Below are 230,686 nucleotides of genomic sequence, written 5' to 3' on the forward strand. Positions count from 1 at the left end.
CGCATCCATATGTATTTTATATAAATCAAATACATGATAGGTAGGGGTAAGCAGCATTTTATCTTTTTCAGTTAAAATGAGTGCCTGCAAAACATTAATGGTTTGTGCCAGGTTTGCCATTTTAACCCGGTCTGAATGGTTATTGAAAATATTTAGTGTCGTACCTGCAATGAGGGCATCACGCAAGCTATTTTGCTGATAAAGAAATCCAGGGTTTGTACCAGGTTCTACATCTGTCCAGATTCCCCATTCGTCTACCACAAGGGCAACCTTCTTTTTCGGATCATATTTGTCCATAATTGCAGCATGTTTGCTCACAATTTCTTCCATGCGTAAACAATTTTTCATGGTGTTAAAATATTGTTCCTCATCAAATTTTGTTGCCGAACCTTTCGCATTCCAGTTTCCTGTGGGCAAAGTATAATAGTGTAGGGTAAGGCCCCACATTCTGCTGGGACCAATATTTTTCATACAGGTTTCTGTCCAGTTATAATCTTCAGCATTGGCACCACTGGCAATCCGCTTTAATGGAGCGCCTGCATAATCTCTTGCATAAGTGGCATACCTTCTATACTGGTCACTATAATAATCGGCTGTCATGTTACCTCCACAGCCCCAGCTTTCGTTTCCAACACCCCAAAACGCTACTTTCCAGGGTTTATCCATTCCATTTTGCTTGCGAATAGCCGTCATAGGGCTTACCCCATCAAAATTTAAATATTCTACCCATTTGGCCATTTCTTCAACCGTACCACTACCTACATTACCAGCAATGTAAGGTTCGCAATCCAGCATTTTACAAAGATCCAGAAACTCATGTGTACCAAAACTATTGTCTTCAATTACGCCACCCCAGTTTGTATTAACCATTTTCGGGCGCTGATTTCTAGGACCAATGCCATCTCTCCAGTGGTATTCATCTGCAAAGCAACCTCCCGGCCAACGCAAATTGGGTACCTTAATTTTTTTTAAAGCCTCAACCACATCTAGTCTGATTCTCCCTTTATTTGGGATGGTAGAATTTTCATCTACCCAGAAACCATCATAAATACAGCGGCCTAAATGTTCGGAAAAGTGACCATAAATATGTCTGCTTACGGTTTGATCTCCCGCCGGTTTAATGCTGAGGAGGGTTTCTGTTTGCGCATAGGCAAACATAGCACTGCAAAACAGTGCTAAGGAGAGAAGGGTCTTTTTCATTATATTTGGTTAGGATGATTAATTAAAAGGAATCTTGAATACGTTGAATGAATAGGGTTTTAAGTTGGTAATTAGTTTCTTATCTTTAATTTTTACAGCTGATATTTTAGGACTTAAAGCTTCAGGATTCGTGAAAGAATTTAGCTGATCTAAATTCGCACTTGCCAATTCTTCTAAAGTGCCCTTGCTTTGTAATTTTCTTTTTCCTTCCAGATCAAAATCTATTGTTTTTGGCTGATCAGAGCTATTTGAGATTTTAATAATCAATTCCTTTTTCTTCGAATCTATTACAGATGAAGCGTAAAGTCCGTCCTGGCCAATGATATTCTTTCCCTCAAGTGTAATGGAAACAACATCTGTACCTTTATTGGTTGAAAATAGTTTCTGTACATAATAATCTGGAGTTCCGTAAGATTGGAGATTATCTACCCAAATCATATCAGGTGCCCATTGCCAGGCATCAATATGTGCGAAGAGTGGTGCATAAGAAGCCATTTGAACCACATCTGCATTTCGCTCCAAACCAGTCATTAACGAAGCAGAAGCCAATGCACTTTGCCAGTTATTGCGTTTGCTGCCTACATGGCTTTGATCGGCGTGAACGGCATATTCTCCTACAAAAACTTTAGTATCGTTTCTTGGATAAGTATCATAGCGACCTGCATTTTTTAGAAACCAATCAGCGGGGCGATAGTAGTGTTCATCTATAAAATCAGCCTTATTTTCTCTTAATGAAGTATTAAGTAAATCAAAGCGATCACCTTGTGGATCTGTTCCAGAGCTATTGATCAATTTAAAATCAGGATATTTTGCTTTAATGGCTTTGGTAAAAATGGCTAGTCGCTCTAAATACTGTGGTCCCCAGTTCTCGTTTCCAACCCCCATCATCTTTAAATTAAAGGGCTTAGGGTGCCCAAGATCGGCTCTCTTTTTACCCCATTTCGTGTTTACATCCCCATTAGCAAATTCGATCAGATCAAGTGCATCCTGAACATAAGGGCCTAATTCCTCCAGGGAAGCGACTTCACCAGAATTAAACTGACAAGCCATTCCACAATTTAAAATAGGTAATGCATCTGAGCCAATATCTTCTGCCAGTTGGAAATATTCAAAGAAACCCAGTCCAAAACTCTGAAAATAATCAGGAGCGGAACGGTCTGCAAATTCTGTATTCCAACGGTTGATGATTAACTTTCTGTCTTCTATCGGGCCAATGGTATTTTTCCATTGATAGCGATTGGCCAGGTCTGTTCCTTCTACAATACAACCGCCTGGGAAACGGATAAAACCAGGTTTCATATCGGCCAGAAGCTGTACCATATCTGATCTTAAACCTTGTGGACGATTCTTCCAGGTATCACCCGGAAATAAAGAAATCATATCTAAATCGATCTTACCCTTTCCTTCAAAAGTGATGGCAAATTTTGCTTTTGGATCTGTTTGGGTAGCCGTAAAACTGGTCGATTGTTTTTTCCAGTCATTGCCAGTTTCAGCAGGGATAAGTTCGCCCTCACCAATCACCTGATTAGTGGTGTCAAGAAGTTGCAGGTGTAATTTTACTCCTGGTGCCAGCTGACGATACATCACTGAGAAATTATATTTTAAGCCTTTTTTTACACCTATTCCTTTAAAACCCTCATTGGTAATACCGAAAATACCATTTTCATTGTTGATTTGAATATACCTCGGATTGGTAGCCTTAACATCTGCTCGATTGACAACCAAAAGCGATCCCTCATTCGCTTTTTTACGTTGAACTGTCCAGCCCATTAGTGGCTTTGTAAATTCAAAAGACCTGTTTTTGATCAATTCAGCATAGATTCCTCCATCAGCACCAAAATTGATGTCTTCGAAAAAGACACCCCACATATTCGGCTGAACTTTGGCAATAGATTGATCTACCTTAACTTTAATTATTTTAGTCTGTGCTTTTAAAGCAGTTGGGCAAGCAATCATACTGAACGAAGCAGAAATGCATCCGAAAAGTATACTTTTTAATGTCGTACTTGATTTCATTAAATTTAATATTTGGTTGATGATCCAGAAATTGTATAAATTTTGAGTTTTCATCTTGCCTCAATTTATCGAATCTCTCCAAATATGGTTTAAAGATTTTCGACAATTCTAAAGCTAGCCAAGGCCAAAGGATTACTTAAAATTTGATGCAATTTTAAATCGTTTCTAAATGTAAAAGTAAAATATTTCAGATAATAAACGTTACATATACGATTATTTTTTAATTTATGTTTGTGGATTGATCAGGTACTCTGGTAACATTTACCGCTGCCGATTTTATTTTAAGATGGGCTTTAACATGGTTGATAAAACAGGCTATAGCTTTTTAAAACCACTTAAATGGCTAATTTTTATTAAACTGATTGGAACATAGAAATTTGTGAAGGCAGGATGATACAGGATGGAGCTTGTTAATTTACACGTTACATTGAGCATTTGAGATGATATTCATATCAAATATCAGTATCTTTCAATCCCTAAATCAATAAAATTTATGAGACTTATCTCCCTCAATTTACTGGTGTTGATGATTTCCTTTAGCAACACTTTAAGCGCACAACAAGCTGACCGAAGCAAGACGTTATGGTACAATCAGCCAGCCAAAAACTGGAATGAGGCATTGCCCATTGGGAATGGCAGACTAGGGGCTATGGTTTTTGGCCGGATAGAGGATGAATTAATTCAACTTAACGAAGAAACCTTATGGACAGGCGGGCCTGCAGATACTAATCCAAATCCAGATGCGATTAAATATTTGCCGGAAGTTAGAAAACAGCTTTTTAGTGGTAATAATGATCAGGTGGTAAAACTGATGCAGAAAATGCAGGGCCCCAATACCAATATGTATCAACCCATGGCCAATCTTTTATTGAAGCAAAAGATTAATGGAAAAGTCAGTAACTATCTCAGAACCCTAAATATTGCTGATGCAATTGCAACAACATCATTCACCGTAAATGGAATCAATTTTAAGAGAGAAATATTTTCTTCTTTTCCTGATCAGGTGATCATCATGCGTTTATCCGCAAGCCAAAAAAATGCGCTAAATATCGGTTTTAGCCTTGGGCATGAACTTAAACATCAATTGAAGCGCGAAGGAAATAATCAAATTATACTTATGGGGAAAGCCAGAATCACCTCTGATGAACCTGGTAAAACCAAACCTTTAATTTATGCAGATAGCCTTCATCACAATGGAATGCGTTACCAAGCGAGGTTAAAAATTATAAAAACAGATGGGAAATTAAGCCAGGACAGTCTTTTAAATGTTAGCGGTGCTTCAGAAATTCTGGTGATGATTTCGGGTGCGACCAGCTACAACGGATTTGACCAGTATCCGGATCAGAACGGGCTTGATGAAAACAAAAAGGCCATTGGTTTTATTAAAGAAGCAGAAATAAAGCCATTTGAATCCCTAAGAAAGGCACATATCAGTGATTATCAAAACTACTTTAACCGCTTATCAATCAACCTCAATGATGCTGGAAATCTATTAGCAGATGTACCAACAGATGAACGCTTAAAGGCCTATAAAAATGGTCAGACAGATTTTGGATTAGAAGAACTCTATTTTCAATTTGGGCGATACTTACTGATTTCTTGTTCAAGATCCGGCGGAATTGCAGCTAATTTACAAGGCATTTGGAATGCTTCCATCAGGCCACCATGGCGAAGTAATTTCACCACCAACATTAACCTCCAAATGAATTACTGGCCAGCTGAAATGACCAACCTTTCTGAATTAACGGAGCCTTTAATTACCCAGATTAAACACATGGCCATAAATGGCGAAAAAACGGCCAAGAATTATTATGGTGCAAAGGGTTGGGCATTGCATCACAATTCTGATATCTGGGCGCAGACCAATCCGGTTGGAGAAGGAACGGGCGATCCCAAATGGGCTAACTGGGCCTTAGGAAGCCCGTGGATTTCACAGCATCTTTACGAACATTATCTTTTTACAGGAGATAAAAAATACCTGAAAGATACGGCATATCCCTTAATGAAAGGAGCGGCACTCTTTTGCCTGGATTGGCTGGTAGAAAAGGATGGTTACCTGGTTACTGCCCCGTCTACTTCACCTGAAAATAGCTATTTATTGCCAAACGGGAGTAAAGAGGTGGTAACCATTGGTTCTACAATGGATCTGTCTATTATTCGTGATCTTTTCAATAATATCATTGATGCATCTAAAGTTTTAAATACCGATCAAGCTTTTGCAAAGCTTATAAAACAAAAAAGAGATCAGCTTCGTCCGCTGCAAATTGGGAAAAAAGGTAATTTGCAGGAATGGTATGGTGATTTTGAAGATGTAGAACCTCAACACCGCCATGTTTCACATTTATTTGGCTTGCATCCTGGTAGAGAGATTTCGCCACTAATAGATACTGTCTATTCAAATGCCGCCATTAAAACACTTTTATTAAGAGGTGATGAAGGAACAGGCTGGAGTAAGGCCTGGAAAATTAATTTTTGGGCCAGGTTGCTGGATGGAAACCATGCCTACAAAATGTATCAGGAATTGCTTAAAAATTCAACATTAAATAACCTGTTTGATACGCATCCGCCATTTCAGATTGATGGAAATTTTGGTGCAACAGCGGGAATAGCAGAGATGCTTTTGCAGAGTCATTTGGGGAAAGTACAATTGTTACCTGCACTTCCAAATGCCTGGAAAAAGGGGAATGTTAAAGGTTTAGTGGCCCGTGGTGGTTTCATTATAGACCTGTATTGGGATAATGGCCAGCTAACCAAAGCATCCGTCTTATCTAAAAATGGTGGTGCTTTAAACCTTCTTACAAATGTGGATATCAAAGCAAAAGGCAATCAGATTAAAAAGAATGGATATTACAGCAATACGATGGAAACAAGTCCAGGCCAGATTTATGAAATTTCATTTGAGTCCGGTCAATAGCATCAGTTCAATATCCGCATTTATGCAGATTAGATCAAAGTTTATTTTATTAATCATCATACTTTGCTGCACCATAAATGCACTTGCGCAACGCCAGATGGAAAAATTAGGCCGTGGAATTGTCGCCGTTCGGAAAAGTGCAGATTCCGTTTTTGTAAGCTGGCGTATTTTAGGAACCGAGCCAGAAGATATTGCCTTTAACCTTTACCGGAAAACGGGAAACGAAGCTGAAAAAAGGTTGAATGCATTGCCTTTAACTAAAGGCACTTGTTTCTATGATGTTGGTGCGGATCTAAAGAAAGTTAATCGCTATTTCATCAAGCCTATCCTAAATACTCATGAACTGGCAGCCGATAAACCTTTTGTTTTAGCTGTAAATACGCCTATTCGGCAATACCTTACTATACCATTAAGAACGCCAGTGGGCTATACACCAAATGATGCATCGGTTGGCGACCTTGATGGCGATGGAGAATACGAAATTATTTTGCATCAAACAGGTCGAAGTCGCGATAATGCTTCAAATGGAATAACAGATCCACCAATTTTCCAGGCTTATAAGTTAGATGGTACTTTTTTATGGGAAATTAACCTGGGTAAAAACATTCGTGAAGGGGCACATTATACCCAGTTTATGGTATATGATTTAGATGGCGATGGCATTGCAGAATTTGCCTGTAAAACTGCCGATGGTACAGTTGACGGAGCTGGAAAAGTAATAGGCGATGCCACTAAAGATTACCGGGATGAAAATGGAAAAATATTAGAAGGGCCAGAGTTTTTTACCATTTTCAGTGGTAAAACGGGTCGGGCTTTAGCCACTACAAACTATATTCCTTCCCGGGGAAATATCGGTGCCTGGGGCGGCAGGGGTGGGAACGGAAAAAATGATAGCTCGGGTAACCGGGTAGATCGGTTTACGGCCTGTATTGCCTATTTGGATGGCATTCATCCAAGTGTGGTGATGTGCCGTGGTTATTACGGTCGTACGGTAGTGGCAGCGTGGGATTGGCGAAATGGAAAACTAACCTCCCGATGGGTATTTGATACCAAAGACGGGCGCAATCCTTATTCAGGTATGGGAAACCATAATTTAACGGTTGCTGATGTAGATGGCGATGGTAAAGATGAAATTATTTATGGTTCCATGTGCGTGGATGACAATGGCAAGGGTTTATATACCACTGGTTTGAGACATGGGGATGCATTGCATGTTTCTGATCTCGACCCTGAACGGCCTGGTCTGGAAGTTTTTGGCGTGCACGAAATTGAGGAAGGCACGAAAGGACCGGGGGCGGCACTTTATGATGCCAGAACGGGTAAAATTTTATGGCAAGGATCAGAGGATGAAGATGTAGGTAGAGGAGTGGCAGATAATATTGACAATACACGCATAGGTGCACAGATGTGGTGGTCAGGTTCAAATGGTTTGTTCGATATAAAGGGGCATAGAATTGGTGAAGAACCAAGTTCAACAAATTTTTTAATTTATTGGGATGATGATTTTTCACGTGAACTTTTGGATGGCAACCATATTGACAAATACAATGGAAAAAGACTTTTAACCGCTGACGGCGCTATCGCCAATAATGGGACCAAGGCTACACCAACATTGAGTGCAGATATTCTTGGTGATTGGGGTGAAGAGCTTATTCTGAGGTGTTATGATAATCAAAGCCTCCGGATTTATACCACTACCATTCCAACCGATCACAGAAATTATACCTTAATGCATGATCCTCAATATCGTTTGAGTATTGCCTGGCAAAATGTAGGTTATAACCAGCCACCACATACAGGTTTTTATTTTGGAAAAGGAATGAAAAAAGCGCCAAAACCTAATATTGTATTGGTAGAACCTAAAAAATAAGTGTCTCATCAATGAGTGCATAATTTGAAATAATATTAAAATTAAATGAAGTCGCCACAAATAAAAACCCTTCTGGCTGTTGCCTTCCTGCTGGTTACAGCCGCTTTCATTAAGCCAGTTAAACCTACTTTGCATATCATCGGCGATTCTACTGTTCGAAATTTGAATAAGGAAACCTGGGGATGGGGAACGCCAATTGCTTTGCTTTTTGATACAACTAAAATTGAAGTAGAAAACAATGCCATGGCTGGAAGAAGTACCAGAACATATTTATCTGAAGGTAGATGGGATAAAGTTTTAGAAAGCCTAAAGCCCGGTGATTTTGTAACCATGCAATTTGGACATAACGATGGCAGCATACCAGATACCACCAAAGCAGGAAAAAGGGGCGTTTTAAAGGGAATAGACGAAGAAATAAAAGTACTGACCTGGCCAGATGGAAAGGTTGAAACTGTACACACCTACGGTTGGTACATCAGAAAGTTTGTTCGGGATGCGAAAGCCAAGGGTGCTACGCCAATTGTAATCTCGATGATTCCTAGAAATGAATTTAAAAACGGTAGAGTCATTCGGGCTGATCAGGATTTTGGAAAATGGGCGGCAGAAGTGGCACAACAGGAAAATGCTTTCTTTATCGATCTGAATAAGATTGTGGCCGATGAATATGATGCCATGGGACCAGAGAAGGTAAAGTCTTTTTTCCCTGGAGACCATACGCACACCAATCTGGAAGGTGCCAGATTAAATGCAGCATCAGTAGTAAAAGGTATTAAACAATTAAAAGGCTGTAAACTAAAAAACTATCTGCGCTAAAAAACACTAAAATTATATCTTTTAAAAAAGAATTATTTCATGAAATCAATCTCAAACCGTTTAAGCCTCACATTACTGAGCATCTTTATCTTTTGCGCTTCCTGCATCCTGTTGAAACCAAAGCAAAAACCGACTTTATTTTTGATTGGTGATTCTACTGTAAAAAATGGAAAGGGAAATGGTGATGGAGGATTATGGGGTTGGGGAAGTTTCATCAGTGATTTTTTGAATACAGATAAAATCAATGTAGAAAATGAAGCCCTTGGCGGAACAAGCAGCCGAACTTTTCAAACCAATGGTTTGTGGACACCTGTGCTGGCAAAAATTAAAAAGGGTGATTTTGTGATGATGCAGTTCGGACATAATGATAGCAGTCCGCTGGACGATACCGCCCGTGCCCGAGGAACCATTAAAGGCATCGGGATGGAAAGTAAAGCAATTTACAATCCCATCAAGAAAAAGCAGGAAGTGGTTTACACTTATGGCTGGTACATGCGTAAATTTATTGATGATATTAAGGCAAAAGGTGCCACCGCAATAATTTGTTCTTCCATTCCACGCAACCCGGTAAAAGATGGAAAAGTGGTTTTAGTGGATGACTTATACGCCACCTGGGCAAAGGAAGTCGCCAAAGCCGAAAATGTAGGTTTTATTCCTCTGAATCAGCTGATTAAGGATAAATATGCAACCTTATCTGCCGAGCAAGTGCAGGCTTATTTTACAGAGAAAGATCACACACATACCAATGAGGCCGGTGCCAAATTAAATGCATCTCTAGTTGCTGAGGGCGTAAGAGCGCTAAAATCAAACCCGCTTAAAAGGTATTTGAAATGATTTCGTGGGTTAACCGACTTACGAAGTTTCTTTGGGAAAGCGTGCTGGAAAACTTACCTACTGGTTGGTGTCTCACCAACCCAGCTTGATTATTCTGTTAATATTCTTAAATCTATATGTATGATCTTTTCGGTTAGTGAGACACCAACCGATAGATTGGTCTAATATAGAAATCATATGTAAAACTGACGAAGTTCTGCTTCGCTCAGGCCTTTGAAACTTCGCAAGTTGACGCTTCGACTTACGAAGTTTCGTTATCTACTTACCTACTGGTTGGTGTCTCACCAACCAGCTTAAGTATTCTGTTAATATTCTTGAATTTATATTCATGATCTTTTCGGTTGGTGAGACACTAACCGATAGATTGGTCTAAAATAGAAATCATATGTAAAACTGACGAAGTTCTGCTGCGCTCAGCCTTTGAAACTTCGCAAGTTGACGCTTCGACTTACGAAGTTTCGTTATCTACTTACCTACTGGTTGGTGTCTCACCAACCAGCTTAAGTATTCTGTTAATATTCTTGAATTTATACGCATGATCTTTTCGGTTGGTGTCTCACCAACCGATAGATTAGTCTAAAATAGAAATCATATATAAAACTGGCGAAGTTCTGCTTTGCTCAGGCCTTTAAAACTTCGCAAGTTGGCTGTTCGACTTACGAAGTTTCTTTACCTACTGGTTGGTATCTCACCAACCAGCTTAAGTATCTGTTAATATTCTTGAAGAATTTATATGCACGATCTTTTCGGTTGGTGTCTCACCAACCGATAAATTGGTCTAAAATAGAAATCATATATAAAACTGGCGAAGTTCTGCTGCGCTCAGCCTTTAAAATTTCGCAAGTTGGCTGTTCGACTTACGAAGTTTCGTAGGAGGAAGTGTGCTGGGAAACTTACCTACTGGTTGGTGTCTCACCAACCAGCTTAAGTATTCTGTCAATATTCTTGAATTTATATGCATGATCTTTTCGGTTGGTGAGACACCAACCGATAGATGGGCGTGCTGGGAAACTTCGTCAGTCTAAATATAAACCACACACATTCACACCGTCGCAAATATTTTACAGAAGCTATAAACCTTATTGTAACGTTTTTAGGCAACTGATTTCAATAAAGCAGGACACTACAGGTTGCCCCAGCATATTTTTAATCTTATAATAGATGCTTTAACCAAGTATATAGAATGCTTTTGCATTTATTTCGCTTAAAATTATGCAAATAAGAAAATTTTTATTTCCCAGATGGATTTTTGTAGCAATTTGCTTTCTCTCCATATTTTCAATAGAAGTTTCTGCGCAAACAATTTCATTAAAAGGTGAATGGAGATTTAAAATAGATGCCAGCGATGAAGGTATCCCAGCCAAATGGTATTCATCAACCTTGCCTGAAAAGATTACTTTACCCGGTTCAATGGCCGAAAATCTTAAAGGAGATGAAATTAGCCTAAAAACAAAATGGACGGGAAGTATTTATGATAGTTCCTACTTTTTCCATCCCCGATTGGCGAAATACCGCAAACCCGGAAATATCAAAATTCCATTTTGGCTTACGCCAGCCAGGCATTATACTGGTGCCGCCTGGTATCAGAAAGATATCGAAATCCCAGTAAACTGGAAAGATAAAAGAGTGGTTTTATCACTGGAATATCCACACTCAGAAACACGTGTGTGGATCGATGATGTAGAAATAGGCACACAATATACATTTGTAGTCGCACAAAATTTTGAACTCCCATCTAATTTAAAACCTGGAAAACATACCATAACGCTGTTGATTGATAACCGGATTAAGGCGATTAATGTTGGACAGGATTCGCACAGCTTGACCGATCATACACAGGGAAACTGGAATGGTGTAGTGGGTAAAATGTTTTTACAGGCAGGCTCACCGGTTTATTTTGAAGATGTTCAGGTTTATCCAGATTTGAAGGAAAAATCGGTAAAAGTTAAGATCGAGCTAAGAGACAGAAATAAGCTTGCTTCAAATGGTAAGATTATCTTATCTGCCAAAAGCTTCAACACTAAAGATATCTTAAAGGTAAAGTCGGTTACAATTCCTTATCAGCTCATAAATGGAACGGGCATGCTGGAAATTGATTTACCAATGGGCAATAAGATTGCAACATGGGATGAATTTGATCCGGCATTGTATCGTTTAACTGCTACTCTACTTGCTGATGATGGCAAAAAGGATGAAAAACAGATCCAGTTTGGCATGCGTGAATTTAAAGCTGTGGGCAGAAGTTTTGAAATCAATGGTCGACCAGTATTTTTACGTGGAACCGTAAACAACTGTGAATTTCCGCTCACAGGTTATCCATCCATGGATGTCGCAGCCTGGGAAAGAATTTTTAAAATTTCGAAAGCACATGGCCTAAACCACATGCGTTTTCATTCCTGGTGCCCGCCAGAAGCGGCTTTTATTGCTGCTGATTTAACAGGATTTTACTTGCAACCCGAAGGCCCAAGCTGGGCCAATCATGGAACATCTATTGGTGAAGGAAAACCCATCGATCAGTTCATATATGATGAAACCAACCGAATGAGCAAAAATTATGGCAATTATGCTTCGTTTTGTATGATGGCTTACGGCAATGAACCTCGTGGCAGGCAGGTAGAATATTTAACTAAATTTAATAACTATTGGAAAGCGAAAGATTCCCGTCGCTTATACACGGGTGCTTCCGTTGGTGGCAGCTGGCCCGTAATTCCAAACAATGAGTTCATGGTTCGGGCGGGTGCGAGAGGTTTAGACTGGGGCAATAAACCAGAAAGTATTTCTACCTATGTCAAACAGATTGAGCAATTTACTGTACCATTTGTTGCACATGAAATGGGGCAGTATTGTGTTTTTCCAAATTTTGAGGAGATTAAAAAATATACTGGCGTGTACCGGGCAAAGAACTTTGAAATGTTTCAGGAAGATTTAGCCGATCATGATATGGCCGATCAGGCAAAAGATTTCTTAATGGCTTCAGGGAAATTGCAGGCTTTGTGCTATAAAAACGAAATAGAGAAAGCATTAAGAACACCAAACTATAATGGCTTTCAGCTACTCTCATTAAATGATTATCCCGGACAAGGAACTGCTCTGGTTGGTGTTTTGGATGCTTTTTGGGATGAGAAAGGTTACATCACGGCCAAAGAATTTAAACGGTTTTCTAACAGTACAGTTCCGTTGCTTAAGCTTCCAAAATTTGTTTATACTAATAATGAAACCCTCAATGCTACAATTGAAGTGGCTCATTTTGGTAAGGCACCGTTAACGAATGCAAAAATCTCATGGCAAATTAAAGAGGCATCAGGAGTGATTTTAGAAAAAGGAACATTTAATCAAAAATCTCTACCCATAGGCAATTGTATTCAGATTGGAGACATTCGTTTTTCTCTAAATTCGATTCAAAAAGCTACACAGCTAAATTTAGAAGTATCTATCAATGGAACTGAGTTCGCCAATGACTGGAATTTCTGGGTTTATCCCGCAGAACTTCTAAAGTTAAAAACCAGTTTCTACTATACTGATCAGTTGGATGAACAGGCAAAGAAAATACTGGATGAGGGTGGAAATGTATTTTTAAATGCAGCCGGGAAGGTGGTGAAAGGAAAGGAAGTAGTACAAACATTTTTACCTGTTTTCTGGAACACTTCCTGGTTTAAGATGCGTCCGCCACATACTTTGGGCATTCTTTGTGATCCAAAGAATCCAGCGTTTGAAAATTTCCCGACCGAAAATCACAGCGATATGCAATGGTGGGAAATTGTAAATAAAGCACAGGTGATGAACCTCGAAGATTTTCCATCAGGTTTCAGGCCAATTATCCAGCCGATTGATACCTGGTTTTTAAACCGCAGGTTAGCGCTGGTGATGGAAGCGAAAGTGGGCAAGGGAAAGCTTTTGGTTTCCAGTGCCAACCTATCTCCCAATTTAAAAGATGAGCCTGCTGCTCAACAACTGTATTTCAGTTTGCAACAATATATGATGTCTGATAAATTTAACCCAAGATATGAAGTTGCCTTTGAAACGGTGAAAGATATCTTTCAAAGCCCATCCAAAATTCAGTTCAATACCTTTACGAAAGATAGTCCCGACGAGTTAAAACCAAAACCAAACACAAATTGAAAATCAAAAAAATGTCACTGTGAGGAATGAAGCAATCTCAAGGCAGGAGCCAAATTGAGTATGAAGACTTTTTTTATTGCATTGATAACATTAACCAATACATGACCATGAAGAAACTTATATTTTGTGCTGCCTTATTAATAGGGCTATCCACCCAATTGCTTTTTGCTCAGAAACTCCCGAATAAAAGTAAGGTATTAAAGGCATTAAAATCTACCAATGCCTATTTCATGAACAAGTGGCCTGATGCTGGAAAATCCATCATTACCAACAAAGAAAGGCCAAGTAATCTTTGGACGAGAGCAGTTTATTACGAAGGCTTAATGGCTTTGTATCAAATTCATCCAGATCAGACATATTACGATTATGCTGTGCAATGGGGAGAGAAACATCAATGGGGATTGAGAGATGGTGTTAAAACCCGTGACGCCGATAATCAGGCCTGCGGACAAACCTATATTGATTTGTATAACATTGATAAAAAGCCTGAACGCATCAGAGATATTAAAGCCTCAATGGACTTAATGATTTTATCCAATAAAGTAAAAGACTGGACCTGGATCGATGCTTTACAAATGGCCATGCCGGTGTTTGCCAAATTAGGTAAAGTTTATCAAGACACTGTTTATTACGAATACATGTACAAAATGTATCTCCATAGCAAAAATGTTGAAGGTGGTGGTTTGTATAATGCAAACGATGGACTCTGGTGGCGGGATAAGGATTTTGTACCTCCCTATAAAGAACCTAATGGTGCAGATTGTTATTGGTCACGTGGGAATGGTTGGGTAGTTGCGGCCTTGGTACGGGTGATGGAAACGATGCCTAAAAATGCAATTGGCTATGAGGAGTATTTAAAAACCTACCATGAAATGATTAAAGCTTTGGTGCCTTTGCAACGTGCCGATGGTTTCTGGAACGTAAGTTTACATGATCCAAACCATTTTGGCGGCAAGGAAACATCTGGCACAGCTTTATTTGTTTATGGCATGGCTTGGGGTGTAAATCAGGGTATTTTAGATCAAGCAACTTATCTGCCTGTGATTATAAAAGCGTGGAATGCCATGGCGAAAGACGCCGTACATTCAAACGGGGTTTTAGGATATGTGCAAGGAACAGGAAAGGAACCAAAAGATGGACAACCAGTGAACTTCACTCATACACCTGATTTTGAAGATTATGGCTTAGGCTGCTTTTTGTTAGCAGGAACAGAAGTCTACAAATTAAAGAAATAACGCTTCTATTGCTTCTGGTCATTCATAGTGCTGTTGTTATTCAGAACGCAGTGAAGAATCTGCAAGCGATGAAATACAGGCTGTTGAGATTGCAGAAAGCAATTAGTAGTGAATTTTGGTGAACCATACCTCACCATGACGAAGTTAAAATTTAAAAGAAAAAAATGAAAACCGCCTTTAAAATGAAACTCAAACCAGGTTTCGAAGTAGAATATAAAAAGCGACATGATGAAATCTGGCCTGAGCTGTCTGCATTATTAAAAGAAAACGGAGTAAGTGATTATTCCATCTTTTTAGATGAAGAAACCAGTACTTTATTCGCAGTACAGCAACAGAACGGAAATTCATCTCAGGATCTTGGAAGCACGGCTATCGTTCAGAAATGGTGGGCCTATATGGCCGATATCATGGAAACAAATCCAGATCAATCTCCTATATCACAACCCTTAACACTGGTATTTCATCTTGACTAAGTCTGATAAAATGAAAAGATTTATTGCTTCTATTTTAGTTTGCATAGCTTTCTTAAGCAGTGTAGAAGCACAATTGCCTGCAAAAAAAATGGTGGGCTGGCCTAAGGTAGAAAACCAAATGAAACCATGGACCAGGTGGTGGTGGATGGGCAATGCCGTTGATGACCAGAACCTCGATGACATTTTACAAAAATATGCCACTGCTGGTTTAGGTGGGGTAGAAGTAACGCCCATCTACGGCGCTGTTGGCTTCGAAAAACAATATCTGCAATTCCTTTCACCCGCCTGGATGAATGCCCTGCATTACACGGTAAAAAAAGCAAATGCTTTAGGGATGGGTGTGGATATGAATACAGGAACCGGATGGCCATTTGGAGGGCCGCAAATTAAACCAGAATATGCAGCGACCAAACTGATCATTCAGGATTATAAACTGAAGGCTGGTGAGCAATTGTCTGAACCCATAAAGGTGAAAGAAGCAAAGCAGGATTTTGCTACTTTGCAGGGCTTAACGGCTTATGGTCCAAATGGGGTAGTTGAAAACCTTCTTCCTTTACTTCAAAAAGATGGTACTCTGTCTTGGTCGCCTAAATCAGGAGTGTGGAATATTTATGCTGCTTTTTCTGGAAAAACAAGGCAATTAGTCAAGCGTGCGGCTCCGGGAGGAGAAGGTTTTACACTCGATCATCTGGATCAAAAATCTGTTGATGTATATTTGAAGCGGTTTACTGATGCTTTTAATGACCAACCACAAGGCATCAGGTCTTTTTTTAATGATAGCTATGAAGTTTATGGCGCTACCTGGACACCGACTTTTTTCAATGAATTTAAAAAGAACAGGGGTTACGAGCTTGAAATGCACCTCAGAGACCTTGCAAGCCAGGACAGTACGGATGAAAACATTGCCCGTTTAAAATCAGACTACCGGGAAACAATGGATGAGCTGCTGCTGAATAACTTTACTAAAAACTGGACCAACTGGGCGCATGGCTTAAAATCAAAGACAAAAAATCAATCGCATGGTTCACCGGGTAATCTGCTCGATCTTTATGGAGCGGTAGATATCCCGGAAACGGAGACCTTTGGTTCCAGTGCCTTTGATATTCCCGGTTTGCGCCGAGACACTGCCGATATCAGAAATGTAGATCCAGACCCGATTATGAGTAAGTTTGCTTCTTCTGCAGCCCATACCAATGGAAAAACACTGGTGTCTTCAGAAACTTTTACCTGGCTAACCGAGCATTTTAAAACCGCTTATTCACAGTGTAAACCGGAGGCTGAGCAGCTGTTTTTATCGGGTATTAATCATATTTTTTATCATGGCACTACTAACTCTCTAAAGGATATCGCCTGGCCGGGATGGTTATTTTATGCCTCCGTTGAAATGAATCCCAATAACAGCTTATGGCCGCATGCCAATGGACTTAATCAATACATTGCCCGTTGTCAATCCATACTGCAATCAGGAAAACCCGATAACGAACTGCTAATTTACTGGCCAATTTATGATGTATGGAATAAAGCAAAAGGCTTGGATATGCCACTGAAAGTACATGATGTAGATGAGTGGTTACATCCTACGGCATTTTATAAACTGGCAAAAGATTTATCAAAGTCAGGTTATGCATACGATTTTACTTCTGATCGGGTATTAAGCCGTGCGAAGGTTAATGATCATTTACTACAGACATCAGAAAATGCATCATCATACAAAGTACTTATTATTCCGGAAAGTAAACTGATGAGTTTAGAAACCTTGAATCATATTGTAGCGTTGGCAAGCAAAGGCGCAACGGTTATTTTTCAGCAACTGCCAAAAGATGTTCCCGGTTTAAATGATCTGGAGAAGAGGAGGGCGAAACTGAAATCGGTACTAGCCGGTTTAGCCTTTCAGCCAGATGCCAATGGCCTTTCAAGTTTTAAAACTGGAAATGGAGAAATCATTTTAGCCAGTGATATACAGCAGGCACTTACTCAGCGCCATATTAACCGCGAAAAACTTACAGGTGTGGGGCTGGAATTTATCAGGCGAAAAAATAACGGCGACACTTATTACTACCTGGTAAACCATACAGCGAAAGATATCGATACTTATTTAACCATTAATGCTAAGGGAAAAGTGGTGATCATGGATCCGCAAAACGGAGCAATAGGTTTGGGGGCGATGAAAGAAAATCAGGTTAGGGTACAAATTAAATCAGGACAAGCACTTTTCCTGAATGTGCTAAATAAACCTATCCAAAATGGAGTATGGAAGTATCTTAACCAAGCGGCTAAACCTATTTCCATTACCCAGCCATGGACATTGCATTTTACAGCGGGTGGACCAGTGCTTCCAGCTGATCAGCAACTGGATAAATTAATCTCGTGGACAGATTTAAAAGATCCAAAACTTAAGGCTTTCTCCGGAACAGGTTTGTATACCAGCCATTTCACTTTACCTACAAAAACCGCAAAAGAATATTTGCTTAGCCTTGGTCAGGTAGATGAAAGTGCAAAAGTATGGATCAATGGAAAAGAAGTGGGGATTTTGTGGAGCATCCCATTTGAAGCCCGTATTAGCAAGTATTTAAAGCCAGGAACTAATACCATCAAAATAGAGGTGGTTAACCTGATGGCCAACCGCATCCGGGATATGGATATCAGGAAAATTCCATGGCGAAATTATCATGAAATCAATTTTGTAAATATTGATTATAAACCCTTTGATGCTTCGAACTGGTCTGTAATGCCATCCGGATTGATCGGCCCGGTGTTAATTACGCCGTATAACTAAATTAACAAATTATCTTTAAAAATATGATGAAATTATTTTACTTGCTTACTTTACTAATCGTCTTTTTACATCCCGTAAAGGCACAGGATTATGATATTGCCCGTTATGGTGTAAAGACAGATAGCACTATCGTTCAGACGAAAGCGATTCAAAAAGTAATTGATAAAGCCTTTGCAAAAGGTGGTGGAGTGATTGTCATCCCGAAAGGAACTTATTTAACAGGGGCATTGTTTTTTAAACAAAAAACCAGTCTAGTGTTGCAAGAAGGGGCGGTGTTGAAAGGTTCGGATGAAATTAAGAATTATCCTTTTATTCCTTCCCGAATGGAAGGACAGAGTCTGGATTATTATGCAGCCCTGATCAATGCCTATGGTGTAGATGGATTTAGCATTAAAGGGCCCGGTACCATCAACGGCAATGGATTGAAGTTCTGGAAAATCTTTTGGGCACATCGGGAGGAAATGAAGAAATTGGGTAAAGCGTCTACCAATCTCGAAGTCAGCCGACCACGTTTAATCTTTATCTGGAAGAGCGATCATGTTAAAATTCAACAGGTACAGTTGCGCAATTCGGGTTTCTGGACAACTCATTTTTACCAGTGTAATGACGTATTGGTGGAAGATACCAACATTCAATCTCCTTTTAAACCTGTTCCTGCACCCAGTTCTGATGGTATAGATCTGGATGTTTGTAAAGGTGTTACCATCAGAAACTGCTACATCTCCGTAAATGATGATGCCATTGTGATTAAGGGTGGAAAAGGACCTACAGCACATCAATTGCCACAAAATGGAATAGTAGAAGATGTGCTGATTGAGAACTGTACTTTTGGCCCTTCTCATGCCACGCTGACTATGGGAAGTGAATGCATACATGCTAAAAACATTACGATGAGAAATTGTGTGGTAGAGAATGATTGTCCCATTCTGAAATTTAAAATGCGTGGAGATACCTTCCAGTTATTTGAAAATATTACCGTCGATAACATTTCAGGAAATTGTGGGGCTGTGATTGATTTAAACCCTTGGAGCCAGTTTTTTGATTTAGGTGGAAGTGAGGCAAAACCCTTCGGCGTCATTAAAAATATTAAACTCTCCAATATCAAAGTCAAAAGCACAAAATTTGGAGAAATGCAAGGAAATCCACTGGATCAGGTATCGGATTTTAGTTTCAAAAATGTAGAAGTCACGACTCCAAATCCGATACTTAAGAATAAGTATGAAGGCGTGAAATTTGAAAATGTGGTGGTGAATGGAAAGGCGATGGTTCATTAAATACGAAGTATCTAAAGGGCAGGGCGGAGTAAGAATTTTCTATCGGTTGGTATCTCACCAACCGAAAAAAATAGATTTAAACTGATTGGTGAAGCACCAACAATTCATCTATCGGTTGGTGTTTCACCGACCGAAAAAGGGTGCATATAAATTCAATAGGATTAACATATTTTATCTATCGGTTGGTGTCTCACCAACCGAAAAAAATAGGATTAACACATTTAAACTGGTCGTTAAGATACCAATCATTAAATTGATTTTTTATTTAGACTGACGAAGTTCCCCATCGCAAATCCCAGCGAAACTTCGTAAGTGAAATTATCTTACACTCAACAAAGAAACACCTTGTCTGGGTAATTCAAAAACAAACGGACCAGCGCTAGTATCATATTTAATTGCTTTTCCTATAGTTTTCAACTTGCTTGATTTTTCTAGTGTAGCAATTTGTGCAACCGTCGGCTGTTGAGGTGAGCCCATCTTTTTCCAAGCTTCGTACGCATTACTATGTTCATCATCAATGCGAAAATGCTGAATAGTTACTATTTTCTTACCCAGGCCATTTAAGGAGATTGCAACGGTATCTGTTATTCCCTTTTTATCTACATCATGATAATTCCAGATTAAAACAGTAGCCGATTTTTGATCACTTGCTGCCAGCACACCAACATCGGGCGCAGATCTTCTGATACTTGAATCCAGTACAGTTTTAAGTGGATACATGTGGTTACTCTGTACCTCAACACGGTTTCCCTTCATCATGCCGAACATTTTGAAAACATTTAAAACAGGCTTATTGATGCCATTGGTAGCCAGATCCCTGAAACCGGCAAACCAAGGTTGGTTTTCAAATTCAAAAGACCAGCTTACCGCACCTAAAAGATTGATGTTATACTGATCTGTTAATTCATATAACCTGGCAAAAGAAGCTGCGGTATAGCTAGAATACATGGTGCCATTTCGGTATGCATTCTCCGGATTGGTAGACATGCCACAAGCCGCGCAGCCTTCAGGATCAAACTCCCCGATAATGACCGGGATATTTTTTAATTGTGGATATTTGCTGATCACTTTATAGTTGGCCGCTACATTTTGAAGTTCAGCACGAATATTCATCACCACAACGCCATCCACGAATTTAGGTGAGCCTTTGGCATGAAACAAAACGGCATCCAGTGGTGAACCTGTTTTGCCTGTTACATAATTGGTTCCGGTTAGGCAATGGCTGATAAAAGCATCAAGATATTTACTGCCACCACCCGTAACATTTGCCCCACCAATTTTTGCGGTTGGTAATGCCCTTTTTAAACCATCAGCAGCATAATCATATAATTTAAAAAAATCGGCCTGGGTACTTTTCCAGTAAACACCATCAGGCTCATTCCATACTTCCCAGTACCAGCTTTCTACTTCTTTTTGTCCATATCTTTCCACACAATGCTTTACCCATTCATATACCAGATTACCCCATTTCTGATAATCTTTAGGTGGGTAAGACCATCCGGTCATGATTTCCTCATAACGCATTCCTGGTTTCCATTGATGCTGGTAGGGAATGGGTTTTACTGATAAAGCTTCTGGCATAAAGCCAATTTGAGCCAGGGGCTTCATTCCCCGTTTAACATAGGTATCAAAAATGCGGTCTACAATCGTCCAGTTGTAAACTGGATTTCCATTTTTATCTTCAGTATAAGCATTTGAAGAACCCCATTTCAGGGCGGGTGAGCCATCACCAGAGGTTAATAAATTATGGGCACGAACGTAAACAGGAACCGGACTTAAGTTGGAAATATCCGTCAGCAGTTTCTGGCCATCCTTCATATAAGTAAAATTGGGCTCATCGTATCCAAACCAAGCCCATACAGGTTTCATTTCTGCAATTTTTTTATCGAAGTTAACTTTGATATCGGCACGGGTTTGTGCCCAGCCAATGTTAACTATTCCAAAGAGGCCTAAAATTAAAAAAAGTGACTTGAACTGATTTTTCATCATGGGATAGGATCGGTGAAAGGATTTACGTTCATATATTGGTCAGATAAAGTAATCAATCTATGCTAACTAACACACAAAATCTGATTGTAATCAATAATATTTGGTTAAAAATGAATACGATTTTACTCTTTTTATATTTCAGAACGGTCCTGCGCTGTCCTGCAAATTTGCTATAGAGCTGTTACAAGTGAATGGGGTTTTAAATAAAAAGCGCAATCAGCAGATGGCCGATTGCGCTTAAATAAATAAAATGTATCGAATTACCAGCCTGGATTTTGCATGGCTTGCTTTTCAGCAGGACTTAATGCATTACCATTGTTCTTAATCACATCCAGAAAAGATTGCGGAACCGGTCTTAAATAATGTTTACTTTCAATCGGTTTTGCCTCACTGTTAAATGCAGCAGTTCTCGCCACCAATGTTTTGGTACGGGCCAGATCTTCCCATCGTTGTAGTTCACCCATTAATTCTCTTGATCGTTCATTTAATACAAAGGCAATAAATTTATCGCTTTGAGCAGTTGCCCCAATTTTATCAAAAAATTCTCTGTTCGAATTAAAGATATCTCCCTCACTGTTTAAATGCATAGAAGTTAAGGTATTGGCAGTTGTAACCGGAATATTATTGGATTCGAAATAGGTATTTTTATCTGAGTATGATGAAAGGGCTGTAGCATTAGTAGCCGGATTTGTTTTATATGAAATGCCGCCATCAACATAACTCTCCCTGTTTTCACCATCTTTATAAGCAGCCCGGTCCCTTACCTTATTTAAATATGGAATGGCTTGTGCATATTGGCCTAATCGTCCGTAAGCCTCAGCTGCTATGAGATAGGTTTCAGCTAAACGGGCCAAAATACCATCCCGCTGTCCAAATTGTGAAGCCACCAGATTTCTTGATCCATCCATAAATTTAGATAAGGCTACGAACTGGCTCACGCCGTAGTTGCCATGCGCATTTAAATAGCTTTGTGGCTGGCCTGCAAAATACCGCACAAACATACTTGGTTTGCGTCGACCGAGATCTGTTGGAAGTGGGTTAGTGGCATTGGCAACGATTGGGGTATATCGGGTATCACCAGCATCATTCACAATGTACAAAACAGCTTCTTCTCCACCTGCAAATTTAGCCAGGCCAACCTGGGCAGGCGTAGGTGCTGTTGCAGCCGTCCATTTTGGTGCACTCGCCGGATTGTTGGACACATATCTTGTTTTAAAGCTTTTCCAGAATCTGGAATCATTTACCCGGTCAAAAACGTCCAAAGCATAATCTGTAGATTTCAATCGCTGAAATTCACGTCCACCAGCAAGATCACGTACCATTCCTGGAAGCGTTTGATAAACGGATGGATAATATAAGTGAATTTGATTGCCATAACGGCCTTGCGTGGTGATATTATTTGAAAATTGTGCTGCTAAAATCACTTCCTTATTGGTTTCATTGGCACCATCAACTGTGGTGAAGTTCCATAAATCACTGAAATTAGTGGCGAGTGCATAACTGCCACTATTGATTACCAGGTCGGCATATTTAATGGCATTCTGTAAATCAGCTGTTTTGGTGTCGCTATTCCATGAATTGTTGATTTCGCTGGCACGGAAAAGGTATGCCTTTGCTAAAAAGTGTGCAGCTGCCCCTTTAGATATTCTGCCGGTTTCAGTAACAGTTGTCGGCAATAATTCATAAGCTTGGGTAAAATCCTGAATAATTTGTGCATAAACATCTTTTGCAGCACTTCTGGTAAATTCTTCCTGTATGGTTTCAGAGGGTTCTAACTTTAACGGAACTGCTCCAAATTGCTTAACCAGTTTAAAATAATCAAAGGCCCGCATAAAGTAGCCTTCACCCAAACGGGTATTTTTATTGGCACCTTCGTAGTAAACAGGCACATTTTTGATAACGATATTGGCCGAATTAATGCTACCATACATATTGTCCCAAACGGCTGCCACATCCCCCGAAAGTGAATTGAAATTGCCATCGTATGAATTAAACATCTGTTCTGTCCGGTCTCCACCAACCTTAAATTCATCTACGCCATAATTCGTAGTGGTATAAGCCCAGGTATAGTTGAAATGAAACTTTAAACTCTGGTACATACCAATCACTAAGCCATCAAGACCCAGCGCGGTTTGAAAATCGGAGGTATTGTGTGAATTAATGACCTCTTCATCTAAAAAGCTTTTTTTGCAGGATGTCGGTAAAATCATTAATCCGCTTAACAGGGCCATCCCTGATAGTATATTGATAATCTTTTTCATGTTAATTTTGGTTAAAAGCTAGCGTTAATGCCAAAAACAAATCCTCTGTTAAATGTGGAACCACCTAAATCCGGATCAATCCATTTCACTTTTGAATAAATTAAACCAGGGTTAATGGCTTGTGCATAAATTCTTAATCGGGATAAGGTTAATTTCTTCGCAATTTCTGATGCAAAATTGTAGCCTAAAGAGATATTCCTGATTTTAATAAACGAAGCATCCTGATAATTTAAGGCACTTACATATTGGTCACCGCTGGCACTGGCATAATTTGGTGCCGGATAATCATTTGTTGGGTTAGTTGGTGTCCAGTAATCAACCACTCGTTGTGCAAAACGACCTTGGAGTGCTTCTGCTCCGGTTTGAATAAGGAAATTGTAACGTGCAACAATAAAAATAGATAAATCAAATTGTTTGTAGCCAAATGTATTGATTAAACCACCTGTCCAGCTTGGATTATAATGACCCAAAATCTGGCGGTCATTGTTGGCATCTATTTTATAGTCGCCGTTTAAATCTTTAACCTTAATACTGCCGGGACTAAACGTTACGCCATTTAGTTTATACTTTGCAATTTCAGCTAAATCTTCAGGCGTATTCTGCCAGATGCCTTCTTTCACAAAATCATAGGCTACGCCATTTCTTTGTCCAATAAAGAAACGATCAATAACCATATCACCATTGTCTAATTTAACAATCTCATCTTTACTGGTAGAGAAATTCAGAGTAGATTCCCAGGTAAAATCTTTGGTTTTAATATTCACGGTATTTAAGGTCAAATCAAGGCCTTTGTTTTTGGTTGAGCCAATATTATCGTAAGAGGTAGTATAACCATTAACAGAAGCAATTTTTTTAAGCAGAATTAAGTCTGTTGTTTTTGATTTATAAATATCCAGTGATCCACTGATTCTTCCTTTTAAAATATCGAAATCTAAACCCAGGTTATATTGTAAGGTTTTTTCCCAGCTTAACAATTTATTCGGTAACGGAATGGGGTTGGCTAATGAAGCATCTGAAGAAACATAGCCGGTTTGGGCTGAACTGCCATAAGTATAAGTTAAGGGTTGCAACAGGCCAAGGGTGCTGCCAATATCTACTGATGAGTTACCGGTGCTACCTACGCCCAGTCTCAATTTTAACTGATCTACCCATTTAATGTTTTTCATGAAATCTTCCTGCTCCAGTCTCCAGGCTAATGCTGCAGAAGGGAAGAAATCCCATTTGTTTCCTGCCGCAAGCTGTGATGCACCATCCCAGCGTGCTGATGCCGTTAACAGGTATTTGCTGTTAAAACTGTAGTTGGCTCTGGCCATGTAAGAAACCAGGGTTGATTTTCTTAAGTTGGTGTCAAAGGCATCTAAGCCCGTAATGTTTCCGGTATTTAAACCATACCAAAGTGAATTGGGTAAGGAGATCTTGCTTCCGGTTAATGAAGAAGATTCTTCACGGAAGGAAGATGAACTTTGTAATAAGGTTACCCCAAAATTGTGCTTATTGATGGTTTTATCATAATACAATAAATGATCTAGTGTATATGCAAATCTATTGCTCTGATTCAACTGCGCATAGTTGTTGATCGATCCAGGTACTCCGGCATCACGGTTAACAGACTTAGCGTCCTGATACCTGCCATTATAAAAATTTGAAAAATCAGGACCAAAGTTAATACGGTATTTTAAGCCCTTTAATAAGTTTACCTCAGCAAAAATAGAGCCTAAGGTTCTCAAGGTTTTACGAAGGTTAATGTTGTAATCAGCTTCTAAAACCGGATTCTGGATGTTGATATCTCCGCCTGGTAAATTTATTCTGTTGCCATTAGCGTCAAATGGAATGGCTAAAGGCAGCATGCCACGTGCGGCGGCATAAATGTTCCCGGCACCAGACGCACTGGCGGCCTGGAAGCCATAGTTTTGAAGACCATAGGTTGCCGTAAGGTTTGCACCCATTTTAAACCATTTTACCGGGTTTATTTCAACACTCAGTTTGCCACTGTATCTTTCAAAATCCTGGCCCAATTGTGTTCCTGTTTGATTTAAGTAACCAAAAGATCCATAAGCTTTAATTTTATCTGTACCACCACTTACACTCAATACATGATCTTGCGTAACACCAGTTCGGGTTACCAGATCGCCCCAATCAGTTGTGGGTACTAAACTGCCATCAAATACACCATTTACCCATCCTTTATCCAGATTGGTGAGCATGTTTGGATCCTGTTTAAAAATCTCTCTATCGGCTGCTTGAGTGGCAATAACCGGATAATTATAAATAGGTTGGGTATTGGTACCGTTAATGGAGTTCAAATATGCCGTACGGCGGTAAGCATCACGGCGAAACTCAATGTATTCACCAGAATTCATCATATCCATTCGGTCATTCAAAGTTTCGATGGTTGCCGTACCCACATAATCTAAGGTTAATCTTCCGGCCTTACCTTTTTTGGTGGTAACTAAAACCACACCATTAGCACCACGTGATCCGTAAATTGCAGTAGCTGAAGCATCCTTTAAAATATCGATGGATTCAATATCATTGGGGTTAATCGCCTCAATACCGCCAGCTTGCAAGGGGATTCCATCCACCACATATAAAGGCGAATTACTGGCCGTTAGTGATCTTACACCACGAATCAGGATACTTCCGAGTTGCCCCGGGCGCTCATTCGAAGTGATATCCACACCTGCAGCCTTACCTTGAATGGCTTGCAAAGCATTGGTAACTGGTCTTGATCTAATTTCCTCCGCACCAACACTCACCACAGCTCCGGTTAAATCGCTTTTCTTTACCGTGTTGTAGCCCACCACCACAATTTCTTCTAAGTCATTAACGGCATTTTTAATCTGTATGGTAATATTTGTCCGGCCATTTACAGGAACTTCCTGCGTGGTATAACCTACATATGAAATCACCAAAATAGGGTTGGTGGTTCCTGAAGGTATAGTGATGGAAAATGCACCATTTGCATCGGTGGTAGTCACTAAGGTTGTATTCTTAACCTTAACAATTACGCCTACGAGCGTTTCGCCTTTGTCATCTGTAATTTTTCCTTTTACCGTCTCATCAAAATTCTTAATTCCTTTTTTAATGACGAGCGACTCATTTTTAAAAGTAACGGCTGCCTGAGCCGAAGCGCCAACCATCAGCAGTGAAAGAGCAGAGATTCCCATAATCAGGAATTTTTTACCTCCAGATGCATTTTGCCGATGATGTGGCTTTGAATGTAAAGTGAAATACATAGTTTTTGATTATTGATTTGATATATTTAGTTAGTTGGTATTGTATTCTTGCTCTTAGCCAGGCAAAGGTTTTGAACCGGATTAATGTGCTAAGCCTGAACTTCCACGCAATGCATCTTTTTTTGAGGAGTATCTAGTCCTGAATCAATTGAAAATCATGGCAATACCTGATCAATTGTCCTTTATAAATTAATCTTGATAAAAGATTTCCGGAACTTATTTTTTTAACAGAAAATAGTTTTGGTTTGGTTGTTTTGTTTTTTTAGATCTGGTAAGCCATTTTGAATTGAATATCAATGCAAAATTGTTCCATAACCACTCATATTTGGTTTTTTAAGTGTTTAGAATATATCTGGTTAATTGTAGTTACGAGGTTATGACTTTTATTTTGTTAACCCATCCTGATCTATCCTGCTAAAAGGTAAAAATTAACAAATAAGGCATTTCTCTTCCAAAGAAAAGGTGCCGATAGGCGGATAGGGGTCACCACCCCGCCTTTCAGGCGCCCTTCTTAAAAAAAGAGTTGCATATAATTTTACGATTTGGTTTCGAGAAATGTTTTTTTCCAAAGCCTTTTCCTTCAAGGGGAAAGGTGCCGATAGGCGGATAGGGGTTCGCCAACAAAAAGAAAAAAGTCGTAACGGAAGGCTACGACTTGTGTTTTCTGAGCAGAAAATAAATATTTTAATACTGCTGACTTGATCTTTTACATTTGCTTATGCAAAATCAAGCCATAAACTATCCATATGGTAATCACTCACTTCTACCACCTTATTGTTGAATCGAAGGGAAGTAATTAAACTGGCCACTTCTTGTTGCAACATTACGATGCAGTTATCTACCAGTTCTTTTCTAAATCCCTTTTCCGAAAGATCAATTACATAGCCAACACAAATGATTCTGGCTACGATTCTGCCGAGGTCAACCAGTTTTCTTTGGGCCAGCTGTTCATCTGGTGCAAAAGAAAGTTCTGCCTTGAAGTAATCAGCAGATTTTACCGTTAGTGGAAATTCTTTTAAGTACTGGTAAAGCTGAGGCTGCTTTTGCTTTTTCATGCCCTTAATGATCATTTCGCCAATTTGTGCGTAAAGCATTTCATTAGAACCTTCAAAGATTTGGAAAGGGCGACTATCCATAATTCCTCGTCCACCGATGTGGCTGGTGCGGTAACCTTTTGCACCTGATAACTGCACCAATAATTGTGCACTTTCCTGCATCAAATCGGTTACTACAGTTTTCATAGTATTGGCTTCTAATCCTTCGGTAGCTAAGTTGTTTTCTATACCACTAATGGCTGAACTCTTAGCACACATGGCAGAACAAATGGTATAAGCTGCCTGTAACCTTGAAATCTGAAACTTCACATTATCCATCCCAAGCAAATTGCCAACGCCAACCTTTCTGTTGTCACATTGGTGATAGGCTTCATCCAGCATTCTTTTAATGAAACCCATTCCCATTCCTGGAAACTGCATTCTGCTTCGGTGCAGAATATCCAGCATCATTTTAATCCCCGTGGTTTCAGGGATAAGTTTCTGGTTTTTAGGTACGGTAAGATCCAGTTGATTTAATCCGTAAGGAATAAGGTATAAACCGGCATTGTCATAATATTCTTCTACATGGATTTGTTGTGCTGCAATAGCATCTTCACACACAAAAAAATCGATATCTCTGGCTAATGAACCGTCGGCACCTTCATTTCTAGCTGCTACAATCCAATAATTAGCCATTCCGGTAAGTCCCTGCCAATGTTTTGTTCCTTTAATTGTGTAGCCATTTTCAGTTTCTTTGCTGGTGGTTCGCATGTTCAATGCATCACTTCCAAAATTGGGTTCAGTAATCATTAAACCACCCATATTTTGATCTTTCAAAAACTTATCAAAAATTCCTTGTTTAATATCATCATGGCCATATTTGGCTACTGGCTCTAAAAATAAAGCGATATTAATCCCAAAAGTTAATGAAAGTGATAGCGATTCATAAGAAGCTGCCGAAAGAATGCCGAGACATTCTTTAACCTTACATCCTCTGCCTCCAAATGCTGATGGAACAGCTACCGATAACGGAACATGATCCATGATTGCTGTTAGCAGTTCTGGCGGAAGGCCTCTTTGCAAACTTAGCTGATCAATATTATGTTTTTCCTGAAAAAGATGTTTTAGATTTTGTTCAAAGGTTTTTAAAAATTCTGGAAACTCCTGGTTAAAATTATTCATTATTTATGCTTCGTTAAGCTTATTTATATATGTAATGTCAGATCTGTACTCATGATATATCTGACATCTTGATCAGGTTTATTCTTTCAGCTGCTTTATATTCAGCACTTGCAAGCCTAGCTTATTTCATTGAAGGGCAATGTAGTGAAATTAGTTTTACATATACCAACATCGTTTCAAGTAAATACGCTTCAAAAATGGTAATAATTATTTAGAATCTTTCTAATTAGTTAAAAGTTTATCCAACTTATCTTCATTTATGATTTCCAATTTTCTACTTTGAGTTCATCGCCAACATGAATTACGGCAGTGCCCTTATGAAGAAGATTTTGACCAAACATAATTTTTTGATTAAACGTTCGATAGCCAGCTAATGTTTTCAATGGTTCTTTTCCTTTAATACCAGTTTCCTGATTTACGGTAATTAATACACATCTGGCACATGGCTTTACGGCAGAAAAATGTAGGCTACCCAACCAAAAGGTTTTAAAATGATCTTCTGCATGTGCTTCTCCACCAGAAAAAACAAAGTTGGGTCTGAAGCGGTTCATATTCACCGGTTCAGCTAATTTCTCATTCAGCGCATCAAGTGATGACTGGCCAATGAGCAGGGTAGGGTAACCATCCGAAAAGCTTTTAACCTCTCCATTTGCTGCATATTGTGGATCTACCATAATTTTTTCATCAGACATGCGTACCAATCTAACCTCAAATTGCAGGTAAGCTGTAAACCAGTCACTAACTACTTTACTCACTTCCAAACCAACTGAAGCGTCATCCCATACGGTTACTTTAATGCGCTTGCCAGTCGTTTCATCCAGTTTAAAAGAAATTTCAAGTTCCTGGTCTACTTTATGTTTAATATACAGCTGGTCATCTTTAATATCTACCTGCAGCAGAGATAGTTGTGCATATTTGCGCTGGGTGATAAAGGTTCCCTCATGATCCACTAGCATCCAGCGCCTGTCGTACTGAAGTCCTTCATCTTCCATCAAAGCCTCCTCCAATCTGAGTCCGCCAAGTGATTTAATGGGATAAATATAAATGTCGGTGAGAAAAAACTTGTTCATTCAACAAATATAATAAAACAAAAACAGGAAATAACAGGCTAAAGATGCCCATATATTTCCTGTATCATTAATTTACAAGTCTTAAAGGATAGGATCAATTCAACCGAATATCCTGTCGGGTTCCAGCTTTATAATAAAGTTCAGCCAGTGTTTTCTGGTATCCGGAAATCATGCTTTCCTGCTTAATTTTCATGTCGATTAATTTTGTTTCCCTGCTGTTAATCAGAAAGAGAGTACTTTCGCCAAGGTTAAATTTTTGATTCTCGCCTGTTACTAGGATTTGCTGATTTTGAACACTTTGAATTTGAACAGCCAGTTGTGAAGAATAGGCAGTTAGCTCATTATAAGCAGCTGTAATCTCATTGCTGATCGTTCTGCTGGACTGTTGGAGATCATAATTTAATTCTTGTTGCTTAATTTTAACTTCCCTCAATTTTCCACGCTCGGATCTTAAAAAAAGCGGAAAGGCAAATTCAATCCCGATTTTATAATTGCTCCAGTTGAAATCGTAATCACCAGGAATAACGCTGTTTATACCCGTTCTATTTGAAAGTAAATTCCCGGTAACGTTTAGTTTGGGTTTGAGCAATTCTTGCCTATAACTTCTTTCTACCGCCAGTTGAGCGCCTTTAGTTCTCAATTTAATCAATTCAGGATGCTGAGTGGCGGCCTGTCCTAGTAGTGTATCCAAAGTTAGGGGATTGGGTTTGGCCGTTGCTGGATTAGTATTTTGCGGTACGGCGTCAGCTGGCAGTTCAAGCGGATTTCCATCTTCACTCCAGAGGTGATTGGACAAAACCAGCTGAGCATTTTGCAGCTCTATTTTCATTTTTTCTTTTTGAATGATCCTCTCCTGTACTGTAATATAGGCTTCAACTGAATCAATTGCTGGCTTATCACCTATAATGGTTTGCCTGCTCATGGCCGTAAATCTTCGCTGTGCCAGTTCTACGCCCTCATTAATTAAAGCGAACTGCCTGTAAGCATAATACCAGTTCCAGTAATCTTTTGCTACCCCATACCATACCGCATTAATCTGTTTCAGCTGTTCGGCTTCAGCATATTGCACCATAATTTTTGATTGGCGAAGCGTATTTCTTCGGGCATCAATCAAGAGTCCCTGGCCTAAAGGGATACTCAGGCCTACAGCAGATAAACCTTGCGTGTTGGTTTTAGTCTCCGGGTTTACATAGGTGCCCACATTTCGGTCATAACCAATTTTTAAATCAGCACCAGCCAGCCAAAGTGGAATTTTTAATTCACTATTCCATTTGTTATAATATTCGGTATTGCCAAAGAGTTTTCGGGCGAAGCCAGCCTTAAGTTCCGGATCAAAATAACCTAGAGATTGTAGCACACTGGCACGAGCTGATTCACTAAGCAAAGCGGCTTGTTTAACAATAGGATGATACCGGAATACGAGCATCTGAAGATCGTTGATTGAAAAAACTTTTACACTATCGGCTTCAGTTTTAGCCACAGCGGTTTGTTGTGCTTTTACCAACTGTGTGATCACCGTGGAGAAGAAAAGCATTAAAGTGATCAGGAATGCTTTAAAATTATTTTTCATATTGGTTTGTACCTTTATTTTTTATCCTTACTACCACCTGCTGGCTCTTTTTCTAAACTTGGCGGAAAACCATTAAGCTGTCGCCAGATCTCGTACCAAAGCGGTACTGATCTTAAAATAATCCGTCCGTAAACCCCTGAACCCTGACGAAGTTGTACCGGCCAGGGTTCATCTTTTGAAGGAACAGGATGGGTTTGGCTGATCAATAAACGGTATTTTCCACCGGTGCTGCTTACCCGGTCAATAGAAGAAACTTTTCCGGCAAAAGTACCCACTGCTACAGATGGCCAGCCTGAAAACTGAACAGATGGCCAGCCTTCAAATTGTAAACGAACATCACTGGTGTCTAAAATCAAAGGCACATCCATAGCGCTCACATAAAGTTCGGCTGCCACCAATGGCGATTTTGGTTGTAATGTAGCTACAGATTCGCCTTCTTTAATGTTCTCTCCAATCCCTGCTTTAAGCGTTTTCACAACGAATCCGCTCTGAGGAGCCCTCACCACATATAAGCCACGGCGAATACTGATGTTAGAAATGTCGTTTCTTAATTTAGCAATATCTCCCTGTGCACTGGCCCTGCTGGAGATGGCAGAACTCATGTCTGATTGTGCCTTTGCGATTGATTCCTGATATTTTGCCCGGATATTATCCAGTTCGATGCTGGCATTGAGCAGGTTTTGCGTAGAGTTGCTAAGTTTGTTTCGCTGCCCAATTACTTTTGCATTATCTTCCTGAAGCTTTAGCCTGCGGGTTTCAATATCAGTAAGGGAGAAAAGTCCGTTTTTATATCCGGTTTCATAGCGTTCTAACCGGGTTTTGGTGGTTTCGTAAAATTTCTGAACGGCCAATAATTCTGCGCTATCAATGCTAACGTAGTTTCTGGCCTGGCGTACTTTATTTTCTGCAGCTTTCATCTGAAATTTTAAACCATCATTCATAGCCCGCATCTGGCTATTGGTGGCATCTATCTTTTGCAATGCTGCGGTTTCACTTCCACGTTTCGCATCCAATTGCTCATTTAAGCGGGTAGGTAGCTCAGGGTCAAAATATGATTGACTGGTCTCTGAAATGACCAGGATGGTATCACCTTTCTTTACTTCCTGGCCTTCACGTACTGCCCAATGTTCTATCCTTCCGCCAATTTGGTTTTGTACGGTTTGTGGCCGGTCTTCAGGACGCAGCGCAGTGACCGTACCCCGTCCCGGAATGGTTTGGCGGAAAGGAAGGAAGAGCAGGATGGCAAAAAAAACAAAAATAAAAAGAAGTACTCTGCCCAATAGTTTAGGCCCTTTCGCATCCATAATTTTACTGTTGGTATGCACAGATAATTCTTCCCAGTTTTTAAGCTGTGCAAGGTGGTTACTTACTTTACCCATGATTTAAATCTCCTTCCTCCAGTTCAAGATCCGTAACCACAGCAAGCTTTTCACTACCGGTTACCATATCAAATACGGTATTTAAATTGGTCATTAATTTTTCTATAGCATAGCTGATTTGAACAATAATCACTTCAGCGGCAACAAATTGCCCAAAGGTCATTTGTCTTTCTACTACAAAATAAGATCCCAACAACAGCAACGAACCCATTAAAATGGTCCTCATAGCTACAGCACTGATGAAAAATTTCTTTAAAACACTAAAGTGATCATTTCTGGCCTGAATATAGTTTGCGGTAATTTCATCTGTTCGGTTGATGATTTCTTTCCTTTTATCGGCACTGTTTCTGTAAGTATCTAGATCGGCAGCAATTTCTTCCAGGTAGCCAGCCACTTCATATTTATATTCAGACTCTTCAATGCTGGTTTGAACACCACGGCGATAATACAAAATCAGTACAAAGATAATCACCATAAGAACAAACATGCCAAATGCCATAAAAACAGGGTGATAGAAGGAGAGTAGAATAACACTAAAAAAGATCTGAACTGCGGCTGCAACCACATCAACCAATAACTTGGTTAAACCTTTCTGAATGGTTAAAATATCAAAAAAACGGTTGATCAGTTCAGAAGGATTCTCACCTTCCAGCGCTTTCTTTTTAATCCGGGGTAAGCGAAAGGCAAATTCTATAGCCGTTCTGGCAAAAATTTTCTGCTCAATCACTTCAACCAGAGATAGCTGACCAATGAGCAATAATCCGCCAACAACAATGCCGACTAAAATCACTGCAATCAGAATATAGGTTGAGCTATACATGGCTCCATTTGATAGCAGATTGAAAACCGCACTGGTACCCAACGGCAGTGACAGGCCAATAAGACCAATTAACATGGCGTAGATATAAATATAATTGATGGTGCCACGCTCATAATAGAGCAAGCGTACCAGTCTTTGCCATGGCGTGGGCATACCGGCAACATGATGATTTTTCATGGTTATGTAACTTAAAAGAATAAACGAAGAGAAATTGCAGGTAGTTAGATACCAGCATTTAATTACATCATTCATGCCTGCCAATCCACATGGCAAACAATGCCTGGCCATTAGTCAGGCTGATATCAGATCAAATTATGATGCTGTTTGATGAGAAATGGTTAGGGGGTGGTGTAGGGACACTTTTTGGTGGATGTGTACCCATACGCAGGTAATAAGGTTGTGTAGGAAGAGAGAAATGGTTACTTAATAAAAGTTGACCCGTATCCATCACCGATGATTCATAAATCAAAAGTTTCTTTTTGTTTTTATCAAGGGCTTCACCTTCTTTATCTTTATTTTCTTCAGCGTTTTTTTCTATGGAAAATGCATCTCCAGATGGCGAAAAATAAGAAATAGAGAATGAAAAAACTTTAAGTACCAAAACACATAATAGCGCTAAGGCCAAAATGCGTTTGAGTAAATTATTTCTTAATCCTTCCATGATTTGAAATGCAAATATAGGTGCTTTCCAATTTTATGAACCCTGTAGAGGATTGTTTTTTGTTCATGATAACGTCAAATTAATGATGTTAAAAAGTTAAATCAGTCGTTTAGGCTGCCCTTCATTTCCATCCAGATTACTCCGATGCTGATATGCGCTTAAAATCAATTTAACATATTTAAGATACGATCTGCATCAGGTAATTTAATATCGTATATATTTAGCTTTATATTCGTAACCTATTTGATGGCTCTTTATTTTATGTTAAATTTTTAGGTTTTAGATTATCACAATGAAATTGATAAGAACAGTCATCTTATGCTGCTTTCTTTTTTCCAACTATAATATTGCTTTTGCTCAATACATGAATGCTTCTGCCATCACGAAGCAGAATAAGGGCGAGATGAAAACGTATGGTACAAATGATGGGTTGCCCTCAAAAAATACCACGGCAACCCTTCGTGATCGACGTGGGTTTATATGGGTAGGTACCGAAAACGGCTTATGCCGTTTTGATGGTTACACCTTTAAGGTATTTGCCAACCATGCAAGCGATAGTACTTCCATTTCAAACAATTTTATTAATGCTATTGTAGAGGATCATCAGGGAAAAATCTGGGTAGCCACTATGGATGGGCTGAACTTATTAGATCCCCTTACTGAAACCTTTACCCGATTTCTACATCATGATAACAATACTCGCTCTTTAAGCAACAACAAAGTATGGTCTATATTATGTGATAAAAAGGGACTGATGTGGTTTGGTACAGATGATGGTTTTAATCAGTATGTGGCTTCCAGAAAAGATTTTATCGTTTATAAGCCTAATCCGGCATCTAAAAAAAGCATGATGGGGAAATCCGTAAACTCCATTATAGAAGACATAAACGGCAATTTATGGTTGGGCAACTGGAGCGCTGGTTTAAATCGATTTGATAAAAAAAACAGAACGTTCACCAATTATGCTCAAACTCAGCAAGCGGGTGCCAAAAATCCAAATGATGTATGGGCTATAGCTTACGCAGCCGATGGTCATATTTGGGTAGGTACTTACTGGGACGGACTTTTTAATTTTAATCCAAAAACAGGTCAGTTTACTAAAATACAGATTCCAGATCATAATAATTATTCTGTTTTTAGTGTAATGCCTATTGGTCATGATCTTTTGCTGGTAGGTGGTAATAATGGGTTTTACTGGTATCATACCCTTTCCAAAAACTGGGAGAAAATTAACGATACGCCCAATTATTCTTATGGCGATTCCTATCAGGATCGTGATGGAATCATCTGGCTTAACGGCCGTAACGGACTTAGAAAAATAGATCATCAGCAATATAAATTTAAAATTAATTTACTGCCGCTTGGTAACCGTGATGTTAAAAGTATCGCTATCCGTGATGATGTGATGTGGCTGGGTACCAATAATGGATTATTTGCCATTAATCAGCAATCAGGAGGGATTAAAACGTTCATGAAAAGCAATGATCATAATAGCCTTACCAGTAATGAAATTCTAAAACTTTATTTTGATGGCAGAGGTATTTTGTGGGTACTTACCGAAAACGGCTTTGACAGTTATGATCCAAAAAGCAATATTTTTACACATCATTTTCATCATTCAGCCATCGGAAATTTATTTAATGAAGATGTTTTCAGGGATATTCTGGAAGTAGAAGATGGCATTTATATTCTGGCTACCGATGCGGGAATCAAGATTTACGATCGTCGTAAAAATACATTTGAACATTATTATAATCAGCCTAAAAATCCCTTTTCCATCAATAATAACCATACTTATGCGCTTTCAAAAGCGCCTGATGGTCAGATCTGGATTGGAACCTATGGCGGGGGTGTTAATATCTTTAACAGACAGACGAAGCATTTTCGGGCACTTGAAACCTCAAACGGGAATCGTAAAGGTTTAAGCAACAACATTATCAAAGCCATTCATACCGATTCCAGAAAAAACATTTGGGTGTGCACTCAAGACGGCTTAAATAAGTTTTCACCAAAGGGTAATGGTTTTGAAGTGTACAATAAAGCCAATGGATTTTCAAGCAATGTTTTTAATGACATTACGGAAGATGTGGACGGTAAAATCTGGGTGCTGACTGAAAATGGGATTTCCTGTCTGGATCCTTTAAACAAAAAAGTAAGAAACTTTGATGAGGCGGATGGTGTTTTGGTGAATTCTACCATTAAAAAGGATGGGACTTCCATATTGATTGCAGGTAATAAAGGTTATTTTTCTTTTAATCCGAGGCAAATCAGATTCAACCATGTGGCACCGCCTGTTTACCTGACTGATTTTCAAATCTTTAATAAATCGGTGCTTCCTGGGGCGGAAAGTCCTTTAAAAGAGAACCTAAACGTGGCGAAGGAAATTACGTTAAATGATGATCAAAGCGTTTTTTCCCTGGAATTTGTTGCCCTTAATTATGCTTATTCCTGGAAAAATGAATATGCTTATCGATTGGTAGGCTTTGATCAAAAATGGAATTATGTTGGTCACCAGCGAAAGGCAACGTATACCAACTTAAATCCCGGAACATACCGTTTTGAAGTGAAGGCATCTAACAATGATGGGGTTTGGAATCAAACTGGCTATTCTATTGTGATTAAAATTAATCCACCTTGGTACCTTACCTGGTGGGCCTTTTTACTTTACGCCGGATTAATCGGGCTTAGTGCTTATGGCTTTGTTTCTTACCGGAAAAAGCAAGAAAAACTGCGGTATGAAATCAAAATTGCACATATCGAAAGCGAAAAGGAGAAGGAACTGAATGAGCGTAAATTGTCTTTTTTTACCAATATATCGCATGAATTCAGAACACCACTTACCTTAATTATTAATCCGGTGAAGGAGTTGCTTTATCAGGACGATCAAAACATTGATACCAGTAGCATGAATATTGTTTACCGGAATGCCAAGCGTTTATTGAGCCTGGTTGATCAGTTATTGCTTTTTAGAAAGGCTGATGCACAAGGTGATACCCTAAAAGTTTCTCAATTAAACGTCAATGGTTTGGCGAAAGAAGTGTTTCTGTGTTTCTCTCATCAGGCACGGACAAAAAATATACAATATGAATTTCTGGCTGTTTCTGAAATAACGAATATTTATGCAGACCGTGAAAAGCTTGAAATCGCCATTTTTAACCTGCTATCTAACGCCTTTAAATTTACACCAGATGGTGGACGTATTGCGGTATCATTAACTGAGGCCGATCACCATGTTGATATTGTGATTACTGATTCTGGTTGTGGCATCGCAGAAGATTCGACAGAGAAAATTTTTAATCGATTTTATCAGGAACCAGATAAAAACCGATCTTTAGGAAGTGGATTTGGAATTGGCTTATACCTGGTTAAGAATTTTATTGAAATGCACAACGGAACCATTTCCTGTCGCAATAATGAGGGGGAGGGAACTTCATTCCACCTGAAATTATTAAAGGGAAACGAACACATCAACCCAGCTTCCATTGTGTCCGATCGGCAGGAAACCTCTCTGATCCTCAAAGAACTTAGTCAGGATGATCTGATCCAGGAGCCAGCCAGAAATAATGATGTCGCTTTAAGCGATATGATTGCACAGGAGAAGAAGTCAATTCTGATAGTTGATGATAATGAAGAAATTGCCCATTACCTCAGTCAGGTTTTCTCTGAACAATATCAAATTTATCAAGCCCATGATGGTGAAAGTGGATTAGCCATTATTCGGGGTTTTCTGCCCGATATTGTAATCAGTGATGTCATGATGCAAGGCATGGGTGGAATAGAGCTTTGTAGTATTGTAAAAGAAGATGAATCCATTTGCCATATCCCCATTATTTTACTTACTGCCAGTACATCAGCAGAAATTAAATTAAAGGGGGTAGAGAGTGGCGCTGATGATTATATCAGTAAACCCTTTGATAAAGAATTGCTGGTGGCCAGGGTTGCCGGGATTTTAAAAAGTAAAAATAGTCTTCAGAAATACTTTTACAGTGAAATTACTTTAAATCCCAGTACATCTAAAATCTCTGCAGAATATAAAGATTTTCTTAAAAATTGCATCAGTATAGTTGAAAGGCATATGGAAGATCCAAACTTCAACATCAAGGTGCTGGCAGATGAAATTGGCATGTCTAGAGCAAACCTATTCAACAAGATCAAATCTGTTTCAGGACATTCTTCCAACAGTTTCATTCGTTTCATTCGTTTAAGAAAAGCTGCTGAAATTTTCATTAGTACAGATAAAACGATCCTGGAAACCATGTACACGGTTGGCATGAGTGATATCAAATATTTCAGGGAGCAGTTTAAAAAGGTATTTGAAATGAATCCATCAGATTACATTAAAAAATACCGGAAGAATTTTTCCAATAACAAGTCCATCAGTCCAGGTTTAAAAAAGACGAAAACCTAATAACCTATTTCAATTAATGGTATGCCTTATATGCTAATTGATAGCTTATTTATATTTTAACTACCCCGCCCTTTTAGCACCCGTCCAAAGGAGGGGAATGGCGATATAATTCTCATCTTCCAAGAAATAGTCGCAGATTGTAGGTGTCAAAATCAATTAACAATTGCGAATTTCGGTTAGTAAAAAATTATTTTTTCTAAACCTTACTGCACACTGTATTTCAAAAGTACTTGATATTAAAATCTGATATTTTGTATTCCTTAAACTACTTTTTATGCTGAAACGGCCAATTTGAAGGTTTTGGGCGGTTTTTACCCCTCTAATATTAGCTGTTTACCCCCTTTTATTTTAATTGATTTGGTAGAATTTAGCATCGTTTTCAAATGAATTTCCAGCTCACTACAGCTATGATGCAAAGTGAATGAAAGAAATCGAAAGAAAATGGTAATGATTAAATAACCAAATTAAACCAACATGAGAAAAGTTTTACGGCGCAAGGCTGTTCTGTTTTGTCGTAGTGCGAAACAAACGCTATTCATTGTATCCCTCAGTAGTGTTTCCTTGCTGTCTGCCCAAATGGCAATGGCAACCTCACTTTCAGGCACTACAAATCCAGTATCAGTTAAAGATGAAATTACCATAAGTGGTACCGTTTATGATGAAAAGGGAGGCGTACTACCCGGAGTAAGTGTATCAGTTAAAGGAACCTCTATTGTTACGGTCAGTAATGCAGATGGTAAATATTCCATAAAAGTTCCAAATGATAATGCTGTACTGGTATTTACCTATGTAGGGTATAACAAACAAGAAGTACTTACTAAAGGCAAAACCACTGTAAACACACAATTAACCGCTAATGCACAGTCGCTTAATGAGTTGGTGGTAGTAGGGTATGGTACACAAAAGAAATCTACACTTGCGGGTTCAGTTGCTGTAGTTAAAGGTAGCGATTTGGTAAAGAGTCCACAGCCCAATCTTTCCAACTCACTGGCGGGCAGGGTTTCAGGCGTAGTGATCAATAACCGTGGTGGTGAGCCAGGTTATGATGGTTCGAAGATTTTAATCCGTGGTTTAGGAACAACGACCAACTCAGACGTATTGGTGGTGGTAGATGGGATTCCAGGCCAATTGGGCGGTTTAGAAAGGATTGACCCAAATGATGTAGAGAGTATTTCGGTACTAAAAGATGCATCAGCAGCAGTTTATGGTAACCGTGCGGCAAATGGTGTAATCTTAATTACCACTAAGAAAGGTAAAATTGGTAAGCCAACCGTAAACTATAGCTTCAATCAGGGTTTCAGTATGCCAACACGCCTTCCAAAAATGGCAGATGCGGCAACTTATGCACAAATCATGAATGAAATCAATTATGATTCCAACCCTGGTGGCGGCCTTAATCAGTCTTATACAGCTGATCAGATTCAGAAATTCAGAGATGGCTCTGATCCATTATTGTATCCAAATACAGATTGGACCAAAGAAACGTTAAAAGATGTAGCCCTTCAAAATCAACATAGCCTTTCAGTTAGTGGTGGTACTGAAGATGTTAAATATTTTGTTTCCCTTGGGAAAATTTATCAGGATGCGATCTATAAAAATGGGGCTACTAAATATCAGCAGTATAACTTCAGAACAAATATTGATGCTAATATTTCTAAAAGGTTAAAAATCGGATTAGGCGTTTCAGGTAGAGAAGAAGACCGTACTTTCCCAATTTCAGGTGCTGGTGATATCTTCCGTTCTATTTATCGTGCCAAACCTATTGTAAGCGCTTACTATCCAAACGGATTGCCAACAACGGGAATTGAAAATAACAATCCGGCCGTTCAGGTAACTGATTTAGGGGGAACGGCTAAAAACCCAACCCAGGTAATCAATGCCATTTTAAGAGGTAGCTATCAGATTCCGGGCGTAGAGGGACTTTCCGTAGATGGTTTTTTCTCGGTTGACAAAACTTTTAGCTTTAAGAAAAATTTCAATAAACCTTATAACCTGTATTCCTACGATCAATCTACCGGAATCTACAATGCGGTTGTAGTAGGTGGAAGTGGTGGCAAGGCAACTTTATATGAATCGCAGGCCAATACCAGCTTAATTACCTCTAACGTTAAATTAAATTACGATAAGAAATTTGGTAAACATTCCATCAACGCATTTGTAGCTTACGAGCAGAGCAGACAGCGTTATGAAACCTTTGATGCGCAACGCTTAAATTACATTTCAACCAGTCTACCTGAACTCTCACAAGGTGGTTCAGCTGCAACAGATTTAAGAAATTCGGGCAGTAGTACAGACTATCCAAGACAGAGTTATATTGGAAAGGTGACTTACAATTATGATGAAAAGTACATTATTGAGGGCCAAATGCGTGCAGATGGTTCTTCACTCTTCCCCGCGAATAACCGTTTCGGATATTTCCCTTCAGTTTTAGGTGCTTGGAGAGTGAGCAAAGAAAAATGGTTCAGTGATAATGTTTCTTTTATCAATGATTTAAAAATTAGAGGATCTTACGGTTCTTTAGGTAGCGATTTAATTAATCCATATCAATATTTTGATAACTACACATTGGTTTCAAATGGTTTTGTAGCTTCAAATCCTGGAAGCGGTGTAAATGTAATTCAGCCAAACATAAACCTGGTTAAATTAGCTAACGCAAATGTAGGTTGGGAACGGGCAAATAAACTAGATATTGGTATTAATGCAACTTTCCTTAAAAACTTTACTTTAGAAGCCATTTACTTCAATCAAAAAAGAAGCGATATTTTATTAACTAGAAATGCCTCATTACCCGCAACTTCTGGTATTGTAAACCCATATAATTCTGACCCTTTGGTTCCTGCAGAAAATATTGGTAAAATCAACAGTTCAGGTGTAGAGGCCTCATTAGGTTATAACCATTCAAGCGAAAACTTTAGCTGGGGTGCAACCGGAAACATTACTTATGCCAAAAGTAAAATCATCTTCATTGATGAAGCTGCCGGAACATTAGATTATCAACGTCAAACAGGCCGTCCAATTGGTAGTTACCTGTTGTTTAACTCACTTGGTATTTTCCGCACCCAACAAGAATTAGATGCCTATCCTCATGTTACAGGTGCTAAAGTGGGCGATTTAAAATACGAAGATTATAATGGTGATGGCGTAATTGATTTTAAAGACAGAACCAGAAGTAAGTATGGTAACGTTCCGGAGATTACTTACGGATTAAACTTAACCGCCTCATATAAAAATTTCGATGTAGCCGTACTTTTTGCAGGTCAGTCTCGCGTAAGCCAGTATGTGTTGCCAGAATCAGGTAGTGTTGGAAACTTTTATAGCAGCTGGGCAGATAACAGGTATAGTGCGTCAAATCCGAATGGAACTTATCCAAGGGTAACTGAACGTGCTTCAAATGCCATCAGTGGTGGCGCTTATCAGAATAATTTCTGGCTAAACAATGCATCATTTTTCAGGTTAAAGAACATTGAACTGGGTTATAACTTCAATACCAGCCTTTTATCTAAAATTAAAATCTCTGGTGTAAGGTTATATGCCAGTGCATTCAACTTATTCACCATCTCAAAAGTGAAAGATTACGATCCGGAAGGTGATAGTCAAAGTGGACAATTTTACCCTCAGCAAAAAATTATCAACATAGGTGCAAACGTTAAATTTTAACATCATGAAATTATATAAACCATTATATTTTACCCTTGGTGCAGCATTACTGTTTGCATCATGCAAGAAAGATTTTTTAGAAATCACACCCACATCGGTAATTAGTACCTCTTCAGTAGAAACAGATAGTGCCGTATATGAGGCTTTTGTACTGAACCGTTATGTAAGTCCACAGCTTCAGGAAAAAGAAGGTGAAGGTTCTGGTCCGGGTTTTGGCCGCGGTTTTGAATACAGCTTAATGAGTTCCAATACCGACGAATCAATTTATACCAATGATGATGGAACCTGGGCCATGCAACGTGGACAAATCTCGCCAGATAACCTGGGCAGTACAGCCTCTTTCTGGGCTAGAAGTTACCGCAGTATCCGTGAGTGTAATTATGCACTTCAGGTATTAGCCACTATTCCAATGAGTGCAGGCCACAAAAAATTGATTGAAGGTGAACTTAAATTTATCAGGGCCTTTAGGTACCAGGACGTAATCCGTAATTACGGCAGGGCTGTTTTAATAGGCGATAAAGTAACGCAGTTAACTGATAATTTACAGGATGATGCACTATTTAAAAGAGCAACTTTAAAAGAGAGCCTGGATTATGCCATTGCACAACTGGATCAGGCAGCAGCCTTACTTCCGGTAGATAATTCTTCTAACTGGCAATTAGGTCGTGCAACGAAAGGTGCGGCACTGGCCTTAAAATCGAGGTTAACGCTTTACGCTGCCAGTCCATTATATAACGCTGGTACGTGGGCTTCTGCGGTTACAGCTGCTCAAGCCGTAATTAGCCTGAATAAATATGGCATTTACACAGGTGGTTATAATAAAATGTTCCTCATCAATGAATCGAATGAGGTGATTTTTGAAAGGCTATACACCACAAACGCCAGACATGTTTGTTTAGAAATTGCAAACGGACCAAACGGCTATAATGCCTGGGGTGGCAATACACCCATGCAAAACCTGGTTGATGATTATCAAACCACAAGTGGTAAGGCCATTACTGAAGCAGGTTCTGGATACGATCCGGCTAAACCATATGCCAACAGAGACCCTAGATTTGGCTATACCGTTATTTATGATGGCGCAAGTTACCGAGGAAGAAACATGGAAGCTTTTATCCCAGGTGGAAAAGATAGCAAGGACGGAAACTCTAACTGGAATACCACTAAGACAGGCTATTATCTTAAAAAATTCATGAATGATGCCTTCCCGATTGATAACCCTTGGGATGTAGCAGGTTTACAACCATGGATTTACATGCGCTATTCAGAAATACTATTAAACTTTGCTGAAGCGGCGAATGAAGCTTATGGCCCTGATGCAGTTCCGGCCGGATCATCAATGTCTGCCAGAGATGCAGTAAATATGATCAGATCCAGACCAGATGTAAACATGCCGGCATTGGCCAATGGCTTAAGTCAATCGCAAATGAGGGATGCCATCCGTTATGAACGTAGGGTAGAACTGGCTTTTGAAGAACACCGTTATTATGATGTACGCCGTTGGAAAATAGCAAACGTTGTAGAGAACAAAGCGGCTAGCGGAGTCATCATCACTAAAAATGGAAGCAATTTAAGTTATGCAACAAAGGTAGCTTTAGACGGCAAAGTTTTTCAGGATAAACAATATTGGTTACCGATTCCAAGAGCAGAAATTTTATCTTCAAACGGAAAACTGGAACAAAACTCTGGTTACTAAAATTTTATACAGCGATCAGGGATCGCTGTGTTTTTTTTATCCTATTATTATAAACTGATTGTACCATTCCATTAAGGATTTAAAAAATGCTTTTGCTACAATCTACCTACTTATTTTAATCTCCTTATCATGAATTTGCTCCCTCCAAAAGCGCTTGCTTTTCCTTTCCTTCTGCTGCTGGGCATGATTGCTCCGGGAATAACTTCCGCACAAAACCAACGGATCATTAAAGCAAAAGTTAACTATAATGCACTTGCACAAACCATGGAAGGTTTCGGCGCTTCAGATGCGTGGACCTGTCAGTTTGCTGGTTTATGGCCGGATGCAGAAAAAAACAAAATGGCTGACCTGCTTTTCAGTACGCAAATCGATCAGGAAGGCAATCCGCAGGGAATTGGATTAAATTTCTGGCGTTTCGCCATTGGTGGGGGAAGTGCTGAACAAAGCCAGGCCAGTGGAATAAAAGATGAATGGAGAAGACAGGCCGCTTTTTTAAGCTTAAATAAAACTTATAATGAAGATGCCATGCCTGGGCAGGTTTGGTTTATGAATGCTGCAAAAACAAGAGGTGTAAAGCACTTCATTGGTTTTGTAAATAGTCCACACGTTAATTTTACGCGCAATCAAAAGGCATTTTCAAGTAATGGAAAGTGTAACCTTGATTTCAGCAAAGCAGATGCTTTTACACAAGATCTGGCTAAAACGATTCAAATCCTCAAAAAGAAAACAGGTGTTGAGCTGGATTATCTGAGTCCGATAAATGAACCACAGTGGAAATGGAATGAAGGCAATCAGGAAGGATGTCCATATACCAACCGTGAAATTTCGGTGTTAATTAAGAAATTAAGCACCGCATTAAATCAGGCACAGCTGAAAACGAAGATTCAAATCGCTGAAGCGGGTCAGCTGAATTACCTTACCAACCATCCAGATACTGCAAAAAGCAAACAAATAGACTATTTTTTTAATCCCAACTCTCCAGGCTACCTCGGAAACCTGAAAAACTTGGATCAGAGTATTTCTGGGCACAGCTATTTCACCACAAGCCCTGAACAAAAATCTATAGCCATCAGAAGTTTGGTTAAAGATGAAGTGGCTAAATATAAGCTGCTTAGATTTTGGATGTCAGAATATTGTGTACTTGGCGATAGTTTATTAAAAGGAGAGGGGCGAGACTTGGGTATGACGACGGCATTATTTATCGCCAAACTCATCCATCATGATTTAACTTATGCCAATGCTACTTCATGGCAGTGGTGGCTTGCCGTTTCAACAGGCGATTATAAAGATGGCCTCGTATATATAGACAAAAGCAAAACCAGTGGAAAAGTTTACGACAGTAAAACCCTTTGGGCACTGGGTAACTACAGCCGCTTTATAACACCAGGTAGTGTAAGGGTTAATATGACTGTTTCAAATGATCAGGATTTTTATATTTCAGCTTACCTTAAAAATAATAAACTGATTACTGTAGCTGTAAACAATAGCGAAGAAGCCATTCACCTGGAGCTATCTGGGATCGATCAAAAACAAAAAAATCTATCTGTTTATACTACAGCTGAAGGGAGCAATCTTAAGCGATCGGTGGTGACTGCACAACAATTAAATCTTCCACCTAAATCTGTTACCACCATTATTGCCAACAAATAAAAACAGGAATATACGATTGAGCCGTTCCTAAATTTAAATACTATGAAAAAACAAAAGATACTTATTTTTAATGCCATGGTACTGGCCATGATGCTTTTCGGATGTGGAAAAGCAAGCAATGAGCATTCCTTTACCTTAGGAGACAGTACATTTATGCTTGATAACAAGCCTTATCAAATCATTTCCGGAGAAATTCATTATCCCCGTGTGCCCCGTGAAGCCTGGAGAGCAAGAATGAAAATGGCCAAAGCGATGGGTTTGAATACCATCGGAACATACGTTTTCTGGAATTTACATGAACCGGAAAAAGGCAAATTTGATTTTACCGGCAATAATGATATTGCGGAATTTGTAAAAATTGCAAAGGAAGAAGGATTATGGGTAATCCTCAGACCAAGCCCTTATGTTTGTGCCGAATGGGAATTTGGTGGATATCCGTATTGGTTGCAAAATGAAAAAGGCCTTGAAGTAAGAAGCCGTGAAAAACAATACTTGGCCGAATACAAAAAATACATTGATGAGGTAGGCAAGCAATTGGCTCCGCTTCAAATTAACCATGGTGGAAACATCATCATGGTTCAGGTAGAAAACGAATACGGTTCGTATGGATCGGATAAGGTTTACCTGGAAATGAACCGTAAAATGTTTCTTGATGCGGGCTTTGACGGCCTTCTATATACTTGCGATCCGGAAAAGGATATTGTGAAAGGACATTTAAAAGGTTTAATGCCAGCCATTAATGGCCAGGATAACCCGGTAACGGTAAAAAAAGCCATTCGCAGTCTGAATGAAGGAAAAGGTCCGTTTTTTTTAGCTGAATGGTACCCGGCATGGTTCGATTGGTGGGGTACGCCGCACCATAAAGTTCCGGCTGAACAGTATACAGGAAAGTTAGATACCGTATTATCCAGTGGAATTTCCATTAACATGTACATGTTTCATGGCGGAAGTACGCGTGGCTTTATGAATGGCGCAAACTTTAGGGATACCATTCCATTTGAGCCACAAATCAGTAGCTATGATTATGATGCACCGCTTGATGAAGCTGGAAATGCCACGGATAAATTTATGAAATTCAGAGCAGTGATTGAAAAGCATTTGCAAAAGGGACAGAAATTGCCAGAAGTGCCCAAAGCAAAACCTGCAGCAGCAATGGAGCCGATTAAATTCACTAAAGAAATTGGTGTTTTTGATAACCTGGGAACTGGTAAAGAAAGTCAGGATCCCTTAACCTTTGAAGACATGAACCAGGCCTATGGTTACATGCTTTACAAAACTAAAATTAATGGCGGTAAAAAAGCTGAATTGAAAATAGATGGCCTGCGAGATTATGGCATTGTGTTTATTGATGGCCAACGCAAAGGTACGCTGGATAGAAGATTAGGACAGGAAAGCCTGACCCTTGATTTAGCTGCCGGAAGCCATACCCTGGAGATTTTTGTAGAGAATATGGGCAGAATTAATTTTGGACCAAACCTGTTGAAAAACAAAAAAGGCATTGTAGGTCAGGTTTCTTTTGCAGGTACTCCGCTTAAATCATGGACCATGTATTCTTTGCCTTTTGATCAAGTAGAAGCCTCCAAAATTAACACGGTAAAGGCTGCCAGAAATTCTCCGGTATTGAAATCAGGAACATTTAAAGTCACCACACCTGTAGATACCTACCTGGATTTACGGACATGGGGAAAGGGAGTGATTTGGGTAAACGGACATAATCTGGGTAAATACTGGAGCATTGGCCCTCAGCAAACCATTTATCTTCCGGCAGAATGGTTAAAAAAGGGAGATAATGAAATCATTATACTTGAATTAAATAAACCTGAAAATAATGTGCTGACCAGTTTAACTAAGCCGATCCTCGATCAGGTAAATGAGGTGAAATAATATCAAAACCTGAATTTGCTAAATCATCAAAATTAAAATACTATGTTTAGTTATTTTTGTTTCTAATCACTATCGTTTAGCTCCTCCGATGCAAAGGACGAATTACGATCGCCATACTGCTTTTTTAAAGAGGTGATTTCAGATTGGGAGTGTGAAAATTATTAAACGTTGATCCAGTTCAGATTCATCATCTTTAGCCTGATACTGCCCCCAAATTTAGACACTATTTGGGGGCATTTTTATGTATAAAAACATACAGCATAATTCAGGTAGATGCTCATCAAGGAGCAAGTCATCCGTATTCAATTAAAATTGTTGTAGCATAAAGCAACACATTGTCCATAAATTCTACAATTCAGGCAATGTCATCATATTGATACAAAAATAATTCTTATTGAAATACAATTTCTTTATGGTTAAAATCTGCGTTTTAATAGCTTTAAATCAATTTTAAGCTAATTGCATTAGCGCTTACTGGTTAAAAATGAGTGATATATGAAATAATTGGCTTAATTTTTGGTCTAATGCGGTTGTAGCGGAGGCTACAATAAACCTATTATTTAACCTTTAAATTTAAAACTTATGGCTTTCAAAGCTAGATTGAATTTTTCGGGCAAGGAGTACGATGTGCTTCATTGCGCCTATGCGTTAAACCGCGATGTAGATGCTAAAGGAAGACCTTCTTCCGGAGTTTACGGTGGCACCATCGACATTGAGATCGAGTCAACCGAAGACACCTCAATTATCGAAGCGATGGTTAATAACCAGTACAAACCCATTACCGGAACCCTTCTGATTAAGAAATCTGAAGAAGATGCCAAAATGAAAGAAGTTGATTTTGAAGATGGCTACATTGTAAAGTATTCCGAAGGAATCAACATTGTAGGTGATCACCCGATGACACTGAAATTCCAGATCTCAGCAAGGAAGCTGAAACTCGGAAATGCAGAGCATTTAAACGATTGGCCTAAAGCGTAGACGGGGGTGATTGTTTAGGGTTTAGTGCCTTTAATTGGTTTAGTATTGTTTAGGGTTTAGTATAGTTTAGCGTTTTGTGGTTAGTTATAATATTTAATATATAGTCTAACCTCTTAACCTTATAACTATCTAAACAGATTTTAGACTTTGTGTTGTTTTAATATTAGTCTAAACTATCTAACCTCATAACCCATCTAAACAATTTCCAGTTTCTGACTAACTAATCGCCTAAACACCTAACCCATCTAACCACAATTCATTCATTTCAAAAAATTAAAACTTACAACAATGGCATTTAAAACCAGATTAACATTAGGTTCAAAAGAATTTGATGTTTTACAGTGCAGCTTTTCATTAAACAGAGATGTAGACGCTAAGGGTCGTCCATCATCAGGGGTATACGGTGGAACCATCAACATTGAAATCGAATCTACTGAAGATACTTCAGTAATCGAATCAATGGTAAACAACCAGTACAAACCTCAATCAGGAACCATCATCTTCAAAAAAGGCGAAGAAGATGCAAAAATGAAGGAATTAACTTTCGAGGATGGCTACATTATCCAATACAGCGAAGGCATCGCCGTAAATGATAATACGCCAATGACGCTTACGTTCGTCGTATCAGCCAGAAAACTCAAATTGGGTAATGCTGAACACGAAAACGATTGGCCAAAGGCATAGTTCTCCAATTGATATCACCAAAAGTGACGGGTTTACCTGTTGCTTTTGGTGTATCAAACATTCCACAAAACGTGCAAATCTAAATTAGTACGCTGCTAATGCTCCATGATCCAAATCGCTTAAGTATTTATATTTTCAACTTATAAATGGAGTTAGCATATATAAATTAACACCTGCCACTGAAATAAATCTTCACATTTCACCTGGGTAGAAGTTGCAACAACACCTAGATCTTAGGTTCCTCCCGGTTGTTGCCACTAAGCTTGAAATTCATATGGAAAAGAAACTCATCACCGAAATCAATATAGAAGATAAAGCAATTAGCCATTTTGCCTCCTTCAGCCTTCAGCAGGAATTTAACAGTCACCATTATTTTGAACTGCGGTTTAACCATGATCAAATGGGGGCACCAGGTCTGATTAACCTAAATGATAGTCGGGATTTTGTAGGTAAAACCTTAAGCGCATCTTTCGGATATTCGCAAGAACAGCTTCAACATTTTTCTGGTTTGGTTACCCGGGTAGAGCTGGCGCAAAGCCATGGTTATCATGGTGTATTAATTGTAAGTGGTTACAGCCCAACTATATTGATTGATCGTGGCCAGGATCTGGGTTCTTATCTGGATAAAGATTTAAATGATATTGTAAAATTGGCTACAAGTGATACACCGGCCAATGACCTCAAAATAGTAGCGAATGCCAGCAGGCAATCCACTATAGATTACCTCATTCAGTATAAAGAGAGCGACTGGGAGTTTTTAAACCGCCTATCGGGAGAGTATTATGAATGGCTGTACTATGATGGTCTGCAACTGAATTTTGGTAAACCCAATGTGCAAAAAGACGTTGCCTTATTTTATGGTCGCGATGTTCATAACCTGCAATATGCCATGGAAGTTGCGCCGATTAAAAATAAACGTTTTGCTTATAACCCCAAACAGGATGAAATGCTACAAAGCGAAAGCAGTGGCCAGGCCGATGGAAATCCCGATCTGGCGCATGCCATCAAGGCTTCCAACCTGATGTACAGCAAAACCTTTAATCAGCCTTCGCTCATTAGGGTAGATAACAGTAGTGACATTAAAAGTCATGTTGATAATGAAGAAAAGGCACATATCAGTGACCTTTTAAAGGTTAATGCCAGTGGCGATAACGCCGCATTGGGCATTGGTACCATCGCTGAAATTACCATGAGCATTAGGCAGGAGGTTGCTTTTTTAACAGAGAGCCTCGGCCAGTTTTTAATCACCAGTATCACCCACAACCTGGATGGAACGGGCAAATACCACAATACTTTCGAAGGTGTGGTATTCAATACCGAACGCATCCTGGTGAAAAATTATGATAAACCTAATCCAGATATGCAACTGGCTGATGTGATCGACAATGCAGATCCGCAGGGACAGGGCCGGATTAAAGTGAAGTTTAAATGGGCTTGTAAAACCAATGATGTGACCGAATGGCTGAGGGTAATCACCCCAGATGCCGGAAGCAGCGATAAAGTAAGTAAAAACCGCGGCTTTGTTTTTATTCCTGAAATTGGCGATCAGGTTGCGATAGGTTTTGAAGAAGGAAATATTGCCCGACCAATTGTACTCGGCTCAGTTTTTCATGGCAAAAGTGGAAGTGGTGGCAGTGCAAGCAATAACAGCAAAAGTTTGACTTCTAAGAGTGGGCATACTGTTCAGCTAAATGATGGAGGAGGAATTACCATTAAAGATAAAACGGGTGGCAATCACATTGTGGTCGATGGAGAAAATAAAGTCACAGTAACTTCAAGTCAAACGGTTGTGTTAACGAATGGTGCGGCGGCAATTACACTCGAAGGGGATAAAATTACGATCCACGCATCAGAAATAGAGATTGCAAAAAAAGGAGGCAACTCCGCAAAAATTGATATTAAAGGCGATGCCACAAATATTAATGCGAAAGATACTGTCATTACATCGACCAATAATACCATTTCCGGATCAAATAATAAGATAATAGGAACGAATCATGTAACGGGCGGCAATACTAAAATTGATGGTGGCGATGTATTTATAAACTAGACCAATAGTATGATAGCAGATAAAAAAATTTTAATCAGAATGCCGTTTAGTGAGCAATATACTATCACAATAGATTCTGATATTAAAGGTGTGGATGTTTATGTTACGTCAAAAGTTCAGTTGAGGTATGATTTTCATGTCTTGAGAATTGATGATGTGGAGGTTGAAGTGCGGCTAGTTCAACTGGATAATGTTCTTTTAGATGCAAATAACCCGATGATAGCGGAAGTTGCACAAGTAAGCCAGATTTTTGGACGAATGTACAACGAGCTGCACTTGATATTGGATAAATCCGGCAATGTGAAAGAGGTGCTCAATACAGATTTTATTCTTTCTAAATGGAAGCAGACAAAGGCTGAGATGGAGAAACACATCATGGCTAATGAATACTTGCAGAACGCGATTATACTTAACGATGCGATTTTTAACGATCCTGAGAAAATAAAAATTGGGGTGCAGGCGAATGAGTTTATTAAAATTTATTTTGGACAGGTCTTCAATCTAGAGTTGCCTAGTAAGAGTTATGTTAAGGGTACCAATATTTTCAATACCGTTGAGATAGATTGGAAAATGGAAACGGAAAGTTCGCCTGTTTTGCCACCAAGTAGCCAAATAAAAACAGTAGCGATAACCTCGAGGTGCGAACCAAAGAATACACTTAATAAAGAGTTTTATCAAGCTGCCTATAGTCAGTTTGAAAATAAGATAGATATTAAACTATTAAATAGCCAGTTGTTTCAACAAGAAACAAGGATGATAGATTACCTCACCGGGAGGGTACTGGAAGCAGAAGTGAATAAACAGGAAATTGCCGATGAACAAAGGTTGTATAATAAATTAAGTTATACCTTAAAAAGTGATTCAGGAAGCAAGCCTAGAGCAATTGGAGAAAATCAGCATACAGAAATTTCTAAAGAGGAAGCAGAGCAAAACTCAAGTAGATTTAAATTTTTTTAAAAATGATTTACACAGAGAAATACCAATCAGATCATTCAGCTGTTTTAGAAAAAAACCATTGGGAAAAATCAGTGAAGTTGGGTTTTTGCACCATAATTTTCGGTTCGATTAGTGAAATGCAAGCTGAGAGTAAAAGCCGGATGCTGATGGTTAAAATGTTTGGAAAATTACCCGAGCAAAAGGGTGAGCGGAGTACGGTTCTGATGTTAGGTTTCAAAACAATAAGATACGGGCGAAGGATGAAGATAGGGTGGATCAGCCGTAAACAGATTATCGAAAAGGCTTAAGTATGGGAAACAAGATCATCACTGAAAAAGATTTTTGGATATGTAGTTGCGGGGCAGTCCCGGCTCAGTTACAATCACAACAAGAAAGCGTTAAGAAAAAAAGCGGAGAAAAATACATCACTGTAATGGATAAGTCTACCAGTAGTTGGATAGATTTTGGATGTACCCGTTTGATGTTAATCTACGCAATCATTGCCGCTGCTGTAGTGGTAATTGCTGCAATGACTGTAGCCACAGGGGGTGCTGCGCTCATTGCTCTGGGTGCTCTTGCAGGCTTAGCAGGTGCTGCATGGGGCGCAATTGTTGGTAGTCTGTTATGTGGTCAGTTGGCAGCAAAGGCAAGAAAATGGGAGGGAAGCAAAAACGACTACATCATTCAACAAGTTCATGCCATTTCAGGCGCCCATAAAATGACCTGCCCTGTGGGAGGTACCATAACCTTTGCACCAGAAATTAAAAACTGGAGCCAGGCGATAGCGTTAGGTGCTTCTAATTACATAGGTCATTTGATGGAGGGCATGATGGCAGGCGCAGCGATAGGCATGGGTGGTGCTGCTTTAAGCGGTGGCGCAGGTGCCTTTGCAAGTGGAGGAATACGGGGGCTTGGACAGGCTGCTCTTCAATTTGCTAAGAGTGCACCACTTAACGTAATTAAAAATATTGGCGCTACCTTTGGCATTAGCGCGGCTGGTTCAAGTACTACTACTGTGGTAACGACTGCAGCAACTGCCGTTGGTTTACGTAGTCTTACCGCAACTCAGGCTGGCTTACAACATTATGGTTCTACAGGAGAATCTGGATGGGGGGCAGCAGGAAGAGGTGTATTTGGCATGGAAGAGGGCATGTACCATTCTGGTGCAAACATTTTAAGTGGTAATGCCGGCTGGCAGGATGTGGCCGGATTAGCATTGTTGCTTTCGCCCGTTCATAAAGCACCTGAAGAACTTAATGCCAAAAAGAGCGAGCCTGTACAAAATGGTGAGCCAGCTAGAGATGGTGAACAAGGTCAGGATGCTGAACAAAATGTTGCAGACGATGAAAATATAAAACAGGCCAATAATAATCCTGAAGAAACAACTAAAAACGATGGTGAAGGTGATGCTTATGAATATGGTGCAAATGATCCTATTAAACAAGGATTTGATGATTTAGCTGCAAAGAGAGAGGAGTTAGGATTACCTAAAGCAGGTAGTTTAGCAGATGCCGCTACATTATCTAAACTTAAAATTGGAGATACAGAATTTAGTGGCATAAATAGTAAACTTCAAAATCCAAAAACGAAAATAACATTAAAGGCAAATGCACAAACAAAAACACATGCGGAAGCAGAAGCTGTACAAAAGGCAATTGATGCAGGAAAAAAAGGCACAGCCAAAGAAGCGGAGATGTGGACTGATAGGGATGCATGTGACGCATGTGGCAAATATAACGGAATCGGCTCCTTGGCTAGAGAACTTGGTTTAGAAAGAATAATAGTACATTCGCCTAGCGGGACAAAAACATATTATCCACCAAAATAATAAATAACATATGCAACTAGATTTTGATAAATGGAACCACAACGTAAATATTGGAAAATCAATTGATTTAACTAATGCTGATTTCTCAATAGTTTTAGAAAAATTTAATCAATTAGATCAGAAACAATTTACCCAAATCATATTAGGAGGGGATAACGATCACTTGATTGTTGGCGGTGGTAAAGGGAATTATGTCTGCACATTTTCAACAAATAATAACGATGAATTTTATAACTTGATTAATAAAGCTGCTTCTGAAAATGAAGATATAGATATAGTAACAGGTGGGCAGGAGGGAACGTTTCCTGCAACAATAGTTGTAGGGGAAGATGCTGCTTTAAACGCTCTTAAGTATTATTTTGAAAATCAAAAAATGAATCCAGATTTAACTTGGGAAGAATAATAACATTATCTTGGTTTTAAATAGATGCCAGTAGCATCCCAAAATGTAGCATATGAAGAATTTGAAATTTTAATAGGTTTCTTAATTTAGAAATGACCATAAGAAAATATATTTCTTTAAAAATTCATTAATACAATAAAATATTTTAGTGATGATTTTAAATATTATATGCGTGGAATAATTTATTAACTTAACAATATTATTAATAATTTATGTTTACAAAATTTATAGATACATACGGTAATATAGAAAATAACAAGAGAATTCCAGCTGATGATTTATTACGAATAAAAGGTGATTTATCTCCTGAAATATTTGAGTTACTTGAACAAGGGGAAGGAAGTTATATGGACGGATTCCTTTGGGTAGTTAACCCTTTGGAATATACTGATTTAATAAGTGAGGTGTATTTGCCTATAACTTCTCCCTCAATCTGTTTTGCAAGAGATGCTTTCGGTTGTTTATATCTATGGGAGGATGAAAGCATAATTTTTGTTGATATCATACATACCAAACAAGAGTTGGTTGGTCGTAAGGCAAATGTCTTTTTTAATCTTAAAATGACCGATATCGGCTTTCTTAACAAAAAAACTTCATTTAAAAATTATCTGAACGCTAAAGAAAGATTAGGTATGCCAAAAATAGATGAATGCTATGGTTATATTCCTCTTATAGGAATGGGTGGTAGTGAAAATGTAGAGAATTTGGAGAAAGTTAAAATCAAAGAGTATATTTCTATTGTATCTCAGGCACTTGGACAAATCCAATAATTTAGTTTTGATAGCATATTGGTATGATTAAGTAAGTAAACATTAAAATAGATTAGTGAATTTCTTTATGTGTACCTATTGAAAATTCAAAATAATTGCATCAGAATTAAAGGCAAAGTAGCTCATAAATCAGTTAATAAATTTTGTTGAGACAAATATGGAATACGAATTACACAAGCTGGCTATTAAAGGTAGTAAACAAAAACTGGAAGAGTTACTGCTATCAGGCGATAAAGATGTAAATGAGAAAAATAATATTGGTTATAGCCCCTTAGCTTTTGCCATTATAAATGGGCATATTGATGTTGTAAACCTTTTAATCAAATTTGCTGCAGATGTTAACATACAAGATATGGATGGGAGAAGTCCATTACATTATCTAGGTGATAACAATCCAAATAGTGAAGGTAACCAATTAGAGATAGCCAAGTCATTAATTGAAAATGGAGCAAGCGTATCGCTATTAGATAAATATAAAAATAATCCATTAATAGCAATCGTATCATACCCAGGTGAAGATGAAGTCAGGATGCCTTTAGTAAAACTTTTACTAGAAAATGGTGCGGATATTAACCACCAGAATAAATCAGGTATTAGCGCTCTGGGAATTGCAAAGGATGATAATGATGAGAATTTGATTATACTTCTTGAAAAATATGCTAAATAATAATTAAATCTTCGAAAGTATTTAATATACTTATTAAGTAAATTCAGTATGTAATCTTTTAAAGAATGAAGAACATAATATTCTCATTATCTATGGACGGTAAAGTTTATGATTTGGAAAAAGAGCTTAGGAACGATACTGGAGGAATTAATGACAAAGCGGACCTTGATTATTCTCCTTTGGCAATAGCTGTGGCTAGAGGACGTAAAGATGTAGTGGAATTACTTTTAGAAAATGGCGCCACACCCAATACGCAAGATCAAAAAGGTAATACACCGCTACATTACACGGGAGAGTATAATTTCCTAGAGATTGCAAAATTACTGGTTCAGCAAAAAGCTGACCTAAAAATCCAAAATAATTTCGGTAACGAGGCCCTATGGGTAACTGTTTTTAATGTTAGGGGAAACGATGAAAGATATAACTTGGTGAAATTCTTACTTGAATCTGGTTCAGATCCTAATCATAAAAATACTTCAGGAATGTCACCATTAGGATTTGCAGAACAAGTAGAAGACAACAAACTAATCGAAATTTTGAAAGGTAATTTTAATTAGGAGTCTCTTTGGCAAAAAAAGTATGTTTGAACGGCAAGCTCGTCAGCACTTAAGTTGAAACCAATCAATCCCCTTCACTAACCTTCCGATCTAGACTGCATGCCTAGCCCAGTCAAAGCCCAGTCCTAAGGCATGATGGTTGCATTTTATTGCATGTAATTAGTGAAATGGATATTCATGAAAGGTAGCCAAATAAATACAGTCTATTTTCAATCAAAAGTTAAACAGATACCATCATTTTTTAAACGAAAAGTCCCATCATCTAGCGCTTTAGAGAATAAAAGTATTCTTTAATGCCCGATTACAATAATTAATTCTTTGTAACAAAACATTATTATAAAAATGATGTTACGTTCTAGATTTATGAAAAAGCACCACCTCTCCAACAGCCCAACACCCTGGCAGCGGCTCGTCGAAATGCTTCACGCAGAGCGTTCCACAATCAACTATATTTTTATTTATGCCGGACTCATCGGGATGATTGGACTTTCGCTTCCACTAGGAACAGCAGCCGTTTTTAATCTCTTGTCTAATGGTTCCATGTATGGATCTACTTACATTTTAATCGCGGCGATTTTAATCGGAATTATTGTTGGTGGCATCTTGTTGCTGGGGCAGCTCAGCCTGGTAGAATTTCTGGAGCAAAAAATTTTTATCAAGGCCGCACTTGATTTTGCTTACCGGTTACCCAGAATCAAGAAGAAGGAGCTGGAAGGAGAAAATCCACAAGAACTGGTGAACCGTTTCTTCGATGTGTTAACCATACAAAAAGGCCTCACCAAGCTCTTAATCGATATTGTAGCTGCTGCGGTATTGATATTTTTCAGCGCGATACTGCTTTCATTTTATCACCCGGTATTTATCGGATTTGGCATATTTACCATCCTCTGCATCGGCATTATCATCTTTGTTTATTACCGAAGGGGAGTGAACACGAGTATAGAAGAATCAGAGTACAAATATGAAGTAGTGGCCTACCTGGAAAATGTAGCTGCTGATTTAGACGCTTACCGTGGTCGATCAGATAAAATGGATCAGGTGATGACCATCATAGATGAGATTACCTCCAAATATATTAGTGCAAGAAATGATCACTTCAGTATTTTGAAAAGGTTGTTTGCCAGTGCAGTAGTATTGCGAACCATTTTAATGGGCGGTTTGTTGCTGATGGGATCTTATTTTGTGGTGCAACGGCAAATGACTTTTGGTCAGTTTGTGGCTGCCGAGGTAATCATTGTGCAGATTTCTTATGCGGTAGAAAAACTCATGACCAGCTTAAATACCGTATTCGATATGGTTACCGGAAGTGAAAAACTTGCTGTGGTTACTGATCTGGAAATAGAGGAAGGAGCGCAGGAAAATGGTTAATAGAACAAAGAAAATTATCGAAAAAAAGATAGAAGAACATGCTTTATTATCTAAAGCAAAACTCATTTCCTCCAATGGCCCCAGGTTACTAGGCAGGGTGATGATCGGTGTATTGATCCTCTTCATTATCATCTTGCTTTTGCCCTGGAGGCAAACCATATCCGGACGCGGAATCGTTACGGCTTTACGGCCGGAAGATAGGCCACAAACCATCCAAAATCAAATTGGTGGTAGAATAGAACATTGGGCCGTTCGGGAAGGGCAGGAGGTGAAAAAAGGTGATACCATTTTAATTCTTTCAGAAACAAACCAATCCTATTTTAATCCGGATCTTCCAGATAGGTTGAATGAACAACTGGCTGCCAAGAAAGGAAGTGAGATGGCTGCTGAACAAAAAATCTCAGCAACAGACGCACAGATTAGTGCCTTAAGTAATGGTTTAAGGATTCAATTATCTGCCGCTGAAAATAATGTGGTGCAAGCACGTAATACAGTAAGAATAGATAGTGCAGAGCTGGTTGCGGTGAAAAACTATTATCAAACCAGTAAGGCCAGATTAGAACGCTATGAAGTTGGGTATAAAAACGGACTTTTTTCACTCACCGATATTGAAACACGTCGGTTGAAACTTCAGGAAGACAAGGCCAAGGAAGTCAGTCAGGAGAATAAACTCAACAGTTCAAGGCAAAGTTTGGCCAATGCCTATATCGAGTTGGATAACATCCGTGCAAAATACAGCCAGTCGCTGGCATCAGCACAATCAGATAAAAGTTCCGCGCTTTCTGGGAAAGCTTCCGTAAAAGAAGAGATCGCAAAGTTAAGAAACGAAATGTCTAACGTAAACATCAGGCGTGGATTGTACGTGGTCAGGGCACCCCAGGATGGTTACATCGTAAAAACCCTTAAAGCCGGAATCGGAGAGAATATTAAAGAAGGAGAATCGGTTGCAACCCTTCAGCCGCTCTCCCCATTGGTAGCTGCAGAAATATATGTTGATGCCATGGATGTTCCGCTCATTCTGGATAGCAGCAATGTGCGCCTGCAGTTTGAAGGTTGGCCATCGGTACAATTCTCCGGCTGGCCATCAGTTGCCATCGGTACTTTTGCCGGGAAGGTTTCTGTAATTGATCGGGTAAGTACAGATGGTAAATACCGTGTGTTGGTGAGGCAGCCTAATCAAACCCCTAAAAACGACGAACCCTGGCCAATCCAGCTCCGTCAGGGTTCAGGAGTATACGGGAGGGTAATTTTAAGAACAGTTCCGGTTTGGTATGAAATCTGGCGGCAGTTAAATGGCTTTCCCCCGAGTTTGGATAAAGCACCTACAGCAGAAAATATCAATAACAAATGATTGTGGTTTTACTTCATCCATTACTTAAATTTATGTGGGTTAAACAAAGAACCATCAACAAAATCTATTTACCAATTATCCTGTTATGGAGTACGTTCAGTTCAGCTTTTGCACAGGGAAAGGTTGATCTCACCAATCAAAAAACTTTCCTGTTGAAGGATTTGCAGGCACTGGTTTTATTTAACCATCCGATAGTGAAACAGGCTGCATTACTGAGTAGGGAAGCCCAGGCAAGGGTGTTTCAATCACTCGGTAAATTTGATCCGGCTTTGAAGGCCTCATTCGGACGGAAAACTTTTGGTGGTACAGATTATTATAACCACTGGGATAGTGAATTAAAAGTACCACTGTGGCTTGCTGGTGCAGATCTGAACGTGGGTTATGACCGAAACGTTGGTGTGTATAATAATCCGGAAACAAGAACCAGTAGTACCGGACTTTCAGGAGTTGGTCTAACCATTCCATTAGGGCAGGGTTTATTAATTGATGCCCGCCGAAATACCCTCCGCCAGGCTAAAATTATGGTGGGTTACGCTGATGCCGAAAAAGTGGCACAGATTAATGGTGTTTGGTTTGATGTGCAGAAAGATTACTGGAATTGGTACTATGCCTTTCAACAAAGTAGGTTTACGGATGAAGGGGTAGAACTGGCACAAAAACGCTTTCAAGCCATTCGGGCACAGGTAATGATAGGAGACAAACCACCCATTGATTCAGTAGAAGCCGCTATTACGCTTCAGGATAGAAAAATTCAGTTTCAGGAAGCTACCTTAAAACTAATGAACTCCAGGCTTTTATTATCCAATCACTTATGGAGTTCGAATGGGCAACCTCAGGAACTTCCTGCTGAAGCAGTTCCTGAAGATGTAGCAGAAGCAGAAATGGCCCTGGAAAAATTACGTGTAGATACTTTGCTTCAGCAAGCAACTGAAACACATCCCGAAATATTAAAAATTAAGAGCCAAACGGCTAAACTAGATATTGAACAAAAATATCGGCTAGATATGTTAAAGCCTAAGCTTAATATAAAAGGTTCATTCCTCGCCGGGCGAAGAGATTTTTCTGATGTGCCCAATGATTATGATTTTAGATTAGCCAATTATAAGGTGGGCATAGATTTTTCTTTTCCCTTATTTCTTCGGGAGGAACGTGGTAAACTTAGGGAAGTTAAGATTCAGCAAGCTGAAATGGCCTATGGCCTTCAGCAAACCACCCGTGAAATCCAAACGGGCGTAATCACCGCATTTACAGAACTTAAAGCCGTACAGACTCAGGTAAATTTGCTATCCAAAAATGTGGAGAACCAGCGTACATTAGTCAAAGCCGAAGTACAAAAATTTGAACTGGGAGAAAGTAATTTATTCCTCATCAATACCCGTGAAACTAAATTAATGGATATGCAGGTAAAGCGTGCTGAACTGATCTCCAGTTTTCAGAAGGTGATGGCAGATTTATATTATCGTGCCGGAAAACAGAAGCAATATTAGTTGCTGAAAATGAGATTGATACTGCTTCTTTATACCTGATGCCAAAAGAAAACCTGCTTCTTAGCAATCTTAACATGGTTCTGATGTCTAACACGGCATCATCTTTGCATATGCTCCAACTCAAATTTAAAGCAATAATATTTTAAAAAAGATGAAGAACCTACACGTATTTTTCCCGAAACGATTATTATCCTTTTTAGCCTTGGGGCTCCTTTTTTTATCTTCCTGCTCGGAATCACCTACAAAATTTTTTGAGATTACGATTCTGAATACCAATACGATTAAAGACTTTGCCAGTCCGGTTTTGGCTCAACGTCTTGATGCTGAAGCAAAGGAATTTCCAAATATTCCATCAAGTAAGAAAAAGGGTGATGAGGCCGTAAACAGTATAAAAATGAATACTCAATTTTTGGAACAATCATTAGAAAAAATTAAAAAGATATCAGCCTCCGGAGATGACCAGAAAGAAATTCAAAAATTAGCTGTTGATTTATATGAATATGTGATTCCAGTGTATAAAAACGAATATCTGGCTTACGCAAAACTTTGCGATACAAAAGGTGATCAAAGTGCAAAAGATGAGATCATTAAAAATATCGATACCAAATACGGGCCTACTTTTATGCAAAAGCACGATGCTTTAATGGCTAAAGGTAAAGCTTATGCAGAAAAGCACAACATCCAGGTAAGTTGGGGAGAATAGTATAAAGTCACCAGCATTAATCAATGTTGATGAGTGACACCCCAATCGGTATATTCGTCATTGCGAGGCACGAAGCAATCTCATTGCAGCATAGATTAATTCGTGCCTCGCAATGACGATAATTTGAAGGAGGGCTGTTTGAGTAAGATTCTATATTTGTCTTCTGGCTTTCACCTTCTCCTTTTTATTGGTACTTAAAAAACCGAAAATAAAACCAGTAAAAAACTTCGTCTTTTTATGAAGGAAGCAATTTATCAGGTGTAATAGGTAAAGACCTGATTCTCTTACCCGTTGCATTAAAAACTGCATTGGCTATTGCTGCTGCAACGCCCACAATCCCCACTTCACCAATACCTTTTACACCCATTTTATTTGGGATTAAGTCAACTTCATTGATAAACATGGCATCTAACTGTCCAACATCCAGGTTCGCTGGCACATGGTAATCTGCAAAGGAGCGGGTGGCGAAATTTCCGTACCTTGGGTCAATAACTGATTCTTCGGTGAGTGCCATTCCAATGCCCCAGATATTTCCACCTATAATTTGCGACCGGGCTGTTTTCGGATTCAGAATTTTTCCTGCACCGGTTACGGCAAGGAAACGGGTTACTTTTACCATTCCGGTTAATTTGTTGATGCTAACTTCAGCAAAATTCGCATTAAAACTATGTGCAGAATATTGTTCGGCTTCTGCAGGGGCTTTAGAACTCGATTGGGTTTCAAAAGCAACTATCTTTTCTGAGATCATTAAATCATTCGCTGTTGGCCTTACGAAAAATTGTTTATTTGATTTAACCAACAGCTCATCTGTAATTTTAGTGCAGGCATCATTTACTGCATTGGCGAAACTGGAGGCGCCCACTGAGCCTACTGATCCGGCAGCAGGTGGAAGGTCTGAATCGCCAATTTTCATGGTAATACGAGATAGGGGAATGCCCAATCCATCGGCAGCAGTTTGTGCCAGAATGGTATTGGTGCCCGTTCCAAGATCAGACGCTGCAATCTCTACAATGGCATACACCTGGCCAGCCTTCAAGGTAAGTTTAATATTTGCCGAACTGTCTCGCTGGCGGGCCGGGTAAGTACCGCAAGCTACACCGTAACCAATTAAATTTTCTCCGGAGAAATGAGTGCCTGGGATGGCTTTACGTTTTTCCCATCCAAACGCCTTGGCGCCTTCTTCCAAACATTTTACGGTGGTTCGTGAGCTCCATGGTTTGCCATTTGAAGGATCTTTTTTAGGCTCGTTTTTAATCCGCAGAGCAATAGGATCCATTTTTAGTTGATGTGCCAGTTCATCCATTGCACATTCCAGAGCGAAGCTCCCGGTAGATTTGCCTGGCCCACGGGTATAGGTTGGCAGAATCAGATTCATGGGTATTACCCGGTAAGAAATCAAGGAATTGGGTACTTCATACATGATTTTTGAACAATCACCGCAGGGTTCGATATATTCTGAATCTACAGCCGTATGTGAAATGGTTTCATGTGCTAAAGTGGTCAGCATCCCATCTTTGGTGGCACCCAAACTAATCTTCTGTATATTCCTTTGTCGCAAACCCACAGAATTGAACATTTGCTGGCGACTGAGTGCCAGTTTTACCGGGCGCTTAACCATTTGTGAAGCAACAGCCGTAAGTACTAAATTAGCCCATTGTCCGCCCTTTGAACCAAAACCGCCTCCGATATAGGGTGAAACAATCCTTACCTGTTCGGGCTTTAAGTTTAGCGTGGCTGCGGCGGCCGTTTGTGCGCCATTTATAATCTGCGAACCATTATAAAGAATCACATTTTCTCCTTCCCATACGGCCACCGTAGCATGCGGTTCCATGGGATGGTGGTGTTCAATAGGTGTTTCGTATGCTTCTTCAATTTTAACTTCAGCCTGTGCCAGGGCTGATTTTCCTGCACCCCTCACCAGGTCGGCCAATTCTTTTCCCTTGGGCATCTCAGGGTTTTTTGCCAGTTCCTCAAAATCAATTTTCTCTGTTTTATCCTGTTGATATTTAACCTGAATAAGATGTACTGCGGCAGTGGCCTGTTCAAAAGTTTCGGCAACCACCATCCCAATATGCTGGCCATGGAAAGTAATTTCAGGACCTTGTAATAAAGCGCCGCCCCTCAATCCACCTTTAACATTTAATCTTGGCGCATTTTTATGTGTGATCACCTGGATTACGCCTGGAGATTTTTCAGCATCGGCGGTATCAATCTCAACAATTTTTCCGGAGGCGATGGTACTTTTGAAAAGCACGGCATAAGCCATATTTTTAGCAGGGTAATCCGTTGCGTAAGTGGCTTTACCTGTAATCTTCATGATGCCATCGATCCGGTCTATGCCTTTGCCAATGATTTTGTCCGTATTTTCCATAATGTTCCCGATCTCTTAAACTTTTAAAGCAACTTCAAACGCATGGATTAAAGTCTGTTTACCCATTTCTATTTTAAATTTATTGTGAGAAAGCGGTTTTGCCGCACTCATTTCCAGGTCTGCAGCTTTGGTAAAATTCGCAAACGTCGCAGTTTTATCCTTTAAAAATGCTTCTGCCTTTAATGCCCTCCAAGGTTTATGCGCTACGCCACCCATAGCAATATGTGCTGTTTTAATGCTATTACCCTCAAGCTCAAAACCTGCCGCTACTGAAACCAGCGCAAATGCATATGAATTGCGGTCACGAACTTTGATATAGGCAGAATGACCAGCGAAATTATTTTTAGGAAGCTCAATGGAAGTAATCAGTTCACCATGGTTTAAGCTGTTATCCTTCTCAGGATGGTCTTTCGGAAGGAGATGAAAATCAGTAAAAGGAATACTTCTTTCACTGCCATTTTGCTGCATCACTTTAACGCTGGCGTTTAAAGCCGAAAGCGCGATAGCCATGTCTGAAGGGTAAACTGCCACACATTGATCCGACCATCCAAAAATGGCATGCATCCTGTTAAAGCCTTTCATGGCCGCACAACCACTTCCGGGAACCCTTTTATTACAAGGCATGTTGATGTCATAAAAATAACTGCATCGGGTACGTTGCAACAAATTACCACCATTGCTGGCCATATTTCTGATTTGTGCAGATGCACCCGCTAAAATAGCTTTACTCAACATCGGATAATCTTTTCTGATCAGCTGATGATTGGCCGTTTCCGTATTTTTAGCCAGCGCACCAAGACTTATACCTGTGGCAGTTGGCTTAATGGTATTTAAAGGTAAGCGACCCAAATCAATGATTTCACTGGGCTGGGCCACATGTTCCTTCATGAGATCAAGAATATTGGTGCCACCTGCTAAAAATGCTGCATGGGGATGGATTAAACCCAAAGCTTCTGATGGATTTTTTGCTATTGAAAACTTAAATGGTATCATAATCTGATGGTTTGATGTTAACCTGCAAAAAGCCAGTTCTGTTCGATATTTTTTCCGGTTTGTGCCTCTTTAATGGCTGCAACAATATTAGGATAGGCGCCACAACGGCAAATATTGCCAGACATTCGCTCGGCGATCTCCTCATCTGAAAGCATTACTGCACCGGCCTGTTCTCTAATGTTTGACGTAACAAAACTGGCCTGACCTTCCTTCGCTTCTTTCATCAATGCCACTGCAGAACAAATCTGCCCTGGTGTACAAAAACCACATTGAAAGCCATCATGTTTTAAAAATGCCTGTTGCATGGGGTTCAGCTCATTATCTTTTGCCAGCCCTTCAATGGTAATAACGGATTTTCCCTCACAGCTCGCCGCAAGTGTCAGGCAGGAGAGTACACGGTTGCCATCTACAATTACCGTGCAGGCACCGCACTGTCCATGATCACAACCTTTTTTTGAACCTGTAAGACCAATCCGTTCACGCAAGGTATCCAGCAAGGTCATTCGGGAATCAATAAGTACTTTTTTGTTATTGGAATTTACTTTGAAGCTCACGTTGATGCCATTTTCTATTGCGGTAGGAATGAGATCCGGAATCTCATCAAACTCAACCGAGCGGGCAAAAAGCTGCTCGGCACCAACCATATGGCTTACCAGTAAACCGGCAGATGCCAGGCCCATTAATTTTAAAAAATGTCGTCGCTGAAGGCCCGAACTCAATACTTCATTAAGCTCTTCTGGCATAAGGTCGCCGAAAAGCTTTTTTTCTTCAGGGCTCAGTGGTGATTTGTTTTGTTTCATGTAGCTGTTTTTGAGATGACAGGAGTGCAATAGCTGGCTTAAAAGTTATTACCTGTAGAACAACTATAAAAACGCCTGGTTTTGATCAAAACAAAAATGATACGATTACACCTGAAACAGAATCAGGCCATTACGGATGTTTTATAATTAGGCTAAGTGGGTAAAGCACTAAGAATTTTTGCCTAACCCTTGAATATAAGCAGTAGGCGTAACGCCAAATTCCTTTTTAAAGGCCTTCGTGAAATACGATTGTGTTTGAATCCCAATTCGATACATCACTTCAGTCATCAACACATCTTCATTTTTCATTATTTCTATCGCTTTACGAAGTCTGGCTGAACGCACAAATTCGCCGATTGATTGCCCTGTAATTGATTTTAGTTTCTGGTAAAGTTTCGTTCTGCTCATCCCGATTTCTTTACATAAGAAATCAATATCCAGTTCAGGGTTAATCATTTGGGCATCAATAATGGAAAGTAATTTATTCATAAAAAGCTTATCCTTTTCTGAATTAACTAACTCTCTCGGCAGAATCTCTTTGTTTTTTAAATAATGCTCTTTTACTTTTTGTCGTTGTTCAAAAATATTGCGGATGGTGATGTGCAATAAGTTCGTATTTATTGGCTTGGTAAAATAAAGATCTGCGCCAGATTCGGCACCCTCGATTTCAGCCTCCAAACTGTTTTTTGCCGTAAGCATTAAAAATGGAATGTGGCTGGTTTCTATATTTTCTTTAATGATACTACAAAATTCCGTTCCACTCATACCCGGCATCATCACATCACTAATAATGAGGTCGGGAAGGTTTTGCCTGGCTACTTCTACACCTTTAATACCGTCTACAGCCTCCAGAATCAGATACTGATCGGCTAAAGAATCCTTTAAAAAATTACGCAGTTCATCATTATCATCTACAATTAAGATCCTTTGTTTTTCATTTTGATTAGTGGCCACAGCAGGAATGGTTGTTTTGTGATCAGTTTCTACCTGGTACATAATGCTTTCCAGTCTTGTTCCACCTGCTGTATCACTTTGGATAAACAACTCATCCATTTGGTAATCGCCTTTAAGCACCGGAATCCCGATCATGATTTCCGTTCCTTCATTTCTTTGACTTGATACTTTGATCAAGCCTTTGTGAAGTAAGGTCAAACTTTTAACAAAGGCCAGGCCTACTCCAGAACCCAGATGTGATTCTGTTATCCTGTAATAGCGTTCGAACAAGTGCTGGATAGAAGCTTTCGAAATACCAATTCCGTTATCAATAACCCTGAAATAAATATATTCCGTTCCCTTATAATCACTTTCAATGTTCAGTTGGTTGGCAAATAATGGCTTAACACCATCCAAAGAATGAAGTACCTGAATTTTTAATGTACCATTAGCTTTCGTGTATTTTAGTGAATTGTTTACCAGGTTAAGGATGATTTTTTCGATAATTTGTCGGTCGAACCATATTTCAGATGGTAAAGGGTCTTTCTCAACTGTAAATATTATGTTTTTATCGGCGGCCATTTCCTTAAACTCTTCTGCAATTTCATCAATAAAAAGGTTGAGGCTTCCGGCTGTAACGTTTAGTTTTAGCGCACCGGCAGCCGTTTTTCTAAAATCCATCAGCTCATTAATTAACCGGAGCAGGCGGTTGGCATTGCGGTGGATGGTGTTATAATAGATTTGGAAAGATTCCTGTTTATCTTCATTCAGCAAACGCTCAATCGGACCCAGAATCAGAGAAAGTGGCGTACGGAATTCGTGCGAAATATTGGTAAAAAACTGCAGTTGTGTCTGGTGGATTTCCTCACGCTTTTCTTCCTCAATTTTTCTTAGTTCTAGTCTGCGCCTAAAGCTTAAGGCAGAATAAGTGAGGTAAACAGCTGTACCAATTACCAGTAACATGAACCACCAGGTAGCCCAGAAGGGTGGAGCAATGTGTACCTCAATAGAGACTCCAACATGATTCCATACGCCATCATTATTGGATGCCCGAACTTTAAAGGTGTAGGTGCCGGGATCAAGATTGGTGTATACGGCCTGCCGACTATTGCCAATATTAATCCATTCTTTGTCTTCGCCCTCCAACTGGTAGGCATAATTGTTATTTTCGCTTGAAACGTAATTGAGCGCTGCAAAACGGAAGGTTATCGTTGCCTGATCGTAGTCTAACTTGAGCTTTTTAGTATAGCTGATATCACTTTGCAGTATATTTTCATCTGTTTGCGGGGAGATCACCTTATTAAATATTGTTAATTCAGTGAGGTATACCGGAGGCACAAAGCCATTGGTTTTAATATCCTTTGGGAAAAAAGAGTTGAAGCCATTGATTCCGCCAAAAAACATTTCACCACTTTTGGTTTTAAGATAAGCATTGGATTCAAACTCCTGTCCCTGCAAACCATCTGCCATATTGTATTGCTTGAAGGTCTGTTTCTGCGGATGATATTTAGTCAAGCCATTTGCGGTAGAAATCCATAAATTTCCTTGTTCATCTTCTGTAATCCCCTTAATGAAAGCGGTGCTAAGTCCAGCTTTTTGAGTAGCCAGCACAAATTTATTTTTGCTGACATTGAAGCGGTAGAGCCCGGCCTGGCCTATCCATAAATTACCTTTCCGATCCACAAAGATTACCCGTAAATCAGGCTTTTTGCCACTTTCAGTAAAATAGTGACTAAATACTTTCGTTTTGAGGTTATATCGGTTTAAACCACCATCATCTGTTCCAATCCAGAGGTTTTTATTTAAATCTTCGTTAATGGAAACGATGTTATTGCCGGTTAAATGTGTGCCATTTGCACCCGCTGTAAACCTTTTAAATGTGCCTGTTGATGGATCAAACAGGTTCAATCCACCATAGTAGGTACCAATCCAAATGTGGTGTTCACTATCTTCAAAAGATCTTTGAACATAATCTGATGAAATGGAATTAGGCTCGCTATCCTTGTGCTTGTATCGTGTAAATGTACCGTCCGTATTCATTCGGTTTAAACCACCCGCCCAGGTACCAATCAGTAATCCGCCTTTGGTTTTGGTGATGTCTAAGATGGCATCGGCACCTATTGTTTGTGGATCAAAAGGGCTGAATTTATAGTGCTTAAAAACTTTGCTTTTTTTATTATAAATGTCCAGTCCGCCGCCATCCGTACCAATGTAAATTTCTCCATTATCTGCCTCATAAAAAGCCCTGACATCATTATAGCTTAAACTGTTTTTATCAGGTTCCTGCCTGAAGAGATTAAATTTTTCGGCCTGAGGACTATAAAGATTCACGCCTCCACGGTGCGTACCTACCCATAAATTACCCTGTTTATCTACAAAAAGAGCCGAAACGGTTCTTTGAGAAAGGCTGAAAGCATTGCCTGCCTGATTCTGATCATGGGTAAAATTTTCCGTTGAAGGATCGAAATGATTTAACCCGCCATTAATGCCACCTATCCATACCCCGTTTTGATGATCGAATGCAATGGCCCTGACCAAATTACTGCCAATGCTATTGCGGTTTTTCTCTTCATGCAGGTATGTTTTATAGGCATTATTTGCTGCATTAAAATGAATCAGGCCATTTTCTTCGGTCGCCAGCCAGAAGGAATTGTCTTTGGCTTTTTTAATCGTCCTGATTTTAAAATTGTTTAACTTAGGTTTAGCAATACCAGTCGTTGTATTTAAAAGTTCAACACCAGAGTCGCTGGCAATCCAGAGTTGACTACCTGAATCGGTATAAATATCATTGATGAAATCTTTTCTTGTACGAAAATGTGGTGTATTTGCGAAGGCATAGTGACCGAGGTTTTGCTGTTGCTGGTTAACCTTAAAAACACCACCGCCATAAGTACCCACCCAAATGCCCTGTTTATTTTCGGCAATTGCGGTGATAATACTGCTATTCTGCCCGGAACCTGGGTAATAGGTGAACTTACTTTGTTCCGGATTAAATTTATTAAGGCCGTTTGAAGTTCCGATCCAGAGGTTTTTGTCCTTGTCTTCTAAAATACACCTGATGAAGTTATCGCTGATGCTTCCGGCTTTCCCCGTACTTTTAAATGCGGTAATTTCGTTACCATCATAACGGTTCAGGCCGTCTCTTGTACCAAACCAGATAAAGCCACGACTATCTTGAAAAATGCATTCGATGGTGCTGTTTGATAAACCATTTTCTACATTAATGTGCTTAAACTTTAAGTTTTGTCCGTAGCTGTTCAGGGCTAACGTAACACAGAGAAAAGAGAAAATAAGTTTAACAATACGGATCATTCTTGTGCTTCGCCAGACGCAATTTTTTAGAACTCAAATGTAATTCATTTTTTAGCAGCTTGGGTATACTTTACATGGTTTATAGGTAAATAGGGCGATATTATGACGGTTAGCACAAAAAAAATGGACGATAGCACAAATCAAAAACACGGATAAAGGCTTTATTTGTGACCATAATTCTAACCGATATTTCTATGCAGATGATTACAATTTTCTTCAAGAGTAACAAGCGAATGTTTATGCTATTACTATTGATTTTTACCCATGGATATCTTTTCGCTCAACAGGCCACCATTATCGGCGTGGTGAAAACAGCTCCAGATAATTTGGGTATGCCTGGGGTAAGCGTTCGATTAAAAGGAACGGCTACCGCAACTTCAACTGATGGAAACGGAAACTTCACCCTTAAAATTCCATCGAATGGAATTTTAGTATTTACCTCTGTAGGTTACAAAGTACAGGAAGTTCCGGTTTCTAAATCAACCAGTTTAACCATTACCCTGATTGAAGATGCTTCCACCTTAAATGATGTGGTTGTAGTGGGCTATGGTACCACCAGAAAACAAGATTTAACCGGTTCGGTTGCTGTAGTAGGCGTAAAGGACTTTCAGAAAGGAAGCATTACCACGCCAGAGCAAATGCTTTCGGGCAAGGTTTCAGGGGTGGCCATCACTTCTAACAGCGGTCAGCCGGGTGCAGGAAGTACTATCCGGATTCGCGGAGGTTCATCCCTGAATGCCAGTAACGATCCGTTATTTGTGATTGATGGCGTACCCTTAGAAAATGGTGGCGTTTCAGGTGCTTCCAATCCCTTAAGTTTCATCAATCCAAATGATATCGAAAGCTTTACGGTATTAAAAGATGCATCGGCAGCAGCTATTTATGGTGCCAGGGCATCTAACGGGGTAATCATCATCACCACCAAAAAAGGTTTAAGCAATGAGTTGAAAGTGAGTTTCAATTCAGTTAATTCTATTTCTAAAATTGTAAAACAATTGGAGGTATTGAGTGCTGATGAAATCCGTTCCATTGTAAATTCAAAAGGAACCGCTGCACAAAAAGCGCAGTTGGGTAGTTTTAATACCAATTGGCAGGACTTGATTTACCAGGATGGCTTCTCTACTGATAATAACTTAAGCATAAGTGGCGGAATCAAGAAATTACCTTATCGCATATCTGTAGGGTACCAGAATCAAACAGGTTTATTAAGAACCGATCAGCTGGAGAAAACTTCAGCAGCATTGGTACTCAACCCACGCTTTTTTGATAATCATTTAAAGGTAGATTTAAACCTGAAGGGTAGCATGCAAAAAACACGCTTTGCCAACACCGCTGCTATTGGTGGCGCGGTAAGTTTTGATCCTACGCAGGCCACTTATACCAACCGATCAGCATACAATGGCTATTGGGAATGGTTAGATCCAACCAGCCCTACAGGTTTGGTTAATCTGGCGGGCCGCAATCCGGTTGGTTTGCTGGAGCAAAGAGAAGATCGGGCTAAACCTATGAGAAGTATTGGTAATTTACAATTGGATTACCAGTTTCCATTTTTACCGGAATTACATGCTAATTTCAATGCCGCTTATGATGTGGCTACCGGAAAAGGAACTGTTTATGTTGACCCAAACGCAGCCGAATCTATTTTAAGCAATGGGGTAAGCAATCAATATAAAACCAACAGGCAAAATACAGTAGTTGATTTTTACCTGAACTATGTGAAAGATTTTAAATCAATCAAGAGCAGAATTGATGCTACGGCTGGTTATTCTTACAATGATTATTTAACTACGCAATATTTCTATCCGGTTTTTGATGCCCGGGGAAATAAAGTAGCCAATTCAGATCCAGCCTTTCCATTTAATAAACCTCAATATCGCCTCATCTCTTATTTTGGTCGGTTTAACTATAATTACGATGAACGCTTTTTGTTAACAGCAACAGTTCGCCGTGATGGATCATCTCGTTTTGGCCCGGCCTATAAGTATGGTACTTTCCCATCTGTTGCCTTGGCCTGGACCGCTAAAAATGAAACGTTTTTAAAAGATGTTAAAGCCATTTCCAACCTGAAAGTTCGTGCCAGTTATGGTATTACTGGTCAGCAGGATGGAATTGATAACTATGGCTACCTTTCCACTTATGGTTTAAGTTCACTGAATGCACAATATCAGTTTGGCGATACCTTTTACCAGATGTACCGCCCAAGTGCTTACATTTCCAATATTAAATGGGAAGAAACTGCCACCGCCAATGTAGGGTTGGATTTTGGTTTATTTGATAACCGCATTAGTGGTAGTCTGGATTTTTATCAGAAGAAAACCAGTGATCTGTTAAACCGGATTCCACAACCTGCAGGAACCAATTTCGCCGCTACAGCAATTGTAAATGTAGGCGATATGAAGAATGAAGGAGTAGAGATGACCCTGAATTTTAATCCGGTAAAAGAAAAAGATTTTAACTGGGATTTCAGCGTAAATGCTACATACAATAAAAATACCATTACCAATTTAACCGTAGTTCCGAACGATCCTAACTATGCAGGCTTTCCAAGCGGTTCTATAGCAGGCGGTGTAGGCGGACAATTCGTATTTATAAATGCCGTTGGCGGACCAAAAAACACCTTTAACCTTTTTGAACAGGTGTATGATCAGGCTGGAAATCCTATCGAAGGCGTTTATGTAGATCAGAATGGCGATGGTGCCATTACCGCCAGCGATTTAAAGAAAGGTAAACAGGCAGACCCGAAATTGTTCCTCGGTTTCAGCAATAACTTAAGCTATAAAAAATGGAACCTCTCCTTTACCCTGAGGGCTAATTTAGGTGGTTATGTATACAATAATAATTATAGCCAAAGCGGTAACCTGGCACAAATTACAGGTACATCGGTTATCCTGAATGCATCACCAAACTACCTCACTACAAATTTCAAAACACAGCAATTGTTAAGTGATTATTATGTTCAGAACGCATCATTCCTGCGGATGGATAATGTTAACCTGGGTTATGCTTTTGGAAAGTTATTTAAAAGCAAAGCCAATTTGCAGCTAACTGCCAGTGTGCAGAATGTATTTGTAATTACCAAATATAAAGGCCTTGATCCTGAGGTAGCTTCAGGAATAGATAACAACATCTATCCACGGCCTCGTGTGTATTCTATAGGCTTAAATCTTAATTACTAACGATTTATATTGAAACAAGATGAACCGTTTTAATCCAAAATATATGAAACTACGTGTTTTACAATTGTTCCTGCTGGTTTGCATCACCTCATTTTTGATGGTTTCCTGTACCAAACTGGATCTTACACCAACCAATGATTTAATTGCCGATAATGTATATACCAGCGTAAGCGGTTACAAACAATCATTGGCCAAAGTTTATGGTGCCTTTGCACTTACCGGTAATGCCTCTGTTGGCCAGCCAGATATCCCTACTGAAATTATTAAAGATGAGGGTAACTCTGATTTCCTTCGTTTATATTGGAACTTGCAGGAGCTCACCACAGATGAAGCCGTTTGGTCATGGCAAAGTGATGCCGGGATTCAGGGTTTACATGAAATGAGCTGGTCCTCAACCAATTCAATCATCAATGGGTTATATTACCGTTCCTATTTTCAGATTACCTTGTGTAATGATTTCATTAACCAATCATCAGATGATAATTTAAGCAAACGCGGCATTACAGGAGCAGATGCTGTAGAGGTGCGGAAGTTCAGGGCAGAAGCACGTTTCATCAGGGCATTTCAGTATTCGGTTTTAATGGATCTTTATGGAAACGTGCCGATGGTAACTGAGCAAACGCAGATTGGCGGGAAAGATTTGCCCGTGCAGATGCAGCGTAAAGATTTGTTCAATTATGTTGAGTCGGAATTGAAGGCGATAGAACCCGAACTGGCCACTGCAAAAAGCAATGAATATGGTCGTGCAGATCAGGCGGCTGACTGGGCATTGTTGAGCCGGATTTATTTAAATGCTGAAGTATACACTGGCACGCCGAGATATACTGATGCTATTACCTACTGCAATAAAATTACGGGTGCAGGTTATGCTTTACATAACAATTACCGCGAACTAACCATTGCTGATAATCATTTGAATAAAGATGAATTTATTTTAACCATCAACTACGATGGTACCAGTACACAGAATTATGGCGGTACCACTTACCTGATGCATGGTCCGGCTGGAGTACCCGCAGAGGTTTCAGGTTCTAGCGGAACCTGGGGCGGGTTGCGCATTACCCAGCAGTTTGTGAATCTCTTTGCCGATAAAACAGGCGCTACAGATAGCAGGGCGCAGTTTTACATGAGCGGACAAAATTTAGAAGTGAATGATTTGTATACTTCTACTGACGGCTATTCGAGTACCAAATACCGAAACAAAACCCGTTCTGGCGGACCTGCCCCGCACCAGGATGTAGCGAAAGATTTCTCTGATATTGATTTCCCGCTTTTCCGTTTAGGCGAAATATATCTCACTTATGCAGAATCTGTTTTGAGAGGTGGCACTGGCGGAAGTTTAAGTACTGCTTTAGGTTATGTAAATCAATTGCGTACACGAGCATACAATAGAAGTACGGCAGGAAATATTAGTTCAAGTGCCTTAACTACTGATTTCATTCTGGATGAGCGTGGAAGAGAACTTTGGTACGAAGCTTTTAGAAGAACCGATTTGATTCGCTTTGGTAAGTTTACATCAGCTAACTATTTATGGGCATGGAAAGGTGGTACCCGAAATGGAACAGCGGTAAATGCCAGATTCTCATTGTATCCACTGCCTCCTACAGATTTATCTGCCAATCCAAACCTTCGTCAAAATCCTGGCTATTAATTAACGTTTCAGCAAAATGAAAAAAATATTCAACTCCTTATTTACCCTTCTGCTATTAAGCATTTTTATGCTGGGTTGCAAAAAGGAAGAAAGTAATAACGTGGTCATAAATCCATCAGCATCAGCTTTAGCATTTAAAACTTCAACTGCTGCGGTAGTATTAAGTCCTGCTAATGATGCAGCCAATGTGGTAACCTTTAGTTTTAATGCGGCAAATTTTGGGGCAAATGTAGTAACCACTTATTCTTTGGAATTTGATCTGCCTGCAGATACCAGTGGCACCAATGCCTGGGCAAATGCAGTGGTGGTGAAAATTCCTGCAGGCACCTTACAGAAAACATATACCGGTGCTGATTTTAATGCATTAAGCGGTGTGCAACTTACGCTGCCAACAGGTACGGTCAGTACAATCGCTGTAAGGTTAAAAGCAGAAGTAAACCAAAACACGGGAGTGGCCTCTGCCATTAAGCCAGTGTACTCCACCGTAACCATGACGGTAAACCCTTACAAAGCCATTGTAGAATATCCGGCATTGCTCGTTAAAGGAGGCAATTCATGGAAAACACCATCCACTAGAACCAATGGTTTTCTGCTTGCATCTTCCAAGTTTAACAGTAAATATGAAGGTTACCTGAACCTGCCCAACGCAGATGGTTATGGTGGTGATGCTTTTCAACTGGTATCAACCCTTGATGCGAGTAAAGTGTATGGATGGGGCGGAACGGCAACAACCATGAGCTTGAACAGTGGCAATTTATACCTTTCGCCATCACCATCATATATGAAAGTAAATGCTGATATAGAGGCTTTAACTATCACTTATACACCGGTTAAGTTTTTCATCTCTGGAGACGATAATGGCTGGAGTACCTCTGCTACACCATTGAATTACAATGCCACAACCGGAAAACTGGAAGCCGCAAACGTAGCATTAACCGCCGGAAAATCATTTGTATTTACCTGTAATGGTGGTTATGATATTAGCTACAAAGTTGATGCCTCTGGCAATTTGGTCTTTGCGGGTGCACCAGTGTGGGGTGGAATCAATATCCCTATTACCAAAACAGGCGTGTTTACCGTTACCTTAGATTTAAGTGCGGGCGACGGAAACTATACTTATACCATTAAATAAAATGAATATGTTTACAAAATATATAAAAGGCATCAAAGGATTTACTTTGTTGGTGATCATGATCTTAGCCAGCGTTGGCTGCAAGAAGACCATTAAAGGTGAAACGCAATTTTACCCTGAGGCTGATGCGGTAGGTACCTACGCTAAAGGTGCTGATGTAAGCTGGGTAACCGAAATGGAAGCCGTAGGACGGAAGTTTTTCAACAGCGCCGGCGTGCAACAGGATCTGTTCAAAATTCTAAAAGATAAAGGTGTCAACACTATTCGCTTAAGGGTTTGGGTTAATCCAGCTTCGGGATATTGTAATACCGCCGATGTATTGGCCAAAGCAAAACGGGCGAAGGCTGCGAACATGCGTGTGCTGATCGATTTTCATTATAGTGATACTTGGGCAGATCCTGGGCATCAGAACAAACCAGCGGCCTGGGCCAATCAGGATTTTACCACCTTGAAAGCTTCTGTTCGCAGTCATACCGTTGCCGTTTTAACTGCGCTGAAAGGAGAGAATATTATCCCGGAATGGGTGCAGGTGGGGAATGAAACCAATGATGGTATGTTGTGGAATGATGGAAAGGCATCTGTAAGCATGAAAAATTTTGCGGAATTAATTCAGGCAGGTTATGAAGGTGTGAAGGCTGTAGATCCAGCTTCTAAAGTAGTGGTACACATAGCCAATGGATATGATAATAGTTTATTTAGGTGGATCTTTGATGGATTAAAAGCAAATGGTGCCAAATGGGATGTAGTGGGCATGTCGCTTTATCCAACTGCGGCAGATTGGTCTGCAAAAAATACCCAATGTTTAGCCAACATGAATGATATGGTAACACGTTATGGTTCTGAAGTGATGATTTGTGAAGTGGGAATGCCAGTTACGGAAGCTGTAGCTTGCAGGGATTTTATTAAGGATATTATGGCGAAAAATAAATCGCTTGCCAATAACAAAGGCTTAGGCGTTTTTTACTGGGAACCACAATCATACAACAGCTGGAATGGCTACAAGTTAGGCGCATTTGATGATTCAGGCAAACCTACCGTTGCGATGGATGCCTTTTTGCCTTAATTTGCAAGCTATCTAAACCTAAAAAATTCTTCTCCAGTAAAGGGTTCCAAAAGGGTTGGATGGTTATGAAAAAAATACGTTTAATCAAAAACTTCTTCCATGATATTAAATAAACAATATTTATTTATTCTGATCTTTATTTTGATGTCCGGCTTTGTCCGTGCACAAAATAAGCAAGGCATTTATGTAGATGCGAAAGGGGTGATCCGTTGGGAAAAAAATCATCAGGAAGCTGCCTTTTTTGGTGTCAATTACACAGCACCCTTTGCCTATGGCAATCGGGCCATTTTGAAAACGGGAATTAGTGCAGAACAGGCCATTAAAGATGATGTTTATCATTTTTCCCGTTTAGGTTTAGATGCCTTCCGGGTACATGTATGGGATACGGAAATTTCAGATTCATTGGGAAATCTATTGAATAATGAACATTTACGCCTGTTCGATTTTTTACTGGCGGAATTGAAAAAGCGAAAAATTAAAACATTAGTCACACCCATTGCTTTTTGGGGCAATGGATACCCGGAAAAAGATGAGCGTACCGGAAGCTTCTCCAGTAAATACGGTAAACACGATGCGTTAATTAATGAAGCGGCTTTTAAGGCTCAGGAAAACTACCTTAAACAGTTCTTCAAGCATAAAAATCCATATACAGGGTTAACGTATCAGCAAGATGCTGATATTCTGGCAACTGAAGTGAACAATGAACCCCAGCATAGTGGCGCACCTGAACGCACAACAGAATACATCAACAGAATGGTGAGTGCCATCAAAAGTACCGGGTGGAGCAAACCCATTTTTTACAACATCAGCGAATCGCCTAAATACGCGCTAGCTATTGTTAAAGCCGATGTTCAGGGGCATAGTTTTCAGTGGTACCCAACTGGTTTAGTAGCAGGCCATACCTTAAAAGGCAATTTTCTGCCAAATGTAGCTGCTTATCAAATACCATTTGATACCATTCCTGCCTTCGCCAACCGCGCAAAAGTGGTGTACGAATTTGATGCAGGCGATGTGATGACCCCCATTATGTATCCGGCCATGGCGAAAAGTTTCAGGGCAGCAGGTTTTCAATGGGCCACACAATTTGCCTATGATCCAATGGCTACAGCCTATGCCAATACCGAGTACCAAACCCATTATTTAAACATGGTTTACACGCCTTCAAAAGCCATTAGCTTATTAATTGCCTCCAAGGTATTTCATCAGCTTCCCAGGTTATTTAAATCCAATAGTGAAACCAGTTTTGGTGCTTTTAAACTCGATTACAAAAAGGCACTTAGCGAAATGAATACAGAAGAGGCTTTTTATTATACAAATTCAACTGTTTCGAAGCCGGTTAACACCCAAAAAATCAAGCATATTGCAGGTGTAGGAAGTTCTCCCGTAGTTCAATATCAAGGCAATGGTGCTTATTTTATTGATCAGGTTGCCAATGGGATCTGGCGTTTGGAAGTGATGCCTGACGCGATTCCGGTTGCTGATCCTTTTGCAAAAGCTTCGCCTCAAAAAGCGGTCACACAAATTGATTGGAAAAATTCAGCAATGGATATTCAACTGGATGATTTGGGCACAACATTTGAAATTAAAGGCTTAAATGCTGGTAATCAGTATACTGCCCAAACAAAGAATGGTCAATTCAATATTTCGCCTGGAAGTTATTTATTAGTGAAGAAAGGGGTAAAATCATTATGGAAGGCTAAAGATGCCTATCAAAATATCGTTTTGGGCGATTTCGTTGTACCAAAGGCCAGCTTAAAGGGTGTTTTGGTGAAACATCAACCTTTAAAAACTGCGAGTGAAAATGTAGATCTGGCAATTAAAATGGAAATTTTTGGTCTTGATCAAAAAGATTCTGCTTACATAGCATTGAACAATGCGGTCGGCCAATGGAGAAGCATGGGCTTAAATAAAATAGATCCGTACCATTTCACGGCAATAGTTCCTGCCGAAATGGTAAAACCAGGAGTATTAAATTACCAGGTTATTGTTCACCAGGCCACTGGAAAATACCTTACTTTTCCAGGAAATGTTCCAGGTAATCCCGATGCATGGGATAAATTAGAAACGGAAAGCTACCAGACTTATGTAGCGGCGAAAAATGCGCATCTGGAAATCTTTAATCCCGAATCAGACCGGAATAACATCAATATTTATAATCCGGATTGGAAGAATAATAAAATGGAATTTACTTCGTCTGAAAATCCGCTAAACCTGGAATTAAAGCTTTCAATGAATGCGCCAGAAAAGGCAGCGATGATGGGTTTTCAAAGTTTTATTGGCGATTACCTGTCGGGAAGAATGAATGATTTATCAGAAGTTAGAACATTGGTGATCCGAATGAAATCAAACCTTAAAAATACAAAAGTGAAAGTGGGTCTAATTGATGCAGATGCACATTTCTTTTCAAAAGAAATTTCGGCTGACCGGGATTTCCAGGAAATAGAGATTCCGTTAAACCTGTTGAAAGCAGACCAGCAATTGTTATTGCCACGACCATATCCTGGTTTCTTGCCTTTATATTATCAATCATCAACAAAAGCCGGTTTTGATTTAAATCTAATCGAAAAACTAGAAGTTACCTTTGGTTATAGTGACAAAATTCAACCTGTTAACTTAACCATATCATCCGTTTACTTTAAATAAGCTATTACCTCTATTTTAGCTTGATACCTTATTCAATTACATTGATCCTTTATGAAAATTTATTCCTTAAAAAGCACGCTGATCATCCTTTTCCTGCTCACAGTTACATTTACTTCATTTGCGCAAAATCGAACAGAGCAATTGCTTACCGACGGATGGAAGTTTTTTAAAGGTAAAAATGAAGCCGCATTTACAAAAGATTTTAATGACCGGGCCTGGAGAAATGTCACCGTTCCGCATGACTGGGCAATAGAAGGGCCTTTTGATAAGGAAATTGATAAGCAAATGGTGGCTATTGTGCAAAATGGAGAATCAAAGCCGAGTGAGAAAACTGGTCGCACGGGTGCATTGCCTTACATTGGTGAAGCCTGGTATCGCAATACATTTACTCTGCCTGCCAGCGCAAAAAACAAACAGGTAATTTTGCAGTTTGATGGGGCAATGAGTGAACCCAAAGTGTATTTAAACGGTGTTAAAGTGGGTGAATGGAATTACGGTTATAACTACTTTTATATTGATATTACTGATCGTGTACTTGCCGGAACAAATAATGTATTGGCGGTTCACCTGAGTAATCAGCCAAAGTCATCCAGATGGTATCCTGGTGCAGGTTTGTATCGCAACGTTAGGTTAATTACCAAAAATAAAGAAAGTATTAATCAGTGGGGTGTAAGCATTACAACGCCAGAAGTAAGCAAGGATTTCGCTAAGGTGAACATCAAAACCAAACTTTCTGCTGTAGGGGCTAAACTGATTACCAGGATTTTAGATGGCCAGGGAAAATTGGTTGCTACAGATACAGCCAAAACATACTTCGGCAATGAAGCCGATCAAAATATTAAACTATTAAATCCAAATTTATGGAGCCCTGAAACACCTTATCTGTATACCGTTGTTTCAGGCTTATATGATGGGAACAAACTTTTAGATGAAGTAACTACCCGTTTTGGTGTTAGATCAATCAGCTACCTTGCCGGAACTGGCTTCAGTTTAAATGGAAAGGTTAGAAAGTTTAAGGGCGTTTGCCTGCACCATGATTTAGGTCCGCTGGGCACAGCCATTAATATAGCCGCATTGCGCAGACAACTGCTAATTTTAAAAGATATGGGTTGCAATGCCATTCGAAGTTCGCACAATATGCCATCTTTAGAACAACTGGAATTGTGTGATGAACTTGGTTTCATGTTTCTGGCCGAAACTTTTGATGAATGGGCAAAGCCAAAAGTAGAAAATGGTTATCACCGCTTCTTTCAGCAGGATGCGGAAAAAGATATTGTGAATTTAGTTAAAGCCACCAAAAACCATCCCTGCATCGTCATGTGGAGTTCGGGCAATGAAGTACCAGATCAGTTTGGTTCAGAAGGTGTGAAAAGAGCCAAATGGCTACAGGAAATTTTTCACAGAGAAGATCCAACACGTCCGGTAACGGTAGGCATGGATCAGGTAAAAGCCACCATGGCTTCTGGTTTTGGTGCCTTGCTGGATATTCCGGGTTTAAACTATAGGGTGCATTTATACGATGAAGCCTATAAAGCATTTCCTCAGGGAATGTTACTGGGTTCTGAAACAGCTTCAACGGTAAGTTCAAGAGGGATTTATAAGTTCCCTGTTGTAAAAGCTAAGAATAAAACTTACCCTGATTTTCAGAGTTCATCTTACGATCTGGAATGTTGTGACTGGTCTAACGTGCCGGATGATGACTTTGTGATGCAGGACGATAAGCCCTGGGTAATCGGTGAGTTTGTCTGGACAGGTTTTGATTACCTGGGTGAGCCTACACCGTATGATGAAAGCTGGCCTTCAAGAAGTTCTTATTTTGGCATGTGTGATTTAGCCGGGATTCCAAAAGACCGCTATTACCTATACAGAAGCAGATGGAATACAGAAAAGCCAACCTTACACTTGCTCCCACACTGGAATTGGGAGGGTAGAGAAGGGCAAACTACACCCGTTTTTGTTTACACAAATTATGAAAGCGCAGAACTTTTTTTAAATGGCAAAAGCTTAGGCGTGCAAAAGAAAAACAATGCCACGCCTCAAAACCGTTACCGTTTAATGTGGATGGATGTAAAATACGAGCCAGGTACATTGAAAGTGGTAGCCTATGATCAAAATGGTAAAGCTGTTGCAGAAGAAACAAAAATAACCGCAGGTAAACCCTATCGAGTTGTGCTGGATCCAGATCGTAAACAATTAACAGCTGACGGAAAAGACATTTCGTTCATTACTGCAACAGTGGTAGATAAAGATGGAAATCCTTGTCCGACAGCTAGCAACAGATTGGATTTTGAAGTAAAAGGAGAAGGCGTTTTTAAAGCCGTTTGTAATGGTGACGCCACTTCATTAGAAATGTTCGATAAACCAACCATGAAACTTTTTAGCGGAAAGCTGGTCATCTTAGTGCAGTCTACACACAAACAGGGCAGTATGGTTTTAAAAGTTAAGGGTAAATCACTAATCAGTGGAACAGTAGAAATAGCCGCTCAAAAACTGTAATTACGATTAAATACCGCTTAAAAATAAACCTGATTGATGTTCCTTAAAGTCATTGATTTTATGGAACATCAATTATAAATTTGATTAGGATTACTGCCTGAAATGGCTTGATTTTAATTCCTCTTCTTTCCTTAAACTTTGCTTGTGAATGGCATTAAATATTTCAGTTACAAAATCTGGTGATAAATCATGCTTTTTGCCAGCTGCTATATTTTTCTCCAACACCTGCTGAAAGCGTGCGGCCTGTAAAGGTGGGATGTTATTTTTTGCTTTATAAATCCCTATTTCTTTTACTACAAGTTCTCGCTGACCCAATAGCTCAATAAGTTGCTGATCTAATGAATCTATTTTCTTTCTATTATTTTCCAATGGGTTCATGTTAGAAGAAGGAGAAGTTGATTGTGCAAATATGCGGTCGCTGCCAATGATTAATAAGGCTACGAGTAAATATTGTTTAAGTTTCATATCCCATTAACGTCAATTGAACCTCAATTAATATGAAGCGCAACAGTTATTGTTTCATCAAATGCAGGTTGAAGTCAGTTTTAATGTTAAATGAAGAATTGCATATCAATTTTTTAACATAAACGATGATTTCGGTTGATTCATCTACTGATATGATGGTTATATCTATATTCTTATTTTTTTTTTCGAAGAGGTCGTATGTTTGTATCATAGTCTCTATCCCTGATTAAATCCAAACAAAATTGAATGCCGCTACTCATAAATGCCCAAAATGTAAAAATCCTGAAACCTATAGAGTGAAGAGAGGATTTATTTTCGGCACAGTGTTAACATTTGTTCCGGTAAGGCGGTTTAAATGTTACCGTTGTTTCAAAAAGTTCTACATTTTTTAAGTACATAATTTTAGTTTTCTTAGTTCAGCCGATTGTTTAACGACATCGGTTTTTTTGTTAAGGCGATTTTATGTTTTTATCGAATATTTAGAACGTAGAATAAGTGGATTTGTTAAAAATTACAGGAATAATTAATGTCTTTTAATTTAACTGATCAATAAATTAGGGTTATGGATGAAATTATTCTCTATATTTAACGCTCAACTAAAATATCCATAATTTCCAAACAAATTCTCCTGCGCAAATGCCTGCATTTTACGCTTCTATTAGTGACGAAAAGCTATTAGCGATGATAAAGGTCGCTGATAAGGATGCCTTTGCTGAAATTTATAGTCGCTATTGGCCTATTTTATATAGACATGCCTTTAAAATGTTAAAAAATCATGATGAAAGTGAAGATGTAGTTCAGGATGTTTTTGTAAAATTTTGGAAAATAGCAAACGAACTGGATGAAAATATCTCCATAGGAGCTTATTTGTATGCCTCAACCCGAAATAACATTTTAAATATTTTTAACAGAAGTACGGTAAAGGATAATTATTTGGCAGAAATCAGAAGTTTCATGAAAGATGGATACGAAATAGCTGATCATAGGGTAAGAGAAAATATTTTAGCCAAACTCATTGAATCCGAAATTCAAAAACTTCCACCCAGAATGCGTGAAGTATTCGAATTGAAACGCAAGCATAACCTTTCTTATAAAGAGATAGCCAAGAAAATGGATATTTCCGAACTTACTGTTAAAACACAAATGAATAAAGCCATTTCCAGCTTAAGAACTAAATTCGGAAATCACCTCGGCATATTCCTGACTTTTTTGTAATCACTTAATAAATTAATAAAAAAGTAACTTTTTTTTAATGTGCAATACAACATTGCATTGAGCTGCTTGTCATGCTAATATACCACCTATGATAACGCATGAATAATAACAGTAAAAGTCAACCCGTCAGTGATTACCTAAGCAATACATTATCGGCTCAGGAAAGCGCAAGACTGGAAACCTGGTACTTACTAAATGCTGAAGCAGCAACAGATCAGGAAATAGAAATTAATTACCAGGAGGTTGGAAACAACATATGGGCAAAAATCGATCAAAACATTGAATTAGATCAAAGTTCTTTTAAAGGAAATAAAAAAACATCCTTTCTAACATCTTTATCAATGTTCACTAAACTTGGAATTGCGGCATCATTGCTTGTGGTGATGGGGTTGGCCGTTTTTTTAACTAAAAATAGCCTGGAAGCTCAGAATCACTTTGTAATTGCCAAAGGCAATGATATTGCTCCAGGTAAAAATATTGCCCTTTTAACACTGTCAAATGGAAGAAAAATAGATCTCAATCAAATGGTAAATGGTCAGATGCTTAAAGAGGATGGTTTAGAAATAATTAAAACAGCCGACGGTCAGTTGATTTATAAAGTAGCCTCAGATTCGAAAGGTCATTCCGGCTTTAATACCGTATCAACACCCGCGGGAGGGCAGTATACCATCATTTTACCGGATGGATCAACTGTATGGTTAAATGCTGGTTCATCATTAACCTATCCGACCAAATTTGCTTCCAATGAACGAAACGTTACACTTACAGGAGAGGGTTATTTTGAAATAAAGCATATAGAAGGCAAAAACGGAAGATTACCATTTTCCGTGTCAGTGAAAAAAAATGCTGATGAATATGAAAAAGTTCAGGTTTTGGGTACGCATTTTAACATTAATGCCTATTTGGATGAGCCTGCTATCAAAACGACACTGTTGCAGGGAAGTGTGAGGGTTGATGGCGTGAAAGGACAAACCGCTTTGATGAAACCCGGACAACAAGCTGAGGTTTACAAGGGGAAAATGCAGTTGCGGAATGCGGATACAGAGGAAGCGGTGGCCTGGAAAAACGGAGAGTTTATTTTTAGAGAAGATTTACAGAGTGCTATGCGCAAGATAGCCAGATGGTATGATGTAGAAGTAGTTTACGACGAATCTGCACCAAAACAGCTTATGCTGGGCGGATGGATGTCAAGAGCGACTAATATATCAGAAGTATTAAACCATATTCAGTTAACTGGAAAAGTTCATTTTAAATTAGAGGGAAGGAGGATCACCGTTTTTAAATAACCATCCGGTATCAAAAAAAAAACCAGAAGTGCTTGGCGGCACCTCTGGAAATAATTTGGATGCCGATAAATAACTATCAACTATTAACCACATCATGCAAAGCCTTCGAAACGTAAGCATGATGCTAAACCAAACAAACAAATGTATAAAAATTTTACTTCACTCGGGTTGCCCCACAGGCAGCTCAGCAAACTGCTGCTTGTTATGCGACTTACGGCCACGATCTTAATGATTGCTTTTATGCAATTGAGCGCATCAACCAGGGCGCAAAAAGTTTCTATTGTGGAAAAAAATGCGCCTCTGGAACGTATCTTGAAAGAGATCCGCAAGCAAAGTGGCTATGATATTATTTATGATCTCAGCATCGTGCTGGATGCCAGGCCTGTATCCATTAACGTTAACCAGGTTAATGTTTTTGAGGCCATTCAGAAATCACTGGCCGCCCAGCCGCTTACCTTTTCGGTTGATGGTAAAACAATTATCATTAAAGAACAGACTTCAATAGACAAGTTAAAGGATATCGTTAACGATTATGAAGTGAAAATTACGGTTAGGGATTCTTTAAACAGACCATTGCCAGGTGCTAATGTTTATAACAAAACCATCAATAAGATGTACGTTACGGATAAAGCGGGAGAGCTAGTGATTAAAGATATTCCGGCCAATGGCTTTGTTCTTCAGATTACTTATCTAGGCTATAAGGGCGAGGAGATTTTTGTAGATAGAAAAACCGGAAGTTTTTTAGTGAACCTACAGCCAGTATCAGCTGTGCTGGATGAGGTAAGCGTAGTTTCTAACGGTTACCAGAAAATAAGCAAAGAACGGGTTGCCGGAGCATATAGCGTAATTACGGCTAAAGATTTACAGGCAAATCCTGCGGTAAATATTCTGGAACGCCTCGAAGGGCAGGTAGCAGGTGTAAAGTTCAATATTAAAGGCAATACTGTTCAAATTCGTGGGGTAAATAATTACGGCGGCGGTGGTGGTATACCTTTAATCGTCTTGGATGGCTTTCCTCTGATGAATCCGAGTGACCTTGCAACTTTAACCACCCCCGTAAGCGGTAATACATTTGGTAATTCAGTTATTAGCAATGTAAATATTGCAGATATTGAGCAGATTACCTTTTTAAAAGATGCTTCTGCTACATCCATATGGGGCTCTAGGGCAGCAAATGGTGTAATTGTAATTGAAACTAAAAAAGGTAGGAAGATAGCCCCTTCATTGAATGTTGGTTATATTTTTGGGATCTCTAAAAACCCTTCCATTTCAGATTTAAACTGGATGAGCAGTGCGGAGTATATCAATTTAGAACAGGAAATGGTGGATAAAGGATTGATTGTAGATCCTGCTGCTGCCTCACCATCTAACGCCATTTATACAGCAAACAATAGTGAGGCTACGGAATGGATGTTTAGGGTGAAAAGAGGCACTGCTACCGCTGCACAGCGTGATGCAGCCCTGGCTGAAATTGGCTCGAGAGATGGCATGAAGCAGATTGAGGATCATTTATTGCAGAATGCCATAAACCACCAGTATAACCTATCTTATTCTGGCGGTTCAGAAAGTAGCACCTATTACATTTCCGGAAATTATACAAAAGATATTCCCATCTTTAAAAGTAACTACGGCGAAAATGCCTTTGTAAATGCCAATACCTCAACAGATTTTTTCAATAAAAAAATCACATTAAGGGCATTGTTCAACTATCAGTATTCTAAATCTCAGTACAATGCTGCAGCGGTTAATGCGCTTTCGGTAAGTACTACAGCGCTTCGTCCTTATGATCTGTTAATTGATGCCAATGGCAACAGTATTGGGCGAAATATCATTATCCGTGAATCAGTAGCCAACTCAATGGTGGCACAAGGGTATCTTCCATTCACCTATAATACCATGGATGAGTTGAACTATTCTAACTCTATCACAAAAAACAATGTGATTAGAATGAGTGCTGGTTTAAATGGTAAAATTGCGAAATGGTTAAATGCCGATGTTTCAATATCCAATCAACGTCAGTTCTCAAATGGTTATACGCTTGATGAATTAAACAGTTACACAGGTAGATTATTGGTAAATACCTTTACAGTAGTTACAAACGGAAAAGCTGTTAACAATGTAAATTATGGGGGCAGATATGCTACTTATGGCAGCACCGCTACAGAAACTTCATTAAGAGGGCAATTAAATTCTGACTTTAATATTGGTGGCAAACATCAGTTTAATGCAATAGCGGGCGCCGAGATTAGGGAAACCGAATCTGGTAGTACTTCTGAAACCAGATATGGTTACAATGAGGATACCCGAACCATTATAACAGTTAACCCTACGGTGCAATATCCAACCATGTATGGCTATTCACAATCATTAGGTACAAACTTGAGTAGTTTGGTGCGTTACAGGAAACGTTATTTATCCTATTATAGCAACGCATCTTACAGTTACAATGATAAATACTTTGCAACGGGAAGCGTGCGTTTTGATGATTATACACTATTAGGTGTAGACAGAAGCGAAAGAGCAGTTCCATTTTGGTCAGTTGGTTTGAGATGGAATGCAAGCAAAGAAGATTTCTTTCAGCATTTAAACTGGTTAGATCAATTTAGTGTTCGTGCAACAATAGGTACCAGTGGGGTAGTGCCCTCTGCAGGAACTAATGTTCCAATCATTTCAGTATCAGGTACTGATGCAAGAACCGGACAGCCGATTGCAAGTATCGAAACACCTGCAAACTCTGAACTGGGGTGGGAAACCACCAGAATGGCGAACTTAGGGTTTGATTTTGGTTTTATGAAGGGCCGGTTAGGCGGTAGTTTTGATGTTTACACTAAACGTACGACAGGTATTTTAGTGGCATTTCCTTATAATGCAACTTATGGATGGTCTAACCTTTCATTCAATAGTGGAACACTGAGTGGTAGCGGTTATGAATTTTCCCTTAATGGTGAACTGATCAGGGCAGGAAAATTCAGCTGGAAATCGATATTAAATTTTGGTTATAATACCAATAAGGTAACTGAATCCCGTTTGGCTAATAATGCCAGTACCATAGTAGGATCTGGAACCGCTATAGAAGGCATGCCATTAGGATCTTTGTATTTGTACAGATGGGCCGGTCTTGATAGTAAAGGACAATCTCAAATTTACGACCGAAATAATAATATCATTAATAATACCACTAACCTGACCAACGCTTTTACAAAAGATGATCTGGTATATGTTGGAAGACAGTATGCACCTTATACAGCTGGTTTTAATCATAATTTTAAATATGGTCAGCTGGAATTGGGCGTAAGAGTAACCGGTTATTTCGGGCATGTTTTTCTGAAAAATGCAGTAACCAATTATCCAACAACTGCAGACTTTGCTTATAGTGGTGTACTAGGCCGTCAAGGGGAACTGGCTGATCGATGGAGAAAACCTGGTGACGAGGCTTTTACAGATGTACCGGGAATAACTGGTGTGAATTTTAACAGCATTAACCGTTATCGTTTTTCTGATGCTTTGGTTAGAAGCGCTGATAATATTCGTTTACAACAGGTATCATTATCCTACATTGTTCCCCAACGTTTCTTGCCGCGTAATCTTGTAAAATCAATTGCACTTTCTGCAAATGTTAGAAATCTGGGCATTATTTGGCGGGCCAATAAAGATGGAATTGATCCTGAATTCATCAATACAGGAAACTTCGGGAGTGTAACCCCTACACCTAGTTATGTTTTTGGAATAAACGCCACACTATAATCAATATGAAAAAGAGATATTCAATGATATGGTTTGTCCTGGCTATTGCTGTGGCAGGCTGCAGAAAGTATGTAGAAATAGATCAGCTTTCTGTTAGAACACTAAAGTATACTTCAGATTTCAGGTATACCATGAATAATAATAATGTATTGGAGGGTACATTTTCTTATCCGATTCTGTCGGGTGATGATACTGAAATCACCGATGCCACCAGGCAAAATAACCTGGGCGATATTTTAAGCAATGTATATACCTGGGCTCCGAAATATACTTCAGAAAGTCAAAGCGATGCAGATTGGGATAAACAGTATAAAGCCATTTATACCTGTAATGAGGTTCTGCAAGGTGTTTTAGAATCGAAAGATGGCAGTGAAGCTGAAAAGCAGAAAATATATGCCGAAGCCTTGGTACATCGTGCTTATGCTTACCTCATTTTGGTAAACATGTACGGTAAACAATATAACAGTACAACAGCTTCTACTGATTTGGGCGTGCCTTTGCTTACCACACCAAGTTTATATACCAAGCTTAACAGAGCATCTGTAGCTGATGTTTACGATTTGATTTTAAAAGACCTTAAAGCCGCTATCAGTCGTCTTCCGGGATTACCAGAATACAATGTTCGGCCTGCCAAGGTTTCAGTATATGCTTTACTGGCTAAAACCTATTTAAATAGGAGAGATTTTAACAATGCCAGCCTTTATGCAGATAGTACGCTGGCATTGCAAAGTGGCCTGCTCGATTTAAAAACATACGAAAACAACCCAGGTACAATTCCGGTAAGGTTAAGTAATCCGGAGGTGATTTTTTCAAAGATTGCCAATGTGGTTTATACCGCCATTCCGGTAAGCAATAATCTGCTCACTTCCATGGGATCGACAGATTTACGATATAAACTTTTTACAGATGCAAGAAGCCGGTTTGGAACACAGTTAAGTACGGCCTTCACAGGAAGAGCATCATGCCGATACCTGATTAATGAATTTGTGATTAATAACGGGCCATCGGTACCAGAAATGATGTTGATTAAGGCAGAGTGTTTAGCCAGGGCCGGCAGAACTGCCGATGCTATAACACTGGTTAATAATCTCAGAATCAAACGTTTTACAACGGCTAATTATGTGCCCTTAACCGCATCAAGTGCTGGTGATGCCCTTCGTATCGTAATAGAAGAAAAAAGAAAAGAATTTTTTGGTACGGGCATCCGTTGGTTTGATCAGAAAAGGTTAAACCTGGATAATGATTTTGCCCAGGTAAAAACCCGAAATTTTAAAAACCTGGATTATACCCTTCAACCTAATTCCAACCTCTATTTATACCCAATTGGTGATAAATACATATTGCTAAATCCCGAATTGGAACAAAATCCACGATAGTATAAAAATCCCTATGAAGAAACACATTTCAAAAATATGTCTGCTGTTGCTTTGCCCATTTTTTGGGCAGCAACTGGCAGCGCAAAGCTTAAGCTTTACACCTGAAAGGCCCTTACAACAGAAAAAAATCACCTTTAGTTATCAACCTAAAGGAGGCGATTTAGAGTTTAGTGATAATGCGAAAGCCACAATGGCATTTTACAGTGATTTTAAATGGCATACCACAAATGTCATTTTAAAGAGAGCAAAAGATAACTGGGAGGGCGAATACTTGCTGCCAGCAAAGAGTGCTTTTATTGCGCTCAGGTTTTATCAGGGTGATTCTATTAATCCAGAAGCTACAGATAATAACAAGGGCATGGGTTATTTTAGCCGCACCTATTTAGAAAACAAAAAAGACGTTCCAGGTAGTTTTCTGGTTGAAGCTGCTTTTCATAGTGGCCTTACAGGTAACTGGAGCCTAAATAGTTTTTTAAATCCGGTTAAGGATGCTGCAATGGTAGATTCCCTGTTAAAAAAAGATGCTAAGTTTTTGCAAAACAATTTACGTAGCGTTTTATTTACCTATCTGGATCTTAAACGCCTTACCATGTCTGCTACGGATTTTGATGTTTTTGCAGATGAAACGATAAAGAATGAACTCAAAAAAGGGAATCTGAATGAGGACTTGCTTGCCGAAATGCAACGCTATTACCTTAAAATAAAAAACACCAAGGCGGCTGATCTCTTAGCGCAACAGATTGAATTAAACTATCCTAAAAGTGGTACAGCAAGATTGTTGTTATATAAAAAGGTAACTGAAGAGAAGTCTGGCGAAAACTTTCAAGCAGCCGCTGAAGATTACTTGAAAAGATTTCCGTATGTGGAATGGAAGAAAAATCCAGATGAAAAGGGATTTATCTACTACTCACTTTATAGAGGTTTGGCTGCAAACTATTTTGAAAGCGGACAAACAGAAAAGTTTTTGTCGCTTTTTAAAGATATCGATTTCAAAACAGCCAATGAAATCTATCGCTGGAACCTGACGCGAGGTGAAATGGCTGGTAAGGCAGACCGTAAGATGCTGTATGGTTTAAGTCTTAAAATTATACCGTATTTAATTGATCATCAGAAAGACGGATCTTATTTAATCGATTTTGATCATGACCAGCAAAAGGCGCAAGACAATGCCGATAACCAGATGAACGATCGCCTTTTTACTCATATTATCCTGGCAAAAGATCAGCAGGATTATGCTGGGGCCATACCGTATTTTAAATACCTGTCAAAAACAGGCATGTACAGCAATGCAGATTTAAATGCCATGCATGTGTATATTTTGGAAAAGCTAGGTGATGAGAAATCCGTTAAACCACTACTGGAAAACAGTGTAGCTGCGAATGCCGTTACGCCGGCCATGTTTGAAAAATTAAAGCAGGTTTATATGGATGCGCACAATGGCAATGAAAATGGCTATCAGGAATACATTTCAGCGCTGATCCCGGCAGATAAAAAAAATGAGATGCGTATTCATGTGATGTCTAATATGGTGGATTACCCACTCATTCCTTTTAGTTTGGAAGATGCAGATGGTAAGATGGTTCATTCAAAAGATTGGGCTGATCAAATTGTGGTAATTGATTTTTGGGCAACGTGGTGCAGGCCATGCATTGAAGCTTTCCCAGGTATGCAACTTTTGGTTGATCAGTATGCAAAAGATCCGAAAGTTGCCGTATATATGATTGGTACCATGCAGTTTGGTGACTATAAAGCAAAGTCTGTTAAGTATGTACGAGACAATCATTATCGTTTCAATCTCTTGCACGATGCGGTGGGGGCAAAGGGCGAACAGGATCAGGTTTTTAGAAGCTTGACACCATTGTTCAAATCATCTGCTATTCCCCGTAAAATCATCGTTAAAAATGGTAAAGTGCGCTACAGTTCTGAAGGTTATTCAGGAAGTCCAAGTCAGTTGCGCGATGAATTATCCATGGCTATAGAAATATTAAGAGCAGAAAAATAATAAAAATGAAGGGAAAGAAAATATTATGGAGCATGCTGTTGCTATTGATTGGCTACAATGCCCAGGCGCAGATGAATCCAAAAATTAAGTTGCAAGATGCGCTTAAGCTGATACAGGATAATTATGTAGATCCGGTGAATGATGAACAAGTGGTAGATGTGGCTATTAAAGCGATGTTAAGCGATTTGGATCCACATTCCAGCTACATCAGCAGAGAAGAAGTTGAAGCAATGAATGCATCAATGGCTGGTAGTTTTGCTGGGATCGGTATTCAGTTTGCCATGGTAGCCGACAGTACTTTTGTTACGGGCATTAATGCTGATGGACCTGCAGCCAGAGCAGGTTTACAAGTAGGTGATCAGATTACCAAAGTAGATGGAAAGTTAATTTTTGGTGTTGGCCTTAAAAACCAGGATGTGATGAATCGCCTGAGAGGCGAAAAAGGAAAGGCAGTTGAATTAAGTGTTGTTCGCAAATTTCAACCTGCGCCATTAACATTTAATGTAGTAAGGGCGCAAATTGCAGAACTGTCTATCACATCCTGTTACATGGTTAATAAAAATATTGGTTACATCGCCCTATCTATTTTCAGTCAGTCTACACGCCGGGAAATGGATGAAGCCTTAAAAAAATTGAAGGCTCAAGGCATGACTAAACTAATTTTAGATCTACAATCTAACGGAGGCGGTTTGGTAGAAGCAGCAATTGGTGTTGCTGATGAGTTTTTATCTAAAGAGAAAATGGTGTTTTATTCGGTAACCAATAGTGGCGTAAAAGATCACTATTTAACAGGAGGTTTCGGACAATTTAACACGGGAGATTTAGTCGTCTTAATTGATGAATCTACCGCTTCCTCCAGCGAAATCTTAACAGGTGCCTTACAGGATTGGGATCGTGCGGTAATCGTTGGAAGAAGAAGCTTTGGTAAAGGTTTAATGCAAAAAGGGCTGCAACTTGCTGATGGATCAGTTATCCGCTTAACTGCAGCCCGGTATTATACCCCATCTGGCAGATCAATTCAGAAACCCTATGCAAAAGGCAAAACAGATTATTTTGAAGATTTTAACAGAAGAATGGCATCTGGCGAACTCACCGAAGGCGGCCATATAAACTTCCCTGATTCTTTACGATACAGTACACTGGTTAATAAACGCACCGTTTATGGTGGTGGTGGCATTATGCCTGATAAATTTGTAGCTATTGATACAGCGCTTTATAGTGCCTGGTTAAATAAACTAATGAATAGTGGGCTTGTTACTGCTGCTGCATTTAATGATGTGCAACAAAATCGTGAAAGTTTATTAAAAACTTACCCCACTTTCGAATCTTTTAACGAAAGTTTCACCATCAGGAATGCCATGCTTAACCACATTTTTGATTCAGCAACTGCCCGCAAAATAAAACTACCCGCTAAAACAGATGTTGCCGCTCAAAAAGCAATTGCGGTAGAATTAAAAGCAGAAATGGCAGATATGTTATACGTAGGGAAATCTTACGCCATTCAGGTGAGAAATGAAGCGAATAATTCATTTGATACCGCACTCTCGCTGCTAAAATCTCAGGCTGATTATAATGGCCTGCTGGATGGAAAGCAGACAACAAAAACAAAATCTACAGGTAAAATTTCAAAGAAATAAAATATGAAAAAGATAATACTAACAGCTATTACAGCCATGAGCACATTGATGTGCTTTGCGCAAACAGGTTACACTATAAAAGGTCATATTGGTAAATTAGGAAAACCTGCTAAAGCATTTCTATTGATTGATATGGAAGGCAAGCAACAACTGGATTCGGCTGTTTTGGTAAATGGCGCATTTACTTTTAAAGGTACCGTTCCTTCACCCATGCAGGCTACACTTCGCCTTAAGCACGATGCTGCAATTGATACTCCGGGTAGAAGGGTAAAGGTTGATGGAATGGCGATCATCTTAGGTAATGAAAACATCACCATTACCGGAAAAGATTCTTTAAAAAACGCCATTATAAAAGGTTCTACATTAACAGATGAAAGCAAAAAAGTAGATGAATACCTGAAGCCTTTTTATACCAGTTATTATAATCTGAATAAAGAGTATGCAGCACAACCTGAAGCTAAAAAACAAGACCGGGATTATATTCTGGATTTGGAAAAAAGAGCCAGAAAAATCGAACAAGAAATTGTGGATGCTAAGATTGCCTATGTAAAGCAGAATCGAGAAAAGTATATGTCTTTAATGGCATTGAACTCTACGCTAAGCCCCGGTTTTGATGCCATAGCAATGGAAAAAGTATACCTCGGTTTGAGTACTGATTTAAGAAATTCTTATTTTGGAAAGCAGGTAGGTGAACGTATTGCCACTTTCAAGAAAACACAAGAAGGGGTGGAAGCTACAGATTTTACACAACCTGATGTGGATGGTAAACCTGTAAAACTTTCTGATTTTAAAGGTAAATATGTATTGATCGATTTTTGGGCATCATGGTGTGCTCCATGCAGAAGAGAAAACCCAAACCTGGTTAAAGTATATGAGCAATATAAATCTAAAGGATTTGAAATTTTAGGTGTTTCACTGGATAAAGCTACTGACAAAGCTAAATGGATGAAAGCCATTGCTGATGATAAATTAACCTGGAAACAAGTTGGAGATTTAAAAGGGTGGGAAAATGATGCAGCGATGAAATATGAAGTGAAGGCTATTCCGATGAATTTTTTAATTGATCCTTCTGGTAAAATTATTGCAAAAGAACTTCGTGGTGCAGCGCTTGAAGCGAAGATGAAACAAATATTTGAAGCAAAATAATCAGTTTTATAGTTAATGATGACAATGCAGGTTGATGGATGTCGCCTGCATTTTTTGTTTAATCTTTTCAATGTTTGGTTTAATCAAATAAATGAATCTAGTTTCATCTTATTAATTTATACGATTGTATATAAGAAGAAAATGGATGATTGCTTTAAAGATAAGCTGATGATAAAATGGATTATAAGGTAGACGGACGGATATAAGCCTCCAATAGATCTTTTGGTAACTTTTCATCCAATCCAGGATAAATTTCACGGAAATAATTAAACCTTAAGGTGTGATTACACATTCTAAATAGCGTGTTTCTATTATTGGCATCTTGCATCATCTTGAGGTAGATATGTTCGATCATATGTTTTAATATGTATGGGAAATAAAAACCGATTTCTTCCAGCTTCTTCTGACTAATTTCAAGCACTTCAGCATACTCAATGGCTTCAATAACAAATACTTCAGGGATGATTTCCTTAATGTCAGCAGGTTTTATTATACTTCCAAAATGGCCCAGCCAGATATTTATTCTTTCATTTTCTTCCGGGATAAAAAAACCATTCAGTATGCCATAGATTACGAATAGTATTTTGTCATCCTCTTTTTGATGCGTAAAGGAGAGCTGTTCTCCGGGGTTTATTTTGATCAGTTTGGTATGTTTGTATACCTGCTTTAATTCCTGTCGACTCATGTTAAACGCACTAAAAATTCTTAAAAAAGCCCTTGCCTTAGCTATATTCATTTTTACTTCTTTTAAATAAAACATCTTGAATTCTAATTTTTTAATGTTTGAAATGATTCTTATACCCATCAGATTATTGATGAGAACTTCTAGGTTCCATGATTAAAAAAGTAAAGACATAATTTGTCTGTTATGCCGGGTTGCTGAATGATTTGAGAATGATTGTTAGCGTATCTATCTAATAAAATAGCAATTAATAAATAGACCAAAGAGCCATTTGAATTAGCGTAAAAATTGGGAACAAAATCTACAATTGTAGAACAAAATCCCCATTTATTATTAGCGTTCATTATTAAAGATTCGGGATGGACAATTAAAACTTAAAGCTTTCAGGAATAAAAATAGGGATTTTAATCCCTATTATACAATAAATATTTTCTTTTTATTGCGCATGATAATTTTTGCATTAAATTGTGCCAAACTGGTTGATGAAAGGGAAGCATAAACGCAATGAACGGGGGATATCGATTCTAGCTAAAAATATAAGAAGATACAGAAAACTCAAGTCACTTACCATTGAAGAATTATCTAACCTGATTGATGTCGATTATTCCCAAATCAGTAGAATGGAAAGGGGCCTGGTTAACCCTAATATATCAATTATTTTTGATATTGCCGATGCCCTAAATGTTTCTCCCGGTCTACTTTTGGAAGAATGCACTGATTAATTTCAAATATAAATTCTATTTTCTTCACTGGTTTTGATGCGCTACAAAAGGTATTTACCTTTAATAAAAAAGCTTTATTATCGAACGATTTAAGAGCAAATCAGCGTGAATTTATAATTTAAGAAAAAAATTACGACTTGATTGAAGATTATTTTTTTATTGCAATTAATGATCTTTTTTAATAGCATAAAAAAAATATTTAAATAAAAGTATTTTGACCTTTATTTTATGTATGGTTACTTGTAATAATTTTATTTTAATTGTACTACAAGTATCTGTAGGTTGGTATTAAATATATGATTTGTAAAACTTCGTGGATTAGCCTTACTTTCAGATTCAGCATTTAACTTTACGAAGTTCTTGCGACACTCCGTCCCACCGAAACATCGTAAGTCGGGTTGGTAAACTGGCGAAGTTTTAAAGGGCGGGAGTGGGGGCGAAACTTCGCCATTTTAGAAATAAGGTGATTAGCAAGCTGCCACATTCTGCATTTGGACTTACGAAATTCTTCCTGCACACAAGCCACCAAAACTTAGTAAGTCGGGTTGGTAAACTGACGAAGTTCTTCTGGTACTCAAACCTTTTGAAATTTGGTAAGTTGGGTTAGCGAACTTTAATTGATTGCATTAATAAGAAAAATATCTATTTTCTTCCGCTGATATAGATAAAGGGTCTAACCATGTGCTGTCCGTCTTTAGTCATTACCTCTTCTGTCATTTGTATCACTTCAAGATCTCCGAAACCCGCTATCCTGTACATCGTTTTTATTTGGTTCAGCGTGTAAAAAGTAAAGTCAGTCTGCGTCCAGGGAAGATCTTTTCCAAATTTTTGTTCGATAAAAGACAGGTTAAATGTTCCACCTAGACGCAATGTGCGATAAATCTCTTTAAAGGTGCTTAACGGATCACTCCAATAATAGATAGTATTAGCAGTAAAACAGCAATCAAAAAAATCACTTTCAAAATTTAATTTTTCACCTTCTTTAATATTAATGAATTCAGCATGGCCTTCATTTATTTTTAAAGCCTGTACTAAAGGAATTTCATCCATCGGTTTATCTGAAAAGCTAACACCATAATAGCCAATGCCTTTAGCTTGCTGAAAAAGAAAAGGTAAATGTCTGCTGTTGTTACATTCAATTTCCAAGATAAAAGAATGGTTTGTCAGCTTTAGTTCTGCTATAGTTTGGGAGATGATATTTTGATTCTGATGTTGGATTTCAAGATTTTTCTTTCTTTTATTATCGTATTTAAAGTCCTGCCTTTGTTTACTTGTTTTTTTATATTCGATTGATTTATCCATATTGCTTTGTATCCTTTTCTCTAAAAATCTATTAGTGTTAACTTTTAGCATTAATCGTTCGGCAAAGGTGAATAATGACTGGTGAAGGGATTTACACAAAAAGGATTTTTTTTTACAGGAAATGTAAATTTTAATAATCGTTTCGTCAAAATTCCTTTTTTTTCATGATCATTGTTACTATGGGTATTAATGTTGGAAAAGATTATGGGACCTGGAAAAATGTTGGTGGAAGTTTTGAGCAGTTTCCAGATCAGAAACAATTTATTAAGGAAAGTAAAGACCAATACCATTTTTCATTCAGTGATGCTGAATTATTTCAAATAACCACTCCAGATCTTTATATCGTTTACGGAGATATTTTATTTAAACAACAGCAACTATATTTTAGTCCTGCAAATGATGTTCCAGACATGGTGAAGTTGCGTTTTACCCTATCTGGAAATGGAATAATATACAATAAAGTAAACCAACAGCGGTATCACTTTAGTTCAAACCAGCAAAATATAATTTATATGCCTGAACTAGATGGTACAGGAGAATATAATACACAGCAGAATTACCGATTTTTTGAAGTACATTTTGCGAAGGAAAAGTTTTTGCAACTGGCAGAAAACTCCAATAAGGCACTTCAGGTTTTAGCTGATCACCTGGATATTGGGCATTATACACAGGTTGCAGAGCAAGACTTGCCGATTACCTGGGCCATGCAAAGCTGCATTCAGGATATTCTCAATTGTACCTATACAGGTAGATTAAAACTCTTGTATATTGAGTCTAAATGTACAGAATTGCTGGTGCTCCAGGCAGAGTCCTTTGAAAAGGCAATTAATAATCATTGTGTAGCTTTACCATCTGCCTACGATAAAGATTGCATTTTACACGCAAGAGATTACTTGATAGCAAATATTCACCAACCACCATCTGTTGCTGAATTGGCAAAGGTATGTGGTATTAATGAATTTAAGCTTAAACAAGGTTTTAGAAATATGTTCGATAAAAGCGTATTTGGTTATTTAAGTGACCACAAATTAAACCATTCCAAAATGCTTCTTCTTCAGGGTATACCCATAAAATCTGTTGCTTTTCAGATGGGCTATTCCTCTGTTCAGCATTTTAGTAATGCGTTTAAGAATAAGTTTTCGGTTTCACCAGGTATGGTAAAAAATTTGTAGAGAAATTTGATTGTTTTTGTGAAATCTTAAACAATATCCTCAACATCATTTATGTTTAATGGTTCGTTTTGCATCTATATGGGGTTTGCTGTTGCCTTTAAGCAATAGCATGTGGCTAGCTAAACAGCATATAAACCCTACGCAACCCATTAAACTATAAACATATCCCACAGATAGTTTACCTGCAATTAGTGTAAAAAATAAAATCCCTAGAGAAACGATACCACTATCTGAAATCAGTACTGACATTACTTTTCCTCTGATTTCTGATGGGGTGTTGAGCTGAAAGATGCTGCGGCCTGTACTTCTAAATAACTGACTCATTAAGCCCAGGACAAAAAGGGTTAAAAAAACCGCTAACAAAGTATTCGCAAAGCCCAATAAAAATAAAAAGAAGCAAGAAAGCATACCCATCCATGGCCATAGTTTAAGTAATTGATCTTGGGTGATATACTTCAGCAATAGTCCGCCAAGTACCGCACCAAAGGCTTCGGTTGCGCTAATTAATCCAAATGATTTTGCATTCAAATGCAATACATTTTTTACCATTAGCGGAAGCATTGCACCAAATGGGAAAAGAAAAAACATGAGCGTAACACTCAATATCAAGCTATTGCGCAAAACAGGAGATTGCCTGATGTAAGAAATTGCAAAAATGTAGCCTTTACTTGCAAGCTCCTTACTGGTGTCATCTTTGTGAATGGGTATGGCAGGAAGTAAAAATAGGATTAGAAAAGAGGGTATCTGTAAGCAAAAATCTGCAATTAGTAATGGCGTGATGGACACGACTGATAGCAAGTATCCGGCTAAAACCGGAGCAAAAATGGCTGCCAGGTTTAAACTGGAAGCATAAAAACCAACAGCCTTTGCAATGTTTTCTTTTTTAACAATATCTGGCAGTAGCGCATTTCTGATGCTAGGCTCTGCACTGTCAAAAACATTCCTTAAAAAAACAACTGCTACAATATAAATCCAGTGTAAACCAGATAGGTTCCAGATGACTAATATTTGCAAACCTGTAGTAATCATTAACCCGGAATACACACCAATAATCAGCTTTTTACGATCCATTCGGTCAGCAAAATAACCACCAACAAAACTCATGAAAAATCGGGGAACAGTTCTCGCAAAAAATACCCAGCCCAGTACTTCTGCAGATCCAACTGAATCTACAATATACCACCCCAACGCAGACAGTGTCATATAATCACCCAATGCACCAACGAATGAACAGATCAAAAATTTAGGGTAAAACGTACCTGGCAGATCTTGATCTGCCAGGTTGTTTTCTTTTTTTTGCTTTAAAAATAGGGCCATCAGCTAATATTAAACATTGGATTGGGAATGGCCTGGTATAGCGTTTTTTCGGCAATGCGCATGCTCAACAAAGGTTTTATCATTAGTGTAGGACTAAAAAGCAGTTTACAAAAGTCATTTTTTTCCTGCTCTGGCACTTTGCAGCATTGAATAATCCGCATACTTGTCTCTTTGACTTTTCCCCAAATCTGTTGTTCAGGTATTGTATAAGCACTGGCCGTACAACTAACAATTCCACCGATCAGGTTATTGAAAAGTGTATGCATCAATTCGCTAACAGTATCTTTGTAATTCATAAAAGTTGATGCTTCTCCATAAAAAAGGTGTTTCTTTTCACTAAATGACGGGGCAGTATTAACCACTTGTACACTGCCAAGATCCCGGTAAGCGAGTGCACATACCTGGTGAGATTCATCAAAAACAATCAGGGTGTTTTGTCCGTGAAGATCCAGTGCAATACCTTCATAAAGAAATACTTCCAAAGGCATAAGTAAGAGTGTCTCAATCAGCTGGTCAAGGTAAGCTTCAATCGATAATTTAGACTGATCGATAAACTGACAAAGTAGTGGGATTGGATGTAATTTAGTAGCGTGTGTTAAAGCTCCTGCAACCACCACCGTTTCTCCAGGTAAACAATAATTAATAGGATCATTTCTTAGAAGAAAAGACAAGCCAGGATTTGTTTCTCCCTCCATTTTAAAATGCGCCGCACACACATCGCTGATCATTCTCCCTTTTTTATTGACGATAGAAGGAATCTTCTGGGCCATATCCGTAATTAGTTTACTAAATTCAATACCATTATATAAATCACGTAGGGTTAAGGATCTTTTTACACTGGTTGCCTGAATGTTGATGGGAACCTTAATATGATAGAATGGCTGACCTGGAGTTGATGGTAAAAATGCTGTTCTCATGGATAGGGTTGGCAAAACTTCTATAGTTTCATCTTCAAGTTTAAATAAAGCTCCACTATTGATATGTGCTTGATAGGTTTTAGAAATCACATGTTCATACTGCCAGGGATGAACCGGCATAATCAGGTAATCCTCCGCTTGTTGATATGATAACAGTTCTGCACTGTATTTCGTCCAGCTATCTATTTCATTAGAAAATATCAGATTTGACCGGTGAACAGCAAGGAGTTGTAAATTAACCTTTGGCGAAAATTCCGGACTGTAAGCGCTCACATCTTGCCTGGAAAACCCCATTTTGGTTTTAGCACAAACATGAATAGGATGGCCTTTAAAAGGTATGATTTCTGAATATAGTAAAGTTTCCCTTTGTTGAAGAGCAGTTTTTTTTGCTGAAATCAGTGTTTTAACATAGTAGCTAATCTCTTCGTTATGCTCTGTTTCATGATCAAATGCCATAGCCAGATGATGTAAGCAGTTATCGATTTCTGCCCTGATTTTTTCGCTACAGGCATCATCCGTTTTCCATAAATCCAATATACAGTTCAACAGTGCCATCACATCAAGCTCCGTTAAATCACCATCATTTCTAAGTAATACCACGGATAAGTAAATGGTAACATTCTTTTCCTTGGTTTCTATGCAGGTTAAAATTCCACCATTGGAGGGAAGAACAATCCGTCTTACTTTAAACTGATCGTTAACGGTGGTTAAAATACGCTGCCGCTGATCTGAACTTTCATTAATTAGCGCATAGAGCAATCTTTGCATCACTTCCTGATAAGCTTGAGTGTAACCTGTCGTTTCAGTTTGAGGCAAAACAGTGGAGTATGATTGTTGTGCTGAGTTATTCATGATGGGCTTTTTTAAATAAATAGTCAAGGTATTGTGAAACTACCCGTCTGGATTTTCCTTCAGTTGGGTACTCATGATCGACCATGCTGGGCCGGATGTTTACTTCGATTATGGCAAATGCAGACTCGCGATATGATATCGAGATGTCTTCACATCTGAGGTCGATGCCAATAACATCAATGGCTGTTATCTCCGCTATTTCCCTTGCAAGCTGAAGATTATCAGGATGAATATCTTCTGTTTGATCAATGGCCAATGCACCGGCCCAACCATTTCCACAATAGCTGATATAAATTTTTTCACCTTCTTCGGGAATGTATTGAAAGTTTAGCCCCTGCAACGCCAGTGCCCGCGCTACATCTTCCATGGGAACCGGAGAAAGCATTTTAAAATTCCGATCATAAACGGCTGTGCCTTTGGTTTCCCTTTTATTATTTTCAGTTGCGATCAGCTGGTCAAGTTGATCTTTTCCATTGCCGGTTACATAAGCCCATTCGTTTAATAATACGCCAGCAAGTTCATTTCCAATCAGTAATATCCGGTAATCTTTACCTGCTGCCTGCCGCTGAAGAATGGCATGACTACTTACTTGTCTAACCTTTAAAAAAGCCTGTTCCAGTTCTTCTGTATTAGAAACATTCATGTGAATTTCAACCCCTTTATTAGTGTCGAATGGTTTAATTACCAAAGGTTTATGTTTCTCCAGGAAGGAGTTGGCATCGTGCTGAAGATCAGCGCAAAACATAAACTCTGGGATAGGAATCCCGTGGCTTTGAAGCAATGTATTGGTGGCCAACTTGTTTTCTGAAATGGTAGCTGCCATATGGCTGACGATTGGAGAAACGCCGCGGTTAATGAAAATTTTACGGTTTCCTTTTTGAAGCACAAAAATTTCTTCATCTCCAGGCACCAGCAGCTCACAGCTGATGCCTTGTTCTTTACATCTTTCCTGTATCAGAACACTATGTATATTTTTAAATCGCATGTTAATCGGTAGATTGAGGTTTGATTTATCTTTTAGAATTTCATAGCAACAGAACCAATAATTTGTCTCAGCATTTGTGGTTGTGCATCACTGTTCCAATACTTTTGGTTGGATAGGTTATTCATTTTAACGGAAGCAGTCCAGGTTGGTTGGTGATAACTAACAGTTGCATTCAACACTGTATAAGAAGGTATGGTAATGGTATTTGCAGCATCCCAGTATACATCGCTTACATAATTGCCTCCAAAGCCACCACCAAAATTTTTCAATAATCCGCTAACACATTGGTAATTCATCCAAAGGTTAAAAACTTCACCGGGTGCACCGGCAACTTTTTTTCCGATCAGTGAGGACTCACCTGATATAAATTTGTTGCTGTTTCTGGCATATCCGGATAGGATGTAAAAATGGTCAAAAGGCTCTGCATTCAGCTCTGCTTCAAACCCTTTGCTTTTTTGTGTACCACCTTGCAGGCTGAAGTTATTGATGTCGGTATAAGTAGCATGATTAACTTTGATGTCGTAAAAGCTTAAAGTAAAACCTAAATGTTTATTTAACAGATCTGTTTTTACTCCACCTTCCCATTGATTGGCTTGCTTTGGTTTTAGTCTGAGCGTACTTCCATCAGGCTGGGTAACCGGGCCCTGATTTAAAAAACCATTCATGTAATTTCCAAAAACAGAAACTTTCTGATCTACAATTTGATAAATCATTCCGAATTTAGGAGATAAGGCCGTTTGCTGGTAATCATCTTTTACTGGCTGGTTATATTCAATACTGGCTTTATTTACAAACTGATCTAATCGTAAACTTGCCATCACGAGAAGGCGCTCGGTTAGATTAATAACATCAGAAGCATAAAGACTATAATTAGTTTGCGTGTTCTGATAGTAGCCTGGCTTAGTCGCTGCCATCAGCGCATTGGCACGCTGGGCAAATAATGGCGAGAAATTTTTATTTACATTAATGGTATCATAGTTAAAATAAGCATAGTTTAACCGGGTGATGGTACTGGTAAAATCTGCACCAATCACTGCCCGGTTACGCATTTTACCTATTTTAAAATCGCCATTAAAATTCTGTTGAAATTGAATGAAAGATAGTGTACGGGCACTATACATGCCGATATTCCTGGTCATGGTAGAATCTGTGAGCCATCTCGGATAAAGCTGATTGGCATAATCTACATAACCATTACTAAAATTTAAATTGGTAGATGAAACCCATTGATCAGACAATTTGTAAGTTGCCTTGGTAAAGAAATTTGAAATGGTTGTTTTAGAATCCACATCATCACCCCCTATGTATTTCTTGTAATCAATTGGAATATCTTTGAAATTTTTAAAGGTGGTATTAGGTCCAAATGATGGATAGGGTTGCTGTGTTCTGGTTACTGCTGCAAATTCAGCATCAACCAGGAAAGTAAGCCGGTCGTTAATTTTATAAAGAAAACTTGGTGCGGCACTTATGCTTTTATAACGTCCAATATCCTGAAAGCTATCTTCTGCATGATAAGCTGCATTCAGCCTGAATAAGGAAGTTTTTGATGCATTTAATGGAGTGTTAACGTCGGCAGTAATTCGCATCAGGCCATTGCTGCCTGTAAAAACGGCTACCTCAGTTGCTGTAACAGGATTTGGAGTTTTGGTAATTTTATTAATTAAACCACCAAATGATATGGCACTAGAACCGAACAGTGTTCCGGCCGGCCCTTTTATAACTTCAATCCGCTCAATATTAATAGGATCAGATTCTGCCCGATATTGAGTAACCATGCCATTTCGGATGGCATTTCTAGTGTCGAATCCTCTTATCCAGGCACTTACTGTACCAATAGGGGTGTAATAAGCGACCACTCCGGCTGCATTATTAATTACATCCTTACTATTAAGAGACAATTGATTTTTAATAAGTTCTTTTGGAATAACAGTATAAACTTGTGGATTTTCCAGGTTTTTCAATGGAATTCTGGCTACCTGATCACTTTCCTTATCAATATATTTGTGCGCCCTCAGTGCATTCACCGCTACTTCTTCCAGTTCCTTTGTGGTTTCACTGATTACAAAATCCACATTTACGTTTTCGCCATATTTTATCTCAACATTTTTAGACTGACTTTGGATGCCTATAGCAGAAAGTTGAATCATTTGATTTCCTAAAGGGAGATTTTTGATTTTATAATAACCACTTGCATCTGTCAAAGTCCCGAGTGACTTTCCTAAAACAGTTACGGTAATACCGGTGGCAGCATGCCCATCCGTAGTGGTGATTTTTCCTGTAATGGTTGCTGGCTTTTGTGCCTTAACCATCAGTACTGAGATCAACATTAAAAAAAGTACGAGTTTGGTTTTCATATCAATTTAAGCTTAAATAAACACTATAGTTATTTAGACTGAATAAAAATAGTAGCCAAAGTTGTGTAATATTTTTGATAGATCAAAAATAATTTTTGCTGAATATTTACAGCCATACGTCGAGGATTCTATAAACAGGCACATTTCAGAAATCAAAAACATCGTTTTTAAAGTTTTTATTTTTAATCATTCTAAATAAATATTACTTTTACGGCGAGATGTTCAAAATAATTGATAAGGGTATCGCTTTCGAAATGCCATTTGATGAGGAAACATTCAAGGCTGTATTTAAGTGCTTTTGGGAGCGGGTTTTCACCATTTGCCATCACTATACAGCGGATAGGGACGATGCGGCTGATCTGACACAAATGATCTTTCTTGATCTATGGAAAAACCGGATGAATCTGGATACAGATAGTAACCTGGAACATTATTTAAGCAAAGCTGCACGCTATCAATCATTTGCTTATTTGCGTAATAAAAGCACCCGGCAAAAACACATTAAAATCCTCACACCCAAAAGCGAACAGCATGCAGATGCCAATCCTCATACCATTATGGAAACTGCAGATACGCAGGCATGGCTAAATGAAGTAATTGCTCAGTTACCAGAACCATCCAAAACGGTTTTTATGCTTAATCGCTTTGAGCATTTAAGCTACCGTGAAATTGCAGCAAAACGTAATATTACCGAACACACTGTACAATACCATATCTCCAAATCACTTCACTTTATCAAAAAGAAACTTAGCAATATTGGCTATCAATGGTAATTTAATATGCTGTTATTCAGTTTGTTGTGTTTGTTCTACAAAAAAAAATATTTTTTGACTAGCATATCCATTCAATGCCGCTATTATATAGTTGTATGGAGTATATCGACCCAAAATTATTAGAAAAGTATGCTGCCGGCCAATGTAGTGAAAGTGAAATTGTAATGGTAGAAAAATGGCTAAATGATCAACAGGATTTACCTTTGATCGAAGCATCAGCTTTCACGGCAGCGGAGCATCAAGAAACCGAAGCCTTTTTATGGTCGCGGATAGAATCAGGGCGGCGCATCAATAAAAATAAATTCATCATATTTAATAGCGGATTTGGTGCCGCTATTGCGGCATGTATGGTAATGGCTATTGCAGCTATATTTTACCTGACTTACCGCTCAAAATCTAATTCCTCGAATCTGATTACTTTGCAGGCAAAAAGTGCTCACATCGATACACTTATGTTAGCTGATGGTAGTCGGGTTATTCTGAATGCTGGCGCGAAACTGATCTATCCCAAAGAATTTATTGGAGCTTCAAGAGAAATACAATTGCTTGAAGGCGAAGCCTTTTTTGAAGTGCAGAAAAATCCTGCGAAGCCCTTTATCGTTCATACTGATAGTACCGAAGTGAAAGTGTTGGGTACTAAATTCAATATTAATAAATCTAGAAGTAAAATCTCAGTGATTTTAAAGGAAGGGAAAGTCGCTTTCAAAAAAGGAAAAGATGCTGTTATTCTTTTGCCAGGCCAAAGAGCAGTATATAGCAATGCAAATGGTATTTCAACTCCTGATCAGGTTAATCTAAATCAATATTTATCGTGGCGGGCTGGAACACTTTGGTTTGAAGACCGGCCAATGGATGAGGTACTGGATGCTTTGGAAAAAAGATATGACCTTAACTTTGTCGTAAAGCAACCTCATATCAATAAATTATTGTTTACAGGAAAAATAAAGTCAGAAAACGCAGCCGAAGCTTTGAAACTCATTATGCTTAGTTCAAATCTTCGATTTAAGAGTAGTGGCGACCGAACCATAAATGTGTATTAGCACAAACAGATTCATCCAATAGCTAGAAATCAGCTGCGATGATCATCAATGTAAAATTCAATTTCTATTCACAGATTTTATAAAATAAACATCCGGATATGGATAAAATTTGCCAGCATTTAAGGCAAGCCTACAATGCTATTTTCTTTTTCTTCTTATTAATATCTTTCGATGCTAATGCCCAAACACAGCAGATTTCCATCGCAAATAAACCGGCGGGCTTAAAAGAAATCTTCAGTCAGGTAGAAAAACAAACTGAGTTTACCTTTATCTACACCCGGACTAAAGGAACCATTAACCAAACGATTAATCTGAGTAAATCCAACTATACCATAACTGAGCTTTTTCATGAATTGGAAATGCGGTCAGGGATCAGCATTAGAATGAGTGGGAATCATGTTATTGTGAAGGAACAAGCCAGCGGTATATTAAAAGGACTGGTAAAAAATGAGCGTGGAGAAGCTGTACCATTTGCAACACTTGTTGTAGCAGGAAGGATGGTTCAAACGGATGAAAAGGGAAATTTTTTAGTTGTCACTTTGCCCGAAGGCCATCATATTTTAACGGTGTCATACATGGGATATGCAACACAGAATAAGGCATTTGAACTTAAAGCCAATCAAACTGCCTTTCAGGAAATTATATTATTGCCTGATAATAAAGCATTAAATGAAGTCATCGTGAAAGGAAAAACAGAAGCCCAAAAATTTCAGGAGCGGGGATATCATGCCAACATGCTTGATGCCTCTAAGTTTAACAACTCCACCAGAGATTTAAATCAATTATTAAATGCCACCAGCGGCATCCGTATTAGGGAGCAGGGCGGATTGGGATCTAATTTTAATTTTTCCCTAAATGGGCTTTCCGGCAAGGCTGTACGTTTCTTTATCGATGGTATTCCGATGGAAAACTACGGTGTGGGAATGGCTTTTAATAATATTCCTGTTAACCTGGCCAGTAAGCTTGAAGTGTATAAGGGCGTGGTGCCTGTTGAGTTAGGTGCAGATGCTTTGGGCGGCGCCGTTAATATGGTTACTGGAAAAGGGACAGGTAATTATATCGATGCGAGTTACAGTGTTGGGTCTTTTAATACGCATCGTGGTGCCTTAAGCAGTCAATATAGAAATGATTCCACAGGCTTTATCATGAAGTTATCTGGCTTTTATAATTATTCGGATAATAATTATATGATGTATAGCAATCCGAAGTACGATGCCAGTATTTTATTGCCCGATGGTGCTGGTGGCTTTGAAGAAAGAAATGTGAAAAGGTTTCACGATCGTTATCGCTCGGCTATGGTACAGGGAGAATTGGGATATGTTAATAAAAGCTGGGCAGATGTATTTATGGTGGGTTTCCTCTATAATAACCATTATAAGCAGTATCAAACAGGAGCTACACAAGATGTGGTTTATGGGAAGATTGACAGAAGAGGAGATTACATGATGCCATCGCTTCGGTACAAAAAGAGCAACCTGTTGCTGAATGGACTTGATGCTTCGGCTTTTTTAAGCTACGGAATTGATAACTATGCTGTTACAGATACTTCTAAAAGTACTTTTTGGTGGGATGGAAGCCCGTCTAGTATCAACAACAATCATGGTGAATTTGCCGCAAACATTCCTACAACCATTACACATTTCAGAAATGCATTTTTATTAAGCAGGCTCAACCTGGCTTATCAGGTAAATGATCTTAACAGCATTACTTTAAATTACAATTTTAGTAATGCCAATCGCAAAAGCAATGAAGAACTTAGTGCTAAATCCTATGCAGAGGCCGGACAATCAAAGTCTGTTTTAGGAATGGCCTGGAAAAATGTAGCCTTTAACGGCAGGCTAAATACTACGGCATTTGCCAAGTTATTTCATTTTAACCTGAGTATTGCGGAAACAATTGATGCCAGGAATCCAATGGCAGCACAGCATAAAAATTACAACGATTTTGGGTATGGTTTGGCCAGCAGGTATGCGCTAAGTGAACATATTGGCATCCGGGCATCGTATGAACATGCTTATCGGCTGCCCGAGCAGGTAGAAGTTTTGGGTGATGGGGTGAATATTATCGCCAATCTAAACATCCGCCCAGAAAGTAGTCATAATCTTAATCTGGGTTTGGATGTTTCGGCCACACACGAGCAACATTATTACCGGTTTGATCTCTCTGCTTTTTACCGGAATGCCACAGATTTTATTTATTCTATTCCATCCGGAAGCTTCAGTTCTCAATACCTAAATGAAGGAAAAGTAAGGATTTTAGGAGGTGAGGCTGAAGCACAATATAAATTCAGTGATTTGATAGAGTTAACACTCAATGCAAGTTATCAGCGATCTGAACAAACCCAGGAATACATTTATGGTACACAAACCAGGTATGCAACCTATGGCAATATGATTCCCAATCAGCCCTGGTTATTTGGTAATTTATATTTCTCTCTTGGTAAAAACGACTGGCTGGGTAAAGATACACGGATACAATTCGATTGGTCTACCCAATATCTGCATAGCTTCTTTTTAACCTGGGAGGCATGGGGAAGTGCGCAATCCAGAAATGTGATTCCTTCTCAATTGCTCCATAATGCTGGTATTACCTATTCTTTAAAACAAAAGAAGTATAACATTTCCTTTGAATCCAGAAATCTGGGCGATGTGCTGGCTTATGATAACTTCAGACAACAAAAACCAGGTAGATCGTTCAACCTTAAGTTTCGCTATTTCATTCATTAATCAATTATTTACTATTCAATTCAATATTCATGAAAACTAAAACAATCAAGTCTTCTTTAATCATGCTCTCTATTCTTTTTTTGGGGCTGACTTTTCAGTCTTGTAAAAAAAGTACCTCGCCAGATGAGCCAGAAATTATTACCGAAAGCACTTTTGGTATTGGCGGTTTCCTTTTAAATCCATCCAGCACTTACGTATTACAAAATGGCTCACTGAGTACCGGAGAAGCTTCATTTATCGGTAACGGCGCAAATGTAACCAGTGTGGAGCCGGGTTTCCTCGCCTTCATTGCCAAAAACGGAAATTATTATTCTTATAAATCCAGTCAGAATACTTTAACCAAATTCAGCTATGTGAACCAAACCATGCAAAATGTAAAATCGATTCCATTTGTATTAGCAAACGGGTATCGTTATGGCCATTATTGGGTAGATGATAATACGCTATTAATTTATTCACTTGGAGGTGATTATAAAATTCTTAATGTAGAAAGCATGTCTGTTACAAAAGAAGGAAACTTCAATTTGCCAGCTAAAGCAGGATTAACCTTTGCAATGGTAGGTTTCGTTCATGTAAAGGATAATAAAATTCATGTAGGCTATTATTATGGAGATGATAATTACCCTGCCGCAGTAAAAGCGGGTAAAACAAACTGGGCAACGGGTACGGCATATTTTGCTGTTTACGATTATCCCTCAGTAAGTAACCCTGTTTACAGTGAAGATACGCGTTCTACCGTTCCTGGAAATGACCGTAATGGTGTTTTAAAGACTTTTGTTTATAACGATGATCTTTACATTTTAACAGCTCCATTTGAAATGGTTGGGCAAAACTGGGATAGGCCACATGGTATTTATAGAATCAAGAAAGGAACATCGGTTGTGGATCCGACTTACTTTTTAAACCTTTCCGCTCAATTAAATGGTGACCCTATTTTAGGTGGTGGTTATGCTGGTAATGGGAAATTGCTGGTTCGTAGAATTCGCATGGATCTGGCTCCAACCTGGAATTCTTATGGATTTGCCAATACACAAGAGTTTCATATTGTGGATATGGCAACAGGATCAATCACCAAATTGAATGTGCCTTTAGCTAAAAGCCAACCCACTGCTCCAAATATTCTTGCTGATAATGGTAAGATTTACTTTCCGGTAAATACTAAGGATATAGATGGTAACTTTTATCTCTACAATTATGATAGTGCAACAGGGGCTGTTAACAAAGGAATAAAGATTAATGATATAGATGGTGTAAACGGTCTTTACAAAATAAAGTAAACGCTCATCTCATTGCCAGGGAGCGTAATCAGCTCCCTTTTATTTCATGTCGAAAAAAAATAAATCACTTTTTAGAAGAATCAGTAACTGGTTACACCTCTGGTTAGGTCTGTTTTCAGGAATAGTTGTTTTTGTGGTTTGTTTAACCGCTGCAATTTGGGTTTTTAGAGATGAAATGACAGATGCATTTACGCCCGGTCAGAACATCCTTGAGCGGCAAATGGAATTTCTGAAACCATCAAAACTAACGGAAGCCGGAAGAGTATATATTGATAGCATACAGCAAAATCATTCAGCTGTAATCTATAAACTCGAATACCGCACAAGAGATAAAAGCAGCGTTATCGGTTACTTTAGCGAAAAAGATGGTGCATATCAGGAGCTTTTCATTAATCCATATTCGGCAAGCATACTATATCACCGGACGACTGAAACGGGAATTGCCAGCTTTAATAACTTCTTAAGATCAGGGCACCGTTTTTTTTGGCTTCCGAGGCCTTTTGGCAGCTATTTCGTTGGCAGTTGCTGCATTATATTTCTGATTACATTAATCACCGGCCTGATCTGGTGGTACCCATCTAAATGGAATAAATCTACCTTTAATAAAAGTTTTAAAATTAAATGGAATGCCAAATGGAAGCGCCTGAATATTGATTTGCATAATGCGCTGGGTTTTTATAGCCTTATTTTTATCATCATATTAACGGTAACCGGTATCGTATTTACTTTTAAGTGGTTCGATCATGGCTATCACTGGTTGATTACAGGTGGCAACCCAAAAGTAGAATACCCAAAAAAGAGCGTTTCTGATACAACGGTTGTTCAATCAAAATATCTGCACCCGGAAGATGAAATTTGGAAGCACTTCAAAAGCGAAGGTAGAATAAGGATGATGTATCCGCAGGATCGGCAAGATGTTTTTATGATTTATATTCATCCAACAACTGGTCATAATGATTTAACTAAATGGTATGCATTCGACCAAAAAACACTGCAGAAAGTAGGAGAGATGGATTCGTCAAAATTGTCGTTTGGAACTAAGGTTTACAAGGCCAATTTTGATATCCATGTTGGCACTATCGGTGGGATGACCACTAAAATCATTGCAGCGTTGGCATCTTTGGTGGGTGCATCGTTGCCCATAACAGGTTTTATCATCTGGTATAATCGCAAATGGGGCAAGAAAACTAAAAAGCTTTAATTCACAAAATTAAACTTATACATAGAAAATAAAATTCTTTAATTATGAGTATGTGTGCATTTTACGTTCATTATTAAAGAAAAAGGGGAATCATCCAATGGACGATTCCCCTTAAATCTAAATTAACGCTCTCCATATTAAGACGCTTGTGTTAGCCTATTATTGTGTAGGTGATTTAATTTATTTTTATTTATGTAAGTCTGTTTACAAACGCCACCTCCAAAGGAGAGGGCGTTTGGTGAGGCCTCAATAGAAAGTTTTCATCGACAGAAAACTGACGAAGTTCTCCTCATGCACAGTCCATCAAAATTTCGTAAGTCGATTGAGCAAACTTGCGAAGTTTCAAAGGGCATGAGCGGTTGAAAAACTTCGCCAATTTAGGGTAAGGTTTAGTTGTTAATGATTAACCAACTTCATCGCACCTTCACTATAGCGCTCACCAATTATTGGATATTGTTTAATCAGTTCATCAATAGCTTTAAGATCAGCACCTGTTAGGTTAACATCAATCGCACCCACATTTTCTTCCAGGTATTTTCTTTTTTTAGTGCCAGGAATAGGTATGATATTTTCCCCCTGTGCTAAAACCCAGGCAAGGGCAAGTTGAGCGGGTGTGCAATTTTTATTTGCTGCAAGTGCAGAAAATCCGATAACCAGTTTATTGTTATTCTCCATGTTTTCTGGCTGATAGCGAGGCAAGGTCCTTCTGAAATCATCATCGGCAAGGGTGTCAACGTTGAGCGTATTGGTTACCAGACCACGTGCCAGGGGGGAATAGGGCACCAACGAAATGCCAAGTTCATTAACAGTCTGTAAGATTTCCTTTTCCACATCTCTGGTCAATAGCGAATATTCACTTTGCAATGCTGAAATTGGATGTACCGCATGTGCCTTTCTGATGGAAGCGGGAGATGCCTCACTTAGCCCGAGGTAGCGCACCTTACCTTCTTTTACCAATTCTGCCATTGCGCCAACAGTTTCTTCAATCGGGATATTTGGGTCAACTCTGTGCGCATAATAAAGATCAATAGTATCAATCTTAAGTCGTTTCAGGCTTTGTTCAATAGCTATTTTTATCCAGGCAGGAGAGCCGTCGAAATAAGTACCGGTTGCATTGCTCGGGCCAGCAATTCCATCCTTAAAACGAAATCCAAATTTTGTTGCAATAAATATCTTATTGCGATTGGGTACCAGTATTTTAGAAATCAGTTCCTCATTGGCACCGTTCGCATACATATCTGCAGTATCCCAGAAGTTAATACCGACATCAAGTGCTTTTTCTAATGTGGCTAAACTTTCCTTTTCATCTGTAGGGCCATAAGCAAAACTCATTCCCATACAGCCCAGACCAAGTGCTGATAGCTGTTCGCCTGTTTTTCCAAGTGTTCTATATTTCATGATGATTAAATTTTGTTTTTCAAATGTAGGTATGGAAGCAATGTGCTCGCTTATAACGATCAAACCGATCATTATAATATTCAAACCAATTAACGAACCTGAGTAGGAGCTAACCCGGTATGTTTTTTGAAAAACAAAGTAAAGTAAGATGGATACTCAAAACCAAGGCAATAAGCAATATCAGCAATGTTCCAGTCGGTATGTTGCAATAAAGCCCTGGCTTCCATAATAATACGCGCAGCAATATGTGTTGTAGTGGTTTTTCCGGTAATCTCTTTCACCGCCCGGTTGAGGTGATTGATATGAACAGATAAAGATGCGGCGAAATCTGCCGGACTTTTCAGTTTAAGTATAAGTGCAGGAGAATCGATTGGAAATTGCCTTTCCAGTAATTCCAGAAATAAAGCAGAAACCCTGGAGGAGGCATTAGAATAAGTACGAAAATTGGTAGCTGCGTTGTTTTTCATCGCCGCATGAATCAGCAGGTGTAAATAGCTGCGGATAACATCATACTTATGTGGGTAATCTGAAGCCATTTCTGACTGCATTTTTTGAAATAAGATTGAAATTTCATTCAGTTGAGCTTCATCTGGAAAGAATATTGGATTACTGCCTATTTTGAATAATGGAGAATCCCGGAGATTGTTTACCCGCTCGCTATGCTGAATAAAATCTTCCGTAAAAAGGCAATACCAGCCCGACTGCTCCACAGATTCTGCTTCCCAGGAATAAGGTACGATCGGGTTGGTAAATAGCAATGCAGGTCTGTCAATTTGGATCCATTTATCTGCATAAAAGATTTTGCCCTGACCAATAATTAACGAAACCTTATAAAAATCTCGTCGGCTATAAGGACTTACTACTGAACAGGTTTCCCTGCTGAACACATTAATATGGCCAATGCCTGCACTGCCAGACGAAGCATTTGTTGATGCATGGCTTGGTAATCTTTTATAAAAATCACTTACACTCTCCGCTTGTATCATATTGTAAATTTATAAAAATCAAATAATGATTGGAAATTGATACGTGCAAAAATCAAAAGATAACTACGTTTTTCAAAGGCCTATATGAAGCAATAATCGATTTTATTAAAAGAGGGAGGTTTATCTTTACCATGCTATCCGCTTCAGTAAATTTTTTAATCATCCTTTCTATTTCAGATGAAAGGGCCCGATAGGCGGATAGGAATCAAGCCCAGAATGCCCTACTCCCCTTATTCTTTTAAGAAGGGGAGTAGGGATAGAATGGCAGAAGATATTACCTGCTATTAATTTTACCGGTTACAAAATGATATGCAGCGAGCTTAACCTGATAATCAGTAAATGAAGTATTTAAAGTGGTTTCTGCTTGCTGATATGATGCTTGTGCATCTAAAACATCACTGATACTATTCAGGCCTGCTTTATAATTATCTCTGTTTATCTTTAAGTTTTCTGACGCTTGAATCAGGTTATCATTTGCGTAATCAATTTGGGTGAGGGCATCTTTTAAATCATACCAGTATTTCATAATATTAACCTGCAATTGATTGCGCCCGTCGTTAAAATTATTTTGAGAAACTCGCTCACTTATTTTGCGCTGTTTAATCTTCTGGCGATTTGATCCCCATAAATTTTCTGATAGTGGGATACTTAACGTGGCAAATCCGATTGGCAAAAATGAACTTTTAAAAGCCCCGTTAAATGATCCGGCCTGTGATGCACTTAGACCAACAGACAGGCTTGGCAAATTACTTGCCTTTTCTAACCGGGTTTGCAAGGCATTACTTTTTACGTCAAGCGCGAGTAACTGATAGCTGTAAAGATTTGACAGCGTAGTATCAGCCTTACTGGCAGGCAATGTTGGTCGTTTGGTTTTATTCAGGGTGTCTTGCATCACCATTAAAGAATCGTAAGGCAAACCTGTGTATACCGAGAAATCAAACAAGGCAAGCATGCGCCCATTGTCGAGTTTGCTTTTGTTCACCAGTAACTGGCTCAACTGGACTTTAACCCTTAACAAATCATTTTTTGCAATCAGACCAGAAGCGAGTAGGTCTTTTTGAGATTTAAGCAAGCTATTGAGTAATTCCTCATTTGCCCGGATGGTTTTTTGCTGCTCCTGTAAGTTTACTATATTCCAATATTTTTGCTCGGTAAGCAATAATACAGAATCAGCCGATTGCCTGGCAAGAATTTTACTTGCCTGCAACTTAAGTACCGCCAGTTGGTTACTGGTGAGTATCTTACCACCTGCATAAATGCTTTGGGTGGCGGTAACTCCAAGGGTATATACGTTATTAATTCCTTTATCAAGTAGCGATGGAATTGGTGGGATAATATCTTTAAAGCCATATAAGCCTAAAGCCAAACCACTTACGCTAGGCAGGTAATATGATTTGGCAGATTGTACACCTGCTTCTGCAGACCTTATACCCAGTTCGCCATTTTTAATGGCTTTACTATAGGCGTTTGCTGCCTTTAAACTTTGATCAAGTGTAATCACATGCTGTGCCTTTATTACACCATTTGATAAAAATAATATGATAAAAAAAATGAAAATTCTCATGTTAATAATTTTTAATTAGATGAAGGCTGCGTGATTTCTACTTCATTATTTACTTCGTCTTCTTTTCTAAAAAATAACCAGTATAAGGTTGGTAATACAAATAAGGTTAATAGCATGGAGATCATCAGACCAAAACAAATTACAGTACCCAATGGTCCCCATAATGCCGAGCCGCTAATGATCATTGGGGTAACACCAACTGCTGCTGCCGATGAGGTTAAAAAGATTGGTCGCATGCGGCGCTCAGCAGAAAGAATGGCTGCTTCTAAAACGGTTTTGCCTTCATTCCTCAACTCATCTGCATGATCAATCAGTATAATTCCATTTCTAACCACAATTCCACATAATGCCAGCAGACCTAAAAATGAGGTAAACCCAAAAGGATATCCTGTAACTAAAAGACCGAAAGACGCACCCAAAAGTGATAATGGCATTGTGGTAATACTCAATAAGGCATGTTTTAATTTTTTAAAGTGCCATATCAAAATTAAAAAAATCAGTATCACACTCATTCCCAGTGCCGTTCCCATAGGTCCCTGATTTTCGTTTTGCATTTCCAACTCTCCGCCATAACTAATTTCAACATCATTTGGGAGCTTTATTTTTGCAATGTCTTTCTGCATGGTAGCCAGTACGCCATTTGCAACAGCACCATGTGCTATATCCATACGAACGGTAAGTGTGCGGATACTATTCCGGCGTACCAGTTGACCTTCATTCCAGTCTGGCTTAATCTCTGCCACCTGGCGTAGGGGTACGGTTCCCTGAGTTTGCTGCGAGGGGATATTCAGATCCAATAAATCTGATGTATTGGTATTAGATGACTGGGGTCCTTTTACCTTCACATCAATCTGATAATTACCTTCCCAAACACGGGTTGCATCAACGCCATCGGTATTCATTGCAATGGTATTGGCCACATCACTTTTGGTTAGACCTAATCGGGCAAGTTCCTGTGTTTTAACATCTAAATGAATACCTTCCTGCATTTCATCATAATCTGTTCTTACCCAAATGATTTGATTGTTCCTTTTTCCAATGTCTATCACCTTGTTCCCTATATTCTTAAGCGCTGCGATATTGTCTCCAGATATTCTCACTTCTATAGGTGCCGGAACAGAAGCCATGTTAAGCTGCTTCATTCGCACATAGGCCGAAGGAAACTTATTACTGTATTTTTGTGTGTATTCTTTGATAATAGCTACCGTGGCATCTTCTGAGATTGTATTAACCAATATCTGGGCGTAATTCTTGGCTGGCAGATTTGGAGCGTAAACGGTATGAAACCGGGGAGAACTATTGCCGATAAAACTGGTATAGTTAACAATGCGCTCATCCTTTTTCATGATCCTTTCCATGCTTTTAACCACACTGTCGGTTTCTTTCAGGTTATAGCCGGCAGGTAAGTTAATTTCTATCGCAAACTGGTTACGATCTATGGTAGGGAAAAGTTGCTGTGGCAGCATACCCATAAAAATAACGCCTACTATAATAGAGCCTATTCCAAATAAAAAAGTTAGTTTATAGTTCTTAATGGCGTTACCAATATGCTTATTAAAGAAATCCTGTAGATAATCAAGCATTGATTTTTTTGTTTTCTGCTGATTAGGATTATGGAGACCTTTTTTAATAAATAATGTATTGAAATAGGGTACCAGTAACATGGAGATAATCAGCGAAAGAAATAATGCGATGGATATCGTTATCGGAAAAACACTGATAAAATCTTTAGCCGTTCCGGTCATAAAAAACATCAGCGGAAAGAATGTAGCTGATATGGCAAGTGTTGCGGTAAATACTGAAGGGAACAGTTCTTTGGCGCTACCAATGGCCGCATCCCAAACAGACATGCCATGATCAATCTTCTCTACATGATTATCAATAACAACAATCGGATCATCCACTACAATGCCCAGTACCACAATTAGTGCGGCAAGGGTTACAGTATTTAACTCAATGCCAAAGAGGTACATGATGCCTATAGTTGCTGAAATGGTGATTGGAATGGTAGCGGCCGCTACGGCAGCAACCCGGAATGGAAGCAGCAGCAACGCTACAAGCACAACTCCAATTAGCGCAAACCCAAACTCTTTCATGAAATGAGTAATGGAATCGTTTACTACTTCGGGCTGATTGGCAAGCTTTACCAATTTGATATCAGAAGGGAGTCTAGCGCTTACTTTATCCAGTTGCTCTTCCAGCTCTTTACCAAAATTTACAATGTTTTTGCCATTGATCATTTCCAGAGAAATGATGATACTTTTAGTTCCGTTTGCCGTAATGTAACTATCAGGATCGCCATATTCCCGTTTAATGGTAGCCAGATCGCCAAGTTTAATAATATTGCCATTATTATCCTTTCGAATAACCTGTTGGGCCAGGTCGGCTTCTGTTTTATAAAAACTACTGAGGTGAATTGGACGATCAATCGTTTGTCCATCAGCAGTACCAGCTGCACTAATGGCACCCTCATTTTGTAAGGTATTAATCAATGCTCCCGGAGATATTCCATTTTGTAAAAGCTTATTATTATCTACATAAATGGCAATTTGTTCATTTAAATTTCCGGTGTGTGAAATCTTAGCTACATCCTTTACATGCCGAAGCTGAGCTTCAATGTCTTCTACATTTTTCTGGAGTTCCTTATAAGGCCGTGTTTTTGATTCTACGGCAAGGAGCAGGGCTGAGGTATTTCCAAAATCGCTGTTCACCATTATTCCGCGTACCTCTTTAGGTAACTGAGCCTGTAATAGCATTACGCCATTTTTAATCTTATTCCAGAATGCTTTGGTATCCGCACTGTTTACATTTTCTGATACTTCAACAAAAATATACATCATACCATCCCGTGAATAAGAGTAAGTTTTAGTCTTATTTACTTCGTTATTACTAAAAAGATATTCTTCTACTTTTTTGGTTAGCTGTTCTTCTACCTGTGCAGACGATGCGCCAGGATAAATGCCCATAACCACACCCTGCCTGATGGTGAAATCGGGAAATTCATTACGTGGCATATTAAATAACCCTAAAATACCCAGAAGTACCAGAACAAGAGATAGTGTTAGGGGCAGCACTTTATACTGTATGGCCCATTCTATCATGCTGTTTTTTTCTGTTTTCATTTTGCCTGATTTATTTGCTGATAGCAATAGGTGACTGATCAGTTAATTTCTGAAATCCAGATGTAATCAGGCGCTCATTGCTTTCCAAGCCACTTTTTATGGCCATTCCATTAATGTAAAGCTCACCAGTTTTGACCTGTTTTCTTTTGGCTTTGTTGTCTGATCCTGCCACATATACATATTGGTTACCTTTTTCATCTACCTGGACAGCTTGAAAAGGCACTACAATTTCACTGCTACCGGCATGATCATGATGGCTTTTGCTATTAAATACAACTTTGCTTAGCATCCCGGGACGAAGCTTTTGGTTTGGATTATCAAGCTTTACTTTGAGGTTATAGTTAGCGCTGTTATTTAACGACAATACGCCAATTTCAGAAATGCGCCCTTCCAGCTCCTCGTTATTTAAAGCTTCTATTCGCACTGTTGCTTTATCGCCGGTTTGATAACGGTTTACCTCATTTTCGGGAACGGATACCAGGACCTCAACAGATCGGGTATCTAATAACTTAAGTATTGGCTGTCCGGGAGAGGCGGTTGCACCTACTTCAGCATTCTTTTCTCCGATATATCCGCTTTCAGGTGCATACAATTTAGTGTGGGCTATATTCTGATAGGTCGCTTTAGCCATTGCCGCAGCCTGGTCAAAATTAGATTTAGCCTCAAGCATTTTAATTTCTGCAATACTTCCTTTTTCAAAAACAGTTCTGGTGCGCTTGTAATTTTCCTCAGCGAGTTTAGCCTGGGCCGCCTGGGCCTGGTACTGACTGCGGTAAGTTGTTTCATCTATTGCGGCCACTAACTGTCCTTTTTTTACAAAATCACCAGGTTGAACAGCGAGGCTTTTTATGGTTCCGGAGACTTGAAAACTTAAATCAATTGATTTATTGGCTTGAAGTGTTCCGTTATAAACGATGGATTGTGCATTATCTCCAGCAGCTGAACCCAGCTGTATAACTTTTACATTTATGGTGTCTTGAGTTGCTTTATTCTCCTTTTTACTGGAACAACCTACAATACCGGATAGTATGGCAAATGATGCCCCGGTGATTAAATAATTGATTCTATTCATGATTAACATTTAACATATTGTGTATTTTTGTCGATAATTTGAGCAAAAAAAAGTCTATTGAAGGCCTTTATAAAAAATTGAAACCAGCCAGGATAATTTAGCTTCCATTTGGGGAAAACGATCAAATATTAAAATTTCCTGTTCAAAACTTCTGAAAATCATCACTGTTGTTTCCGCTAAAAAAATCCTGTCTTCAACATTTAATGGGAGAATTTCTTTCCGCTCGATGGCATGGTTAATTAAATCATTCAGTATTTTAGTCTCATCTTCAATTACAATCCTCATTTTGGTTAACAATAAGGCTGGGTCTTGCTTCAGATCGATAAGAGCCAGGTGATATTTTCGACTCATGGCCTTAATACCTTCTAGTTTCTTCAATTCATATTTAGAAATATTTACTGCAAGTGTCGATGCTTCAACAATTTCTGCCTTCGCATTTACGAAAACTTGTCCAATTAATTTTTGAACAACCGCATCAAATACTTCAAGCTTATTACGGAAATAATGATACAATGAGCTTCTTCCCATTCCACTGGCCGCAGAGATATCATGCATGGAAACACGATGAAGACCATAGCGCTCAAATACGCTTGTAGCAGCATCAATAATACTATCTCTTACACTTTCATCGGGTGCATTACCTTTCATGTCGACAAAAATACGATATATGTCGAATATTCAAAAAGAAAATAGAATTATTTTATTTCCTTTAAATCAATAGGTAGATCATTTGGCTGCTGAATCTAATTTTTATATGCGCTACGCAATGTTCTTTACTTAATTAATTTATATGCGACCTTTCTTTTTTTAGGCTTTGGTTTATTATACCACATGATAAGGCCCGTTACCGGCATGGAAGCACAGATTAAGGAAATGATAAATGCTAATATTTTAGAAGGAATCCCTGCAAACGCTCCAGTGTGTAAGTCGTAATTCATACTTCTGAATTTTTCGCCACCAATAACATTTCTGTCGTTATAATGCATGAGCATTTTTCCGGTGTTACGGTCAAAATAATACCACTCAAAAAGGTGTGTGCGGTTTTTGGCTAATCTCACCTGCACATCAAGTGGATCAGTTTCTTTTTCTCTGAAGCGGATGGAAAAAAGATCAGCAGTATTATGTTTCTTCAATAAATTACTTACTACATAATTCGTTGATCCAGCGGGATAATTAATGTTTGGTGTTGATTTCGGAATGCTTCTCTTTTTGATGGTTTTAGCACCATTTGCCACATACTGCACCGATTGATCTGCCCATGAAAACGCAAAAACCAGACCTGTAATGCAAATTAGCAAAGCAGGGATTAAGGCATAAAATCCCAATACATTATGTAAATCATAATTGAAGCGCTTTTTTCCTACACCTGGCTGAAGCATAAGCCCTTTTTTGAATCCTTTCTTCGTCCATTTTCTGGGGAACCACAATACAAGGCCAGTCATCAGTAAAACAAAAAAACAGACCACGGCTATTCCAGTAATCATCGTACCAATGGAATCACCTAATAACAAATTCATATGCAAATTCAAGATTAGCTGAAAAAATTCATTTTTGGTATTCTCTACATATATTACTTTGCCTGTGTAAGGATTAATGTATACGCGATAATAATATTTATACTGCTTCCAATAGCCGAAGGCCTTTTTATTGGTCGCAGAAGCCCTAAATACCCAGCTGCGGTTTTTGCCTGGATAAATTTCTGCACGTGATATTTTAATTTTTGGTTTAAGGGCGTGCTGTGCGGCATCCCGAAGTTGAGTGAAACTTAAAAAGCGATCATTTGGTGGGTTTTCGACATATAATCGATCCTTATAGAAAAATTCTTTAAGCTCATCAGAAAAAACATTGATACAGCCTGTTACACTCACAATAAAAACAATCAGACCTGTGATCAGGCCGATCCATTTATGTAACCAAAAGAATGTTTTTCTTAGCATTTCTAAAAGGAATAATTTAGGTTCAAGCTCATGGTTGCACCAATGCCACGAACATATTCTGCATCTATTGCCCGGTATTGGCTCACCACAGGATAATAAGAACTGTTTAGCAGGTTTTCTACGCCTAAACCTGCAGACCATTTCTGACTGAAGCGATAGCCAGCAGAAAGATTAAAAAGACTTACTTCTTTTACATCACCTTCACTATTGGCAAACAGGCCATTTGCCCGAACATTAAACCGATCACGGCTTCCGGTGTAAACCCAGAATAATTTTAAATCAAGTGCTGATACGGGGCGATAAGTTAGATAAGCGGTTGCTTTTGGCGGGGCAATACGCAATCCATTCATATAAACTTTTGTTCCATTGGCTTGTTCGGCTTTTCCTTCCGTATAAGAATAACTGCCTCCAAGTGCCCATTGCGGACTGAAGTTTAAATCTGCCGTAATTTCATAACCCTTTATTTTCTCCGGCTCACGCTGTGGCACTAAAAAGCCGCCCACATCTACCAGGTTTGCGCCTAGTTTTGAAGTGCTGATGAAGTAGGCTGCTGTTACATTCAAAATGCCTAACCTGCTGCTGAAACCAGCTTCATAATTATTGGTGATAATCGGATCAGTGGCAATACTTTCCAGTGTGCTGTTGGTGGCTGTTCTTAAGATTCGACCCAATTCGTTAATGGCAAAGCCCTGCGAAAAACTGACAAAAGGATTGAATATTTCATATTTATTATACCTTAAACCAGCATTATAAGTAGTGGCACGATAAGGGATTTTTCCTCCGGTAACCGGAATACTACCTTGTCCGTTAGGCCCGCGGGCTATGGTATTAAAATCCTTCACTTTAACCGTAGCGTTTTCATAACGGATGCCTGCTTTAAGGATGAAGTTGGTGAAGATATCAAATTTCATTTGTGCATATGGCGCAACATTAAGCATATTCATATCAGGGATATACACCCTACCATCTGTTAAAATTTGATTGGTACGGTCATTTAAAAGATCCAGTCCATAGGTTAATTCACCGTTTCCTAAACTTCCGGCTTTCCATGGGGTGTTTAAGGTTAGCCGGATCCCTTTTTTGAAAGACTGTATTTTTGTTTGACCAGGCCCATACCAGGCTGTTCCCTGTGCAACATAGCGGTTCATGGAAACAAATCCATTGTAATAGGCCGATAAATCAAGACTGCTTGATAAGGGTAAGGCATTGTTGCGATAAGAAATTAAAGCATTATGGTTATATGGTGTACCGGCTGCCTCACCAGGGTCATCACCCTTTTGTCCTATTGAAGGAGTAACACCATATTTGCCTACTACATTAACATAATCGCTGTTTTGAACACTTCTGAAAAGATTATAAGAAGCCACGATTTCGCTATGATCATTCGGTTTGTAAGCAAGTTTAACAAAGGCATTATACAATGAGTTTTCTCCCAAGCCATCAGGTTGCGCAATCACATTGCCTTTGGCATCTTTCTGTACGCCTGTATAATTATAAGTGGCATTAATCACATAAGAAAACTTGTTTAACGTTCCTGAAAAACCTTGGGAGAAACGATAGCCTAAAGTATTGGATGGATGCGCTAAATTGCCACTAATTCCCATGCTTGAGGTACCGCTGAGTGCTTTATCCACAGCAGCTTTTTTAGTGATGAAGTTGATGATACCTCCTGCAGATCCATTTCCATAAATAGAGGTTGCGCCTTTTATTACTTCAATTCTTTCAATAACAGCTGGATCAAGCGTTCTGATATCACGGCTTCCATTCATCAAAGGAGTAGATTGGGGAATGCCATCAATTAAAACTAAAACCTGCCTGCCGCGAAGGGTTTGCCCGGCATTGGTGGCCTTATTGTTTGATGTTCCAAGTCCGGGTACAGTATTACCAAGTATGGCGGTAACAGATGGATTGACGTTTAATTGTTCCTTCACATCACGTGAATTTAGAATGGTCACCGAAGAAGGAACATCTTTTAAACTCTCTGCTTTTCTTCCTGCTGTTACAATGACTTCATTAAGCGAATTTGCAGGCTGAAGCAAGAAAGCGACATTAAGGGTTGAATCATTTGTAAGTACAACATCCTGTCTTAAAGTTTCGTAGCCAATAAGGCTGATGGATATGCTGTATTTACCAGACGATAAAGCGTTTAGAATAAACTTACCGGAGATATCAGTCTGACTCTTTTTTCCATTGTTCATACTTACTGTTGCGTATGGTAATGGTTGCCCGTTTGTATCACTTACTGTGCCCGATAAAATCGCCGTAAGCGAATCCTTTTGCTGTGCGATGGAATGCAGTGGGAAAAGTAAAAACAATATTAAAGAGAGGAGAAGAGTCGATGTGCTAAAACGTAATAAATAGGAACAGTTTCTTTTAAACATTATGAGTAATGGCTTAAATAAGGGAGTTGCTTTGTTAATTAACTTTTTGCAAATATATTCTTATTTAGACTGAATACAAATTGTTTTTGTGAATTACTTTCGCCCTTTCCCTTTCAGGGGAAAGGTGCCGTTAGGCGGATAGGGTAAACTTGCTATCTATAAAAACTGACGAAGTTCTCCCACCAGAAATGGCCTTTGAAACTTCGTAAGTTAATGTTTGATTTTACGATATGGGTCATTTTCGAAAAATGTTATTTTCTTGCGCCCTTTCCCTTCCAGGGGAAAGGTGCCGACAGGCGGATAGGGGCTTATCAATTTGGATGCAAGGTTCAAAGATTCCTCCACTACGGTCGGAATGACGATTTTTCAGAGTTGGATTTATTTTATCGCCCTTTCCCTTTCAGGGGAAAGGTGCCATTAGGCGGATAGGGGTTATTCATCCCTACCAGCCAGATTGGGGTATCGTAACAAAACTGTTTAGCAACACACACTTAATATTGGCTTAATACCCTGTTTGGTAATTTTGTAATACCAATGGTAAGCAATCATAAAACTGACAAACAACTTCTGGAAGCATTATGTCTTGGGGATGAAACAGCTTTTCGTAATCTCTTTAACAGGCATTGGGAAGCATTATTTGCCTTTGTTTGCAGGATGATCGGAGAGGATGAACAAGCCAGAGACATCGTTCAAAATACATTTATTGTGGTTTGGAAAAATAGAAATCAATTAATCATTGGTGATAGTTTAATGCCTTACCTCGTTAAAGTAGCCAGAAACGAAACCATATCCCTTTTTAGAAAAAACAAAGTAAGGTTGGATGGAATGGAGCTGCTGGCCAAAGACTTGCATTCAGTGGAGAATCCTGAAAATCTCTTTATTACCAAAGAACTAAACGCTACCATCGAGGTGGAGATGATCAAAATGCCTATGAGTATGAAAAAATGTTTTCAGCTGAGCAGGTATGAAAACAAATCCATCCGCGATATTGCCAAAGAACTATCACTATCTGAACAAACCGTAAAAAATAATATTTCGGAAGCACTGAACAGGCTTCGAAAACGCATAAAGTTAACGTAATGGTAACTTTATTTTAAAGTACTTTCCGGGTACTTGTGCGCTTTATAGGTGCATGAAATTCAAAGTAAATAAATTCCTTTCGGCGCAGTTCAAAAAATTTCAACAGCACCAGCTTGGGGATAAACAAAGGCAGCTCATTGAAAAATGGTTCAATGAAAAGGAAACTGCACTACATCAACCCCAGGTTTTATTGGATGCTACATCAAAGGCTGAATTAGAGGAATCTCTTTTTACCGAAATACTTGCAGGCATTGAAAAGCAAAATACTATCCATTGGTATCGGCATCGCTATATCAAAATTGCTGCAGTTTTGGTGGTGATCAGCATGGCTTCATTATTAATATTTACCCAAAAACACGCCCAACAACAAAATCAGGTTACCTACCGAATTTACGAAACCCGAAACGGCGAAGTAAAGAAAATTATGCTTCCTGATAGTTCTACGATTTGGATGAATGCCGCAACTGTTATCAAGGTTCCTAAGGGATTTAATACTTCTAATATTCGCAAAATTCAGCTAGAACATGGTGAGGCATTTTTTCAGGTTAAACCTAACGCCAGGAAGCCATTTCAGGTGAAAACCAGAAATTACATCACTACCGTATTAGGTACCTCATTTAACATTCGCAGCTATGCTGGAGAAAATGGCTACCAGGTTGCTGTAAATGCCGGGAAGGTTAGAGTTGAAAAAATGAATGAAAACAGATCTCAGTTGTTGAGTGCCGGACTGATAAAAGGTCAAATTCTGAACTTTAATGAGCAGATGCATGCTATGGTTATTAAAGGTGGAAGTGTGGAAAACCTGATGGCCTGGACTTCTAGAAAAAATCTTCAACTAGAAGATATGGATTTAATTCAGATTGGAAAGGCATTGGAAAGGCAATATGGCATACCCGTGAAAGTACTATTGGGTAATGAAAAGAAACTAAAATATACCATTGCTTTTAATGAACCTGAAATAGGAGACGCCGTTCAAACACTAGCACTAAAAACAGGTATAAACTATCAATTAACAAATCAATCACTAATTATTAAAACAGGCAGATGAGTTAAGCGCTAAAAATTAAGGCCGGACTTCTACTGCAATAGAAACCCGGCCTGGAAAGCACTGAAGCAGTGCAGTCCTTATTAATCAATTCCGAAAAATCAATTAAAGCAATTTAAATATGCAACATTATTACCAGTTTTTTAAAAAAAAGCAAATAAATCTTTTATTATTAATTCTATTGAATGTAATGACATTCTTTTTGGCAACCACAATTAGTTTCAACACCATGGCACAATCTACTGATGCTTCCATATCAGGGAAAGTGGTTAATCAGAATGGGGCCGCCATACCAGGGGCATCTGTTGTGGTTCGCAACGAATCAAACGGATTTCGTGCAGTAGTGTCAACCAATAAAGATGGTTTATACAACCTGATTCAATTGCCACTTGGTAAGCCTTATACGGTAACGGTAAGTTTTATCGGATATCCTAAGCAGGTCAAATCTGATTTTGTCCTGAACCAAGGCGATAATATTGTGGCCAATTTTAAGATGCAGGAATCGAATACCAACCTGGATGATGTGGTGGTAAGTGCCAATTCATTAACGAAACGGATTGATCGGTTGGGCTCCAGTACTGCCATCACCTCACAGAATATTCAACAATTGCCCACACAAAACAGGAACTTTAATAACCTTTCTGCTCTGGCGCCAACCACCAACGGAACCAACATTAGTGGTCAACGTGCTTCATCAACCAATTATGTAATTGATGGAGCCAGTGCCCGGAATAACCTGACTTCAGGAGCTATTGGTAGCGGGCCTTATTCCTTATCACTTGAAGCCATTCGTGAGTTCGAAGTAGCTACAAACGTATACGATGTAAGTAGGGGTAGAGAAGGTGGAGGTACGGTGAGTGCAGTAACCAAATCTGGAACCAATACGCTTACAGGTTCTGTGTTTGATTATTACCGGTCTGATTTTCTCGCCAGTCCGTATGACATCAGGGGAAACAAACGCACGCAGAAATTTACGACCAACCAATATGGCTTTAGTTTAGGTGGTGCAATCATTAAAGATAAACTGCATTTCTTTACTGCACTCGATCGTCAGGATGAAACCATGCCATTTTTTATTGCTGATATTCAAAATAGTGATGATGAAATTTCACTCGGAATCAGCAAGGGTGCTTTGGATAGTGTGGTTAATATCGGCCGAGCAAAATACGGTCTGGGTAGTGGTCCGCAAACTGGTGAGTTTAAACGTAAAACACTCGCCAATACTTTTTTTGCCCGTTTAGACTGGCAGATTAATGATAAACACAGGTTAACCATCCGTAATAATTATAGCGATTGGTTAAACCCGGTAAGTAACAGCGATAACTCCAACATTAACCTTTATGAGGTTTGGGGAGATTTTAAATCAAGGGAAAATACCACACTTGTTGCCTTACGTTCACAATTTACGCCAACATTTTTAAATGAATTTAAGCTCCAATATCAGTCTGCCACCCGTAATTATGTGCCAAACAGTGAGTTGCCAGCTGATAATATTCCAAGAGCGATTGTAACGGTTAGATCAACATTGCCTAACGGAACTTTGGGCAGTAAAACCGTACAACTGGGTGGCCAGCGTTTTTATCCGGAGAATAATCTCGAAAATCAGTTTCAGTTAATTAACACGTCATACCTCACGGTGGATCAATATAAGTTCACCTTTGGTACCGATAATACGCTGACTTATATGGATACTTATATCTCCAGTGAACAAAATGGTCGGTTTATTTTTAACAGCCTGGCCGATTTTAATAACCTGAATGCCTCCAGATATGCGAGGGAAGCACCAATAAATGGGATACCATCTGTGCAGCAATATATTTTGAATGCTTCATTATTCGGACAGGTTGAATTTGACATTAGCAAAAACATCAATGCCATGTTTGGTTTGCGTTATGATGTAACCAGCTTTTTAACACAGGCAGATTATAACCCTGTTGTAGAACGTACTTTGGGCTTAAGAACCGACAGCAAAATCACCGATGCCGGAAAAATTCAACCTCGTATTCAGTTAACTTGGGATATTGCTGGAGAGAAAAAAGATATTATCCGCTTTGGAGGTGGATTGTTCTCTTCTTACCCGGTGAATTATGCGCAGGTAAATAACATCCAGAATAGTGGAACGAAGGTAGCCTCCATCGATGTTTCACGTCCGGCTACAGGTGCAAGCCTGGTACCTATTCCTGATTTTCCTGCCTACCGCAGAAATCCATCTTCTGCGCCGGGGATTATTGCAGGTGTACCGTACGTATCAACCATTAACCTCAATGATCCAAACCTTAAAATGCCATCCATTTTTAAAGCCAATTTAAGTTACAATAAAATCATTGGCGATCGGTTGAGATTAGGGATAAACCTCTTATATTCTTATACGAAAAACAATTATGTTTATCTGGATAGAAACCTGGTAGACAATCCTTACTTTACCCTGGCCAATGAAGAAAACCGTGGTGTTTTTGTTCCGGCAGCTTCTATAACAGCATCAGGTACAACCAATAATGTATTGGGCAGAAAAACAAATGAAGTGGGCAGGGTTTTGATGCTGACCAATGGTGCCGAATTGAAACAGAAAGCCATGATTTTAGATGCCAGTTTCCGCTACCTGAAAGATGGATACCTGAATGTGAGTTATACCTTAAACGATGCGAAGGATAATTCTTCTTATAATGGCAATGTGGCCAATACCTCAACCTTCAGGCCCGTTAAATCTGACCCAAGAGATTTAACCTCAATCGATTATTCAGATAACCAATACCGGAACAAACTGGTGGTTTATGGAATCACGCCAACATGGAAAGGCTTTTCTTTGGGTGCAACTTTTAGAGGGATTGGCGGTACGCGTTACTCCATGACGGTTGATGCCGACCTGAACGGCGATTTCGTTGGTGGACCTGGTAATGATAATGACCTGGCTTTTGTTTTTGATCCGAACAATCCTGCCACCAGTGCATCCGTTAAAGCATCAATGGAAAAAGTTTTAAATAATCCGGATAACAGGGCAAAAGATTATATTCTAAAGAGCCTTGGCAAAATTGCAAACAGAAATGGTGGGGTTAATCCTTTCTCCGGAACCTTCGACCTCAGGTTACAAAAGGATTTTAAAACCTATAAAAACCAAAAGCTGACACTAAGTTTTGATGCCTTCAACTTTGCTAACCTTTTAAATAAAAAATGGGGTGTAAATTACAACCTTGGCGATCAAACCCTGCTATTGGTTACCCGTTTTGATCAGGCTAAAAAACAATATGAATACCGTGTGAATGAAAATGTTGGTGTTACGCAGGCAGCAGGTACGCCGTACCAGATACAACTTGGTGCCAGATACTCGTTTTAAAATAATAAATAAAATATAATGGATACCCGTAGAGATTTTATAAAAAAGGCAGCCCTCCTATCAGGAGGCGCAGCCTTATCAGGTATGTTGCCGCCGGCAATACAAAAGGCACTTGCCATTGATCCTGCTATTGGCAGTACATTTTATGATGCAGAACATATTGTTTTCCTCATGCAGGAAAACCGTTCGTTTGATCATACTTTTGGGATGATGCAAGGGGTAAGGGGGTTTAATGATCCGAGAGCCATTACTTTAGCCAATCAGAATAAGGTTTGGCTTCAATCTAACAAAGAAGGAGAAACCTATGCACCATGGCACCTGAACATTAAGGAAACCAAAATTGCCTGGATGGGTTCTACGCCTCACAACTGGACCGACCAGACAGATGCGAGAAATGGCGGTAAGTATGATAAATGGCTGGATGTTAAAAAGGCATATAAACCTACCTATGCCCATATGCCGCTTACCATTGGCTACTGCAAGCGGGAAGACTTTCCTTTTTACTATGCTTTGGCGGATGCCTTTACCGTTTGCGACCAGAATTTTTGTTCGGTTATTGCAGGAACACATCCCAATCGTTTTTACTGGATGACAGGAACGGTAAGGGAAAGCAATAAGCCAGAAGGTGTAGCGCACTTATGGAATAACAACAATTACGACAAGCCAACTTTAAACTGGAAAACCTTTCCGGAGCGCTTGGAGGAAAATGATGTATCATGGAAAATTTACCAAAATGAATTAACCATGGGCTTTGGTCTTAATGGAGAAGAAAGTTCATGGTTGAGCAATTTCGGTACCAATGTGATGGAATATTTCCAGCAATATAACGTTCGTTTGCACCTTGGAGCAATTGCTAACCTAACTGAAAAGAAAGAGCTGTTGCTGAAACAAATTGCAGATTCTGCCAAAGAGCAACTTACTGATGAGGAGCGGACTAAAGTGGAAGCCATTCGGAAACTGTTGGCAAAAACAGAGGAAGAAATGAAACTGTATACCATGGAAAACCATGCGGCCTTATCTGATCAGGCAAAAAACTTAAATGCTAAAGCTTTTGGAATCAATTCAAATGATCCTGATTTTCACCGTTTAAGCCCCTTGAAATATGATGAAAACGGTGTGGAAAGAGAACTGAATATTCCAAAAGGAGATATTCTTCACCAATTCCGTAAAGATGTGGATAGTGGAACATTGCCTACTGTTTCCTGGTTAATGACACCGGCTAATTTCTCTGATCATCCGGGTGTGCCTTGGTTTGGTTCATGGTTTGTAAGTGAAGTGATGGAAATCCTGACCAAAAATCCTGAACAGTGGAAAAAGACGATTTTTATCATGACTTACGATGAAAATGATGGTTATTTTGATCATGTGCCCCCTTTTGTGCCACCACATCCTTTTAAAGAAAACGCAGGGAAAGTTTCGGAAGGAATTGATACCTTATTGGATTATGCAGCAAAAGATCAGCAAACCAATCCATCTACAAAAGAAAGCAACATCAGAGAAAGCCAGATTGGTTTAGGTTATCGCGTGCCAATGGTAATTGTATCTCCCTGGACCCGTGGCGGCTTTGTATGCTCTGAAGTGTTTGATCATACTTCTTCACTTCAATTTCTGGAAAACTTCCTGGAGAAAAAGTACAATAAAAAAATAATGGAAGAGAATATTAGCCCGTGGAGGAGAACGGTTTGTGGCGATTTAAGTTCGGTGTTCAGACCTTACAACGGAGAAAAGATTACCCAGCCTAAATTAATGGAGAAGAAACCTTTCATGCAAACCATCTATTCTGCTAAATTTAAAGAACTTCCGGATAATTACAGGAAATTAAGTCAGGAAGAAATCAGTGTAATCAATACGGATCATCGCCTTTCGCCTTATTTTCCTCAGCAGGAAAAAGGAATCAGGGCTGCCTGTGCATTGCCTTATGAACTTTATGTTAATGGCACGCTCAAAGGAGATCGTTTTGAACTTCAATTGAATGCTGCCAATACTGCCTTTGCTAAAAAGGCTGCAGGTTCTGCTTTTACTGTTTATGGTATGAAGCCATTTAAAGGAGAACCATTAAAAGTATGGGATTATACCGTAAAAGCTGGTGATGAATTAAAGGATCAATTTGCGCTGGCAGATTTTGAAAATGGGCAGTATCATTTAAAAGTTCATGGTCCAAACGGATTTTTGAGGGAGTTTGCTGGCGATCAACATAACCCTGCAATATTGGTGACTTGTGCTTATGAAAAGCAGGCAGGGAAATTAAGTGGTAATATTGTTTTAACAATCAAAAATACGGGTCGGCAGGCTGTTGCTGTAACGCTTAAGGATTTAAGTTACAAGACTGGAAATAAAGTGATTAAGGTGGCTGCAGAAAGTACAGCGAACCAGCTGGTTGATTTAACAAAAAGTTATAACTGGTATGATTTCAGTATCAGCGTAGAAGGTAAAGATCAATACATGGAACATTTTGCCGGAAGGGTAGAAACTGGTCGTGTTGGCAAAACCGATCCGTTAATGGGTGGTGTGGTATAGCATTTAATTAATGAGGCTGCTGTTTTTTCTGTTATTTCTTTCTATCGGCTGCACTGCGCAGACTACGAGGACGTTTTTGTCTGGAAGAATAGAAGATAAATCAGGGCATGAGATAAGTGGTGCTTCCATCACGCTTATCCATGCACCAACCCATACCATTTATGGCTGTGCAAGCAATTTAGCAGGGGGCTACCTGATGGCTGATATCAGATCAGGTGGCCCTTACTTGCTTGAAGTTAAATCAATTGGTTTTAAGCCTTATCGTTTAGCAGATCTATTTCTTCAACTGGATGAAGGAAAGGTGATCAATATTAAAATGGAAGAAGAGGTAACCATTTTAAATGATTTGGTCATCAGCCTTCCAAAAAGCAACAATGTGCTTAGAACAGGCTCTGCACCTGCTTTATTAAGCCTGGAAAGTAAACAAGTCAGCATGTTGCCAACCATCAAAAGGGGCATCAGTGATTTTACAAGGCTTAGCCCTTTAAGTTTTGGTGCCGCTATAGCCGGAGGAAATTACCGGCAAAATTTCATTACCATAGATGGTTCAGAATTCAATAATAACTTTGGCGTTGGGGATAATATTCCAGGTAATGGTGCACAACCTATTGCACTCGATGCCATTTCAGAAATTGCGGTAAACCCGGCGCCCTACAGTTCCATTTGGGAATCGGGCTTTATCGGCGGATCAATTAATATCGTTAGCCGATTAGGAAGTAATGATATAGAAGCCTCGTTATATACCTATTTCCGCAACCAGCAGAGTTATGGCACATCAGTAGGTTCACAAAAATTAGATAAACACCCGTTAAACTATTTGTTGAATGGATTTAGAATTGGCGGGCAGATCATAAAAAACAAGCTTTTCTATTTCATCAGCTATGAGCAGGAACGCGAAGTTTATCAGCCTCAGGTATTTAAAGCTGCTACAGATGTACAGCCTTATGGCAGTATGACAAATATTGCCAGACCAACTGTTACGGAACTGGATCACATCAGCGATTACCTGCTGCAAACCTACGGTTACCATACGGGACCGTACCAGGATTATGATTTTAAAAATAGAAGCCAAAAATTTCTCCTCCGTGCCGATTGGAATATTGCCAAAAACAATACCCTAAGTATTCGCTATAATCAATTGAATAGTGACAGGCCAGAATTGCTGAACGGATCACGAAGTCCGCTGGTGCCTTTTGCGGCCAGTGCTGGCAGACGAAGCATTAACGCATTGCCATTTTCCAATACAAATTTTACCACCCTTTCAGCATTTTATTCCCTTTCAGTTGAGTGGGATAGCAGGCTCTCTGCATCCTTAAGTAATATGATCAGTGCATCTTATACCGGGCAAATGGAAAAACGGAATGCAAACAGTGAACCATTTCCTTTTGTAGATATTTTAAAAAATGGTGTTCCTTTTACTTCTTTTGGTTATGAGCCATTCTCTTACAACAATAGAAGAAAAGTAGGGCTGTTTTCCATCAATAACATGATGCACTGGAAACCTGGAATAAATAGTTGGGATTTTGGTTTACAGGCCAATTACATCAATACCAAAAACAGTTATATGCCTTTTGGAACAGGCTATTATACCTTTTCTTCATGGGAAGATTTTACATCTGGTAAAAAACCTATCGACTATGCACTAACGTACCCTACCGAAAATCAGGATGCTTTACCGAATTATCATTTTGATTACCTGAACATGGCTGTGTTTTTACAGCATACTTTATCACTGGGTTCAAGGGTTACAATTACCGCAGGCCTAAGAGGCGACCTTTCTATTTTTCCTAAAGCCATTCCTGAAAATATGGCGTTATCTAAATTGGTTTTTGCTGGGGGTGCCACGATTAATACCTCAAAGATGCCAAAACCAGCATTACTCCTGGCGCCAAGATTCTCTTTTCGTTATGATATTTTTGATGACCATTCGCTCTCGTTAAGATTGGGCAGCGGAATCTTTACTGGTCGAATTCCCTCGGTTTGGGTAATCAGCCAGGCTCGATATTCTGGTGTGAAACAGATTAGTCAAACCTGGCAAGGGCAGGCCAATACCCCCTTTGCTTTCAGTCCGGATGATAAAGTGCCTTTGAATAAGGATACAAAAGATGTTCTGCCGTCAGTAAGTAGCGTACTTTCCAGTAATTTTAAGATGCCTCAAAGCTGGAAATCGAGTATTGGTGTTGATGCCAATCTGCCAGGGGGATTTAAGGCCACGCTAGAAACGTTTTATAACAAAGATATCAGAAGCATCTATTTTCAAGATTTGAACTTGATTCAGCCTACACAATTGAGCGTAACGGATTATCCTGATCACAGATTTGTTTACCCACAAAATAATAACAAAAAATTTATCAACCGGCTCAATGCTGCAGGGTTGCCTGATAATGAGGGGAATAACGCATTAAATGTAGTGTCCATTTCAAATGCTTCCGGTGGCTATTATTTTGCTGCCATGGCGGTTATCAGTAAACAATTTAACCATCAGCTGGGCCTGTCATTATCTTACGTTAAAGCAAGATCCAAAAGCTATAATGATGGTGAGGGTGATCAAACATTGTCAGCACTTAACGCCACACCAACGGTAAATGGAATCAATAATCCAGAGTTGGGTTATGCTGGCTATGTTGTTCCGGATAGATTAGTATTCACATTAACCTATCCATTAAAACTAAGTAAAAAATTGGGTTTAAATTTTGGCCTGGTCTACCTGGGAAGTTCAGAAGGACGATTCTCCTATACCTATGCACGTGATTTGGTTGGAGATGGAACCAACCGTTCTTTAATATATGTACCAAAAGATGCATCGGAAATTAGCTTTGCGCCTTTAACACTCGTTCAAAATGGTAAAACAGTGCGTTATACCGGTGCACAGCAAAGCGATTTGTTCTTTGCCTACATTGAACAGGATGAATATCTCCGAACAAGAAGAGGTCGTTATGCAGAAAGAAATGGTGCAGTTTTTCCTTGGCGGCATCAGCTGGATTTGAGACTGGCAGCCCGGTTAGATGTGGGTGCCAATCCGCAAAAACACCATATCGAAATAGGAATTGATCTCATTAATGCAGCAAATCTCTTCAATCCCAACTGGGGATTAAGAAAACTGGTTAATAATGCGGCGATTTTGGTGCCCGTTAACCTGGATCAGATTTCTCCTACTGGAAATGTACAACCTAAATTTAACCTGAGTAGCATTGGAGGAGTGCCTGTTTCTCAAACCTTTAGAAATGATGTGAGTTTAAATTCTACCTATAGTTTGCAGCTAGGCATCAGGTATTTATTTATGTAGTTAAATTGGATGATATTGCTTACCGCTTTTAAAAACCCAATCTATGACCGACCTGCTGAAAGAGTTGAAATATGATCGCTACAATCAAACGATTTTGATTGGCAAGTGTTTATAATAATTAAAAAAGATCAATTTGGAAAACTCACGCCCTCAGGACCTTGCTGTTCTAGTACACGATAAACTCAGGTTAACGAAGCAAAAATTCCCGCTTCCTAATCTGGAAGTACTGGTTGATTTATTCGATTGCCTGTTCTATTCGAGCATGTGCAAAGAAGAAAGCGATTTGATCAGGGTAACCGTAACCTTTATTGATCCCTCAAATCCAGATCCGGCACCTCCAAGCCATATTGTGCCAGAAAGGTGGAGCTGTATTGCCTTTGAGCAGCCTTTAATCATGGATACTAAAACATTGGCCAAGCTTTCCAAGGCTGCCGATCCGGCAAGTTCTTCTCTGGCTGTTTATTATGATGAAAAGGGCAAACTTTATATTTGGGGAATGATCGATCAGGCGATGCATTACCAGAATTTCCTGAATTATGAGTCTGATACCGGTTCAGAACAACCCGGATTGTTTCAGGTATCAGTAAGTGATATCGGAACACTGCATGTGCTTTTTGATTATGAGTTATTGGCTACTTTAAAGCAAAACATACTGGTTAAACGCTATCTGGATGTGCTTACGATTGGCCCGATTTCAAAAATCCTGAGAAAGAATGCAGAATTTTTAAAGGTTAATCTTCGTGAATATTTAGAAAGAGAACATCCCAATGAGCAATATGCCGAGTGGGAAGATTTTTTGGATGGGCTGTGGATCCAGACTTTTTCCAGGTTATTACTTAAGATTCAAAATTACCAGCATGGCGGAGCCATACTGCTTGCAGATGACAGTGCGGACCTTGATGTGAAATACCGGATTCATTATGAGCGACTTACTTTGGCAATGGTTGCACATGCAAAGGCTGCTGTTGATAATTTTGTTTCGGAAAATACAATTGAAGGCGGCATGCATACCGGTAAAAGAACCATTAGCAAAGAACTTTACCTTCGTGAATCGGCATCATTTTACAATAAAAAAGGAACTGCCGATGAAATTAAGGGAGCCATAGACTTTATTGCCTCTCAAAGTTGTGTAGATGGGGTAGTGCTTTTTAACAGGAGCATGGTTACCAATGGTTTTGGTGCAGTGTTAAGAGCCAAGAAAATGCCGAGAAAAATTTTTGTTTCTTCTACCGCAACAGCTACGCCAAAGTCACTCGAAGCGCATGACCCTCGTTATTATGGAACCAGGCACCGGTCTATGATTGCATATTGCTGGAACCATCCAACGGCTTTAGGGCTGGTTATTTCTCAGGATGGTGATATTCGTGCATTTTCAAAGATTGAGGATAAGTTAATCATGTGGGAGAATATCAAAACACAACAATATCTTACAAACAGATCTCAAAATAGAAATAAGTAGTATAACTGATTCTCTTTAAAATCAAGAAGATACCGCAAGCTTATTTTTGTAGATAAATATTGTCAATACAATTTATATCCTTATCAAATATCTTTTGATATTGCAACATTATTGCAATAATTCAATGCATCATTGTTGCGTTTATAAATCTATTTCTATATTTGAAGTGCAGATAGAAACGGGTAGGAGAGCAATTACATTTCAGGTACAAAAACCTGGGTGGGTAGCTTTACCATTTCATTAACCACATATATAGAACAGAATTTCATGGCAGATGTAAAGTATTTTGAAGTAATCATTATTGGCGGAAGTTATGCAGGACTTTCAGCTGCAATGGCATTAGGGCGATCATTAAGAAAAGTTTTAATTATTGATAGTGGCCTACCTTGTAACAGACAAACACCTTATTCGCATAACTTTATTACCCACGATGGGGAAAAACCAAGCGAAATTTCAGAAAAAGCAAAAGCCGAGGTGTTGAAATATCAAACGGTGTCTTTTTTGAAAGATATCGCCACTGGTGCTGAAAAAGTTGATGAAGGTTTTAAAATCATCACCCAATCAGGTAAAGCCTTTCAAGCAAAGAAATTAATTTTTGCAACAGGTATAAAAGATATCATGCCTGATATTAAAGGCTTCGCAGCATGTTGGGGAATTTCAGTAATTCATTGCCCATATTGTCATGGATATGAATTTAAGGATAAGGTTACCGGAATTTTAGCGAATGGTGCGAGGGGTTTTCATTTAGCATCTATGGTCAGTAATCTTACAGATCAGGTTACATTACTAACCAATGGCAAGCCAGATTTTAAGGAAGAGCAAACCTTAAAATTAAAGCAGCATGACATTCAAATAGTCGAAACGGCTGTTAAAACAATCGAGCATGAGGATGGATTTATTCGGCAGGTAATTTTTGCTGATGGAACTTCAAAACCTTTTGAAGCGCTTTATGCAGCTTTACCATTTACGCAGCACTCAAATCTACCCATATCATTGGGCTGTGAACTCACTGAACATGGCCACATAAAGGTTGGATCTTTTCAGGAAACCAATATCAATGGTATATATGCCTGTGGCGACAATACTAATATGATGCGCTCTGTTGCTCTGGCTGTTTCAACAGGTAGCGTGGCCGGGGCGGTAGTAAATGGCAAACTGGTAGAGGAAAATTTTTAAATAGAATGCTTTAATGATCTGATTTATATAGCTTTACTTTTAGTTGCTATTTTGGTTCTAATCTCATCTATGATTTCATTCTTTAAATCCAGATTATAGATTTGTGCTCTTAAGTTATCGTTCCAGTTGATTAGGGCATCTTCTGGGGTATCGCCATAGCCCGTTATTCCACTTTCAAGGTCAGGTCCTAAAACTGCAATATAATTACTTCCTTCCTGAAAAAGGAGCGGTTTAAATAAGGTAACATAGGTAGGCAGGCGAAAACGGCTGAAATCGAAATCTATCTTTTTCTCCTTATTAACAGTCATCTGCTTCATTGCGCCTTAAGATTTGCTCAGTAATGTTTAGATCAAATAGAGATACTTATTTTTCGTGCCTGGTATAAATGTTATGCTTCAGGTTATTTAGATTAGTATCCATCAGAATGTTTAGCTTTTTTGAAATTAACATCAGCTGGTTAAATTTAAAGATGTTGAGAAATTCCATCTGGATATTTCTATGGGTTTGGGCTGCCTGATCTGCAGTTTGAACTTGCTCATATTTCATGTGAAAGGCAATTAAGTCCAAATATAGCCTTAGTATGTTTACACTATATTAGGTTAGCTTAACCACATTGTTAAATGATTGCACCAATGTTGTGGTGCAAATTCATTAAGGATAGCAGTAGAATACTGAGCTGATTGAAAACTCCGCGTTACTTTACCAACTGCTTCATTCATATTTTATTTTTAAATGCCAAAAATTTTCAAGGTTACGTCCGGTTCGTCGTGAAATTTAAGGCGTTTGTCTGAATGTTCCCTGTACTGGTATAATATGCAGATTTTGCCTGCAACTTATCTGAAGTGATGGCGTCTTATTATCAAAAAAACAAAAGGAAAAAACTTAAACATAAAGACATGAAAACTTTAACAAAAACATTATTCGCAGCAGCATTAACAGCAGTAGTATTAACTTCATCAGCCATTTCTACTTTTGCAGCTGAACCAGTTGTATCCGAAACAAAAATTTCTAAATTATCAACCGTAAACCGCATCTGGGTAAGCGGAAATGTAAAAATTGTTTTAACACAAGGTGAAAAACAAAGTGTTGAGGGTACAGAAAATTACAATGCAGCTAAAACTTCTATTTCAACTGATGGTAAAACCTTATTTATCAATTCAGAAGAAAGTAATCAGGTAACCCTTAACATTACTTTGAAAGATTTAGAAAGAATTGAAGCTTACGGACAATCGGTGGTGGTTACCAGCAATAACTTTGATGTTAAAAACTTGCAGTTGTTTATCAATCAAAGTGCCACAGCCAGAATCAAAACCACTACAGCCAGTTTATATACAGTAGTAAAAGAAGATGCAGTTTTGAAATTAAATGGTACTGCAGGCCATAGCACTATGATTGCCAGCAATATGAAAAATGTAAAGCTAACTGATTTCGCCAGTCTAAAATCCGCTTCTTATGCTTCAGAGGCAATTATGCATGCAGAACAATCTGCAATGCTGTCTAAATAATATTAACTCATTTATAAACTTAAAGCGTCCGGATCATCAATGATGATCCGGACGCTTTAGTTTGTACCCTGATATAATCTGCCATTCTCATTGCCTAAATCAAAAGATATTCAATGTTATAGGTGTTTGCTAAATGAACTTTCTAAATAATTTTTCATTTAAAACAGGTGCCAAAGTCATTCATTCTGCTAAGCATTTTATTAAAACAAAATTTAAATACATCGGTTGATCTTATAAGATTTAAAAATTATGAAAGCGACCTGGAACAATCAAACCTTAGCAGAAAGCGATGAGACGATCATCATTGAAAACAATCATTATTTTCCTGCGTCTTCTTTAAAACAAGAATTTTTTCAAACGTCAAACAAACATACTGTTTGCCCTTGGAAAGGAGAAGCATCATACTATACCCTGATGGTTGATGGTCAAAAAAACGAAGATGCTGCCTGGTATTATCCAAACCCAAAGGATGCCGCTAAAGAGATTAAGGGGTATGTAGCGTTCTGGAAAGGGGTGAAGGTTGGATAAACCAATTAGTACATCCATCGTAATGATTCTTTCTCTTTGTAATTAAATTTGTAGTTAAAGTAAAGCTTTACAACCTGGAAAAAAATACCTGGTTGCTTTTCGTGTTATATTAATAATGGAAATTAAGTTTGGTTATTTCTGTATTTCGCGTTAAAAATAAATCTATCTTAAAACATTTATCCCTTCTGGATTGTATTGCAGGTAAGATTAAGATCATTAACCCGAAATTTTATATGAAGCTACTGTTACCAAGGTATTTCCTGTTTTTTGTCCTATCTGCTGCAGCCAGTACACAAGCCCAAACTGCTCCAGATTCATTGAAGCGGCGACCGGATTCCACGGCCAAAGCACCAATTCCGCCAGATCCGGTTCCAAAAGTACAACCCACATCACCTCTGCCTGTTAACGTTCCCCAAACTCCCAATCCTGTAAAAACTGCCGTTCCGGCTTCTGCAGGTCAAAATACACTAACTAAAACTTCACGGCCCAATATCTCTGATACCACTTCAAGAGTTTTGAAAGGTATGGTAAAAGACGAAAAAGGGGTTCCCATTCCTGGAGCTATCGTACAGATAATCGGGAAGCCCAATAAAGTTACCACTGATGCTGATGGCCGCTTTACGATTAATTTACCTGACCGTAATGCTACCATTCAGGTACTGTTTATTGGCTACGCCACCAGAACCATAAAGCCAGGCAACCAGATGGAATTATCAGTTTCTTTAGTTCCATCCAATCAGAAATTAGATGATGTGGTGATTACCGGTTATTCATCCCAGCAAAAGAAAGATCTTACCGGAGCTGTTTCTCAGATCAGGTCGACTGATATTGATAACATGCCTGTAGGCGGTGTAGATCAGGTATTGCAGGGAAAAGCGGCCGGCGTATCGGTTACACAAGGCACTGGCGCTCCTGGCGAAGGCATTGCGGTACGGATTCGTGGTGTAGGTACCATTAACAATAATAATCCGCTTTATGTGATAGATGGCGTACCGAGCACTTCAGGTATTAACCAGATTTCTCCAACAGATATTGAAAGCATCAGTATTTTAAAAGATGCTTCATCTGCTTCCATTTATGGCGCAAGGGCATCGAATGGGGTAGTAGTGATTACCACTAAAAAAGGGAAATCGGGTAAGTCTACGGTTAACCTTTCACAATATACGGGCGTTCAGGTTCATGGCGATTTAATTAAAATGGCCAATACTCCTCAATATGTTGCAGCCTTTAATGCTGCTGCCGCTGCAGATGGACGAACGCAAATTCCTGCTTCCCTGGCTGCAAGTTTGCCTGATGTAAACTGGCAGAAAGAAGTGCTTCAGCCAGCGCTCATTAATAACAGTAACCTTTCAGTAAGTGGTGGAAATGAAAACGGGAATTACCTGGTTGCCGCCAATTATTATAAACAGGATGGACTGATCAATAATAGTGCTTATGATCGGTTTAACCTGCGTACAGCGGTAAACAGTACTTTGTCTAAAATCTTTTCTACCGGATTAAACCTGAATCTTTCCTATGCGAAAACCAAGCAGGTAGGTGCCTCTGGCGATGGTTTTGGAAATGGAAATCAGGGTGCCAGTGTAATGCGTTATGCCCTCTTCCGCACACCAGCAACCCCTGTATTTAAGGCCAATGGCGATTATGTAGATCTTCCGGAAAATTCCAATTTCTTTGGCGATGGATTAAATCCCGTAGGTTATGCAGATAACTTCGACCGGAATAACAACGCCTACAGTGCGCTCGGGAATGTATTTGTAGAGGCTAAAATTATAGAAGGACTAAAATTCCGCACCACTTTGGGCGGAACATTGGTGATTACCGATTTTAAACAGTTCTTCAAAATCTGGGGAGACCGTGCGCAGAACTCGCCAGGTAGTTTGGCTCGTTCCAATGCGAACCAGCTGGATTATAACTGGACCAATACCTTAACCTATAACTTGAAGTTTGGCGAAAAGCATGGACTGAATATCCTTGCGGGAACAGAAAATATTAAAAGCCGTACCAATGGCCTTTCAGCTTCCAGATCAATTTTTCCAAACCAGTCTGAAGATTTTCAATACCTTGATAATGGAATAGGTGTACAACAAAATGGGGAAAATGAATCGCGGTGGGCACTTTTCTCGCTTTTTGGTCGTGCAGATTATCAGTATGCAGATAAATACCTGGCCAGCTTTACCGTACGCAGAGATGGATCTTCCAGGTTAAACCCGGCAAACCGCTATGGTAATTTCTATGCCGGATCAATAGGCTGGAGATTAGATCAGGAAGCATTTCTGAAAAATTTCAAGGCGCTTTCTATGTTGAAATTTAGGGCGAGTATCGGGCAAACCGGTAATCAGGAAATTAGTAACTATGCTTATACTTCACTTAATTCTTTTGTCGGTTTTTATCCCTTCGGCGGAACACCCGTAATAGGCAATTCGCTTACCTCAAGGGGAAATGCGAACATCACCTGGGAAACCAGTACGCAAACCAACTTCGGTTTAGATGCCGGGTTCTTTGATAATAAACTTCAATTCAGTGCAGATTATTTCATCAGAGATAACGCTGATATTCTTTTCGCTAACCCTTTGCCACCAAGTGCAGGCGGCGGTGGAAGTCCATACGTAAATGCAGGTAAAGTGCGTAATCAAGGACTTGAACTTCAAATCTCTTATCGTGATCAGATTTCTGAAAACTGGAGTTATGATGTATCCGGAAATATGGCTACCCTAAAAAACAAAGTGCTTTCGCTTGCCGGATCGCCAATTGTTGGGGGAAGAATTGATAATGAATATTATGCTACACTTACCGCTGTAGGGCAACCCATTGGCGCATTTTATCTGCTGCCAATGGAAGGGATTTTCCAGAATGACCTGGATATTTTTACACATGCTTATCAGGGTACAGGCATTCAGCCAGGTGATGTGATGTATAAAGATAGCAATGGCGATGGCATTATTGATGAAAAAGACCGTGAATTTGCCGGAAGTCCTATCCCCAAACTCACTTACGGCTTTACCGGGAACCTGAAGTTTAAGCAGTTCGACCTGAGTGTTTTCTTCCAGGGCGCATATGGCAATAAGCTGTATAACCAGGTAGCGACAGATATTGAAGGTTTTTATCGTGCCTTTAACATTACCGAAAGAGTGGCCACTGGCAGTTGGAACGGAGAGGGAAGTACCAATCAATTTCCCCGTCTAACCTGGAGTTCTGCTTCTTCTACCAATAATAAAAGACCATCAACCCGATTTCTGGAAGATGGTTCTTATTTAAGATTAAAAAATCTGCAAATCGGCTATAGTTTGAGTCCGAAAGTACTTTCTACTTTGAAAATAGCATCGATGCGTATCTATGTGAGCGGACAAAATCTGCTCACCTTTACAAAATATACAGGTCTTGATCCAGAGATTTACACCAGTAGCAACGGTCAGGGTGATGGCGTAAGGGCTGTTGGTATTGACTGGGGAACCTATCCTTCTGCAAGAGTTTACACGCTTGGTCTTAACCTTAACTTCTAATCCGATGAAAAAATTATATATACTTTCTTTTGCCTTTTGCCTGATTGCTGTAACAGGCTGTAAGAAATTTTTAGATCAGCCAGCACTCGGTTATTATTCAGATGCAGACCTGTTTAGCAATGAAGCTACAGCAAAAACTGCCGTTAACGCAGCTTATATCCCGCTTACGTTTACCGATGCCTCGAGCAATCCTGTTTGGGTTTTGGGCGATGTGGCTACTGATGATGTGATCATTGGTGGCAATGCAGGTGAGCAGGCAGACTATACTGCTATTGATTTGTATAATATTCTGCCGGGAAATGCCGCTGTGCAATCTCTATGGGCGAGGTATTATGATGGCATTAATCGTTGCAACGTAATTACAGACGGGCTTAGGGCTGATAATACCAATGTTACGGAAACAGCCAGAATACAATTGCTCTCACAGGCTAAATTTCTGAGGGCATACTATTATTTCATGCTGACTAATTTTTATGGAAATATTCCACTGCGTTTGAAAGTGATTACATTGGCAGATGCTGCACTGGCTGCTTCAACACAGGCACAGGTATACACCCAGATTGAAAAAGACCTGACGGAAGCTGCCGCTGGTTTGCCGCAAAAATGGGAATCCAATACGGATCAGGGGAGGGCAACCAAAGGAGCTGCATTGGCTTTATTGGCAAAGGCAGCTCTTTTTCAACAAAAATATGCCCAGGCCATTCAATACAGTGAGCAAGTAGAGGCTTTAGGTTATGCCTTAACTGAGCGCTTTGCAGATAATTTCAATGCATCTGCCAAAACCAATAGTGAGGCCATATTTTCGGTGTGGCATGTTCGCGGGGCACAACCTTCACAGGGAAATTCTTTGAATTACTGGTTTGCACCACGTGCTTTAAATGGTGCAGGTACTTTTTTTCCTACGCAAAGTCTGGTGAATAATTTTGAAGCGAATGATCCACGGCTCGATCTTACCATTGCCAGGGCAGGCAAACCTTATTATGATAGTACTTTTGATCCTTCATGGAGCAGCACAGGTTATCTCTCAAAAAAACACATTCAGCCTGTTAGTGAAGTACCCACCACCACTAAAAACGATGGCAATCTGAATTATGAAGCGTTGCGTTTTGCTGATTTGTTGCTCATTAAAGCAGAGGCTCTTAATGAATCTGGTCAATCTGCTTCAGCATTGGTACCATTAAATAAGGTGCGGGAAAGGGCGAGAAAAAATTATGATGGTACGCCTCCGGCTGGTCTGCTTGCTCCGGTATCGGTGGTTAATCAATCAGATTTGAGAGAAATAATCCGTAGGGAAAGACGCTCAGAACTTGCCTTGGAGTTTCAGCGTTTCTTTGATGTCATCCGTTATGGTCAGGCCTATGCCGATGCTGCAATGAAGCCCGGATCACCGAATTTTAATTATACAAATAACCGGTTTTTTCCAATTCCTCAAACGGAATTAAATGCTAACGGTAAACTATAACACTATTAAAATGAATATTAAAAATTATAAATCATCATTGAAATACCCGTTTTGCCTGTTACTGGCCCTCGTCATTTTTGTATCCTGTAAAGATGATGCTCATCTGCCAGATTATGCATCCAATAAATCAAGTCTCACGCAACTTACTGATTCTGTAAAGCAATTGTATACTCAAAGTGCAGAGGGGCATGATATTGGTCAGTACCCTAAACAAGCACGGGTACAGCTTAAATCTGCTCTGGATCTGGCCGGTGCAGTAAGCTCAGGAGCCTACACCCAGGAAGAAGTTAATAATGCTTTAGCCAATTTAAGGCGGTCGGCTACTGCTTTTGGTGCCAGAAAAATTGAAGAAGTTGCCGCATCAAATCTGGTTGCTAAATGGCTTTTTAATGGTAATGCAGCAGATGCTACTGGCAATGGCCATGATGGAACATTAATGACGGGAATTATCGGTACAGCTGATAATCACCGTGATGGTGGAGTTTTGCCAACGGCTACAACTGATCGCTTTGGACAGGCAGGCAATGCTTACGCTTTTGATCAGGGTGCATATATTGAGGTTCCTTATAGTGCAGCACTTAATCCGCAGATACTCAGTATCAGCCTCTGGATTAATGTTAAAGAAGCTTTTGCCGATAATTATCTACTGTCTTTGAATAAATGGAATGGTTTTAAATTTCAGCTTCAATCTGATAATTTTCTGTTTATGACACTGAAAACCCCGGCTGCAACTTATGATCGGGACAGTAATCCAGGAAAAATGGAGGTAGGCGCCTGGCACCATGCGGTGGTTACAGCAGGCAATGGCGCAATTACCTTTTATGTAGATGGTGTGCAAACACGATCTGAAAGTGCTGCGGGTACTGCTTCTACACTGACTAGTCCTGTAAATTTAGCAATCGGGCAAATTCTCCCTAAAGGAATATTAAGTTTTACAGATAAAACCAGTCCGTTTTATTTCTCCAGCGCCGCTTTTTTTAAAGGATCTATGGATGATATCAGGTACTACAATAAGGCTTTAAGCGCAGATGAAGTAACGAAAATCTATAATAATGAAAAGCCGGATTAGTCTGGTTTTGAAGGGTAGGGAAAGCTAGCTTCGTGAATACGGATATGTGGATAATGAATGCTTTGGAACAACTAGACTTAGTCCTTTTTAAACATACAGTTGTGGCAGAATCATGCTGATTAAAAAAAGAATATTTTTTTTTATAAAAAACTTAAAAAGAAAATTTGAATATAAATTTAAGATACAGAAAATATTTAAAAACCTCAATAAAAGACATTTAAAAAAAGACGAAATTCAAAAATCAGAAAAATTGAAATATTTTTTTGATGATTTGCGTATCAGTAGAAATACAGTCGGTTTTGTTTTGCTTAAAATTGGCTTTAAACCGCTTCCAGGTGCATTAAAATTAATATTGTTGGTATATTTTACTGCATAATTTTTATTTACATTCGCTCTTAAGATCCCCAAAAACCATACATTTTTCATTTACGTAAGTAGGTTGATACCGCTGAAAAGGTTATCGACCTGATTGTGTAAAATTGGTTAGAGTGTGTCACACATTTTTAATCAATTTCAGAACCATGTTAGGCGCATAATGGGCTTTCTAATGGTTTGTGTATGATTAAAGCTTTACTACTGTTTTTATTTAACTGTTTAATGGGATTTATATTGCTTGGTGCGGTAAATGTTACTGTTGTGCAATGTAAAACCAAAACAGATTTCAGCTTAAATCGTTTACCTGCTTTATCTCCTTCTGTAACCTTAGATAGTAGAAAAAATTTATCTCCACCCATTTATTCCCTACATTATATTGCCCCTGCACCCTGGCAATACTGGAGCAAGGCGAATGAGATTGTCATTGCATCAGAAAGTGGAACCGTTACAGGAACCATTTCTAAAAGTGATGGTACAGTATTATTTAATTTCACCTGCACGCAGGGAACTCCTTATGTACAGCGCTTTAACGGGTTACCCAAAGATGTGCCTGCATACCAACTGAATACCATAATTAACGCAGCAGGACTAATTGTAAAAGCTACGGGAACAATCTCGGTGAATTTGAGAAATGTAGCTTCTGATAATTTAGGAACCGATGGTAATGATGCAGATATTAAAGGGAATGCATCACTTTTTAGTTTTGGCGATGCAGCAATAGGAACATCTTTTCGGGTAGGTTATTATCGGGATGGGAATCTGGCAGGTTCTGCACACCCGCCGATCTATAGCATCATGGCTATCCAAAATAATACCATTGTTAAAATAGGAGGTGTAGCTAAGACTACATTAAATGCCGGACAAAGTTATTTGTTTAATGCACCTATCGGAACGTTAGTAGAATCTTCACAATCTACCGTAATGAATACTTCGGCAGATCTGGATGCTCCGGGAGGCTGTGGTGATGGTGCGTATAATCCTATTCCACCGATTGCTTCGTTAGGTAAAGAATATGTAGTGGTTAGGGGTGAAGGTAATATGAATGCTGAGCAAACTACAGTAATCGCAACTGAAGCAAATACCAGCATCACGGTTATAAATTTTGATCAAAATGGTATTCAGAAGGAGGTAACAACATACACTTTAGCCCAGGCGGGAGATAAGCAAACCTTTAACCATGGTTATCTGAATGCAGCATATGATCCAGCAAAAAATACCGGTAGATATTCTTCTACCTATATTTCTGCAACTAAAAACATTGGCGTTTTTTCGGGTACGGCAGGTGCTTCAGGTGGCCAAGGTTGTGAAGTAGATGTGGCTACATTAGTTCCGATATCAAGTTGTTCTGGATCTAAAAAGGTGGAAACCACCAAATTTACGGCTTATAATCAAACTAATAACCTGGAGTATTTTGGTTATGTTATTACCGGCAGCACAGATAAAATTTTTCTGACTACAAATGGCAATCCTCCTTACAATAATAGAGACATAGAAACTATAACCGGCATAGCTAAACGTAAAGCATTAGGCAATACTGGCTTATCTTTATTGAGCTTTACGCGTACTGATATTGGAGCGCCAGCTACAATTATAATTAATAGTGCAAGCAGATTAACAGTTTCGATGGTACAGCAAAGTAATGCCTTTTCGATGTCCAACTTTATTTCTCGTTTCCCTGAAAAAGCAGAACAACCTACCATTAGTCAGACAGATTGTACTACTGCAACACTAACTGTTAAAGCAAATGCAGGTCCGTATCAATGGTATCTGAATGGCGAACTTATTAATGGAGCGACCAGCAATACATATGTTGCCACATCATCTGGAAATTACAGTGTAACTACGCAGCTAGAATGTGGTATCAGCGCACCTTCTTTACCCATAAACATCTCACTTTGTAATATCGACCGTTCCATTACTAAAACGGTTAATGTAACCTACCCGGAGTTAAACAGCAATGTGGTATTTACACTTAAGGCTGAAAATCTGGGTAATGGCAATGCGAATGGGGTATCAGTTACTGATTTGCTGCCAAACGGGTTTACGTATGTTTCAAGTATAGCACCACAGGGTACAACTTATGATTCTGCATCAGGGGTATGGACGATAGGTGATTTGGCCAGTAATGCCAGTTTAAGTTTAACCATTACCGCAAAGGTGGTAAAAACAGGCCAGAATGTAAATAATGCTACCATTACAGGTACTCAACCTGACCAGGTAACCAATAATGATCAGAGTTCAGTTACAACCAATACAGGTTCCGGAGATAGGATAGTTTGTGTGGGTACAGTGATGGATGATATTATTTTTGACATCCCTGCAGGTACAACCAATGTCAGCGTTAGTGGCTTACCAGATGGCATAACCGGAACCTATAATAGTACAAGCAAAAAATTAACGATTAGCGGTACGCCCACTACAGAAGGGGCAGCAAGAATTTATACTGTAACCAGCAGCGCCGGAAATCAATTAACAATAACCGGCAATATTACAGTAAACGGAAAGGTGAGCACACCCATTTTTAATAGTGGATTAACCAGTAAACGCTGTATTGGTTCTGGCACAGATACTTATATCGCAACAGCAAGCAACGCTTCTGAAATAATATATTCGCTATTGCCTTTAACAGCTGGTGTTATTGATGCTGCCACTGGTCAGGTGACCTGGAATAATACATTTTCAGGTACTGCAACCATAACTGCTACCGCAAAGGGTTGCGAAGAAAAAAAAACAGATTTTATTATAGAGGTAAGTGCACTGCCAGGTTTAACGTTTGGTGCTGAACCCGAAATTTGCCAGGGCTTTACTACATCATTATTAAGTTATACTAACCCAATAAATAATCCCATAACTTATAGCATTACCTGGAATACAGCCGGCTTTGAGCCTGTTACCAGCCAACCTTTACCCACTGAAAGCATTCCTTTTAATATCCCTGTTAATGCTCCGGTAGGTGAGCATACAGGTATACTAATCTTAAAAAATGAAGCAGGTTGTAGTACGCAAATTAATTTTAACATTAAAATAAATCCAAAACCATCAGCGCCGCATGTGCTGGTACAAACAACATCACAATATTAACTAAAAAAAAATCAGTCCCCATGAAAAATTCTACTACAAAAACCATCCTCGCAGTTATTTTCGTAATCATCTGCACATTATCAAAAGTATCTGCACAGGTACTCCCAACCACCCCTGGGGTGAGCTTATTCTGTAATGGTTCAGACCTTACCCTACCTGCTGCACCAGCCGGAGAAGACTGGATTGTGAAGTACAGTGCAACTCAAACCACTACGCCTAATACAGGTGTTACTTTAGTTTCAGGAAATAAAATCGCAGCAGCTGATTTGAATACCGGCTATTATTATCTAAGTTCTAAATCAACTACAGCAGGTGCCTGTGAATCTGAACTACAGGAAATACCGGTGTATGTACTTAAACCTTTGGTAGTCGATTTTACACCTGCTAATTTTTGTTTAGAAAGCCCTTTGGCACAGGTAGGTTCAGTTACCAACCCAGACGCTACCAATATTCCAAATTTGGCCTACCAATGGTATATTGTTGATGGTACAAATGAAATGGCAATTTCCGGTGCAACATCAAAAGATTACACCCCTTCAGCGCCTGCTACTGTTGGAACAAAAAAACACAGGTTAAAAGTTGGTTATGTAATTGGTGGTAAAAACTATTGTGCGCAGGTTGCTGATCATGATATTACGGTTACGGCAAAACCAACAAAACCAACCATTACACCAGGAACCATTATAGGTACTGCCACTGCGGTTACTTTCTAGGGTAAAAGGTTAAATTTTCTCAAACATCAGGTTTAAATGAAGCGAAGGGTATTCTCCTTTCTGTCATTGGCTATGACGTTGTTTTTTATACAAACAGCGTTGGGTCAGACTGCTTCCGAAGGGCGGCAAACGATTGCGATCTCGCCAGGATCGTCAGTGGTTTTGCGTGCAAATTCGGAAGGGGCCGCTTCGTATATCTGGTACAAGGACAATGTATTGGTTAAAGGCCAAAATAAACAGACACTTATAACTGCAACCGAGGGAATTTATAGAGTAGCTACATGGAATGCACTTGGTTGCTTCTCTGATATTTCTGATGAAATGGAAGTAATTGTGCCACGTAGACCTGTTGCCGATGTAGCCATAACCAAGCGGTCAGAATCAAGAATTGTAGTGGTCGACCAGGTTTTTGATTATTATCTAAACGTAATCAACAACGGTGCTCATGATGCTACTCAACTGGAGATTAAAGATGCGCTTCCAAAAAACTTATTATTGGAACGCCTGGAGCAACCTACAGATGGTCTGGCTACCTTCGATCAATCTAAACAAACCATCACCTGGAATATTCCTTTACTGGCCAATGGAAAATTTGCCGAACTGGTAGTTAAAGTAAGATCTAAACAGCCAGGTATGGTGAGCAATACAGCAATGGTAACGGTTAAAGAATTTGATCCCAACCTGGCTAATAATACATCAACTGATCAAAAAGAGATTTCAGGGTTAAAAATACCAAATGTTTTTACGCCTAATGGGGACGGCAAGAATGACACTTTTTATATTCAGCTCCTGGAATCTTTTGAATCAAATGAAGTTACCATTATTAACCGTTGGGGAAGTACGGTTTACCAATCCAATCACTATCAAAATGATTGGACCGCCCCAGGACTGGCAGATGGAACTTATTTCTATATAGTTAAAGTGAAGAACGGAACATCAGCCTGGCAAGATTACAAAGGCTATGTAACCGTAATACGATAAATATGATAAAATAATACAAACATGAACATTTGGAGAGGGATATTTTTTGTTTTAATCATAATGACATCAACTGTTAAGCTTATGGCACAGCAGGATGCCCAGTTTGGACAATATGTATTTAATGGCATGTACATTAACCCTGCATATGCGGGTTATAAAGAAGAACTGTATCTACAGGCTTTTGCCCGTGCACAATGGACCGGTGTTCGAGGTGCACCACAAACACTTTCCATTTCAGCAGATGAGGCAATTAATGATGAAAGTTTAGGCATTGGCATGATCATCACCAAAGATAAAATAGGTGCACAAAGCAGCTTAAATGCATCTGCAAACTTTGCTTACCGGATAAAATTGGATCGTACGGAAACGAATATACTTGCCTTTGGTTTGGGCGTAGGCGTAATCCAATCATCTTTAAATGGTAATTTACTAGAAGCTATTGAAGAAGGTGATAATCGTATCGTTACGGGAGTGATCAGCCAAACTACGCCTGATGTAAGGGCTGGTGTTCATTATTCTAACGAAAAGTTTTTTATTGGCTTTTCTGCTAACAATCTTCTGGCGAAATCACTTTCGGTATTTAACGATTATAATGCGCTTAATATAAAAGTTCAACCACATTTCTACCTTACTGCAGGCATGGCACTTCCTCTAAATGAAGATTTTGTATTTAAACCCACTTTTTTAATTAAGGATGATTTACATGGCCCGACTTCTCTAGATTTAAATGCCTTTATGTTAATCAAAGAGCGTTTCTGGCTTGGCGCAGTTTACCGAACCTCAGTAAAACTTTACCCTAAAAACAACCTACAGAGCGGTTTGAATAGTAAGGCTGCGGCTGGTTTCATCAGTGAATTTTTTATCCGCTCTAACTTACGTATTGGTTATGGTTATGATTATAGCCTGAATAAGCTGAGTAATTACGATTATGGTTCGCATGAAATATCGGTTGGATATTATATCGAAACTAAAAAGAGCCGGAGACCGAAGTGTTACTTTTAAGCTTTGTGAAACCTATTAACAATCTTTTATCACTCAGGAAATTGGGAATGAATCTATCTCTGATATTTCTTGTATTGCGGTTGTACGCTTCATCGGATTTATTTTGATGAAGTGTTGGTTTTGTACGTAACAGTTTGTCGATCACTTTTCGTCGCTTAGAACTCCTGCGTTAATGACCAGCATTCCTGATCTTAACCCCATATTGATAAAGCTCATTGTAGATATCAAAGAATTTGGCCTCGTCATTTTCCAATAGCGAAGTGTTGAAAAACAGGATAACTGCAACTTCCTTGTTGAGATCAGAAAGCATGAAAGTCCTTACACCGAAGTCGGAGCCGTTGTGCCCGATCCTTTTTCCACCCATCTTGGTAGACCAGAAAATGCCGGAATTCAGTTTGGCTGGTTCTATATTTTCAGGTTTGTGCGCATCATCAAATTGAAACCGGAGCATCTCCTGCACCGTTTTGTCCCGGAGAACCTGTCTGTTTTGAAATTTGCCATTGTTAAGCAAGCAGATAAAGAAGTGGGACAGGTCATTCACCGATGTACGTACTCCACCATCGGGATAAGTAGTCATTCCGTAAAGCGGTATCCGTTTAATACTGCTATCCGCCTGTTTCTGATAAAGCCTGGCATGCTTTTTCAGATTGATCTCGGACAGCAACCAGCCTGTATCATCCATTTTCAATGGCTTGAATAAAAATTCACGGCTGTAGTCGTTCAGCTTTTTACCTGTCCGTACCTCAACGATATAGCCGGCCAGCGCTGTCCCGAGATTAGAATACTCACGAAACGTACCCGGCTTATGATCGAGGAAATTTTCTTTTGAATAATACTTGCCACTAGGTGTAAAATAGTTTTGCAGAAAATCGCCCAGTGCTTCCTGTGAATCTTTCCCGTTAACATACAAAGTGTCGGAGGTATAAAAAGAGAACCTGTCATTCAGGCCGGAGGTATGGGTAGCCAGGTTACGTAAGGTGATCTTCTCTTTCGGAAAAAATGGGTTATGGATCTTAAAGGGCAGATAGGTATTGATATCTTCATCAAGGGAAAGTTTTCCTTGCTCCACAGCTTTCATCATGCAGGCCCCTGTGATTGTTTTCGAAACCGATGCGATGTTCATAATTGTGGATGTGGTAAAAGGTATTTTGTTTTCCCGGTTAGAATACCCATACCCATTAGACCAAACCAGTTGCTTATCAATAATAATGGCCGCACCGAGGCCTACCAGTTGGGCGTCGCTCATTCTTTTCAATATAACACTATCAATTGAAATTTTTGATGTTGTATGGGTTTGATCCGTGCGCTGACCATAGGTTTGCGTACCGATAAAAATGTATATAAACAAGGCTATTGTATTTAAAGGTGCTCTCATTTTGAATGATTTTAAAAAACTTCGTTGAAAATCGAACAAATTTTTCTGCCTTAAACTTGGCCCTGCCATAAAGGTTCGAAGTGATTACAGATACCGGATTAAAATGGTTTTTTCTGTTTCGTCTTCGATTTCGGGCTTTCCAGGAAGGATGTCAAAGGTTTTGTCGTCTTTTATGAGGATAACCTTTCCATAGCTTATATTTGATCATGCCATTAATTGAAAGAATAGTTAAGTTTAGTTTGACTCACCGTTTTCAAACTCACGTGATCTTTTGGCTGATAGTTGCAATGCTTTTTATGAACAGGTACGATATCGAGGAATACAAACAATTAGACAGCATTATATACCGTCAAATTTATTATATATCGGTTACCATGCTGGCCTCTTATTTTTTGGCCTACCTGATTATTTCAAAATTGATGCGGTCAAAGAACTATTTAGAGGTAATCCTTTATTTTGTTGTGGGTTCTTACGTTATCTCTGCTTGCTCTCGTATCGTTGTTATTTACCTTTTGGAACCGCTCATCAGAACGCAACCTTTCGGGCAGGAATCACTCGGGGAAATTCTTACTGACCTGCCCAAATTATTGACCCATTACTTCGCCCTGTCATTTTCTGCTGCCTGGGTATTCGCTTTCGTAAAACTGATTCGCGACCAGTATGTCACTCAGCAGCGTTCTCTTACCCTAGAGAAGGAAAAGGCAGAAACGGAGCTTAAAGCTTTACGAAACCAGCTTAACCCGCATTTTTTATTCAATACGCTGAACAATATTTACTCCTTATCGCTCATGAACTCTCCGGTCACATCAGGCTCTATAGCAGGTCTGTCGGAGATACTGGATTATGTGCTTTACAGGTGTAATACATCTTATGTTCCGCTTTCCGGCGAAATAAAGCTGATCGAAAATTATCTGATTCTGGAAAAGCTTAGATATGACGATCGCCTAAGAATAAGCTTTGATCACGATACCGAAAAAGAGATCGGCATTGCGCCGCTGATCTTATTATCTTTAGTGGAAAATGCGTTTAAACATGGTGCAAGCGTTGATGCCGGTAGTCCTTTTATCGCTATTGACCTCCGTTTGAAACATAACCGCCTTACATTCAAAGTCATTAATAGTTTTGTGGGAGAAGAAGAAACAGCTGGCAACGGAATTGGCTTAAGCAACGTCACACGCCAGCTTGAACTGATCTATCCATCGAGATATAATCTCGATATAAAGAGAATAATTAACATATATGAGGTAGAATTAGAAATTGATTTAGAAGAAGTTTAACAAATTAGCTTGGCTTTATGAAAATAAAATGTCTTTTAGTGGATGACGAACCACTTGCCATTAAACTGATCCAAAACCATATCGCTCAACTAGATGCGTTTGAGGTTTTGGCTACCTGCTCGACTGCGGTAAAAGCAATGGAGATCTTAAGAACTGTTCAGATAGACCTGATGTTCCTGGACATTAAAATGCCTCAGATAACAGGCATCGATTTTTTAAAGAGTTTAAAAGATCCGCCTGCTGTCATAATTACCACTGCGTACCGAGAATTTGCTGTAGATGGCTATGATCTTGATATCATTGATTATCTTCTTAAACCCATTACATTCGAGCGGTTTTTCAAAGCTATTGACCGGTATTTACGGTCCGTTAAACCCGATAACTCTGTCGCCTTAATAGAATCACAAAAGAATTATCTTTTTCTAAAATCCGGGTTGAGAAATCACAGGTTGAATACAGATGATATTCTATATATAGAAAGCCTTAAGGATAATATAGTTGTCGTTTTCGATAATAGCTCTATCACTATAAAATACAAGATCAGCGATTTAGAACCGGATATCGCGACATTACCACTGCTCCGGATTCATCGTTCATTTATTATCAACATGAATAAGATAGCTTCTTTTACCTCAAATGATATTATAATTGGCGGAAAAAGCATTTCCATAGGACCTAATTATAAAGAATATGTAATGAGGAAAATTACAGTATTAAGATGAAAAACACTGACTTAGTAATGATTTTTGTCTTAATGCCTTCCATGATTTTATCTGGATGACTTTTGATATTCTACTCCCTGAATAACGCACCTTTTTTTTAAACTATTCGCTTTTCAGTAAAGATCGTAGTCATATGAATCTAATCAATCGAAGTTCAATTTTTTAAGATTAATTATACAATGTCATTCTTACTTTTTGTAAAAACGAATTTATTTTTGAATTCGAATGATTTTGCAGGATTATTATAGTTTTGTCATTGTCCAAATGCCTTTCTATATAAGTTAAATACCCTGGCCAACCTCCGGTATGATAAACGATTTTGCCATATTTTTTCGAATTCCCTATGAACCACCCAAATCCATAATTAGTCTCTTTTCCATCCTTTGTTTTTACAGAATTAAATATGAGTTCTTTATCTTTTGAATCTATCAATTTATCGGTATAAAGCGCTCTATCCCATTTTAACAGATCCTCTGTTGTAGAGTTTACTGTTCCGTCACCCACAATTCCATCTAGATAATAAGTGTAAAATTCTTTTCCAAAACTATTAGGCAGCACTTTGTAGCCTAAGCTATCTGTAACATAACCCAAAGCATAATTCTCTATTTTTTTTGGTTCAAATCTACTTCTATAGATAAACGTATTTTTCATTTTTAATGGTTGAAAGATGTTTTCACTCAAAAATTGACCAAATGTCTTATCTGATACTTTTTCTATTATCAACCCTAATAGAGTATAACCTGTATCGCTGTACTGGTATTTTTCGCCGGGTTGAAAAATAACTTTTGGTCTGTATATAGCAAAGACATTTACAATATCCTGATTAATAGCGATTTTTGTTTTATCCCACTTTTCTTCAAAAAAATCTATATAATCAGGAAGCCCGCCCGTGTGATTAAGTAAATTTCTTATGCTGATGTCTCCGTAGAAAGCTAGTTCGGGAATGTATTTTGATATTTTGTCGTCATAGTCCAGTTTTCCTTGTTTTTCTAACAAAACAATTCCCATAGCAGTAAATTGTTTGGAAACCGATGCCAACTCAAATATGGTTTGGCTATTAAGTTTTCGCTTGGTTTTCTCATCAGCAAGGCCATAACTTTTTTCAAATATGATTTTCCCTTTGTCTGCAATCAGCACATTTCCATTGAATATTTTTTGCTTAAAAAGAGAATCAACTAAACTGTCAAGTCGCTTATATTGCACTGATTGACCAAATGTGAGATTAAATAATAAGAGTCCAATTGTAATCAGTAAAAATGTTCTTTTCATAGCTTGTTCTTTAGAATTGTCTGTAATGGGTCAGTTATTGCCGAAGTGCGGGATTGATGTCTTGTCATCTTTAAGCCTTAGATCTGACGAAGGAAAGAAGTAGGAGACAAAACGAAATATTTGATATTAAAATCTCGTACAACTATTTTCTATGGTTTATTTTAATTGTTTTAAAATCTCCGCCGCTGCTATCTGCTGTAAAAAGCCCTATTTTTCCTGAAGTACGATTATTGAGTTTTTCAACTATCAGTGAAGCTTGGGATCCATGATTAATATACGCTTTAATAGTGCTGTTGTCAACCACAAGTTTCATCGTAAACCAATCATTGGGATCGGGCGGATCGATGATCTCTTTCTCAAAGACCGCATTTCTTTCCTTTCTCAATTTTTCCCAGGTAAAATTGGGGTGCGAAATGTATTGTACCGCGTGAATTCGCCTGATAGGATCGGATGAAAAAAAATTGAAGGGACGACAATAGACAGCATCATAGGTGGTATCATTGTCACCGTGAAAGGCTATCCCAATGAAACTCCTTTGAAAAACGTCCTTTCCACGCATTTGAATTTCAATCGTACCGTTTTTAAAGTCCTTAAAAGGTAGCCATACGATACCTTCCTTTTTACTTTCCGATACCCTTAGGTAAGCACCAGTGTCACTCGAAATGATCTTGATGTCTCTGTTTACTGTCTTAAGCTTTGCTCTTTTGTACATATCAGCAAGTTCAATGTTTCCCCCCGTTTGCCCAAACAGTGAGCAGGGTAACCACATCAAAATGAACATGTAAATAAATTTGGTTTGTATCAAAATATATTTCATTTTTTAAAAAGACCTGTTTTTTAGGCCTGAACCTATCGAACCTTCTGCTAATTGAAAGTAATTGCGTTTACTCTGATCCTTTTCGATGGTCACAGTTCCGGTAGTATGTATGTTTTTCATTTTCAAAAAATCTGATAGATACCTTCTGAAAGAATGATCGTTGTTTCTTCCTGCTTTTTGTTTTGGTTGACGCGCCTGGCTGCCTCAGCCAGCGTCTTTAACGGCTCGGCCTTGAATCCGGAGTTGGTATTGTTACCCGCCTGGGGATTTAGATATATTTGTTCTGCCTTTAGCCGAAGTAGATTTAAAACGACGAATAAAAGGCAAAGTATAGTATATTTTATCATATTCCATTTTTTTGTAAAATTGAGAATATTGAAACACTGAAAAAAGGTCATTTTATGTTTAAAATGGTCATTTATATTTTTTCCGATACTGATGAGGCGTTATTTGGGTGAATTTTTTGAAGAAACGGTTGAAATTAGATTGATCTGAGAACCCAAATTGGTAGCAAATCTCTTTGGAGGATTTGTTTTGACGCAGTTGTTTCTTTATTTCTGAAATTAACTTATAATGAATCATTTGCTGCGCTGATAATCCGCTGAATTGCCTGCAAATTTTATTAAGAAATCCTGAGCTGATGTTAAGCATTTTACTATAGGCTTCAACAGTCTGGTCTTGTATAAATTTCTTTTCCAGTAAAGACCGGAATCTATAGAAGTCGGGATGAATATACGTATCCCGCTGAGCTTTGTAAACATCTGCATAATAACGATTGAGGACAATAAGAAGCTGATACAAGATCGCTCTGATCAAATGATCGCTATCATTCTGGATCTGTTCAAACTCGTGCTCAATTTCCTGTAAGAGTTCCAGACATTTCCCGAATGATCTTTCAGCTATATGCATTTCGGCAGGATGTAGATACTGATGAAAGTATTGAAGCCGGTATAGAAATAGTTCATCCGAAAAAAACTGATGTAGAAAATCTTTGTCAAAGAATAGGGTGTAACCTTTTACCTTCTCCTCAATTTCCCATCGGCGAATTTGCCCGGGGCTGATGAAAATGATTGCTCGTGGGGCTATCGACATTTTGTTTTCATCCAACGTAAACGCTCCCGATCCATCCTGGATAAAAATGATCTCGTAAAAACTAACTTGATGTAATGTGCTGTCTAATACATAATTTTTCAACTTTTCAATATGCCCGATATCCAATAGCAATTCTAAACCGTATTTATAAGGTAGAAAATGATATGTTCTAACTGGTCGGATTGATCTCATTTTTTTATAATCTATAGCAGTTCAAATTGTACTGATAAAAATACGAATTCTCATGTTCTCTATATTTGCAGACTCGAACAAATTTAATCAACTCTAACTTACTACAAAGTTCCATGGAAACAATTCTTACATGTAGGTTTATTATTTGCATTAGGAAGTTATACGCTAGGAGGCGGAAAGTTTGATGATGTCTGTGAAGATGGGATATTATTGGCAGAGGAAATATCTTTACTTGATTTTTGCGACACTCAGTTACTGGTTTTATCCCGCCTGCGAAACTGTTCTAAAAACTTTTAGACAAGACATCGTTTACAAGAGCTATAATTATGATATACATTGTGTCGCAATACCTAAATATTTAATTAGATATAATGAATAGTTCCAGTAATCTGATTTTGTGGTTTAGAAGGTCGTAATCCCTTAACAATTTGTTTAAATCAATATAGGGGCATTGATCTAAAAGTGAGAAGATTCAAGCAAAGTCTAATTCTCCCAACACAAAAAAGAAAATCTACAGAAAAATCCAGCTTGAAACAGAAGCAGAAAAAGAATAAGCTTTGAATAATTTAATAGGGTTCGAACCCCAACAAAACTGCATATTAAAGCACCAAATTAATTTGGTTTTTGGGTTGAAATCAAACTTATTAAAAAAATATAGACAAACTAAAATATTGATTATAAATATTTTGAAAAAATAAAGGGATTGGTGTTCGACCAATCCCTTCAAGTGGAGCCGAAGGGAGTCGAACCCTTGTCCAGTTGTGAGATAAATTATACCTTCTACATGCTTATTTTTCAATTAATTTTCGAATGATAAACGGGCTGAAAACCGACCTTGTCTATCACCTTAGATACTTGATCTCACTTTAAGTCGCATCTCCTTAAAGCCAGCTTTGTTGTTTCGATGCCCCGGTTTCTAACCCAACAATGCAACAGTTAGAGGGGCAAAAGCTATCTAATTCTAAATTAGGCAGCTAAGGCGTAAGTGTTTTCGCCAACTAAAATGTGATCGTTCACTTTAAGTGCTCTCCGAACAACGCACTGCATGCTAACATAACCTTCGCCACCCTGTCAAATCCAAGAACGGCCCCAGTTTTTATGTCTCAAATCTCAAATCTCAAATCGAAACTGAATCACAAATGTACAAAAAAAATGCCAAATATAGCTGTAAACTCATATCTGGCATTTATTCTAAAAGCGGTGTCAGGAATAATTAACTGCAAATTAAAAACTGCAAGTTAGATTGTTCTTCCTGGATATTGTTTTAAAGCAATTTCTAAACAGTCCATTGCAGTATTCAAATCTGTGGTGTTCAGTACATAAGCCATACGCACTTCTTGTTTTCCAGATCCCTTTGTTGAATAGAATCCCGTAGCCGGTGCCATCATCACCGTTTGGTTCTCATGTGTAAATTCTTCTAATATCCATTGGCAAAATTGATCCGCATCATCAATTGGGAATTTTGCAACCACATAAAAAGCGCCTCCCGGATTAGGACAAAAAACGCCTTCAATCTGATTCAACCGACCTACTAAAGTATCCCGGCGTAAGGTATATTCTTGATTTACCTTTTCGAAATAACTATCTGGCGTATCTACAGCAGCTGCACCAGCTATTTGTTCAACCATACCCGGACTTAACCTGGCTTGGGCAAATTTTAATCCGGAAGCAATAACTGCTTTGTTTTTGGTGATTAAACAACCTAAGCGTGCACCACAAGCACTGTAACGCTTAGAAACAGTATCCATAATCACTACATTTTCCTCCAATCCATCTAAATGCATAGGTGAAATAAATTCCCTTCCGTCGTAACAAAATTCGCGGTAAGCCTCGTCAGAAAATAAAAACAAATCATATTTTTTGCAAAGTGTTTTTAATGCTTCTAATTCTTCTCTTGAATAGAGATAGCCCGTAGGGTTATTTGGATTACAAATAATAATAGCCTTCGTTTTTTCGGTGATCAGTTTTTCGAACTCGGCAATAGGAGGTAAGGCAAATCCATTTTCAATAACAGATAAGATAGGTTTCACCACCACATTACTCATGCAGGCAAAACCATTGTAATTGGCATAAAAAGGCTCTGGAATAATGATTTCATCACCTTCATTCACACAAGTTTGCATGGCAATTGTAATTGCTTCTGAGCCTCCAACAGTTACTAAAATGTCTTCTGGTGTGATGTTATAACCTAATTTATTATAATATTCTGCAAGTTTTAAGCGGTAGGCAAGCGTTCCTTCGGATGGTGTATAGGCCCAAACATTAAAATCAATATTCTTTATGGCATTGAGCATCCCTTCAGGTGTTTCAATATCTGGCTGACCGATATTTAAGTGGTAAACTTTTTTACCATCTTTTTTTGCTTGATCAGCATATGGCGTTAACTTTCTGATTGGCGAAGCTGGCATTTGCTCACCCTTTAGTGAAATCTTTGGCATGGCACAAAAATAAAAAAGTCCCGATGATTATCGGGACTTTGCAAATATTATTTCTAGAAAAATTATTTTGAACTTGCTGCAACTGTTTCACCTTTAATGTAAAGAACTTTTACAGGTGTTTTTGCATTTGAAGTTAAAGTTACTGCTTTAGAAAATGCAGATGGACCTGCAGCTGCATTAAAGGTTACTGAAATTACACCAGTTTCACCTTTTTTAATTGGTGTAGAAGTGTATTTTGGAACAGTACAACCACAACTGGCTTCTGCCTTGGTAATAATTAATGGTTCTTCACCAACATTGGTGTATTTGAAATCATATGTAACTGGCTTACCCATCGGAATTTTACCGAAATCGTGAGTTTCTGATTCAAACTTAAAGTCTGCAGGTTTTGACTGCGCATTGGCAATCACGCCGAAACCCAAAACGAAGGCGAATAATACTAAGATTTTTTTCATGTTATGTGAGAAATTATTTTTTTTAAAAATGCTTAAAACAAATTTAACAATTATGTATCAAAACAAAAACTATTCCAATTATATTTTCTCCGTCCATATATAATTTTACAATTGAAGATTAAGGCAAGCTTTTAATTTTGCATATATTTGCCAGAACCAATATTTGATTATGATGCAGAATGAAAAATTTATAACCAATTCTATTGACAATTCTGAATTAACATTTAACGATTTTAAAACAATCGTAATGAATGATTATAAGATCGCATACGAAAGCAGACAAGCTAGTGTATTAGGTCGCAGAGAGGTGTTAACAGGAAAGGCTAAATTTGGCATTTTTGGAGATGGTAAAGAAGTTCCTCAAGTGGCTATGGCTAAGGCTTTTAAAAATGGCGACTGGCGTTCTGGTTACTATAGGGATCAAACTTTCGCATTTGCAACAGGCATATCAACTATTAAGGAATTCTTTGCGCAGCTATACGCTAATCCTACAAATGGGGCCGATCCTTTTTCTGGCGGTCGACAAATGAACTGTCATTTCGCAACCAAATCGGTTAATGAAGATGGGACCTGGAATGACCTGACGAAAATCAAAAACTGCTCTTCTGATATCTCTCCAACAGGAGGCCAAATGGCTCGTTTGGTTGGCTTGGCTTACGCTTCGAAGCTATTTAGAAACAATAAGGAACTTGATTACCTCAAGCATTTTTCCGTTAATGGTAATGAGGTGGCTTTTGGTACCATTGGTAATGCCTCCACTTCTGAAGGTGTTTTTTTTGAAGCGATAAATGCTGCTGGCGTGTTGCAGATTCCAATGGCTATATCCATTTGGGATGATGCTTATGGAATTTCCGTGCCTGCAAAATACCAAACCACTAAAGAAGATATTTCTGAAGTTTTAAAGGGTTTTCAGCGTAACGCTGATCAGCCCGGATATGAAATTTATAAAGTAAAAGGTTGGGATTACCCTGCCTTGTGTGAAGTTTATGAAAAAGCCATAGCGGTTTGCAGAGAAGAACATGTCCCTGTAATGATTCATGTAACAGAGCTTACACAACCGCAAGGGCATTCTACTTCTGGCTCACACGAAAGGTATAAATCTAAAGACCGCCTCACTTGGGAAAGTGAATACGATTGCTTGCTTAAGATGCGGGAGTGGATGTTAGATTCAGCAATTGCTACGGAAGAAGAAATTACGGAAGTAGAGAAAATAGCTAAAGTTTTTGTACGTAATGCCCAAAAAGAAGCCTGGAATGAGTTTTTAGATAGCATCAAGCCAGAGCAGAAAACAGTAATTGATTTAATAGGAAAATTGGCTAAACACCAACCTGAATTAGCTAAAATAGCCGCACAGTTAGCGGCAACTGCAGATGCACAGCGCCGAGAAGTATTTAGTGCAGCCCGTAAAGCCATTCGCTTATCAGCTAAGTTTGATACTGAAGAAAGGATAGCACTATTAGCATGGTATCAGGATCAGAAAGCATTAAGTTATGACCGTTATAATTCAAAACTTCATACCGATGGGGTAGAAAGTCCAGATAAAATTGACGTGGTTGATGCTGAATATGATGAGCTTTCTAAAATGGTGGATGGGAGAGAAGTACTTAATGCTTGTTTTAATGAGAATTTTGCCCGTGATCAGCGTTTGGTGGCTTTTGGAGAAGACTTAGGGAATATAGGCGATGTTAATCAAGGTTTTGCAGGTTTGCAGGCCAGATTTGGTGAACTAAGGGTAACGGATACGGGTATTAGGGAAATGACCATCATGGGGCAAGGAATTGGCCTTGCTATGCGGGGCTTAAAACCTATCGCTGAAATTCAATATTTAGATTACCTGATCTTTGCCTTAAATGTGCTGAGCGATGATTTAGCTTCCCTATCATACCGAACCAAAGGTATTCAGAAAGCCCCTGTTATTGTTAGAACAAGAGGACATCGTTTAGAGGGGGTGTGGCATTCAGGTTCACCCATCAGTATGTTACTAGGTTCTTTAAGAGGCATGCATTTGTGTGTGCCACGAAATATGACCCAGGCCGCCGGAATGTACAATACGCTTTTCAGGGCTGATGAACCTGCAGTTGTAATCGAATGCCTGAATGGCTATCGCTTAAAAGAAAAATTACCTAATAACATTGGCGATTTTACCGTACCACTTGGAAAGGCAGAGGTATTGGAAGAAGGTTCAGATATTACTGTAGTATCATATGGATCAACTTTAAGACTGGTGCAGGAAGCAGCGGAAGAGTTGGCTAATTTTGGTATTTCGGTAGAGATTGTTGATCCTCAAACTCTTCTACCGTTCGATCTGAATAAAGTTTGCGCAAGCTCACTGGCTAAAACCAATAAACTCCTGGTTGTTGATGAAGACGTTCCGGGAGGTGCTTCAGCTTATATTTTGCAAAAGGTACTGGAAGATCAAAACGGGTATTTTACCTTAGATGGAAAACCCAGAACACTATCTGCCAAGGCACATCGTCCGCCGTTTGGATCTGATGGCGATTATTTTAGTAAGCCTTCTGTTGATGATATTATTGAAACCATTTACGAAATGATGCACGATACCAATCCAGTGCAGTTTCCAGCAATTTATTAATATTGCACTGGCGGATGGTCTTTTATAATATCCCATAAATCCAAGCTCAATTTAAAATATTAAAAATCTTTTAAATTTAATGGTAAAATAGATAACTTAGGTGAGGTTATCTATTATCATCCCATTATGTTTCATGTAATTGCTTTAAGTGATAAAGCCGGTACAATTGTGCCTGTTCCCAACTCTTTCCATTATTTTAATATTTAAGATTTGGAAAATTTGTTTGCTGATTGGGTATATTCCTGCTTGCGGTACGGGAAGCAATGTATTTTCTTTTCTTTGATTTTCACTTTCCTTTTCCACCAGGAAGCGTATGCGCAAAAGAATAATCAATCTCAAAAAGTAGATAGTTTATTAGCGCTCAATCAATTGCACCCACAACAAGATTCTGTTAAGGTAATGTTACTTGAACAGATCTATAAAGGTTATTTGAAATTAAAAGATGCCAATAAGTTTGAAGAATATGTGGATAAAACCGTTGCTCTGGCTCAAAAGTTAAAATTACGGAATATTTCAGGCTTTGCTTTATATCGCCGGGCAAAATTTTATCATGGCAAAACTATTTTTGTAAAATCAGAAAAATACTATTATCTGGCGATTACTGAATTTGAACTGGCCAAAAATCTGGATATGGTTGGCGGAACCTATTTAAACTTAGGCGCTTTATATACTGCAATTCCAGATTATGCAAAGTGTCTTGAAGTCAATCAAAAAGCAATTGCCATTTACGAAAAACTGGGCGATGAATCTGATCTGGCAAGTTGCTATACCAATCTTTCTGCTGTATACCAGAGTCTTGGAGACCATAGCCAATCACTTGTTTACCTGAATATGGCACTAAAAATCTTCGCCAATGAGAACGCACAGTCGAGAGGGGTAGCAGTTGTTAATGAATTGATCGGAACTGCATATTATGAAGCCGATCCTTCGGATTTGGAAAAAATGGGTATTCTTCCGAAAGATCGTTTAAACGTGGCTTTACAATACTATCAAAAATCATTAAAAGTAGCAGATTACTTAAATGATGAAAGCATTATGTCATCCGTAAGGAAGAGTATGGGAGATGTTTATGATACAATGGGTAAAAAAGACCTGGCCTTAAGTACCTATCAAAAAGCCATTCAGATCAGTAAAAATCTTGATGATAAATCAAGTTATGTAGATTGCCTCTATGCCTTGGGTAAGTTTTACCAAAAGCAGAATGATCATACAAATGCTTTGGCGCTATTTAATGATAGCTACAAAATGGCTGATGAAAATAATCTTATTGAACTGAAAAGAAATGCGGCACTTGGCTTGAGCGATTCTTATAGCGAATTAAAAGACTATAACCAATCGCTTAGCTTTTATAAACAATATGTTGCGCTGAGAGATCAGATTTTTAATGAAGATAAGGAAAAGGAAATTACCAGGAGACAGATGCAAATTGATTTTGATTTCAAAGAGAAAGACTATCGCTATAAGCAAAAAATCACTGGAATAGAATTACAAAAACAGGTGCTTCTGGCCAATCAGCAGCAACAAGAGCTCTATTTAAAACAACAACAACTGGCTTTGAGTAACCAGGAAAAAAGTTTACAGCGCCTTACTTTTTTAAAAAAGCAGTTAGATCTGGAAATTGCCCAAAAAAATCAGTCTGGTAAATTTGAACGTGCCAAACTTCAGGCTAAATACGAAACCTCTCTTAGGGATAAGCAAATATCAAAACAAGAGCAACAAATTAAATTCGACTGGCGAATCAAAATTTTTCTCTCCATTGGCCTTGCACTTGTGCTTTTTATCGCTGGCATCATCTATTATAATCAGCGTAAAACCAAGCTGTTAAATAAGGTCATTAACCAACAGAGGCAAGAACTGGAGCAATTGAACAGGGTTAAAGATAAGATTTTCAGTGTTGTGAGTCATGACATGCGTACGCCAGTGAACGCATTAATTTCCTTTATTCAGTTATTGGAAAATGGGAATATTGATCAGGAAAAACTCAGCAGATATGCCGCTACATTAAAGCATAATCTCAGTTACACTTCAGCGATGATGGAGAATCTTTTAAATTGGGCAGCCAGTCAGATGCAGGGATTCTATCCTGATATGGAGACCTTAAATATTCATCAGTTGCTTAATGAGGTGATGAATGCTGTGCTCCATCATGCAGATGCAAAAAACATCGAAATAGAAAATAATACTAACCCAGATATGTTCGTTAAAGCAGATGCCAACATGCTTTCGCTAATTCTTCGTAACCTGATCAGCAATGCGATTAAGTTTACGCCAAGGAACGGGTTAATCACTTTATCCGGTACCAACTCAGACAATGAATTGTTTATTAACATAGCTGATAATGGTATAGGTCTGAGTGATCAGCAATTGACACATTTTAATAAAACTAGTTATAACGGTGCCGGAATCAGTACCCTGGGCACCGAAAAAGAAAAGGGAACTGGTTTAGGTTTAATACTTTGCAGAACATTTATAGACCTTATGGGCGGTAAAATAAGTGCAAGTAAAAACAATCTTAATGGTACAATTTTTACCATTACATTACCTAGATAAATTAATTCTAGCTTCTTTTATCCAGCAGTTATTAGTTTTTACTTAATAAATCTGGATAGGATCTTTTTATCTATGGCGTGCTCAAGCAATTCCTGGCGATTGGCCGCACTAATTGGAACCACAAAATCGTAATTCAGATGCACTTCATGATTGGTTAATGTAACAATATGATTTACATTAATGATATACTGCTTATGTACCCTTGAAAAATAATTCTTCGGAAGCTGCTTTTCTAAATTTTTCAAACTCACCAGAATAATATGCATATCATTTCTGGTAAATATTTTAGAGAAATCGCCCATACTTTCAATGTAAATCACATCATCATATTTGAGCTTCGTGATGCCTTTGGTCTCCTTAAAAAAGAAATGATCGTCTTGATTGGTTGGGGCCTTGTAAACATTTTCGGTTACATGACTCACCTGCTTTTTTAATTCGAGGTATTCTATTGCCTTGTTCGCAGACTTTAGCACCCTTTCAAAAGTTGCAGGCTTTACAATAAAATCAATGGCATCTACCTCATAGCTTTCAGCAGCATATTTGCCATGGGCAGTAATAAATATAAAGAGAGGATGATTCTTGAAGCTTTTTAATAACTCAATTCCAGACAATTCTGGCATGTCAATATCTGAAAATACAATATCAATGCTGTTTCTGGATAATATGTCTGCGGCTTCAATTCCGCTTTTACAAACGGCTATAATTTCTAATGGTGAGATTTTTCGTAGATGCATTTCCAGCGCATCTCTTTCAATCTCATGGTCATCAACAATCAGACATTTATACCGCATTCAGGGAAGTTTATTAAATCAAATATTATGCAGGGATAGCATATTAACAAGCATTAAATATAATTCAAATTCGCAATATCTGTGTGGAATTTAGAAATTATATTATTTATTAAATGTTTGTTAATGATGTAATTGATTGATGAGTGAAAAAAGTTCACTGTATAAAACCTGAGCGTTTTAACTCTTGTGCTTTTTTTCACCCGAATATAATTTTTCACCTGCTTTGACTTCTACTTGAAGATCATTTTCTTCTGGCGGTACAGGACATCGATAACCATCGCTATACGCACAATATGGGTTATAAGCTTTATTAAAATCGACTTCAATTTGATGGTCTTTGATATCCTTTTCTCTTAAATCAATATATCGGCCACCGCCATAGGTTTCTTTTTGGTTTGTTTGATCTGTAAATGGTAAAAAGAGTAAATCTTTGTAAGCCGGATTTGTGGAGAGTGCTACATTTTTATAGAGCGTCATGGTGACTGACGTTCCATTTAAATTGAAACTAATTTTTGCATAACGATAAAATTCTTTGCTGGTACCATCGTAGGTGGGCATTTTAAAAATCTTTTCGTTTTTTAAAATATCTACTTTTGCTATGATTTTGTAGCTGCTATCTATATTATAGAAGTGCAGGTGTTGTAAATCTGCTTCCTTCAAAGGCGAATGATTATCCTTTAGAAAATCTTGTTTATATGCCTCACGGTGTTTGGCAATTTGCTCGGTATAAGATTGAGCGAAAGTATTTAAACTGATGAAAAGAAATAGGATAGGGAGGATTTTCATAGTTTGTTAATTACAAATTAAAATGACCGTCATTGCAAGGTATTAAGCAATTCTCTCACTAAATAAATTGCTTCATACCTTACCATGATGACTTAATATTAGATAACACTTGCCTTATTTCTTAAAAACTGATCAGCTAAAACCAAAGCAGCCATGGCTTCTACAATGACCACTGCTCTTGGTACCACACAAGGATCATGGCGACCTTTACCTTTAATTTCTGAAACTTCTCCTGCCGCATTAATGGTTTGCTGATTATGCATAATGGTAGCAACAGGTTTAAAAGCAACTTTAAAAGTAATGTCCATTCCGTTTGAAATGCCTCCTAAGATGCCACCGGCAAAATTGGTAGTCGTTTTAAAAACTTTTAAATCAGCAGCTTTCGGTTGAGGAATATCATTATGTTGCGAACCTCTTAACTCACTTCCGGCAAAGCCAGAACCATATTCGAAACCATGAACGGCATTAATACTCAACATGGCTTTGCCCAAATCCGCATGTAATTTATCAAAAACAGGCTCGCCTAAACCGGCAGGGCAACCTTTAATTACACAGCTGATTTTACCACCTACGGTATCACCATCTTTTCGGATGGCATCAATAAACTCAATCATTTCATGAGCGGTAGCGGGATCAGCACAGCGAACAATGTTTTCTTCTCTGATATTTAGCAAAGCTGATAAATCATTGCTTTCTAAATTTGGAGCTTCAATGGTTCCTACGGAAGTAACATGGGCAAAAATCTCAATGCCTTGTTGCTTTAAAAATAATTTGGCAATGGCACCTGCAGCAACACGTGCAGCTGTTTCACGGGCTGATGAACGTCCGCCGCCACGATGGTCGCGGATACCGTATTTGGCATCGTAAACATAATCGGCATGACTTGGACGGTAAACATCGACATTATGACCATAATCTTTTGATCGCTGGTCTTCATTAGGAATCAATAATGCTATTGGTGTTCCAGTACTTTTCCCTTCGAAAATGCCAGATAAAATCTGAACAGTATCGCTTTCCTTTCTTTGGGTGGTAATCTTAGATTGACCAGGTTTGCGTTTATCCAATTCTGACTGAATAAAATCCAGATCCAGATCCAATTGCGCCGGACAGCCATCAATAATTACGCCAATGGCTACGCCATGAGATTCGCCAAAAGTGGTAATGCGAAAAAGTTGCCCGAATGAGTTACCTGCCATTTTTATTTTAGATTGGTGATTTTAGATTTACGATTTTTAGTCTTGCTACTTGATACCCGATACTAGCTAATGAACACTAACATCAAACCCTGCCTTTTTCAGATCTTCCCAGAAATGAGGATAAGATTTTTCTACTACCTGCATGTCTTCAATCTCCACTTCGTTAATCAAGAGTGCAAGTGGCGCAAAAGCCATGGCCATTCGGTGATCTTCATAAGTAGCGACAGTCATTTTTTCAGGGAAATGAAGCTTATCTGTATTTAGCGTATACACCAGATTATTTTCTGTTAACGTTACGCCAATTTTGGCTAATTCATTTTGTAAAGCAGCAATGCGATCAGTTTCTTTAATTTTAAGAGTTTCTAAACCTGTTAAAGACATATTTTTTCCCAATGCAGCTGCAATGACAATAATAGTCTGTGCTAAATCAGGACAGGTTTTTAAATCTAATACTTGATCAGTATCTAAGGATAAACCTAAATTGATGATTGAAATTCCTGTTTCTGTTTTACTGGTAGCAACACCAAAAATCTTCATGATTTTTTGAATCTGGCTATCACCTTGAAGGCTTTTTTCTTTCAATGCGGGTAAACTGATTTCAGCTTCATCTGCCAAAGCCGCAATGCCGTACCAGTAAGATGCAGCGCTCCAGTCTGGTTCAACAACAAGGGTTCCTGCTTTAAAAGCTTGCGGCTCAATACTGATTGAATTTTCATTCCAGGTATGTTTAATGCCCACTTCTGCAAGCATATCTAAAGTCATGTCTACATAAGGTCTGGATGTAAGTTCACCTTCAATTTCTAAGGTTAACCCTTTAGGTAGGATAGGCGCAATCATCAGTAATGCAGAAATATACTGACTGCTAATATCACCTTTGATCTTCACTTCTGCGGTTTTCTGATTTAAAGGACCATTGATGTTTAAAGGCGGAAAACCATCCGATTCAGCATAAGAAATATCGGCACCAATGGTTTTTAGCGCCTCTGCTAAAATACCAATCGGGCGTTTTTTCATGCGTTCGGTTCCAGTTAGCAGGAAATTTCCGTTTTTTGCCGATAAGTAAGCAGAGAGAAAACGCATCGCTGTTCCAGCAGGGCCAACGTCTACCAGTCGTGAGTCTTCATTCTTGAGTTCGGAGTCTTCCCTCAAGGAATTTAAAATCCCATCAAGTGTAACAGTATCTGCTGCATTGGATAAATTATCTACCTTAACCAGTTTGTTGCTTAAAGCGCTAATGATTAGGGCTCTATTGCATTCGCTTTTCGAGCCTGTTAGCTGGATTTCCGTATTAATATTCTTGGTTCCTTTAAAAGAAACTAAGGCATTTTTCGACATTTTATTCTGGTTTTATTCTCAAATGGACTTGTCAGATGTTACCGCCTGACAAGTCCATTGTATTTTATTATTATCATTTTGATTTGAAAGCTACCCATGTAAGATTGCTTCGTGCCTCGATATGACGTTGTACTTTAGACCTTGCTTTCGGCTTTAGTCTTTCAGCTTAAAGCTTATTTAGGCTTTAACTTCAGTATGTTGTTCAGCTGCGATTCCTTGTTCAGCTTTACCAGCATTCATAATTTCAGTTTGTTTGCGGATGGATTCACCGTGCATCAATTCTAAGAATTTTTCTGTGAAATTTAAGTCTAACTTTAAGGCTTTAGCAAAGGCATGTCCTTTTTTAATAATCGCATCCCAACGGTTAACCTGTAAAATAGTCACTTGGTTATCACGTTTAAATTCACCAATTTTTTCTACGATAGACATCCGTTCTGCTAATTTCTGTAATAAAATATCATCAATTTTATCAATTGATTTACGTAAATCAGCTAATTTATCTGCGAATGCTTCGTTTGGTGCCTCTGGTTCACGAACCGTTAAACGGTCAACCAATTCTGCTAATGCAGCTGGTGTAACTTGTTGTTTGGCATCTGTCCAGGCTACTGATGGATCAACATGAGATTCGATCATTAACCCTTGCATATCTAAATCCAGTGCTTTTTGAGCAATGTATGGGATTAATTCACGGTTACCGCAAATGTGGCTTGGGTCATTAATGATAGGCAATTCAGGACATAAAGTTTTAAGTTGAATAGCCATTTCCCACATCGGTTCGTTACGGAAAGAACTTTTTTCGAAAGAAGAGAAACCGCGGTGGATAGCTCCAATTTTGGTAATACCTGCGCCATTAATCCGCTCAATAGCGCCAATCCAAAGCTGTAAATCAGGATTAACCGGATTCTTAATTAATACAGGTACATCATGACCTTTTAAAGCATCAGCAATTTCCTGAACAGTGAAAGGATTTACAGTAGAACGTGCACCAATCCAAAGGATATCTACACCTGCTGCCAAAGCCTCTTCCACATGTTTTGCATTTGCCACTTCTACAGCAGTTGGTAAGCCCGTTTCTGCTTTAGCACGTTTTAACCATTCTAAACCAATGCTTCCGATTCCTTCAAATTCTCCCGGACGGGTACGTGGTTTCCAGATACCTGCTCTCAATACTGATACTTTACCAGTTGCAGCCAATAAATGTGCTGTAGTTAATAATTGTTCTTCAGTTTCTGCGCTACATGGACCAGAAATGATCAATGGTTCGTTGTTTACGTTTAACCAGGTGTTTAAGGGCTGAATGTTTAAATTAAGTTTCATGATTTATGGGTTGTAATATTTTATAATTCGATTGTTTAATTGTTCTATTGTTGATTAGTCATTCGTAAATCTAAATTCACTTATACTTTATCATTTTTTAAATATTCTCCGAGGATGTTGAAGTTCGAAGTATACTTTAAGGCTTTTCTAATGGCTTTATCATATTTTTCAGTACTAGGCCATTCCAAATCCACATAAAAGTAATATTCGTTTCTTTTACCCAATACCGGCATAGATTGTATTTTTGTTAAGCTTACCTCTTGCTCTGCAAAAATATTTAGTACGGTTGCCAGTGAACCTGCTTTATGTCCCACCTGAAAACAGATGGATGCTTTGTTAATTTTCTTGCCTTCATCCGTTTTGTCTTTTTTAAGAATCAGGAAACGGGTATAGTTTTTCTTATTTGATTCTACTCTACGCTCCAGGATATTAAGGCCGTATAGTTCTGCTGCTAAAGTATTTGCAATTGCCATGGTGTCGGTTAATTTTTCTTCCTGAATCCGTTTTGCACAGGCAGCCGTATCATTGCTTTCTACAATTTTAATATGCGGATAATCGTAAAAGAAATCGATACACTGGCGAATCGCAATAGGGTGGGAGGTTACAATTTTAATGTCATCAAATTTCACCCCCGGCAAAGCCATTAAGTGTAATTGAATAGGTAAATAAACCTCACCAACAACTGAAAATCCATAATCCCGGATTAGCGTATAATTGGGTAGTAAACTGCCGGCAATGGAATTTTCGATCGCCATAACAACGAAGTCAGCCTCATTTTTCTCCAGTTTATCACAGGTTTCTTTAAATGAATTACATTCTATTGTATCAATTTGATTTCCAAAGAATTTATAGGCTGCCTCTTCGTGAAAAGATGCTTTAATGCCTTGAATTGCTACTCTTTTTGTTGTTTCCATTTGTGCGTAAAACAAAAAAGTCCCGGCTGTTTGCCGGGACTTTTTTATACATTTTAATATTGTTATCTATCTTTTTGCATATTAGCCCCGGCTCTTACTAAAATAGTAAAAGTAACCAAAGTAATATGTGTTGAATAATTTCATTTTCGTTTTTGAATGAGCCAAATGTAGCAACAAAATTTAATTTGTCAATAGGAAAATGAAAATATTTTTAATAAAATTTAATTTTGTTTGAAGTGAACTGTTTTGAAGATGGGTATGGAATGTGGATATATTGTTATTCAGTTAGATGTAGTCAGGTGAAATTTGTAGGTATGAACGGGTATACTCCGCTACTAGAGGAATTAAATTGGTGGTTCTAGTAATATGTGTTATAAGTGTATCGTCCTAAAAAAGTTTATCAACCAAAAACGGCCTGTAAAATACAGACCGTTAATTTTATCCTGTTGAATTTAATGTTCTTCGCTGTTCGTTGAAATCCTTAACATTATGATTGTCTAGGTTTTGCTTCTCCAACTGTTCCGTTTCCCGCAATTCCTGCTGCATAATTTTTGCAATTTTCGTACTGCCATCATGACTCCAGCCCGGGGGGTTAAATATATATCTTACCTTATCCATAAAATTTTGGGCTTTTTTAACATCGGCTGTTAAAGCAATAAATTCATGGAAAATAATGTTAACCGCACCGGTATCTGTTGGTTGCGTGGTTAAGCCATACTTAATTTTATCTTCTGGCAATTCTGCCTGAAAGGTGCCAAACATTCTATCCCAGAGAATTAATACCATACCCATATTTTTATCCAAGTAACGCACATTACTGGCGTGGTGTACACGGTGATGTGAGGGTGTTACAAAAACATATTCGTACCATTTTGGGAAGTTAATTTTATACTGTGTATGCACCAGATTACCATAAATTTGCGTAACCAGGTAAGCAAAAAGGATATCCATAGCAGTAAACCCCATAAATGCCAATGGCAAATAAAAGAATACCCGATACAGCGGTTCAAAAACAGTAGAACGGAATCCAGTGGTTAAATTAAAATGTTCTGATGAATGGTGGGTAACATGCATGGCCCAAAAAAAGCGGACATAATGACCAACCGTGTGTAAAAACCAGTACAAGAAATCCTGAGCTAAAATTAATACCAGCCAATAAATCCAAACGTTAGAAATTTGAAACAAACGGAACTGATAACAATATTCCAGTAAAAAAAATGTAGCGGTTTTCATACCTAAATTAATCACTACGGCAGCAGTCATTAAATAAATATTAGTCCAGGTATCGCGTTTGGTATATAATTTTTTGTCGTGCGCATAGCTAAAGTACATTTCAACCAGGGTTAAAACGATCACAAAGCCAAATAATCCGCCTACAGAAATATCACTTCCGGTAAATGTCATCTTATAAACTGTTATAATAATCTAAACTGCTTAAAATATCGGCTGTGCTTACACGGCAGTTAAACGTGCATTTGCCTGTAGTTTCTAAAAGTGAGAATAAAATGTTTCCATCTTCATTCTTTTTATCACTCTGCATTAATTCTAAAAGCGTTTCAAAACTTTCCTTTTTAATCTGATATTTTGGATACAGTGATAATAAATAATCACTGATATCTTTCAACTCTTCTTTCGTTAAGTCACTATTTTTGATGGATAATGCGGCTTCACAAATAAAACCTATGGCAATAGCCTCACCGTGTGTAAGTGGGTTCTCGTCGTTAGCTAGTGAATAACTTTCTACTGCATGCCCAATGGTATGGCCAAAATTTAAAATCTTACGAAGGTTTTTTTCATGTGGATCAATGGTAACCACCTCATTCTTAATTTCAACAGAACGATAAATATCTTCAGCTGAAGGGCTTAGGTGACTGGTTGTTTTGAGTTTCTCATAATAAGTTTTATCGTAAATTAAACCATGTTTAATCATTTCTGCAAAGCCAGATAAAAGCTCACGATCTGGTAAGGTTTTTAAAAATTCAGTTTCGATGAAAACCATCTGAGGTAAGCTAAAGGTACCTACCATGTTTTTTACGTGATCTATATCTATCCCGGTTTTGCCACCTACAGAGGCATCCACCTGCGAAAGTAAGGTAGTTGGAACATTAATAAAATCAATACCGCGTTTATAAGTTGAGGCGATAAAACCACCCATATCAGTAATTACACCACCACCTAAATTAATCATTAAACTTTTGCGGTCTGCTTCGAAATCCAAGAGGGTTTTCCAGATGCCTATACAAAAATCTATATTCTTATTTTCTTCACCTGCTGATGTTTCAATCAGGTCGAAATCGGAAAAATCATCCATTAAGGCCTGAAAAACAGGCAGACAGATTTCACTGGTATTTTCATCAGCAAGGATAAATACTTTACTGTATTGGTTACTCTCCAATAAGGTTTTTAAGGCTCCTAAATTACTTTCGAAGTAAAGTGAATGGCCTGCACTGGTTAAAGTTTCCATCATATCACTTCAATTTTATCTTGTTCAAAAGTGATGATGTCGCCAACTCTAACTTTGTATCGTTTACGAAATTCCACTTCTCCATTACATTTTACTAATCCATCCATTACAGCCGCCTGAGCATCTCCGCCGGTGCCTACTAACCCTGTCGCTTTTAGCAACTGAATTAATGGAATAAATTCGCCTTCTAATTTGAATTGTATCATTTTGCTGCAAAAATACGATTATTTACAGGTTTTTAGTTTTAACAATGGATGCTTTTTATAATTTTGCATCCAACTGACTTATTACATAGCTAAATATGGATTTATCCCCCAATAAACAGCCTAATTTCGACAATACAGAGGTAGCATTCCGTCAAAAAACAAATGCTGAACTGAAAAAAGCTTTTTGGCTTTTCAAAATGATTGGCAGCAATTTTCTTACAAAAGTAGGGCCACCAATTACAAATTTCTTTTTAAATATAGGCTTGCCGGTTCAGGGTGCCATTAAAGCGACTATCTTTCAACAATTTTGTGGAGGTGAAACCATTGCAGAATGCGATCACGCCATTGCCCAGTTGGCTAAGGGTGGCGTGGGAACCATTTTGGATTACTCCGTTGAAGGAGAGGAAGAGGAAGTTGTTTTTGACGAAACCTGTCAGGAAATCATCAGAACCATTCTTCGTGCAGATGGCGACCCCAACGTTCCCATTACAGTTTTTAAGATTACTGGAATAGGTCGCTTTGCCTTATTAGAGAAATTAGATGCCAAAAAAGCATTATCTACTGAGGAGCAAGCTGAATTTAATAAAGTAAAATTGCGTTGTGAGATGATCTGCAGAACGGCCTTTGAAAAGAGTGTTCCCATCATGATAGATGCCGAGGAAACCTGGATTCAGAATACAATTGATGAGCTGGCGTTAGATATGATGCGTAAATTTAATCAGGAGCGAATCATTGTTTATAATACTTATCAAATGTACCGTCATGATAAACTGGCGGATATGAAAGCGGATCATTTGATTGCAAAAGCCGCTGGTTTTATATTGGGTGTGAAAATGGTTCGTGGGGCATATATGGAGAAAGAGCGCAAACGTGCTGCAGAAATGGGTTATCCTTCACCTATTCAGCCTGATAAAGAATCATCTGATAAAGATTATAACTTATCGTTACGTTATTGCGTTGATCATATTGAAGATATTGCCATTGTTTGCGGGACGCATAATGAAGACAGTAGCCGCTTGCTCACTTATCTTTTAGAGGAGAAAAAGATAGCACATAACCATCCGCATGTTTACTTTGCACAACTATTAGGTATGAGCGATAATTTAAGTTTTAATCTTGCTGACGCTAATTATAATGTAGCTAAATATGTTCCTTATGGCCCTATTAAAGCAGTAATGCCTTATTTATTTAGAAGGGCTCAGGAAAATACCTCTGTTGCAGGCCAAACCGGGAGAGAATTAGGATTGATCGAAAGGGAATTGAAAAGAAGGAAGTTGTAGTTTGCGAGTTCAGCAAGATATTTTGTAACTCATCATGCTTGATTTATTTTAGCATGATGAGTTATTAAGCCACTGAAGTGAATTGAGTTTGAAGGGTGTTCATTTATCACATTCGTCATGCAGAATTTATTTCAGCATGTATTATGGTATTAACACTCTGAAATAAACTCAGGTTAACAACTGCTATATAATAATCCCGTTGGCTTTTAAAAACGAAGCTAATTTTGCAGGCTTCTCCGTCATGAGCAAAGTATTTAAGCCAACTTTTTTCGCTCCTGCTATGTGTTGCGGACTATCATCAATAAATAAGGTTTCTGCGGGATTAAGGTGATTATCCTTTAAAACCTGTTCGAATATATTGGTGTTCGGTTTACGCAATTTCATATGTTGAGAGAAATAGGCCTTCTCGAAATAGGCATCGTAATTATTTAAATTAAAGGTGGTTTTTAAATAATTGATGATCCAATCGTAATGGATTTCATTGTTGTTGCTTAACAAAAATGTACGGTATTTCTCTTTAATCTGAAGTAACAGTTCATGATTTTCCTGATGTGTACCAATGAGCAAGCTGTTCCAGGCCTCATCAATTTGGACATCTGTAAGACCAGGTTTGTTTGCGGCTTTTCTAATACCTTCACGAAAATCGGCAGGTGAAATTGCTCCTGTTTCAAAATCATCAAAAAGTTGATTATGAGCTTTATGAGCAAAAAAATCCTCAATATTGGTAATGCCAAGCTTTTGAAATGATGCCTGGGCAATTTTAAAATCAATGTCGAAAATTACGTTTCCGTAATCAAAAATGATGTTTTTAATATTTTGCATAAGTGTTTAAACTTTTTGCAAATATCATCATTAATTATTTGGCCCTCTAATTTTTAAGAAAATTAGAGGGCCAAATAAAGATTAATTTATTTAATCACTAAAACAGTTCCATCGTCTTTAATCTTATAATAGTATTGTGTTTCTTTTTTTCTATTAATTACCTCAATACTTTCAACTTCCCCTGTTTTACCTGTTTCATCTTTAATGATATCACCTTGTTCAACCTCATTAAGTTGTTGCATAGAACTTCTCTTATTCACCTTTTTCATGATATGTTATTTAATGATGTTTAGACTAATTATAATTAACAAATCGTTTTCGTTAATAGTTTTAAATATTTGATTTTCTTTGGGTTATATTTTTATCAATCCAGTGAAGAAATTGATTTCATACCTCGTTGTTTTAACCCTTCCATTTATTCAGCTCATTCATAGCAAAATAAAATTTATCTTTTATAGTAGTAAATACATAAAATAAATATTGATCTAGATGTATTAAAATTTTGTTTTTTATTGACTATTAGTAAGTGAAAAATTACAATAAGACAGTTTTTTGAAGTACTTGTGTGTGATAGTGATAAGTTATGTTCAACTTTGTGAAAGATTTTATTGGATAATTTGATGTGTATAATGGATTAGTTCTTTCGTATCACTTTATATTTTTATTAAAATATGATGGCTTTTGCGGAACGAGTTGAGGCAAATTTAAAACCAAAATACCCAACTGTTGTTCAAATTGTTTTCTTTAAATCAACACCAGCAAAATAATATGTAACCATACTGAAGGAAGTTAATCTAACCTGGAGAAAAGATAGCGCAATCAACTAAAATGATAAAACTAGAACTTATTAAAGGACTCTTTAAAAGAGAAATTGCATTAGCAGCAACTCATCCTATGAGAATTTTGGTGATCAAAGATGGAAATGGCTTGCTTTGCATGAATTCGGGTGATTATAAAATAAAAGATGGCAGATTTTTCTTTATTCCCGAAGAGGGTTTAGTTAGAATTGAAGGTGAAATCAATGAAGGCTATTGGTTAAATTTTAGTAGTTCACTATACTTCGAGTTTCTGCAGCAACATTTAGATCCTTTGGCTAAAAATCTTTTCCTCAACTTATCTTTTAAAGATCTGAGTGGCGATGCGCTTATAAAAGCTTTCAGTTTATTAATACAGTTAAAGAAAGAAATAGAAATAAAAAAAAATCCACTTCTTTTATCTCAATGTCTCTCTTTATTTTTAGGCTTTACGGCTGGTTTTGATGGATATTTAACAGCCCTTACACAAGATGAATTACAGCAGATACTCAGGTTTAAGGCTATTTTGGAAAAGCACTACAAAAAAGAAAAGTCCATTCGGTTTTATGCTAATGAAATGGGAATTAGCCCTCGAAAATTAAATGCTTTTCTGGATCGTATTCTTGGAAAAAGTTTGTTTGTATTAATCAAAGATCGGGTGATGAGAGAAGCAGAACTGTTATTGCTTCACAGTGAATATTCAATAGATGAAATTTCATCTATTTTGGGCTTTCCAAATGCAACGAATTTTAGCATCAACTTCAGACGGTATAAAGGTATTTCCGTATCACAGTTTAGCAATAATGAAGATTGATGCTGCTGTTAAAGGAACGCTGATCGCTTAGATTTTGTCCCTTCTCGATAACAGGTTTTCCTGACCTCACCACAACATTTGCTGGGCGCCTGACGCGTAAGGCTTTGCTTACTATTACCTACTACCAGCAGCATCAATTTTTCAGCAGCTAAATTAAAAAAACTTAGGAGTAATTTACAAGATATTCTAATCTAGTTTTTTAAATGTTAACAATTTTTTTTTGATGTGTAATAACCAGTTAAAAATGTTTGAGTTTAAATGCGCTCACAGTAATAAAAATAAGTTTCCTTAAAAAGGAATGTGTATTTTTAAAGTAATTTAAGGATATGTAAAAGGCAAATCCATAAGTTACCATTTCATTATTAATAATAATTGACGGCAGGATTTGGATTTACTAAGATGTTGACTGATATTTTAAACCTGTTAGCCCCAGTCACCAGGATACCGATTCATATCTTATCCGTCAAAATTTAATCTGTATAAATTTCAATATGAAAAAAACTATTATTTACTTCTTCCTTTTTATTTCTAACGCGTTATTTGCGCAACATCAAAAATCACCTCGATTAATTTATCCGGGTTTGTTTGAAGATGTACAATTATCCAAAGTGTATGCAGATGGAAAATCTTTTGCAGATGCAGTGCCGAAAGCAGATCCTGCTTCGATTATGAAGGCTTATCTGAATCAAAAAAACAGTCAGGATTTTAACCTTAAGAATTTTGTTGATTCGAATTTTAATTTACCTGAAAGCCATACTGCTTTGTATCAATCAGATGTTAAAGCTGGAATTGAAAAACACCTGGATACTTTATGGTCTGTTTTACAACGAAATCCGGATACTGCTACCACTTTTCAATCTTCCTTACTTCCTTTACCAAAACCCTATCTTGTTCCGGGAGGGCGATTCAGAGAGGTTTATTATTGGGATTCTTACTTTACCATGCTGGGGCTAAAAGAAGCAGGCAAAACAAAACTGATGAAAGATATGGTGGATAACTTTGCTTACCTGATCAATACCTATGGTTTTATTCCCAATGGAAACCGGAGTTATTATCTTACCCGTTCGCAGCCTCCCTTTTTTGCAGCAATGGTTCAGTTGCTTGTAAAGAATAACCCGGATGTTAAGCTGAGTGAATACAAAGATGCTTTGGAAAAGGAATACCAATTCTGGATGAAAGGTGGAGACCAGCTGAAACCAGGTAAAGCTGTTAATCATGTGGTTAAGCTGAGTGATGGTACTGTTTTAAACCGGTATTATGATGCTGGTGATCAGCCAAGAGAAGAATCTTACCGTGAAGATTATGAAGCAGCAAGGTTAACGAAACAAAACCCAGCTACCTTTTTAAGAAATGTGCGTTCCGCTGCCGAATCAGGCTGGGATTTTAGCAGCCGCTGGTTTGCCGATGGCTTAAGCTTTAGTCAGATTATCACGACTGATCTTTTACCAGTAGATTTAAATACATTGATGTACAATTTGGAATGCACTATTGCAGCCGCAAATAAAGAGGCTGGAGATACCAAAAAATCTATTTTGTTTTCTTCAAAGGCCGATAAACGTAAGGCGGCTATATTGAAATATTTCTGGAATGGACAGCAGAACTTTTTTACCGATTATAACTGGAAAAATAAAAGTTTCTCTAAACAATTAACTCTGGCTGCATCTTTTCCACTTTATTTTAAACTGGCTACTCAAGTTCAGGCCAAAGCTGTATCTGAAAAATTAGAGAAAAACTTTTTAAAATCAGGTGGGTTAATCACCACATTAACCACAACCAAACAGCAATGGGATGCGCCAAACGCCTGGGCACCTTTACAATGGGTGAGTATAGCAGGATTACATCAATATGGTTATGATAAATTAGCAGATACGATAGCCAATAGATGGGTTAAGCTGAATATAGCTGTTTTTAAGGATACAGGTAAGATGATGGAAAAATATAATGTGGTTGAAACCAATAGTAAGGGTGGAGGAGGAGGTGAATATCCATTACAGGACGGTTTTGGGTGGACCAATGGGGTGTTACTTAAACTTCTGAAAAAATAAGACAATTAAAATCAGAATTATTATTCCTGGCTCCAGGATAATAATTCTGATTATCGTTTAATTTTTATTTAATACAGTAAATGTTTTTCCTTCCATTCCAACACCAGTGATCTTCAGAGATTTCCAATGTTCAGGAAGATTGCTCGGTACTTGGATAATTCCTTTGTCAGTGATATCAAGGCCACCGAATCCCATTAATATGCTTTGCAACACACCGCCTGCTCCGGTAGCAAAATAAGGATTAGTACCACCTTTTGTTTCTGCAATTACCCTAAATGGTGGATTCAGGTTTGGTAAATAAGACTCTTTAAAGTACTTATATGCCTGATCCGGATGACCCAATCTTGCATATAACAGTGTGAATATGGCATGGGTCATTGCAGGTGTGCCTTCATCAGGAATTCTGGTTTGATAATAAGCCAAATCTTTTTCAATCTGATTTTTATCAGTAATGGCTTTTAGTGGATAAGCCAATAAGTTCACATCAGCCTGTTTAATGCCTTCACCTTTATAAGTTGCATGTTCTTTAGTCACACCATCTGCAAGTTTGAGAATGGGAATATTTTTTTCTACCAGTTCCCAATCTTTATTTTGAGGCAAACCTAGAAGGGCTGCCGCAGCATTGGCATTTTTTAAATTAAGTTTAGCTGCTGCATTTGTAAAAGCATTATTATCTACATTTTCAGCCCATTCATCTGCGGCGACTACATTTTTAATGTCAAAATGATTGGTGCCGTTTCGTTCTACACGGCTTGCCCAAAAGTCTGCAGTTTCTGAAAGGATTGGCCAGCCTTTTTCTTTTAGCCAGGTTTTATCCTGCGTTACGCTGTAATAATTCCAGGCTGCAAGTGCAACATCTGCAGAGATGTGGTGTTCAAATGGTCCGCTTAATGCCCAAACCGGTGTTTCCTCCACACCCGTATCAGCACTTTCCCAAGGGTACATGGCACCTTTATAACCATGTGCAAAGGCATTTCGCCTGGCGGCCTCCAAACGGTTAAACCTGTATTCGATCAATGATTTAGCAATATCTGGATGTAGCACCAATAGTGCCGGAAACATCCAGATGTCAGTATCCCAAAATACATGGCCGTTATAGCCTAAACCGGATAGTCCCATTGGTGAAAGTGAATATGATGTGCCTGCACGTGAAAAGGAGGTAAGGTGATAAAGCATGCTGTGGATATCCTGTTGTGCCTGTTTATCTCCATCAATAATAATATCAGATTTCCATAAGTCATCCCAGGCTTTATTATGGAATTTAATCAAACGTTCTTTTCCTTCCAGTTTAGCAAAAATACTCATTCGCTCAGCCTCATTCAAAGGGTCTGCATGTTGAGCAGAACTAATGGTGCTTCCAACTACTGCATAAGTATAGGTTTGGCCAGCTTTTAATGCTTTGCTAAACTTCATTAAATGGCTGTTATTATCCCACATTTCATGAATAATTTTTGGTTCGCTACCATGTTGTTCCGTAAACATAAAACTGTTTGAGGCACAGAGCTGCAATTTTCCAGTCGGGCTTTTAGCTGTTGAAGTAAGTAAACTCAGCGTAACATGTGGCCTGTCTATTTCGTTATAATAATTTTCTACATCGCGAAGGGCATCAGGTGTTTCCATTACGCTTGCCGCTGTAAGCTTTAAATCTTCTTTTGCAGTAATGGTTACATCCATTAAAACAGTGTAAGGCAATTGCCTTAGTGCATAATAGGTGTATGTAATGTCAGCCTTTTTTCCATACTGCAGTTGGGTGGTAAAAGTGGCATGTTTCATATCCAGCTGTTGCTGCATGTTTTGGGTATTCTGGGCATCAAGCCTTGATCCATCAACCTCCAGATACATGTTAAGCAGGTTAAAGCCATTTAAAAAATTACTAACTCGGCCACGACCATAAGTATCGTATGCACCAGCTAAAACAACATTTTTAACTTTGAAGGGTTCTGGGGAAGATACTATGCCAATCATACCATTGGCTACTGTTACACCATAATAATTTCCCGGTTCAACTTTTTCTGATTTTAAGATCCAGGGATCTTGTGCCATAGTGTGTATATGCAGGCAGACCAAAAGCGATATGAAGTTGATTATTTTCATCATTTAAGACTTAACTTAATAGTTGTAAAATGAAAAGGCTGAACCAAAATGATTAATGATGTATTAATTATTTTGGTTCAGCCTTAGGTTAAAGGTTAATGAGTTTAATAACCTGGGTTCTGAACCAGATTAGGATTGCCAAGTTGATTGTCAGGAATCGGAAATAAAAGATATTTCGCATCACTGGCTGGTTTTTCTTGCCAGGCAGCAAGGAATTTACCAAAACGAATTAAATCTTGTCTTCTAAAACTTTCCCAATACAACTCACGGCCACGTTCATCTAACAGGTTATCTAGGGTTAAAGATCCTAATGCAGATGCACCTCTTACCGTTCTGATGGAATTAACAATGTTTAGGGCTGCGCCAGCCTGTGAAGTTCTAAGCAAAGCTTCTGCTTTCATCAACAAAACGTCAGCATATCTGTAATATACCCAATCGTTATCTGGTTTTTTTGAGCCAACATTTGCATAATCAATCGCATATTTAACTACTCGAATTCCAGCCACTTCCAGGTGATTTGGATCTCTTTCGATAATGTTTACTTCTGGCGTAAAGGCTAATGGGTTTCCTTTTCTGTCTTTTAAAGCCACACCAGTCTGATCAAATTGCTGACCAACTAAAAAGCCTACTCTAATGCCAGATATATTCGTTTGCCCCGTATAGCTGCCACCTCTTCTTTTATCTGTAGCCTCAAATTTGTCGTAAAAATTTGATAAGGTTGAAAATCCATTATAACCATTCGGGTTTTGATTGTAGTGTAAAGTACATTTCCACATACCATCTAAATCACTACCATCATTTCCTGCAGTGTTTTCTGCAGTAAAGATATTTTCTCTGGAGATAACATTGTTTGAAGGAGCAAAGTTGTCAAAATAATTGGTAGACAGTGAATATCCTCCTGTTGCAATTTCATCAGCTAATGAAATTACTTTGGCCATGTCAGCAGCATCAAACGTAGGTGCGTTGCGGTTTAAGAATGCGCCTTTATTAAGGTAGATTTTCATCAATAAAGTTTTTGCAGCATTCTTATTTGATACGTTTGCAGGACCGTTTGGTAAGTCTGGAATGATTGCTGTTAACTCTGAGATTAAATAAGCAATTTCTTCAGATGCATTTCTCACTTTAGAAGGAAGGGTTACACCCTCACCAGTTTCGCGGTAAGGAACTTGGCCCCAACCATCTAAAATGGAAAATTGAGCAAAAGCTCTGAGAAAACGTGCCTCAGCAGATTGTGCCGGAGTTGGACTAAATCTTAAAACCGTAGTAGACGCATAGCTTATGCTATTTAAATCTCTGAATACACCAGAGATCCTGCCATCATCCGCAGCCCATTTATGTAAGTGAAGTGCTCTCCATGCGCCGTTATCATCCCAGTCACCTGCTCTTGTTGGAACAATGGCTTCATCGGATGTTACTTCCTGCAGAGCAGACCAGTTCCATGGTGCTTGATAAGGACCTCTCATAGAGATGTAAGCTGCAGAAATTAGTCCTGGTACGTTTCCTTGAGAAAGTGTGCCAGAATTTACCTGGCCATTTAAATTCTCATCTAGTTTGGTACAGCCGGATAGCGCTAGCGTTGCTGCTATAAAGCCGATTATATATTTATTTTTCATTTGATTTCAATTGAATGATTAAAGAGAGAAATTAACACCAAAATTGAATGTTCTTGCTGTTGGATATGCTGTATAATCTATACCTGCAGAAGGAACACCATTTACACTTTTGTTTACATTTACTTCCGGATCAAAACCTGTATATTTTGTAATGACGAAAAGGTTTTGGCCGTTGAGGTAAACATTTAATGATTTGATTGCTTTGCCGATATTACCGATATTATAATTTAAGGTTGCATTTGCTAATTTTACATAATCTCCTTTTTCTATATATCTCGAAGATGCAGCAATCGGGTTGGCAAGAGATTCCTGAACGGGTAAAGAAAGAATGCCTGATGACACATTTCTGGTACCCAGATTGGAAATCGCTAAAACTGAATTTGCGGTATTGTTGTAAACACTTTGTCCGAATGAACCATTGAAGTTAGCGGTAAAAGATAATTTTTTGTATCTCAAATTTGTGCTGAAACCCATAATGAATTTTGGATTAGGATTGCCAACATAGTATTTAGTAAATCCATCATCAGTATATAAAGAGAATCCATTGGCATCTAAACCATTGTATTGTCTGGTTACCATGGCAAATAATGGTAATCCATTTTGAATCACTTCTGTGGTTACATCGCTTAATCCCTGCCCACTTAATGAACCGGTTTTAATCAGGTCGCTCAGATTTTTAACTCTGTTTTTAATATAGGTTACGTTACCTCCTAAAGACCATGATAAGTTATCTTTTTCAATAATATTGGCATTTAAACTCATCTCTATACCTTTATTGATAATCTCACCGCTTAAATTTGTCCAGGTGATTACATTTCCTTGCTCGGCCGGAGCAAATGCTGTTTGCGGATACAATAAATCTTTTGTGGTTTTATTGAAGTAATCGATAGATCCCGTTAGTTTATTTCCAAATAAGCCAAAATCTACACCTACGTTGGTTTGTTTATCTTCCTGCCATTTCAAATTATCGTTCTGGTTGTTGATACCAACCTGCGGAATAGGATCTCCGGCTTTACTTGGTGTTCTATATACGAAACGTTGTTGTGATGATCCTGAAGGGAAATCCTGATTACCGGTAATACCATAACTAGCTCTGATTTTTAACAAATCCAGCCAGACTACATTAGCCAGAAAACTTTCTTTTTTAATGTTCCATGCTGCAGCAAATGATGGGAAATAACCATATTTATTGTTAGCACCGAATTTTGTTGAACCATCGGCCCTAACGGTTGCTGTTAATATATATTTATTATCATAGTTAAAGATAGCCCTTGCAAAGTATGATTGTAACTCTGTTGTTGGATCATAACTGGTTACAAAAGTTCTGTTTGCCTTAAGTGTTGCTTCAAAAGCATCTGTATAATCAAGAGGCAAATTTCCAAAACCAGTTGCCGTATTTACCGCACTCTTGTTTATAAAATTTGAATATTCATAACCGATAACCGCATTTAAATTCAGTTTAGAAACAATTTCTTTGTTAAAATTTAAAGTATTGGTAAACTGCTGAGTTACTAATTCTGTGTTAGAATAGCTGGCATAACCACCTAAAAAGTCTCCAGAAGGCTGAATTCCCTGAAGGTTTAAAGTACTTCTGGTAGAAGCTCTTCTAATCCCGGTGCTGTAATTAACACTGGCTAACATTCTGTACTCTAACCAAGGTGTGATTTTGTAATATGGTGATACACTTCCTAAAATGGTTGATACCTTGGCCTTATCGCTGTTTGCGGCTAGTGAGGCTAATGGATTGATGGTGGTAGAACCATAATCAATAAATAAACTTCCATCTGCATTGTAGAAAGACTGAGTAGGGTTCCAGGCTAGTGCCTGACTGATCAAACTTCCGGTGGCACCTGCATCAGTGGTAACGGGTGCAATGTTTTCCAAATACTGATTGCTGATCATATTTATATCCAAACCAAGTTTTTTACTTTCCAGGAATTTGAAGTTTCCATTAAAGCCAGCACTATATTTTTTAAAATCAGAGCCTTTAATAATTCCCTGCTGATTTTGGTAACCTAAAGATGCCCTGAAAGTATTGCCATTTGTGCCACCACTGATGCCAACAGAATAGTTTTGGTTGTAAGCGGTTCTTAAAATTTCATCTAAAGCATTAACACTGTTACCAAAATCTCCGCTGGTTAAGCCATATTTTTTAAGGGCGGCTCTATATTCGTCACCTGTTAACACATCAACCTTGCGGGCAATGTTTCCCACACCTGCAGAAGCACTAATGTCTATTTTAGTGTCGCCAGATTTTCCACGTTTAGTGGTAATTAAAACCACACCATAGGCTGCTCTTGAGCCATAAATGGCTGTGGCAGATGCATCTTTCAGAATCTCCATAGATTCTATGTCAGCCGGGTTAATGAAATTGAGTGGATTTCCATCAGGAGCCGTACCTATCCCTGCGCTGGCAGAAGGCCTGGCCGAACGTCCGTCCAATGCCACACCATCTACTACATACAAGGGTTGTCCGGATCCGGTAATGGCCGAATTTCCTCTGATGCGAACCGTAGAGGAACCGCCTGGCTGGCCACTGTTGCTGATCATTTGCACGCCAGCTACTTTTCCCTGGATAAGTTGATCTGGGGCATTAAGCGGCCCTTTATTAAAATCCTTTGCTGAAACGGTGGCAGCAGCTCCTGTAAGATCACTTTTCTTAACAGAGGCATAACCCACTACTACAACTGCATCCAGATTATTCAGAGAGCTAAGTGTAATGTTTAGTAAAGTTTGATTGTTAACGCTAACAGTTTGAGATTCAAAGCCTACAAAGCTTACAATCAATTTTGAAGTTGCAGAAGGTACGGCGATCTGATATTTCCCTTCAGCATCTGTTTGAGCTTTTACGTTGGTGCCTGCTACCTGTATGGTTGCGCCAACCAATGGCAGTTTATCATTATCATAGATAATTCCTTTTACCACTGTTTGGGCAAAGGCGGTCATGCTGAACGCTATCATAAAAAAAATGAGGGTCGTCAGCTTTCCCAGGAAATGCAATTTCTGTTTATAGTTAAAAACAGTCTGATTGCTAAGTAAAGTAAAGTTCATATTTGTTTTAATTAGTTGGTAAGTAAAAAATTAATTTAAAATCAAATGTTCCTTTAAGGTGGTAGTGTGCTAATCATGTTTATATTGGTTTAGTTAGTTGTTTGAAAGGTAATTATAGAAGCTTTTTAATTTTTTTAAGCTTTTCAAGAACATAATCGATGCAGGTGCCCGGTTCCGAATTTTGAAGTGGTTTTATCACTCATTGCGCCGATAACAGGCTGAATAATTAAGTCTGTTAGAGGACTGGCTGAATTTAATAGTGGTAACTGACTTGCATTAGCCTCTAAATAAGAATAAATGGTTACCATGTTGGTTTGCTGGAAACTGAAGCTGTATGGAATGCTAAAAAAGCCCATGCGCTTGGCAATGATGGAACTTGAATTAAGTTTAATAGCAGTTAAAACGTTCTTCGTTTTTACAGGTTGAATGTTAATCATTTTACCGCTATTTGATTGTCATAAACAATAACCCAAACGACTGCTGTTGTGGTACAACGGACTTTTCAGGATGTAAATTGGCCTTATGAGTATTACCCTGTGCAGTAAATAAATTGGGAAAATATAAAGTATATAAAAGATTTAGTCTCATATCATGTACGGTTAGGTTGAAAATAGATTTTTATCCATCTCAACAATTCATATTTGGTTATTTGCAGATTTAAAGCCGGGATCGCTTTAATGGGTTACTGCATTTATAATTTCTGTGAAGATATACTAAATTCACATTTAAAACTATGAAAATGAATTAATTATTACCGCAAACGTTTGCGGTAACATTTCCGCAAATGTTTGTTGTAGAAAACATATATTTGATTAACCAAATATTTAAATGAAGCCTAGCCCAACACTTAAAAAAATTGCAGCGCAATTAAATGTGAGTATTTCAACAGTTTCCAGAGCTTTAAAAGATCATCCGGATATTTCTATTGAAACCAAACGAAAAATTAATGAGCTTGCCGCACTGATTGAATATGATCCTAATCCTTATGCGGTAAACCTGCGCACACACAACAATAAGGAGTTTGCCATTGTGGTGCCCAGCTTATCCAATTTCTTTTATCACTCTTTCATCAGTTCAATTGAGGAGGATGCTAGGAAACACGGGTATTCTATATTTATCTACCGTTCTTCGAATGATGTTCAGATTGAACTGGAAATTTTAAAAAATTGCAGACTTAAACGGGTATCGGGTGTATTTATTTCCATCACAACTGAAACCAAAGATATTGCGCCATTTTTAAAACTGGATGAATACGGTATCCCGGTGATTTTTTTTGATAAGGTGCCTGCTTATGAATTGTGTAATAAAATTTGCATTGCTAATGAGCAGGCCGCGTCTTTGGCGGCTTTAGCAATCCTGAAAAAGGGTAGCAATGATGTATTGGGTATTTTTGGCGATCCAAATATGCCGATCACTCAAGTTCGTTATCAAACATTTAACAGGGTACTTGTAGAAGGCAACCCAGTGATTCGACTACAAAATGTAAATGCAAATAGTGCTGATGAGGCAGAACAACTCATTTTGACTATGCTGGCTGATTATAATGGAACATATCTTACCATATTTTGCATGAGTGATGAAATCCTTACCGGCGTAATGAAGGCTGTACAGCGAAAAGGCCTGAAGTTTCCAAAGGATATCGGAATTATATGCATCAGTGATGGCATGATTCCTAAATTATTTTATCCGGAGATTACTTATGCCGAAACCAGCGGCTTCAAGCTGGGAAAACTTGCCCTGAGTAGAATGATGCGCTGTATTGCAGGAAGTTCTTTCGCACAAACCATTATTGATGAGTCTTGCCTGGTGGAGGGGGGATCGCTGTAGGGAGGGGTTAGTTGGTTATAGGATTAGGTGTTTAGAAAGTTAGTTGGTTAGTGGGAGGTTGGTTAGTTGTTTGGAAGATTAGTCTTTTAATTTTCAAAAAGGTAACCGCTGTATGCCAGACCTTTGGCTACGCTTTTAAAATTATCACCTGAATTGAGTGGAATATGCGGAAACTTGGTTTTGAACAGTTTCTGAATCGCAGAAACCATTGATGTTCCGCCGGTTAAAAATAAACAATCGATATCTTCTGGTTTGATTTGGTGTGCTTCCATAAACTGATTAAGATAGGCTTCAATTTTACTAACATCCTTTTCTATAATGCCATTGTATTGATCAATAGATATGCTTTCATCTATTTCGATCCCCATATTCGAATAACGGAAGTCAGATTGCTTCTGATCGGAAAGTTCAATCTTTGTTTTTTCAATGGCCCTGAAAACGGAATAGCCTAAATTTTGATCGACGAGGGTAATCAAGTTTTTAAACTTTGAATCGTTTCCTGAATAATAATAGTAATCCTCCATTTCTTTCTGGATTTTCAGGCCATTAAAGAAATTCATTTTATCCCAGGTACAGATATTGGCGAAAAGTGATTTAGGGACGTTTAACTTTTTTCCGGGCGTGGCTTCGTACATGGTATTTTTACCAAAGTAAGGTGTTCCACGATCCCACATAAAGGCAGAATCGAGGCTATCACCTCCAATATAAATACCACCGGAAGCAATCATATCGTTTTTCCGGTTTTGGCTACCTACTTTTTCGGGATCAAGAATCAGGTAGGTGAAATCTGTTGTACCTCCACCTAAATCGGCTACCAGTACTCTTTCCTTATGTTTAATGGTTTTCTCGTAGGCAAAAGCGGCACCAATCGGCTCAAACTGGAAACGGACATCTGTAAAACCCGCCATTTCTGCCGCCTTTTTTAATCGGGTTTGTGCTAAGGTATCTTTCGATGTGTTATCGTCATCGAAAAATACGGGTCTTCCGATTACGGCCTTATTGCATTCTTCGCCAATGATTTGATCTGCTTTCGTCTTTAAATCTTTGAGAATTAGCGTAACTAAATCTGATGCGGTATAGCGTTTGTTGTGGATCCGGGTTTCGGTAAATGTGCTCCTTGACAGGATTTGTTTAATGGATTTAATGAAACGTCCTTTCATGCCATCATTCAAGTAAGCTTCGATGGCTTTTTCACCCACAATATGACTTTCTCCATCAACCATACTTTTGGTTTCGGTAAAGTAAATGAGTGAGGGGATAGAAATCGTATCAATAATCTCTTTTTTCTGTTCGTCGTAAATGGATAGTGCAGAATTGGTTGTTCCAAAATCAATTCCGTATAAAAAGTTACTCATGTAATCCTGAATTTAAAATTTTTTGCGCATGTTTTTGAATAAAATAATTGAACCATACTTATTACGAAAAGGAGATAAACTCATACCGCATGAATTTCCTGCTTTTTGTAAAATCTGTTCATGATCATTTGCTGATCTCGAATATGCTGCTGTTTTCTGAATCTTGCTTTATTGCTTTAAACCATGCTCAGAGAATATTTGGCCAAATATCTATAATTTTAATGATGCTATCTACCAAAAGTTTTCAACGGTTTAACAGGTGTTTGTAGTGTAGATTTAACAGCTGGTGTTGAACTAAAATTAATTCCAGTAATTTATTCATGAAAAATATTTTGCTGTGAATCAGTGGTTTCAGGTGGGAGAGGGTTAGTTTATTTAAATGCTTGTTGTTTTATATAAAATATTTCTATCTTTGCGACCTCAATAATGATTCCGTAGCTCAGCTGGTAGAGCATTACACTTTTAATGTAGTGGTCCTGGGTTCGAATCCCAGCGGGATCACGAAAATCCTCCTTTAGCGGGAGGATTTTTTGTTTAAAGAGGATTCCGCTATGCTAAAATCCCGAAGCTTTTTATTGTCCCTTTTACCCTGCTTTCTCCGACACAGCCGTACACCAACAATACCTTAAGATAACTTTCTCTTTACCTGTTATTTAGTTATCGTTAACCCGCCAATTTAAAGTGAAGCAAACCTTTAACCTACCTAATCTACGCCAAAACTACAGCTCAATAGAAGTAAGTGTGAAGCATTATGCAAGCAGGTACGAGGCAAGCCTGGCCCGAAGGTGGCCTAAATGCGGGGTAAAGGTGGGGTAAAGTTGGACTTTAGGATATTTTTATTTGGGGATTTTTAATCAGATGGATCGATTTGGGTGATCATTTCTTTTTGATTACGCTAAGATACTAAATTATGGCTTTTGGGGTTCGGAAATTTTTACCAGTGAAGATATTCTCTTCATTCCAGGTTAAAGAAAATTTCTATAATAACTATACGTTACTATTTCAAATATTTTGGTGTATCACTCAATAAATGGAACACCCAATTATCGGTTTGATTCTAAAACTTTTGAAATGAGGAAAAATATCGGGACTAATTATTTTTTATATCAAACCCCAACATTCCACCATCCACAAATCACCTAGCTAACATCCTTTTTTCAATGATATAAAATTACCTAAAAAAGGGTATAGGACGGGTAATTAGGAGGGGGGTATCTTTGAACAACCTTTTAAATGCTTTTTTAAAGGCAAATTTTAATCCAATACATCCATTTATTTAACCGTAATTTAATTGATCTTAATGAAAAAGCAATTATTAATGATGTCCTTTTTTATGGCTTTTGCTGTTAGTGCATCAGCCCAGTCTAAATCAAAAAGTAAGGCTACGCCAAAGGCCAAAACGGAAACCAAGGCTACAGCATCTAAAAGCAACAGTTCTTCCCTTAGGGCTTATAGTAAAGGTGATAACCTACTCAATGTGGGGATTGGTATTGGGAGCCCGTTTTTTGGTTCAGGTTACTCTTCTTCACTGCCGGTAAACCCTAGTGTTTCTTTTGAGAAAGGTATTACAGATGAAATCAGCGTGGGTGGACAGGTGGCCTATGCGAGTTCTAAGTACAATGTAGACTTGCCGGGTTCCAACTACAGCTTTAAGCAGAATGCATTTTACATTGGTGCCAGGGGTTCGTATCACTTTAATGAATTGTTAAAGCTTGATCCTAAATTTGATATTTATGGTGGTGCCAGCCTGGGTTATGTGATTGCCAGTGTGAGTGACAACGATGGCTTCAACGGCACGACTGGAAGTGGGGTAGGTTTCGGCTTATTTGCGGGTGGTAAATATTATTTCTCAAATAGTACCAGCGTGTTTGCAGAAGTGGGCTATCAGAGTCTTGCCGTATTGAATGTTGGTATCGCATTTAAGCTTTAATCTAAAAAATATGAAACCTATGAAAAGTCTATTTAAATTATCTTCGCTATTATTGTTGTTTCCCTTATTATTTTTGGCCTGCAAAAAGGAAAAGCCGGAAGAAACCCCTACTGGTCCGCTGGGGCCTAAATATCCAATGGTGGTCAATAATGTGATTACGCCGGAAATTCTGGAAAGTCTGAAAAAAAATGGTATGACCATCAATAGCGGTACTACGCCTCCAACCATTAATGGTGTGTTTTTATTTAGCCCGGCTTATTGCACATTTGATAATTCAGGAAACAGCCGTCAGGGAACCTATTTCAATGATTATAAAGTTCAGTTTAAAAATCAGAACACTACGGATTATACGGTGAGCATGGAATATAAAGAATTAAGTAATGGCACTGACCGCGGTGGCGATAATAGTGCGACCTATATATCTGGTGAGAATAATTTATTTACCGTTTTTTCACAATCTAAGGGGAAGTCGGGCAGTATTAACTATGTAGCACTTGATGTGATTAGTGGGGAAGCTGCGGGGGGATCTATGAAAAACCTGATTTGGAGCAAATACCTGGTATCAAAAGAAGGCGATGATGCGAATATCTTCCTTGTACCTGTTGGTACCACCAGAATGTTTACTGATAAAGATGGTTTATCAGCTTCTCAAAATACTTTTGATGTTTTGCCCGATCAATTTAAAAGTTTATTGAAAAAGGAATCATTAATGTTGGCAAAATAATTAACTGGCTATTGAATGAATAGTATCACCTGAACGTGATGGATAACATTTATGGTCAGTCTATTTAAACAGCCTGTTTTTACTTCAAACAAGTCTTCCAACTCAAATTGGAGGACTTGTTTTGTTATTAAAAAAATTGGATTATTTCGTTAATGCCTGAATCCGATCAGCTGCATTCTTATTTTTAGGATTTAAAGCCAACGACTTTTTATAATTTATAAGTGCTTCTACCTGGTTATTCATAATTTCATATGCTTCGGCCAAACTGTCGAAGGCATTTGCACTTCCTGGGTATAAGACTACATTCAATTTAAATATAGAAAGCGCAGCTGGTAAATTTTTCTGACTAACCAGTTGATATCCCCAGCTATTAAGTTCATTTTCATTAACTTGAAAAGTTGGGTCTTTCTTTTTCAGCTGTGTTACCACTGTAATACCTCTATCGAAACCTTGCTTTAATAGCTCAGTTCTTAGTTTTTTTAGGTTCGCGGGTAAACCGAAGCCATTGGCTTCATGCATATCGGGAATATAGTAACCCGCTACTTCATCTATCAGCTGATCTGGGTTTCCCTGCATTAAATTGGTTAATATTACAATGGAAAGATCGTCTTTTAAATAAACGAATAAGGCAGATCTGCCTCCGCCTACAGGTCCAACTGCTGGATGTTCTTTGCGGGTAACGGTTGGCCAGCCCAAGGCATAGCCATTCGTCAACAGATTAAATCCGCAAGTTTTTCCATTATTAAGTTTAGCCGGAGTCCATAACAGGTCAATACTGGCTGGCTTTTTTAAAAGCTTCCCGCTTTTTAAAGCAATAATCCAATTGCCCAGATCAGTTGCGGTAGATTGAATTCCGGCAGCTGTTCTGAAAAATATGGGAAATTGCATATAAGCATGGCCAGGCGTTTTGTTTCTGATGAAACGATCGCCCATTTGTTTAGTCAGGGTATAAGCACCCGCATAGTTGGGAATCACATCATAAGAATCACCAAAGCGGGTTAATTTCATTCCAGAAACTTTAAACTGCCTGTCTTCAATAAATTTAGTGAAGTGCATACCACTTAATTTGGTAATCATCTGGCCAAGCAATACGTAGCCTGTTTGATTATAACTAAATTTTTCCCCAGGTTGAAATTCAATAGGCAGTGCTTTTACTTTTCGCATGGCTTCTCGCTCATCGTTATGTCCTAGCACTTGTTCATCTGCATCCATGATATCAGGCAGTCCGGATATGTGACTTAATACCTGCTGTATCGTGATATTTCTCCAGGCATCTGGTAAGCTGTCTAAATGAACAGAGAGTGGGTCAGTAATTTTCAATTTATCTTCTTCCGACAGTTGCATAATGGCAATACCTACAAAAGCTTTTGTGATAGAATTAATGGAAAACACAGTTTCGTTTGTTGCATCAATATTGTATTCCAGGTTGGCTTTTCCAAAGGTATTGTTCTTTATAATCTGACCATTACGGATAACAGCAATCTGTAACCCTGGTATACGGCGTTGTTGCATTTTATTTTTTAAAAAGACATCTATACTATCTGATGCAGTTAGGTGTTGTGCCTGGGTTGATACATTGATCAAACTAAGCGATAAAAGGAAAATAGTAGTGAACGAAATTAGTTTCATTTAAACAGGGATAGTAATGGTAATTAATAGGGTAGACGAAGTTTTATCTGATTGGTTACAGACAGATTAAATTTTTTGGTGATTTGAAAGATTAGCAAAGTGATCCTACCATCGAGCTTGTATGATCTCATGTTCATTATGTGTTAACAATTTTAGGCGATGTATTTCTACCATATAAGACATAGAAGAAAAATATAAGTTGAAAATGTATAAAGCCTGATGCATTGCCGAGCTTATAGGGGTCTTTTTTTCTTTATTTGTTAAACCATATGAGCGTAGTATTTTTAAACCATATAGACATTTAAGAAAAATATAAGCTAAAAGGTTTAAAGCCTGATGCATTGCCGAGCTGATATGGATCTTATGTTCCTAATGTGTTAACAGTTTTAGGCAATGTGTTTTTTCTACCATATAAAACATAGAAGAAAAATATAAGTTGAAAATGTATAAAGCCTGATGCATTGCCGAGCTGATATGGCTCTCATATTCCTTATGTGTTAACAATTTTAGGCAATGTGTTTTTTCTACCATATAAGACATTTAAGAAAAATATAAGTTTAAAAGGTATAAAAAAAGCCTGATGCATTGCCGAGCTTATAGGGGTCTTTTTTTCTTTATTTGTTAAACCATATGAGCGTAGTATTTTTAAACCATATAGACATTTAAGAAAAATATAAGCTAAAAGGTTTAAAGCCTGATGCATTGCCGAGCTGATATGGATCTTATGTTCCTAATGTGTTAAAAATATAAGGCATAATATTTTTAAACCATATAGACATGTAAGAAAAATATAAGCTAAAAGGTTTAAAGCCTGATGCATTGCCGAGCTGATATGGCTCTAATGTTCCTTATGTGTTAAAAATATAAGGCATAATATTTTTCTGCCACATAAAAACAAAACCTGTTTAATGGATTATAATGGATTCTTATTTGTTAAAAAGCTTCATTATTTATAGCTTCTTCTTCGGATAAAATGAATAAATCCTAACTTTATCGCTTTAAATTTGTTCTGTTGGTAACAGGAAAAAAGAACGTCAGTGATCAAATAAATATACAATATTAGCACTTGACGTGAATTAGCATTAAAATATAATATGAAGAAAGTTGTTATCATTGGAGGTGGTTTTGCAGGTCTTAATCTTGCTAAAAAGCTATCCAAAAGTACATCGCATCAGGTTACTCTCGTAGATCAGCATAATTATCATTTCTTTCCACCACTGTTGTACCAGGTTGGAACGGCTTTTATTGAAGCATCAAACATTATTTACCCTTTCAGGAAAATGTTTCACCATCAAAACACCCGGTTTTTTATGGGCGTGTTAAAAGAGGTACTTACAGATCAACAACAGGTAGTAACGGATAATGGTACACTGGATTATGATATTCTAGTACTTGCAATGGGAACGGAAACCAATTTTTTTGGCAATGATCAGATTAAGGAAAATTCCCTACCAATGAAAAGTATTGATGATGCCTTACGGATGCGTAATCACATCCTGCTTCAGCTGGAAAAGGCAGTGCGTGCTGATCAGGATGCGGATAAGAAAAGGTTATCTAGTGTAGTCATTGCGGGCGGCGGACCAACTGGTGTAGAACTTGCGGGTATGATGGCTGAAATGGGAAGTCACATTATCAAAAAGGATTATCCGGAAGCAAAATCCGGCTTAGGTAAAATCTATCTGGTTGATGGCTTACAAACACTTTTGGCACCCATGAGTGATAAAAGCCAGGCTGAAGCCGTTAAAGTGCTTAAAAATCTTGGTGTGGAGATTATGTTGGGAAGACTAGTACAAAATTACGACGGTAAATCTGTTTCTCTTTCAGATGGCACCGAGATTGAAGCTTCTACCTTAATCTGGGCTTCAGGCGTAATTGCCCGTGAGGTTCCTGGTCTACCCAAAGAGGCGATTGGTAAGGGACGAAGGATTCTGGTTGATGCATTTAATCAGGTAGAAGGCTTAAAGGGCGTTTATGCTATTGGCGATCAGTGTCTTCAGCTCAGTGATGCAAGTTTTACCAACGGACATCCTCAATTGGCGCAGGTAGCCATTCAGCAAGGTGATTTGCTGGGCGAAAATTTATCTGCTGTAGATAGCGGAAAACCGATGAAAGCCTTTAAGTATAATGATAAAGGCTCTATGGCTATTATTGCTAAATTTAAGGCTGTGGTAGATTTACCAAAAGGATTTTTCAGGGGATTTTTCGCCTGGCTGGTTTGGTTGTTTATCCATATTATTCCTATTGCAGGCTTCCGCAATAAGGCCAAGCTGGCCTTCAACTGGCTCTGGAGTTTCATTACTAATGATCCAACTTTGAGGTTAATCATCCGGCCAGATGATGAGGAAGAGAAAAAATATTAGTCTATTAATGGCCTGACTCATAAAATTTCTATGAATCAGGCCATTATTCATAAATGCATATTTTGATCAGTATTGACTAGATTTTGATCATTTCAACAGGATAGTATAAAGTGGGAAAGCGCTGCCGTATATTGCAACGACATTAAAAGTGCTCTACTACCATAAAACTATTCCAGGCAAATGAATAAATATTTGATTTTATTAATGCTTTTTTTTAGCATTCATCTTTGTGCGCAGGAAACACCTGAATGGGAAAATCCGAAGATTTACGCCATTAACAAAGAAAATACCAGGGCCACATCTATTCCATATCCCAGTCGGGATTTGGCTTTAAAGAACGATTATAGTTCTTCCCCTTATTATCAATCCTTAAGTGGTCGCTGGAAATTCAAATGGGTGCCAAAGGTGGCACAAATTCCACAGGGTTTTTATAAAACAGATTATGATGTTAAATCATGGGCTACCATTCCTGTTCCGGGTACGTGGGAATTTAATGGTTTCGGCACTCCGATTTACGTAAGTGAAGGTTTTGGCTTTAAGCCCAATCCACCATTTATTGATCGGGAAGATTCGCCTGTGGGTGCCTATCGGCAGGAGTTTACTTTAAAAGACAACTGGAAAGGCCGAAGGGTATTGATTCATTTTGAGGGTGGCACCAATGCCATGTATGTTTGGGTAAATGGTAAAAAAGTAGGATACACCGAAAACTCAAAAAGCCCGGCAGAATTTGATATCACGGATTACGTAAAACCTGGTGTAAATCTGCTGGCTTGTGAGGTGCACAAATTTAGCGATGGTTATTATCTTGAAGATCAGGACATGTGGCGTATGGGCGGCATCAACAGGAATGTTTATCTCTACAGTACTGCACAAACCCGGATTCTGGATTTTTTTGCACACCCCACTTTAGATGCAAATTATCAAAACGGAATATTTGATGTTGATCTTACCCTAAAAAATTATAGTAAAAATCTGACTGTGCAAAATATAGAAGTACAGCTTATGGATCAGGCTAACCATCTTGTTTTTCAAAAACAAAGTAAAGTAGAAATTCCGGCAGAGGGTATGCTTAACCTTAACCTGGCGGGAACAGTTGCTTCGCCTTTAAAATGGACGGCTGAAACACCAAACCTTTACAATATGCTCTTGATTTTGAAAAATAGTAAAGGAGAAGTTATCGAGACTACTTCACATCAAATCGGTTTCAGGAAAACTGAAATTAAAGATGGACAAGTGTTTATTAACGGTAAGAAAATTTATTTTAAAGGGGTAAACCTGCACGAATTTAATACGGTAACTGGTCAGGTGGTTTCAGAAGAAGTGATGCTCCGGAATATTCAGTTGATGAAGGAGTTAAATATTAATGCTGTTCGTACTTCGCATTATCCACAGCCACCTTTATGGTATAAATTATGTGATCAATACGGCCTTTACCTGGTAGATGAAGCCAATCTGGAGTCGCACGGTTTAGGTTATGGTCCGGAAAATGTTTCGAACTTGCCTGAGTGGCGTGATGCACATCTCGACCGGATGGTGCGTTTGGTGGAGCGCGATAAAAACCATGCTTCCGTGATTTTCTGGTCCTTAGGAAATGAAGCCAGTAATGGAAAGGCCTTTTTTGATCTTTACGACTGGGCGAAAAAACGTGATCCAAGTCGGCCTGTACAATATGAACAGGCGCATCAGAAAGATCGAAACACTGATATTATCTGTCCGATGTATCCATCATGGGACAGCATGGTGCGTGATGCTAAAAAAGATTTAGGCAGGCCATTTATTATGTGCGAATATGCGCATGCCATGGGAAATAGTATGGGCAATTTTCAGAATTACTGGGATTTGATGCGTACGAGTAAAAACATGCAGGGTGGTTTTATCTGGGAGTGGTATAACCACGGTTTTAAAACTGCCGATGAGCAGGGACGACCTTATTGGGCTTATGGTGGCGATTTAAATGGTTATCAAAAAATGAATAGTGATAACTTTTGTATGGATGGTATTATTTCGCCTGATCAACAATATTTGCCTCATACCCATATTGTTAAAAAGGTTTATCAGAATATTTTGTTTAAACCTAAAGACATCAGCAAAGGTATTATTACTGTAATCAATGATTTTAAATTCACAGATTTAACCAGTAAGAATTATCACTACAAGTGGGTGCTGTTAAGAAATGGTGTAGCAGTTAAACAGGGAAACTTCAATGTTCAAATCCCGGCAGATTCAAAAAGAGACGTTCAACTTCGTTTACCTGATATGAAGAAGCAGGCTGGAGTAGAATATTTTCTCCAGGTCTTTGCCTATACCAGCAAAGCTGATCGTTTTATACCCGAAGATTTTGAGGTGGCTAAAGAGGAGTTTTCCTTTCCTTCAAATCAATATTTCGTATTGACTAAACCAAAATCCGGACAGATTACTACTGAAGATCAGGCAGATAAAATTGTGGTCAAAGCCAATGAGGTAGCTTATGAGTTTTCGATTAAAAATGGACAGTCTTTAATCAACATGACTATGAATGGACAGAAAGTTTTTAATGAATTGCCACGACTTAATTTCTGGCGGGCGCCAAATGATAATGAATTTGGTGAAGGTGCTCAACGGACTTTGCGCTTATGGGATGCCGCCGGATATAATGTGATTTATCAATATAAAGGCATTAAAAAAAGTGATGAGGGCGTTTTAATTTCTTATGAGGCCAAACTTCGGGGCATTGAAGCATTGGTGAACCTTAATTATACCGTAAACAGCGATGGAAGTATGAAGGTAGAGGCGGGTTATCGGGCTATGGCAGATGACCTTCCGGAAATGGTGCGGTTTGGCATGTTAATGACCATGTCTGGTGATCATGATCAGTTTACCTGGTATGGGCGTGGTCCTTATGAAAATTATATTGATCGGAATGGAGATACTTTTATGAATATCTGGAAGGGTAAGGTGAAAGACCAGCTCTTTCCTTATTATCGCCCTCAGGAATCAGGAAATAAAACTGATGCACGATGGTTGAAATTGCAAAATAGTGATGGTAAGGGTGTTGAAATTCTCGGTTTACAGCCACTATCCATTAGCGCAACCAATAACCTGCCAGAAGACCTTGATCCTGGAATGACTAAGAAACAGCAACATTCATCAGATATTATCCCTAATCCGGATGCCATTATTGCCGTTGATTTGTTTCAAAGGGGCGTAGGTGGCTTAAATTCATGGGGTGCTAAACCACTGAATGAATACCGTTTTATGAATAAATCATACGATTATGGTTTTGTAATCCGTCCATTGTAAAGCATTTGATTTTATATGATTAACTTACGAAGTTTCAAAGTTGCGAGGGAGTCAGAACTTCGTAAGTTTAACCATTAAGGCATTAGGAGGGTGGTGAAAAGGTATATTTTCTTAAAATTAACACTTTAATTTTTTATGTGATAAAGTGCTGTAAGGTTGGTTTCAGTGCTTTTAGGTTGGGGATACCTCGCTGCGCTCGGAATGACAGGAAGTATAAGTTGACTGAAGAAGTGCGATAAAGGGGGGGGTAGGTAAGGTTGGTTTCGGTTTTTGTAGGTTGGGGATTCTTCGCTGCGCTCTGAATGACAGGAAGTTATTGAAGGTTTGTGAATTAAGTGGAGAATGGTTTAAAAGGAAGTTAGGCGGGGTTAAGGTTGGTTTCAGTGCTTTTAGGTTGGCGATTCTTCGCTGCGCTCGGAATGACAGGTGGTGATATCAAAGTGCAAAAACGAGCCGAAGCATTTCGCTACGACTCGCTTTTAGACTTCCTTCTAACGGTCGTGTGCCTCACCGACCGAAATGATTTCATATAGATACTTCTTGCGTTATACAATGTTACTTACTATCTGTATTTCTCACTAAAGCATTGCCTTTTAGATTTTTGAATGCGATTGTCGTGAAAACCAAGGTCCAGATCAATAGCGATAAAAGCCTACTCCAATCATGGACTTTTGTAGGAATAAACTTTTTTAATCCAACGCTTTTAATATCGGTTGAGGCGATGTCTTTTTCCTGAAAGATGCTCGGATAGAAGTGTAGGCGAATTTTTTCATGATGATTTCTTATCGCCTGCTGAAACTCCAGGTGTGCATTCAAATCAGATCCGGCCAGTTCGTTTACTGCCAGCTGAGCTTGAATGGTTGGGAAAAAGAGTGCGGCTATGTTGGTGAAATCCTGTCGGGCAGCCAATTTATCAGCCACTGCTAATCTGCTTTTTATCGCCTGATCATCACCCATTTGTTGCATACCATAATACCAGAACCAGCTAAAACTTTTATCAGCAGGAAAAGGATATCTTTTTAGCTGCGGATAGTGTTCAAAAAAGGGTTTCATGGTCACCTCTTTAGGCATATCCCACTTTTCATGATATCCCTCACGCTGGTTAATTACATTCTGCAAAGCTTCTGGTACGCCATATTTTTGTGTAAGCAAAAGGTTTAAAGATGCAGGGATTACAATGCAAATGGCTACCCAGATGGCTACGAGTGCAGATGCATTGTAGCTTGATGAGCGTCCTAAAGACACGATAAAAATAGATACTGCAAACCAGAAAGCCAGGTAAAGGATGATTAGTCCCGCAACAGCTGCCAGGGTAGCATCTATGGGTAAGTGCAAAAATATAACCGCGGCAATAAGGAGCAAAAAGGCTACCGCATAAACAGCTGCGATTCTGATCAGAAATTTTTTCCAGATTACGTTTACCAATGCGTTGGTTTGCGATTTGAGTAAAGACCATATCCCACTTTCCTGCTGTTCAGAGATGAGATTATACGTGAAAGCAATAATTACGAGCGGGAATAAAAACAAGTAAACAAAGCTCAGATCCATATTGCCTAAAAGCATGCTTACCGGATTGGTGATATCGGTATCATAAAGTTGTCCTTCTATGCCCAGCATCGTTACCGATATCAGGTAAGGATTCACATCTCGCTGTCCGTTAGCGAAGGCTGCCCATCTATCGGGGAAATTGGCCGTAGAGAATTTGTTGTGGAAGAAAATCAAACCGATGTCTTTGTTAAAGTGCTTGATATTGTCGAGCGTGTTTTTCTTTTGCAATACGGCTGCCTTTTCAATTACGGCTTGTTGATTGGCAATAAAAGTTTTTCCAAAATATAATCCGGCAGAACCTGTAAGCAGCAATATTAAAATGCCAATCCAAGCCGAACGGTTTCTGAAGAAAAGTTTAAATTCTAAATTAGAGGTGCTTTTTTTCATAACATTATATGGTTTTAATCCATTTAGATGAATATTGGAGAAGGAGCAGGATTACGATGAACCAAGTGAACAAAGCCATTAGTGATAGCAATTCGTGCTTTAAAACATTGCTCAAATGATCAAATTTATAATTGAAATCTGGCTGTTCTGCCCAATTGGATTTACTGATCGATAAAGGCTTTTCATGTTCGCCAGGGGAGTGGTTACTGATTTTATCGATTTGAAGTTTGTTCATTTTCTGCGCCAACCCATATCTATAAGCCTCTGCCTGGTTTTGAAAATCGACATAGGTTTTAAAATCAGAAGCGGTGAGGGCCATTGAGATTTGTTTTAGCGATAAGTAAGGGTTTAGCAAACCTGCCAATACGGTGAAACTGTTTTGCTTATCAAAAGTATTGTTCAGCTGGCGCTGATGATCACTATAAATGTGGGAAGTGATTCTTTCACCTTCTGCCATAATATAGCCGCCATAATTAAAGGGCAGTTTCTTCACATCATCAACCTGATATCTCCGTAATAATGAATCTTTTATGGCTGCAAAATGCGGATCATTCGGATCGTGGCTATCACCTTGTTTCTGAATATCTTCTGAAATGGCATTCGCAAATTCGATTTTGGAAGGGGTGGGGTGAATCTTCGTACCTATCGCCTGAATGATTCTCGGCATTAAAATCACGAAAAATATCCAGCAGGATAACAGGGTAATCAATGCTGTTTTTGAGCTTCGCTGAAAAGCCGAAACCAATATGGTTATGGCAGAAACAATGAAGAAATAAATGGAATAGCTTAAAATTAAAATCAATAGGCGCAGTGTTGCGTCTATACTGATTTGCCAGTTGCTTAAAGAGGCCCAAAGTAAAATGGTCAACAGAATGAGTGGAATAAAAATGGTTAAGGCCACACCAATAATGCCCAGGGTTTTACCCCAAAGCAGTTTTTTCCAGCTAACGTTCTGACAGAGCAAAATTTTCAGGGTTCCCGATTCCCGCTCTGCTGATATACTATTGTAACCCAGAAAAAAGATCAGCAGTGGGACCAATAATTGCAATACCATCGCAATGCTAATCTCGCCAAAGCGCAGCATTCCGTTAGAAAAACCCGCTTCACTGAAATTTACGGTATTTTGTTTATGGGCTTCCAAAAAGATAGAAACACCTGCAAAGCTTTCTATCCCAAAATCGAAGAAACTCAGTTCATGTTTTTCCCGAAAGGCTAGATAGCCGTAGTGCGCCATCCGGTGGGGGTGTTTATCTGGTTTAGACAACCACTGTGCCCTTACCATATTTTTATAGTAAAGCCGTTGATTGTTCTGTGTTTTAAAATTCTGCCAGCCTACATAGGTAGCCAGGCAAAGTGAAAGTCCCAGCAAAATGGTGAGCACTAACGTAGCCTTATTCCCAAAGGTTGATTGGTAGGTTTGTTTGGCAATGGTGAAGGTAATATTTGGCATTATATTCTGTAGGTTACATTAAACATGACATTTCTTGGCGTACCTGGGAAAAGGCGTAGGTAATTCTGGGCACCAACCCAATAGGTTTTATTGAAGATGTTATTGATATTCATGGCCAATTGAACTCTGGATGCTGCGGGGGTATAATAAATTGCGGCATCAGCGACGGTAAAGCCCGGAAGGGTGAAATCTCTGATGTATAAGGGGAGCTTATTGCCGCTGTATTGTAACCCGGCACCAAAGCCAATGCCTTTCAAAGTTCTGCTTTCCATGTTGTAACGGGTCCATAAGCTGGCGCTGTGTTTAGGGGTATTCTGTACACGTTGGCCAATGATTAATGGATCAATGTCTTCGGTTACAACAGCATCTACATAACTATAGCCCACGTTAAATTGCCAGTTTGGCCTGATGAAACCAGATGATTCTATCTCAATTCCCCTGCTTCGCTGTGCGCCCCGTTCAATCAGGCGGTTTACATCAAATGGATCATTGGCATTCATCAGCAAGTTTTTCTGGTTGATTTCGAAAAGGGAAATGTTAACCATCAGATTACCTTCAAGCCATTCAGATTTAGCACCCAGTTCTTTCAGGTTACTTTCCAGCGGTTTAAAGTTAGAACCGGTCGGTGGTGGAACAATTACCAGGCTGGAGGTATTTCCTTGTGGCTGGTAACCCTGGAGGTAAGTTCCGTAAATATTGATATGCGCATTTACAGCATAGGTAAGACCTAGCCTTGGCAAGAGTTTGTGCCGACTGATTTTACTTTCGTTTGAAAGCCTGTAATTGCTGTAATCTTCATACCATTCCTGTCTCAGGCCTAGTGTTAAAGTAAGCTGCTGGTATTTAATCTGATCTTGAAGATAGACACCATTTACGAGGTAATAAGAAGGTGGGATTTCTACTTTCGAGAAAACATAATCATTCAGGTTTTTGAGCGTGTAAGATGGATTGGCGAGGTTGAAATGTTCTACATTTGGAACTGGAGCATTCACGCCATTCACTACACGAAACTGGTAAAGATCTTTCTTCGTCACATCATACCTGGTGGCAATTGTTCCATCCTTTAAGCGATAGCCCTGAGCGGTATTGATACCGCCACCTCTTAATTTCTGGTTCATGATGCGGTCATAACCCACTACCATTTTATGCTCCAAACCAAAAGTATGGGTATTGATGGACAGATAAGTACTGATGTTATCGGTGGCAAATTTTTGCTGACGCTGTACGGCAATCATTCCCGCCAGGCTGCGAATGGGCTGGTTATTTTCATCCACCGCAAATGCATTGTTGGTACGGTGTTCCACCAGATCTTCATTCCAGTTCTGTTTCATATAGGCCATATTAAAGGAAATACCTTTAGAAATCTTATGAGAAAAATTGGCCATCAGCATCAGGTCCTGCGTATTAAATTTATCGTTACTGGCGCCAAGGTTAAAACGGATTGGTGTACTGTTCAGATCGGTCTGACCAGCTATGGCACCGAAAATAGGTTGTCCGCGATCCAGTCTGGAATTGCTGTTATTCATCACCACCTCTACATTTAAACTGGTTTTGTCGTTCGGGATGTAGGAAAAGGAGGGAGCAATGATGTAACCCTTCCTAAACTGTAAGTCTCTAAAGCTCTTACTATCTTCATAACCTAAATTGAGCCGGTAAAGCAAGGTTTTCTCTGTGTTTAAAGGACCCGTAAAATCCAGTGCACCACGAACGGTACTGAAACTCCCGCCAGAGATGCTGATTTCTTTCCGGTCTTCACTTAGCGGTTTTTTAGTAACGAGATTAATGCTCCCACCTGGATCAACACTGGAGAATGTAGCACTTGCCGGGCCTTTAATGACTTCAATTCTTTCCAGATTATTGGTGAGTGGCTGGTTGAAATAATTTTGACGGGTACGCATCCCATTGATGATTGTTCCTTCTTCGTTCTGGTTAATTCCGCGGATAGAAAACTGGTTGTAAAAACTGCTTTGCGATACACTGGTTACATTTTTAACCGCATCTGCAAGCACGGCTGCCTGTCTATCGGCTATCAGTTCTTTGGATATGGATGAAATGGCCTGCGGAATATCCTTATTTAAAGTAGCAGTTTTGGTTGCCGAAAAAGAATAGTTGCCGTAATACTTTTTACCATTCGTACCTATAATCTCTACTGTTTGCAACTCTTCATTGGCTGGTGATAAAGGGATCGGATCTAATTTAAAATCACCCAAACCATTGATAAGGTAGTTTTTAGAAAAGGTACTGTAACCAATTGCGCTGATGGTAAGGGTATAGTTTGCAGCTTTAGACAGGATTATGGAAAAATTACCCAATGAATCGCTGCTGAGATTTAACTGGTCTTTGCCACTTTTGAATTTAATGGTGGCTTTGCTGATTCCATTTCCCTGTTGGTCGTTAATGCTTCCGCTTACCTGGACCTGTGCTGTGGCAGCAAGGCTGATGATACTGAGGAACAAAAAAAGGGATGTTAACCGCCATATCTGACGGATTTTATTCGTGTGATCCATTAAAATATGATGATTAAATGGTTTGTAAGTATAATTCCTGAAGGTCTGAAGCTGATATTTCACTGGCCTTTAAGGTGTGAATGAGTTCGCCTTGTTTCATAATGCCGATGTGTGTGCCGAGGCTTACGGCGTTAAAAATATCATGCGTAGCCATCAGGATGGATTTTCCTTCGGATGCAAGTTTCTTAACCAGTTCGGTAAATTCTGCGGTAGCTTTTGGATCAAGCCCGCTGGTGGGTTCATCCATTAAAATGATTTTTGCATTTTTTGCTACGGCAATGGCAATACCCACTTTCTGGCGCATGCCTTTGCTAAATCCTGCAAGGTGTTTATGATGCGCGGTAGACTGCAAACCACAATTGCTTAAAAACTGAACCAGTTCTTGTTCACTGTAATCAAAACCAGCCAGCTTAGAAAAGTAATTCAGGTTCTCGATAGCTGAAAGATTTCCATAAAGCATCACCACTTCAGGAATATAGGCAAGGTGTTTCCTTCGTTGATCATCACCTGTAGAAATTTCTTTGTTATCGATTAAAATTTTTCCGTTACTGGGCTCAATAAACCCTAAAAAAAGGTTGATGGTTGTGGTTTTGCCAGCACCGTTTTGGCCAAGCAGGCAGTATACTTCTCCTGGGTTAACTGTGAGGTTTAATTGATTAAGGGCTTGATATGATCCGTAATTTTTGGATAATGAAATGGCTTGAAGCATAAATAAATATAAATTAAAGGATAAGCCGCTGAGGACTTGCCATGAATAGAATTGATGTGATCAGAAAGAAAAATCCTGTGTAGGAAGAATTAAGCTATAAAGCTGGGTGGCCCTTTGTTGGCTGCAGCAAGAATATAAGCTACAGGATGTTTCTGAAAATACCTGAAATGATGGTTGAAAGGGATTTCCAGTTTTACTAAACTGGTATTGGGTAGTGGTAAAGTGTAATGATGGGATTGGTGTTTAACAATCTCGCAGAGTTTACAATTTACCTTATTGGTTTTAAACTGAGTGGATGCCTGTACCTTTTCGTATTTGGATTTGCAGGAATCGGGAACATCCTGTTCATGATGGTGAAGCGCCTGAATGAGCAAGGCACTTGTAAATAATACCAATAACAAAAACGCCCCGATTTGGGTGAATCTTTTTTTACGATATAAGTTTACTGCCTTGTCCAATTGCAACAAAGATACATTTATGCTAAAACTTTCCGCATATTTTTTTGAAATTATTGAGGTATTGCCGTTCTGTTAAACTGAGCCGACATATAATTGGCACTCAAAACCGAAAGGTTGAATACCATGATACGGGCCATTTTAAAAAAAATAGCTATTATTACGGAACATTAAAGCTAAATGATTCCCGTGCTTAAACATTATTTCAATTTTATAGCTGTCACCTTGTGTTTGCTGTTCACTTCTACGCTTGCATCTGCTCAATTGGTAGCAGAACCTAAAGATATACCAGCCGAATGGTCTCAACCTTATCAGCCTTTTCGTATCGCAGGTAACTTATATTATGTGGGTACTGCTGATCTGGCTTGCTACCTGATTGCCACACCAAAGGGAAATATCCTCATCAATACCGGTCTTGCAGCTTCACTTCCCATCATTAAAGCGAATGTGGAAACATTGGGTTTTAAATTTAATGAAATTAAGATTTTACTGACCACACAGGCTCATTACGACCATATGGGAGCCATGGCCGAGATTAAAAAAGTTACAGGTGCTCAATTTATGGTGGATGAAAAAGATGCTGCTGTCGCGGAAGATGGTGGTCGATCTGATTATGCGCTTGGTGGACATGGAACCATGTTTAAGCCAATCATGGCCGACCGTTTATTGCGCAATGGTGACATGGTGAGTTTAGGTGGCATGAAGCTAGAAATGCTTCATCATCCTGGCCATACCAAGGGTTCTTGTAGTTTTCTGTTTGATGTAAAAGATGGACAAAAAAAATATAGGGTTTTGATTGCCAATATGCCTACAATCGTTACTGATAAAAAGTTTTCTGAATTAACAGTCTATCCGGATATTGCTAAAGACTATGCTTATACCATTGGGGAAATGAAAAAGCTAAACTTTGATATCTGGCTGGCCTCTCATGCAAGTCAGTTTGAACTTGATCATAAGCATAAACCTGGCGATGCTTATCATCCTGAATCTTTTATCGATAGAAAAGGCTATGATGAATTGTTGAATGATTTAGATAATGAATTTTTGAAGAAAAAATAATGTGGATCTATTGAGCATATTGATATGGAAAAGGCGAAGGGATTTATGACCCTTTCGCCTTTTTTGTAGTTCATTTTTAATAAATTGAATTCGATTAAGTAATCTTAGGTTTATATTATGATTTGTCAATTCGGTATAGCCTTCCGCCATCGGTAACCGCATATAAGGCATTATCTGTACCTTGGGTAATGTCTCTGAAACGTTGACCTTCGCTAGCAAGGAGTCTTTCCTCACCAGTTACCTTATTGTTTATGATAACTAAGCGAGCAATGTGAGTGGCAGAAAGGGAGCAGATGAAAAGGTTATTTTGCCATTCAGATACGCGATTACCGCTGTAAAATACCATGCCACTCGGCGAGATCACCGGATCCCAGTAATAAGCAGGCTGTTCCAGTCCATTTTGCTGTTGAATGGCGGATCCAATGGCCGCACCGCTGTATTCAATGCCATAAGTAATCGTAGGCCAGCCATAATTTCTTCCACCCTGAAGCCTGTTGAGTTCATCGCCGCCACGTGGGCCATGTTCACTTTGCCAGATATCTCCGGTTACGGGATGAAGTGCCAATCCCTGTGGGTTTCGGTGCCCGATGCTATACAATTCAGGAAGTGCACTGGAAGCACTAAAGGTTGGATTAGCTGTTGCGGGTTGTCCGTTGGTATTAATGCGGATAACTTTTCCTAAGCCAGCAGTAACTGACTGTGCCAATGGTCTTGTTGCTAAGTCTGATCGCTCTCCGGTGCTCACAATAAGATTTCCCGTACGGTCGAATAAGATTCTTCCACCATAGTGGAGCGTACCGTTATAAGCCGGGCCTGCACGGTAAATTACCGTTGCGTTTTCAATGGTTAATTCGTTTTGCGCTAATTTACCTTTAGCTACTGAAGTTTGGTTTCCACCGGCAACGTTTTCTGAAAATACCCAGTAAACCATTCTATTGGTGCTAAACTGTGGATCAATACAAAGTCCTAGCAATCCGCCTTGTCCGTTCGCATTCACAGCAGGAAGCCCTGTAATCGGTGCGCTTAACGTTCCATTGGTTGTTGCGATACGCATGGTGCCTGCCTTTTGTGTGATCAATAGTCTTCCATCAGGTAGTGTGGTGATGCCCCATGGTGCTGTAAGTGCGGTAGATATGGCAGTGCCTTTAAAAGCGGTGTTGGTACGCACTGCTGTAATTCTGGTTTGTCCGGCAAAGGCAGGGGTGTAGCTGGTATTAGGTGGGTTGGTTTCTACACCGGGGCCACTTACTGATTCTGGTTCGGGATCAATAATGCCTCCTTTTGAACAGGCAGTTGCCATCAGCACATAGCCGGCAATGGCAATCAGGTAGATTTTTGTTTTCATGGTAGTAATTTTTAGTTTTCCTGTTGATAATCTGATTGTTATAACAACCCTCACAATGGTGTAATGGTTTTTCAGGAATACCTAAATATTTGCAGATGTAGCCACAATGCTCTGACGATGAATTAACATTTTTATATTTTAATCATCAATATATTGTGCAGCATTCAGGCAGTTGTACTGGTTAATTAAAATTGAAGCAATAAGAGGAGAAATTGCAGTAGCAATAAGGCTTTTATTTGGCTCATGCCAGCCATTAATACTTCATCTGTGATTTGACTATGCTGCCAAGTAAGAGGGGGAGGGGATGGAAACCTTCCCCAGTCTGAATTAGACGAGGGAAGGTTGTTTGGTAAGGATATAAGTGAAACTGATGGGGATTAATTAATCCACAATTTCTAATCCTGGATTTTATTTAAATAACTGTGGTACAAAAAGCACCAGATAATCGCGCCAGTTAGACCAGGTATGCCCGCCTTCACTTTCTACATAGGTATATTTTGAACCAATTCCGTCTAGCTTCTTTCTGTAATCGGCTACTGCCTGATAAAGAAAATCAGTTTTACCGATGCCAATCCAATACAATTTTAAGTTATTATTAAACTGGCTTTTTAAGGTGGCATCAATATCTGTATATACAGGTGATTCTGTTTTGCCAAATGGCATAATGGCCGGAGAAAACAGGCCGACATAATCGAAGGTTTTTGGATAGAACCTGGATGTATGTAAAGAATGAAAGCCACCCATAGATAAACCTGCTATGGCCCGTTGCGATGGTTTTGCGTTCACGCGGTAATTGTTTTCTACAAATTTGATGATATCGGGAAAGGTTTCTTCCATTTTGCCATCCATGGTATGTGGCAATTGCATGGTGGGTTTATAGTAGCCTTTAGCATCTTCACCAGGTGCTGCCTGCTGCGCTACGTTTCCGTTTGGCATCACTACAATCATTGGCTTGGCTTTACCAGCGGCAATCAGGTTATCTAAAATCTGTGGCGTACGGCCTAGGGCTGTCCAGGCTTCTTCATCACCACCCATGCCGTGTAATAAATACAATACCGGGTATTTGTTTTTGCCACTTTCGTATCCTGGCGGGGTGTAAATGGTAATCCGTCTGTCCATTCCATTACCAGGAGAATTATACCATCTTTTGGTAACAGTACCATGGGGTACATTAGCCACTAAATAATTGTCGGCCTTGCCGCTACCTATAATTAAAACATTTACTACTGATGCCACATCTCTGATCTGATAAACATTATTGGCATCTCTGATTTTTAAACCATCTACTACAAAAGAATAGCTGTACAGTTCTGGCTTTAATGGCGATGTGGTGTAAGTCCAAATGCCATCTGCCTGTTTTTTCATTTCGGCTATTCCTGGTGCTGCTAATAAATCGCCTTGCAGTTCTACCTTTTTCGCCTGCGGCGCATCCAGCCTAAACGTTACACTTCGATCAGTATTGATTTCGGGAGATGTAATTTCTTTTTGTTTGTTGAAATTTAAATTTTCCTGGGCATAGGAGCCGAGCGTGGTGAAAAGCAGGAAGTTCAATAATAGTTTTTTCATTATATGGGATGTTTTAGTGAGGTCTTATCTTTTTGTTATAGGGTCAATATATGAATTGAAATTGTAAGTTAGGTTAAGAATGAGTGGTTACGTTTTTTTTGATTTCTCTGGCCCTTGGGATTGACGGCGTTCTTCGGTAAAGCCTATGTTTTATTAAAGTTATTTAGCAAAATGTATAAAAAACCATTTTTAAAAGAGGTTTCCACCCGATAGTCCTTGAAAAATAAGAGGGTGTTGCAAATAACGAAATAGCATTAAAATTGTTTTTTTAATACCATGAACGATCACCTTTGTGATAAGGTACACAGCCATCAAAACGGGTAGGGACAGAAACAAACCGAAGTGCTTCAGTTGCGCCAATTTCTGAATTAAAATATGCCCAAAGAATCAGTTGTTTTAAACCTATAAAATAATGGTTTGGTAGTGGCATGTATTGATCATTACTTTTTTTACCATCTTTATCTTTTATTTGTTTCTCCTTTTGATAATCGTAGGCCTGCTGATCCAATGCTGTTAAGAACTGGTGTCTTTCCAGTTGGCTGGCATTTAAGAAAGGTTTTTTGATGTCTTTCTGGATATCAACATTAATTTTTTTTAAGCTTTCTACAATAGTTGCCTGTTGTTCTTTTGTGTAACAATCAGAGATAATGGTATTCATTAATGCCCCCACATTTGCAGCCTTTGCACCTTGCGATTTAGCCGTTCCAGGCAAAATGGTTTCGCCAAGCTCATTGATCAAACTGATTTGATTTGGAGATAATATGCCAATGACTTTTTTATCAGGATAGGTGAAACTACTCAGTAAAGCATCTGCACCAATCAGCGTTCCGCCGGTTAATATGGCTATTGATTTTAATAAATCTCTTCTATCCATGTTTTTGTACTTAAAGGTTTCCTTTTTTCAATTCACTTACTGCAAAGTCTGCAGCTCTGGCGGTAAGTGCCATGTAAGTTAATGAGGGATTTTGGCAGGCAGATGATGTCATACAGGCGCCATCTGTTACAAACACGTTTTTGCAGTCCCATACCTGATTTTGACTATTTAATACGGATGTTTTTTCTGAATGTCCCATTCTTGCCGTTCCCATTTCATGTATGCCATGACCCATGGCATGACCGCTATCCCAACTTTTAATATTTTTAACACCTACGGCTTCAAACATGGCTTCAAGCTCTATTAAAATATCTTTACGCATTTTAATCTCGTTTTCCTGAAGTGCTGCATCCATATTTAAAACCGGCAAGCCCCATTTATCCTTCATGTTTGGGTCTAATGATATTTTATTTCGATGATCTGGTAAAATTTCTCCAAAACCGGTCGCACCGATAGTCCAACCACCGGGTTCAGTGATTGCTTCTTTAAAGGCTCCGCCTATTCCTAATTCGGGAATGTTGTTACTCCAGCCAGACCTGCTTGCGCTGCCCTGAAAGCCAAAGCCTCTCAGATAATCGCGTTTATCCTGACCAAGATTTACAAATCGGGGAATATAAAAACCATTGGCACGGTTTCCGTAATAATATTTGTCTTCAAATCCATCAACAGTTCCAGAACTGCCCAGGTTATAGTGATGGTCCATCACATTGTGACCAAGTTCATTACTGCTACTGCCCAGGCCTCCTGGCCAAATGTCTTTTGCAGAATTAAGTAATACCCATGCACTGTTTAATGCTGAAGCGCAGAGGAAAACAATTTTGGAGTTGAATTCATAGGTTTGATTGGTTTCGGCATCAAGTACTTCTACGCCTTTTGCTTTTTTAGTGTCTTTATCGTAGCGGATTTGGGTTACAATAGAAAATGGCCTGACGGTTAAATTGCCAGTTTTCAAAGCAGCAGGCAGGGTAGAAGATTGCGTGCTAAAATAGCCGCCAAAAATACATCCTTCCCAGCAGCGATTTCTGAACTGACATTTAGTTCTCTCCGGAATGGCGGCCGTAAGATTTGCCACACGGCCAATAATCAGGTGCCGTTCATTTTTATAGTGTGCTTTTATTCGGGTGGCTACATCCTTTTCCACACAGTTTAAATCCATAGGCGGGAGGAACATGCCATCAGGCAAATGTGGAAGACCTTCTTTAGATCCACTGATACCTGCAAATTTCTCTACATAATCATACCACGGCGCTAGATCTTTATAACGGATGGGCCAATCTATAGCGATGCCATCTTTTGCATTTGCTTCAAAATCAAGGTCGCTGAGGCGATAACTCTGGCGGCCCCAAAGAATAGAACGTCCGCCCATTTGATAACTGCGCCACCAGGTAAATGGCTTAGTTTCTACGTAAGGGCTGTCTTTTTCGTTTGCCCAATAATCCATTATAGGCTCATGAGCTGCCCAGCCACGATGAATAACCGGATAGTTTTTTTGTTGCTCTAAAGTTGTTTTGCCACGATGAGGAAATGAAAAAGGATCACCTTGTGCAGATTTATAGTCTTTAATGTGTTCGAAATTTCTTCCGCGTTCTAAAAGCAACACTTTCAGTCCCTTTTCTGTAAGCTCTTTCGCTGCCCAACCACCACTAATTCCAGAGCCAACTACTATCGCATCATAAACTGTTTTGTTATTCATTTTAATATCTGGTTATCTATCAAATATAATATTCTCAGATAAAAATTTATGTATAATGAAAAACTTTCCTGCTTAAGGGCAGAAATTAGTACCTCAATCTATCCTTTAATGGAAATTGAGCTGTTAAACCTCATAGATGATTAATGAATGATATGGAGAAGTAAATCATTCAAGGTTATTAACTTGAATTGGATTAAAATGTGGCTTAAATACTATTTGAGCAGGTCATTTAGTTTAAACCCCTATCCGTCTATCTGCACCTTTCCCCTGAAAGGGAAAGGACGAAAAAAGATAATGCCTCTGGTGTATCGGAGGGTCGCTGAAGACCGTGGTGTTTAAATCAATTCATAATTATTGAATTCAGGTTATTAAATGAAAACTAAATAGCTAAGATTTTTGAGCTCATTTTATTTTTAAATTGATCGATACGCCTTTTATTTTCCTGTTGCAATAAGGATGGGTATAAATTCATTAGGATGTTTACGATGGTCATGATTAAAGCAAACATGAACTTACCTTTAAAGATCATCACAAAGGCAAATATCATCACAAAAATAAATGCTATAAGGTGTCCAATTTCAGCAGTTGTCATTTCATTTCGGAGATGATCCAATTCGCCTGGCCTAATTCTTTTCTTTATAGAAAGTTTAGGATTGAAATATTTAAAAAATGAATGTTGAATTATCCATTTAAATGGTTTCAGCCCAATTTTATTGCTGATGTTTTCATTTTTTATGATCATTAAATTTGATAGGTATTGGCGATAGAAAGCAGTTTTGAGTAAAACTAAATTGATCATAATGCCCACTATCCAAGACATGAAAGTGATGGAAAGACTAAAACTTAGGTATTTAATCATTATTGTTTGAATAAGCGTTAAATGCTAAGATACAAAGCTTTTTCAAAAAAAATAATCTCCAATTTCTAATGATACTATTCCTGTTTATTTTAATGGTAACTCAGTAAATATACATGTCAACTCATTTGGTGACTTGCCAAACTTCGTTTTAAAAGCATGAGAAAAGTGCGAGAGGCTTTTAAAGCCGAGATCGAGGTAGATTGCAGAAGGCTTTTGGTGCTTAATTTCGATCAGGTATTTTGCAGCATTCAGTCGTTTGTGCTGTAGCCACTGTCTTGGTGGTGAATTGAAGGTTTTCTGGAAGTCGCGTTTGAAACTTGCCAGGCTTCGGCCAGTAAGCTGTGCAAATTTTTCAACAGGAACGTTAAAATGAAAATTACTCAGCATGAACCTTTCCAGATCAATTTTATGGGGTTCAGAAAAATCGAATAAGAAATTGCGAAGTCGTGGCAAGGCCAGCAGAAGTAATTTAACAATTTCCTTCACTTTCAAAATGCCCATTTCATCAGTCATCGTCGCTCCTGAGCTTCGGGCATAAGGAACAATGGATTGAAAATATCCCTGCAGGAATTCGTTGGATGGAATTAATAGATTTGGTGGGCCGATATATTTCTGATCTGCTTCAAGCTTTTCTTCTAATACAATTTTGCACAACAGATCTTCCTGCAGGGAAATTACAATTGTTTCATAATTTGCGCCGGGTAGTGGTGTTTTGGTCAGATTACCAACCTGGTTTTTGCGAATCAGTAACATTTCTCCTCCGGTCATTGAGATGCTTTGCTCGGAGGTTTCTAAAACAAGCTTTCCTGAAACCTGCAGGATTAAGGTATGATGGTTCCATAAACAAACTTTTTCCTTCCGCTTTGCAGAGAGGTAGGAATAAAAGATCACGCCGGGGAGAATTTCTTCTGGACTGGTCATTTAGCGTTGTAAGTATGTGCCGCCATGTATGGCACCTATTGCAAAAGTAGTGTTTAAAATGTTCATTTCTTCGGGTGTAAATACAATATCCATGGCCAGCATATTTTCTGGTAAGCGAGATCTGCGGCTCATGCTCACTAAAGGCATGATGTGATTTCCTTGCTCTTTTACCCAGGCAATTGCAAGCTGTGTTGGTGTGCAATTTTTATTGCTGGCCAATTGCTTCAAAATTTCTACTTTTTCCAGGTTATGAATGAGGTTTTCACCTTGGAATCGTGAAAAATGGTTACGGTAATCATTTTCGGCAAGCGGTGCTTTGATTTCACCAGTTAACAATCCCTCAGCTGTATTGGCGAAAGCCACGATGCCAATGCCTAATTCCTTTGCCGCTGGTAGCAGCTCACTTTCAATTTGACGATCAGCAAGCGAATAGCCAATCTCCAATGCACTAATGGGGTGAATGCTATTCGCTTGGCGAAGTTGCTCAGCCGTGATTTCTGATACGCCAATATAACGTACTTTACCTTCTTTAACTAAGTCGGCAACCGTTCCAATAATATCTTCTACAGGCACACTGTCGTCCATTCGGCTAGGCTGGTAAAGATCGATGGTTTCGATACCTAAACGGGTAAGTGAGTAGTTTATAAAATTTTTGATGGCGATAGGGCGCAGATCCATTCCCAAAGGCTGTCCATTGTAGAATATAGCGCCAAATTTTACGCTAATAAAGGCATCATCTCGTCTTCCTTTAATGGCTTTGCCGATTAGCATTTCATTATGGCCGGCACCGTAAAAATCTCCGGTGTTTAAAAAATTGATGCCGCTATCTAAAGCTTCATGAATGGTAGCGATGCTTTCTTTTTCGTCGGGTGTAGAACCGCCCCAGATCGAAGACATGCGCATACAGCCTAAGCCAAGTTTAGAAACAAATGGCCCATTTTGACCTAATTGCATTTTTGTGATGTTTTTCATGATACAAAGATCAATGTTGATTGCCTATTGTGGTTTCTTCTAAAGCTCAAATAATTTGTCTGTATGGCTCATTATAATCATTATTTCAATTAATCAGATTTGATACTGGATTGGCAACAATTCTTTTGATGAGTTACGCCAGAAACCAATTCGGTAATAGACTGATTTTGTACAGATACAAAGTTTTATCCATGTAAAAACCCCTGCAAGTAAACTTACAAGGGTTTTTGAAACTTTTATAGGATCGTATTTTTTAGTATACCTTCTTTACTCTGCTTTCTCCAGCACCATAATAGAAGTTAACGATTCTCTTATCACCTTTATTAGGGAGTAAGTAATTTAAACTTGTACCCAGATTGGTTGCAAAGTTTAAATTTGAATTATAAGTTAAAACGTATAAGTTTTGAGAAGAATCATAAACAGTAGCTTTTGAAATTACACCTTTGGCATTCGCCACGATCCTTCCGGCAGCATCTCTTCTTAAATGAACGTACCCATATCCGCCTTCTGCAGAATTGGTTATTTGTATTTTTCCTGAACTGTTGGTAGTGGCACTTAAAAGCGGTTGGCTTTTGATCAGATTACCTGTAATGTCTACAACCGAAACATCTAATTTAGCGTTTGCATCAAATGTGCTTTGATTTAAATCATAATACACACCATTGTAGTAGTTGTAATTAGATACATTAAGGCGCTCTATCTGATAACCATCAGCAATCGAACTCATGTAGGCTGTGCTGTTATAGTTTCCATTTACTTGCATATAAAGCTCTCTACCTAATTTATCTTTTGGAAATTTCAGATAAATAGGGCTGATAATACTAGGAATATTTACACCATAAGAATTTACGTTAAAATAAGTTTTAACGGAAGCTACATAAGGTAATTGAAAGGGCATTAAGGAAGCATCTGTATCTTCTGTACCATAAACATACAATTTCTGATCAGCCTCTATTTGTGCAAAACTAAGTGCATATCCACCCGGTGCCGCAGGTAGTTTTAGTGAATAATTACCAGTTGCTGTAGTGTAAGCTGGAAACTGTACGCTGTATGAGCCATTGAAGCCATTAGGGACAGATGTAGAAGCCGTAACCAATACATTTCCGCCAACTTTTTCTGGCGTGGAATTGGTTAAATCGGTATCAATGTATAATGTTCCTGAAATTTCGTTTGACAATTCTGCTGTATTCCACAACTTTGCCGTTCCTAAAGTGATATCCTTACGCATAATTTGTGTTGCTGCATAGCCAGTCTTGGTAATTAAGAAAGTACTGGTAGGAAACAAATACAAAGAAGAAAACGTTGCTATACCTTGTGCACTTGTTTTGGTTGAAAAAAGCTTGCCTTCTGATGAAACAATTACTTCAGCATCAGCCACTGGTGCATTGGTTACCACATCAGTAACAGCTACGCTATAATCCTGTTTTGCGGCAGCTACCGCACTTGTACGGGCTAAACTATCATTCAATTTTAGCTGTTGCAGTGCAGCTGTATTAATAAGTTGTTGAAGTGCATTGGCACCTTTTTGTTTTAACGTTTCTAAATCCATCTCATGCTGGTATTTTAGCGTTAATAATTCCTTTTGGGCAGCAATTGCATCTGCTTCTGAAAATTCGTCTTTTGAACACCCTGTTGCATAGAGCGCCAGGGCAACTAAGAATAGTCTGGTAAATTTTAATTTCATATGAGTTAATTCTGGATTAAGATTTTTAAGTTACTGTACCGGAATAATTAGGCCCAGTTTAGCTATAAAAGAGTTGGATTTGATTTCGCTTCCGAAACCTATTTTCTCCATGTAGGAGTAGTTTTCATATGCGGGAGTTGCGCCAGCCATATATCTGAAGTCTAATAGCAATTTTACATTACTAAAAAGTGGTAACCGTAGATCTGCCCCTACAATCAGGTTTAGTCTGTCCCTGTTATACCTACTGGTCACATTTTCTGAATCTGTTACGGTAGTGATAATATCTTCTCCTGGCAATAAATTACCTGTCTTCTGATAGCGCTCGATTACGTTGAAGTTATAGGCATAACTCCCTCCAATATATAGGGCTGGTTTCCAGTCTTTCTTTATCGGAATAGTATACCTTAAAAGCAAAGGTATGTTTAGGCTATTTAAATGTACGGAGCTGTTTTTAACATTTTTGGTTGTAAAACTCTCTGGCAAACCATACCTGGTATCATCTTTAAAAGTTAATAATTGGCCGCCCTGTTGGGTAAAGCTTGCCTCCAACTGGATACTCCATTGCTTATAAACGTTATAGGTAAGCAGTAATCCGGCATCATATCCGGTATTGGTTCCTGTTTGAGGCTGACCACTACTAAATTTGTTCACTGTTAATCCTCCTGCAACACCAATCTCAAATTTAGAGATAGGGGCTTGAACATTAGCCGTATCGATCTGACCTTGTGCATGAATGGTATTGAGTAATAAAAAAAGTGTAACGAAGCTGAAAATACGAACAGCGTATAGCTTGAAAATTGCAATAAATTGCAATGTAGAGTTAAGAGGGCGCATTAGTTATTTGTTTGGTCGCCAAAAGTAGTAAAATTTTGTAGGGATTATCATTCATATTTATTTTTTTTGAGAAACTTATTTTCAACCGGGTTAATTATCTCTTGCCGAAGGATGTATCGTAAATTCGAAGATCATACTAATCCAAATAATGACCTTTAAAACTATATTTTGCTCTTCCGGCACTTATGCGGCCTTTTTTATTTTGTTCAAGCTTATAAATTCGATGTTATTAACCTATTAATGAAATAAAACTTAGGCTGGTTAGTGAGAAACCAATCAGTATGATTGTTTAAATATTTTTATGATTAAACCTATAAGGTTTTTAAAATCTTATAGGTTTAAAAGGTTCGGCAGAAAGGAACTTCATCGCAAAAAGGGGCGAATTGGTATTGCCCAAATGTTGTAAGCATTTATCTGAATTTTAAAACAATTTCAGTCTGAATGCGCTTATTATTGGAAAATATATTAAATGAGCACACAAAAACCAATAGCAAAAGATTTGCAAAAATTTATAGATCGTTATGAACCAACAAAATTTAAGGTGATGCGTTCAGGTATAGAAATCAGAGGGGTGAGTAATATCCACCAGGCTATTCAAACGGCAAAAGATATTATAGAAAAACTTAAGCTAAACTTAAATATTGCGCATAGTGCCGATATGGTAAGTTATGGTGGTTTTGAAGTTAACCTTCGCTAGTTATATATTAATGGAAACTGAGTAGTAAATATTTGCTCAGTTTCCGTCAAATTATAGTATAAAATTAATTACCGATGATCTAAAGCATGTTTGCTTTTTATTTGATTGAAATTTCTAAAGATTTTCTGCAATCATTTTTCCATAAGCACTTTTTAATATCAATTTACTGCTATTAATAAAGGTTTTTTTGTGATCATTTTGTTGATTAGTATACATATGATAAAACCTATGATGATCTTTACTGTTCTAAATTAAGGTGAAGTTCATTTTGAATTAGTTATTCACCTTATATAATATGGATAAAGTAGCGTTAGGAAAGCAAAATAATTCTGAATTACGGGTTTCTGAGTGGTCTGCATTTATCAATGCAAAATGTCCAAGGTGCCGCATAGGTTCTATATTTACCGGGGCGATGTATGGATTTAAAATTCAGAAGATGAAGGAGGTTTGTGAAGTTTGTGACCTCAAATTTGAACGTGAACCAGGGTATTTTTATGTCTCGATGTTTGTAAGCTACGCCATGAATGTTGCCGAAATTATATCTTTGGGTGTGGCCGCTTATGTGCTGGGGCTAGATATTGTTTATGAAAACCTATGGTATTTTGTAGTCATTATTTTTGCCGGAGTATTGATATTTTCACCATTAAATTATAGATACTCGCGTTTGGTATTGCTGTATTGGTTATCCCCCGGTCTTCACTATGATCCTTCAAGAATCAAAAAGAGATAGATACTGGTAGACCAATGATTTTTAGCAATCTTAATATAGAAGGATTAGTAAAAGTATAGATCTGATGCCAGGCTAATGGGCATCAGATCGAATTATTATTTTATTTCTTTCCAGCCTTAGGTGCTAGCGTAAGAAACATTCTTTTTCCTTCAAGTTTGGGAAGTAATTCTACTTTTCCAACATCTTCCAAGCCCTGTGCAAATCTTAATAATAAGATTTCTCCCTGGTCTTTGTAAACAATTGATCTCCCTTTAAAATGTACAAATGCACGAACCTTTTCTCCACTTTCAAGGAAGGATATAGCATGTTTTAGTTTAAATTGAAAATCATGATCATCGGTATTCGGACCAAACCTGATATCTTTAATGATAGTCTGTTTAGCTTTAGATTTGATCTCTTTCTGTTTCTTTTTTTGTTCATAAAGAAACTTACTGTAATCTACAATACGACAAACTGGTGGTACTGCATTTGGAGATATTTCGACAAGATCGAGCCCTTGTTCTTCTGCCAGTTTTAATGCTTCGGCTATGGGGTAAATTGCCGTTTCTACATTTTCTCCAGTTAATCTTACTTCGGGAGCAGTAATTAACTGGTTAATTTTATGTTCTGCTTCTTTCTTTCTGAAGGGTAAGCGTGGCCCTCTGTTAAATCCTGCTTTTTTTAATGCCAAATTTTTAAAGTTTTAGTGAATAATAAAGTTTTGAGAACGGTTAATCTGCTGTTTTCGATAATATACAACATTCAGTGCCGCTGTGCAAGTTTTGTTTGCTATCATGACTTTGAACTGAATTTCTACAAAATGAAAATGCATCCAATTCTGCTGTAGAATTGAATGCATTTCTTTATAATGGAATATCTATTGTTGTTGTCTTTTAAGCGAATCTTTTGCTCTCTTTTTAAAGAAACCTCTCAATAGGAAGTTACTCTGTAAAGCTTCCAGATCTTCATCTAATTTTTTACTGCTTTTTTCCAAATTAGCCATTATTGATTTCACTTGTTGTGCTGTTGCGGCATCATTTAATAACAATCCTGCAGCATTATCAGACGTTTTGAGTTTGCCTGATGCAGCCTCTAAATTAGCAGCCATTACTGATGCAGATTGTGTTAGTTTTTGAAGGCTTTGTGATGATTTTTCCAGCTTTGCGAAAACAGCAGTATCTGTCATCATTTTATTAACTAATCCATTTTTGTTATTTAAGGTTTTTCCGAAGGTATTCAACTCCAAAGCCATTTTTGATGTAGCTAAGGAAGTTTTGTTCAGGTTAGCTACCATCGATTTGAAATTTTGAGCCAATTGTTCGTCTGATAAAAGTGCACCGGCTGCACCTTTACCGTCTACCAGGTTGCGGGAAAGTAATTTGAAATCTGAAGTTACATCAACCAGGTTTTTATTATTCACCTGGAGCGTTTTCATAATGTCATCAGTAGAAAGTGAGTTATTTACTTTTAACATATCGCCATCTTCAACAAATGGAAATTTAGGATTACCACCAGTAAGTACTACAATTTTATTTCCGATCAATCCATCAGCACCAATACTGGCTCCTGCGTCTTTGTGAATATACTTATGTACATCTTCTTCAATGCTTAAGGCAACCTTTACCTGCGATGTACCAAAGAAATCTATCTTTTTAATCGTTCCGATTTTAACACCAGAAAACCACACGTTGTTTCCTTTCTTTAATCCCTGAATATCATTAAATACTACATTGAGGGTAAAACTTTTAACAAAGGTTTTCTTTTGACTCCCGAGGGTGAAGATCGCCACCACAAATATCAGTATGCCTATGGCAATGAAAATGCCGACTGTTATTTTCTTTTTATTATCGTTCATGGTTATTGTATAAAATTGTAATCAAAAAATGGTTGTGCCAGCTCATCGCCAGAATTAAATATATCCTCAAAACTTCCTTGCCTTTCAAAACGCCTTTCCATGAGCATGGCTACGCGATTGCCAACTTCCTTTGCACAGGTTAAATCGTGGGTAATGATGATTGCACTGGTATGATATCGCTCCTGAACATCATTAATTAGTTTATTAATTTCTTTTGAAGTAATGGGATCTAAACCAGCAGTTGGCTCATCATAAAGCATAATTTCTGGCTTCAAAATAAGTGTTCTGGCTATTCCAATCCGCTTTCTTTGTCCACCTGATAGTTCTGAGGGCATTTGATTAATGGTTTGAGCCAACCCTACGGCATCGAGCATTTCTTCTATCAGTGCATTCACTTCAGATTTTGATAGGTCTTTTCGATTTCTAACCAATGGAAATTCCAGGTTATCCCGAACAGTCATACTATCATATAGTGCACTGTTCTGAAAAGAAAATCCAATTCTTAACCTCAGATCAAGTAATTCCTGATAAGAAATTTCATCAACCTTATGGCCTAACACATTCACTAATCCGCTATCCGGACGAAGTAGACCCACTATAATTTTAATTAATACCGATTTACCTGTACCGCTTTTTCCCAATACCACCAGGTTTTCTCCTTTATAGAGATCGAGGTTAGCTCCTTCTAAAACCTGGTAAGATCCGAATGCTTTATGTAAGGCCTTAATTTCAATTACTTTTTCTGCATTGAAATCGGTCATATCTTTTGCTGTCATATTCAGTTACGTATTAAAAAGACTAAAAATCTGAACACAAACCACCTCTTCAACAAAAATGAGAAACATTGCTGTTACTACAGCAGAATTGGCAGCCTTACCCACACCTTCAGTACCTTTTGAGGAGTGGTAGCCTTGATAACAACCCACAATAGCGATGGTAAAACCAAATATGATGGCTTTTATCGTACTGGCAATAATATCCAGGTAGGTGATGTTTTCTAGCGCACTTTGAAAAAACGTAGTGGCACTGGTACCTTCATTTACCGAAACATTTAGTAAGGCACCAAGCATACCAACCATGGCCGTATAAAAGGTGAGGATGGGCATGGTAATCGTGGCGGCCAGCACCCTGGTTGCTACCAAAAATTTAAATGGATTAGTGGCACTTACTTCCATGGCATCAATCTGTTCACTTACTTTCATAGAACCCAGTTCGGCACCAATACTAGAACCTACTTTTCCGGCTGCTATAAGACCTGTAAGTAATGGAGCAAGTGTTCTTAATAAAGCTATTCCTACCAAAGAGGGTAGCCATGAAGTTGCGCCAAACTCTGATAATGATGGTCTGGATTGCTTAGTAAATACCAATCCTGTAATAAAGCCTGTAGTGGATATCAGCAGTGCAGAACGATAGCCAATTTCATAACACTGCCTCATCAGTTCCTTAAATTCGTATGGTGGCAGAAAGGCTTCTCTGAAAAATCTCCCTATAAATCCAAATACATTATATAAAGTAATAAACATATTGCCAAACTTACCCACGGGTTTGGGTGTTTCAGCTGATTTTTCTTGCTCTAAGCTCATTTTTGAGTTTTTGTTTTGATGGTAGAATCCGTGAGCATTTCTTTCTCTTTTAATAGCCTGTGTTTAGAAATTTCGAGTGTATCTGCCGGAGAAAGGCTATTATACAACACCTTATAAGTTGCCATCATACTGTTATTTCTTTTTTGAAAATATTTCTGACTAATCTTTCCCTGATTCAATTCTTGTTTCAGAGCAACCGACTGATCAATAATGGCTTTCGCCGAATCTACAATCCCTGAACTCGAAAGGGTAGTTTGACGATCTACTTTCTTACCTCCGGAGCCTTGCTCTGGGTTAGTATTGTGGCAGGCAATACCCAATAGGACGATAGGCAGCATGAATAATATTTTCATGCTAACAATACACATTAATCCGCCAATTGTTTGTTGTCAAACACATTATTTGCTTACAAATATTTGAAGTCATCATCCTGTGAAAGTATCAGCTATATAAGCTTCACCAGAGGGGTAAATATATGGATAAATCATTATTTATATTCAAGATTCTGATTTCAGTGATTTTATCAAAAAAATGAATGTTTCAATAGAATTAAAGAAAAGCCACGATCTTATTCTTTTAAATCGTAAAGTCTTTGGCAGATTTTTTTTGTAATCTGATCGGATTTACTAGTTTTGTGAGCCCCTAAATGGGTTTACATTAATTTATAGATGGATTTATTCATCTTAATTATTCATAACTATGGAAAAATTCAAACAGGTACAAGAAGTTATCGCTTCAGTTGAAGCTGATATTGCTAAATTCTATGATGGCGGAAATGCTGCAGCTGGAACTCGTGTTCGTAAAGCAATGCAAGACTTAAAAGTATTGGCTCAAGAAATCAGAGCTGAAGTTACAGAGAAAAAAAACAGTGCAAAATAAGCACTTGTAGCTATTTAAAAAGCCCTCAATATTGTACTTGAGGGCTTTTTTGTTTAATAGCAATTCATTATTCAAAGAAACACGTATGAGTAGGAGATAAACGATCTCTATTGATTTGTAGACGTCATGGGCGGATTCGAACCGCCGTAAAAGGTTTTGCAGACCTGTACCTAAACCACTCGGCCACATGACTATTTAATTCCTCAGAAATGAATTATACAGCAAATATATTACTATTTATATAAAATCTATAGATTTTGTAGTCTTTTTATTTCTTTTAGTTGATTCCTCATGCTTATGCAATCAAAAATGAATTATTCAAATGAATTTATTTGCGAGCGATTTCTATTGAGCAAAATAAGATCTGGTTAAAAGATAAGCTAATGTTATACCTTATATATACCAGCCGCCATTTTTTCTATAAATGACTTTGGCAGAAATCGGTTTGCATAAACACTTACTTTATTGGTTAAGCCCGGAACAATTTCTGACTTTCTTGCAAGCATTCCTTTTATGGCTATTTTAGCGACTTCAGCAGGTTGCATATTAAATTTTTCGGCCATTTTACTAAATGCATCTAATCCTGCACGATGTGCAAATCCGGTATCTACAGGGCCGGGGCTTAAACAGGTAACCGATATGGATGTATTTTTTAATTCATATCGTAATGCACGCGAAAAAGAGAGCACAAAAGCCTTTGTTGCTGAATAAATAGCGAGTGTAGGTACAGCCTGGTACGCTGCGGTGCTGGATATGTTAAGGATATATGCTCGTTTTTGTTTTATCAGTGAAGGTATTAGCAGATGACATAAAGAGATCAATGTATCCATGTTTAGTCGGCACATTTCCAATTGAGCTTGAAGATCTAAATCTTTAAACTGGCCCCACTGCCCATAACCAGCATTGTTAACCAAGGCATTAACGCTATATTTTTTATCTGTAATCCAATCAAATACTACTCTTGGTGAAGTTGACTGGCTTAAATCTATAGCCAAAAAATCAGTTGTAATACCATACTGTGCTACAAGCTCGTGACCAAGTGATTCAAGTTCCTGGGCAGACCGGGAAATTAATAAAAGATTAAAGCCTTTTTTAGCCAGTTCAGTGGCAATTGATTTGCCTATTCCTTTGCTAGCTCCAGTAATAACTGCATAAACTTTTTCATCTTTGATCATATGGCTCCTAATTATATTACATCGCAAATATGCTATATAAAAGGTTATATTCTTAACTTATCTCCAATAATTCATTTACCTATCATAAGAATTAGAAGGATGCCAGATATTAATACTGACCTCCTTTCAGATAGATTTTGACTATGGAAATATAGAATTATTCGATTGTGATTTCTAAAAAGGAACCTTTAACTTTAAATAATTTATCAAAAACATAGATTAATTTCAAATAACAAAACATAAAATAATGGAAAACGATTCAAATGATATCAGCAAATGCCCGTTTCATAATGGGAGCATGAAACAGAATGTTGGAGGAGGTGGAACCAGAAATCACGACTGGTGGCCAAATCAACTCAAACTAAATATTCTACGGCAGAATTCTTCCTTATCAAACCCATTGGATAAGGATTTTAATTATGCTGATGCTTTTAATAGCCTTAACCTTGAAGAACTAAAAAATGATCTGAAAGTATTAATGACTGATTCACAAGATTGGTGGCCGGCAGATTTTGGTCATTATGGTGGATTATTTATCCGTATGGCCTGGCACAGTGCCGGAACCTACCGCGTTGGAGATGGTCGTGGTGGAGCAGGCGCAGGATTGCAACGTTTTGCGCCATTAAACAGCTGGCCTGATAATGTAAGCCTTGATAAAGCCAGAAGATTACTTTGGCCAATTAAACAAAAATATGGAAATAAGATTTCCTGGGCCGATTTGATTATCCTGACAGGAAACGTAGCGCTGGAATCTATGAATTTCAAAACTTTCGGTTTTGCCGGCGGACGAGAAGATGCCTGGGAGGCTGATGAATCTGTTTATTGGGGATCTGAAACAACCTGGTTAGGTGGTGATCTCCGATATGGTCATGGTTCGGATGGTGCGGATAAAGAACATGGGGTATTAGTGAGTGATGATGATGCTGATGGAGATATCCATTCCCGTAATCTTGAAAAGCCACTTGCAGCGGTACAAATGGGGTTAATTTATGTAAATCCAGAAGGACCTGATGGAAACCCTGATCCGGTATTGGCTGCTAAAGATATCCGCGATACTTTCGGAAGAATGGCCATGAATGATGAAGAAACGGTAGCCTTAATAGCCGGCGGTCATAGTTTTGGAAAAACACACGGTGCAGCCTCTGCAGATCATGTTGGTAAAGAACCTGAAGCTGCAGGAATAGAAAACCAGGGATTTGGATGGAACAATAGCTATGGAAGTGGTAAAGGTGCAGATACCATTACCAGCGGACTTGAAGTTACCTGGACAACCACTCCAACTCAATGGAGTAATAACTTCTTCGAAAATCTTTTTGCTTATGAATGGGAATTAACTAAAAGCCCGGCTGGCGCACATCAATGGGTAGCCAAAAATGCAGAAGCTATTATTCCTGATGCTTTTGATCATACGAAGAAACATTTGCCATCAATGCTTACCACAGACATTGCTTTGCGTTTTGATCCGGCATATGAGAAAATATCCAGACGCTTTTTGGAAAATCCAGATGAATTTGCGGATGCTTTTGCACGTGCCTGGTATAAATTAACACATCGGGATATGGGGCCAATAAGCCGTTACTTAGGTCCGGATGTGCCTCAGGAAGAATTGCTTTGGCAAGATCCTATACCTGCAGTTAACCATGCCTTGGTAAGTGATAGCGATATCGAAGCATTAAAAGCTAAATTATTATCTTCAGGTTTAACCGTGTCAGAGCTAGTATCTACTGCCTGGGCTTCTGCCTCTACCTTCAGGGGTTCTGATAAACGTGGTGGAGCCAATGGTAGTCGTATTCGTTTAATGCCTCAAAAAGATTGGAAAGTAAATAATCCATCTCAGTTGCAAAAGGTTTTAGGCTTATTGGAAAAGATTCAACAAGAATTTAATAGCAGTCAAATTGATGGAAAACAGATCTCAATAGCTGATTTAATTGTTTTAGCTGGTATAGCAGCTGTAGAAAAAGCTGCTGGCGATGCTGGGCATTTTACTAATGTTCCATTTACAGCCGGGCGGATGGATGCATCACAATCCCAAACTGATATAGAATCTTTTAGTTATCTGGAGCCTCAGGCCGACGGTTTCCGTAACTACCGTAAGTCAAAATCATCTGTTTCAACAGAAGAACTATTGATTGATAAAGCACAGTTACTTACTTTAACCGCACCTGAACTTACTGTTTTAGTTGGTGGTTTAAGGGTATTGGATACCAATTTTGATGGTTCAAAAAATGGTGTATTTACAAGTACACCAGGAAAGCTCACCAATGAATTTTTTATAAATTTATTGGATATGAATACTGCCTGGAAAGCCACTTCTGATGAAAAAGAAACTTACCTGGGTAGTGATAGAGCAACTGGACAACCAAAATGGACAGCCAGTCGTGCTGA

At 38.6% G+C, this 230,686-nt stretch carries 157 protein-coding genes, 2 tRNA genes and 1 other RNA gene (2 of these 160 only partly in view); 83 read left to right on the top strand and 77 right to left on the bottom strand.

The genetic code is table 11. The annotated features are described in order from the left end of the window. Together AN34_RS19590 and AN34_RS19595 are read right to left on the bottom strand one after the other, a co-directional pair. Positions 1 to 1,200 carry the 5' portion of an alpha-N-arabinofuranosidase gene (locus tag AN34_RS19590; RefSeq protein ID WP_029288433.1) on the bottom strand. 342 nt of this gene lie to the left of the window's left edge, so the window shows 1,200 of its 1,542 coding nt (coding positions 1-1,200); it begins with the start codon at positions 1,198 to 1,200; the stop codon falls past the left edge of the window. A gap of 18 nt (positions 1,201 to 1,218) precedes the next feature. Further along, positions 1,219 to 3,270, bottom strand: a complete 2,052-nt coding sequence (locus AN34_RS19595) for an alpha-L-arabinofuranosidase C-terminal domain-containing protein (protein WP_231625590.1) — start codon at positions 3,268 to 3,270, stop codon at positions 1,219 to 1,221. A 439-nt stretch (positions 3,271 to 3,709) separates the two neighbouring features. On the opposite strand from AN34_RS19595, the gene AN34_RS19600 reads away from it, so the two are divergent. The 9 genes from AN34_RS19600 (at position 3,710) to AN34_RS19640 (ending at position 19,524) form a co-directional block, all read left to right on the top strand. Then, the gene (locus AN34_RS19600; protein WP_029288438.1) at positions 3,710 to 6,130 is read left to right on the top strand and encodes a glycoside hydrolase N-terminal domain-containing protein; all 2,421 of its coding nucleotides are present in this window, start codon (positions 3,710 to 3,712) and stop codon (positions 6,128 to 6,130) included. 22 nt (positions 6,131 to 6,152) lie between these two features. Then, positions 6,153 to 8,000 carry a rhamnogalacturonan lyase gene (locus tag AN34_RS19605; protein ID WP_029288440.1) on the top strand — a complete coding sequence of 616 codons (1,848 nt, stop codon included), beginning with the start codon at positions 6,153 to 6,155 and terminating at the stop codon, positions 7,998 to 8,000. Between the two features lie 45 nt (positions 8,001 to 8,045). Then, positions 8,046 to 8,813 (top strand): rhamnogalacturonan acetylesterase, encoded by a 768-nt coding sequence (locus AN34_RS19610; protein ID WP_029288442.1) that lies wholly within the window; start codon positions 8,046 to 8,048, stop codon positions 8,811 to 8,813. A 39-nt stretch (positions 8,814 to 8,852) separates the two neighbouring features. Continuing rightward, entirely contained in the window at positions 8,853 to 9,647 is a 795-nt protein-coding gene (locus AN34_RS19615) for a rhamnogalacturonan acetylesterase (RefSeq protein ID WP_029288445.1), read from the top strand. A 1,212-nt stretch (positions 9,648 to 10,859) separates the two neighbouring features. Beyond that, positions 10,860 to 13,766: a sugar-binding domain-containing protein gene (locus AN34_RS19620; protein ID WP_029288447.1), complete on the top strand. Its 2,907-nt coding sequence runs from the start codon at positions 10,860 to 10,862 to the stop codon at positions 13,764 to 13,766. 107 nt (positions 13,767 to 13,873) lie between these two features. Beyond that, on the top strand, positions 13,874 to 15,001 hold the full coding sequence (locus AN34_RS19625; RefSeq protein ID WP_029288449.1) for a glycoside hydrolase family 88 protein: 1,128 nt from the start codon (positions 13,874 to 13,876) through the stop codon (positions 14,999 to 15,001). Between the two features lie 164 nt (positions 15,002 to 15,165). Beyond that, the gene (rhaM, locus tag AN34_RS19630) at positions 15,166 to 15,474 is read left to right on the top strand and encodes an L-rhamnose mutarotase (RefSeq protein ID WP_029288451.1); all 309 of its coding nucleotides are present in this window, start codon (positions 15,166 to 15,168) and stop codon (positions 15,472 to 15,474) included. Between the two features lie 10 nt (positions 15,475 to 15,484). Then, a complete protein-coding gene (locus AN34_RS19635; protein WP_051666735.1) occupies positions 15,485 to 18,250 on the top strand; it encodes a glycosyl hydrolase in 2,766 nt (921 codons plus the stop codon). A gap of 23 nt (positions 18,251 to 18,273) precedes the next feature. Beyond that, entirely contained in the window at positions 18,274 to 19,524 is a 1,251-nt protein-coding gene (locus tag AN34_RS19640; protein WP_029288455.1) for a glycoside hydrolase family 28 protein, read from the top strand. A gap of 318 nt (positions 19,525 to 19,842) precedes the next feature. Here the strand turns inward: AN34_RS19640 and AN34_RS19645 are convergent, their stop codons facing one another. The 9 genes from AN34_RS19645 to AN34_RS19685 form a co-directional block, all read right to left on the bottom strand. Then, the gene (locus AN34_RS19645; RefSeq protein ID WP_197285565.1) at positions 19,843 to 21,513 is read right to left on the bottom strand and encodes a beta-xylosidase; all 1,671 of its coding nucleotides are present in this window, start codon (positions 21,511 to 21,513) and stop codon (positions 19,843 to 19,845) included. Between the two features lie 260 nt (positions 21,514 to 21,773). After that, the gene (locus AN34_RS19650; protein ID WP_051666736.1) at positions 21,774 to 23,774 is read right to left on the bottom strand and encodes a RagB/SusD family nutrient uptake outer membrane protein; all 2,001 of its coding nucleotides are present in this window, start codon (positions 23,772 to 23,774) and stop codon (positions 21,774 to 21,776) included. A gap of 11 nt (positions 23,775 to 23,785) precedes the next feature. After that, complete coding sequence (locus AN34_RS19655) at positions 23,786 to 27,010, bottom strand: TonB-dependent receptor (RefSeq protein WP_051666737.1); 3,225 nt, start codon at positions 27,008 to 27,010, stop codon at positions 23,786 to 23,788. Between the two features lie 716 nt (positions 27,011 to 27,726). Further along, positions 27,727 to 29,226, bottom strand: coding sequence for an acyl-CoA dehydrogenase family protein (locus AN34_RS19660; protein WP_029288463.1), 1,500 nt, complete (start codon positions 29,224 to 29,226; stop codon positions 27,727 to 27,729). 257 nt (positions 29,227 to 29,483) lie between these two features. Next, positions 29,484 to 30,296, bottom strand: coding sequence for an MOSC domain-containing protein (locus AN34_RS19665; protein ID WP_029288465.1), 813 nt, complete (start codon positions 30,294 to 30,296; stop codon positions 29,484 to 29,486). A 94-nt stretch (positions 30,297 to 30,390) separates the two neighbouring features. Next, the gene (locus AN34_RS19670) at positions 30,391 to 31,866 is read right to left on the bottom strand and encodes a TolC family protein (RefSeq protein ID WP_029288467.1); all 1,476 of its coding nucleotides are present in this window, start codon (positions 31,864 to 31,866) and stop codon (positions 30,391 to 30,393) included. 14 nt (positions 31,867 to 31,880) lie between these two features. Continuing rightward, a complete protein-coding gene (locus AN34_RS19675; protein ID WP_029288469.1) occupies positions 31,881 to 33,245 on the bottom strand; it encodes an HlyD family secretion protein in 1,365 nt (454 codons plus the stop codon). Continuing rightward, positions 33,238 to 34,242, bottom strand: a complete 1,005-nt coding sequence (locus AN34_RS19680) for an ABC transporter transmembrane domain-containing protein (RefSeq protein WP_029288471.1) — start codon at positions 34,240 to 34,242, stop codon at positions 33,238 to 33,240. The genes AN34_RS19675 and AN34_RS19680 overlap by 8 nt, the downstream gene beginning before the upstream one ends. Before the next feature lie 130 nt (positions 34,243 to 34,372). Beyond that, a complete protein-coding gene (locus tag AN34_RS19685; RefSeq protein ID WP_029288473.1) occupies positions 34,373 to 34,726 on the bottom strand; it encodes a hypothetical protein in 354 nt (117 codons plus the stop codon). Positions 34,727 to 35,018: 292 nt separating this feature from the next. On the opposite strand from AN34_RS19685, the gene AN34_RS19690 reads away from it, so the two are divergent. The 19 genes from AN34_RS19690 (at position 35,019) to AN34_RS19780 (ending at position 61,803) form a co-directional block, all read left to right on the top strand. Further along, complete coding sequence (locus AN34_RS19690; RefSeq protein ID WP_082468472.1) at positions 35,019 to 39,134, top strand: two-component regulator propeller domain-containing protein; 4,116 nt, start codon at positions 35,019 to 35,021, stop codon at positions 39,132 to 39,134. 474 nt (positions 39,135 to 39,608) lie between these two features. Further along, positions 39,609 to 42,791 carry a TonB-dependent receptor gene (locus AN34_RS19695; protein ID WP_029288476.1) on the top strand — a complete coding sequence of 1,061 codons (3,183 nt, stop codon included), beginning with the start codon at positions 39,609 to 39,611 and terminating at the stop codon, positions 42,789 to 42,791. Between the two features lie 4 nt (positions 42,792 to 42,795). Further along, complete coding sequence (locus AN34_RS19700) at positions 42,796 to 44,487, top strand: RagB/SusD family nutrient uptake outer membrane protein (protein ID WP_029288477.1); 1,692 nt, start codon at positions 42,796 to 42,798, stop codon at positions 44,485 to 44,487. A 129-nt stretch (positions 44,488 to 44,616) separates the two neighbouring features. Then, positions 44,617 to 46,137, top strand: a complete 1,521-nt coding sequence (locus AN34_RS19705; protein ID WP_051666738.1) for a glycoside hydrolase — start codon at positions 44,617 to 44,619, stop codon at positions 46,135 to 46,137. 42 nt (positions 46,138 to 46,179) lie between these two features. Further along, positions 46,180 to 48,021, top strand: coding sequence for a beta-galactosidase (locus tag AN34_RS19710; RefSeq protein WP_029288479.1), 1,842 nt, complete (start codon positions 46,180 to 46,182; stop codon positions 48,019 to 48,021). A 582-nt stretch (positions 48,022 to 48,603) separates the two neighbouring features. Then, complete coding sequence (gene tssD, locus AN34_RS19715; protein ID WP_029288480.1) at positions 48,604 to 48,999, top strand: type VI secretion system tube protein TssD; 396 nt, start codon at positions 48,604 to 48,606, stop codon at positions 48,997 to 48,999. 288 nt (positions 49,000 to 49,287) lie between these two features. After that, positions 49,288 to 49,683, top strand: a complete 396-nt coding sequence (gene tssD, locus AN34_RS19720; protein WP_029288482.1) for a type VI secretion system tube protein TssD — start codon at positions 49,288 to 49,290, stop codon at positions 49,681 to 49,683. 274 nt (positions 49,684 to 49,957) lie between these two features. After that, positions 49,958 to 51,733: a type VI secretion system Vgr family protein gene (locus AN34_RS19725; protein ID WP_051666739.1), complete on the top strand. Its 1,776-nt coding sequence runs from the start codon at positions 49,958 to 49,960 to the stop codon at positions 51,731 to 51,733. A 9-nt stretch (positions 51,734 to 51,742) separates the two neighbouring features. Then, complete coding sequence (locus tag AN34_RS19730; RefSeq protein WP_029288487.1) at positions 51,743 to 52,690, top strand: hypothetical protein; 948 nt, start codon at positions 51,743 to 51,745, stop codon at positions 52,688 to 52,690. Positions 52,691 to 52,692: 2 nt separating this feature from the next. Then, a complete protein-coding gene (locus tag AN34_RS19735; protein WP_029288489.1) occupies positions 52,693 to 52,977 on the top strand; it encodes a hypothetical protein in 285 nt (94 codons plus the stop codon). A 2-nt stretch (positions 52,978 to 52,979) separates the two neighbouring features. Continuing rightward, complete coding sequence (locus tag AN34_RS19740) at positions 52,980 to 54,497, top strand: deaminase (RefSeq protein WP_051666740.1); 1,518 nt, start codon at positions 52,980 to 52,982, stop codon at positions 54,495 to 54,497. 10 nt (positions 54,498 to 54,507) lie between these two features. Next, positions 54,508 to 54,900 (top strand): Imm1 family immunity protein, encoded by a 393-nt coding sequence (locus AN34_RS19745; protein ID WP_029288493.1) that lies wholly within the window; start codon positions 54,508 to 54,510, stop codon positions 54,898 to 54,900. 212 nt (positions 54,901 to 55,112) lie between these two features. After that, entirely contained in the window at positions 55,113 to 55,670 is a 558-nt protein-coding gene (locus tag AN34_RS19750; protein WP_029288494.1) for a T6SS immunity protein Tdi1 domain-containing protein, read from the top strand. Positions 55,671 to 55,827: 157 nt separating this feature from the next. Beyond that, a complete protein-coding gene (locus tag AN34_RS19755; protein ID WP_051666741.1) occupies positions 55,828 to 56,337 on the top strand; it encodes an ankyrin repeat domain-containing protein in 510 nt (169 codons plus the stop codon). A gap of 65 nt (positions 56,338 to 56,402) precedes the next feature. Then, complete coding sequence (locus tag AN34_RS19760) at positions 56,403 to 56,894, top strand: ankyrin repeat domain-containing protein (RefSeq protein ID WP_082468473.1); 492 nt, start codon at positions 56,403 to 56,405, stop codon at positions 56,892 to 56,894. A 363-nt stretch (positions 56,895 to 57,257) separates the two neighbouring features. Next, entirely contained in the window at positions 57,258 to 58,262 is a 1,005-nt protein-coding gene (locus tag AN34_RS19765; protein ID WP_029288499.1) for an ABC transporter transmembrane domain-containing protein, read from the top strand. Further along, positions 58,255 to 59,613 carry an HlyD family secretion protein gene (locus tag AN34_RS19770; protein WP_029288501.1) on the top strand — a complete coding sequence of 453 codons (1,359 nt, stop codon included), beginning with the start codon at positions 58,255 to 58,257 and terminating at the stop codon, positions 59,611 to 59,613. The genes AN34_RS19765 and AN34_RS19770 overlap by 8 nt, the downstream gene beginning before the upstream one ends. 32 nt (positions 59,614 to 59,645) lie before the next feature. After that, positions 59,646 to 61,100: a TolC family protein gene (locus AN34_RS19775; protein ID WP_029288503.1), complete on the top strand. Its 1,455-nt coding sequence runs from the start codon at positions 59,646 to 59,648 to the stop codon at positions 61,098 to 61,100. A gap of 151 nt (positions 61,101 to 61,251) precedes the next feature. Further along, complete coding sequence (locus tag AN34_RS19780) at positions 61,252 to 61,803, top strand: hypothetical protein (protein WP_029288505.1); 552 nt, start codon at positions 61,252 to 61,254, stop codon at positions 61,801 to 61,803. A gap of 235 nt (positions 61,804 to 62,038) precedes the next feature. Here AN34_RS19780 and AN34_RS19785 read toward each other — a convergent pair whose 3' ends face one another. The 4 genes from AN34_RS19785 to AN34_RS19800 form a co-directional block, all read right to left on the bottom strand. After that, on the bottom strand, positions 62,039 to 64,174 hold the full coding sequence (locus AN34_RS19785) for a xanthine dehydrogenase family protein molybdopterin-binding subunit (RefSeq protein ID WP_029288508.1): 2,136 nt from the start codon (positions 64,172 to 64,174) through the stop codon (positions 62,039 to 62,041). A gap of 15 nt (positions 64,175 to 64,189) precedes the next feature. After that, positions 64,190 to 65,167, bottom strand: coding sequence for a xanthine dehydrogenase family protein subunit M (locus AN34_RS19790; protein WP_029288511.1), 978 nt, complete (start codon positions 65,165 to 65,167; stop codon positions 64,190 to 64,192). A 17-nt stretch (positions 65,168 to 65,184) separates the two neighbouring features. Continuing rightward, positions 65,185 to 65,967, bottom strand: a complete 783-nt coding sequence (locus tag AN34_RS19795; protein WP_029288512.1) for a 2Fe-2S iron-sulfur cluster-binding protein — start codon at positions 65,965 to 65,967, stop codon at positions 65,185 to 65,187. Positions 65,968 to 66,135: 168 nt separating this feature from the next. Further along, on the bottom strand, positions 66,136 to 70,212 hold the full coding sequence (locus AN34_RS19800; protein WP_029288515.1) for a two-component regulator propeller domain-containing protein: 4,077 nt from the start codon (positions 70,210 to 70,212) through the stop codon (positions 66,136 to 66,138). A gap of 239 nt (positions 70,213 to 70,451) precedes the next feature. Between AN34_RS19800 and AN34_RS19805 the strand changes: the two genes are divergently transcribed. The 6 genes from AN34_RS19805 to AN34_RS19830 all read left to right on the top strand — a co-directional run bounded on the left by AN34_RS19805 (position 70,452) and on the right by AN34_RS19830 (position 82,373). Next, entirely contained in the window at positions 70,452 to 73,388 is a 2,937-nt protein-coding gene (locus tag AN34_RS19805) for a TonB-dependent receptor (RefSeq protein ID WP_231625591.1), read from the top strand. A gap of 43 nt (positions 73,389 to 73,431) precedes the next feature. Then, the gene (locus AN34_RS19810) at positions 73,432 to 75,039 is read left to right on the top strand and encodes a RagB/SusD family nutrient uptake outer membrane protein (RefSeq protein WP_029288520.1); all 1,608 of its coding nucleotides are present in this window, start codon (positions 73,432 to 73,434) and stop codon (positions 75,037 to 75,039) included. Between the two features lie 16 nt (positions 75,040 to 75,055). Further along, positions 75,056 to 76,171, top strand: coding sequence for a SusE domain-containing protein (locus tag AN34_RS19815; RefSeq protein WP_029288522.1), 1,116 nt, complete (start codon positions 75,056 to 75,058; stop codon positions 76,169 to 76,171). A 7-nt stretch (positions 76,172 to 76,178) separates the two neighbouring features. After that, positions 76,179 to 77,234 (top strand): glycosyl hydrolase 53 family protein, encoded by a 1,056-nt coding sequence (locus AN34_RS19820; protein WP_029288525.1) that lies wholly within the window; start codon positions 76,179 to 76,181, stop codon positions 77,232 to 77,234. 99 nt (positions 77,235 to 77,333) lie between these two features. Continuing rightward, entirely contained in the window at positions 77,334 to 79,877 is a 2,544-nt protein-coding gene (locus AN34_RS19825; protein ID WP_029288527.1) for a hypothetical protein, read from the top strand. 51 nt (positions 79,878 to 79,928) lie between these two features. Continuing rightward, positions 79,929 to 82,373 (top strand): DUF4982 domain-containing protein, encoded by a 2,445-nt coding sequence (locus AN34_RS19830; protein WP_029288529.1) that lies wholly within the window; start codon positions 79,929 to 79,931, stop codon positions 82,371 to 82,373. 90 nt (positions 82,374 to 82,463) lie between these two features. On the opposite strand, the gene AN34_RS19835 is transcribed toward AN34_RS19830, so the two are convergent. Then, entirely contained in the window at positions 82,464 to 82,838 is a 375-nt protein-coding gene (locus tag AN34_RS19835) for a chorismate mutase (protein WP_029288531.1), read from the bottom strand. Positions 82,839 to 83,474: 636 nt separating this feature from the next. On the opposite strand from AN34_RS19835, the gene AN34_RS19840 reads away from it, so the two are divergent. The 7 genes from AN34_RS19840 to AN34_RS21480 all read left to right on the top strand — a co-directional run bounded on the left by AN34_RS19840 (position 83,475) and on the right by AN34_RS21480 (position 95,244). After that, entirely contained in the window at positions 83,475 to 84,053 is a 579-nt protein-coding gene (locus tag AN34_RS19840) for an RNA polymerase sigma factor (protein ID WP_029288533.1), read from the top strand. Positions 84,054 to 84,151: 98 nt separating this feature from the next. Next, positions 84,152 to 85,339, top strand: coding sequence for a FecR family protein (locus AN34_RS19845; RefSeq protein WP_029288535.1), 1,188 nt, complete (start codon positions 84,152 to 84,154; stop codon positions 85,337 to 85,339). 141 nt (positions 85,340 to 85,480) lie between these two features. Next, on the top strand, positions 85,481 to 89,083 hold the full coding sequence (locus AN34_RS19850; RefSeq protein ID WP_051666744.1) for a SusC/RagA family TonB-linked outer membrane protein: 3,603 nt from the start codon (positions 85,481 to 85,483) through the stop codon (positions 89,081 to 89,083). A 5-nt stretch (positions 89,084 to 89,088) separates the two neighbouring features. Beyond that, positions 89,089 to 90,459 carry a RagB/SusD family nutrient uptake outer membrane protein gene (locus AN34_RS19855; protein WP_029288539.1) on the top strand — a complete coding sequence of 457 codons (1,371 nt, stop codon included), beginning with the start codon at positions 89,089 to 89,091 and terminating at the stop codon, positions 90,457 to 90,459. 13 nt (positions 90,460 to 90,472) lie between these two features. Beyond that, positions 90,473 to 92,461 carry a TlpA disulfide reductase family protein gene (locus AN34_RS19860; protein ID WP_029288541.1) on the top strand — a complete coding sequence of 663 codons (1,989 nt, stop codon included), beginning with the start codon at positions 90,473 to 90,475 and terminating at the stop codon, positions 92,459 to 92,461. Positions 92,462 to 92,466: 5 nt separating this feature from the next. Beyond that, positions 92,467 to 94,098, top strand: coding sequence for a S41 family peptidase (locus tag AN34_RS19865; protein WP_051666745.1), 1,632 nt, complete (start codon positions 92,467 to 92,469; stop codon positions 94,096 to 94,098). 3 nt (positions 94,099 to 94,101) lie between these two features. Next, the gene (locus AN34_RS21480; protein ID WP_029288546.1) at positions 94,102 to 95,244 is read left to right on the top strand and encodes a TlpA disulfide reductase family protein; all 1,143 of its coding nucleotides are present in this window, start codon (positions 94,102 to 94,104) and stop codon (positions 95,242 to 95,244) included. A 181-nt stretch (positions 95,245 to 95,425) separates the two neighbouring features. On the opposite strand, the gene AN34_RS19875 is transcribed toward AN34_RS21480, so the two are convergent. Then, positions 95,426 to 95,980 (bottom strand): hypothetical protein, encoded by a 555-nt coding sequence (locus AN34_RS19875; protein ID WP_157263360.1) that lies wholly within the window; start codon positions 95,978 to 95,980, stop codon positions 95,426 to 95,428. A gap of 428 nt (positions 95,981 to 96,408) precedes the next feature. Here AN34_RS19875 and AN34_RS19880 point away from each other — a divergent pair, with 428 nt between their 5' ends. Beyond that, complete coding sequence (locus tag AN34_RS19880; protein WP_051666746.1) at positions 96,409 to 96,648, top strand: helix-turn-helix domain-containing protein; 240 nt, start codon at positions 96,409 to 96,411, stop codon at positions 96,646 to 96,648. 642 nt (positions 96,649 to 97,290) lie between these two features. Here AN34_RS19880 and AN34_RS19885 read toward each other — a convergent pair. Next, the gene (locus AN34_RS19885; protein ID WP_082468474.1) at positions 97,291 to 98,001 is read right to left on the bottom strand and encodes a class I SAM-dependent methyltransferase; all 711 of its coding nucleotides are present in this window, start codon (positions 97,999 to 98,001) and stop codon (positions 97,291 to 97,293) included. Positions 98,002 to 98,114: 113 nt separating this feature from the next. Between AN34_RS19885 and AN34_RS19890 the strand changes: the two genes are divergently transcribed. Beyond that, positions 98,115 to 99,122 (top strand): AraC family transcriptional regulator, encoded by a 1,008-nt coding sequence (locus AN34_RS19890; RefSeq protein WP_051666747.1) that lies wholly within the window; start codon positions 98,115 to 98,117, stop codon positions 99,120 to 99,122. Between the two features lie 45 nt (positions 99,123 to 99,167). Here AN34_RS19890 and AN34_RS19895 read toward each other — a convergent pair whose 3' ends face one another. Genes AN34_RS19895 through AN34_RS19910 form a run of 4 tightly spaced genes read right to left on the bottom strand, consistent with a single transcriptional unit; the run spans position 99,168 to position 105,547 of the window. After that, entirely contained in the window at positions 99,168 to 100,439 is a 1,272-nt protein-coding gene (locus tag AN34_RS19895; RefSeq protein ID WP_051666748.1) for an MFS transporter, read from the bottom strand. Further along, positions 100,439 to 102,208, bottom strand: coding sequence for an IucA/IucC family siderophore biosynthesis protein (locus AN34_RS19900; RefSeq protein WP_029288557.1), 1,770 nt, complete (start codon positions 102,206 to 102,208; stop codon positions 100,439 to 100,441). The genes AN34_RS19895 and AN34_RS19900 overlap by 1 nt, the downstream gene beginning before the upstream one ends. Next, on the bottom strand, positions 102,201 to 103,193 hold the full coding sequence (locus tag AN34_RS19905; RefSeq protein ID WP_051666749.1) for a hypothetical protein: 993 nt from the start codon (positions 103,191 to 103,193) through the stop codon (positions 102,201 to 102,203). The genes AN34_RS19900 and AN34_RS19905 overlap by 8 nt, the downstream gene beginning before the upstream one ends. Before the next feature lie 32 nt (positions 103,194 to 103,225). Beyond that, positions 103,226 to 105,547 carry a TonB-dependent receptor gene (locus tag AN34_RS19910; RefSeq protein WP_029288561.1) on the bottom strand — a complete coding sequence of 774 codons (2,322 nt, stop codon included), beginning with the start codon at positions 105,545 to 105,547 and terminating at the stop codon, positions 103,226 to 103,228. 218 nt (positions 105,548 to 105,765) lie between these two features. Between AN34_RS19910 and AN34_RS19915 the strand changes: the two genes are divergently transcribed. From AN34_RS19915 to AN34_RS19935, 5 genes are all read left to right on the top strand, one after another. Next, entirely contained in the window at positions 105,766 to 106,320 is a 555-nt protein-coding gene (locus tag AN34_RS19915) for an RNA polymerase sigma-70 factor (RefSeq protein WP_029288563.1), read from the top strand. Between the two features lie 95 nt (positions 106,321 to 106,415). Further along, the gene (locus AN34_RS19920) at positions 106,416 to 107,360 is read left to right on the top strand and encodes a FecR family protein (protein ID WP_029288565.1); all 945 of its coding nucleotides are present in this window, start codon (positions 106,416 to 106,418) and stop codon (positions 107,358 to 107,360) included. A 98-nt stretch (positions 107,361 to 107,458) separates the two neighbouring features. Continuing rightward, positions 107,459 to 110,086, top strand: a complete 2,628-nt coding sequence (locus tag AN34_RS19925) for a TonB-dependent receptor (protein ID WP_051666750.1) — start codon at positions 107,459 to 107,461, stop codon at positions 110,084 to 110,086. Between the two features lie 29 nt (positions 110,087 to 110,115). Then, positions 110,116 to 111,363, top strand: a complete 1,248-nt coding sequence (locus tag AN34_RS19930; protein WP_029288570.1) for a DUF4374 domain-containing protein — start codon at positions 110,116 to 110,118, stop codon at positions 111,361 to 111,363. 46 nt (positions 111,364 to 111,409) lie between these two features. Further along, positions 111,410 to 112,564, top strand: coding sequence for a PepSY domain-containing protein (locus tag AN34_RS19935; protein ID WP_051666751.1), 1,155 nt, complete (start codon positions 111,410 to 111,412; stop codon positions 112,562 to 112,564). 396 nt (positions 112,565 to 112,960) lie between these two features. Here the strand turns inward: AN34_RS19935 and AN34_RS19940 are convergent, their stop codons facing one another. The 8 genes from AN34_RS19940 to AN34_RS19975 all read right to left on the bottom strand — a co-directional run bounded on the left by AN34_RS19940 (position 112,961) and on the right by AN34_RS19975 (position 124,958). Then, positions 112,961 to 113,962: an aldo/keto reductase gene (locus tag AN34_RS19940; protein WP_029288573.1), complete on the bottom strand. Its 1,002-nt coding sequence runs from the start codon at positions 113,960 to 113,962 to the stop codon at positions 112,961 to 112,963. 89 nt (positions 113,963 to 114,051) lie between these two features. Continuing rightward, positions 114,052 to 114,948 (bottom strand): AraC family transcriptional regulator, encoded by an 897-nt coding sequence (locus AN34_RS19945; RefSeq protein WP_029288575.1) that lies wholly within the window; start codon positions 114,946 to 114,948, stop codon positions 114,052 to 114,054. Positions 114,949 to 115,222: 274 nt separating this feature from the next. Beyond that, entirely contained in the window at positions 115,223 to 116,512 is a 1,290-nt protein-coding gene (locus AN34_RS19950; protein WP_051666752.1) for a TolC family protein, read from the bottom strand. 11 nt (positions 116,513 to 116,523) lie between these two features. Further along, positions 116,524 to 119,634, bottom strand: coding sequence for an efflux RND transporter permease subunit (locus tag AN34_RS19955; RefSeq protein WP_029288580.1), 3,111 nt, complete (start codon positions 119,632 to 119,634; stop codon positions 116,524 to 116,526). A 10-nt stretch (positions 119,635 to 119,644) separates the two neighbouring features. Continuing rightward, positions 119,645 to 120,706: an efflux RND transporter periplasmic adaptor subunit gene (locus AN34_RS19960; protein WP_029288582.1), complete on the bottom strand. Its 1,062-nt coding sequence runs from the start codon at positions 120,704 to 120,706 to the stop codon at positions 119,645 to 119,647. Positions 120,707 to 120,760: 54 nt separating this feature from the next. Then, positions 120,761 to 121,354, bottom strand: coding sequence for a TetR/AcrR family transcriptional regulator (locus tag AN34_RS19965; RefSeq protein WP_029288584.1), 594 nt, complete (start codon positions 121,352 to 121,354; stop codon positions 120,761 to 120,763). A 125-nt stretch (positions 121,355 to 121,479) separates the two neighbouring features. Continuing rightward, entirely contained in the window at positions 121,480 to 122,643 is a 1,164-nt protein-coding gene (locus tag AN34_RS19970; protein WP_029288586.1) for a PepSY domain-containing protein, read from the bottom strand. Between the two features lie 2 nt (positions 122,644 to 122,645). After that, the gene (locus AN34_RS19975; protein WP_304437657.1) at positions 122,646 to 124,958 is read right to left on the bottom strand and encodes a TonB-dependent receptor; all 2,313 of its coding nucleotides are present in this window, start codon (positions 124,956 to 124,958) and stop codon (positions 122,646 to 122,648) included. A gap of 600 nt (positions 124,959 to 125,558) precedes the next feature. Here AN34_RS19975 and AN34_RS19985 point away from each other — a divergent pair. From AN34_RS19985 to AN34_RS20015, 7 genes are all read left to right on the top strand, one after another. Beyond that, positions 125,559 to 126,104: an RNA polymerase sigma factor gene (locus AN34_RS19985; protein ID WP_051666754.1), complete on the top strand. Its 546-nt coding sequence runs from the start codon at positions 125,559 to 125,561 to the stop codon at positions 126,102 to 126,104. 52 nt (positions 126,105 to 126,156) lie between these two features. After that, positions 126,157 to 127,152, top strand: coding sequence for a FecR family protein (locus AN34_RS19990; RefSeq protein ID WP_029288595.1), 996 nt, complete (start codon positions 126,157 to 126,159; stop codon positions 127,150 to 127,152). 187 nt (positions 127,153 to 127,339) lie between these two features. Then, entirely contained in the window at positions 127,340 to 130,480 is a 3,141-nt protein-coding gene (locus tag AN34_RS19995) for a TonB-dependent receptor (RefSeq protein ID WP_029288597.1), read from the top strand. Between the two features lie 18 nt (positions 130,481 to 130,498). After that, positions 130,499 to 132,997, top strand: a complete 2,499-nt coding sequence (locus AN34_RS20000) for a phosphocholine-specific phospholipase C (RefSeq protein ID WP_029288599.1) — start codon at positions 130,499 to 130,501, stop codon at positions 132,995 to 132,997. A gap of 10 nt (positions 132,998 to 133,007) precedes the next feature. Continuing rightward, entirely contained in the window at positions 133,008 to 136,283 is a 3,276-nt protein-coding gene (locus AN34_RS20005; protein WP_029288601.1) for a TonB-dependent receptor, read from the top strand. A gap of 133 nt (positions 136,284 to 136,416) precedes the next feature. After that, positions 136,417 to 137,742 carry a putative sensor domain DACNV-containing protein gene (locus AN34_RS20010; RefSeq protein WP_029288603.1) on the top strand — a complete coding sequence of 442 codons (1,326 nt, stop codon included), beginning with the start codon at positions 136,417 to 136,419 and terminating at the stop codon, positions 137,740 to 137,742. A gap of 267 nt (positions 137,743 to 138,009) precedes the next feature. Beyond that, complete coding sequence (locus AN34_RS20015) at positions 138,010 to 138,918, top strand: NAD(P)/FAD-dependent oxidoreductase (RefSeq protein ID WP_029288604.1); 909 nt, start codon at positions 138,010 to 138,012, stop codon at positions 138,916 to 138,918. 23 nt (positions 138,919 to 138,941) lie between these two features. Here AN34_RS20015 and AN34_RS20020 read toward each other — a convergent pair whose 3' ends face one another. Together AN34_RS20020 and AN34_RS20025 are read right to left on the bottom strand one after the other, a co-directional pair. Next, positions 138,942 to 139,226 carry a hypothetical protein gene (locus AN34_RS20020; RefSeq protein WP_157263361.1) on the bottom strand — a complete coding sequence of 95 codons (285 nt, stop codon included), beginning with the start codon at positions 139,224 to 139,226 and terminating at the stop codon, positions 138,942 to 138,944. Positions 139,227 to 139,281: 55 nt separating this feature from the next. Beyond that, on the bottom strand, positions 139,282 to 139,464 hold the full coding sequence (locus tag AN34_RS20025) for a hypothetical protein (RefSeq protein WP_029288608.1): 183 nt from the start codon (positions 139,462 to 139,464) through the stop codon (positions 139,282 to 139,284). A gap of 350 nt (positions 139,465 to 139,814) precedes the next feature. Here AN34_RS20025 and AN34_RS20030 point away from each other — a divergent pair, with 350 nt between their 5' ends. The 10 genes from AN34_RS20030 to AN34_RS20075 all read left to right on the top strand — a co-directional run bounded on the left by AN34_RS20030 (position 139,815) and on the right by AN34_RS20075 (position 153,134). Next, positions 139,815 to 140,423, top strand: coding sequence for a GIN domain-containing protein (locus AN34_RS20030; protein ID WP_029288611.1), 609 nt, complete (start codon positions 139,815 to 139,817; stop codon positions 140,421 to 140,423). Between the two features lie 249 nt (positions 140,424 to 140,672). Beyond that, a complete protein-coding gene (locus AN34_RS20035) occupies positions 140,673 to 140,951 on the top strand; it encodes a DUF427 domain-containing protein (RefSeq protein ID WP_029288613.1) in 279 nt (92 codons plus the stop codon). Positions 140,952 to 141,184: 233 nt separating this feature from the next. Beyond that, on the top strand, positions 141,185 to 144,451 hold the full coding sequence (locus AN34_RS20040) for a TonB-dependent receptor (RefSeq protein ID WP_157263362.1): 3,267 nt from the start codon (positions 141,185 to 141,187) through the stop codon (positions 144,449 to 144,451). Between the two features lie 4 nt (positions 144,452 to 144,455). Beyond that, positions 144,456 to 145,913 carry a RagB/SusD family nutrient uptake outer membrane protein gene (locus AN34_RS20045; RefSeq protein ID WP_029288618.1) on the top strand — a complete coding sequence of 486 codons (1,458 nt, stop codon included), beginning with the start codon at positions 144,456 to 144,458 and terminating at the stop codon, positions 145,911 to 145,913. A 10-nt stretch (positions 145,914 to 145,923) separates the two neighbouring features. After that, positions 145,924 to 146,982, top strand: a complete 1,059-nt coding sequence (locus AN34_RS20050) for a LamG domain-containing protein (protein WP_197285567.1) — start codon at positions 145,924 to 145,926, stop codon at positions 146,980 to 146,982. Between the two features lie 112 nt (positions 146,983 to 147,094). Continuing rightward, entirely contained in the window at positions 147,095 to 147,358 is a 264-nt protein-coding gene (locus tag AN34_RS20055) for a hypothetical protein (protein WP_029288622.1), read from the top strand. A gap of 221 nt (positions 147,359 to 147,579) precedes the next feature. Then, entirely contained in the window at positions 147,580 to 150,438 is a 2,859-nt protein-coding gene (locus AN34_RS20060) for a DUF11 domain-containing protein (protein WP_197285568.1), read from the top strand. A gap of 20 nt (positions 150,439 to 150,458) precedes the next feature. Continuing rightward, a complete protein-coding gene (locus tag AN34_RS20065; protein WP_029288626.1) occupies positions 150,459 to 151,151 on the top strand; it encodes a hypothetical protein in 693 nt (230 codons plus the stop codon). Positions 151,152 to 151,187: 36 nt separating this feature from the next. Beyond that, entirely contained in the window at positions 151,188 to 152,132 is a 945-nt protein-coding gene (locus AN34_RS20070; RefSeq protein ID WP_029288628.1) for a gliding motility-associated C-terminal domain-containing protein, read from the top strand. 21 nt (positions 152,133 to 152,153) lie between these two features. After that, a complete protein-coding gene (locus AN34_RS20075; RefSeq protein WP_029288630.1) occupies positions 152,154 to 153,134 on the top strand; it encodes a type IX secretion system membrane protein PorP/SprF in 981 nt (326 codons plus the stop codon). Between the two features lie 169 nt (positions 153,135 to 153,303). Here AN34_RS20075 and AN34_RS20080 read toward each other — a convergent pair whose 3' ends face one another. Beyond that, complete coding sequence (locus tag AN34_RS20080; RefSeq protein WP_082468483.1) at positions 153,304 to 154,509, bottom strand: serine hydrolase; 1,206 nt, start codon at positions 154,507 to 154,509, stop codon at positions 153,304 to 153,306. Positions 154,510 to 154,715: 206 nt separating this feature from the next. On the opposite strand from AN34_RS20080, the gene AN34_RS20085 reads away from it, so the two are divergent. Both AN34_RS20085 and AN34_RS20090 read left to right on the top strand, forming a co-directional pair. Further along, positions 154,716 to 155,786: a sensor histidine kinase gene (locus AN34_RS20085; protein WP_197285569.1), complete on the top strand. Its 1,071-nt coding sequence runs from the start codon at positions 154,716 to 154,718 to the stop codon at positions 155,784 to 155,786. Positions 155,787 to 155,803: 17 nt separating this feature from the next. Continuing rightward, positions 155,804 to 156,508 carry a LytTR family DNA-binding domain-containing protein gene (locus AN34_RS20090; RefSeq protein WP_029288636.1) on the top strand — a complete coding sequence of 235 codons (705 nt, stop codon included), beginning with the start codon at positions 155,804 to 155,806 and terminating at the stop codon, positions 156,506 to 156,508. Positions 156,509 to 156,676: 168 nt separating this feature from the next. Here AN34_RS20090 and AN34_RS20095 read toward each other — a convergent pair whose 3' ends face one another. The 6 genes from AN34_RS20095 to AN34_RS20120 all read right to left on the bottom strand — a co-directional run bounded on the left by AN34_RS20095 (position 156,677) and on the right by AN34_RS20120 (position 162,771). Continuing rightward, complete coding sequence (locus AN34_RS20095; RefSeq protein WP_029288638.1) at positions 156,677 to 157,777, bottom strand: serine hydrolase; 1,101 nt, start codon at positions 157,775 to 157,777, stop codon at positions 156,677 to 156,679. Between the two features lie 142 nt (positions 157,778 to 157,919). After that, positions 157,920 to 158,594 carry a hypothetical protein gene (locus AN34_RS20100; RefSeq protein WP_051666758.1) on the bottom strand — a complete coding sequence of 225 codons (675 nt, stop codon included), beginning with the start codon at positions 158,592 to 158,594 and terminating at the stop codon, positions 157,920 to 157,922. Between the two features lie 414 nt (positions 158,595 to 159,008). After that, positions 159,009 to 159,878: an AraC family transcriptional regulator gene (locus AN34_RS20110; RefSeq protein WP_029288644.1), complete on the bottom strand. Its 870-nt coding sequence runs from the start codon at positions 159,876 to 159,878 to the stop codon at positions 159,009 to 159,011. Between the two features lie 725 nt (positions 159,879 to 160,603). Continuing rightward, positions 160,604 to 160,969, bottom strand: a transfer-messenger RNA (tmRNA) gene (gene ssrA / locus AN34_RS21485). Positions 160,970 to 161,116: 147 nt separating this feature from the next. Then, positions 161,117 to 162,316: a pyridoxal phosphate-dependent aminotransferase gene (locus tag AN34_RS20115; RefSeq protein ID WP_029288646.1), complete on the bottom strand. Its 1,200-nt coding sequence runs from the start codon at positions 162,314 to 162,316 to the stop codon at positions 161,117 to 161,119. A 62-nt stretch (positions 162,317 to 162,378) separates the two neighbouring features. Continuing rightward, the gene (locus AN34_RS20120) at positions 162,379 to 162,771 is read right to left on the bottom strand and encodes a DUF1573 domain-containing protein (protein ID WP_029288648.1); all 393 of its coding nucleotides are present in this window, start codon (positions 162,769 to 162,771) and stop codon (positions 162,379 to 162,381) included. A gap of 169 nt (positions 162,772 to 162,940) precedes the next feature. Here AN34_RS20120 and AN34_RS20125 point away from each other — a divergent pair, with 169 nt between their 5' ends. Then, the gene (locus AN34_RS20125) at positions 162,941 to 165,364 is read left to right on the top strand and encodes a thiamine pyrophosphate-dependent enzyme (protein WP_029288650.1); all 2,424 of its coding nucleotides are present in this window, start codon (positions 162,941 to 162,943) and stop codon (positions 165,362 to 165,364) included. Between the two features lie 279 nt (positions 165,365 to 165,643). Then, positions 165,644 to 167,914 (top strand): tetratricopeptide repeat protein, encoded by a 2,271-nt coding sequence (locus tag AN34_RS20130; protein WP_055726074.1) that lies wholly within the window; start codon positions 165,644 to 165,646, stop codon positions 167,912 to 167,914. A gap of 38 nt (positions 167,915 to 167,952) precedes the next feature. On the opposite strand, the gene AN34_RS20135 is transcribed toward AN34_RS20130, so the two are convergent. The 9 genes from AN34_RS20135 to AN34_RS20175 all read right to left on the bottom strand — a co-directional run bounded on the left by AN34_RS20135 (position 167,953) and on the right by AN34_RS20175 (position 176,923). Further along, entirely contained in the window at positions 167,953 to 168,705 is a 753-nt protein-coding gene (locus AN34_RS20135) for a LytTR family DNA-binding domain-containing protein (protein WP_029288654.1), read from the bottom strand. A gap of 177 nt (positions 168,706 to 168,882) precedes the next feature. Beyond that, positions 168,883 to 169,491: a DUF1684 domain-containing protein gene (locus AN34_RS20140; RefSeq protein WP_029288656.1), complete on the bottom strand. Its 609-nt coding sequence runs from the start codon at positions 169,489 to 169,491 to the stop codon at positions 168,883 to 168,885. 98 nt (positions 169,492 to 169,589) lie between these two features. Continuing rightward, the gene (gene aroC / locus AN34_RS20145) at positions 169,590 to 170,687 is read right to left on the bottom strand and encodes a chorismate synthase (protein ID WP_029288658.1); all 1,098 of its coding nucleotides are present in this window, start codon (positions 170,685 to 170,687) and stop codon (positions 169,590 to 169,592) included. A 66-nt stretch (positions 170,688 to 170,753) separates the two neighbouring features. Continuing rightward, the gene (aroA, locus tag AN34_RS20150; RefSeq protein WP_029288659.1) at positions 170,754 to 172,022 is read right to left on the bottom strand and encodes a 3-phosphoshikimate 1-carboxyvinyltransferase; all 1,269 of its coding nucleotides are present in this window, start codon (positions 172,020 to 172,022) and stop codon (positions 170,754 to 170,756) included. A 177-nt stretch (positions 172,023 to 172,199) separates the two neighbouring features. Next, on the bottom strand, positions 172,200 to 173,339 hold the full coding sequence (locus AN34_RS20155; RefSeq protein WP_029288661.1) for a chorismate mutase: 1,140 nt from the start codon (positions 173,337 to 173,339) through the stop codon (positions 172,200 to 172,202). 80 nt (positions 173,340 to 173,419) lie between these two features. Further along, positions 173,420 to 174,253: a prephenate dehydratase gene (locus AN34_RS20160; RefSeq protein WP_029288663.1), complete on the bottom strand. Its 834-nt coding sequence runs from the start codon at positions 174,251 to 174,253 to the stop codon at positions 173,420 to 173,422. A gap of 438 nt (positions 174,254 to 174,691) precedes the next feature. Then, positions 174,692 to 175,657 carry a sterol desaturase family protein gene (locus AN34_RS20165; protein ID WP_029288665.1) on the bottom strand — a complete coding sequence of 322 codons (966 nt, stop codon included), beginning with the start codon at positions 175,655 to 175,657 and terminating at the stop codon, positions 174,692 to 174,694. Between the two features lies 1 nt (position 175,658). Next, entirely contained in the window at positions 175,659 to 176,717 is a 1,059-nt protein-coding gene (aroB, locus tag AN34_RS20170; protein ID WP_029288667.1) for a 3-dehydroquinate synthase, read from the bottom strand. Next, on the bottom strand, positions 176,717 to 176,923 hold the full coding sequence (locus AN34_RS20175) for an RNA-binding S4 domain-containing protein (protein WP_025142770.1): 207 nt from the start codon (positions 176,921 to 176,923) through the stop codon (positions 176,717 to 176,719). Before AN34_RS20175 ends, aroB begins: the two co-directional genes overlap by 1 nt. A gap of 95 nt (positions 176,924 to 177,018) precedes the next feature. Here AN34_RS20175 and AN34_RS20180 point away from each other — a divergent pair, with 95 nt between their 5' ends. After that, a complete protein-coding gene (locus AN34_RS20180; RefSeq protein ID WP_029288670.1) occupies positions 177,019 to 178,203 on the top strand; it encodes a proline dehydrogenase family protein in 1,185 nt (394 codons plus the stop codon). Positions 178,204 to 178,386: 183 nt separating this feature from the next. On the opposite strand, the gene AN34_RS20185 is transcribed toward AN34_RS20180, so the two are convergent. Further along, positions 178,387 to 179,025 (bottom strand): HAD family phosphatase, encoded by a 639-nt coding sequence (locus AN34_RS20185; protein WP_029288672.1) that lies wholly within the window; start codon positions 179,023 to 179,025, stop codon positions 178,387 to 178,389. An 86-nt stretch (positions 179,026 to 179,111) separates the two neighbouring features. Further along, entirely contained in the window at positions 179,112 to 179,294 is a 183-nt protein-coding gene (locus tag AN34_RS20190; protein ID WP_029288674.1) for a hypothetical protein, read from the bottom strand. A 559-nt stretch (positions 179,295 to 179,853) separates the two neighbouring features. Here AN34_RS20190 and AN34_RS20195 point away from each other — a divergent pair. Both AN34_RS20195 and treF read left to right on the top strand, forming a co-directional pair. After that, the gene (locus AN34_RS20195; RefSeq protein WP_029288676.1) at positions 179,854 to 180,633 is read left to right on the top strand and encodes a helix-turn-helix domain-containing protein; all 780 of its coding nucleotides are present in this window, start codon (positions 179,854 to 179,856) and stop codon (positions 180,631 to 180,633) included. Between the two features lie 491 nt (positions 180,634 to 181,124). Beyond that, positions 181,125 to 182,678 (top strand): alpha,alpha-trehalase TreF, encoded by a 1,554-nt coding sequence (gene treF / locus AN34_RS20200; RefSeq protein WP_029288678.1) that lies wholly within the window; start codon positions 181,125 to 181,127, stop codon positions 182,676 to 182,678. 57 nt (positions 182,679 to 182,735) lie between these two features. On the opposite strand, the gene AN34_RS20205 is transcribed toward treF, so the two are convergent. The 4 genes from AN34_RS20205 to AN34_RS20220 all read right to left on the bottom strand — a co-directional run bounded on the left by AN34_RS20205 (position 182,736) and on the right by AN34_RS20220 (position 189,873). After that, entirely contained in the window at positions 182,736 to 184,721 is a 1,986-nt protein-coding gene (locus AN34_RS20205) for a glycoside hydrolase family 65 protein (protein WP_231625592.1), read from the bottom strand. Between the two features lie 155 nt (positions 184,722 to 184,876). Beyond that, the gene (locus AN34_RS20210; protein WP_029288683.1) at positions 184,877 to 186,385 is read right to left on the bottom strand and encodes a RagB/SusD family nutrient uptake outer membrane protein; all 1,509 of its coding nucleotides are present in this window, start codon (positions 186,383 to 186,385) and stop codon (positions 184,877 to 184,879) included. A gap of 18 nt (positions 186,386 to 186,403) precedes the next feature. Continuing rightward, on the bottom strand, positions 186,404 to 189,436 hold the full coding sequence (locus AN34_RS20215) for a SusC/RagA family TonB-linked outer membrane protein (protein WP_231625593.1): 3,033 nt from the start codon (positions 189,434 to 189,436) through the stop codon (positions 186,404 to 186,406). A 143-nt stretch (positions 189,437 to 189,579) separates the two neighbouring features. Then, positions 189,580 to 189,873 carry a hypothetical protein gene (locus AN34_RS20220; RefSeq protein ID WP_029288687.1) on the bottom strand — a complete coding sequence of 98 codons (294 nt, stop codon included), beginning with the start codon at positions 189,871 to 189,873 and terminating at the stop codon, positions 189,580 to 189,582. 391 nt (positions 189,874 to 190,264) lie between these two features. Between AN34_RS20220 and AN34_RS20225 the strand changes: the two genes are divergently transcribed. Beyond that, on the top strand, positions 190,265 to 191,263 hold the full coding sequence (locus AN34_RS20225) for a LacI family DNA-binding transcriptional regulator (RefSeq protein WP_029288689.1): 999 nt from the start codon (positions 190,265 to 190,267) through the stop codon (positions 191,261 to 191,263). Positions 191,264 to 191,349: 86 nt separating this feature from the next. On the opposite strand, the gene AN34_RS20230 is transcribed toward AN34_RS20225, so the two are convergent. After that, positions 191,350 to 192,618, bottom strand: a complete 1,269-nt coding sequence (locus AN34_RS20230) for an Hsp70 family protein (RefSeq protein WP_029288691.1) — start codon at positions 192,616 to 192,618, stop codon at positions 191,350 to 191,352. 428 nt (positions 192,619 to 193,046) lie between these two features. Between AN34_RS20230 and AN34_RS20235 the strand changes: the two genes are divergently transcribed. From AN34_RS20235 to AN34_RS20245, 3 genes are all read left to right on the top strand, one after another. After that, positions 193,047 to 193,119 (top strand) — tRNA-Lys (locus AN34_RS20235). A 799-nt stretch (positions 193,120 to 193,918) separates the two neighbouring features. After that, positions 193,919 to 194,548 carry an outer membrane beta-barrel protein gene (locus AN34_RS20240; protein ID WP_051666759.1) on the top strand — a complete coding sequence of 210 codons (630 nt, stop codon included), beginning with the start codon at positions 193,919 to 193,921 and terminating at the stop codon, positions 194,546 to 194,548. A gap of 19 nt (positions 194,549 to 194,567) precedes the next feature. Next, positions 194,568 to 195,272 carry a hypothetical protein gene (locus tag AN34_RS20245; RefSeq protein ID WP_157263363.1) on the top strand — a complete coding sequence of 235 codons (705 nt, stop codon included), beginning with the start codon at positions 194,568 to 194,570 and terminating at the stop codon, positions 195,270 to 195,272. Positions 195,273 to 195,413: 141 nt separating this feature from the next. Here the strand turns inward: AN34_RS20245 and AN34_RS20250 are convergent, their stop codons facing one another. Further along, entirely contained in the window at positions 195,414 to 196,901 is a 1,488-nt protein-coding gene (locus AN34_RS20250) for a serine hydrolase (protein WP_029288694.1), read from the bottom strand. Between the two features lie 1,094 nt (positions 196,902 to 197,995). On the opposite strand from AN34_RS20250, the gene AN34_RS20260 reads away from it, so the two are divergent. Together AN34_RS20260 and AN34_RS20265 are read left to right on the top strand one after the other, a co-directional pair. After that, a complete protein-coding gene (locus tag AN34_RS20260; RefSeq protein ID WP_029288695.1) occupies positions 197,996 to 199,261 on the top strand; it encodes an NAD(P)/FAD-dependent oxidoreductase in 1,266 nt (421 codons plus the stop codon). A gap of 180 nt (positions 199,262 to 199,441) precedes the next feature. Further along, positions 199,442 to 202,540, top strand: coding sequence for a glycoside hydrolase family 2 TIM barrel-domain containing protein (locus tag AN34_RS20265; RefSeq protein ID WP_029288696.1), 3,099 nt, complete (start codon positions 199,442 to 199,444; stop codon positions 202,538 to 202,540). A 555-nt stretch (positions 202,541 to 203,095) separates the two neighbouring features. Here the strand turns inward: AN34_RS20265 and AN34_RS20270 are convergent. From AN34_RS20270 to AN34_RS20290, 5 genes are all read right to left on the bottom strand, one after another. Continuing rightward, entirely contained in the window at positions 203,096 to 204,475 is a 1,380-nt protein-coding gene (locus AN34_RS20270) for a DUF3526 domain-containing protein (RefSeq protein WP_029288697.1), read from the bottom strand. Between the two features lie 4 nt (positions 204,476 to 204,479). Further along, positions 204,480 to 205,925 (bottom strand): DUF3526 domain-containing protein, encoded by a 1,446-nt coding sequence (locus tag AN34_RS20275; protein ID WP_029288699.1) that lies wholly within the window; start codon positions 205,923 to 205,925, stop codon positions 204,480 to 204,482. After that, a complete protein-coding gene (locus AN34_RS20280; RefSeq protein WP_082468477.1) occupies positions 205,925 to 208,432 on the bottom strand; it encodes a TonB-dependent receptor in 2,508 nt (835 codons plus the stop codon). The genes AN34_RS20275 and AN34_RS20280 overlap by 1 nt, the downstream gene beginning before the upstream one ends. 13 nt (positions 208,433 to 208,445) lie before the next feature. Further along, positions 208,446 to 209,141: an ABC transporter ATP-binding protein gene (locus tag AN34_RS20285; protein ID WP_029288704.1), complete on the bottom strand. Its 696-nt coding sequence runs from the start codon at positions 209,139 to 209,141 to the stop codon at positions 208,446 to 208,448. Positions 209,142 to 209,230: 89 nt separating this feature from the next. Then, positions 209,231 to 209,542: a hypothetical protein gene (locus tag AN34_RS20290; protein ID WP_157263364.1), complete on the bottom strand. Its 312-nt coding sequence runs from the start codon at positions 209,540 to 209,542 to the stop codon at positions 209,231 to 209,233. A 234-nt stretch (positions 209,543 to 209,776) separates the two neighbouring features. Between AN34_RS20290 and bla the strand changes: the two genes are divergently transcribed. Further along, positions 209,777 to 210,655 carry a subclass B3 metallo-beta-lactamase gene (gene bla / locus AN34_RS20295; RefSeq protein WP_082468478.1) on the top strand — a complete coding sequence of 293 codons (879 nt, stop codon included), beginning with the start codon at positions 209,777 to 209,779 and terminating at the stop codon, positions 210,653 to 210,655. Positions 210,656 to 210,770: 115 nt separating this feature from the next. Here bla and AN34_RS20300 read toward each other — a convergent pair whose 3' ends face one another. The 9 genes from AN34_RS20300 to AN34_RS20340 form a co-directional block, all read right to left on the bottom strand. After that, positions 210,771 to 212,000: a PQQ-dependent sugar dehydrogenase gene (locus AN34_RS20300; protein ID WP_029288710.1), complete on the bottom strand. Its 1,230-nt coding sequence runs from the start codon at positions 211,998 to 212,000 to the stop codon at positions 210,771 to 210,773. A 408-nt stretch (positions 212,001 to 212,408) separates the two neighbouring features. After that, positions 212,409 to 213,566, bottom strand: a complete 1,158-nt coding sequence (locus AN34_RS20305; RefSeq protein ID WP_029288712.1) for an esterase — start codon at positions 213,564 to 213,566, stop codon at positions 212,409 to 212,411. Positions 213,567 to 213,834: 268 nt separating this feature from the next. Beyond that, a complete protein-coding gene (locus tag AN34_RS20310) occupies positions 213,835 to 214,440 on the bottom strand; it encodes a gluconate 2-dehydrogenase subunit 3 family protein (RefSeq protein WP_029288714.1) in 606 nt (201 codons plus the stop codon). Positions 214,441 to 214,450: 10 nt separating this feature from the next. After that, a complete protein-coding gene (locus tag AN34_RS20315) occupies positions 214,451 to 216,133 on the bottom strand; it encodes a GMC oxidoreductase (RefSeq protein WP_029288716.1) in 1,683 nt (560 codons plus the stop codon). 379 nt (positions 216,134 to 216,512) lie between these two features. Next, complete coding sequence (locus AN34_RS20320) at positions 216,513 to 216,992, bottom strand: hypothetical protein (RefSeq protein ID WP_029288719.1); 480 nt, start codon at positions 216,990 to 216,992, stop codon at positions 216,513 to 216,515. Between the two features lie 84 nt (positions 216,993 to 217,076). Beyond that, a complete protein-coding gene (locus tag AN34_RS20325) occupies positions 217,077 to 217,913 on the bottom strand; it encodes an AraC family transcriptional regulator (protein ID WP_029288721.1) in 837 nt (278 codons plus the stop codon). Beyond that, positions 217,914 to 218,885, bottom strand: coding sequence for an aldo/keto reductase (locus AN34_RS20330; RefSeq protein ID WP_029288723.1), 972 nt, complete (start codon positions 218,883 to 218,885; stop codon positions 217,914 to 217,916). A 253-nt stretch (positions 218,886 to 219,138) separates the two neighbouring features. Then, entirely contained in the window at positions 219,139 to 220,569 is a 1,431-nt protein-coding gene (locus tag AN34_RS20335; protein ID WP_029288725.1) for a hypothetical protein, read from the bottom strand. Between the two features lie 30 nt (positions 220,570 to 220,599). Then, positions 220,600 to 221,403, bottom strand: a complete 804-nt coding sequence (locus AN34_RS20340; protein ID WP_029288728.1) for a porin family protein — start codon at positions 221,401 to 221,403, stop codon at positions 220,600 to 220,602. A 469-nt stretch (positions 221,404 to 221,872) separates the two neighbouring features. On the opposite strand from AN34_RS20340, the gene AN34_RS20345 reads away from it, so the two are divergent. Both AN34_RS20345 and AN34_RS20350 read left to right on the top strand, forming a co-directional pair. Continuing rightward, positions 221,873 to 222,100, top strand: a complete 228-nt coding sequence (locus tag AN34_RS20345) for a hypothetical protein (protein ID WP_029288729.1) — start codon at positions 221,873 to 221,875, stop codon at positions 222,098 to 222,100. Between the two features lie 295 nt (positions 222,101 to 222,395). Further along, complete coding sequence (locus AN34_RS20350; RefSeq protein ID WP_029288731.1) at positions 222,396 to 222,830, top strand: hypothetical protein; 435 nt, start codon at positions 222,396 to 222,398, stop codon at positions 222,828 to 222,830. Positions 222,831 to 222,930: 100 nt separating this feature from the next. Here AN34_RS20350 and infC read toward each other — a convergent pair whose 3' ends face one another. From infC to AN34_RS20375, 5 genes are all read right to left on the bottom strand, one after another. Beyond that, positions 222,931 to 223,500 (bottom strand): translation initiation factor IF-3, encoded by a 570-nt coding sequence (infC, locus tag AN34_RS20355; RefSeq protein ID WP_051666760.1) that lies wholly within the window; start codon positions 223,498 to 223,500, stop codon positions 222,931 to 222,933. 186 nt (positions 223,501 to 223,686) lie between these two features. Then, positions 223,687 to 224,664, bottom strand: coding sequence for an MlaD family protein (locus tag AN34_RS20360; RefSeq protein ID WP_051666761.1), 978 nt, complete (start codon positions 224,662 to 224,664; stop codon positions 223,687 to 223,689). A 2-nt stretch (positions 224,665 to 224,666) separates the two neighbouring features. Next, complete coding sequence (locus AN34_RS20365) at positions 224,667 to 225,440, bottom strand: ABC transporter ATP-binding protein (protein WP_029288737.1); 774 nt, start codon at positions 225,438 to 225,440, stop codon at positions 224,667 to 224,669. 6 nt (positions 225,441 to 225,446) lie between these two features. Next, entirely contained in the window at positions 225,447 to 226,247 is an 801-nt protein-coding gene (locus AN34_RS20370; protein ID WP_029288740.1) for an ABC transporter permease, read from the bottom strand. Next, positions 226,244 to 226,600 carry a hypothetical protein gene (locus AN34_RS20375; protein ID WP_029288742.1) on the bottom strand — a complete coding sequence of 119 codons (357 nt, stop codon included), beginning with the start codon at positions 226,598 to 226,600 and terminating at the stop codon, positions 226,244 to 226,246. Before AN34_RS20375 ends, AN34_RS20370 begins: the two co-directional genes overlap by 4 nt. Before the next feature lie 346 nt (positions 226,601 to 226,946). Here AN34_RS20375 and AN34_RS20380 point away from each other — a divergent pair, with 346 nt between their 5' ends. Beyond that, the gene (locus AN34_RS20380) at positions 226,947 to 227,126 is read left to right on the top strand and encodes a hypothetical protein (protein WP_029288744.1); all 180 of its coding nucleotides are present in this window, start codon (positions 226,947 to 226,949) and stop codon (positions 227,124 to 227,126) included. Positions 227,127 to 227,247: 121 nt separating this feature from the next. Here AN34_RS20380 and AN34_RS20385 read toward each other — a convergent pair. Further along, positions 227,248 to 227,319, bottom strand: a tRNA-Cys gene (locus AN34_RS20385). 193 nt (positions 227,320 to 227,512) lie between these two features. Continuing rightward, complete coding sequence (locus AN34_RS20390; RefSeq protein WP_029288746.1) at positions 227,513 to 228,301, bottom strand: SDR family oxidoreductase; 789 nt, start codon at positions 228,299 to 228,301, stop codon at positions 227,513 to 227,515. Between the two features lie 247 nt (positions 228,302 to 228,548). Here AN34_RS20390 and katG point away from each other — a divergent pair, with 247 nt between their 5' ends. Then, a protein-coding gene (gene katG, locus AN34_RS20395; RefSeq protein ID WP_029288748.1) for a catalase/peroxidase HPI crosses the window boundary here: on the top strand, positions 228,549 to 230,686 show its 5' portion. Its footprint extends 139 nt past the window's final position; the window shows 2,138 of its 2,277 coding nt (coding positions 1-2,138); its start codon is at positions 228,549 to 228,551; its stop codon lies off the right edge, out of view.

The organism is Pedobacter sp. R20-19, assembly GCF_000708265.2.
Taxonomy (GTDB): Bacteria; Bacteroidota; Bacteroidia; order Sphingobacteriales; family Sphingobacteriaceae; genus Pedobacter.

Excerpts from the sequence above, each read along its gene's own strand:
- AN34_RS19595 (WP_231625590.1), bottom strand. The coding sequence starts at position 3,270 with ATGAAAACTCAAAATTTATACAATTTCTGGATCATCAACCAAATATTA.
- AN34_RS19600 (WP_029288438.1), top strand. The coding sequence starts at position 3,710 with ATGAGACTTATCTCCCTCAATTTACTGGTGTTGATGATTTCCTTTAGC.
- AN34_RS19605 (WP_029288440.1), top strand. The coding sequence starts at position 6,153 with ATGCAGATTAGATCAAAGTTTATTTTATTAATCATCATACTTTGCTGC.
- AN34_RS19610 (WP_029288442.1), top strand. The coding sequence starts at position 8,046 with ATGAAGTCGCCACAAATAAAAACCCTTCTGGCTGTTGCCTTCCTGCTG.
- AN34_RS19615 (WP_029288445.1), top strand. The coding sequence starts at position 8,853 with ATGAAATCAATCTCAAACCGTTTAAGCCTCACATTACTGAGCATCTTT.
- AN34_RS19620 (WP_029288447.1), top strand. The coding sequence starts at position 10,860 with ATGCAAATAAGAAAATTTTTATTTCCCAGATGGATTTTTGTAGCAATT.
- AN34_RS19625 (WP_029288449.1), top strand. The coding sequence starts at position 13,874 with ATGAAGAAACTTATATTTTGTGCTGCCTTATTAATAGGGCTATCCACC.
- rhaM (WP_029288451.1), top strand. The coding sequence starts at position 15,166 with ATGAAAACCGCCTTTAAAATGAAACTCAAACCAGGTTTCGAAGTAGAA.
- AN34_RS19635 (WP_051666735.1), top strand. The coding sequence starts at position 15,485 with ATGAAAAGATTTATTGCTTCTATTTTAGTTTGCATAGCTTTCTTAAGC.
- AN34_RS19640 (WP_029288455.1), top strand. The coding sequence starts at position 18,274 with ATGATGAAATTATTTTACTTGCTTACTTTACTAATCGTCTTTTTACAT.
- AN34_RS19645 (WP_197285565.1), bottom strand. The coding sequence starts at position 21,513 with ATGATGAAAAATCAGTTCAAGTCACTTTTTTTAATTTTAGGCCTCTTT.
- AN34_RS19650 (WP_051666736.1), bottom strand. The coding sequence starts at position 23,774 with ATGAAAAAGATTATCAATATACTATCAGGGATGGCCCTGTTAAGCGGA.
- AN34_RS19655 (WP_051666737.1), bottom strand. The coding sequence starts at position 27,010 with ATGTATTTCACTTTACATTCAAAGCCACATCATCGGCAAAATGCATCT.
- AN34_RS19660 (WP_029288463.1), bottom strand. The coding sequence starts at position 29,226 with ATGAATAATTTTAACCAGGAGTTTCCAGAATTTTTAAAAACCTTTGAA.
- AN34_RS19665 (WP_029288465.1), bottom strand. The coding sequence starts at position 30,296 with ATGAACAAGTTTTTTCTCACCGACATTTATATTTATCCCATTAAATCA.
- AN34_RS19670 (WP_029288467.1), bottom strand. The coding sequence starts at position 31,866 with ATGAAAAATAATTTTAAAGCATTCCTGATCACTTTAATGCTTTTCTTC.
- AN34_RS19675 (WP_029288469.1), bottom strand. The coding sequence starts at position 33,245 with ATGGGTAAAGTAAGTAACCACCTTGCACAGCTTAAAAACTGGGAAGAA.
- AN34_RS19680 (WP_029288471.1), bottom strand. The coding sequence starts at position 34,242 with ATGAAAAATCATCATGTTGCCGGTATGCCCACGCCATGGCAAAGACTG.
- AN34_RS19685 (WP_029288473.1), bottom strand. The coding sequence starts at position 34,726 with ATGGAAGGATTAAGAAATAATTTACTCAAACGCATTTTGGCCTTAGCG.
- AN34_RS19690 (WP_082468472.1), top strand. The coding sequence starts at position 35,019 with ATGAAATTGATAAGAACAGTCATCTTATGCTGCTTTCTTTTTTCCAAC.
- AN34_RS19695 (WP_029288476.1), top strand. The coding sequence starts at position 39,609 with ATGAGAAAAGTTTTACGGCGCAAGGCTGTTCTGTTTTGTCGTAGTGCG.
- AN34_RS19700 (WP_029288477.1), top strand. The coding sequence starts at position 42,796 with ATGAAATTATATAAACCATTATATTTTACCCTTGGTGCAGCATTACTG.
- AN34_RS19705 (WP_051666738.1), top strand. The coding sequence starts at position 44,617 with ATGAATTTGCTCCCTCCAAAAGCGCTTGCTTTTCCTTTCCTTCTGCTG.
- AN34_RS19710 (WP_029288479.1), top strand. The coding sequence starts at position 46,180 with ATGAAAAAACAAAAGATACTTATTTTTAATGCCATGGTACTGGCCATG.
- tssD (WP_029288480.1), top strand. The coding sequence starts at position 48,604 with ATGGCTTTCAAAGCTAGATTGAATTTTTCGGGCAAGGAGTACGATGTG.
- tssD (WP_029288482.1), top strand. The coding sequence starts at position 49,288 with ATGGCATTTAAAACCAGATTAACATTAGGTTCAAAAGAATTTGATGTT.
- AN34_RS19725 (WP_051666739.1), top strand. The coding sequence starts at position 49,958 with ATGGAAAAGAAACTCATCACCGAAATCAATATAGAAGATAAAGCAATT.
- AN34_RS19730 (WP_029288487.1), top strand. The coding sequence starts at position 51,743 with ATGATAGCAGATAAAAAAATTTTAATCAGAATGCCGTTTAGTGAGCAA.
- AN34_RS19735 (WP_029288489.1), top strand. The coding sequence starts at position 52,693 with ATGATTTACACAGAGAAATACCAATCAGATCATTCAGCTGTTTTAGAA.
- AN34_RS19740 (WP_051666740.1), top strand. The coding sequence starts at position 52,980 with ATGGGAAACAAGATCATCACTGAAAAAGATTTTTGGATATGTAGTTGC.
- AN34_RS19745 (WP_029288493.1), top strand. The coding sequence starts at position 54,508 with ATGCAACTAGATTTTGATAAATGGAACCACAACGTAAATATTGGAAAA.
- AN34_RS19750 (WP_029288494.1), top strand. The coding sequence starts at position 55,113 with ATGTTTACAAAATTTATAGATACATACGGTAATATAGAAAATAACAAG.
- AN34_RS19755 (WP_051666741.1), top strand. The coding sequence starts at position 55,828 with ATGGAATACGAATTACACAAGCTGGCTATTAAAGGTAGTAAACAAAAA.
- AN34_RS19760 (WP_082468473.1), top strand. The coding sequence starts at position 56,403 with ATGAAGAACATAATATTCTCATTATCTATGGACGGTAAAGTTTATGAT.
- AN34_RS19765 (WP_029288499.1), top strand. The coding sequence starts at position 57,258 with ATGAAAAAGCACCACCTCTCCAACAGCCCAACACCCTGGCAGCGGCTC.
- AN34_RS19770 (WP_029288501.1), top strand. The coding sequence starts at position 58,255 with ATGGTTAATAGAACAAAGAAAATTATCGAAAAAAAGATAGAAGAACAT.
- AN34_RS19775 (WP_029288503.1), top strand. The coding sequence starts at position 59,646 with ATGTGGGTTAAACAAAGAACCATCAACAAAATCTATTTACCAATTATC.
- AN34_RS19780 (WP_029288505.1), top strand. The coding sequence starts at position 61,252 with ATGAAGAACCTACACGTATTTTTCCCGAAACGATTATTATCCTTTTTA.
- AN34_RS19785 (WP_029288508.1), bottom strand. The coding sequence starts at position 64,174 with ATGGAAAATACGGACAAAATCATTGGCAAAGGCATAGACCGGATCGAT.
- AN34_RS19790 (WP_029288511.1), bottom strand. The coding sequence starts at position 65,167 with ATGATACCATTTAAGTTTTCAATAGCAAAAAATCCATCAGAAGCTTTG.
- AN34_RS19795 (WP_029288512.1), bottom strand. The coding sequence starts at position 65,967 with ATGAAACAAAACAAATCACCACTGAGCCCTGAAGAAAAAAAGCTTTTC.
- AN34_RS19800 (WP_029288515.1), bottom strand. The coding sequence starts at position 70,212 with ATGATCCGTATTGTTAAACTTATTTTCTCTTTTCTCTGTGTTACGTTA.
- AN34_RS19805 (WP_231625591.1), top strand. The coding sequence starts at position 70,452 with ATGCTATTACTATTGATTTTTACCCATGGATATCTTTTCGCTCAACAG.
- AN34_RS19810 (WP_029288520.1), top strand. The coding sequence starts at position 73,432 with ATGAAACTACGTGTTTTACAATTGTTCCTGCTGGTTTGCATCACCTCA.
- AN34_RS19815 (WP_029288522.1), top strand. The coding sequence starts at position 75,056 with ATGAAAAAAATATTCAACTCCTTATTTACCCTTCTGCTATTAAGCATT.
- AN34_RS19820 (WP_029288525.1), top strand. The coding sequence starts at position 76,179 with ATGTTTACAAAATATATAAAAGGCATCAAAGGATTTACTTTGTTGGTG.
- AN34_RS19825 (WP_029288527.1), top strand. The coding sequence starts at position 77,334 with ATGATATTAAATAAACAATATTTATTTATTCTGATCTTTATTTTGATG.
- AN34_RS19830 (WP_029288529.1), top strand. The coding sequence starts at position 79,929 with ATGAAAATTTATTCCTTAAAAAGCACGCTGATCATCCTTTTCCTGCTC.
- AN34_RS19835 (WP_029288531.1), bottom strand. The coding sequence starts at position 82,838 with ATGAAACTTAAACAATATTTACTCGTAGCCTTATTAATCATTGGCAGC.
- AN34_RS19840 (WP_029288533.1), top strand. The coding sequence starts at position 83,475 with ATGCCTGCATTTTACGCTTCTATTAGTGACGAAAAGCTATTAGCGATG.
- AN34_RS19845 (WP_029288535.1), top strand. The coding sequence starts at position 84,152 with ATGAATAATAACAGTAAAAGTCAACCCGTCAGTGATTACCTAAGCAAT.
- AN34_RS19850 (WP_051666744.1), top strand. The coding sequence starts at position 85,481 with ATGTATAAAAATTTTACTTCACTCGGGTTGCCCCACAGGCAGCTCAGC.
- AN34_RS19855 (WP_029288539.1), top strand. The coding sequence starts at position 89,089 with ATGAAAAAGAGATATTCAATGATATGGTTTGTCCTGGCTATTGCTGTG.
- AN34_RS19860 (WP_029288541.1), top strand. The coding sequence starts at position 90,473 with ATGAAGAAACACATTTCAAAAATATGTCTGCTGTTGCTTTGCCCATTT.
- AN34_RS19865 (WP_051666745.1), top strand. The coding sequence starts at position 92,467 with ATGAAGGGAAAGAAAATATTATGGAGCATGCTGTTGCTATTGATTGGC.
- AN34_RS21480 (WP_029288546.1), top strand. The coding sequence starts at position 94,102 with ATGAAAAAGATAATACTAACAGCTATTACAGCCATGAGCACATTGATG.
- AN34_RS19875 (WP_157263360.1), bottom strand. The coding sequence starts at position 95,980 with ATGAATATAGCTAAGGCAAGGGCTTTTTTAAGAATTTTTAGTGCGTTT.
- AN34_RS19880 (WP_051666746.1), top strand. The coding sequence starts at position 96,409 with ATGAAAGGGAAGCATAAACGCAATGAACGGGGGATATCGATTCTAGCT.
- AN34_RS19885 (WP_082468474.1), bottom strand. The coding sequence starts at position 98,001 with ATGCTAAAAGTTAACACTAATAGATTTTTAGAGAAAAGGATACAAAGC.
- AN34_RS19890 (WP_051666747.1), top strand. The coding sequence starts at position 98,115 with ATGATCATTGTTACTATGGGTATTAATGTTGGAAAAGATTATGGGACC.
- AN34_RS19895 (WP_051666748.1), bottom strand. The coding sequence starts at position 100,439 with ATGGCCCTATTTTTAAAGCAAAAAAAAGAAAACAACCTGGCAGATCAA.
- AN34_RS19900 (WP_029288557.1), bottom strand. The coding sequence starts at position 102,208 with ATGAATAACTCAGCACAACAATCATACTCCACTGTTTTGCCTCAAACT.
- AN34_RS19905 (WP_051666749.1), bottom strand. The coding sequence starts at position 103,193 with ATGCGATTTAAAAATATACATAGTGTTCTGATACAGGAAAGATGTAAA.
- AN34_RS19910 (WP_029288561.1), bottom strand. The coding sequence starts at position 105,547 with ATGAAAACCAAACTCGTACTTTTTTTAATGTTGATCTCAGTACTGATG.
- AN34_RS19915 (WP_029288563.1), top strand. The coding sequence starts at position 105,766 with ATGTTCAAAATAATTGATAAGGGTATCGCTTTCGAAATGCCATTTGAT.
- AN34_RS19920 (WP_029288565.1), top strand. The coding sequence starts at position 106,416 with ATGGAGTATATCGACCCAAAATTATTAGAAAAGTATGCTGCCGGCCAA.
- AN34_RS19925 (WP_051666750.1), top strand. The coding sequence starts at position 107,459 with ATGGATAAAATTTGCCAGCATTTAAGGCAAGCCTACAATGCTATTTTC.
- AN34_RS19930 (WP_029288570.1), top strand. The coding sequence starts at position 110,116 with ATGAAAACTAAAACAATCAAGTCTTCTTTAATCATGCTCTCTATTCTT.
- AN34_RS19935 (WP_051666751.1), top strand. The coding sequence starts at position 111,410 with ATGTCGAAAAAAAATAAATCACTTTTTAGAAGAATCAGTAACTGGTTA.
- AN34_RS19940 (WP_029288573.1), bottom strand. The coding sequence starts at position 113,962 with ATGAAATATAGAACACTTGGAAAAACAGGCGAACAGCTATCAGCACTT.
- AN34_RS19945 (WP_029288575.1), bottom strand. The coding sequence starts at position 114,948 with ATGATACAAGCGGAGAGTGTAAGTGATTTTTATAAAAGATTACCAAGC.
- AN34_RS19950 (WP_051666752.1), bottom strand. The coding sequence starts at position 116,512 with ATGAGAATTTTCATTTTTTTTATCATATTATTTTTATCAAATGGTGTA.
- AN34_RS19955 (WP_029288580.1), bottom strand. The coding sequence starts at position 119,634 with ATGAAAACAGAAAAAAACAGCATGATAGAATGGGCCATACAGTATAAA.
- AN34_RS19960 (WP_029288582.1), bottom strand. The coding sequence starts at position 120,706 with ATGAATAGAATCAATTATTTAATCACCGGGGCATCATTTGCCATACTA.
- AN34_RS19965 (WP_029288584.1), bottom strand. The coding sequence starts at position 121,354 with ATGAAAGGTAATGCACCCGATGAAAGTGTAAGAGATAGTATTATTGAT.
- AN34_RS19970 (WP_029288586.1), bottom strand. The coding sequence starts at position 122,643 with ATGCTAAGAAAAACATTCTTTTGGTTACATAAATGGATCGGCCTGATC.
- AN34_RS19985 (WP_051666754.1), top strand. The coding sequence starts at position 125,559 with ATGGTAAGCAATCATAAAACTGACAAACAACTTCTGGAAGCATTATGT.
- AN34_RS19990 (WP_029288595.1), top strand. The coding sequence starts at position 126,157 with ATGAAATTCAAAGTAAATAAATTCCTTTCGGCGCAGTTCAAAAAATTT.
- AN34_RS19995 (WP_029288597.1), top strand. The coding sequence starts at position 127,340 with ATGACATTCTTTTTGGCAACCACAATTAGTTTCAACACCATGGCACAA.
- AN34_RS20000 (WP_029288599.1), top strand. The coding sequence starts at position 130,499 with ATGGATACCCGTAGAGATTTTATAAAAAAGGCAGCCCTCCTATCAGGA.
- AN34_RS20005 (WP_029288601.1), top strand. The coding sequence starts at position 133,008 with ATGAGGCTGCTGTTTTTTCTGTTATTTCTTTCTATCGGCTGCACTGCG.
- AN34_RS20015 (WP_029288604.1), top strand. The coding sequence starts at position 138,010 with ATGGCAGATGTAAAGTATTTTGAAGTAATCATTATTGGCGGAAGTTAT.
- AN34_RS20020 (WP_157263361.1), bottom strand. The coding sequence starts at position 139,226 with ATGACTGTTAATAAGGAGAAAAAGATAGATTTCGATTTCAGCCGTTTT.
- AN34_RS20025 (WP_029288608.1), bottom strand. The coding sequence starts at position 139,464 with ATGAAATATGAGCAAGTTCAAACTGCAGATCAGGCAGCCCAAACCCAT.
- AN34_RS20030 (WP_029288611.1), top strand. The coding sequence starts at position 139,815 with ATGAAAACTTTAACAAAAACATTATTCGCAGCAGCATTAACAGCAGTA.
- AN34_RS20035 (WP_029288613.1), top strand. The coding sequence starts at position 140,673 with ATGAAAGCGACCTGGAACAATCAAACCTTAGCAGAAAGCGATGAGACG.
- AN34_RS20040 (WP_157263362.1), top strand. The coding sequence starts at position 141,185 with ATGAAGCTACTGTTACCAAGGTATTTCCTGTTTTTTGTCCTATCTGCT.
- AN34_RS20045 (WP_029288618.1), top strand. The coding sequence starts at position 144,456 with ATGAAAAAATTATATATACTTTCTTTTGCCTTTTGCCTGATTGCTGTA.
- AN34_RS20050 (WP_197285567.1), top strand. The coding sequence starts at position 145,924 with ATGAATATTAAAAATTATAAATCATCATTGAAATACCCGTTTTGCCTG.
- AN34_RS20055 (WP_029288622.1), top strand. The coding sequence starts at position 147,095 with ATGCTGATTAAAAAAAGAATATTTTTTTTTATAAAAAACTTAAAAAGA.
- AN34_RS20060 (WP_197285568.1), top strand. The coding sequence starts at position 147,580 with ATGGGATTTATATTGCTTGGTGCGGTAAATGTTACTGTTGTGCAATGT.
- AN34_RS20065 (WP_029288626.1), top strand. The coding sequence starts at position 150,459 with ATGAAAAATTCTACTACAAAAACCATCCTCGCAGTTATTTTCGTAATC.
- AN34_RS20070 (WP_029288628.1), top strand. The coding sequence starts at position 151,188 with ATGAAGCGAAGGGTATTCTCCTTTCTGTCATTGGCTATGACGTTGTTT.
- AN34_RS20075 (WP_029288630.1), top strand. The coding sequence starts at position 152,154 with ATGAACATTTGGAGAGGGATATTTTTTGTTTTAATCATAATGACATCA.
- AN34_RS20080 (WP_082468483.1), bottom strand. The coding sequence starts at position 154,509 with ATGAGAGCACCTTTAAATACAATAGCCTTGTTTATATACATTTTTATC.
- AN34_RS20085 (WP_197285569.1), top strand. The coding sequence starts at position 154,716 with ATGCCATTAATTGAAAGAATAGTTAAGTTTAGTTTGACTCACCGTTTT.
- AN34_RS20090 (WP_029288636.1), top strand. The coding sequence starts at position 155,804 with ATGAAAATAAAATGTCTTTTAGTGGATGACGAACCACTTGCCATTAAA.
- AN34_RS20095 (WP_029288638.1), bottom strand. The coding sequence starts at position 157,777 with ATGAAAAGAACATTTTTACTGATTACAATTGGACTCTTATTATTTAAT.
- AN34_RS20100 (WP_051666758.1), bottom strand. The coding sequence starts at position 158,594 with ATGAAATATATTTTGATACAAACCAAATTTATTTACATGTTCATTTTG.
- AN34_RS20110 (WP_029288644.1), bottom strand. The coding sequence starts at position 159,878 with ATGAGATCAATCCGACCAGTTAGAACATATCATTTTCTACCTTATAAA.
- AN34_RS20115 (WP_029288646.1), bottom strand. The coding sequence starts at position 162,316 with ATGCCAAAGATTTCACTAAAGGGTGAGCAAATGCCAGCTTCGCCAATC.
- AN34_RS20120 (WP_029288648.1), bottom strand. The coding sequence starts at position 162,771 with ATGAAAAAAATCTTAGTATTATTCGCCTTCGTTTTGGGTTTCGGCGTG.
- AN34_RS20125 (WP_029288650.1), top strand. The coding sequence starts at position 162,941 with ATGATGCAGAATGAAAAATTTATAACCAATTCTATTGACAATTCTGAA.
- AN34_RS20135 (WP_029288654.1), bottom strand. The coding sequence starts at position 168,705 with ATGCGGTATAAATGTCTGATTGTTGATGACCATGAGATTGAAAGAGAT.
- AN34_RS20140 (WP_029288656.1), bottom strand. The coding sequence starts at position 169,491 with ATGAAAATCCTCCCTATCCTATTTCTTTTCATCAGTTTAAATACTTTC.
- aroC (WP_029288658.1), bottom strand. The coding sequence starts at position 170,687 with ATGGCAGGTAACTCATTCGGGCAACTTTTTCGCATTACCACTTTTGGC.
- aroA (WP_029288659.1), bottom strand. The coding sequence starts at position 172,022 with ATGTCGAAAAATGCCTTAGTTTCTTTTAAAGGAACCAAGAATATTAAT.
- AN34_RS20155 (WP_029288661.1), bottom strand. The coding sequence starts at position 173,339 with ATGAAACTTAATTTAAACATTCAGCCCTTAAACACCTGGTTAAACGTA.
- AN34_RS20160 (WP_029288663.1), bottom strand. The coding sequence starts at position 174,253 with ATGGAAACAACAAAAAGAGTAGCAATTCAAGGCATTAAAGCATCTTTT.
- AN34_RS20165 (WP_029288665.1), bottom strand. The coding sequence starts at position 175,657 with ATGACATTTACCGGAAGTGATATTTCTGTAGGCGGATTATTTGGCTTT.
- aroB (WP_029288667.1), bottom strand. The coding sequence starts at position 176,717 with ATGGAAACTTTAACCAGTGCAGGCCATTCACTTTACTTCGAAAGTAAT.
- AN34_RS20175 (WP_025142770.1), bottom strand. The coding sequence starts at position 176,923 with ATGATACAATTCAAATTAGAAGGCGAATTTATTCCATTAATTCAGTTG.
- AN34_RS20180 (WP_029288670.1), top strand. The coding sequence starts at position 177,019 with ATGGATTTATCCCCCAATAAACAGCCTAATTTCGACAATACAGAGGTA.
- AN34_RS20185 (WP_029288672.1), bottom strand. The coding sequence starts at position 179,025 with ATGCAAAATATTAAAAACATCATTTTTGATTACGGAAACGTAATTTTC.
- AN34_RS20190 (WP_029288674.1), bottom strand. The coding sequence starts at position 179,294 with ATGAAAAAGGTGAATAAGAGAAGTTCTATGCAACAACTTAATGAGGTT.
- AN34_RS20195 (WP_029288676.1), top strand. The coding sequence starts at position 179,854 with ATGATAAAACTAGAACTTATTAAAGGACTCTTTAAAAGAGAAATTGCA.
- treF (WP_029288678.1), top strand. The coding sequence starts at position 181,125 with ATGAAAAAAACTATTATTTACTTCTTCCTTTTTATTTCTAACGCGTTA.
- AN34_RS20205 (WP_231625592.1), bottom strand. The coding sequence starts at position 184,721 with ATGGCACAAGATCCCTGGATCTTAAAATCAGAAAAAGTTGAACCGGGA.
- AN34_RS20210 (WP_029288683.1), bottom strand. The coding sequence starts at position 186,385 with ATGAAAAATAAATATATAATCGGCTTTATAGCAGCAACGCTAGCGCTA.
- AN34_RS20215 (WP_231625593.1), bottom strand. The coding sequence starts at position 189,436 with ATGAACTTTACTTTACTTAGCAATCAGACTGTTTTTAACTATAAACAG.
- AN34_RS20220 (WP_029288687.1), bottom strand. The coding sequence starts at position 189,873 with ATGATTAACATTCAACCTGTAAAAACGAAGAACGTTTTAACTGCTATT.
- AN34_RS20225 (WP_029288689.1), top strand. The coding sequence starts at position 190,265 with ATGAAGCCTAGCCCAACACTTAAAAAAATTGCAGCGCAATTAAATGTG.
- AN34_RS20230 (WP_029288691.1), bottom strand. The coding sequence starts at position 192,618 with ATGAGTAACTTTTTATACGGAATTGATTTTGGAACAACCAATTCTGCA.
- AN34_RS20240 (WP_051666759.1), top strand. The coding sequence starts at position 193,919 with ATGAAAAAGCAATTATTAATGATGTCCTTTTTTATGGCTTTTGCTGTT.
- AN34_RS20245 (WP_157263363.1), top strand. The coding sequence starts at position 194,568 with ATGAAAAGTCTATTTAAATTATCTTCGCTATTATTGTTGTTTCCCTTA.
- AN34_RS20250 (WP_029288694.1), bottom strand. The coding sequence starts at position 196,901 with ATGAAACTAATTTCGTTCACTACTATTTTCCTTTTATCGCTTAGTTTG.
- AN34_RS20260 (WP_029288695.1), top strand. The coding sequence starts at position 197,996 with ATGAAGAAAGTTGTTATCATTGGAGGTGGTTTTGCAGGTCTTAATCTT.
- AN34_RS20265 (WP_029288696.1), top strand. The coding sequence starts at position 199,442 with ATGAATAAATATTTGATTTTATTAATGCTTTTTTTTAGCATTCATCTT.
- AN34_RS20270 (WP_029288697.1), bottom strand. The coding sequence starts at position 204,475 with ATGAAAAAAAGCACCTCTAATTTAGAATTTAAACTTTTCTTCAGAAAC.
- AN34_RS20275 (WP_029288699.1), bottom strand. The coding sequence starts at position 205,925 with ATGCCAAATATTACCTTCACCATTGCCAAACAAACCTACCAATCAACC.
- AN34_RS20280 (WP_082468477.1), bottom strand. The coding sequence starts at position 208,432 with ATGGATCACACGAATAAAATCCGTCAGATATGGCGGTTAACATCCCTT.
- AN34_RS20285 (WP_029288704.1), bottom strand. The coding sequence starts at position 209,141 with ATGCTTCAAGCCATTTCATTATCCAAAAATTACGGATCATATCAAGCC.
- bla (WP_082468478.1), top strand. The coding sequence starts at position 209,777 with ATGATTCCCGTGCTTAAACATTATTTCAATTTTATAGCTGTCACCTTG.
- AN34_RS20300 (WP_029288710.1), bottom strand. The coding sequence starts at position 212,000 with ATGAAAACAAAAATCTACCTGATTGCCATTGCCGGCTATGTGCTGATG.
- AN34_RS20305 (WP_029288712.1), bottom strand. The coding sequence starts at position 213,566 with ATGAAAAAACTATTATTGAACTTCCTGCTTTTCACCACGCTCGGCTCC.
- AN34_RS20310 (WP_029288714.1), bottom strand. The coding sequence starts at position 214,440 with ATGGATAGAAGAGATTTATTAAAATCAATAGCCATATTAACCGGCGGA.
- AN34_RS20315 (WP_029288716.1), bottom strand. The coding sequence starts at position 216,133 with ATGAATAACAAAACAGTTTATGATGCGATAGTAGTTGGCTCTGGAATT.
- AN34_RS20320 (WP_029288719.1), bottom strand. The coding sequence starts at position 216,992 with ATGATTAAATACCTAAGTTTTAGTCTTTCCATCACTTTCATGTCTTGG.
- AN34_RS20325 (WP_029288721.1), bottom strand. The coding sequence starts at position 217,913 with ATGACCAGTCCAGAAGAAATTCTCCCCGGCGTGATCTTTTATTCCTAC.
- AN34_RS20330 (WP_029288723.1), bottom strand. The coding sequence starts at position 218,885 with ATGAAAAACATCACAAAAATGCAATTAGGTCAAAATGGGCCATTTGTT.
- AN34_RS20335 (WP_029288725.1), bottom strand. The coding sequence starts at position 220,569 with ATGAAATTAAAATTTACCAGACTATTCTTAGTTGCCCTGGCGCTCTAT.
- AN34_RS20340 (WP_029288728.1), bottom strand. The coding sequence starts at position 221,403 with ATGCGCCCTCTTAACTCTACATTGCAATTTATTGCAATTTTCAAGCTA.
- AN34_RS20345 (WP_029288729.1), top strand. The coding sequence starts at position 221,873 with ATGAGCACACAAAAACCAATAGCAAAAGATTTGCAAAAATTTATAGAT.
- AN34_RS20350 (WP_029288731.1), top strand. The coding sequence starts at position 222,396 with ATGGATAAAGTAGCGTTAGGAAAGCAAAATAATTCTGAATTACGGGTT.
- AN34_RS20360 (WP_051666761.1), bottom strand. The coding sequence starts at position 224,664 with ATGAACGATAATAAAAAGAAAATAACAGTCGGCATTTTCATTGCCATA.
- AN34_RS20365 (WP_029288737.1), bottom strand. The coding sequence starts at position 225,440 with ATGACAGCAAAAGATATGACCGATTTCAATGCAGAAAAAGTAATTGAA.
- AN34_RS20370 (WP_029288740.1), bottom strand. The coding sequence starts at position 226,247 with ATGAGCTTAGAGCAAGAAAAATCAGCTGAAACACCCAAACCCGTGGGT.
- AN34_RS20375 (WP_029288742.1), bottom strand. The coding sequence starts at position 226,600 with ATGAAAATATTATTCATGCTGCCTATCGTCCTATTGGGTATTGCCTGC.
- AN34_RS20380 (WP_029288744.1), top strand. The coding sequence starts at position 226,947 with ATGGAAAAATTCAAACAGGTACAAGAAGTTATCGCTTCAGTTGAAGCT.
- AN34_RS20390 (WP_029288746.1), bottom strand. The coding sequence starts at position 228,301 with ATGATCAAAGATGAAAAAGTTTATGCAGTTATTACTGGAGCTAGCAAA.